Annotated in this window: 183 protein-coding genes, 3 tRNA genes, 2 rRNA genes and 1 pseudogene (2 of these 189 running past the window's edge); 111 read left to right on the forward strand and 78 right to left on the reverse strand. The window is 39.4% G+C overall.

Annotated elements, in window-relative coordinates:
- The 4 genes from ilvB to PQO01_RS17830 form a co-directional block, all read right to left on the reverse strand.
- Positions 1-1,275, reverse strand: partial view of a biosynthetic-type acetolactate synthase large subunit gene (gene ilvB / locus PQO01_RS17815; RefSeq protein ID WP_274315521.1) — the 5' portion only. Its footprint begins 435 nt before the window's first position; only the first 1,275 of its 1,710 coding nucleotides appear in the window; its start codon is at positions 1,273-1,275; the stop codon falls past the left edge of the window.
- A gap of 9 nt (positions 1,276-1,284) precedes the next feature.
- Entirely contained in the window at positions 1,285-2,799 is a 1,515-nt protein-coding gene (locus PQO01_RS17820; RefSeq protein WP_274315522.1) for a glycine hydroxymethyltransferase, read from the reverse strand.
- Between the two features lie 207 nt (positions 2,800-3,006).
- A complete protein-coding gene (locus PQO01_RS17825) occupies positions 3,007-3,219 on the reverse strand; it encodes a hypothetical protein (protein WP_274315523.1) in 213 nt (70 codons plus the stop codon).
- Between the two features lie 98 nt (positions 3,220-3,317).
- Positions 3,318-3,869, reverse strand: a complete 552-nt coding sequence (locus tag PQO01_RS17830; RefSeq protein WP_274315524.1) for a response regulator — start codon at positions 3,867-3,869, stop codon at positions 3,318-3,320.
- Positions 3,870-4,022: 153 nt separating this feature from the next.
- Between PQO01_RS17830 and PQO01_RS17835 the strand changes: the two genes are divergently transcribed.
- The 5 genes from PQO01_RS17835 (at position 4,023) to PQO01_RS17855 (ending at position 10,844) form a co-directional block, all read left to right on the forward strand.
- On the forward strand, positions 4,023-5,153 hold the full coding sequence (locus PQO01_RS17835) for a hypothetical protein (RefSeq protein ID WP_274315525.1): 1,131 nt from the start codon (positions 4,023-4,025) through the stop codon (positions 5,151-5,153).
- Between the two features lie 73 nt (positions 5,154-5,226).
- Positions 5,227-7,725, forward strand: coding sequence for an ATP-dependent Clp protease ATP-binding subunit (locus PQO01_RS17840; protein ID WP_274315526.1), 2,499 nt, complete (start codon positions 5,227-5,229; stop codon positions 7,723-7,725).
- The gene (locus PQO01_RS17845; protein ID WP_274315528.1) at positions 7,722-8,357 is read left to right on the forward strand and encodes a hypothetical protein; all 636 of its coding nucleotides are present in this window, start codon (positions 7,722-7,724) and stop codon (positions 8,355-8,357) included. The genes PQO01_RS17840 and PQO01_RS17845 overlap by 4 nt, the downstream gene beginning before the upstream one ends.
- Before the next feature lie 207 nt (positions 8,358-8,564).
- On the forward strand, positions 8,565-9,143 hold the full coding sequence (locus tag PQO01_RS17850) for an RNA polymerase sigma factor (RefSeq protein ID WP_274315529.1): 579 nt from the start codon (positions 8,565-8,567) through the stop codon (positions 9,141-9,143).
- On the forward strand, positions 9,144-10,844 hold the full coding sequence (locus tag PQO01_RS17855; RefSeq protein WP_274315531.1) for a serine/threonine protein kinase: 1,701 nt from the start codon (positions 9,144-9,146) through the stop codon (positions 10,842-10,844). It abuts the gene before it with no gap.
- Here PQO01_RS17855 and PQO01_RS17860 read toward each other — a convergent pair.
- From PQO01_RS17860 to ispH, 5 genes are all read right to left on the reverse strand, one after another.
- Positions 10,744-11,670, reverse strand: coding sequence for a hypothetical protein (locus PQO01_RS17860; protein WP_274315532.1), 927 nt, complete (start codon positions 11,668-11,670; stop codon positions 10,744-10,746). The genes PQO01_RS17855 and PQO01_RS17860 overlap by 101 nt on opposite strands.
- Positions 11,657-13,528, reverse strand: a complete 1,872-nt coding sequence (dxs, locus tag PQO01_RS17865) for a 1-deoxy-D-xylulose-5-phosphate synthase (protein ID WP_274315533.1) — start codon at positions 13,526-13,528, stop codon at positions 11,657-11,659. Before dxs ends, PQO01_RS17860 begins: the two co-directional genes overlap by 14 nt.
- Positions 13,525-14,427, reverse strand: coding sequence for a prephenate dehydrogenase (locus PQO01_RS17870; protein ID WP_274315535.1), 903 nt, complete (start codon positions 14,425-14,427; stop codon positions 13,525-13,527). Before PQO01_RS17870 ends, dxs begins: the two co-directional genes overlap by 4 nt.
- A gap of 119 nt (positions 14,428-14,546) precedes the next feature.
- On the reverse strand, positions 14,547-14,822 hold the full coding sequence (locus tag PQO01_RS17875; RefSeq protein WP_274315536.1) for a DUF3817 domain-containing protein: 276 nt from the start codon (positions 14,820-14,822) through the stop codon (positions 14,547-14,549).
- Positions 14,819-15,751 carry a 4-hydroxy-3-methylbut-2-enyl diphosphate reductase gene (gene ispH, locus PQO01_RS17880; RefSeq protein ID WP_420792922.1) on the reverse strand — a complete coding sequence of 311 codons (933 nt, stop codon included), beginning with the start codon at positions 15,749-15,751 and terminating at the stop codon, positions 14,819-14,821. Before ispH ends, PQO01_RS17875 begins: the two co-directional genes overlap by 4 nt.
- Positions 15,752-15,890: 139 nt before the next feature.
- Here ispH and PQO01_RS17885 point away from each other — a divergent pair, with 139 nt between their 5' ends.
- The 8 genes from PQO01_RS17885 to PQO01_RS17920 all read left to right on the forward strand — a co-directional run bounded on the left by PQO01_RS17885 (position 15,891) and on the right by PQO01_RS17920 (position 25,358).
- The gene (locus tag PQO01_RS17885; RefSeq protein WP_274315539.1) at positions 15,891-16,880 is read left to right on the forward strand and encodes a malate dehydrogenase; all 990 of its coding nucleotides are present in this window, start codon (positions 15,891-15,893) and stop codon (positions 16,878-16,880) included.
- Positions 16,881-16,954: 74 nt separating this feature from the next.
- Complete coding sequence (gene ispE, locus PQO01_RS17890) at positions 16,955-17,788, forward strand: 4-(cytidine 5'-diphospho)-2-C-methyl-D-erythritol kinase (protein ID WP_274315541.1); 834 nt, start codon at positions 16,955-16,957, stop codon at positions 17,786-17,788.
- Between the two features lie 110 nt (positions 17,789-17,898).
- The gene (locus PQO01_RS17895) at positions 17,899-18,864 is read left to right on the forward strand and encodes a hypothetical protein (RefSeq protein ID WP_274315543.1); all 966 of its coding nucleotides are present in this window, start codon (positions 17,899-17,901) and stop codon (positions 18,862-18,864) included.
- A 138-nt stretch (positions 18,865-19,002) separates the two neighbouring features.
- Positions 19,003-19,923 carry an MYG1 family protein gene (locus tag PQO01_RS17900; RefSeq protein WP_274315545.1) on the forward strand — a complete coding sequence of 307 codons (921 nt, stop codon included), beginning with the start codon at positions 19,003-19,005 and terminating at the stop codon, positions 19,921-19,923.
- Between the two features lie 7 nt (positions 19,924-19,930).
- Positions 19,931-21,343: a cobyric acid synthase gene (locus PQO01_RS17905; protein WP_274315546.1), complete on the forward strand. Its 1,413-nt coding sequence runs from the start codon at positions 19,931-19,933 to the stop codon at positions 21,341-21,343.
- A gap of 248 nt (positions 21,344-21,591) precedes the next feature.
- Complete coding sequence (locus PQO01_RS17910) at positions 21,592-22,572, forward strand: hypothetical protein (protein WP_274315547.1); 981 nt, start codon at positions 21,592-21,594, stop codon at positions 22,570-22,572.
- Positions 22,573-22,581: 9 nt separating this feature from the next.
- Positions 22,582-23,451 (forward strand): hypothetical protein, encoded by an 870-nt coding sequence (locus PQO01_RS17915; protein WP_274315549.1) that lies wholly within the window; start codon positions 22,582-22,584, stop codon positions 23,449-23,451.
- Positions 23,452-23,507: 56 nt separating this feature from the next.
- On the forward strand, positions 23,508-25,358 hold the full coding sequence (locus PQO01_RS17920; protein ID WP_274315550.1) for a PAS domain-containing sensor histidine kinase: 1,851 nt from the start codon (positions 23,508-23,510) through the stop codon (positions 25,356-25,358).
- A 258-nt stretch (positions 25,359-25,616) separates the two neighbouring features.
- On the opposite strand, the gene PQO01_RS17925 is transcribed toward PQO01_RS17920, so the two are convergent.
- The gene (locus PQO01_RS17925) at positions 25,617-26,783 is read right to left on the reverse strand and encodes an IS256 family transposase (RefSeq protein ID WP_274312071.1); all 1,167 of its coding nucleotides are present in this window, start codon (positions 26,781-26,783) and stop codon (positions 25,617-25,619) included.
- Between the two features lie 261 nt (positions 26,784-27,044).
- Here PQO01_RS17925 and PQO01_RS17930 point away from each other — a divergent pair, with 261 nt between their 5' ends.
- Positions 27,045-27,182, forward strand: a complete 138-nt coding sequence (locus PQO01_RS17930) for a hypothetical protein (RefSeq protein ID WP_274315551.1) — start codon at positions 27,045-27,047, stop codon at positions 27,180-27,182.
- Positions 27,183-27,283: 101 nt separating this feature from the next.
- Here the strand turns inward: PQO01_RS17930 and PQO01_RS17935 are convergent, their stop codons facing one another.
- The gene (locus PQO01_RS17935) at positions 27,284-28,543 is read right to left on the reverse strand and encodes an NAD(P)/FAD-dependent oxidoreductase (protein ID WP_274315552.1); all 1,260 of its coding nucleotides are present in this window, start codon (positions 28,541-28,543) and stop codon (positions 27,284-27,286) included.
- A 344-nt stretch (positions 28,544-28,887) separates the two neighbouring features.
- On the opposite strand from PQO01_RS17935, the gene PQO01_RS17940 reads away from it, so the two are divergent.
- A complete protein-coding gene (locus tag PQO01_RS17940) occupies positions 28,888-29,280 on the forward strand; it encodes a hypothetical protein (protein ID WP_274315553.1) in 393 nt (130 codons plus the stop codon).
- A 5-nt stretch (positions 29,281-29,285) separates the two neighbouring features.
- Here the strand turns inward: PQO01_RS17940 and PQO01_RS17945 are convergent, their stop codons facing one another.
- The 4 genes from PQO01_RS17945 to PQO01_RS17960 form a co-directional block, all read right to left on the reverse strand.
- On the reverse strand, positions 29,286-30,287 hold the full coding sequence (locus PQO01_RS17945) for a hypothetical protein (protein WP_274315555.1): 1,002 nt from the start codon (positions 30,285-30,287) through the stop codon (positions 29,286-29,288).
- A 126-nt stretch (positions 30,288-30,413) separates the two neighbouring features.
- Entirely contained in the window at positions 30,414-36,650 is a 6,237-nt protein-coding gene (locus PQO01_RS17950; RefSeq protein ID WP_274315556.1) for a hypothetical protein, read from the reverse strand.
- A 30-nt stretch (positions 36,651-36,680) separates the two neighbouring features.
- Entirely contained in the window at positions 36,681-39,311 is a 2,631-nt protein-coding gene (locus PQO01_RS17955; protein WP_274315557.1) for a YfbK domain-containing protein, read from the reverse strand.
- On the reverse strand, positions 39,308-39,832 hold the full coding sequence (locus PQO01_RS17960) for an RNA polymerase sigma factor (protein ID WP_274315558.1): 525 nt from the start codon (positions 39,830-39,832) through the stop codon (positions 39,308-39,310). The genes PQO01_RS17955 and PQO01_RS17960 overlap by 4 nt, the downstream gene beginning before the upstream one ends.
- 443 nt (positions 39,833-40,275) lie before the next feature.
- On the opposite strand from PQO01_RS17960, the gene PQO01_RS17965 reads away from it, so the two are divergent.
- Genes PQO01_RS17965 through PQO01_RS17990 form a run of 6 tightly spaced genes read left to right on the forward strand, consistent with a single transcriptional unit; the run spans position 40,276 to position 58,014 of the window.
- Positions 40,276-50,337 (forward strand): tetratricopeptide repeat protein, encoded by a 10,062-nt coding sequence (locus tag PQO01_RS17965; RefSeq protein WP_274315559.1) that lies wholly within the window; start codon positions 40,276-40,278, stop codon positions 50,335-50,337.
- Positions 50,338-50,348: 11 nt separating this feature from the next.
- Positions 50,349-51,890, forward strand: a complete 1,542-nt coding sequence (locus PQO01_RS17970; protein ID WP_274315560.1) for a hypothetical protein — start codon at positions 50,349-50,351, stop codon at positions 51,888-51,890.
- Positions 51,891-51,892: 2 nt separating this feature from the next.
- Complete coding sequence (locus tag PQO01_RS17975; RefSeq protein WP_274315561.1) at positions 51,893-52,888, forward strand: AAA family ATPase; 996 nt, start codon at positions 51,893-51,895, stop codon at positions 52,886-52,888.
- A gap of 4 nt (positions 52,889-52,892) precedes the next feature.
- Positions 52,893-53,759 carry a DUF58 domain-containing protein gene (locus tag PQO01_RS17980; RefSeq protein ID WP_274315562.1) on the forward strand — a complete coding sequence of 289 codons (867 nt, stop codon included), beginning with the start codon at positions 52,893-52,895 and terminating at the stop codon, positions 53,757-53,759.
- On the forward strand, positions 53,756-55,507 hold the full coding sequence (locus tag PQO01_RS17985; RefSeq protein WP_274315564.1) for a vWA domain-containing protein: 1,752 nt from the start codon (positions 53,756-53,758) through the stop codon (positions 55,505-55,507). Before PQO01_RS17980 ends, PQO01_RS17985 begins: the two co-directional genes overlap by 4 nt.
- Entirely contained in the window at positions 55,507-58,014 is a 2,508-nt protein-coding gene (locus PQO01_RS17990; RefSeq protein WP_274315565.1) for a VWA domain-containing protein, read from the forward strand. Before PQO01_RS17985 ends, PQO01_RS17990 begins: the two co-directional genes overlap by 1 nt.
- Here PQO01_RS17990 and PQO01_RS17995 read toward each other — a convergent pair.
- Positions 58,011-58,583: a rhomboid family intramembrane serine protease gene (locus PQO01_RS17995; protein ID WP_274315566.1), complete on the reverse strand. Its 573-nt coding sequence runs from the start codon at positions 58,581-58,583 to the stop codon at positions 58,011-58,013. The genes PQO01_RS17990 and PQO01_RS17995 overlap by 4 nt on opposite strands.
- Before the next feature lie 252 nt (positions 58,584-58,835).
- On the opposite strand from PQO01_RS17995, the gene pheS reads away from it, so the two are divergent.
- A complete protein-coding gene (pheS, locus tag PQO01_RS18000) occupies positions 58,836-59,858 on the forward strand; it encodes a phenylalanine--tRNA ligase subunit alpha (protein WP_274315567.1) in 1,023 nt (340 codons plus the stop codon).
- A 12-nt stretch (positions 59,859-59,870) separates the two neighbouring features.
- Positions 59,871-62,297, forward strand: coding sequence for a phenylalanine--tRNA ligase subunit beta (pheT, locus tag PQO01_RS18005; RefSeq protein ID WP_274315570.1), 2,427 nt, complete (start codon positions 59,871-59,873; stop codon positions 62,295-62,297).
- Between the two features lie 97 nt (positions 62,298-62,394).
- Here the strand turns inward: pheT and PQO01_RS18010 are convergent, their stop codons facing one another.
- The 4 genes from PQO01_RS18010 to PQO01_RS18025 are packed head-to-tail and all read right to left on the reverse strand — an operon-like array spanning position 62,395 to position 68,082.
- Positions 62,395-64,359: an alpha-1,4-glucan--maltose-1-phosphate maltosyltransferase gene (locus PQO01_RS18010; RefSeq protein WP_274315571.1), complete on the reverse strand. Its 1,965-nt coding sequence runs from the start codon at positions 64,357-64,359 to the stop codon at positions 62,395-62,397.
- Positions 64,328-66,655, reverse strand: a complete 2,328-nt coding sequence (locus PQO01_RS18015) for a serine/threonine protein kinase (RefSeq protein ID WP_274315573.1) — start codon at positions 66,653-66,655, stop codon at positions 64,328-64,330. Before PQO01_RS18015 ends, PQO01_RS18010 begins: the two co-directional genes overlap by 32 nt.
- Before the next feature lies 1 nt (position 66,656).
- On the reverse strand, positions 66,657-67,778 hold the full coding sequence (gene hemW / locus PQO01_RS18020) for a radical SAM family heme chaperone HemW (RefSeq protein WP_274315575.1): 1,122 nt from the start codon (positions 67,776-67,778) through the stop codon (positions 66,657-66,659).
- Position 67,779: 1 nt separating this feature from the next.
- Complete coding sequence (locus PQO01_RS18025; protein WP_274315576.1) at positions 67,780-68,082, reverse strand: FtsB family cell division protein; 303 nt, start codon at positions 68,080-68,082, stop codon at positions 67,780-67,782.
- A gap of 111 nt (positions 68,083-68,193) precedes the next feature.
- Between PQO01_RS18025 and PQO01_RS18030 the strand changes: the two genes are divergently transcribed.
- The 4 genes from PQO01_RS18030 to PQO01_RS18045 all read left to right on the forward strand — a co-directional run bounded on the left by PQO01_RS18030 (position 68,194) and on the right by PQO01_RS18045 (position 77,222).
- Positions 68,194-68,847 carry a hypothetical protein gene (locus tag PQO01_RS18030; RefSeq protein ID WP_274315577.1) on the forward strand — a complete coding sequence of 218 codons (654 nt, stop codon included), beginning with the start codon at positions 68,194-68,196 and terminating at the stop codon, positions 68,845-68,847.
- Positions 68,848-68,944: 97 nt separating this feature from the next.
- The gene (locus PQO01_RS18035) at positions 68,945-72,241 is read left to right on the forward strand and encodes a protein kinase domain-containing protein (RefSeq protein WP_274315579.1); all 3,297 of its coding nucleotides are present in this window, start codon (positions 68,945-68,947) and stop codon (positions 72,239-72,241) included.
- 84 nt (positions 72,242-72,325) lie between these two features.
- Positions 72,326-73,414 (forward strand): transposase, encoded by a 1,089-nt coding sequence (locus tag PQO01_RS18040; RefSeq protein ID WP_274312032.1) that lies wholly within the window; start codon positions 72,326-72,328, stop codon positions 73,412-73,414.
- Between the two features lie 283 nt (positions 73,415-73,697).
- On the forward strand, positions 73,698-77,222 hold the full coding sequence (locus tag PQO01_RS18045; protein ID WP_274315580.1) for a protein kinase domain-containing protein: 3,525 nt from the start codon (positions 73,698-73,700) through the stop codon (positions 77,220-77,222).
- Between the two features lie 664 nt (positions 77,223-77,886).
- On the opposite strand, the gene rrf is transcribed toward PQO01_RS18045, so the two are convergent.
- The 18 genes from rrf to PQO01_RS18135 form a co-directional block, all read right to left on the reverse strand.
- A 5S ribosomal RNA gene (gene rrf, locus PQO01_RS18050) occupies positions 77,887-78,001 on the reverse strand.
- A gap of 128 nt (positions 78,002-78,129) precedes the next feature.
- Positions 78,130-81,046 (reverse strand): 23S ribosomal RNA (locus PQO01_RS18055).
- 228 nt (positions 81,047-81,274) lie between these two features.
- Positions 81,275-81,351, reverse strand: a tRNA-Ile gene (locus tag PQO01_RS18060).
- An 8-nt stretch (positions 81,352-81,359) separates the two neighbouring features.
- A tRNA-Ala gene (locus tag PQO01_RS18065) sits at positions 81,360-81,433 on the reverse strand.
- A 227-nt stretch (positions 81,434-81,660) separates the two neighbouring features.
- Positions 81,661-82,263: a hypothetical protein gene (locus tag PQO01_RS18070; RefSeq protein WP_274315581.1), complete on the reverse strand. Its 603-nt coding sequence runs from the start codon at positions 82,261-82,263 to the stop codon at positions 81,661-81,663.
- Positions 82,235-83,407 (reverse strand): bifunctional glutamate N-acetyltransferase/amino-acid acetyltransferase ArgJ, encoded by a 1,173-nt coding sequence (gene argJ, locus PQO01_RS18075; protein WP_274315583.1) that lies wholly within the window; start codon positions 83,405-83,407, stop codon positions 82,235-82,237. Before argJ ends, PQO01_RS18070 begins: the two co-directional genes overlap by 29 nt.
- 10 nt (positions 83,408-83,417) lie before the next feature.
- Complete coding sequence (locus PQO01_RS18080) at positions 83,418-84,941, reverse strand: Rnase Y domain-containing protein (RefSeq protein WP_274315584.1); 1,524 nt, start codon at positions 84,939-84,941, stop codon at positions 83,418-83,420.
- A gap of 6 nt (positions 84,942-84,947) precedes the next feature.
- Positions 84,948-85,493 (reverse strand): 5-formyltetrahydrofolate cyclo-ligase, encoded by a 546-nt coding sequence (locus tag PQO01_RS18085; protein ID WP_274315586.1) that lies wholly within the window; start codon positions 85,491-85,493, stop codon positions 84,948-84,950.
- A complete protein-coding gene (locus PQO01_RS18090; protein ID WP_274315587.1) occupies positions 85,471-86,763 on the reverse strand; it encodes a replication-associated recombination protein A in 1,293 nt (430 codons plus the stop codon). The genes PQO01_RS18085 and PQO01_RS18090 overlap by 23 nt, the downstream gene beginning before the upstream one ends.
- A 110-nt stretch (positions 86,764-86,873) precedes the next feature.
- Positions 86,874-88,403: a sulfatase family protein gene (locus PQO01_RS18095; RefSeq protein ID WP_274315589.1), complete on the reverse strand. Its 1,530-nt coding sequence runs from the start codon at positions 88,401-88,403 to the stop codon at positions 86,874-86,876.
- Positions 88,400-90,262, reverse strand: a complete 1,863-nt coding sequence (locus PQO01_RS18100; RefSeq protein WP_274315591.1) for a sulfatase-like hydrolase/transferase — start codon at positions 90,260-90,262, stop codon at positions 88,400-88,402. The genes PQO01_RS18095 and PQO01_RS18100 overlap by 4 nt, the downstream gene beginning before the upstream one ends.
- A gap of 59 nt (positions 90,263-90,321) precedes the next feature.
- Entirely contained in the window at positions 90,322-91,806 is a 1,485-nt protein-coding gene (locus PQO01_RS18105; protein ID WP_274315593.1) for a sulfatase, read from the reverse strand.
- 56 nt (positions 91,807-91,862) lie between these two features.
- Positions 91,863-93,278 (reverse strand): arylsulfatase, encoded by a 1,416-nt coding sequence (locus PQO01_RS18110; RefSeq protein ID WP_274315595.1) that lies wholly within the window; start codon positions 93,276-93,278, stop codon positions 91,863-91,865.
- Between the two features lie 389 nt (positions 93,279-93,667).
- Positions 93,668-93,814, reverse strand: coding sequence for a hypothetical protein (locus tag PQO01_RS18115; RefSeq protein ID WP_274315596.1), 147 nt, complete (start codon positions 93,812-93,814; stop codon positions 93,668-93,670).
- Between the two features lie 78 nt (positions 93,815-93,892).
- Complete coding sequence (locus PQO01_RS18120) at positions 93,893-94,045, reverse strand: hypothetical protein (RefSeq protein ID WP_274315597.1); 153 nt, start codon at positions 94,043-94,045, stop codon at positions 93,893-93,895.
- A 78-nt stretch (positions 94,046-94,123) separates the two neighbouring features.
- Complete coding sequence (locus tag PQO01_RS18125; protein ID WP_274315599.1) at positions 94,124-94,276, reverse strand: hypothetical protein; 153 nt, start codon at positions 94,274-94,276, stop codon at positions 94,124-94,126.
- A 352-nt stretch (positions 94,277-94,628) separates the two neighbouring features.
- Positions 94,629-96,146, reverse strand: a complete 1,518-nt coding sequence (locus PQO01_RS18130) for a LamG-like jellyroll fold domain-containing protein (RefSeq protein ID WP_274315600.1) — start codon at positions 96,144-96,146, stop codon at positions 94,629-94,631.
- Between the two features lies 1 nt (position 96,147).
- Positions 96,148-96,687 carry a sigma-70 family RNA polymerase sigma factor gene (locus PQO01_RS18135; protein WP_274315601.1) on the reverse strand — a complete coding sequence of 180 codons (540 nt, stop codon included), beginning with the start codon at positions 96,685-96,687 and terminating at the stop codon, positions 96,148-96,150.
- A 484-nt stretch (positions 96,688-97,171) separates the two neighbouring features.
- Between PQO01_RS18135 and PQO01_RS18140 the strand changes: the two genes are divergently transcribed.
- The 8 genes from PQO01_RS18140 (at position 97,172) to PQO01_RS18175 (ending at position 106,584) form a co-directional block, all read left to right on the forward strand.
- Positions 97,172-97,756 carry an RNA polymerase sigma factor gene (locus tag PQO01_RS18140; RefSeq protein WP_274315602.1) on the forward strand — a complete coding sequence of 195 codons (585 nt, stop codon included), beginning with the start codon at positions 97,172-97,174 and terminating at the stop codon, positions 97,754-97,756.
- On the forward strand, positions 97,753-99,933 hold the full coding sequence (locus tag PQO01_RS18145; RefSeq protein ID WP_274315603.1) for a serine/threonine protein kinase: 2,181 nt from the start codon (positions 97,753-97,755) through the stop codon (positions 99,931-99,933). The genes PQO01_RS18140 and PQO01_RS18145 overlap by 4 nt, the downstream gene beginning before the upstream one ends.
- A gap of 544 nt (positions 99,934-100,477) precedes the next feature.
- A complete protein-coding gene (locus PQO01_RS18150) occupies positions 100,478-101,017 on the forward strand; it encodes a GspH/FimT family pseudopilin (protein ID WP_274315605.1) in 540 nt (179 codons plus the stop codon).
- An 8-nt stretch (positions 101,018-101,025) separates the two neighbouring features.
- Positions 101,026-101,742 (forward strand): hypothetical protein, encoded by a 717-nt coding sequence (locus tag PQO01_RS18155; protein WP_274315606.1) that lies wholly within the window; start codon positions 101,026-101,028, stop codon positions 101,740-101,742.
- Positions 101,739-102,467 (forward strand): PulJ/GspJ family protein, encoded by a 729-nt coding sequence (locus PQO01_RS18160; protein ID WP_274315607.1) that lies wholly within the window; start codon positions 101,739-101,741, stop codon positions 102,465-102,467. Before PQO01_RS18155 ends, PQO01_RS18160 begins: the two co-directional genes overlap by 4 nt.
- Entirely contained in the window at positions 102,467-105,136 is a 2,670-nt protein-coding gene (locus PQO01_RS18165; protein ID WP_274315608.1) for a hypothetical protein, read from the forward strand. The genes PQO01_RS18160 and PQO01_RS18165 overlap by 1 nt, the downstream gene beginning before the upstream one ends.
- Positions 105,137-105,142: 6 nt before the next feature.
- Positions 105,143-105,646 (forward strand): hypothetical protein, encoded by a 504-nt coding sequence (locus tag PQO01_RS18170; protein WP_274315609.1) that lies wholly within the window; start codon positions 105,143-105,145, stop codon positions 105,644-105,646.
- The gene (locus tag PQO01_RS18175) at positions 105,646-106,584 is read left to right on the forward strand and encodes a hypothetical protein (RefSeq protein ID WP_274315611.1); all 939 of its coding nucleotides are present in this window, start codon (positions 105,646-105,648) and stop codon (positions 106,582-106,584) included. The genes PQO01_RS18170 and PQO01_RS18175 overlap by 1 nt, the downstream gene beginning before the upstream one ends.
- 24 nt (positions 106,585-106,608) lie before the next feature.
- On the opposite strand, the gene PQO01_RS18180 is transcribed toward PQO01_RS18175, so the two are convergent.
- Together PQO01_RS18180 and PQO01_RS18185 are read right to left on the reverse strand one after the other, a co-directional pair.
- Positions 106,609-106,971 (reverse strand): four helix bundle protein, encoded by a 363-nt coding sequence (locus tag PQO01_RS18180; RefSeq protein WP_420792938.1) that lies wholly within the window; start codon positions 106,969-106,971, stop codon positions 106,609-106,611.
- Positions 106,972-107,020: 49 nt separating this feature from the next.
- Entirely contained in the window at positions 107,021-107,902 is an 882-nt protein-coding gene (locus PQO01_RS18185) for a universal stress protein (RefSeq protein ID WP_274315613.1), read from the reverse strand.
- Between the two features lie 704 nt (positions 107,903-108,606).
- Here PQO01_RS18185 and cysQ point away from each other — a divergent pair.
- The 30 genes and pseudogenes from cysQ to PQO01_RS18320 all read left to right on the forward strand — a co-directional run bounded on the left by cysQ (position 108,607) and on the right by PQO01_RS18320 (position 142,021).
- Positions 108,607-109,350 carry a 3'(2'),5'-bisphosphate nucleotidase CysQ gene (cysQ, locus tag PQO01_RS18190; protein WP_274315614.1) on the forward strand — a complete coding sequence of 248 codons (744 nt, stop codon included), beginning with the start codon at positions 108,607-108,609 and terminating at the stop codon, positions 109,348-109,350.
- 103 nt (positions 109,351-109,453) lie between these two features.
- Positions 109,454-111,037 carry an adenylyl-sulfate kinase gene (gene cysC, locus PQO01_RS18195; RefSeq protein WP_274315616.1) on the forward strand — a complete coding sequence of 528 codons (1,584 nt, stop codon included), beginning with the start codon at positions 109,454-109,456 and terminating at the stop codon, positions 111,035-111,037.
- A 42-nt stretch (positions 111,038-111,079) separates the two neighbouring features.
- Positions 111,080-111,457 (forward strand): four helix bundle protein, encoded by a 378-nt coding sequence (locus PQO01_RS18200; protein ID WP_274315617.1) that lies wholly within the window; start codon positions 111,080-111,082, stop codon positions 111,455-111,457.
- 148 nt (positions 111,458-111,605) lie between these two features.
- A complete protein-coding gene (locus PQO01_RS18205; RefSeq protein ID WP_274315618.1) occupies positions 111,606-113,063 on the forward strand; it encodes a glycosyltransferase family 4 protein in 1,458 nt (485 codons plus the stop codon).
- 560 nt (positions 113,064-113,623) lie between these two features.
- Positions 113,624-114,823 (forward strand): dTDP-glucose 4,6-dehydratase, encoded by a 1,200-nt coding sequence (gene rfbB / locus PQO01_RS18210; RefSeq protein WP_274315619.1) that lies wholly within the window; start codon positions 113,624-113,626, stop codon positions 114,821-114,823.
- 1,137 nt (positions 114,824-115,960) lie between these two features.
- Positions 115,961-116,836 (forward strand): glucose-1-phosphate thymidylyltransferase RfbA, encoded by an 876-nt coding sequence (rfbA, locus tag PQO01_RS18215; RefSeq protein ID WP_274315621.1) that lies wholly within the window; start codon positions 115,961-115,963, stop codon positions 116,834-116,836.
- 70 nt (positions 116,837-116,906) lie between these two features.
- Positions 116,907-117,749: a WxcM-like domain-containing protein gene (locus PQO01_RS18220; protein WP_420792923.1), complete on the forward strand. Its 843-nt coding sequence runs from the start codon at positions 116,907-116,909 to the stop codon at positions 117,747-117,749.
- 1 nt (position 117,750) lies between these two features.
- Positions 117,751-118,275 (forward strand): GNAT family N-acetyltransferase, encoded by a 525-nt coding sequence (locus PQO01_RS18225; protein ID WP_274315622.1) that lies wholly within the window; start codon positions 117,751-117,753, stop codon positions 118,273-118,275.
- A complete protein-coding gene (locus PQO01_RS18230) occupies positions 118,272-119,378 on the forward strand; it encodes a DegT/DnrJ/EryC1/StrS family aminotransferase (protein WP_274315624.1) in 1,107 nt (368 codons plus the stop codon). Before PQO01_RS18225 ends, PQO01_RS18230 begins: the two co-directional genes overlap by 4 nt.
- Positions 119,347-120,240: a sulfotransferase domain-containing protein gene (locus PQO01_RS18235; protein ID WP_274315625.1), complete on the forward strand. Its 894-nt coding sequence runs from the start codon at positions 119,347-119,349 to the stop codon at positions 120,238-120,240. The genes PQO01_RS18230 and PQO01_RS18235 overlap by 32 nt, the downstream gene beginning before the upstream one ends.
- A gap of 13 nt (positions 120,241-120,253) precedes the next feature.
- Complete coding sequence (locus PQO01_RS18240) at positions 120,254-121,738, forward strand: O-antigen translocase (RefSeq protein ID WP_274315626.1); 1,485 nt, start codon at positions 120,254-120,256, stop codon at positions 121,736-121,738.
- A 3-nt stretch (positions 121,739-121,741) separates the two neighbouring features.
- Complete coding sequence (locus PQO01_RS18245; protein WP_274315627.1) at positions 121,742-122,662, forward strand: glycosyltransferase family A protein; 921 nt, start codon at positions 121,742-121,744, stop codon at positions 122,660-122,662.
- An 18-nt stretch (positions 122,663-122,680) separates the two neighbouring features.
- Complete coding sequence (locus PQO01_RS18250; RefSeq protein ID WP_274315628.1) at positions 122,681-123,487, forward strand: polysaccharide pyruvyl transferase family protein; 807 nt, start codon at positions 122,681-122,683, stop codon at positions 123,485-123,487.
- 222 nt (positions 123,488-123,709) lie between these two features.
- Entirely contained in the window at positions 123,710-124,603 is an 894-nt protein-coding gene (locus PQO01_RS18255; RefSeq protein WP_274315630.1) for a hypothetical protein, read from the forward strand.
- Entirely contained in the window at positions 124,600-125,739 is a 1,140-nt protein-coding gene (locus tag PQO01_RS18260) for a glycosyltransferase (RefSeq protein WP_274315631.1), read from the forward strand. The genes PQO01_RS18255 and PQO01_RS18260 overlap by 4 nt, the downstream gene beginning before the upstream one ends.
- Positions 125,733-126,791, forward strand: a complete 1,059-nt coding sequence (locus PQO01_RS18265) for an acyltransferase family protein (protein ID WP_274315633.1) — start codon at positions 125,733-125,735, stop codon at positions 126,789-126,791. The genes PQO01_RS18260 and PQO01_RS18265 overlap by 7 nt, the downstream gene beginning before the upstream one ends.
- A gap of 395 nt (positions 126,792-127,186) precedes the next feature.
- Positions 127,187-127,711, forward strand: coding sequence for a hypothetical protein (locus PQO01_RS18270; protein ID WP_274315634.1), 525 nt, complete (start codon positions 127,187-127,189; stop codon positions 127,709-127,711).
- A gap of 12 nt (positions 127,712-127,723) precedes the next feature.
- Positions 127,724-128,644: a hypothetical protein gene (locus tag PQO01_RS18275; protein ID WP_274315635.1), complete on the forward strand. Its 921-nt coding sequence runs from the start codon at positions 127,724-127,726 to the stop codon at positions 128,642-128,644.
- Between the two features lie 24 nt (positions 128,645-128,668).
- The gene (locus PQO01_RS18280) at positions 128,669-129,601 is read left to right on the forward strand and encodes a glycosyltransferase family 2 protein (RefSeq protein WP_274315636.1); all 933 of its coding nucleotides are present in this window, start codon (positions 128,669-128,671) and stop codon (positions 129,599-129,601) included.
- A 2-nt stretch (positions 129,602-129,603) separates the two neighbouring features.
- Entirely contained in the window at positions 129,604-130,782 is a 1,179-nt protein-coding gene (locus PQO01_RS18285; protein WP_274316153.1) for a glycosyltransferase family 4 protein, read from the forward strand.
- 9 nt (positions 130,783-130,791) lie between these two features.
- Positions 130,792-132,141 (forward strand): O-antigen polymerase, encoded by a 1,350-nt coding sequence (locus tag PQO01_RS18290; protein ID WP_274315637.1) that lies wholly within the window; start codon positions 130,792-130,794, stop codon positions 132,139-132,141.
- Positions 132,135-133,358: a glycosyltransferase gene (locus PQO01_RS18295; RefSeq protein ID WP_274315638.1), complete on the forward strand. Its 1,224-nt coding sequence runs from the start codon at positions 132,135-132,137 to the stop codon at positions 133,356-133,358. The genes PQO01_RS18290 and PQO01_RS18295 overlap by 7 nt, the downstream gene beginning before the upstream one ends.
- The gene (locus tag PQO01_RS21685) at positions 133,358-134,305 is read left to right on the forward strand and encodes an acyltransferase family protein (protein WP_420792924.1); all 948 of its coding nucleotides are present in this window, start codon (positions 133,358-133,360) and stop codon (positions 134,303-134,305) included. The genes PQO01_RS18295 and PQO01_RS21685 overlap by 1 nt, the downstream gene beginning before the upstream one ends.
- Positions 134,302-135,438 carry a glycosyltransferase gene (locus PQO01_RS18300; RefSeq protein WP_274315639.1) on the forward strand — a complete coding sequence of 379 codons (1,137 nt, stop codon included), beginning with the start codon at positions 134,302-134,304 and terminating at the stop codon, positions 135,436-135,438. Before PQO01_RS21685 ends, PQO01_RS18300 begins: the two co-directional genes overlap by 4 nt.
- Positions 135,438-135,974, forward strand: coding sequence for a WcaF family extracellular polysaccharide biosynthesis acetyltransferase (locus tag PQO01_RS18305; RefSeq protein WP_274315641.1), 537 nt, complete (start codon positions 135,438-135,440; stop codon positions 135,972-135,974). Before PQO01_RS18300 ends, PQO01_RS18305 begins: the two co-directional genes overlap by 1 nt.
- The gene (locus tag PQO01_RS18310) at positions 135,971-136,783 is read left to right on the forward strand and encodes a glycosyltransferase family 2 protein (protein WP_274315642.1); all 813 of its coding nucleotides are present in this window, start codon (positions 135,971-135,973) and stop codon (positions 136,781-136,783) included. The genes PQO01_RS18305 and PQO01_RS18310 overlap by 4 nt, the downstream gene beginning before the upstream one ends.
- Entirely contained in the window at positions 136,767-137,156 is a 390-nt protein-coding gene (locus PQO01_RS21690) for a VanZ family protein (RefSeq protein ID WP_420792925.1), read from the forward strand. Before PQO01_RS18310 ends, PQO01_RS21690 begins: the two co-directional genes overlap by 17 nt.
- Positions 137,137-138,135: pseudogene (locus PQO01_RS21695) on the forward strand (acyltransferase family protein). The gene PQO01_RS21690 and the pseudogene PQO01_RS21695 overlap by 20 nt, the downstream one beginning before the upstream one ends.
- A 103-nt stretch (positions 138,136-138,238) precedes the next feature.
- Positions 138,239-139,999 (forward strand): acyltransferase family protein, encoded by a 1,761-nt coding sequence (locus tag PQO01_RS18315; protein ID WP_274315643.1) that lies wholly within the window; start codon positions 138,239-138,241, stop codon positions 139,997-139,999.
- Between the two features lie 48 nt (positions 140,000-140,047).
- Positions 140,048-142,021 (forward strand): acyltransferase family protein, encoded by a 1,974-nt coding sequence (locus tag PQO01_RS18320; protein ID WP_274315645.1) that lies wholly within the window; start codon positions 140,048-140,050, stop codon positions 142,019-142,021.
- A gap of 21 nt (positions 142,022-142,042) precedes the next feature.
- Here the strand turns inward: PQO01_RS18320 and PQO01_RS18325 are convergent, their stop codons facing one another.
- Positions 142,043-143,209: a nucleotidyltransferase domain-containing protein gene (locus tag PQO01_RS18325; protein WP_274315647.1), complete on the reverse strand. Its 1,167-nt coding sequence runs from the start codon at positions 143,207-143,209 to the stop codon at positions 142,043-142,045.
- Between the two features lie 119 nt (positions 143,210-143,328).
- Between PQO01_RS18325 and galE the strand changes: the two genes are divergently transcribed.
- The 14 genes from galE to PQO01_RS18395 all read left to right on the forward strand — a co-directional run bounded on the left by galE (position 143,329) and on the right by PQO01_RS18395 (position 155,929).
- Positions 143,329-144,282: a UDP-glucose 4-epimerase GalE gene (gene galE, locus PQO01_RS18330; RefSeq protein WP_274316154.1), complete on the forward strand. Its 954-nt coding sequence runs from the start codon at positions 143,329-143,331 to the stop codon at positions 144,280-144,282.
- A 745-nt stretch (positions 144,283-145,027) separates the two neighbouring features.
- A complete protein-coding gene (gene mntA, locus PQO01_RS18335) occupies positions 145,028-145,402 on the forward strand; it encodes a type VII toxin-antitoxin system MntA family adenylyltransferase antitoxin (protein WP_274315648.1) in 375 nt (124 codons plus the stop codon).
- Positions 145,399-145,809 carry a type VII toxin-antitoxin system HepT family RNase toxin gene (hepT, locus tag PQO01_RS18340; RefSeq protein WP_274315650.1) on the forward strand — a complete coding sequence of 137 codons (411 nt, stop codon included), beginning with the start codon at positions 145,399-145,401 and terminating at the stop codon, positions 145,807-145,809. The genes mntA and hepT overlap by 4 nt, the downstream gene beginning before the upstream one ends.
- A gap of 783 nt (positions 145,810-146,592) precedes the next feature.
- Entirely contained in the window at positions 146,593-146,841 is a 249-nt protein-coding gene (locus tag PQO01_RS18345; protein ID WP_274315651.1) for an AbrB/MazE/SpoVT family DNA-binding domain-containing protein, read from the forward strand.
- Positions 146,838-147,236, forward strand: a complete 399-nt coding sequence (locus PQO01_RS18350; protein ID WP_274315652.1) for a PIN domain-containing protein — start codon at positions 146,838-146,840, stop codon at positions 147,234-147,236. The genes PQO01_RS18345 and PQO01_RS18350 overlap by 4 nt, the downstream gene beginning before the upstream one ends.
- A gap of 505 nt (positions 147,237-147,741) precedes the next feature.
- Positions 147,742-148,695, forward strand: coding sequence for a UDP-glucuronic acid decarboxylase family protein (locus tag PQO01_RS18355; protein WP_274315653.1), 954 nt, complete (start codon positions 147,742-147,744; stop codon positions 148,693-148,695).
- 234 nt (positions 148,696-148,929) lie between these two features.
- Positions 148,930-150,048, forward strand: a complete 1,119-nt coding sequence (gmd, locus tag PQO01_RS18360; RefSeq protein WP_274315654.1) for a GDP-mannose 4,6-dehydratase — start codon at positions 148,930-148,932, stop codon at positions 150,046-150,048.
- A gap of 541 nt (positions 150,049-150,589) precedes the next feature.
- Positions 150,590-151,963, forward strand: a complete 1,374-nt coding sequence (locus tag PQO01_RS18365) for a nucleotide sugar dehydrogenase (protein ID WP_274315655.1) — start codon at positions 150,590-150,592, stop codon at positions 151,961-151,963.
- A 426-nt stretch (positions 151,964-152,389) separates the two neighbouring features.
- Positions 152,390-152,773, forward strand: coding sequence for a GxxExxY protein (locus PQO01_RS18370; RefSeq protein ID WP_274315657.1), 384 nt, complete (start codon positions 152,390-152,392; stop codon positions 152,771-152,773).
- A gap of 43 nt (positions 152,774-152,816) precedes the next feature.
- Positions 152,817-153,578 (forward strand): glycosyltransferase family 2 protein, encoded by a 762-nt coding sequence (locus tag PQO01_RS18375; protein ID WP_274315658.1) that lies wholly within the window; start codon positions 152,817-152,819, stop codon positions 153,576-153,578.
- Between the two features lie 461 nt (positions 153,579-154,039).
- Positions 154,040-154,288, forward strand: a complete 249-nt coding sequence (locus tag PQO01_RS18380; RefSeq protein WP_274315659.1) for a DUF6364 family protein — start codon at positions 154,040-154,042, stop codon at positions 154,286-154,288.
- Positions 154,285-154,704: a type II toxin-antitoxin system VapC family toxin gene (locus tag PQO01_RS18385; protein WP_274315661.1), complete on the forward strand. Its 420-nt coding sequence runs from the start codon at positions 154,285-154,287 to the stop codon at positions 154,702-154,704. The genes PQO01_RS18380 and PQO01_RS18385 overlap by 4 nt, the downstream gene beginning before the upstream one ends.
- 197 nt (positions 154,705-154,901) lie before the next feature.
- Positions 154,902-155,171, forward strand: coding sequence for a transposase (locus PQO01_RS18390; RefSeq protein WP_274314784.1), 270 nt, complete (start codon positions 154,902-154,904; stop codon positions 155,169-155,171).
- A 14-nt stretch (positions 155,172-155,185) separates the two neighbouring features.
- Positions 155,186-155,929 carry an IS3 family transposase gene (locus tag PQO01_RS18395; protein ID WP_274314783.1) on the forward strand — a complete coding sequence of 248 codons (744 nt, stop codon included), beginning with the start codon at positions 155,186-155,188 and terminating at the stop codon, positions 155,927-155,929.
- A 496-nt stretch (positions 155,930-156,425) separates the two neighbouring features.
- Here the strand turns inward: PQO01_RS18395 and PQO01_RS18400 are convergent, their stop codons facing one another.
- The 3 genes from PQO01_RS18400 to PQO01_RS18410 all read right to left on the reverse strand — a co-directional run bounded on the left by PQO01_RS18400 (position 156,426) and on the right by PQO01_RS18410 (position 159,777).
- Positions 156,426-158,822 (reverse strand): glycoside hydrolase family 94 protein, encoded by a 2,397-nt coding sequence (locus tag PQO01_RS18400; RefSeq protein ID WP_274315663.1) that lies wholly within the window; start codon positions 158,820-158,822, stop codon positions 156,426-156,428.
- 312 nt (positions 158,823-159,134) lie between these two features.
- Positions 159,135-159,569: a hypothetical protein gene (locus tag PQO01_RS18405; protein WP_274315665.1), complete on the reverse strand. Its 435-nt coding sequence runs from the start codon at positions 159,567-159,569 to the stop codon at positions 159,135-159,137.
- A gap of 16 nt (positions 159,570-159,585) precedes the next feature.
- On the reverse strand, positions 159,586-159,777 hold the full coding sequence (locus tag PQO01_RS18410) for a hypothetical protein (RefSeq protein WP_274315667.1): 192 nt from the start codon (positions 159,775-159,777) through the stop codon (positions 159,586-159,588).
- Positions 159,778-160,365: 588 nt separating this feature from the next.
- Here PQO01_RS18410 and PQO01_RS18415 point away from each other — a divergent pair.
- Genes PQO01_RS18415 through PQO01_RS18430 form a run of 4 tightly spaced genes read left to right on the forward strand, consistent with a single transcriptional unit; the run spans position 160,366 to position 163,561 of the window.
- A complete protein-coding gene (locus PQO01_RS18415; protein WP_274315669.1) occupies positions 160,366-161,634 on the forward strand; it encodes an ABC transporter permease in 1,269 nt (422 codons plus the stop codon).
- Positions 161,627-162,298, forward strand: coding sequence for an ABC transporter ATP-binding protein (locus PQO01_RS18420; protein ID WP_274315671.1), 672 nt, complete (start codon positions 161,627-161,629; stop codon positions 162,296-162,298). Before PQO01_RS18415 ends, PQO01_RS18420 begins: the two co-directional genes overlap by 8 nt.
- Positions 162,295-162,810, forward strand: a complete 516-nt coding sequence (gene tadA / locus PQO01_RS18425) for a tRNA adenosine(34) deaminase TadA (protein ID WP_274315673.1) — start codon at positions 162,295-162,297, stop codon at positions 162,808-162,810. The genes PQO01_RS18420 and tadA overlap by 4 nt, the downstream gene beginning before the upstream one ends.
- Positions 162,803-163,561, forward strand: a complete 759-nt coding sequence (locus PQO01_RS18430; RefSeq protein ID WP_274315675.1) for an HAD family hydrolase — start codon at positions 162,803-162,805, stop codon at positions 163,559-163,561. Before tadA ends, PQO01_RS18430 begins: the two co-directional genes overlap by 8 nt.
- Before the next feature lie 3 nt (positions 163,562-163,564).
- Here PQO01_RS18430 and PQO01_RS18435 read toward each other — a convergent pair whose 3' ends face one another.
- A complete protein-coding gene (locus PQO01_RS18435) occupies positions 163,565-163,891 on the reverse strand; it encodes a 4a-hydroxytetrahydrobiopterin dehydratase (RefSeq protein ID WP_274315677.1) in 327 nt (108 codons plus the stop codon).
- A gap of 110 nt (positions 163,892-164,001) precedes the next feature.
- Between PQO01_RS18435 and PQO01_RS18440 the strand changes: the two genes are divergently transcribed.
- Entirely contained in the window at positions 164,002-165,027 is a 1,026-nt protein-coding gene (locus PQO01_RS18440; RefSeq protein WP_274315679.1) for a lysine-2,3-aminomutase-like protein, read from the forward strand.
- A gap of 7 nt (positions 165,028-165,034) precedes the next feature.
- A complete protein-coding gene (locus PQO01_RS18445) occupies positions 165,035-165,976 on the forward strand; it encodes an ArsR/SmtB family transcription factor (protein WP_274315680.1) in 942 nt (313 codons plus the stop codon).
- Here the strand turns inward: PQO01_RS18445 and PQO01_RS18450 are convergent, their stop codons facing one another.
- Positions 165,977-166,657, reverse strand: coding sequence for a metallophosphoesterase (locus PQO01_RS18450; RefSeq protein ID WP_274315681.1), 681 nt, complete (start codon positions 166,655-166,657; stop codon positions 165,977-165,979).
- Positions 166,658-166,764: 107 nt separating this feature from the next.
- On the opposite strand from PQO01_RS18450, the gene PQO01_RS18455 reads away from it, so the two are divergent.
- Together PQO01_RS18455 and PQO01_RS18460 are read left to right on the forward strand one after the other, a co-directional pair.
- A complete protein-coding gene (locus PQO01_RS18455; RefSeq protein WP_274315683.1) occupies positions 166,765-168,324 on the forward strand; it encodes a DnaJ-like cysteine-rich domain-containing protein in 1,560 nt (519 codons plus the stop codon).
- A gap of 429 nt (positions 168,325-168,753) precedes the next feature.
- Positions 168,754-169,038 carry a DUF6172 family protein gene (locus tag PQO01_RS18460; RefSeq protein ID WP_274315685.1) on the forward strand — a complete coding sequence of 95 codons (285 nt, stop codon included), beginning with the start codon at positions 168,754-168,756 and terminating at the stop codon, positions 169,036-169,038.
- A 1-nt stretch (position 169,039) separates the two neighbouring features.
- Here the strand turns inward: PQO01_RS18460 and PQO01_RS18465 are convergent, their stop codons facing one another.
- From PQO01_RS18465 to ruvA, 5 genes are read right to left on the reverse strand one after another with little or no spacing between them, the layout of a single operon-like run.
- On the reverse strand, positions 169,040-169,840 hold the full coding sequence (locus PQO01_RS18465) for a hypothetical protein (RefSeq protein ID WP_274315687.1): 801 nt from the start codon (positions 169,838-169,840) through the stop codon (positions 169,040-169,042).
- A gap of 13 nt (positions 169,841-169,853) precedes the next feature.
- Positions 169,854-170,840, reverse strand: a complete 987-nt coding sequence (locus PQO01_RS18470; protein ID WP_274315688.1) for an RluA family pseudouridine synthase — start codon at positions 170,838-170,840, stop codon at positions 169,854-169,856.
- Positions 170,830-171,702 (reverse strand): YicC/YloC family endoribonuclease, encoded by an 873-nt coding sequence (locus tag PQO01_RS18475; RefSeq protein ID WP_274315690.1) that lies wholly within the window; start codon positions 171,700-171,702, stop codon positions 170,830-170,832. Before PQO01_RS18475 ends, PQO01_RS18470 begins: the two co-directional genes overlap by 11 nt.
- Positions 171,699-172,724 (reverse strand): Holliday junction branch migration DNA helicase RuvB, encoded by a 1,026-nt coding sequence (gene ruvB / locus PQO01_RS18480; RefSeq protein WP_274315692.1) that lies wholly within the window; start codon positions 172,722-172,724, stop codon positions 171,699-171,701. Before ruvB ends, PQO01_RS18475 begins: the two co-directional genes overlap by 4 nt.
- A gap of 7 nt (positions 172,725-172,731) precedes the next feature.
- The gene (gene ruvA / locus PQO01_RS18485; RefSeq protein WP_274315693.1) at positions 172,732-173,352 is read right to left on the reverse strand and encodes a Holliday junction branch migration protein RuvA; all 621 of its coding nucleotides are present in this window, start codon (positions 173,350-173,352) and stop codon (positions 172,732-172,734) included.
- A 139-nt stretch (positions 173,353-173,491) separates the two neighbouring features.
- On the opposite strand from ruvA, the gene PQO01_RS18490 reads away from it, so the two are divergent.
- Both PQO01_RS18490 and PQO01_RS18495 read left to right on the forward strand, forming a co-directional pair.
- Positions 173,492-174,154 carry a DUF6901 family protein gene (locus PQO01_RS18490; RefSeq protein WP_274315694.1) on the forward strand — a complete coding sequence of 221 codons (663 nt, stop codon included), beginning with the start codon at positions 173,492-173,494 and terminating at the stop codon, positions 174,152-174,154.
- Between the two features lie 71 nt (positions 174,155-174,225).
- Positions 174,226-175,131: a mechanosensitive ion channel family protein gene (locus tag PQO01_RS18495; protein WP_274315695.1), complete on the forward strand. Its 906-nt coding sequence runs from the start codon at positions 174,226-174,228 to the stop codon at positions 175,129-175,131.
- Between the two features lie 97 nt (positions 175,132-175,228).
- On the opposite strand, the gene PQO01_RS18500 is transcribed toward PQO01_RS18495, so the two are convergent.
- From PQO01_RS18500 to PQO01_RS18525, 6 genes are all read right to left on the reverse strand, one after another.
- Entirely contained in the window at positions 175,229-176,698 is a 1,470-nt protein-coding gene (locus tag PQO01_RS18500; protein ID WP_274315697.1) for an IS5 family transposase, read from the reverse strand.
- A 131-nt stretch (positions 176,699-176,829) separates the two neighbouring features.
- The gene (dgt, locus tag PQO01_RS18505; protein WP_274315699.1) at positions 176,830-178,272 is read right to left on the reverse strand and encodes a dGTP triphosphohydrolase; all 1,443 of its coding nucleotides are present in this window, start codon (positions 178,270-178,272) and stop codon (positions 176,830-176,832) included.
- Positions 178,265-178,993 (reverse strand): HAD family hydrolase, encoded by a 729-nt coding sequence (locus tag PQO01_RS18510; protein ID WP_274315701.1) that lies wholly within the window; start codon positions 178,991-178,993, stop codon positions 178,265-178,267. The genes dgt and PQO01_RS18510 overlap by 8 nt, the downstream gene beginning before the upstream one ends.
- A gap of 4 nt (positions 178,994-178,997) precedes the next feature.
- Positions 178,998-180,701, reverse strand: a complete 1,704-nt coding sequence (locus PQO01_RS18515; RefSeq protein WP_274315702.1) for a hypothetical protein — start codon at positions 180,699-180,701, stop codon at positions 178,998-179,000.
- 14 nt (positions 180,702-180,715) lie between these two features.
- Positions 180,716-182,389, reverse strand: coding sequence for an alanine/glycine:cation symporter family protein (locus tag PQO01_RS18520; RefSeq protein ID WP_274315703.1), 1,674 nt, complete (start codon positions 182,387-182,389; stop codon positions 180,716-180,718).
- 17 nt (positions 182,390-182,406) lie between these two features.
- On the reverse strand, positions 182,407-183,177 hold the full coding sequence (locus PQO01_RS18525; RefSeq protein WP_274315705.1) for a zinc ribbon domain-containing protein: 771 nt from the start codon (positions 183,175-183,177) through the stop codon (positions 182,407-182,409).
- Between the two features lie 315 nt (positions 183,178-183,492).
- Between PQO01_RS18525 and tig the strand changes: the two genes are divergently transcribed.
- The 3 genes from tig to clpX are packed head-to-tail and all read left to right on the forward strand — an operon-like array spanning position 183,493 to position 186,740.
- Positions 183,493-184,830, forward strand: a complete 1,338-nt coding sequence (tig, locus tag PQO01_RS18530) for a trigger factor (RefSeq protein ID WP_274315707.1) — start codon at positions 183,493-183,495, stop codon at positions 184,828-184,830.
- 25 nt (positions 184,831-184,855) lie between these two features.
- Positions 184,856-185,455, forward strand: a complete 600-nt coding sequence (locus tag PQO01_RS18535; RefSeq protein ID WP_274315709.1) for an ATP-dependent Clp protease proteolytic subunit — start codon at positions 184,856-184,858, stop codon at positions 185,453-185,455.
- A gap of 1 nt (position 185,456) precedes the next feature.
- Entirely contained in the window at positions 185,457-186,740 is a 1,284-nt protein-coding gene (gene clpX, locus PQO01_RS18540) for an ATP-dependent Clp protease ATP-binding subunit ClpX (RefSeq protein WP_274315711.1), read from the forward strand.
- Between the two features lie 387 nt (positions 186,741-187,127).
- On the opposite strand, the gene PQO01_RS18545 is transcribed toward clpX, so the two are convergent.
- Positions 187,128-187,209 (reverse strand) — tRNA-Tyr (locus PQO01_RS18545).
- A gap of 183 nt (positions 187,210-187,392) precedes the next feature.
- On the opposite strand from PQO01_RS18545, the gene PQO01_RS18550 reads away from it, so the two are divergent.
- Positions 187,393-187,884, forward strand: a complete 492-nt coding sequence (locus PQO01_RS18550; RefSeq protein ID WP_274315713.1) for a GNAT family N-acetyltransferase — start codon at positions 187,393-187,395, stop codon at positions 187,882-187,884.
- 11 nt (positions 187,885-187,895) lie between these two features.
- Here PQO01_RS18550 and PQO01_RS18555 read toward each other — a convergent pair whose 3' ends face one another.
- From PQO01_RS18555 to PQO01_RS18585, 7 genes are all read right to left on the reverse strand, one after another.
- Positions 187,896-188,408, reverse strand: a complete 513-nt coding sequence (locus PQO01_RS18555) for a rhodanese-like domain-containing protein (protein ID WP_274315714.1) — start codon at positions 188,406-188,408, stop codon at positions 187,896-187,898.
- An 18-nt stretch (positions 188,409-188,426) separates the two neighbouring features.
- Positions 188,427-191,552 carry a DEAD/DEAH box helicase gene (locus PQO01_RS18560; RefSeq protein WP_274315715.1) on the reverse strand — a complete coding sequence of 1,042 codons (3,126 nt, stop codon included), beginning with the start codon at positions 191,550-191,552 and terminating at the stop codon, positions 188,427-188,429.
- 57 nt (positions 191,553-191,609) lie between these two features.
- Entirely contained in the window at positions 191,610-192,695 is a 1,086-nt protein-coding gene (locus PQO01_RS18565) for an MlaD family protein (RefSeq protein WP_274315716.1), read from the reverse strand.
- Positions 192,696-192,709: 14 nt separating this feature from the next.
- Positions 192,710-193,465 carry an ABC transporter ATP-binding protein gene (locus tag PQO01_RS18570; RefSeq protein ID WP_274315717.1) on the reverse strand — a complete coding sequence of 252 codons (756 nt, stop codon included), beginning with the start codon at positions 193,463-193,465 and terminating at the stop codon, positions 192,710-192,712.
- A complete protein-coding gene (locus PQO01_RS18575) occupies positions 193,465-194,262 on the reverse strand; it encodes an MlaE family ABC transporter permease (protein WP_274315718.1) in 798 nt (265 codons plus the stop codon). The genes PQO01_RS18570 and PQO01_RS18575 overlap by 1 nt, the downstream gene beginning before the upstream one ends.
- Positions 194,259-194,759: a hypothetical protein gene (locus PQO01_RS18580; protein WP_274315719.1), complete on the reverse strand. Its 501-nt coding sequence runs from the start codon at positions 194,757-194,759 to the stop codon at positions 194,259-194,261. Before PQO01_RS18580 ends, PQO01_RS18575 begins: the two co-directional genes overlap by 4 nt.
- A 94-nt stretch (positions 194,760-194,853) precedes the next feature.
- Positions 194,854-196,866, reverse strand: a complete 2,013-nt coding sequence (locus PQO01_RS18585; protein WP_274315720.1) for a TIGR00341 family protein — start codon at positions 196,864-196,866, stop codon at positions 194,854-194,856.
- A 214-nt stretch (positions 196,867-197,080) separates the two neighbouring features.
- On the opposite strand from PQO01_RS18585, the gene nusB reads away from it, so the two are divergent.
- The 5 genes from nusB to PQO01_RS18610 all read left to right on the forward strand — a co-directional run bounded on the left by nusB (position 197,081) and on the right by PQO01_RS18610 (position 204,946).
- Positions 197,081-197,551: a transcription antitermination factor NusB gene (gene nusB, locus PQO01_RS18590; protein WP_274315721.1), complete on the forward strand. Its 471-nt coding sequence runs from the start codon at positions 197,081-197,083 to the stop codon at positions 197,549-197,551.
- On the forward strand, positions 197,548-198,483 hold the full coding sequence (gene ftsY, locus PQO01_RS18595) for a signal recognition particle-docking protein FtsY (RefSeq protein ID WP_274315722.1): 936 nt from the start codon (positions 197,548-197,550) through the stop codon (positions 198,481-198,483). The genes nusB and ftsY overlap by 4 nt, the downstream gene beginning before the upstream one ends.
- 133 nt (positions 198,484-198,616) lie before the next feature.
- A complete protein-coding gene (locus PQO01_RS18600) occupies positions 198,617-200,644 on the forward strand; it encodes a M3 family metallopeptidase (RefSeq protein ID WP_274315723.1) in 2,028 nt (675 codons plus the stop codon).
- 82 nt (positions 200,645-200,726) lie between these two features.
- Entirely contained in the window at positions 200,727-204,065 is a 3,339-nt protein-coding gene (locus tag PQO01_RS18605) for a S41 family peptidase (RefSeq protein WP_274315724.1), read from the forward strand.
- The gene (locus tag PQO01_RS18610) at positions 204,062-204,946 is read left to right on the forward strand and encodes a carbohydrate kinase family protein (RefSeq protein WP_274315725.1); all 885 of its coding nucleotides are present in this window, start codon (positions 204,062-204,064) and stop codon (positions 204,944-204,946) included. Before PQO01_RS18605 ends, PQO01_RS18610 begins: the two co-directional genes overlap by 4 nt.
- Here the strand turns inward: PQO01_RS18610 and PQO01_RS18615 are convergent.
- From PQO01_RS18615 to PQO01_RS18645, 7 genes are all read right to left on the reverse strand, one after another.
- The gene (locus PQO01_RS18615; RefSeq protein WP_274315726.1) at positions 204,935-205,381 is read right to left on the reverse strand and encodes a roadblock/LC7 domain-containing protein; all 447 of its coding nucleotides are present in this window, start codon (positions 205,379-205,381) and stop codon (positions 204,935-204,937) included. The two genes, PQO01_RS18610 and PQO01_RS18615, sit on opposite strands and share 12 nt — an antisense overlap.
- A 3-nt stretch (positions 205,382-205,384) precedes the next feature.
- Positions 205,385-205,987, reverse strand: a complete 603-nt coding sequence (locus PQO01_RS18620) for a GTP-binding protein (RefSeq protein ID WP_274315728.1) — start codon at positions 205,985-205,987, stop codon at positions 205,385-205,387.
- Between the two features lies 1 nt (position 205,988).
- Positions 205,989-206,753: a GspE/PulE/PilB domain-containing protein gene (locus tag PQO01_RS18625; protein ID WP_274315729.1), complete on the reverse strand. Its 765-nt coding sequence runs from the start codon at positions 206,751-206,753 to the stop codon at positions 205,989-205,991.
- A 138-nt stretch (positions 206,754-206,891) separates the two neighbouring features.
- Positions 206,892-207,467, reverse strand: a complete 576-nt coding sequence (locus tag PQO01_RS18630) for a lysophospholipid acyltransferase family protein (RefSeq protein WP_274315730.1) — start codon at positions 207,465-207,467, stop codon at positions 206,892-206,894.
- Between the two features lie 77 nt (positions 207,468-207,544).
- Complete coding sequence (locus PQO01_RS18635) at positions 207,545-208,915, reverse strand: phytoene desaturase family protein (RefSeq protein ID WP_274315731.1); 1,371 nt, start codon at positions 208,913-208,915, stop codon at positions 207,545-207,547.
- A 52-nt stretch (positions 208,916-208,967) separates the two neighbouring features.
- Positions 208,968-209,219, reverse strand: coding sequence for an acyl carrier protein (locus PQO01_RS18640; protein ID WP_274315732.1), 252 nt, complete (start codon positions 209,217-209,219; stop codon positions 208,968-208,970).
- An 88-nt stretch (positions 209,220-209,307) separates the two neighbouring features.
- Positions 209,308-210,567, reverse strand: a complete 1,260-nt coding sequence (locus PQO01_RS18645; RefSeq protein WP_274315733.1) for a beta-ketoacyl-[acyl-carrier-protein] synthase family protein — start codon at positions 210,565-210,567, stop codon at positions 209,308-209,310.
- 168 nt (positions 210,568-210,735) lie between these two features.
- Here PQO01_RS18645 and PQO01_RS18650 point away from each other — a divergent pair, with 168 nt between their 5' ends.
- The 5 genes from PQO01_RS18650 (at position 210,736) to PQO01_RS18670 (ending at position 216,160) form a co-directional block, all read left to right on the forward strand.
- Positions 210,736-211,776 carry a 3-oxoacyl-ACP synthase III gene (locus tag PQO01_RS18650; protein ID WP_274315734.1) on the forward strand — a complete coding sequence of 347 codons (1,041 nt, stop codon included), beginning with the start codon at positions 210,736-210,738 and terminating at the stop codon, positions 211,774-211,776.
- Positions 211,777-211,887: 111 nt separating this feature from the next.
- The gene (locus PQO01_RS18655) at positions 211,888-213,096 is read left to right on the forward strand and encodes a hypothetical protein (RefSeq protein ID WP_274315735.1); all 1,209 of its coding nucleotides are present in this window, start codon (positions 211,888-211,890) and stop codon (positions 213,094-213,096) included.
- Positions 213,097-213,113: 17 nt separating this feature from the next.
- Entirely contained in the window at positions 213,114-213,263 is a 150-nt protein-coding gene (locus PQO01_RS18660) for a hypothetical protein (protein ID WP_274315736.1), read from the forward strand.
- A 146-nt stretch (positions 213,264-213,409) separates the two neighbouring features.
- Positions 213,410-213,865, forward strand: a complete 456-nt coding sequence (locus tag PQO01_RS18665) for a tRNA (cytidine(34)-2'-O)-methyltransferase (protein WP_274315737.1) — start codon at positions 213,410-213,412, stop codon at positions 213,863-213,865.
- Positions 213,866-213,877: 12 nt separating this feature from the next.
- On the forward strand, positions 213,878-216,160 hold the full coding sequence (locus tag PQO01_RS18670) for a ribonuclease R family protein (RefSeq protein ID WP_274315739.1): 2,283 nt from the start codon (positions 213,878-213,880) through the stop codon (positions 216,158-216,160).
- Here the strand turns inward: PQO01_RS18670 and PQO01_RS18675 are convergent, their stop codons facing one another.
- The gene (locus PQO01_RS18675; protein ID WP_274315740.1) at positions 216,161-217,012 is read right to left on the reverse strand and encodes an SMP-30/gluconolactonase/LRE family protein; all 852 of its coding nucleotides are present in this window, start codon (positions 217,010-217,012) and stop codon (positions 216,161-216,163) included. It abuts the gene before it with no gap.
- 105 nt (positions 217,013-217,117) lie between these two features.
- On the opposite strand from PQO01_RS18675, the gene PQO01_RS18680 reads away from it, so the two are divergent.
- Both PQO01_RS18680 and moaA read left to right on the forward strand, forming a co-directional pair.
- Positions 217,118-218,308 (forward strand): molybdopterin molybdotransferase MoeA, encoded by a 1,191-nt coding sequence (locus tag PQO01_RS18680; protein WP_274315741.1) that lies wholly within the window; start codon positions 217,118-217,120, stop codon positions 218,306-218,308.
- A gap of 3 nt (positions 218,309-218,311) precedes the next feature.
- The gene (moaA, locus tag PQO01_RS18685) at positions 218,312-219,319 is read left to right on the forward strand and encodes a GTP 3',8-cyclase MoaA (protein WP_274315742.1); all 1,008 of its coding nucleotides are present in this window, start codon (positions 218,312-218,314) and stop codon (positions 219,317-219,319) included.
- Here moaA and PQO01_RS18690 read toward each other — a convergent pair.
- Positions 219,316-219,741 (reverse strand): thiol-disulfide oxidoreductase DCC family protein, encoded by a 426-nt coding sequence (locus PQO01_RS18690; protein ID WP_274315743.1) that lies wholly within the window; start codon positions 219,739-219,741, stop codon positions 219,316-219,318. The two genes, moaA and PQO01_RS18690, sit on opposite strands and share 4 nt — an antisense overlap.
- 2 nt (positions 219,742-219,743) lie before the next feature.
- Complete coding sequence (locus tag PQO01_RS18695) at positions 219,744-221,279, reverse strand: bifunctional metallophosphatase/5'-nucleotidase (RefSeq protein ID WP_274315744.1); 1,536 nt, start codon at positions 221,277-221,279, stop codon at positions 219,744-219,746.
- A gap of 190 nt (positions 221,280-221,469) precedes the next feature.
- On the opposite strand from PQO01_RS18695, the gene hemH reads away from it, so the two are divergent.
- Positions 221,470-223,893: a ferrochelatase gene (gene hemH / locus PQO01_RS18700; RefSeq protein WP_274315745.1), complete on the forward strand. Its 2,424-nt coding sequence runs from the start codon at positions 221,470-221,472 to the stop codon at positions 223,891-223,893.
- A 72-nt stretch (positions 223,894-223,965) separates the two neighbouring features.
- Here the strand turns inward: hemH and PQO01_RS18705 are convergent, their stop codons facing one another.
- Together PQO01_RS18705 and rlmB are read right to left on the reverse strand one after the other, a co-directional pair.
- The gene (locus PQO01_RS18705) at positions 223,966-224,805 is read right to left on the reverse strand and encodes a sigma-70 family RNA polymerase sigma factor (RefSeq protein WP_274315746.1); all 840 of its coding nucleotides are present in this window, start codon (positions 224,803-224,805) and stop codon (positions 223,966-223,968) included.
- A 198-nt stretch (positions 224,806-225,003) separates the two neighbouring features.
- The gene (gene rlmB, locus PQO01_RS18710) at positions 225,004-225,597 is read right to left on the reverse strand and encodes a 23S rRNA (guanosine(2251)-2'-O)-methyltransferase RlmB (protein WP_274315747.1); all 594 of its coding nucleotides are present in this window, start codon (positions 225,595-225,597) and stop codon (positions 225,004-225,006) included.
- Positions 225,598-225,716: 119 nt separating this feature from the next.
- Here rlmB and PQO01_RS18715 point away from each other — a divergent pair, with 119 nt between their 5' ends.
- From PQO01_RS18715 to PQO01_RS18730, 4 genes are all read left to right on the forward strand, one after another.
- Positions 225,717-226,490 carry a class II glutamine amidotransferase gene (locus PQO01_RS18715; RefSeq protein ID WP_274315748.1) on the forward strand — a complete coding sequence of 258 codons (774 nt, stop codon included), beginning with the start codon at positions 225,717-225,719 and terminating at the stop codon, positions 226,488-226,490.
- On the forward strand, positions 226,483-227,355 hold the full coding sequence (locus tag PQO01_RS18720; RefSeq protein ID WP_274315749.1) for a pseudouridine synthase: 873 nt from the start codon (positions 226,483-226,485) through the stop codon (positions 227,353-227,355). Before PQO01_RS18715 ends, PQO01_RS18720 begins: the two co-directional genes overlap by 8 nt.
- A 66-nt stretch (positions 227,356-227,421) precedes the next feature.
- Entirely contained in the window at positions 227,422-227,796 is a 375-nt protein-coding gene (locus PQO01_RS18725) for an SLOG family protein (RefSeq protein ID WP_274315750.1), read from the forward strand.
- Positions 227,793-228,263 carry a hypothetical protein gene (locus tag PQO01_RS18730; protein ID WP_274315751.1) on the forward strand — a complete coding sequence of 157 codons (471 nt, stop codon included), beginning with the start codon at positions 227,793-227,795 and terminating at the stop codon, positions 228,261-228,263. The genes PQO01_RS18725 and PQO01_RS18730 overlap by 4 nt, the downstream gene beginning before the upstream one ends.
- A 41-nt stretch (positions 228,264-228,304) precedes the next feature.
- Here the strand turns inward: PQO01_RS18730 and PQO01_RS18735 are convergent, their stop codons facing one another.
- The gene (locus PQO01_RS18735) at positions 228,305-229,366 is read right to left on the reverse strand and encodes a serine/threonine protein kinase (protein WP_274315753.1); all 1,062 of its coding nucleotides are present in this window, start codon (positions 229,364-229,366) and stop codon (positions 228,305-228,307) included.
- 137 nt (positions 229,367-229,503) lie between these two features.
- Here PQO01_RS18735 and gshA point away from each other — a divergent pair, with 137 nt between their 5' ends.
- On the forward strand, positions 229,504-230,686 hold the 5' portion of the coding sequence (gshA, locus tag PQO01_RS18740) for a glutamate--cysteine ligase (RefSeq protein ID WP_274315754.1). It continues 362 nt past the right edge of the window; 1,183 of the gene's 1,545 nt are visible here — the first part of the coding sequence; the start codon lies at positions 229,504-229,506; the stop codon falls past the right edge of the window.

Below are 230,686 nucleotides of genomic sequence, written 5' to 3' on the forward strand. Positions count from 1 at the left end.
ACCAAACTGAGCACCAATTGCCGCTGGAAAACCAAAGCCCATAGTACCTGCGCCACCTGAACTCAACCAATTTTTACCTTTAGTTGATTTACAGAACTGTGCCGCCCACATTTGGTGTTGACCTACGTCAGTAGCAACAATCGCCTCACTATCACTTTGCTTATCTAACTCCGCTAGAACTTCCTGCATTGTTAGTCCACCTTGGATTTTATCATATTTCAAAGGATAGTCTTGGCGCCATTGTTTCACTTCTTCAACCCAAGTGGCTGAATCGCACTCTTCAACTTGAAGAATTAACTCCTCAAGAATGAGACGTGCATCACCTACACACCAATAATCTGGCGTGATCATTTTACCGTACTCAGAGGGGTCAATATCGATATGAATTCTAACTGCGTCAGCACAAAATTCGTCAAGCTTACCAACAATGCGATCATCCCATCTTGAACCAATAGAACACACTAAGTCGCAATTTTTAACAGCAAAGTTAGCATAGGCAGTTCCGTGCATACCGAGCATACCTAAAGATAGGTCATGCTTTTCTGAAATAGCACCTTTACCCAAAAGTGTAGTAACTACCGGAACATTGAGTTTTTCTGCTAGTTCACGCACTTCTTCTTCAGCGCTAGACAGGACACATCCATGGCCTACTAGAAGCAAGGGTTTGCGCGCTTTTTTAAATGCTTTGGCGATTTGTTTAATTTTATCTTTATCACCATGTCCTGGAACAGTGTAACCAGGAAGGTCCATAGCTGCATCTAAATCAAACACACCCTCAGTTGAACTTATATCCTTAGGAACATCAATCACAACTGGACCTGGACGACCACTAGTTGCAACATAAAATGCTTCATTTACAGTTCTAGTTATATCTTCATGAGAACGCACCAAATAACTGTGCTTGACCACAGGCAGAGAAATACCAAAGACATCTGCTTCCTGAAAAGCATCTTTACCCAACATTGGGCTAATGGTTTGACCTGTAATAACAATCATTGGGACTGAGTCCATTTGTGCTGTTATTAGGCCTGTAATCGTATTGGTAGCACCTGGCCCACTCGTCACTAGAACAACCCCCGGTTTACCCGTGGCTCTCGCATAACCATCGGCCATGTGAGTCGCTCCTTGTTCATGACGAACAAGAATCAGTTCTATATCAGTATTTGTGGTAACCAGAGCATCAAAGAATGGAATCGCCGCACCGCCAGAGTAGCCAAAAATGTACTCTACGCCATGCTTTTCCAAACATTTAATTACTGCTTCTGCTGCGTTCATTAAATTATCCTAGTTTAAAACCTGTTTCAAAATTTCCGTATCGAGCTCTGGGTAAAGAACAAAACGTTCTAAGAGCTTAGTCACACGTTCACGACATGAAGCAATTACAGCCTCGTCTGTCGTAGCTTTAGCAAGTGATTTCTTGCCCGCGTTTTTACCTTTAGTAATTGTGTTTGCTTCAGTAGTATTGAGAATTTCTACAACGATCTCGGCAATTTCTTTCATTTCAGCTTGGCCCATACCGAGTGTCGTAAGAGCTGGAGTACCAATTCTTAAGCCAGATGTATACCATGCACCATTGGGATCAAAAGGAACTGAGTTACGATTAAGAGTAATACCCGCTGCGCGTACAGCATCTTCTGCTTGGCGCCCAGTCAAACCAAAGTTTGTCACATCCAATACCATGAGGTGATTGTCAGTTCCACCAGAAGTAAGGTTTACACCAGCTTCAGTAAGGTTTGATGCTAAAGCATGAGAATTTTTAATAATATTTTTAGCGTAGTCTTGGAACTCTGGAGTATTAGCTTCTTTAAAAGCAATAGCTTTTGCTGCCATACTATGAGGAAGTGGACCGCCGAGCACCATTGGGCAACCTTGGTCAATAAAATCACCAAATTCTTTCTTAGCAAGAATTAAACCACCACGGGGACCGCGAAGTGTTTTGTGTGTCGTTGTTGTGACAACATCAGCATGTTGAACAGGATCAAAATCACCAGTGAATACTTTACCTGCAACTAAACCTGCAAAGTGAGCCATATCTACCATAAAGACCGCTCCAACACTATCAGCAATTTCGCGCATGATACGGAAATTAACTTTACGTGGGTAAGCAGAGTAACCAGCTAGTAGGATAGTTGGCTTGATTTCTTCAGCTTGCTTGCGAATTGAGTCGTAATCGAGAACCTGAGTTTTAGGATCTACGTCATAAGTATAAGCATCAAACATTCTTGCTGAAACATTGTGTCTATAACCGTGAGTCAAGTGACCGCCAGAGTAGTAATTTAGCCCGAGTAATTTTTGGTTACCAAATGCTTCACGCAATTCAGACCACTGCTCATCAGAAAGATTATAAAGATTAGTCTCACCTACTTTTTCCATGTAAGGCTGCTGAACCACTTTATTCAAAATTGCCCAGTAAGCTACCATGTTGGCATCAGCACCTGAATGAGGCTGAACATAAGCATGCTCTGCACCGAAAAGATCACAAGCTTCTTTACATGCTTGACCTTCGAGATTATCAATATTATCACAACCCGCATAGTAACGGTGATTAGGGAAACCTTCCGCATACTTATCAGTTAGTAAATTACCCAAAGTCAATTGCGTTGAAAGTGAACAGTAGTTCTCTGAAGCAATCATTTTTAAGTAAGAACGCTGATCTTCAAGCTCTTTAATAATGGAAGCAGGTACAGACTTATCAACTTTAGCAACTTGCTCAAGATTTGCTAAGTAACCAACCATTGCAGCATTTGGCTCCTCGCCTTTGGCTACGATATCTTTAATGTATGTCGCTAATGCGCTCATATATAAAACCCTTATGTACGTTTTCTTATTTATAATGACCTGCAATATAAAGCGCTACCTAATACCTGCAAGGTCGAAATTTCATTAATTAAAAAGTATGACCCACACAGAGTAATAGCTACAATTAACATACCTAAAGATGTCCCATTTTTGAACAAAAAAAAGAGCGACCCTTAGGTCGCTCTTTAAATCTGATGTATAAATATCTTACTTCTTAGAAGGGCACTTATCGCAATCTTTTTTCTTAGCTTCTTTGTCGCATTTTTTAGCGGCTTTGTCGCATTTTTTACCATCTTTATCGCACTTGGTAGCGCACTCTTTCTTGTCAGTCTTTTTGTGAGCCGCACAAGAATCACATGCGAGTGCAGTTGAACCTGCGAAGAATGCAAAGAAGAATGCAAATACTAATAATTTTTTCATGGAATAACTCCTAATTCATTTTTTTTGTTGGGTTGGATAGGTATAAAAAAAGTTCCATTAAAAACAAAAAACAAATGTTTTTACTAGAACTTTAAAATTTATTCTTCGTCTTTGGCAATATCGTCCATCATCGAGTTTCTACTACGATTCTGCCCATAGACCTTAAGAAATTCAGAAAATTCAGAATTGTCTATAACAACGGTAGCGGTATCTTGAAGCTGCTGAGCCTTAGCCTTCACTTGCTCATCAGAAATCTCATCTTCTTTATAAAGATCCAAGCCCAAGAGTGAATTAGTTGCACCAATAAACTCTTCAGCAGAGAAACCTTTTTCTAAAACAGTAGTGTAGCCTTCCGACGCATTCATCATAAGCTCTTCATCTCTAGGAAAAACAGCTATGCCAATCATAGGAATAAACTCCCCTGATTGTAGCGCTACATAGTCTCCTATGTCAAAGTTCTCCAAACCTGGAATCCGCACATCGGATATTATCAAATCAAACTCATAGTGAAGTCTCTCAAAAAGAGAAAGGAGATCTTTCCCGTTAAAAGCACTAAAAACTTCATAACCTTGACCTTGTAAAATCTTTGTATAGCTACTGGAACTGAACATATCTTCAGTACAGATTATCACTCGTTTACTATCTCTCATTTATGGCATCCATATTAACACTAAAAAATTTAATTGACATTAAGATACCTCTTTACCGCACAAATTCAAAAAAATGTCCTTTCATTTTTCTAAGCACAAACTTAATTAAGACACTTTTTATCCATATTTTTCACTTTTAAGACATATTTACCCATGCTAAACACAGATATCAAGGACTCATATTGCCCAAATTGCGAAAGCAGTTTGAGAAAAATTATTTTAAGTCAAGTAGCATTTTGCCCTCAATGTTTCTGTAAATTCTCTTCAACAATCAAAGAACTCTTACCAATAACTGACTTAAAGACGCCAAATCCCACATCAATGAATAGGGCCTTAAAAAACGAAAACTATGAGCTAGCTGAAAAATTAAAATCCGAACAAAGCATCCCAGAACAAGAGCACCCTTTTCTTTTCATCAACATAGAATTCCATCGTAACCTAGAATCCCAACAATTTCTCAATATAGAAAACTCTAAACACCACTCAAGAATTCTTAAAGAACTCAAAAACACCCATCAAGAACTCTCCACTTTGAATAACGTCAATCCCTCACTTATATATATAGATGTTACTGAATACATCAGAACCCTTCATAAACACCATATTAGCTACGGCTTAATCAACACCGACAACAAAACAAAAACTATAGAAGATTTCCGTGCTAAAATCTATTCAAGACCTATCGACACTAACTTTTCTTTTCATGATGACTTCGGATTCTTAGGTTCCGATCTCCTACAACTCGGCCATGCATTCAGCATCAAAGCTGGAATCGCACTACCTCATCTATATTTTGATTCACAAATCCCGCGAATCGCAAAAGCCTGTAATGACTTAGGCTTTTCACTTTCACCCCTTCAAGTAAACAAACACAAGCCACTCATCTACACCATAGAGAGCATATCTAGCACCTCTTCGAGTCTCAAGGACACAATCAAAGACCTCATAGCATTAGGATCCGAAATCCTGAATGCAGAAACACAAGCACAGCTAAGCTCTCTACAATCAAGCGACATGACTTGCTATAAACATTTCTCATCGAGATACTGGTCACTCGGAAGCCTTCCCTCCATCGACAAACAAGAATTTTATCATTATCTAGAGGACATTTTTTGTGCACAGACTTTTCATTACCTCGACACAGGATCACCGGAGAGAATAACCGAACAGCTTAACAAGGAACTCCCAACACTTCTCCATACAACACCCTCCTCCGCAAACAAAGAGACGAAGGACATACCTCTTGACACATTTGAAGAGTTTTTAAATAACATCAGAGGCTAATTCGCATTGGTCTTTCTTGACCACAGGTGTATAATTTGGAAATAGTCAAAGAATTTTTCAAAAGGAAGCCTTTATGGACGAGTCAGAATCAGCTCTCAATAACCTCACCCCCAGAGCACAACAAGCTATAACCTTAGCTAAAAATGAAGCAAAACATTACAACGCTGACTGCATCGGAACTGAACACCTCCTACTCGGAATCATTGTCCTCGGTAGTGGCGTTGCTGTAAATGCCTTAGTTAACATGGGCGTCGACTTAGAAACTATACGTACTGCGATCGAAAAACTTTCTCCATCATCAGACAATCCTCCCGAACCAGACACTGAGATCCCCTTCACACCTAGGGTCAAAAAAACACTTGCCCTTGCACTTCGTGAGGCAAAAGCTCTAAATTATCACTATATTGGGACTGAACATCTCCTACTTGGACTACTAAAAGAAGGTGAGGGCATTGCCGCTCAGGTCTTACGCTCTCTAAATGTAGACGTAGAATCCATCCGCAACGAGATCATGAAAGCCCTCGACCCCAACTACATCCCAGCAGACACTCGCCCTAACGATAGCAACCCAGTTGCCGGCAACACAAATGCTCCTTCCATGGAGAACCTGAATAATTTTGGTAGAGACCTCACTGAACTCGCAGCTAAAGGCGAACTTGACCCCGTCATCGGCCGAGACAATGAAATTGAGCGTATCATTCAAATCCTATGTCGACGCAACAAAAATAACCCCGTCCTCATTGGCGAAGCTGGTGTAGGTAAAACTGCCATCATCGAGGGTTTAGCTCAGTCTATTGTCAACGGCGACGTCCCTGAAATTTTGCGCAACAAAATCATCATTGCTTTAGACCTTCCTGGCATGATTGCTGGCACAAAATATCGCGGTCAATTTGAGGAACGCATCAAAGCTGTCATGGAAGAAATCCGCCTATGTGGCAACGTAATTCTTTTCATTGACGAACTCCACACCATCGTTGGAGCCGGTTCCGCGGAAGGTGCTCTAGATGCATCAAACATCCTCAAACCAGCCCTTTCACGTGGTGAAATCCAGTGCGTTGGCGCCACAACAATGGATGAATACAGAAAGTATATCGAAAAAGACTCTGCTCTTGAGCGCCGATTCCAGTCAATCGTTGTGAACCCACCCGATATTGAAGACGCCGTCAAAATCCTCCAAGGCATCGTCGAAAAATACGAAGAACACCACAACGTTAGCTACACAAATCAAGCTCTGCGCGACGCCGTAACTTTATCGAACCGCTACATCACAAGCCGCCAACTTCCTGACAAAGCAATTGACGTTATGGACGAAGCCGGCTCACGTGCACGCATCAACTCAATGGTTCGCCCCCCCGACCTCAAAGAACTCGAAGACCATGTTGATGAAGTCCAAGTTGAAAAGAAAAATGCGATCGAAAAGCAAAAATTCGAACTCGCGGCATCCTTGAGAGACAAAGAGAAAGAACTCAAAAAAGAAATTGAAAACATCCTCGAAAACTGGCGTGCAAATAATCACGAAAGAACTGTCCAAATTGATTCTGATGATATCCACCAAATTGTCGCAAAGTTAACTGGCATCCCCATTCGTCAACTCGAAGAAGGCGAAGTTCAAAAACTACTCCACTTGGAAGAAGAAGTCAAAAAAGTTGTCATCGGCCAACCAGAAGCCGCACGTTCATTAACACGTGCACTTCGACGCTCAAGAGCCGACCTAAAAGACCCAAAACGTCCCATCGGCAGCTTCATCTTCTTAGGCCCCACAGGCGTAGGCAAAAGCCTTCTTGCTAAAACAGTTGCTGAAATGATGTTCGGTGATAGCGAAGCTTTAATCCAAGTCGACATGTCTGAATACATGGACAAATTCAATGTAACTCGCTTAGTTGGTTCGCCTCCCGGCTATGTCGGCCACGGCGAAGGTGGTGAGCTAACTGAAAAAGTTCGTCGTCGCCCCTACTCCGTTGTACTCTTTGACGAAATCGAAAAAGCTCACCCAGACGTCATGAACTTACTTCTCCAAATCCTTGAAGAAGGTATTGTAACAGATACTAATGGCGTTAAAATTGACTTTCGCAATACCATCATTATCCTCACGTCAAACGTGGGGGCATCTCAAGCACACGGCCAAGGTGTGCTCGGCTTCACCAACCCGGATAGCGAATTGGAATACACTAGATTGGTAGAAAAACTTCAATCAGCAGCTCGCAAACATTTCAAACCTGAATTCCTCAACCGCCTTGATGAAATCATTGTTTTCCGCGAATTAGTCAAACAAGACCTCCAAGAAATCATTGACCTTGAAGTTAAAAAAATTGCTCAACGCTTAGAGAATCGTGAATGCACTATCGAGTATAACCAAGAGGTAAAGGACTACCTTATTGACAAAGGTTTTTCACCTGAATATGGAGCTCGTCCACTTCGTCGTGCAGTAGAACGCCACCTTGAGGACCCCTTAGCTGAAGAAATCCTCAAAGGCAAAATCACTAATATGCAGCACATTACTGTGAAGAAAGGCAAGGAAAACCTCTTGTTTAGTATCCGTAAAATACGTAAGAGTGCAAAGAAAAAGAAATGAAACACGCCAAGATTAGCCTTTTAATCCTTGCTACACTTTCTTTTTTTTCCTGCCTAATCTACAAACAAGAACTCAACATATTTAGCGATGGCTCTGCCACGCTAAATATGTCTTATTCCATAGACAGAAAGAATCTTCAAGACTTAAATGACCTTAATAAGGCCCTAAGAAATTCTGCTGGCAATTCTACCATTAATTATTTTAATGAAGAAGAAATTAAAGGTTATCTTGATTCTTTTGAAGATATAAAATCTCATTCAGTTCGCGTCCACAGCGATCAAAAGCGAACTTATGTAGACATCAAAATTGAAATCAGCAATTTGCGCAATGTACTGAATGCAGGCTTAATCCCCTATGCTCGGCTCAGTAAAAACGAGGATAATTGGCGTTTTTCTTACTCCACTCCTTATGATTTCGGCGAAGTAAAAGACCGCAGTGCAAGGACTAGAATTAATCAAATCCAAATGAAACTGACAATCAACACCCCCTCAGATATCGTATCATCTAGCAAGGAAGATTTCTCAAAACGATCAGTCGTTTGGAAATTCACTCCAAAAGATAAAAAACAAGTCAGCGATATCCCCAACAGCTTTTTTGTAGAATTCTCTGGAGAAAAAATTTCTTTCGACTAGTTCTCACCTACTTTTATATTGTAAACAAGCCCACTCTCTTGTACAATAATTATTAGAGTTAAACATAGGATCATTTCAATGAAAAAAATTATTTACATCGCCATTTCTATCTTTGCCATCTTTTGCCTAAGCTCATGCAGCGATAAGAGCCAAGAAAACTTCAATGAAGATATGAACCAAATTTTCGATTTCGAATAAACGAAAATCATGTTCACTACACGTCGCACTCTCCTCCAAAAACTCAACATGGGAAGCCAAGTTGCCTGGAATGACTTTGACAAAACATACCGCAAACTAATCCTTTTGCGTGGACGTGACAGGGGCCTGCACCCAGACGAACTAGATGACTTGATACAGATGGTGCTCATCAACATATTTAAACAAAACTCAATTTTTAAATATGATGGCTCAAAAGGCCGCTTTAGAGATTATCTAAAAACTATCATCGACCGAAGAAGCTTTGACCTTATTCGCAAACGTAAAAATGCTCTCGAAAGTCTAAATGCCTTAGGGGACAAAGGTATCGTACTCAGCTCCGACGATCATGAAAATGCAGAAAAACACTGGGAAGAAGAGTGGCAAAAACACCTCCTCGAACAAGCTATAGAATATGTCAGCGCGGAAGTACAGCCTCAAACAATCACCATTTTTAGACTTCTCACTCAAGAACACATGACTCCAGAAGAAGTTGCTGAAAAACTGGAAATTAATGTCGATGCCGTCTATGTCGTTAAACATAGAATGATGAAGCGCATCAAACCCGTACTTAAGCAATTGGACACATAAATGCTGGATATAATTGCTAATTATAATTTAGAAAAATTACTTGGTCGAGGTGGTATGGGAGCAGTGTACCTAAGCCACCACCCCTTGCTTAACATCCCCCTTGCTATTAAAATTTTTGAACCCCACAACTCCATTGATCAAGAAGAGTTTCAACAGCGGTTTGTTCGAGAAGGTTTATTAGCTGCATCGATTGAACACCAAAACCTCGTTAGAATTTATGATGCCGGCGTCGATGGCAGTCGCAATTTCCTCGCCATGGAATTCATTGATGGCCCCGACTTAGGTGGCCTACTAAAAAACAGCCCTGACGGCTTAGACGAAGGCTTTGTACGAGATGCAGCATTAGGCATAAGTGACGCACTTAAGCTAGCGCATAGCAAAGGCATTATCCATCGTGACATTAAGCCCGAAAATATTTTAATGACTCCTAAAGGCTACGTAAAGTTAGCAGATCTTGGCATTGCTAAAGACCAAGAATCTGAACTTAATGTAACTGCCACAGGCATTGCACTAGGTACCCCTCATTACATAGCACCCGAACAAGCACTAGATGCCTGCTCCGCTGACCAACGCTCCGATATCTACACACTTGGAGCAACACTCTATCACCTCCTCTGTGGTTCAACTCCTTACGAAGGCAAGAGCCCCCTTGAAGTCATGATGAAACACGTCCAAGAACCGATGGAGCACCCCATCATTAGAAAGCCCAGCATGAATGCTGACTTTGCTAATATCATTTCAAAAATGATGGAAAAGCGACCAGAAATGCGCTATCAAAGCTGTGATGAATTAATAGATGATCTAAAGCTTTTAAAAACGGGTAAATCATTGAATTACCTCAAAGAGATGTATGAGCATAAGCCTACTACAAAAACTCCTCCAAATAAGAAAAAAACTAGTAAAGCCAATGCAAAGAAAAGTAAAACTTTTCCCGTTAAAACAATTATCGGCGGAATTGTCTGCCTCATCATCTTGGGCATCACTTCGCTTGCACTTATTCCAGAAGATCAAACCAATTCACCGAAAATCACAACAACAAAACCCGAAACAATTATAAGTGAAAAAACTAATGACACAGAAACAGCCCCATTAATAAATGCAACTACAGGAAAGCTCAGTACTCAATTTGACTATGCCTTGAAAAAACTTTCACAAATCAACAAGATCACAAGCATTGGCCCTAACAACTATCAAATCAAAGATGGCCGCATCAATTTAGACCTCTCAAACCAAACGAACCTAAAAGACATTAGCCCTCTTGCACCTTTTAAGTATGGCGAGCTCGACTTGAGTGGAACGTCCGTCAAAAACATTGAAGTCCTTCAAGATGTAGACGATTTAAACTTAAGTAACACAGATATAAATCTAGAGAAATTAAAATCTCTAAACATCAACACCCTACAGCTGGGAATCGTTGATGACGTCAGTCCTCTAGCCGGCTCTTCGATCAAGACCTTATCTATGATGCACTACTTTGGAGATAGTATTGAGCCCTTTAGACAACTTAAGCTAAACCGCTTAATAATCACTCATGGTGCCCCAAAAATCAGCAGCAGAAAATATATAGATCTAAGTCTTAAAAAATATCGAGAATTTCTCTTTAACGAAAATATGAGAACAGGACCTTCTTCCTCAGGTCCCCAGCGCCGACCTGGTCCAAAAGGCTTCCAAAGAGGTCCGGGCTCAAAGTTTTCTCCTTAAGCAATACATCAATTTCTTGATCATTTAAGCGAAAAGCAACTGCTCGTGGCTTATCTGTAAAAGTAGATAACATAAGTAAAAGACGCTCATAACTTTTGTTTTGTAGATGCTGGCGCAACATTAAAAATGCAAAGTACCCTAGCATCAAGCCCATAAGCACTAATACTGGCATCGGCAAGAAGTAAGCCTGCTTTACATATTCTTGACTATAAATCCAAACTTGAACTCCCATCAAAGCTGTAATTAGGCCGAGCAATATGTAAGTTTCTAATGGACTCCTAACCATAGGACCAAATAATTTCCTAAAAGAGGATGTTGACGTCTGATAGGCAAACATCTCTTCGTACTTGTCGGCTTCTAAAGGGAAACGCACTGCATGACACATTTCATGCGCCATCAATTCTTGCCTACCATAAATATACCATTTATCCCGCGTTCGAAAGCTTGGGCGCAGAATGAATAAAGTAAAAAAGTATGGAGGTATCCCCCAAGCACAACCACCGAACATAGCTCCTGGAGAATAGAAAAAACCCGGCACCCAGTCTAAGTCAAAATCATAGAGCTCTAAATTAGATTTACGGGCATCGCAAAACATTTCACTTGGAATGACATCGGCTTTATTGAATTTAACGCCCTCAAGCTCAAAACTGCCTACCTTCTGTAAAGTCGTATCAAACTTTTCATACTCAGTACGCAAATTCTCTAATCGACAGATAAAATCATCTAGACTCTCTTTAGAAGCAGGAAAAAAACCTCGTTTATTCAAAGCTAAAATAGCTTCAAATTCACCAGCTTTCGCTTTTTCTAAGAGTTCATTTTGAAGCATTTAAAAACTGTGTCGACTCTTCTATTAATTGAGGCAAAGTCATGCCATATAATTCTCTCAACCTATCAACTTTACCCCAAGTAATAACCTCTGCCTCCGGGTAAGCTTTTGCAAGATAAGGAGTTGAAATACCATGCTCTAGAAATAATTCAGCCGCTATAGATGCCAAACCACCTGTTTTAACATGATCCTCTAAGGTAATCATCGGCATCGCTTTCGCATCATTAAAGAAAGCTTCCTTATCAAAAGGCTTCAAGAATCTAGCATTAACGACTTTAAGGGAGAAATCTTTCTTCTGAAGTTCTTCTGCCAAAGCTAAAGCCAACTCACATTCGCGACCCACTGCCCAAACAACCCCATCTGTACCTTCCCGAAGAACTTCTGACTTACCGAGCTCAATCTTAGCTCGAGGACAAGGCAAATCTTCCGCAGAGGTTTTAGGGTAACGAACCACAGTTGCGTGATCCAAAATAAGAGCCAAGTCCATCATAGCTTTCATCTCTGCATCATCACGCGGCTGCATAATATGAATATTTGGTAAGGCACGCCAGAAACCTAAATCATAGATACCATGATGTGTTGGGCCATCCTCAACTAAGCCTGCTCTATCTAAACAGAAAATAACCGGTAACTCTTGCAGACAAACATCGTGATACACACAATCCATGGCTCTCTGCATAAAAGTTGCGTATATCGCAACAATCGGCCTTAAACCATTAGCCGCCATCCCGGCAGCAAATACAACCGCGTGCTCCTCTGCAATACCTACATCATAGGTTTTGTCGGGGAAACGCTCTTTAAAAATAGTCATACCCGTCCCAGACAACATACCTGCCGTAATGGATACTACTCGAGAATCTTTTGCTGCTAACTGACAAGAAGCTTCACCAAAGGATTGCGAAAATGATTTTTCCGCGGGTTTTGGCACCGCATCAGGTTCTGCAGGTACTTTTTTCTTGAAGCCATGCAAGCGCTCAGGACAAGATTCAGCCTCGTGGAAGCCGTGACCTTTCTCGGTCATCACATGAAGGAGAACTGGTTTTTTATCTGTGGCAATAGCTTCTAGAATTGGAATAAGTGAGTCAAGATTATGCCCATCTACAGGACCAATATAGTGAAAACCCAACTCTTCAAAAATAGCGCCAGGCACTAAGATACTTTTGGCCGCATCTTCAACTTTGGCCACACCAGAACGAATCGCTTCGCCGAAACGAGGGATCTTGGTTAGAAATTGTTTTACATTCTCACGGACATGACGGTAATTTTTATCAGTCATGATGCGATTTAAATATTTTGACAAAGCTCCCACATTAGGAGAAATCGACATCTTGTTATCATTGAGAATAACAATCATATCATCCGTTGTCTCAGCAATATTATTTAGAGCTTCCAATGATACGCCACAACCCAAAGCCGCATCGCCCACAATGGAGATAACTTTCTCTCCAGTTCCACGCTGATCTCTGGCTGCAGCAAAACCTAAGCCTGCTGACAAAGCAGTGCCGGCATGACCAGCACCAAAATGATCGTGACTACTTTCTTCTCTTTGGAGAAAACCACTACAGCCCTGATAAGACCTTAAAGTATTAAGGTAATCTTTACGTCCCGTCAAAATCTTATGTACATAACCTTGGTGACTAATATCAAAAAGTATTTTATCACTTGGGGAGTCAAATACCTTATGAAGTGCCACAGTAAGTTCAACAACGCCTAAGTTGGAGCCCAAATGCCCACCATGGCTAGAACATACGTCAACTAAATACGCTCTTATTTCTTCACACAAGCCCTTCAATTCATCAGTATTGTACTGCTTTAAATCTTCGGGTTGTTTTATCTTATCTAATATTCGCGTAATCATTTATTTTTATCCAACTTATTGAATGAATCCCACCAATCATCACGTAGCGCTTTTCCCTCAGCTAAGAATTTGTAAAGACTATCCCAGTCCTCACCTTCTATCCATGAGCGCACATGACTAACCTGGTCTAAAGTTTCATCCATTGCTTTTAATATAGCTTGTTTATTGTGTTTAGTCACATTAACCCATAAATCTGGGTTAGACGAAGAAATCCTCGAGGTATCCCTAAAGGCTCCTCCACATGCCAACATAGCGAGATCCTTATTAGGCGCCTGTAAACATACATGTGTGGTTATATTTGAATTTATATGTAAAACATGACTCGAGCGCGCTAAAGTCACGTCATGATCAACGGCATCAACCTCGAAAGTATTACCGCCAATACTGCGCCAAATTTCTCTAATAATCGAAACGGCTGCGGGATCATCTGTACAAAAGGGAGTAATAAAAACCACTTTATCTCTGTACATGTCGGCATCACCATTCTCCATACCGGTTTTTTCTGTACCCGCCATTGGGTGACCACCAACAAAGTGAACACCCTGCTCACATAATGCTGGACGTATACCATCGACGATATCAGACTTAACAGAACTTAAATCTGTCACAATTGAACCCGCTTTAAACTCTGTAATATGATCATTAACAAAATCAATTAATGGGGATATCGGCATAGCTAACATAACAACGTCAGCTTCCGATAAAATTTTCTGTGAATCTGTACTTGCTTCGTCGACAACACCTAGCTCAACAGCTTTTTCAGCCTCACTCTGATTTGGCGCCCAGCCCGTCAAACGTATTTCGGGTAAAAACTTACGTACTGCCATAGCAAAAGAGGCTCCCATTTGCCCTAAACCAGCAACAGCTAACACTTCTGGTATTTTAATATGGTCCCGCACTAATCTTACTCCGAATTATGATTTAAATTTTATGTAAAATGGCCGTGAATATAGAGGATTCACACTAATTTTAAAGATATTTGTTGTGAATTATATAAGAAATCTTTGTGAACACAAAGTTAGCTAGTCTTTATCTTGCCTTCTAGTACAAAAGTACCAAAAGGTAAAAGCGACATTAAAAATGCGAAGCCAGCAAAACCAAGGGTAAAATCCTTACGACGCAATAAGTCCGCTAAAATGACGCAAAATAAGACAAACAAGACCCCATGTGCCATACCTACAACACGAACTGCCATTGCGTAGCCCGCTAAATACTTCATCGGCATGGCCACAAAGAGTAAAACTAAATAGGAAACACCTTCCCAAAAAGCAACTTTCTTAAATAACTCTATCATGCTCGTATTTTCGGTAGCGCAAAGTGTTCATTTTCCTCTCTAGCAATAAATTCTGAGACTTCACTCACACCACATTCTGCTTTCAAGCGATCGACAACTGCACTCACTATTTTCTCAGGTGTCGATGCACCTGCACTTAAGCCAAGTGTTTTTTTACCTTCGAACCAACTAGGATCTAGGCCTTCTGCACAATTAACCATGTAGGCATCGAGTCCATCTCCAGCTTTAGCCACCTCTCTTAAACGATTTGAGTTTGAAGAATTGGGACTCCCAACAATTAAAAACACATCACAGCGTTCAGCAATCTGCTTCACTGCTTCTTGCCTATTGGTTGTCGCATAACAAATATCCGCTTTCTTGGGCTCAGAAACTGATGGGTAGCGCTTTTTCAAGGCTGTAATGATCGCCGCACAATCATCGACAGATAGAGTCGTTTGAGTTATGTAAGCAATCTTATCATCTTGTGTAAAACTTAATGATTCTACATCAGCAGGACTTTCAACCAAATGGATTGCCTCAGGAGCTTCTCCCATGACGCCAATAACTTCGGGGTGACCTTCGTGACCAATGAGAATAATTTTGTAACCCTGCTTTGCATAACGAATCGCTTCGAAGTGAACCTTACTCACAAGAGGGCAAGTCGCATCGACAATTTTCATACCGCGTTCTTTTGAAGCTTTCACTAAGCTTGGTGGAACTCCATGGGCGTTAAAGATAAAACTAGATCCATCAGGGACTTCATTTATATCTTCAACAAAAATCACACCTTTCTTTTTATAAAATTCCACCACATGCGAGTTGTGTACTATCTCGTGATTGACGTAGATTGGATGAGGCATCAATTCAAGTGCTTCATCCACAATTTTCAGTGCGCGTTCAACACCAGCGCAAAAGCCGCGAGGCGCAGCCATAATTAATTTCATATACATTCCTAAAATTTTTCTCTGAAAGATAATAGAAAAGGCACAAAATTCAACATCTGAACTATTTGAAGTTTCAGCACTTTGGTTTAGCTTTTGTCGCGACTTAACTAACGTATAAGTAAACCCCAAATAAGGATCACGGATCATGTCCAAAACAATCCGCGTCTGTGTAACCGGCGCTGCCGGCCAAATTGACTATAGCTTACTCTTCCGCATTGCTAGCGGCGAGATGTTCGGCCCTGAGCAAAAAGTTGCTCTCAACCTCCTCGAAATCACTCCAGCTCTCGACGCTCTTAAAGGTGTCGCTATGGAATTAGATGACTGCGCTTTCCCGCTTCTCGAAGAAATCGTTATGACTGACGACGTCAACGTTGCGATGAAAGACGTTAACTGGGCATTACTTGTAGGCTCAAAACCACGTGGTCCAGGAATGGAACGCGGTGACCTCATCAAAGAAAACGGACCTATCTTTACAAGCACTGGTAAAGCTATCAACGACCATGCAGCAGACGATGTACGCGTAGTTGTCGTTGGCAACCCTTGTAATACAAACTGCCTAATCGCTATGCACAATGCTCCTGACGTTCCTCGCGATCGTTTCCACGCAATGACTCGTCTTGACGAAAACCGTGCAAAATCACAACTCGCTCAAAAAGCTGGTGTTCCTGTGACTGAAGTTAAGAACATGGTTATCTGGGGCAATCACTCAGCAACTCAGGTTCCTGACTACAAAAACGCTACAATCTCAGGTAAGCCTGCTGCAGATGTAATCGGCGACCTAGCTTACCTCCAAACTGAATTCACTTCTACTGTTGCTAAACGTGGTGCTGCAATTATTGCTGCACGTGGTAAATCTTCCGCTGCTTCGGCTGCAAATGGTTTAATCGATCACGTTAAGAGCTTACTTACACCAACTCCAGAAGGTGAAGTATTCTCAAGCTGCGTAAATTCAGATGGCAACCCATATGGAATTCCAGAAGGACTCATCTTCTCTTTCCCATGTCGTTCAAATGGTGATGGCACTTACGAAATCGTTCCTGGTTTCGAACTCGACCAACACCTCACTGAAGGCGTAGCAAAAACTGTTGCTGAACTAGAGAGTGAGCGCGAAGTTATCAAAGATCTTCTTGGATAATCGCTCCATTTAGTTTTACACTTGAAAGTGCCTAATTATTTTAATTAGGCACTTTTTAATTTTAAGGATCACACATGCCATCAATCACTGTATCATGCCCCGGTAAAGTCAACCTTTTTCTCGATGTCATCGGCAAACGAGACGATGGCTACCACCTCATAGAATCTTTATTTCTCCCCATCAAAGATATTGCTGATTCACTAAAAATAAGTGAAGCCAACGCTCCGGGGATCACAATTTCATGCAATCATCCTGCTGTCCCCTTAGACTCAAAGAACCTCATCCATAAAGCCGCGCAAGCTTTTGCTGAAAAAACTTTAATCACACCCAAGTGGAAAATCGACTTAGTTAAAAATATTCCCGTCGCTGGTGGCATGGGTGGTGGTAGCTCTAACGCCGCATCTACTTTCATGGCACTCAACGAGCTCTATGATCAACCACTAAATAAAACGGAGATGCAAGAACTCGCCATCAAAATTGGCGCCGACCTCCCCTTCTTCTTTGAAAAATCTCCTGCAATCGTAAAAGGCATTGGCGAGAAAATCGCAAGTTGTCGCGTAGAAGAAAAACTCTTCATGCTTTTTGTCCCTTTTCAGTTCCCTGTCGCGGCTTTTTGGGCTTATAAAAATAGACAGGATGGCTTTTCTCACAGCTCTATCACTTGCGAAGAATACTTAAGTTTACTCAATAATGAAAAGTTTCCACAGACCTACAATGATCTAGCGAAGCCACTCATAGAGAAGTTCCCCCTGCTTAAACAAGCCTGTGATAAGCTCTTAAAATTAGGCGCTTACAGCAGTAATGTCTCAGGTAGTGGCCCCACCTGTTTTGCTCTATTTAAAGATCAAGAATCATTAAAACAGGCTCACAACAAACTCAAGCGACAGTCAATAATGGCAACTTTTTAAGCTGATTTTTCAAATTAAAATAAAGTTAGTAATCCACGCTAAGCAATAAACAGCTTTGTTATATAAATTTCTTTAGCTATATTGAGGGGAATTATAAAATGAGGTAAATAATGAAAAAACTACTCACTGCTGCATTAGCGCTCAGCTTCAGCTACCCTTTACTTTCTCAGGGAACTATCAGCGCCAATCGAATGGCACAATTTGAAAAAAGTGTCGCCGATAGCAAAACACAAGTCGAAAGACTTGTTGGGCACATCAAACTTGTAGATGCTAAAATCGAACAAGAAATCACCACAATGATTTCCATGTTAAATAAGTTTAAAGACTCCCACGACTCAAAATCTCGTGTCCTTGGTGATAAAGAAAAACTTATCAAAGATTTACGTGATTCTATCAAATTCTATTCAGACCAGCGTAAAAGAATTGCCAACGATCTTAAACTAACAACAAAACGTTTCCGGCCAGAAGATACGGAAAAACTCCTCGCTTTTTTAGACAAAAAAATGCTTACTCGACTGGATCAAATTGTTCAAATCACTAAACACCTCGGCGAATACAAAGAGCATTATGACTTCAGTAGAGACAACCGTTTCAATAGAGACAAAAAAAATGCTAGTGATGCTGATAAAACACGCGATAAACTCATAAAGGACATCAATACAGGTATTAAAAACCTAGAAACTGAACGCGCCAAACTCGACAGATATTTCGACAGCCCAAAACCTACGAAAGAATTAAGTCAAATATCCAAAGAAATCAGTGCTATAGATATGAAAATAAAAGTTTTACAAAATAGCATTACAGAAATCATGTACGGCGGTAAGGACGGACAAAAAGTCAGCCGTGATAAGGCTCGAACTATCAACAACATGGTTCGAGAGCAAAGCCACAAGCTCAGCGCCAACCTCACCACCATGAATCGTGGATTAACTCAACTCTACATGCTACTACAAAAAACTAAGCGTGCTACAGATACTTTAGCTAAAGCTGAGGCTATCAACGAGAAGAATCTACCTAAGCCCCCCACTCCTAAGACAGAAAACACTGAAATCAAAGAAGATATAAAAGTTCAATAAATATACGTAGCTCCATCTCGTAATTTAAGTTCAATTTCTTTATCTCTTTAATTATGGCAAGACCGATTTATGCACTGGCACTCTTACGGCACATTGTTATAGTAAATTTCGTTTATTTTTTGTATTAGGATCAATCAAATGTCTACAGACCCAAGCCCCGAACAGGAAGTCACCATTGGTACACACAATGGTTTTTTCCATGCAGATGACTGCCTGGCTGTTGCCGTATTAACAATGATTTATCCAAAGCACAAAATCATTCGTTCTCGCGACAAGCAAATATTATCTACTTGTGATTTCTTAGTCGATGTCGGTGGCATCTACGATGAAGAAATCAATCGTTTTGACCACCACTTTTCTAATGGCCCCGCTTATGACGATGGACTACTCATGTCTTCATTTGGCTTAGTGTGGCAAAAATTCGGTCTCCAAATTTGTGGACACCCCGAAATTGTCGACAACATAAAAAATCAATTGGTACGCCCTGTTGATGCGGCCGATAATGGCGTTGCTATTCACTGCCGTCAAAGAGGAGCCCCCGAAGTCAACATGCTTTCACTTTCTGCGGTCCTCGCAGTTATGAACCCTGGCTCAATAGATCAAGCCGACGACGTATTTGCTGAACAAGTTGTTTGGTGCCGTCGCTTAATTGGTCGTTTTATTGATAACTCAAGACAAAGAATTGAGTCGCGCGAAATGGTTCGCCATGCCTTTGCCTATGCCGAAAAGAAAAATACCAACTTCATGGAACTTCCCGCATCAATGAAATGGGAAGAAGCGCTCTACAGCCTTGACCGTACTCATAAAATTTATTTTGTCGTTTTCCCACATAACAATCAATGGTACTTACGTTGCGTAAGTCGCACACCCCATAGCTATACACCACGCAAGCGACTACCTGCTGAATGGGCTGGACTTAGAGATGATGAATTCTCACGTGTACTCGGCATCTCCGATGGCGTCTTTTGTCACCACGCAGCTTTTGTTTGCGCAGCAAAATCCCGCCAATCGATTCTCAAAGTTGCCGAAATGGCCTTAGCATACACTCACGTCCATTAATTAAGTCGTGAGAAATATTGCCATTCTCGGCACTGCTTCAGATGTCGGTAAAAGTTTATGTACTGTAGCTCTTTGTCGCATTTTCAAGCGCAAGGGCTTCGATGTAGCTCCCTATAAAGCTCAGAATATGTCAAACAATAGCTTTGTCACGAATTCAGGTGGTGAAATGGGCCGAGCTCAAGTTCTACAAGCCGAAGCAGCAGGACAAATCCCCTCGGTTCACATGAATCCTGTTTTACTTAAACCCTCCGCTGATATCCGTGCCCAAGTCATCCTTCAAGGGAAAGTCTTAGGCAATCGCGATGCTGGTGATTATTTTAAAGATACCTCAGAGATTCGTAAAATTGCCTACAATAGCCTTGCCACTTTACAACAGCAACATGAACTTATTATCATTGAAGGGGCTGGATCATGTGCGGAAATCAACCTTCGCGATCGTGACTTTGTCAATTTCGATACGGCTCATGAAGCCGATGCAGATGTATATCTAATCGCAGACATTAATCGCGGTGGAGTCTTTGCTCAAATTATCGGGACTATGGAAATCCTGTCAGCAAAAGACAAAGCTCGAGTCAAGGGTTTTATCATCAACCAATTCCGAGGTGATATCAATTTATTCAAAGATGGGATCCAAGCTATTGAAGAGCGCTGTCAGCTCCCAGTACTCGGAGTTATCCCTTACCTCCATCAACTCGATTTGGATTGTGAAGATAGCCTCAGTCCTGAACTCACCATTGATCCAAAAGAGGATTTAGATCCTAAGAAAGTTAAAATTGCTATCCTACTATTCCCACACTTATCAAATTTTAGCGACTTTCAAGTTCTCGATCATGACCCCATGCTTCAAGTTCATTACTTGAGTCGTCCAAGAGACCTCAACTCATATGACCTCGTCATCCTTCCTGGCTCTAAAAATGTCCCTCGTGACCTGAAATATGCCTTTAAATGGGAGCAAGAACTCAAATCGTTCACAGGACAAATCCTTGCCATTTGTGGAGGTATGCAAATTTTAGGGGAAAGCATTGCCGATCCACATGGCATCGAAGATCTTCCACAAACGCACAAAGGGCTCAAGCTCATCCCATTGGAAAGTGAACTTAAAAAAGAAAAAATTACTCAACAAAATAACTTCAGAGAAGATGCATTTGGAACAAATGTAGAAGGTTATGAGATCCACCATGGCATAAGCCAGCATACAGAAAAAGGCCTGCAATATTTTTGCACAGAAGAATCAGATGGCATCATTCACAATAATATCATGGCCACCTATTTACATGGTATTTTGGATTCATCTGAGTTTCGCCAAGCACTTTTTAAACAATTCAATTCGCAGTATCAAGTACCACTAAAAGAGAACGACCCTATTGATCGCCTTGCTGATCACTTCGAAGAGTACCTAGAACTCAGTAAGTTTTCGTAGAAGTAACACTTCATTCGTCATCATAAAAACGCCATTTTTACTGTCTAATTTACAAGACTTATTAAATGGGAGCACTACATACAGCTAATAACACACTTAACTAGAGCATCAAATTTCAAGAATATGCAAAGTTATTTCAGAAAAAATAACATATCAACAATTTTTCAAAAATAGTTCATTGATTTTACTTGTTTCTGCTCATTTAAAATAATAGTATATTAAATTATCCATAAAAAGAAACTGTTATTATGAAAAATATTTTTGTTATTATTGTGTTCCTAATAAGTAGCTCTGTTTACGCTGATCGAGAGTTGCCAGGAGTAGAAAATAGTCGTTTAGCATTTGATTTAAGTTCACGAAGTTCTTACTGGAATGAGGCGAACGAGCTGAGTTTACAGCATTTTATAGGAATCGATTTTTATAAAATATTAACTGTGAATGGTTCTGATTTTGGTAGCTTAACAATACAGCCTTTTATAAATAGAATTGATAATGGTTACAGAACTCCTAGTGTCTATGATGATGATGATGACTGGGAATTTTTATTTAGAACTTTTGCATTAAATATAAATGCCTGGGGTAGTGATAAGCCCTACTTCAAAATTGGTCACTTCGAAATCCCTTTTGGCGGTGAATATAACAAAGATACTTTTGGCGATCTTCATCAATATGGGCAAGGAGCAAAAATCGGTATGAAAATGGATTGGGGATTTGCGATGGGGCAAGAACTTGAAAATTGGCTTTATGAGATAGCAATAACCAGAGGTTCTGGTATGAAGTACAGAGACAGAGAAGACCCTTATGCAATTTCTGGTAGAGTTGGCAGCGTATACGATGGAGACTTTGATTATGGTTTTTCATTTTTTCATGGTGAAGTTCTAAAAGAAAAATCAACCATAAAACGAGAAATCATTGCTGTAGACTTTGAGTACTACATGGGAACTAAGAGTATTTTAATTGAAATACATGGAGGACAAGTAGAGGATGAAAACTTATTAGGTAGTCTTTTAGAATTTAATATTAAAAATGATAGTGAAACAACTGAGCTCTACATACAACACTTTTATCAAAACCTAGAAAACAACACACATTTGTCTAGTGCTGCAATTGGCATAAATTATCAAATGACTAATCAATTAAATTTAAGCAGCCAAATCGTCAAAGAGTTTGAGTCCCCTCCTGATGAGCAAGAAGAACTCATTGAATTTCAAGTCCGTTACAGGTTTTAGGAGTTATCTATGATCAAATACCTCATAACAACATTGTTTATTTTTTCAAACTTAAGTTTCGGTCAGGGTTACTGTGCTTTGAGACACCCTCAATCAAAAATCAATCATCTTTATCCTAAGTGTCAAAATTTTGAGACCATAATATCTACTATTGATGATAACGTTAGACTAGAGGTTGAACAATATTTAGATTTCCCACTTTATTTCTACGAAATTGGCCAACATAATTTATATGCTGTCAAAAAGAATTCTAATTTACTTGGAATTGTTCACGCTAGATCAGAAAAAAGTAAGTGGGGTTTGGTAGAAATCGTGTGGGGTTTGGATTTGAATTTAAATATTGATAACTTCACTTTTCAACGCTGTCGTACAAGTGCGAAATCTAAGTTACTCGATGATAGTTTTAAAAAAATAATTAGGAACAAAAGCTTTATTGAATTAAAATCTATTTTAAAAGATTTATCCAAAAACCCTACTTATCAGAACTTTAATGAGGATCAAAAAATACTAGCGGAAATCTTACTGAAATCGGCAATAAAAACAATTGCCTTAACTGAAGCATCTTGGTCGAATTCAATTAAAAAACTTCGTATAAAACACTTGTGTAAGAATAATGAAAAAAAATATGATCTTCAATCTGTAAATACTAGTTCAGGTACTAATGAGATAAAATTCTTCAAGGACATAGACAACAAGGATTTTTTTTATATCATTAATACCGATACAAATAACTATTACATGGGTGAACACAAGGACGGTAAGTTTAGTATTCTTTACATGCCTGTTTTCTATCCTAAATCTAAAGACCCTATGATCTTTCATAATCTTAAAACACTAGAAGCTTCCTTAAACAATATAGAAAACTCTATTGATAAATAATGAAAATTAGCTTCTACACGATTATCCTCGTCGTGTCATGTATGTGTGTAGGCTTTTTGTCTGTTGGAATAGTTTTATATAACTCACACAAACTAAACCTAAAGCAGCAAGAGCTCCAAGAATCTACCCGTGAAGAATTAAGAATAAAAGAAGCTGAAATGCTTCTTAAACAATGGTTAATGTCCTTGGATTTATACTTAAACAATAGACAAGCTTATATCTATGATAGCTTAGTTGATCAGGGTGAAGCTATCATTTTTCTCAATAACCAATTTAAATATAAATATCGTCTTAGAGATTTAAATGAAAAAATCAGTGCCGTTTTGGATTTATGCTCAGAAGTTCATCAGCCAGGAAAAAAAAAGCGCAATGAAAACGATTGGTATCATATCATTACTAAAAGTGATACGATAACGGAAGATTTATATGCACCTTTACAATTATATAAAGCTGATTTAGTCCTAAAAATAGATAGAGAAAAAATCAAAATCGCCTCTAGACAAATCACTTTGAAACGCACCTTATACATATGCCCAACTGCACTTATAGTTTTTACATTTCTCATGATAAAATGGTCCAATCGAACTATTGTCAATCCGATAAAACTATTAAGAGTTTTAGCAAGTAAAGAAGAGATATCAACAGAAAACTTCCCCTACAACAACCCTATCGAATTAAAAAGTTTAGCAGATACCTTAAAGCAATATGTGCATGATTTAGAAAAGGCAAAGGAGCTTGCTTGGCTTAAAACGAAACAGGTAGAACACATAAATATGAGAATTAGCAGTATAATGGAAACCGCAGCGGATGCAATCATATGCTCAAAAGCTAGTGGTCAAATTTTCGCCATGAATGCCTCTTTTCGTGATTTAGTCAACATTGAACAAAATGACTCTAGTAAAGTTTATCTATGCCAAGATTTCATCAGTGACATTAATTTACAAAAGTATAACGTTCACTTTGATAACAAAAAGGTTCTTCCCGAGCAAAATATATTATCTGGTTTAAATGGCGAGAAAATTAAAATAGAATTATCGGTAAGCAAATTTAAAATAGATGAAAATGTTTTTTACACAATCATTATACGAGATGTACGAGAACGGGAACGAATGCAAGCACAGCTTCTCCAATCACAAAAAATGGATTCTATTGGCATTTTAGCGTCAGGGATAGCTCATGAAATCAATACTCCTATTCAATATGTAAGCAATTATTGCCTTTTTTTACAAGATGCATACAAAGATATACTCAAATATCTAGAATTAACCCAAGACTTGGATCTTGAGCAAAAGAAGAGGCTCTATGATGAGATGGACTTAGATTTTATTAACACAGAAATACCAGTAGCACTAGATGGTAGTTTAGAAGGCTTACAAAAGGTCAGTGATATTGTAAAATCCATGAAAATCATGGCACACCCCTCTAAGGCTAAAAAAATTGACTATGATATAAATTCTTTAATAAAAGAGGCTGTACTTCTATCTGAAAATGAATGGAAAAAGTATGCGATCGTAGAATTACTTTTAGATGATGAAATACCTGAAATTTATTGTTTCCCCGGTTTTCTCTCACAAACATTTATAAATATCATTATTAATGCTTCTCATGCCATTGAAGCTCAAATTAAAAAACAGAAAATTGAAACTAATGGTAAGATAACAATCACCTCAAAATTAAAAGGACAAGAAATTAACATTAAGTTCATTGATACTGGAACGGGAATAAATGATAAGATAAGAACAAAAATTTTCGACCCTTTTTTCACCACCAAAGACATAGGGGTTGGTACTGGTCAAGGCTTAGCTTTATCTCATGATTTTATCGTTAATAAACATAATGGTAGTATTAACTTTACGTCTAATAGTGACTTAGGATGCACTTTTGTGATCACTCTACCCATTCAATAAAAGTAATATGATTTACATGTGGGTATTAAAATTAAATAACCTAGAAAATTGTGTTGAAATCTATACATGAACTTATTTGCTCGATAATTAAACGTAGCTTAGTAATGATAATTATTCGCGATCTACATCTATTTAATCGAAATAATGATGAGTATTCCCCTTTTTTTAATGTGGTGACATTAGGTATAGGCAAATCATAGGCGCTTGAGTTACGATAGAGTCCCGTTGTTTCTGTAAATTGGTGTTGACCAATTTTAGTTAAACAGACAGATAAACTCTTTTTGTAGCTATCCAGGTTTCATCTAATTCCATAAGAATAGCGGACGCTAATCTAAGCAGTGAAGCTTCATTTGGGAAAATAGACACGGTTCTAGTTCGCCTTAGAATTTCTCGATTCTGTCTTTCAATCATATTGGTGGTTCTCAGTTTTGTCCAACAAGAACGATCTAAATCAAATACAGAAAAGCCTTCAGGAAGTGCGGATTCCATCCATTCAGATAATTGAGAAGCACTGTTTTCATACTTTAAGCAAGTAAGCTTTAAAAGTCTTTCGGCGTCCTGTTTTGAAGGGGTATTAAAGATATCTCGAATGTCTTGTGCAACTTCTGAACGCATCGCTTTCTTAGGCACATAAGCCCCCGCATTCTGCTGTAAATGAAATTGACACCTCTGCCATGGGATTGACCCAAAGACAGTTGTTAAAGCGGCTTTCAGTCCCGAATGACTGTCGCTCGTGATCATCTTAAGACCATGAAGTCCTCGAGCATTCAATGATAGGAAAAAGTTTCTCCAATGAACCTCAGCTTCACTTAAAGAGACACTTGTACCTAAAACTGAGCGTTTTCCTGATTCATCTATCCCATAAGCAATTAACAAAGCACAATCTCGAACAGTCTTATCTACTCTAACTTTTTCGTATCTCGCATCCACCAAAAGGTAATGATATTTCCCTAAAGGACGGTTACGCCACTTTTCTAAGCTTTCATCTAGCTCAGATACAACTCGTGACACCTGTGATTTACTCACGGAAAGACCACACATTTTCTCTAGAAGTTTCGTGACTTTTCTTGTCGAAGTTCCCTGAATATAACTCTCGGCCATAGCTGTCATCAAAGCTCGCTCACTTCGTAAGCCTTTTTCTAAAGAACTTGGATAAAAATCGATTTCACCTCTGACTTGAGGAATGTTGAGCTTCATTGCTCCAAGTCGAGTGTTTACGGTTTTGTTTTTATAGCCATTAGCATAACCTAAGCGATTTTCATTGCGTTCATATGGAGCAGCATCAAGAGAATTACTTCTCTCTACTTTCATCGCTTCATTTAGTAATACTCTCATAGCTTCAAGCATTCCGCTTTCGCCGTTTTCTGTGACTTGGTGGATCATTTCTAATAAGACACTACTGTTCTCGTGTGTAGAGTGGTGCATAATAATTCCTTGTGGGTTGTTTTGGTGCAACACCACTCTGCATCTTCTTTACCCCGAGTTACAAACAACTTCCTCAATTTCGCTCCGACGAGAAAGTTCCCATTCTCGCGAAGTCTCGGAAGCTATTCATAACTCTTAAAGTAGAGCTATAGCAGAATTTACAGAAAATTTGGGACACTACCTGAGTTACAAGTTTTTGATGCGGTGCTATTGTAGAGGAATTATAAATAGCTATACTCAGTTAAAATAGGGATTAAATAAGTGCTTAATAAATTCTCCAAGCCTCAACAGGGCCTCAGTAGCTTCAAAGTTGGTGACGAAGTAAAACGGCTAGGTTTTTCACTCCCGGAAGAATCTTTTTACGAAGTCATCAATCCTGATGAACATTTAGTACTTTAGTTTATTTAAAAGAATTTAAATAACTTTACTTCATAAGCTTAAGCTAATTATTAAATTCGAAGAGCACCTAGGCCTCAGTAAGTTTTCGTAGAAGTAACACTTCATTCGTCATCATAAAAACGCCATTTTTTACCAATGATTAATCGTGCCCCTCGATGAAAACTGAGGTATGACCAGGTCCATTGAACAAAAACAAAAAAGCGATTTTTAAATCCACTTAAATAGAGAATGTGAATAAATAACCAGGCGAGCCAAGCTATAAAACCATGCAGCTTAATCTTTCCTGCTTGGGCAATCGCTGAACTCCTACCAATCGTAGCCATCTTGCCTTTATCGACATATTTAAAATCGCCAATATCTTGCCCTTTTTCACGCGCCAATAAGAGCTTAGCCAAGAAACGCCCTTGTTGCATAGCCACAGGAGCCATACCAGGAAGAGGACGGCCATCTTTACCTATACAACTTGCTTGGTCACCAGCAACAAAAATATAAGGGTACTGTTTCATACTTAAATCAGCTTCTATTGGTACACGCCCCGCACGATCCAACTCGACGGGTAAACTTTTACCTAAGCGACTTGCCTCGACGCCAGCGGCCCATAATACAGTGCTTGTTGGAATAGTTTCATCACTGACTTTCACACTCTGATCATCAATATGAGTCACCGCTTGACCTAATCGAACTTCAACTCCCAATTGGCTTAAGTCACTTTGAGCTCTCTTTGATTGACCCTCATCAAATGCCGCTAAAATTCTAGGGCCAGCCTCAATTAATAGCACTCGGGTTTTACTCACATCTAATTGACTAAACTCTTCACCTAAAGTGTAGCGATTCATCTCGCCTATGGCTCCTGCGAGCTCCACTCCCGTGGGTCCTGCCCCTACAATCACAAAAGTTAGGTGCTTAGTCATTTCTAGATCATTATCAGCTTTTTCAGCTTTTTCGAAGGCCATGAAAACGCGGCGACGAATTTCAGTTGCTTGATTAATAGTTTTTAAGCCTGGCGCATACTTTTCCCAATCATTGTGTCCAAAATATGAATGTCGTGCACCACAGGCCATAATCAGTAGATCAAAATCGTACACACCCGATTCACAAATCACCTTCTTGCTTTCTGGATCAACTTTAGTTGCATAATCCATCACAACTTTGATATTTTTATATTTCTTTAAAATGGTCCTAATAGGTGCCGCAATATCTGCAGGACTTAAGCCTGCCATAGCGACTTGGTAAAGCAAAGGTTGAAACAGATGGTGATTACGTCTATCGATTAAAGTGACTTCAAAGCCTTCTTTATTACCCAAGTTTCGCGCGGCATTAATTCCTGCAAAACCACCTCCGATGATAACAACCTTTTTCATTTTTCTAGGGAATTCCTATTAGCTATCTTGTTCCATTAATTTAATAAGCATTATTCCCATTTTATACCGTAAATGACAGCTATCCAAACCTCAAATAAAAATACCTGTTAAATATTTAACAGGTATGACACGGAGGAAAACGAAAGTCTATTTTTCAGCCAATAAATCTCCAAAAGACCTAAGCGATTTATCTGTAGACAAGTCATTGCTACACCAAAAGACCTAGCACATTTGCTAAATGTTAGTCGTCAAATCATAGTCGCTTGAGTTACAAGTTTTTGATGCGGTGCTATTGTAGAGGAATTATAAATGAGCTGTACTCAGTTAAAATAAGGATTAAATAAGTGCTTAATAAATTCCCCAAGCCCCAACAGGGACTCAGTAGCTTCAAAGTTGGTGACGAAGTAAAACGGCTAGGTTTTTCACTCCCGGAAGAATCTTATTACGAAATCATCAATCCTGATGAACATTTAGTTCGTAGCTTGGTCTCCGGTGAAGAAGTTTGTCTAAGCGGGAGTTATTTTCTTAGTTTAGAAGAAGCTGAACTGCTTCCAGATGAGGCCATTGACCTAGAAAATGCTGAAGCGGGAGAGAGCTACTACCATGCTCACACTGGAGTCACCTATCAAGTTGCTCACAAACAAGTTGATCCAGATACAGTGAGTATGATTAATCTAGAAAGTGGTGATCAAAGCCTATTTCCACGCATTGGTAATGCTCAGTTTTACAAAAACTAACTGACTTACTGAACCTGACAGTTGTAGAGGTAGTTTAAATTACCGCCACGGTGAAAAGCCTCTAAGCGAATTTTATCACCTTTTGAATAACGATTGAGTTTTCTGGTTGCTTCTTTAGAAAAGCGACAATAAATATATTCATAATTTCTACGAATAGTTATACGTGCTTCGCCATCTTCATCTAGACTTATGCTATAAATCTCATCACGAAAGGCAAACTTTTGATTTTTGTACTTTTCATCAGCTTTAATAATATCTCTTTTATATGCTTCGACGACTCTACCTAAATCAACTTTCATCGCTTTTCTTTCTTCGAATTTTTCGAGTACTTTTAAGGTGTCCACATCCAATTTTGCACTTTCATCGGAAAGTTTCGCGCGAATGTTAATTTTGTCTCCTGGCTGAAGTGAAGCAAAATCCTTTAATGTTTCATCTGCATAATAAATATAAAAAGAAGCGTCTTTCACTCGAAAGTAGGTGTAGTTTGATCCACCGCTACTACTGGAATAATATCCTGAATATGTATTATTGAGGGGGTAATATCCAGTTAAATTCAAAGTCTTACCTTTATACTTTTCACGGCACAAATGAATATTATCGAGTTCTTCAGCAAAGGTCATAAAGTCCATTTCTGGAGTCGTAGCTCCCGCCTGAGCATTTACTTTATCTAAGCTAGTAAAGATGCAGGAACGTAATGTTGAGGAATTCCCATAAACCAATACTTCCACGGTCACTTGCTTACCATTCACTAAACTAGGGTTTTTCAGCTCTTCTGGTTTCAACTGCAACAAATATGTCTTTCCAAAACGAGCCGTATCCTTTAGGTAAATCTTACTACGAGTACTGATTCGCTTATCGGTAAAAAAGAGTTTACCACTTGTCACAACTCGCTTGCCTGAATACTTCATTTGATTAGCTTTCAAATCAGACAAGCTGATAACTGTAGTAGCCTCTACTGCACAGAGATGCAGCGCTAAAAATAATACTAGGGTGAATAACTTTTTCATACTTTCCTCTTTGTAATAAAATATCTCCACAAGCTTAACTTCATTCTCGTAAATGAAAACATTGCTTTGTAAATAATTTGTAAAAATACGAACACTTACTTAGTCAAACACATGACAACTAGCAATTTACTTTAATTTGTAAATTAAGCCCATTCCCACACAAAAACTTAGGAGGAACAAGAATATACTGGGTAACTGTGAGGATTTATTAACTTTATTAGATTTCATATCGAGCTTAAAGTCAATCTGTAAAGGTTTCTCCAAGTCAATCATCATTTCACGATGAAATTCAAGTTGTTTCCCATGCTCAGGCAAATCGAGCGCTAGTGCCTGAACTCTTTTACGTGCCGCTTTTTGACGAGAGAATATTTTTTCACCTATGCTTCCCAAAGCTAAGGAATCATTCTCTTGCAAATTTTGCTCCAAGGCTCTTACATCATTCACATTATAATTTTTATTGAACTTTAGATCTTTCCCCATCATCAATAAATTATCGCGCCGGTTAGCGATGGCCATTTGTGCTTGCGTTCTCCATAGTTTATTCAATTGCATCTTGGCATCCTCTTGTTTGCCTTTATCACCCAAACTCTCCTCCACCACTTGTTCCAACTGAACTCGAGCCTCTACATTCCTTCCCTGCTTACTCATCAGCAAACCTTGGTCAATACTTTTCTTCTGCATTGACTCCGTCCGACCTCGAAGACCATAGTGATTCACGACTTCCTCCGAACTCACTAGGTTGGCTAGAGTATATGTCTCTAGATATTTCATATTTCCTGAAAAGTCTTTATAAATAGCATTTTCAGGCATATAAATATTCCAACGAATATCTTTGAGAGGCAAATCAAACGCTGGCCCGACAACGCTACTGAGTTCACTCGCTTCGTTTATATATAAAATTTCAATCTCTACATTTTTCTGCCCTACTTGGGTAGGACGTGATTTTAAGGGAATTAAGATATGCCCTTCCCTGTCCATTGGTCTCACCGTCTTTTGATCGATATTCACATTCATGAGACGCGCACCTGCAGGGAGAATGACTTTTAAGTAAGGTTTTGTCACTGGATCCATTAATAAACTGAGGTGTGAGATCTGAGATGAATCAATGCCCACTTGTGTCTTGATATCGAGTGACTTCACTTCAGCAGGTAAACTTTTAGCTAATGACTTAACATCCAAATGAACTTTCATCTGACTAGCAGCATTTAAACTTTTAAAACAGGCTCGTGAATTGGCTAAATCTTTGGGTGTTTTAAGACTATCTAGCTCGCGAAAATCTATTTTCTTAAAGCCCTTCAAAGACTCATATTTCAAAGATATATTTGAAGCTGCGAAAAAGATTAAATGCCCCGTTTGTCGTGTAGCAGCTAGCAGTTTTATCGGAGCTAAGTCAATTTCTTGTTGAGTCACAGCACTTTGCCAATTCAGCTCAAAACTGAGCTTTCCTATTTGTGGACTCTGAAGATCTAGCTCCCAATTATTTTTATCTACGGTCCGTAATCTTGCAATATTCTTCCCTCGAATATCAAGATTATCTAATGCTTGATCACTAGTAAATCTTAAAGTTCGTATGGGTGCTTTTTCTATTTGGATATCCATTTTCATCATTCCTTTTAGAAGCTTATCCTCGAGGCGCATAGTCTGCATAAATTGACATTCTTGACTTGCTTCCAAAGTTTTTTTCAACAAGTCCACACTCCAACCTGAAGCCAAGAGACGTAAACTTTGGCTACCATCTTCTTTTCGTGATGCCGTTGAGGTATTCTGACTCTGGAGGACCTCCAGATGGAAGCCTTTTTCCACTGAAATAAGCAATGAACCCGTTTGTCTCCCACCATCAACTAAAGTGAGGTGAGGCACTGAAGGTTTTGTAGGAATTTCTGGGACAATTTTTACTAAAGATAATTGTACGGGAAGTTGCCCCAAAATTTTACGACTTAAGTATAAACTCAACACCTTGCTCTCATCATCATGTTCCACGTCCCAATAAGAGAGATTTTGACATTGCACATTTTCGACCTCATAATCCACGGGGACTTTGATTTTTAAGTTGAATACCCCACTCTTCTTCACCTTTATCTGCAAATTGGAATTCAGACTTAAACGATTCGAAGACAAATGAAAGTGATGATCGGCAAAAAGACTGAGTTCAGAACGCACTTTTGATAGCTGTAAATTCAAAGTCGGCTTAGCCGAACTAAATTGCCAGGCAGATAAATCTGATTCAGGTTCCGTCGTAAAATCAACTTTAGGTCGACCTGATAATTTTCGACAATTCACTGGAGCCATAACTCGCATGGCTAAGCCCAATTGCGAAGCCATGATCATTCGACCACGAACTGAGCGCGCCCCCTCTAAGTGAGCCAGTTCTAATTTCACTGTTTGCGGGAGTCGCAAATTGGTGCGGCGGCTACTAATTTTAAAGGATAAATTTTTCTCATTTTCACTATTTAGGAATGTTAACTTCAAGTCTCTAGTCGTCGCATCGTAATCCCAAGAGATACTCTTTTTAGGATTTGCACTAAGCACCGATTCCAGTTGCCAATTTTCCGGCATTTTAAGCACTACGGAAGGAAGAATGCCATTCATCAAACGTAGATGAAAGTTCTGTTCTAGGCTCAAGAGTCCTTCGGAGGCGACAAGTCGAACTTCTTGCTCTGCATAAAAATCTGCTTGAGTTAATTCATCATCCAAAGTTTCTCTCACAAATTCTCGCGGGTAATTTTCAAGTAAAGTGAATTGACTAAACCCATCACTATCCTCACGAGAAAGCATCAATTTACTTTTTGCCTGCCATGACTCTCCTATCAGTTTCAAATTGAGTCGTTTAACTGATGAATTTGGCAGGAAACTCCAATCAAAATTTAGTTTCTCGCTAAAATAAGCTTCTTCATTTTTCAACTTTACTTGGCTCTCTTTTACATATTGAACGGCTTCAATACTATAGGAATAATTGACTTCAAAACGTTCAACTTTTTCAAGTAATTTTAAACTCAGTGCTCCAGAAGGGTGCATATGGGTTTCTGCTATTTTTTTATCAAAGACAATACTCTCCATAGTCGTCATCTGACCTTTAGGTAAGCTAGCTAAAACTTGAAGTCTTTGAGGTATTAAGTAAAATACATCGCCTTTATCACCGTTTAGATGCGCCTGTATTTTCACCTTAAGTTTTTTGTAGGACTCATCTAATTCGACATCAATCTGAGCATCTGAAAACATATTTTCCTCAACAATTACGCAAAGTTCCTTTTGTTTTTGATCTATTTTTTCACTTGCTTCTACACTGGGCATTAAACAGAAGCTACAGAGTATCAAGGCGCTTGCTGGTCGAAGTTTTTTACACAATTGCAGAAGATAAGGCCCCATAAAGAGTGCTGCACTAAGTACCAAGAGTAAAGGCATGAGACTGAGATATAGCAATTCTGCATAAGCCCATGATTGCACCGAATAACACAAAACGAGAAAAGCACCTCCAGATAGCAATCGTGATTTTTTAACAAACGCCATTACAAACATCAAAAAGGCTAAACCAAGCATGATGACATGACTTAAATGAGGTCCCGAAGAATTCACACTAGATAGAGTGTTAACTTTGGCCTTTATGTAGGGCTGTGCCAATTCCTTGAGTGACATACTTCTAAAGGTGTAAACTTCTTGAGGCAGCTCAATTCCATTTTGAACCTCAATTCTCAAAGAAGATAAATACATGATGCTAAAGACCGCAATCATAAGAGTCAATAATATGCGTACAAAGCTCGCTTTAATCTTAAATACTGAGGCAAAAGGTAATGCGAGACAAGATAGCGTGAGCAAAATCAAACTCGGCCAATTGAGCTTTCTTATGACTAAACGACATTTATCTAAAAAACTCATATCCCCTCCTCTTTCATAGTGCTCTTGAGGGAGAATATTACTTTCGATATCTGATAATAAGTAGGCTTTAGGTAAATTTAATTCCCACTCTGAATGGAGTGTCACCGCATCTAAACTCGGGGCATTGAGCTGTAAGTCTTCCCCATCCTTTAAAGCATTTTGTTTACTCGTCCAAGTCAACTCAACTTTTAAAAGCTTATTGGGATCTGTATTTCGTTTAAGAGGGATCAATAATTTTTTATCATCGGCAATTGGACGAACTAATTCGCCCTCAACTTTACATCGTCCCAATACACTGCCTTCCTTCATAGTGATACTCAAGAATTGACGATTTCGATTACCAACCATAAAGCTCGCTTTATGACTGGCGGAACCATCTTCAACTAAAGTGCTTTGTATCATGCTACTGGCAATGACGTGTCCCAATAAGTTTACATCCGCCAGGGTTTTCAACTTAACCTGAACTTGGTGTGGAGAAGTCGTGTAACGAAAGACTTGAATCAAGGGGTTTGAATGAAGCATTTGATAGGCTTCGGGCAATTGTTTTTCTTCGATTTGAAAGACACCATCTTCAGACTGATATGACTGGCTTCTAATTGTATTTGATCCACTTAAAGTGATATAGCCACTTTCACTCTCGGCATTTAACAAGCGTACTTCGCCACAACTTAAATCACTCTCTTTAAATTCACTGGGCGCATCATAGCTAACCAGTAAATTATAGCTTCCCATTATCCTTTGATTTAAAGTGATTTCATAAATTCCCTCACTCACTTTCTTTAATTGAGGTCGGTAATTACCACTGATTTCTGGATTCTTTATTTTTGCGGGAATCGCAAGCTTTAATTTACTAGTGGGCGCCGCAGATATTTTCATCGTGAATAATGAACTCGCATACACGGTGCTCTCTCCCAAAGAATACATGTGTAGGCCCTCCACTTTTATACGTGGTTTTAGCTTTTTGACACTGACTGTACTTCCCCACCCGAGCTCTCTAAAACGCCAAGTTGACTGCTGATTTTTCAAGCGTTTTGCGACTGCATTTTCTGGTAACTCCAAGAGTCCTTTCACTTCATTTAAATTCACTGAAAAACCTTCTAAGGCACCGACATTAATGAAGCCGCGTTCCGAACGCACCCCGATGCAGCTCACACTTGGATACACGAAACTTTTACTCCAATCACTTATCGCACGTTCTTGCTCAATAGTAATATTATGGATCCCCTGGATTTCAGCTAAACGCACCCGTAAAATTCGATAGCCCGTGAAGTCTTCGACTTCATAGGAATTGACGCCATTGACTGCCACTGGAATAAAATCTCCCTCTAAACGAAAGCTCAATTCATCTAGCGCGGCTTCCCTTACATCGAGTTTGAAGCTCGATAGGTGACGGATATCATTTTCTTTGACAAACAGATCGTGGTTCGCACTCACATCAACTACGGGCTTGATCTCCTTTAATTTGAGATCCAATTGAATCGGTAAACTTGGGAAGCTATATAACTGACTCCCCTTCTGAACTTTACCTTCTACGCGAATTAAGCCTTGGTGATTTGTTGTAATCACTTTCACAGGAATCATTGACTTTAGGAACAATTCCCCCGAACTTTTAAGAACCTTTTGCGGAACTGGCAAAATAATTTCATGTTCTGCAGGTACTTGATCAACGCTAATTTCACCCTTTAAACGAATACTCATTCGCGTATGAGAAGTCTTACTCTCTAAGGTGAGTAAGCGTTGCCCTTCCTCTTGACTTTCCTTGATTTCAAAACCTTTTGCTAGCACATTGGTAAGAACAAAATTTTGAGGCAAGTCAAACATCAACTTCTTTCGCGCACCATTGATGACTGACCAATCATAGATCACATCCAATTGCAAAGCCCCCGAAACTACCAAGACTTGCGACTTAATTTTTACGATATCCAAGGCTTTGGGTTTAGTCTTTTCATCTTGCTCTTGTTCCCAAGTAAATGAAAAGCCTTTTTGCAGCGGTAATTTCCCCGAGAATGAAGCTCTACCTTCTTCAATTCCCCCCAATTTAATTTTGGATTGATTGAATTGTAAGTTCTTTAATTCACTCGGATATGATAAAGCAAACGGACGCAGAGTTTGCATTGGCAAGCTCAAACCCTTAACGCTATATTTCTCACCTTGTTTTTCAGCTGATTTCTGGTAAGTCACTAGACAAGTTTGATTTTTAGTATTGGTTTTCAAGACTAAAAAATAGCGATTGCCCTCACGGCTAATCTCATAGTTTTTACTATAGCTAAAAGATTGAATTGGCATGCCCTCACCTAAAGCAAAACGATGCCCTGCCATCCCACTAAACTCATACTCTGCATCGACGTAAAACTGCTGCTGATCAATGCGAAATTCTAATTTCTCAATACTTAATTCATTAGTGATTTTATCCTCTTTACTCCAGGGCCAAAACGCATTTGTGCTTAGGCAAAGTAAAGACATAATAAACAAAAATACTATCCTGTTCATGAGCTTTCTCCTTATGTTAAATTGTGACTGTTAGTACAGAGACTGACAGCGAATGATCAAATCTTTTAATTCTTGGATTTTTTTATCCTGGGGTCTTTCCATACGGATCCTATCGACTTCTGCAGCCAATTGATCAAAGCGAATTTCACCCTTACCATCATTCTTCAGCAAGCGAGCAAAAGTAGCGACACACCAAGCCAGACGAGTCGAAGTTTGGCTCTGAGAAAATGCTTGATCTCGACTTAATTTTACGTGTGAATTAATTTCCGTGACTAATTCATTTTCCAAATTTTTATAGCGCAAATTAACTGTCGCTAATTGTCCATCTGACTTTTGTTCATGGAGGACTAACTCATAAAGTGCCGTTACACTTTGGCCCGCACCGATCTCGCCTGCATCGACTTTGTCATTGCGGAAATCTTTATTTGCCAAACGACGATTTTCATAGCCTAGCAAACGATAGGAACGCACTGCTTTGGGATCAAAATCCAATTGGATTTTTACATCCCGTGCTATTGTTTTAAATGAAGCATCAAAGTTATTGACGAGGATCTCCTGCATTCCTTCTTTGCTATCGCCAAAGTAATAGGCTCCATCGCCTCGGTTGGCTAAGGTTTCCAAAAAGCTATCATCAAAATCTTCTGAACCAACACCGATAACTGTATTTGCAATTCCCTGTTTGCGATATTGATCAACTGTTTGCAAAACCTGCTGAGCTTCTTTTTCTCCCAAACTTGCTATACCATCGGAAAGTAAAATCACTCGGTTCACCGCACCGCTACGGAAGTTTTGTGAGGCCAACTTATAGGCTTCTTCAATACCCATGCTCAAATTGGCTACTGCACCAGCTTCAATATCTTCGACAACTTTTGCCAATTTTTTATGATTTCCCGCAGGCAGTTTATTAGCTAGGCGATTGACACGATTTTCACAAGTTAGGATAGTCACTTCATCGTTTTCATTCATTGCCTTGAACATCTTCGGCAAAGTTTTTTGTATGAGTGGCAAACGGTTCTCCGCAGCCATTGAGCCACTATTATCAATAACAAAAGTGTAGGAACCTGGCTTTTTAGAATCCGCGCCAAGTCTTTGACCTTGAACACCCACTCGTAGTATTTTCACACCTGCGAAAACTTTATGATCCGCCAGCTCACAATCAATATTGAAGGCCTCTTCTTTGGGTAAGCGATAATGATAATCAAAACTATTAATAAATTCTTCCATGCGGACATTGTTGGCATCTACTTTACGACCAGCGCGAATCTCTGCTCGTGCTGCCGTATAACTTGCCGTATCCACGTCAATCGAAAAAGTACTTAAATTCGTCTGTGTCGTATCCGTCATGCCCTCAAAAAAGAGTGGCGATGGCAAAGAAACTGACGGCAAATTTGTTTCTCGTGACTTTATTTTACTTAAATCTCTTTGGATCATAACTTGTTGCTCTTCTTCTTGTACCAAAGACGAACTCCTGAACAAGGAGTCGACATCATTAAAGGCCGTATCTTCAAAGCCATCGTCTGCAAAACCGTCTACTGCTCCGACGGCATCCTCATCAGGTGTCAGTAACTCTACCTGGCGCTCTATTCGGGCAATTTCCGTATCTTTTTTACCAACGGTATTTTTAAGTTCGTTAATTTCGCCATTGGCTTCTTCGAGATTGAGCTCCAATTCTTCGGATTTGATTTGGTATTCTTCAAGCTTTTCTTTCATCGCTAGCAATTGAGCCGATTGGCCTTTGCTGTCTTCGCTAAAAATATCCACGTCTTCATCACCGCTTTTCTTAGCTTTCGCCATTTTAGCGACTCCATACCGTTTTATTGCTGATTTTTTTGCTGAGGCTGAACGTGCAGAATACATTTTACTCGACTGCAAGGGTGAAGTTGAAGGTTTCACATCAGAAATTAATTCTCGATCATCCATAATTTCTGCTGCAGGTGGCTCATCGTATACATCTGCTACACCTCCTGATACCACTACAGAGTCGCTCACATCAAGGTTCACTTTTTCATGTGCTTCCTCAAAATCGGCTTCTGCTGGTGGCGGTGGCGGTGGCGGTGGCGGTAGATTAAAGGCTTTACTTCTTTTCGCCTTAGAGCTTCTACCCATGACAAGTGAATCCCCTACACTTGAGTCACGTTGACGACTTAATTCGTCAACTTTCTCTTCCAACGCTAGCTTCTCCATCTCTACTTCCATAAGCTCTTGCTTATATTCATTGTAACGACTTTTGGCAACTGCCTTATTTCGTGCAGTTCCCAATGAAGGTAAAATCATTGCACTTAATACAAAACCGACTACCAATACTGCCGCGATTGTTGCCCATGGAAATTTTCGTTTTTGTTTTCCCTGGCTTGCTAATCGTCCTAGATCTTCTTCCTCTAGGTTCTGTGCAACACTTTGATTTTCAATTTTGAGTTCAGCTGCCCAAGCACTTTTGCGGATTTCGCTGCGTTGATCTGCAGTTAACATTAAATCATCTTCTTGCAGTGGCGCCTTAGATTTTTGCAGTGCCATTGCCAGGGCTAGATATTCTTCCATGCATTGCTCACAATCTGGCAAATGATCATGAATTTCATTCGCTTGCTCACTTACGAGCTCATCAAAGCATAGCGCGGGGAGTAAATTTGAAATTTCTTCACAATTCAATTGATGCTTTTTCATTTGAGCACCTCGCTCATTTCCGATTTTAGTTGACCCGATAGTTTCCTCAGACTCCTATGTAAAATCACTCCCACATGACTTACTTTAATATCCATTTCTTCCGCAATGAGTTGATAGCTGTATTCCCTGTAAACACGCAGTTGAAAAACTCTTTGCTCCAATTCATTAAGGTTTTTAATTTCTTCCTGTAAATTTTCTTTCATCGTCTTCATCTCCAATTCGCGGGATGGCGTTTGAGCATCATGTGCTTCTTGATTATGCACGAGCTCGGCTTCATACTTTTTCTTGAGCTTATCGCGGCGTAAGTCATCCATAATCTGATTATAAACGACGCGATATAACCAAGCTTTCGGCTTGGCGATCAATTCTTGTTTATCAGCACAAAATCGTATGTATTTTATAAAGGCACTCTGTACGGCATCACGTGATTGTTCCAAATCATTACAAAGCGAAAAGCCATACGCTAGCAAGGGGCGTTCGAGTTGCCCCATCAAGACTTCTATTTCTTCAGCTTGCACCATATTAATTTTTACTCATCATTTTTCCTGTTGATCTAAAGCTGAGACGAAGAAGCCAGGGCTTTATTACACGCATTTCAAAAAAAAAATTACAAAAAAAGATTTTTTAATGTTCTTTAGTTTATAAAGCTAATGAGTAAAGAGATGGAAAAATAGTTTTAATTATGAAGAGAATGAGAATTCTCGATGAATTATTAACTTGACTGAGCTCCAAGTTAATTTTAGAGCTATTATCAATATCATTAAACCTTAAATAATGCTTCCCACATAAGAGCGCAGGTTAAAAATACCAAGATCGTTAGATAGCACACTCATTTTCAGACTCTGTGCATTTTTCACAAAGCCTTCACAGATTTATCACAGAAAATCATTGGTAAATTTTCACAAATAAATATATTATTAATCCAGCGTGTTCGGGAGATTATAACACAAAGGGAGTCACTATCATGGATTTTAGATCGACATTTTACGCTTTATTTATTGCCTTATTTATTAGTTCTAGCCTTCAAGCAGAACGTTCATCAAAAACGGATAAGTACTTATCCATTCTCATTAAACGACCTAGTTCGGATTATCTCTTTGATAAATTTTATAGTTCTTGGCTCGAAAATGCTACGGGAAGCGACCTAGAGAAATTTTTAGATGAGAAGTTCGCCGAAACGAAAGAGCCGATTTACCGACAAATCAAAGCTTATTACCTAGAAGCCGAGGGTAGCAATCACGAAGCTCTAGATATTTACAACGACATCATTTCTACCCAAAGTTCCGCGTCGCTTTTATTTCGTCGTGCTAAACTCCAAATGGGCACATTAGAATTTGAGAAAGCAATTGCCGACCTCAAACTAGCTAGTGAGATATCTGACAAAGAGAAGTTGAGTATTCAGATCAACAAACTTCTAGGCAAAATTTATATCCGTGATGAAAAAAAAGAGCTGGGGTTAAAAGTATGGCTCGAGATGGCCGAAAAAAGTGGTGATGAAGACCTATTGGAAGAAGTCATTGAGCTGATGATTGATGAAGGCTTATTTGCTGAAGCTCGAGCTCAAATTGACAAGCTCTTAGAAAAGAGTAAAGACACACATAAAAAGGTCACCCTCACTTTGCGACTGGGTGATATCTACAGAACTCAGGGCAATAAGAATGAAGCTTTAAAAAAATATACCGAGACTCTAGAAAGTATTGGTACAGGCTCTTGGTTGGAGAAGGAAATTCTTTCTCAAATCGAACAGGTTTTTCGCTCAGAAGATAACTTGCATGGTTTAGCAGAATACTATAATAAAATCATTAAAGATAAAAGTAATAACATCGAGATCCTTAAGCGTCAGGCCACAATCTTGTATGAGCTCGGTGAAAAAGACAAATCTTTAAAAGCTTATCAAGATATCGTCAAACTCACTCCCATGAGTAAAGAGAACAAGGAAATTTATGCTCAACAGCTCAGTAAAGCAAAAAAATTCAAAGAAGCCCTCGAACTCACACAAGCTCTGATCAAACAGTACCCAGATGACAAAGAGCTATACATTAGCCAGGCCAAACTTTATCATGAACTCAAAAATAATAAGCAGTGTTCGGCTTCACTTTTTGTTTATATAAATAAAGATTTGGAATCGGAGTATTCCTATATGCGCGCCGCAAATTTATTGCGCAACTTTGAACTTAAAGAAGAAGCTAAAAAAACCTATATTGCGCTCATCGCAAAATACCCTGAAAGTCGCGAAGGGCGCATGTTACATGCGCTCAATCTCTATGAACTCGACGAAAAAGAAGCCGCCCTCAAGGCATACAGCGACTTAGCTAAAACCGATCAAATCAACGATATCCAACGCCTGATCAGCACCCTCAATACTCTAAAAGAAAGAGAAAGCGCTTTTAAGATCTTGATGAAGCAGCATGAGAATTTCAAAAATGATTACAAATACAATGAAATACTACTTGCTGCGGCAAATGGTCTTAAAAATAGCGAAGTAGCTGATAAAGCTGCGACATTGATGTTGAATTCTGCTTCGACAATTAAGGATATCACCAAGGCCTGTAATAATATTATTTTCGCTGCTAAGAAAGCCAATAAATTGGAACAAGTTCAAGAAGAGCTAGAGAACAAGGACCATAGCAGTGACAAAGAAACCATTTTACTGTCGACAATTTACGATCAAATGGGAGAGATTGACTCCGCATTTGAACTTGTTGAAAACAAACTCAAACAAGATCCAAAGCATGAACTCTTTCTGGAACATTCACTTTATTTAAGCAAAAAGAATCGCGAATGGGAACAAGCGATTGCTACACTTACCAGCATCACTCAACTATCGTCCAAGCACAAGGCTAATCGAATCAAGGAATTGGTTTCCTTATCACTGCAAGCAGATAAAAATGACGATGCCTTAAAATGGATTGCCATATGGAAAAAAACTTCGGCGAGCTCCACTAATCCCTACATCCAGGAAGCTGCTATTTATCGCAAGCAGATGGATTATGAAAAATCGGCAGAAGTCCTCAAAAAAGCCATGTTCAAATTCCCCGACAATAAAACTTTACCGCGCCTTTTAGCACAAGACTTAAGTGCCGCAGGAAAAAACAAAAGTGCCAAGAGCGTCTATTGGCGCATGGCGAATAAAAGTGAAGACCTCGGAGAAAAACTCGCCTTGGTACGCTCAATCATTCAACTATCTCAGAGCGACGACAGTGTTGGAGAACTTACTCAAAAACTGCAGAGTCGACTAGAGAACAACCCAAAGAGTATCTTTCCTCCCTTAGCACTCGCCGAGTTGCATCGCCATTCAGGCTATTATGAAGACAGAAGAAAGTTTTTGCTGAAAGCTATAGAGATCAAACCCAACGACATCAACCTACTCAAAGAAATTGCACGTATTGAAGAGGAAGAAGGACAATATGATCGCGCCTTAGAAAGCATTAAGAAAATCATTAGTTTAGATAAAAAACAAAGTCAAAAGTCATTACTTGTGCAGTTTTACATGCGCAATGGTGAAGAAGACCTCGCTTTTGAACAAGTCATTGAAAATTCTGGTGGCAAAAATATGCCGGTAGAAGATGTGATAAAAACGGCGATTTCACTCATTAAAATCCGTTCGGAAAAAACACGCAAGTTCATTGCCCCATACCTACTTCAGTACCCAGAGGATTATCGCATCTCTTTTTTATATGCCATTGCCATGGAAGAACAGGAACTCAACAAAGAGACTGCCTATGCTTACATGAATGTACTTAATGCTACAAAAGAAGTCATCCCCCTCAAAAAGGCTAGTTCAAACACTCCCTCCATTCATATCCACAATCCTAATTCCTATTATAAAGAGCTCGCAGAATACTTACCTCCTGACGCTATCGATCTCATTAAAAACAGCAACAGTACTCACCGAGCTTATTCATATAAACAACAAGGTCACGGCAGGTCTTTTATGATGTCGCCTTTTGCTAGTGCACAAACTTTTCCCATGCCACAAAAGTTAAGCGAAATTGAACCCTTCATTCTTCCTCACTTATCGACAATCTATTTGACATTGGAAGCCGAGGAGCAAGATGAGGTCGTACAAAAGCTCGAAAGTTTAGGGGTAAAGTATGCAAAACTCAAATTAACTGTTTTTAATCAACGTAATCGTCAAAGAAATCAGCTTAAACTCTGGGAAGATTTTGCTGATCTCTATAAAGGAGACAAAACTTTTGAAGCCCTCTATGCCTATATGTTCAGTATCCAAATCCGCACTTTAGAGGATTTTAATAAGCACTACCAAAGAGTAAAGAATCATAACACTCTCCTAGCAGTCAACATGACCATAAATGCTGCTAATAAAAAACTGAAAATCGATGCGAAGTATCTAAAATTTGCCATCGACACTCTGCTGCAGCGCGATCCTGCTAAACTTAGTAGTAGCCGTATTGCTAGCACCCTACTCATAGAAGGCTTAGACGAAGAAAGCATGAACAAACTTAAAAAACTCATGCTAGACACTTACCTTGCCCAAGATCCAAAAAAGAATTCTTGGGGTCATTATCAAATCATTCGTGCTCTTGTGAAGATCAAAGATTATGCCTCCATGATCATCGTTATCAATCACGAAGATGAGTCATATAAAAATAGCAATGGCCAAGTGGTGAACCCTTATTACTTTGGACATCAATATGGTCGGGGGCGTCAACAAGCAATTATCGCACCAATCAAATTCCCGCCAAATAAAGGGCGACTCATCAGCCCTTTCTTACGACAGACATTTAGTGAAAACAACTATTATAATCGCAATGAACCAATTGATAGAGAACTTTTATCAAAAGAGATTTCTCGTATAAAGTCTCCCGCAAGCCGTTTATTTATTGCCGATTATTGCGAAGATGAGAAAACTGCAAAGGATATAATTAACTCACTCGCTAAAGACAATAAATCTTTGGATCAAAGCTTGCTGATCGCTGGCTGGCAAGGCAAACACGAACAAATTAAAGAAGTGGTTGAGCAACTAACGCAAGCACGAAAATTATGCTCAAAGAAAAGTGAGCATAAGCTCGTTAATGGTGCCCTCGTTTATTATATCGAACTTAGTGAAAACGATGAATTAAATGAGCAAGCCAAACTCGCCGCTGAACGCCTTATTGCCCTACGATTAAGTATTCAAGAAAAAGGTGAGCTCGCCTCTTCTCTCGATAATTTAGGTTTTAATAAACTTGCAGACACGCTGGATAAAGAAATTGATAAAGCGACTAGTCGGACGAGCTCAACTGTGTCCAGCTCTGGGTTTTCTTCTAGTCGACGCAATGTGGATCCCACACAAAAAGTTCGCGAACTCTTTAAGAAAGGTGAAGAAGACAAAGCCCTAGCATTTGCTGTAAGAGAATTCCGCAAACTCGCCAAAAGCGAGCTCAATTATAGCACTCAAAGAATGGGCAATAGTTCTTGGCAACTCAAGAACCTTATGCGTTTAATCTTAGAAAAGCGCATGGCAACAAAATTCACCCAACTTTTAAGCCCACAACAGAATGACACTTTTTCTCGAACTCTACTTGAGCGTGCGCTTGCCCACGAACTGCTAAAAGAATCTGATAAAGCTATACAAGATTACCAAACTGTTCTAGAGAAAAACAAAGATAGTAAAGCGGCAAATTTAAGGCTAGCCTTCCTCATTGCTGAGAAAGATCCACAATTGGCAAAAGTTCACTTTTTAAAGGCCACGGGAAAAAACATTAACTTCATTGGTCCAGTCATTAGTTCAATTATCAGCTCCATGTATAACAAAGCTAGCATTTATGATATTTACCCGATCATTGTCGACATCTTGAAAGAGAGTAAGGTCAGCGCTAATCAAGATCAGTACTGGATCAATAATATTTTGAGCCAAATGGAAAACAGTGTCCATACCAATGAATTCCAGCTTCCTCATATGTTCGACCAAAAACAAACCGTCGGACGTTCGAAAAATAAAGAAAAAGCTAAAGCTGTTTTGATCAAACGGGAAAAATCTTATATTGAAATGTGTAAAGTCGCACTCAAATTCCCAAGCACCTCTTCTTACGCCTTTGGACGTTTGGAATACTTGATCAGTCAGGGTCGATTGAAATCTGAAAACAGCTTCCTTCTTGCAAAGCAAGTTCTAACTAGCTCCAGTGACAATCAATATTATCAGTCACATACACAATCCTTCTACGTCAATAACATGCAAATCGAAGCTAAGTCTGCTGAAGATGTATATGTACATCATGTCATGACTCATTCTTTATTTGAAGATGAAAAAGACTTCATTAAGGGCTTAAATTTCTTGGGCACTCGCATTAAAGAAAAAATTGAAAAGAGTAAGCCTCTGTATGAATGTGAGCCCAAAGATTTTATCGCTACAGGAGAAAAATTCCTTAAAGATAATAAAGATGATTTTCAATTCAAAGCATGCAAAGTTTTAATCAATGCTCATGAAAGTCGTAAACTTGACGCTGATATTACCCCTCTCATTATGAGTCAATTTAAAAGTGATTTAAATTCTACCATGATTCACGGTAAGGACATGTCGTATTTGGGAACTTGGACGAAAGCACTAATCAATAACAAGCCGGAATTGCTCGCAAACTTTTTTGACCAAATGGCCGCTGCCTATCAAGAAGCTATCGAAAAACTCCCCAAACAAAGTGATGCCAATAGACATAACCCCATGAATCACATTCTTTCTTCGTCTATGGGCAAAGTCTTTGGTGAGTGCATCAATTCAAAATTAGCCTATACAATTCAGCTTATCCAAATGCTTAACAAGCATAAAATCTCGCAAAATGAGATCCTATTTCGCAACTCAAACCTATCCTATTCCCTGAGTAATATCTTCCGAAAAAACAATGATCTATATGACGACATAAAAGTGACTCCTTTATTTGCGGACTTAGCAAATTTTGATGCTATCGAACTTCCAAAAGCACGAGAAAAAAGCTCCATCCTCAGAGAAGTTACCTACAACACAAAAAACAATAGCCAACTGAAAAAATCTTACCTCGCCAAACTCAAAAAAGAAGAGAAACAGACTTTCGGTATCCAGTACTTAGTCGTTTTACTAGAAAATAATGATGCCGCGAAAGTTTATACTTTTTTAGATACACAATTAAGCGCGTTTAAACAATTACCGAAAGACAAACAAGAAAAATTCTTAAGCTCCTTAGAAGGCTTGATGAAGCAGTACCCCTACAAAAATAAAATATCTAGTGTCACAGGGGCATTCCGTGATTTTGAACAAAATTATCAATCTAGTCATTCTGGAGATAAGCTTAGTGAATTCCTCAAGAGAAAAGTTGGGAATGATTACTACAATTATACGCAAGATGCGGGTCTGCTCATTAATGAAACCCTTAAAAAAGATTATAAAAAATCTCAGGAATTGTGGGAGCACAGCCTCAAGCAATTGCGTAAATTCCAATTGCGTCAAAGCTCACAATTTTATGGTGGCAACTCCATGTCTGAGCATCTGTTTAATGAAGTTCGCAATGACGATTCCTATAGCGTTTTAAAACTTCGCTTTTTAAAATCAGTCATTTCTTCAGTCAAATTTAACCGTCGTAATAAGCATGATCGCCAAGAAGCTATTCAGCAGCTCTATACTCAAACCGTTCGGGCACTATATGATAAATATCGCCCCGACTCAAAAACAAAGGCCGAAGCTAATTTCCTTTCAATCAAAGAGCTTTTAGATAATGATGACTTAGCTCAAGATATCGAAATCCCCTTCACCTGTCTTTTAGGAAATGCCTTACGACAATCTTCTGGAGCTGAGTTACAGAAGCTAGAAAACTATTTAAAGAATCATGATACTTATAAAAATAACACTGAGCTTATTTTAGTAAGTTCTTACTTAGGTCAGTATAAAAAGGACAATAAAACCAATGTCCCGAATGACTTAATAAATCATTACTCCGAATACTTGAAAAATGATAAAGTGAACTTGAGTATTCGTTTCATTTCAATGCATAAAGTCCTTTTCAACACCCTCAATAATGCGGCTGAATCTGATGCACAAAACAAACTCTTTTACCAGGTTTGTGATTTAGCGAGTCAAAGTAAGAATACTGAGCACAACTACTACTATGAACAGTTACTTGATCGTCTTTTCCTCATTAAAAATAAAAATGAAAATTGGAAAAAAGCCGCCAAACAAGTGGTTTCATTAACTGAGTTTCATGCTAGGAATGATCCTAGCTCATTTCATGGTCATCATAATTCTTACAACGAAAACTTGTTAACTCTCTTTTACACTTTCTTTAAAATTGATGAAGAAGCTAAAGCCAAAAGCTACCTAAATAAAAGTGAACTTCGCCTTAAAAATAGATTCGAAACAATTTGGATCCTCATCCTAAATGATCATATCGAAGAAGCGAGTCAAATTAGTAAAGACAATTTAATACTTATGGACTCTCCGAGTAATTTCTGGAATGGCCTCCGCAATTTAAAAATTGATGACAAAATCGAAAAGTACTTCCTCTCTCTAGAAGATAAAGAACTCGCATATTTAGCTCGAGTTTATTATGCTTTTGCTTCTAAAAACAAAGATTTGCAGTTGGAACTCGTCAAAAAATTCGAAGGTCTTAAACTACAAAATAAGGTCGCAAGAAAAAAATTAATCGAAATATTCAACAGCAGTGATAAAACTAAAAAGTTTGTCGAAAAGTTTAATGCCGAACTTTTTGATTCTACCGATCCTCTTCCCATTATCTACTCAGATAACAATCAGAAAAATGCGAGTTACGCAAATTATCTCTTTGCAGGTCTAGCCATCATGACTCAAGGCGACATAGAAGAAGTCGCTACTAAGATCAAAAAAGCTAGTATGGATGAAGATTATGATTATCAAGCAGAAAATTTAGTTGAAGCTATCTCGTCGGCTTATGATCAATCACTTAAAAGCCCTACTTACGAAGAAGATTTTGAAATCAAAGCCAAAAAGCTCATCATGCTCGGTGAGAAATTATCTCCCATCTGTGATCATGCTCGTGATGTTGAGCACATGTTTTTCACCACATACATTTTAAAGAATCAACTAGAGGGAGAAAAGGCCACAAATGAATGGTTAAAAACTTTCTCAGATGCTTATTTTGATAATCTTCGAAGCCATGACCTGATTCAATGCCTCAATATTTTTTCTAAGTTATATAATGAAAAAGTGCCCGAGCAAGCCACTCTTATCAACAAAAACAAGAGCCAATACATTTCTCTAGAGAATAGTCAATTTTCAATTATTTTCCCAAGTGAAGAAAGTCGCTCACGCGCCGTACAAGATATATCGAATCAGCTCTCTCGAAATATTAAAAAGCTCTCTGACTTAAAGAGTTTTTCTCCTGAGTTCGCTGCGATCGTCGCAAAAAGTAATAATGGCTACAAACTCTGGCAACTGATCGATCAGCAATACAGGGCAAATAAAAAAATTGCTGATGCCAATCCTTTCGAACTTACCATTGACCTAGCTTACAAGCTCATTGCAGATTATAAGACTTCATCTTCAAGCAAAATGAATAGCTTCCTCAGTCGTCTGGATAACAAGAAATTAGATGCCAATATTACTTATTTAGCGAACCTAAATAATAAACCCGATTGGCTACGAGAACTAGAGGTTAACTTAATCTACAAAAAAGCTCTAAATGATAAAGCAGAAAAATGTCCTGATAGTTTTGTAGAGTTTTATCAGAATTATTTTGCTGATACTGAAATACTTGCCCATGAGCGCTTAAAAGCCTACTACAATAACTACTCAAGCTTTAAGCAGTGCCCAATTATTATCGATAGTATCATCCCACTTTTTAAACAGAGCAGTGCCGATAGCCATGTTAAAAATAATGCCTTTCATGAGCTACTTATGCTCGCTATGCATTACTCGCCCGTAGGAGAGCACGAAAGTACTTTAAATAACTTATTGAAACTCAGTAAAGAACAGCCTGATCTCGGCTCCAATAAAGCTATACTCAATCAGATTTTACTACGAGATATTAAAATCCGACTTAATCAAAGCTATGAAAACCCAGAGAATATCTTGAGCCTTAAAGAAAGCTACCTGAGTTTGATTTATCATGGTAAACACCAAGAATTTGCGGATTTATTTTCGGCAAATTGGCAAAAAATAAAACTCTTCGATAGTCTAACTAGGTGTTTTCTCCCGAGCAAAGAGCACGATCCTTATTTCACGGCTAGCATAGAAAAACTAGCTTCCCCTGAGCTCAAACTCTTAGCCCAAGCCATCTACTACAATGAGTCGAAATTAATCCGAAAAGACTTTTCTTTTTACCGTTACAATCATACTCAAGGTTCTGGAAGTAAATTGGATCAAGTCGCAATAGACTTTAGTAAAACACAATTTACTCAAACCAAAATCAAACAGTCCATTGCTCTCTTATTGATGCTTCGCAGCAAAGGACGTGAAGTCGCAAAAGATGACGTCATCAGTTTTATCAAAAGCCAAAAACTCGAAGAGATCATGAAGCAACATAAGCATCATTATCGCGTCGCCTATTCACTTTACATACGAGAACTTATTCAAACTAATCAATTCAAAGCCGCTGAAGAAACCTGCATTAAAATCAATCAACTTGCCAATCGTGATCGCACTATCAAAAACTCTTGTCATTCCTACTTACAGGAGATTTCCACCATGCTAGTCAAGGAAATTACTGAGGGTAAAATCAAAGTAGCGACTCCTAATGAATGGCAACAATTGAAAGCTCTTGCTGAGGCGATGCTGAAATCAAATGATCACCCTTACCATTTCGCATCTTTACTGCAGCTCCTTTCTGTTAGTAGCACCTTAGAGGATAAGCCGGAAGAAGCCTTACTATGGCTGAATAAAATGACTCCAAAATACCAAAAGCGCTTCAGTGAATATGAACTCTATAAAATCCTCAATAAGCTAAATGAATGGAATCCAAGGATTAATGCAGATAATTTAACTCAAAGCCAAGTCAAAGTTATTGACTCTCCCGCATGTAAGCTCATGTTTAAAAAGCGTAAAAACGAAATTGTTCGATTAAAGAACAGACTCAAACTTAAGTAATTAGGTGAATTATGAATGAGATAAACCATTTTTTAGAGCTAGTAAAGGCCAGGTTACTTAAAGCACGCCTAGCCTCTTTACTGGGGCCAGTATTGCTAGCTTTAAGCTGTGCTTGGCTCATTATCTCTCTTTACTTCTGTAGCCAAGGACAAAAAGTAGATAAATCTAGCTTAATCTTGCCTCTCATTGTAGCGATCGTGGCCTATCTCTTCATCACCTTCTCCAAGGCTCCCAATAAAGTTGCCGCAGCCATTTATGCAGATGCCTTTTTTAAACTTAAAAATGCTCTTGTTTCCAATTTAGATTTCATGAAGCGCAGCGATTCAGATCAAACTCAAAAACAATTCTATGATTTGCAACTCAAGCAGACTTCCGAGCTTTGTAATCAACAAAATATCGAACTCATCCCCATCAAATACTCCAGAAAGAGTTTGAGCTTAGCTGCTGTTTTTCTAGTCGCGACTTTGATCCTCTGCTCCTTTGATGATTCAGATGAACTCAAGCAAGAAAAAGCCTTAGCAAAAGCCACTTTGGAAACGACTCAAAGCAATAAAAAAGAACTCGAAAAAACAATCGAGGAACTCGAAGAAAAAATGACTGAAGAAGAGCGCGAGCTCTTTAAATCGAGTAAGATCAAACAAGTCTTAAAAAATATTGAGGCAAGTGAAAATAAGCTCGAAGCTTTACGTCAATACGCCAAACTCGAGAAAGAAATCTCGACTCAAAATGACAAGATGAACATGCGTCAAGACAAAAAATTACTCGATGAGATTTCACGAGAACTCGAGAAAAATCGCGCCACAAATAAAATGGGACAAATGTTTGCTAAACAGCAATACAAAGATGCGGCTAAAGAACTTAAAGACAAAATGAAAAAACTCCAAGAAGCCCTAAAGAACTCTTCGGAAAAGCAAGCTTCTAAAGAGGCCCAGAAATTGGCTAATGAAATGAAGAATATGAGTCAAAAAATGCAAAATGCCGCAGAGAATCTAAAAGCCAACAATAGCCAAATGAAGATGGATATTAGCAAAATGGCAAAGCTCAGTGAAAAGCTTTCTAGTAATATCTGTAAAAATCCGTCACAATGTAATATGAGTGAAGCTAAGGAATGCAGTGGTGAAATGAAAGATGCCGTCCTTAAACTCTGCGATAAACTAAATGAAAATGAAACCAAAAATCTCTTTCTAGCAAAGCTCGATAAAATGCAACAGGCATTAGCTATGTCTCAGGCTAAAATCAATGGTATGAGTTCATCTATGGCTTTAGCAAAAGGAATCGGTTCCAGTAGCGATAACTCAACAAATGAAACAAAGCAAAACATTGACCCCGCTTACGATACACAAATCAAAGGCCAACAAGGAGAGGGAAGTTCCCTGACTCAAATTGAGCAAGCCAGTAGTGGTGCGGGAGTGTCGAGGTCTCAAGATTCGACGGGTCGCCAAATCGAATATAAACGTCAAATGGAATCATTCATTGAACAAGAGAATGTCCCTGAAGCCATGAAATCCGGCGTTAAAGAGTACTTTAAAAAAATTCATAAAGAAGAGGAGTAATTATGTCAGTCAGTCATGAGAACGAGCTAGTAGAAAAAGAGGTAAATGAATTTAGAAGTACTTTCACGGCTCTAAAAGATGAAATCAGCAAATTCATTGTGGGTCAAGATGAAGTCGTCAACCACGTGCTCATTTCTATTATTGCAGGTGGCCACGTCTTACTTGAGGGTGTCCCAGGACTCGGTAAAACGGCTTTAGTCAACACCATTTCAAAAGCTATTCACTTGGATTCAAAACGCATTCAGTTTACCCCAGACCTCTTGCCCGCCGATATTTTAGGTACCAACATTCTCGTAGAGCGCGATGGAGAAAAAATATTTGAGTTTCAAAAAGGCCCCGTTTTCACCAACATCCTCTTAGCAGATGAAATCAACCGTGCGACACCAAAAACTCAATCGGCACTCCTCGAGACTATGCAGGAAAAAACTGTCACTGTTGCTAACAAAACCCACATTCTCGATAAACCCTATTTTGTGTTAGCCACACAAAACCCACTTGAAATGGATGGCACTTACCCCCTACCCGAAGCTCAATTGGACCGCTTCTTTTTCAAACTTGATGTCAAAATGCCCAATCACGATGAGTTTTCTCAAATCCTAGATCGTACTACGGGACTAACTCGTCCAGAGATCAAAGCCATCACCAATGGCGAACGCATAATTGAAATGGGTAAGACTGCTTGCCAAGTTCCTATTGCTGAGGACATCAAAAACTACCTCATTAAACTTGCCATTTCGACTCATCCAGAAAAGGACGAATCCCCTAATGTTGTCAAGCAATACATTCGTTATGGCGTCTCGCCACGTGCAGCTCAAGCTATTCTTCTTGCAGCGCGAATTCACGCCCTCATTGCTGGCCGATATCACGTCGCTAAAGAAGATATTAATGCGGTTGCGATCCCCGCAATGAGACACAGAATGTTACTGAGTTTCGAAGGCGAAGCCGAAGGCATAACTACCGAGCAAATTATTAAAGATATTATCCAGTTGCTCAATTAATAAGATGTTATTAACTGACCCACAATTTATCAAGCGTTTAGAAATGCTGGCACTCTTGGCACGCAAGGTTCTCAATGGAGAACTCAAGGCGGATCGCAAGAGTAATAAAAAGGGAAGTGGTACGACTTTTGCTGATTATCAAGAATACAATCAGGGCGATGACCTGCGTAATATTGACTGGAATATTGCCGCTCGACTCGAACAATTGGTAATTAAACTCTTTGAACTTGAAGAAGATGTGCAGATCAACATCTTAGTTGACCTCAGTCACTCTATGGCATCGAAGCAACTCTATGCCAAACAGCTCACTGCAGCGCTTTCATATATTGCCTTAAGCAATACTGATCGACTCACAGTTTATGGCATGGCTGATTCACTGCAAACGGTTTTAAAACCGAGTCATGGCAAAAGTAAAATTTTTCCCATGCTCAAAAGTTTAGAGGACTGCACTCTATTTGGCCAAGACACCAAGTTTTTGAGTTCCATCAAGACTTTACAGGCAAAACTTAAACGCCCTTCAGTCTGTGTCGTCATCTCTGATTTCCTTGTCGAAGAAGGTTACAAAAAAGCTCTCGACTTACTACGTTGGTCAAAGAATGATGTATTCTGTATTCAAGTGCTCGATCCCAGCGAACTCGATTGTAATTTACGGGGTGACCTCGAACTCGAATGTGTCGAAACTAAAGCCCTCAAAAAAGTGACCGTTAGTCCTGCGGAAGCCGCAAAATTCAATCAACTTGTCGCTGCTTGGAATGAAGACCTCAAAAACGACTGCGCTAAATCTGGTATTGGACTTATTCAAACGACTACCGAGACTCCCTTCGAAACCGTGATTCAAAGTATTTTACGACGCGGAGGCCTCGTCGCATGACTTTTTTAAACCCTGCGGCACTTTGGGCTTTCTTAGCACTCATTCCTCTCATTGCCCTCTATTTCTTTAAAGTTCGTCCCGAAAAGAAGTCGACTTCTGCTCTCTTTTTGTGGAATCAAATTTTTGAAGAAAAAAAGCAAAATGGTTTATTCAAAAATATGCGGGATCTCATTAGCCTCCTCATCTTAATCCTTGCGTTTTCAGCAATTATTTTAGCCATGGCTAAACCCTCTTTTACTTTTGATGACGAGAATAATAAGCTCGTGATTATCATTGATAATAGCGCAAGTATGGCGAGCCTTGAAAACAAATCTAGCCGTTTGGAATTAGCTAAGCAACAAGCCATCAATATAGTCAAAAGTCTTTCATCATCACAAACGGCCCTAATCTGTTCCATTTCTGACTCTCTGCAGATTAATGTGGACTCCAGTAGTAATCGACGCAGTTTGATCAAAGGTATTGAATCTATTCAACAAAGCCAAAAGCCCTTAAACCCCCAAGAACTCAATGCCATCGCCAAGAATAAAAATATCATCGCCGATTCTCGTTTTATCTTTATTTCTGATAGCTGTTTCCAAGGATCAGAGCAAGTTGAGCACCTGGAACTCCTAAAGCTAGGAAGCCAACTAGAAAACATTGGCATCACAGCTTTCGACATTAGACAAATCCCTGGAGACAATAATCAACTTGCCATCTTCTTTCAGCTTTCCAGTAGCTTTGAGCAAATCCAAGAAATCGAACTTCATCTCGCACATGAAGATCCTAATCAACTCGTAAAAATTATTCCACTCTCTGTAGAGCCCGGCCTCAGTGAAGCAAAAGTCATGTCACTATCAGATGAAAGAACGGGAGCATGGTTTCTGAAACTTGAGATTAACGATGCCCTCGCAATTGATAACTTAGCTTTTGCACAGCTTAATCCTCCTAGCCCCGTCCGTATTCAGTTAGATTTGAACAAGAATCATGCGTTTTTCAAGCGCTGTGTCGATGCTTTTCACCAGGCCGGACAAACGATGAAAGCCGTCTCTCAATCTCCTGAAATCAGCATTTCCTCCAATGGCGAAAATACTGGGGTCAAAAAAATCATCTTTGCACCTCAAGGAGAATCTCCCTTTTGGAACACAGAAGCAAAAGCTATCGAAAATATCTCTCCTAGAGTTCTATTACCCGATCACCCCGCCATAAAATTCTGTCCTCTAGATACACTCACTTTCGAAGGTGCACAAAACATTTCGGCCCCAGCTAATTCAATTATCCTTGTAGAAAATGAAGATAAAGTGCCTCTACTCTACAAAACTACTGTGGATGGTACGACTGCGATTATTGTCAATATGGATCCTGCTAAAGCTGAGCTCTACTTCAATATCTACTTCCCCGTTTTAATTTACTCACTCTCATATGATTTAAGTGGTCGCGATGCCATTGAAAAATCCAACTACCTTACTGGCGATGTTCTAGAAATTTCCAATATGCAAAAAATCCAGGGACCTGAAGGTGAACTCGATGCCGCACAAAGTCTCGTGAAATTCAATCACGCAGGGTTTTATAAAATAACTAAAGCGGGAAAAGAAGAACAATTTGCCGTTTCTTTAAACAATCAATTTGAATCCAATGTTTACAATAAATTCAGCAAATCAACTGCAAAAGCCATCAATTCCAGTTTCCCCTTGGGCGATGCTTTACTCATTCTTGCCCTTCTTCTCATTACTTGCGAAGCCATACTCTACCATAGAAGGAAACTCGGTTAATGACGCTCACAACTTTCACTCCGCTTCTCTGCCTAGTAATTTTAATTCCTCTTGGCTACTTCATCTTCACCACGCTTGTCACTCGCCCCAACAAAAAGCGCTATGCCGCCAATTTTTTCCGTATCAGTGCAATCATTTTTCTGATCATTGCCCTTTGCCATCCCTACTTCTCTAGTTCATCTAAAGATCTACACATTGTTTATCTAGTCGATGTTTCGCAGTCAGTTGATTTAGATGATGCTCAGAAAGCTTTACTTAGCATTGAGAAAAATATTGCTTCTCTTAAAGCTAATGACTCGCACTCCCTGTACATGTTCGCTAATGGAGTCAAAAAAACTAACATCAAGGAACTGAAACAAACACTTACAGATTGGGACAGTAAATTTTCTGACGACCAATTTCGGAGCCAATCTTCGATTGCCGCCGCCCTTGAACTTGTTAAAATGGTGTATCCCGCCAACAAAATCAAAAAGCTCTGCCTCTTTTCCGATGGGATTGAAACTGGAGACAAATTATTCTCCTCAATTGAAAGCTTAAAAGCCGAAGAAATTAATATTAATTTCCAAGAACTCAAGAAAATTCAAAAACCAGAAGTCTCTGTCACTGAGCTCAAGACTAGTACGCCCATTGCCTATCGCGGAGAAGTCGTCAGGATGACAGCTACGGTATTAAGTAATTATGATACCAAGGCGAAACTGAAGTTTGTTTCACAAGGAGTCATTGTACATGCCCTGGATCTAGAACTCGAAAAAGACACTCCAAAGAAGGTAAACTTCCAAGTCACTAGTAACGAAACAACGAGTGGAATTTGGGAAGCAGAAATCTCTGCCCCGAAAGATTATTTCCCCATTAACAATACGGCACGTTGTTCACTAATCATGCAGGGAGAAGCGAAAGTCCTTGCCCTGCACAATAAACCCACAAAATTACGGGAGCTTAAAAAAGCCCTCGAAAAACAGGGGATTAGCATGGATGTTCGCGGTAAATTTGGCCTCCCCGCTTCATTACAAGCCCTCAATGAATTCGATGCGATTATGTTTGCCGATATTGATGCTACAAATTTAAGTGCTCGACAAATGGATAATGTCAGAAAATACGTCACCGAATTTGGTGGTGGTTTAATCATGACGGGTTCTGAAAATAGCTTTGGCCTTGGCGGTTATTACAAAACCCCCATTGAAGAAGTCTTGCCAGTCACCTCGCGATATGAAAAAGAAAAAGAGCAACCTTCCTTAGGACTCGTGCTCATTATCGATAAATCTGGCAGTATGAGTGGTCAGCCTATTGTTTTGGCTCGCGAAGCCTCCAAAGCCGCCGTCGAATTACTTTCCAGTCGCGACCAAGTTGGTGTCATCGCTTTTGATGGCAATGCTAAATTAGTCACAGACCTGACTTCGGCTGCCAACAAGGGTGAAGTTCTATCACAGATTGATGGCATTGGTGCGGGAGGTGGAACTAACCTTTATCCTGCTATGCTGATGGGTCGTGATATGCTTGGCGTTTCAAGTTCAAAAATCAAGCATATGATCATTTTAAGTGATGGCCAGAGCCAGGGTGGTGATTTTGAAGGTATCAGCTCTGAGCTTTCACAAATGGGAGTCACGATCTCCACCGTATCTCTTGGTCAAGGAGCAGCCGTTGACCTGATGGCTGCCATTGCTCAAATTGGCAATGGTCGTGCATACGTCACCAATAATGCGGAAGAGATGCCGCGCATCTTCACCAAGGAAACTATGGAAGCTTCGCGCTCAGCTATTAAAGAAGAGCCTTTCTCGCCTATCAAAATTAATGATTCCGATTACCTACAGGGTATTAATATAGACGAAACGCCTTTGCTACTCGGTTACGTGATGACAAAAATCAAAGCTTCGGCTCAAGTTCAACTTCTCACAGAAACTGGTGATCCCCTGCTGGCTTCAGGTAGGTATGGACTTGGCCAATCGATTGCCTTCACTTCGGATGCTACCGAATTATGGGCTGGTGAATGGCTAGAATGGAATGATTTCGGTAAATTCTGGGCTCAAGTTGTACGCTCGATTGTACGCAATAAATCCGCGCAAGGTTTCATTACTAATTTACAAAATGATGACAAGGAAATGAACTTAGCTATTTACCGGAGTAACGAAAATGGAACGCCTGAGAATCATGTCTCATGGGATGCGACACTCATGGATAATAATGGTAAAATTCAGAAACTTCCCATCCAACAAACTGGATTTGGAACTTATCAAAGTCGCTTTGCTAAGCCTAAAGATGAAAACTTCACCATTCGTCTTCACGATCAAAGTAATAATCGCCTCAAAACTATTACAAAAATTAGTAGCTACCCAAAAGAATATTTACTCGCCTCCGCTAAACCTGAAGTTTTTGATAGTTTAGCACCTTTTAGTGAGCCCATTTCCTTTGCAGACCGAGAAGAAATTAAAACTCAAAAACCCGCACTCAACATTTTTGCGCTGATCGCAATCATGAGTTTAATTCTAAGCACCCTATTCCGCAGGATTTAAACTTTTCGCTTCCCCAAAATCTTTGCAAAGAGTACGCCAGAAATAATTCCAAATAAATGGCTCTCCCAAGAAATAAATTCTTTTGTGGGCAAGGCCTCAAAGACCATACCCCCATAGATTATCCCGATTAAGATGGCCAGAAAAAATGATTTCCAATTCTTGGCAAACCACCCCGACGCCACGACAAAACCAAAGTAAGAAAAAATCAATAAACTCGATCCTGCATGAACTGAATTAGGACGTCCCACTAGCCAAACTGCGAGCCCCGCAAAAACACAGGAGAACAAAGTCAGTTTAACAAAAATCCTGCGATCTTCTAAAACAACTAAGCCCCCCAGAATCGCAAATGAAATACTGTTGAGTATGTAATGCTCAGGAGAGAAATGTAAAAAAGGTGCTGTAAAAATCGCCCACAAACGCGAGGGGTCTCGTGGAATTATACCTCCATTCACACTCAAGGCGTACTGCGACAAATGGTTCGCGAATTCCAAGACTCCCATGAACACTAAAAGTGATGCGACCCAACGGAATGAGATTTTAAATCTCTCCCAAAATTTCATCTTTGCCATCTTAGTTCCCTCCAAATGTTTAATGAGATACTTTAAATCTGACCGAGTATTTATCAACATCAGCTAAAGTTCCTAAGAACACTCATCTGTCATTAAAATAAGCGCTATTAAAAGAAGTCCGTTTCCACTAAACTTTTTACTCCTTTAATGCACACAAGTAGAAAAAAGAGTTTTACTAGGAAATCTGTAGTTATTTGCGGAGATCGCATTATATTCCCGCCTTTATAAATTTAATTAATCTGAGCAAATTTAATGATCGAAGATATCAACAAAATTGTTGCTGAATTCACCGAAAAAGTGAACGCTGAAGGCGACCTTCAAGCGCTTGAGCAAATCAAAGCTGCTTACATGGGAAAAAAGGGGCCGCTTACTGGCATTCTCAAGAACCTACGCAATTTAAGCCCTGAAGAAAAATCTGAAGTTGGTCAAGCTGCCAACAAAGCTAAAAATGCCATGCAGGAAGTCATGGAGAATCGACGCGAAGGAATTATTCGTGCCCAAATCGATGCCAAAGTTGCTAATGAATGGTTAGACTTTACTCTCGACGAAGAATCACAAGAAATTGGTGCACTTCACCCCGTTTCTCAAATGCAGTATGAAATTGAAGACATCTTCACTAGTCTTGGCTTTACAGTTCAAGATGGTCCTCACTGCGAATTGGATTTCTATAATTTCGAAGCTCTTAATATTCCAGAAGATCACCCTGCTCGCGATATGCAAGATACTTTTTACTTCGAGAATGGTGCCATCCTTAGAACACATACTTCTGCAATTCAAGTTCGCGCCATGGAACGCATCAAACCACCTTTTAAAATTTTGGGCCCAGGTAAAGTTTTTCGCGTAGAGCGTTTAGATGCTTCACATGAAGCGGCTTTCCACCAACTCGAAGGCATGGTTGTAGACGAAGATATTTCCGTTGCAAACTTGATTCATACCATGAAGACTTTGCTATCGGAGATCTTTCAAAAAGACATCAAAGTTCGTTTACGTCCTGGTTTTTTCCCTTTCGTTGAACCTGGTTTTGAACTTGATATCAATTGCCAAATTTGTAATGGTAAGGGTTGTTCAGTCTGTAAACAAACTGGTTGGCTTGAGCTTATGCCCTGTGGCATGGTTCACCCAAATGTATTGCGCTCTGGTGGTATTGACGCTGAAAAATACACTGGCTTTGCTTTTGGTCTCGGTCTCGACCGCCTCGTTATGATGCGCCACAAAATTGAAGATATTCGCCATTTGCATAGCGGTGATCTTCGTTTTTCTTCACAGTTTAAATAAGGAACCCAGAATATGAAACTTTCACTTAACTGGATTCAAGAATTCGTTGATTATAAACTCGAGCGTGGTGCCCAAGAACTCGGAGACTTCATTTCCTTATCTGTAGCAGAAGTCGAAGAAGTTGAACAAGTCGGCGTAGCACTTGCCCAAGTCAAAGCCATTAAGGTTTTATCTTGCGCGCCTCACCCTGAAGCTGATAGACTGCAACTCGCGACTATAGATACGGGTTCAGAAGAACGCACAATTGTTTGCGGTGCTAGCAATTGTCGCCCTGGTATAACTGTTCCTTTTGCTGACTTAGGTGCCAAGCTCCCGATCACTGACAAGGAAGGTAAGCCAGCTATCCTCGAAATCAAAAAAGCCAAGATCCGCGGTGTCGAAAGTACTGGTATGCTTTGTTCAGAAGCTGAATTAGGACTTGCCGATAGTGCCGAGGGCATTCTCGAAATGGATGATTCTATCCCAGCAGGTACTTACCTCAATACACTCGAACAATACCAAGGTATTGAAGATATTATTTTTGAAATTGATAATAAATCATTAACACACCGTCCTGACCTATGGGGCCACTATGGTTTCGCACGTGAATTCAGTGCCATGTTTGATTTAGATCTGAAAGCTTACCCCGGTGAAAATCTTGAGCTCAAAGATAATGGCTTTAGCCTTAAGATTGATGCCGATGATTGCCGTCGCTACTCATCTTTAAGAGTGAAGAATGTAAGCGTAAGTGATTCTCCACAATGGCTCCAAGATCGTTTGAATCAGTCCGGAATCAACACAATCAATAATATTGTTGACCTAACCAACTTTATTCTCTTAGAGCTTGGTCAGCCCATGCACGCTTTTGACATTGCTAAACTCAAAGGCCAAGACCTTATTGTTCGTCATGCACAAAATGGCGAATCATTCAAAGCCCTTGATGAAAACGACTATAGTTTGACTGAAGAAGATATGGTCATTGCCATTGGTGGCCAAGCCGAAGCTTTAGCAGGTGTAATTGGTGGTGATTCTAGCGCCATTGATGAAAGCTCAAATGAAATCCTCATTGAGTGTGCCTCTTTCAAGGCATCTGCTGTTCGCCGCTCAGCGACTCGCCATGGTATAAGAACTGATTCTTCTAGTCGCTTTGAAAAGTCTTTAGATCCAGAAAACACACCTTTAGCTCTTGCTCGTATTTGGCAACTTATCAAAGAGCTCTGTCCCGATGCCGAGTTAGTTGGTGGAATGGGTGACTTCTATACTCAAGCCTATCCCGAAGCTCAAATCGAAACGAGCTACGAGTTCATCGAAGAATCTCTTGGTTGCGAAGTCGGCAAAGATTTCATCCTCAACCGCTTAAATCGTCTAGGTTTTGATATTGAAGGTGATCTAAAACTTGGAATCCCCTCTTGGAGAAATACCAAAGACATTGCTATTCCCGAAGATATTGTGGAAGAAATTGGTAGACTCTATGGCTTCGACAACATTACTCCCGAAGCTTTGCATACCGAAGATAAAGTTCCACAAGTTAATCAAGCGAGAATCCTTGAACGCCGCCTGAAAGATATTCTTTCAAATGGTTACGGCTACACAGAAATCATGACGCACCCTTGGTGTGGCGATGATGAGCTCAAAGCTTTTGGACTGAGCTCCGAAGGTTTAATGACTCTTCAGAACCCTGTGAGTGAAGATGCCAAGTACATGAAGCCTAGCAACATGCCAAAAATCATCAAAGCGGTTTCTGAAAACCTTAAGCACTTCAACTCTGTGAAGCTATATGACTTCAACCGAGTTTATGATACTAGCCAGATGGTGCAAGAGCTTTTACCTAGCGAACGCTACCAATTTACCGGTGCTTTAGTTCCTAAATCTGCGGGTAAAAAAGATTTGCAGACAGAAGCTTTTTATGAATTGAAATCAACTATTGCCAATTTACTTCAAGTTGCTGGAATCAGCACATGGCAATTAAGCGATTATAAGGATGCTCCTGAATGGGTTCACCCAGGAATCTCCTGTCAATTCCGTCGCGGTCGCGTTGTTCTTGCTGAGATCTTTAAACTACACCCTGCTGTAGCTGCAAAGAATAAGATCAAATCCAATGCCTACCTCTTCTGCGTTAACTTCGATGAACTCGCTAAAAGTAAGCGTAAGCTTAAATATGAGCAAGTATCAAAGTTTCCAGCTGTCCCCTTCGACATCACTGTTCAAGCACCTAAGCAGGCTTTAGCGGGCGATATCCAAGGCCTTATTCGCAAAGGTGGAGGCAAGAGCCTTTTGGATGTAGAGGTTTTTTCAGTCTATGAACGTGAAGAGGATAAAACTGTCTCCTTCCGCATGCATTTTGCAGCTAAGGATCATACTCTGGTTCACGATGAGATTCACCAACTTCAGAAAAATGTTGTTGCAGCGATTCTCAAAGGTAAATATGAGATCCCAAATCTACCCGATGATCTGAAGTAAGACTTATCAAAAAGGCCGAGTTTAAAAACTCGGCCTTTTTATTGTGAGACTTGGTTCAAATGAACACAAGTCAATTTATTGAATCAATCCTTGGGATTTAGAAAACTCTAAATACGTGTACCGGTGCGGCACGATCAGAAATCTCAACGTAATTATTTGCACCTGTCCAATCGTAGACTTGGTCAGTCATGAGGTCATGCATATTATATTGGTGATGCTGGTCAAAGCCCAATTCATGAATCGGCATGTGCACCATTCCACTTTGTGTATGCAAAGGATCGAGACTGATAACAACAAGTAAAGTATTGCCTTCAACACGTTTTAAGAAGGCAATGAGCTTCTCATTATTCACATTGCAAAACTGCAGGTTATTTTGAACTTGTAAAGCCGGGTTTTCACGGCGGATCATATTCAGCTTTTTTACAAAAGGAGCAATACTTCCTGCATCTTCATAGTCTCTTACTTTGAGCTCATATTTTTCTGAATCCATGAGTTCATCGCGGGGGCCAACAGGAATGTTTTCACATAATTCATAGCCCGTATACATGCCATAAATTGGAGAAAGTGTCACAGCTAGAGCGTGACGAATTCTAAACATTTGTGCTGAAGAGAACTGCAGGTGCTTGGGGAGTATATCTGGGGTTGTTGCGAAAATATTGGCAGTCATGTATTCAACTGCTTCAGAATTGTGTAAGTAGTTGAAATACTCAGTTAACTCTTCCTTACTTTCTCTCCAAGTAAAGTAGCTGTAAGACTGAGTAAAACCATTCTTCGCTAATAATTCCATAAGGCGAGGACGAGTAAAGGCCTCAGACAAAAAGATCACATCTTCGTATTCTTTATGAACTTCGGCAATACACCAGTTCCAGAAGCTAATGGGTTTCGTATGAGGGTTATCTACCCTAAAGGTTCTTACGCCATGACTTGCCCAGAACAAGAATATATCGCGAATTTCTGCCCAAAGGTTTTTGCGATCTTCGCATTCAAAGTTAAGGGGATAAATATCTTCGTACTTCTTGGGGGGGTTTTCCGCATATTTAATTGAACCATCGGGACGGCGATAAAACCAATCGGGATGATCTTTTAAATAGGGGTGATCTGGAGAACAGTTTAAAGCAAAATCTAAGGCTATTTCGATATCTCTCTCAGCACAAGCTTTCACCAATTTGTCAAAATCATCTAAAGTACCAAGCTCTGGGTGAACGGCAAAGTGACCACCTGCTTCAGAACCAATGGCATAAGGACTTCCTGGTTCACCTGCTCCTGCTGTCAGGGAATTGTTCTTTCCTTTACGTTTTGAAAAACCGATGGGGTGAATGGGCGTAAAGTATAAGACATCGAAACCCAAATCATCGATGTAGGGCAACATTTTTTCTACGTCGCTAAAGGTGCCGTGAACACCTTCTTTTCCCGAACAAGAACGGGGAAAAACTTCGTACCAAGAAGCGAATTCTGCACGGCGTCTATCACAACGAACTGCATAAACTGAACTCGTAGCGGTATTGAAAGAATCTTTATCAGGCAATGAAGCTGCCAAATCTTTAAGTTCAGCTTCCATCATACGATAGAATTTAGAACTCATATCTTTTTGAGCTTCTAATTCTTTAATAATCGTTGCTAGCTGCTTTGCAGTTGTTTTATTGGCTCTTGATTGACAATCTTTTAGTAAAGCGACACCTTCGATCAACTCGGAACTTACGTCTTCACCTACATAAAATTTCTTTTCGACGCCATGAGCCCAGTGATCATAAAAGTCGGCGTATGCAAAAATCTTAAATTCATACAAACCCATTTTTTCTACTGTGAATGAACCCTCATATAAATCTAATCCAGCATTCATGCAGGTCATTGGAATACTCTGCCAACGCTTTTCAGCCTTATGCTTGAAATGAAGTTCTGCTGACAAACCATCATGACCTTGCTGAAGGATTTCAGCACTTACGTCAACTTTGTCACCCTGGCGTCGTTTAATTGGGTATATACCACCATCAACAGTCGGTTTTACATTTTGTATATAGACGTAGTGACTATTATAATCCGTTCTCAGTAGCTCTTGACTCATAGCTCCATCCTTCTCCTAAAATTCTATCCAATTTTTGTTCTATTACCTTAAGTTTACTTGGGAATAATTTCGCAAGCTGTAAGAGCTTAAGTCCACTTTCACGTGCGCGACTTTGAAGTTTACTTTTTAGGTAATTATTGATTAAGTTATAGCGGTTATGTGCGTAGTGATCAAAAACGATTGAACTCATGTCGCTGTCAGCTCCATTACTTACCGCTTCGGTAAATTGCAAAGCACATAAGGCGTAGCTTGCATAGAGCTCATCATTTTCACTACTCGGGTACATCTCTTCGTATAAATACCTTTGCTGGACAATGGGTAACTGAGGGATTTTATAAGTCTTGTTATAACTATCTTTGAATTCTATGTCATCCTCATCAACAGAGTACACGGTCAAGGGAATATCAGGTAAGTCACCACCTGGCAATGAAATCTGTTGCCCTTCAAGTAAATTGAGTCCTTTGATAAATTTGAGCTGAAATTCTTGCGCTTTACCGATTAGGTTTTCCAAATCATTCACTTCTTCTAAATAAGAGCCAAATAACTTAGTTTTTTGACCTGCAATAACTTCTAAAGCCGAATCATTTTTCCAAAGGTAGACTTCTTTAAAGCTCGTCATCAAAATTTTGTTCTTCGTCTCGAACCAGAGCTTATCGAGCATCAGAGCATCATTGAAAATTAATTGTGGAACTGCATTCTCTTCATCTTTCGTTAAAGTACTTTCCAATGTCTCAACTTCAGTCTTTTTAAGTTCCTGTAAAGTACGAGCATACAAGCCCTCTTTCAGACCTTCTTCTTTAGCTTTTTGTTTAACACTGCTAACTAAAAGAGCTTTCTCTCTTACCACACTTGTTAATTTTTCTGAATTTTTCTCTAACTCTAATTGAAGCGCCTGTTTCTCTTTCAATGCCACCGCATTTAAAACTGTTAGCATCTCCGCCCGCAAAGTCATTTCTCTCACATTGCCATCTTCCGGCAATTCCTGTAAAGCTTTCTCGAGTTCAAGTCTAGTACGATCTAACTGTAATTCGCCTTGCTTAATTCTATTGAGTAAATTTTCAGCTTCAACTTCATAAACTTTCTTTGAGGGACTCGAAAAAATGGAAACCATCAAGGCTGCCGACACAGCCGTTATGGCTACTAAGTTGGTCCAAAATACATTTGAAGTCGAATTCTGGCTATCACTCATCAATAATGCTTCTGCATCATGGTAATCATCATTTGCACTTAAGCTACGTATTTTTTTTCGTGGCAAAGAGTCTAAAGAATTAGCTTCTTTCTTTTTAGTTCCAACTTTGAGTTCGCCAATATCTTTACGACTGAAAGAAATTGTATGGATCCCAGGAACCAAACTCGGATCTTTACTTAAACTCTTACGTACTTTAATGAGTTCTTTCAGTAAGGCTTCGTGATCAATGAAGCGCTTCTCAGGAGACTTCTCCATCATCTTCGTGATCAGTTTGCGAACATCTAAAGGTAAATCGACACGACGATTATTGAAAATCACTGGATCTTGAATGTGCTGGCGAGCCAGTTCACTTACGTTTTCTGAATCAAAAGGAAGAACTCCTGTAACAGAATGATAGAGCACCACACCTAAACTGTAGATATCAGCACGACAATCCATGGGGTCTTTTAAAAACTGTTCTGGGTTCATATATGCCGGAGTTCCAGAAACTTCCTGAACATCCTGTAAATCTCTTTGCTGACGAGCCAAGCCCATATCAGTCAATTTAACCCAACCATCAGCCGTAATCATAATGTTATCAGGCTTAATATCGCGATGAATTAAGGAGTCTTTCTCCCATGCATAGTGCAGACCTTCGGTAACTTGCTGAACAATCCCCAGTGCATCACTCACATCAATTTTACCATTTTTCTCAAGGCGATCACCTAAAGTGTCTCCTTCAACGTATTCCATGGCTAGGTAAAGGTCACTTTCATCGACACCAAACGCAAAGACTTGCACTAAGTTGCCGTGAATCATTGATGCTACTGATTGCGCTTCACGCAAAAATTCTTGTCGGAATTTACTGTCCGCAGAATACCTACGCAAAAGTACTTTTAAAGCGATAGGACGATCTAAACTGATTTGGCGTGCCAAGAACACTGTTCCCATTCCACCGACACCAACGATTTTCTCGATTACAAAGTCTTGACCAATCACTCTTCCTGGATCATAAATTTTTCGCGGAACAACGATTTTCTTTGAACAAGTTGGACAATTTTTACTCGTACCTAATTCTAAGCTTTCAGCTTGATAGGTAGATTTACATAATACGCACTGAAATCTCATGTTATAGATTCTCCTGTGCGAATTCAATTAAGGTAGAAGCTATTTCATCTGCAAAAAGTAATCCTTGCTCACTTGCACGGATATAACTTTCTGTTTCTTCTAATAATCCTTGAGTCATTAATTTGTCCAATATCTCTTTACACTCAATTAAAACTTTAATACCGTATAATGAATGCAATAGCTCTTTTTGCCACCCCATTTTAGTACGGAATCCAAAAGCTAAGACCTCTACAGCACGCTCTTTTGGAGAGATTTCGTCAATTTCTGCTTTTTTACCTTTTAACCACGCGCTTAAGTCAGCTTTTTCCGTCCAACGCAAATAGCCATCAAATGATGCTGCCGCGGGCCCCACGCCTAGATATTTTGCCCCATGCCATATACCCAAATTGTGTCGACATTCTTCACCTGGTCGAGCGTAATTAGAAACCTCATAACGTTCCAAACCGGCTTCTTTTAAGAGCTCTTCGCATAAGTGGTACATTTCAACGGCTAGGTCATCATCTGTTTCTTTTATTCGTTTAGAAAGCTCAGAACCTTCTTCTAAAATCAAACTGTAAGCAGAAAAATGTTTCACCCCACGATTTAACACTTGTTGAACATCGTACTGCCAATCGGCTAAGCTTTGTCCTGGTACACCATAAATCAAATCCACATTAATCCTTTCGAAACCTAAATCTTGAGCCATATCAACAGCTCGGAAGAGTTCAAGGTCCCCCGTTCTACGCCCCAAAACTTTGCGAGTTTTACGAGAAGTTGATTGACCACCAAAACTCAAACGATTCACACCATAAGAGTACATGAGCTTTAACTTAGCCTCATCAATTGTGGCCGGATTGCATTCTATTGTGAATTCTCCTTGAGTATGAAACTCAGTCAATTTTTTCAATAAGGACTCTAGATCATCAAGCTTTAAGGCACTAGGAGTACCACCGCCAACAAAAATGGTTTTCAACTGACTTAGATTCTCTCTCGATCCATCTAAATCCTGAGCAATTTTAGCTAAGTAGTCTTTTCGTATTTTGGGGGAGTTTTCTACAAGGGAATAAAGCGTACAATAATCGCATATGTTCTTGCAGAAGGGGACGTGTATATAAAGTGAGTCAAACTCAACTATTGAAGACATCTTAGTTCGCTAATTTCTCACGATATAAATCTTCATCTTTAAAGATGATAACTCGCTCACCTTTGCGGCACAAACCAAATTTCTCTCGTGCTACACGCTCGATTGCAGAAGGCTTCACAGTTAAATCATGGAGCTCATCTCGATGTTTTTGAACATCCGATTCTAGTAAAAGAACCGCTCTCTCAGTTTTCTCTAAGTCAGTCTGTGTACGATTGTATTTAATATACTTGGGCACCATGACGTAAGTTCCACTCACCACTATGAGTAGAAAAAACAATACACCTGTGATTTTGGCAAATCCCACGTCTTTAGATCCAATTGACTATATTACATATAAAGATATTATAATTAACAATCATTTATTAACAACCCCCCACTTCTTACGATTTACGTAATATTATAAGAAAATCACTCAATGTTTAGCATTTTTATTAAAAACATGCTTTTGGCTCCCCTTTTTATTCTGGCCACTGGCTTAAATCTATTTTCCATTTTTCTCATCATCAAGGAAAAAAGTTTATCCTCATCCTCTATTTGGTTTTTGGCTGGTTGTATCGCTGGTTTTCTGACGTTCAAATTCATTTGTCGCTTCGAAGTTATCTATGTTTTTGGGCATGAAACAGCTCATTGGTTAGCAGCAAAGCTCTGTCGCAAAAAGACAGGAAAATTTAGTTTTGGCTTCAAATCAGGCTCGGTAGAAGTCGAAAAACCAAATACTTTCATTATGCTAGCCCCCTATTTCTTCCCAACTTTAACCGTAGCAATGCTACCTCTCTACTTCCTATTACCTTTGCTGAAGCACCAAGAACAAGCTGGGCTGATTTTTACTTTTTTAATTGGCAGTTCTTTTGCACATCACATCTATATGAATGCGCGTTTAATAATCAAAACCAAACAAAGTGACTTTGATAAACCTGGCCACTTCTTTTCTGCGACATTACTTACTTATATTAATACACTTATAGTTTTTGGTATTTTTGTTTTTTTCACCCCCTCATTCACTAACGTAGTTATATATTTCGATGCGATTACTTCGATTTATAAAGAAATCCTGATACTACTCAACTGACTAAAACCCATTTAATTAATACAATTTTAACAAGTAAATCTTTCTGTTCATTTCCACGGACTCATAAGTTAGTGGCAACAATGTAGGAAAGCCCCCAGTGAATTTTACTTTAACCTGTAAAAATTGTCTTTACCAAATGACTTTAGATTTATCGAATCTCATAGAGCAATATCCATGCTTAAATTGTCAAGAAGAAATACCAATCCGCGTAAGTAGCATGGGGGAAGGTGTTTCTCTTAACGAACAGCTCTCTACCCTATATGAGATAAACGATGATGGCTTTAGTAAACTATTTGTCTCCTATGACAAAACAGAAGGACAATTGTGCTTAACTAGAGTTTTCGATGAAACTTTCTTTAAGGCCGTCTGCTCACCTGAAGAAATAAAAGATATCATGGAAGCAAGTTCCAGTCTTCTGGGTGATACTCATCCAGCTATATTACATTCAGATTATTTCGAAAAATATCTCTACCAAGTCATGCCCTACATGAAACTTGAATCCATTGATCAAATCGTGGAGAATGACTACTTATGGAGCCCACTTCAAGGTTTGGATCTATGCCACGATATACTCGAATCTTTGGATAATGCTTATTCTGTAACTGGTTGTGGCCACTTCAATTTAAACCCACATAATATATTTATTAATAATGATGGCTCTGTAAAATTCATAGGTTTCACTTTAGCACCCCAACTTTTACAGGATCCTAGATTCATATCTTCGGATTTTAACATTTTTGATATCTACTATTCGAGTCCTGAACTAGTTCAGGGCTTACATTACCCAAAACAAAGTAGTGACTTATATTCTTTAGGTCATTGCTTATACTACATGATGACTGGCCTTACTCCTCATGGTGCTATTGAAGATAAAAGTGAACTAGTCTATGAAGATTTAAATCTACCCGATGACATCCTAGAGTCCTTAGACGAGGAATTTCTCCAAATCTTCAAAACGATGACAAATAAGGATCATAACCATCGTTATCAGTCATACCGTCAAACCATTAATGCCATTGAGCAGTACTATAATTCGATTGGTCATGTACAACTAAAACAAATGGAAGGGGAAAAAACGCTTCTATTTCAATCGCAACATTTTATTCAACACGTTCTACCCAATGTCCAGAAAAAGCCAAAATCTTTAACGATAAAGAGTAAATCTAATTACAATTCGGAAGTCATTCGTCAAAAGGTCTCTACACAGATACATTTACCGAAAGAGTTCAAAACAAAGATCACCCACGCGCATGCTTCAAATAAAAGACGACTACAACAAAGGCCTCATAGCCAGATGCTCAATAGATCTAAATCGGCAGGAAAAATTAAACAAAGTAGAAACCGCCTAAGCTTTGCCATCATCCTTATTGCCTTTATTGCCATTACTTTCTCTCTTCTAAACTCAGAGATCTTCAGTTCTAATACACCAAATAACACTCCAATTCCTGCTCGTGACAATGAAAAACCGAAGGCATCAATTCAAACGCCTCTTAAGCCTTTAAAAAGTCACAGCGAAAACACTATTGCCACTCCGGACATAGATTACCAATGGTATAAAAATGAACTTAAAAGTGATCACCCTAACTTCGATCAATTAAACTTAAGACTCATTGAAGATATCAAACTTGCATCGAGTGATGAGCTTAAGGAACTGATGCTTATCCAAGAAGCTAGCCATGAACAGTTATTCACTCAAAAAAACCGCATCCTCAATCAACTCAATGAACAAATTTTAGCTCTATTACAAGACCATCAAAAAGAAAAAGCCATCAACTTAATACGTAATTATTCTGCATATATAGCGCAACACACTAGTTCTGAGCGAGCTCATATGGTCCAACTCATTGAAGAACTTCCCGATGAAAAAGCATTCGACACTCCCAAAGACGAATTCGAACTCTTAGCTCTTCAGATTATGAATACTGACATTGACGGAGCTATCATTAGTGCTGTTAACATAGAAAACTCGTCCGAAAATAAAAATATCCAACGATTACGTCAACTATTATTAGAATCAAAAATAGCACAACTCTACAAAACTATTTTTAGCAATATTCTGAGTTCTGAAGAACCTGTAATTCCCGTACCATATCTTGGAAAAATCATCGATACTGAGTTCAATTCTTATAATTTAGAAAAGCAATATATTTCGGTGAAATCCTACATTAATAACAGAAATCTTAATTTAGAAATACCTTTTGATAAACTTAATAATCGTTTTTTAGCTACTTGGTTAAATCGCTCCGATAAAGATGAACAGGTATTTTTAAGGTTCATGTTCCTCCTCCATGTGGAAGACTACACAGGAGCCTTTCTTTATTTACATCCCTATCAAGGCCCCTTAGCGACATCCCTAAAACCTCTCTTTCAAAAAGTACTTAACTCTGAAATGACACAGGCTTATACGATCCTCTTTGAAAATTTCCACCAAAAATTTGGCTCAGAAATGGTTTCATCTAGTATGGATCCACATAACCAAATTGCTTTATATACTTTAATTACAGAGCTTCAAAATCAATACCAACTTATTGATTTCAGTTCAAGTCATAAGGAACTCATTACAAATTACCTTACTCAACTAGAAAATACACTACTCCCTCGCTCATCTAAAGAAATAATAGTCGGACACGATTCACAATATAAACTCCCGCGTTTAGCTCATGCCTTAAAAAACAAAAACACCACTATTCGTTTACTGCCTGGCATTTACACAGAACAAATACAAATCGATCAAGTAGGAACTACAATTATCGCTTGTAATGGTGTTCAAATTCACAGCGACATATCCGTCAACGCTTCATCATGCTCCCTAGAATATTTAAATCTAAACTCTGGAAGTATCACTCTAGCTAAAAACATAAACTCTGTCCAGATTAAAAATACCAATCTCATGAACGGCTCAATAGATATATCTGCTCATAATGAAAGTATCACCATAGATAATTGTATTTTAAATGGTATTTCTTTTGCTGATTCTGCGAAAAAAATCAATATACAAGATTCCTTGATTTTCCCTAATAAAGATTCCAAATCGAATGTATCTGGATCGCCGCAACGAACACAATTCCTCAACTGTATATTCACTGCTGACAACACACCCATTTTTAAGAACTTCAAAAAACAAAATGATATCAAATTTCGTTATTGCCTCTTTTCATCCGAGTATTTTCTAGCAATAAACGATCCCCAAAAATACACTACATTAACTGATCTTCGTCACTTATTCCCTCAATTTAATTTCTGCCTCCAAGACCAACTAACATTCGTCAATAGTGATGTAGGTGATTACCGCTTAAGCCCGCAATCCCCAGGCTACAAAAAAGGTTATAAAAAGTTTTCAATCGGTGTAAAAATGAATGATCATGGCTTTTTAACAAAAAACTTCAAAGAGTGAGCCTTTTGCAAAAGTCATAAAACAAGCTGAATAAAAGTAGAAACATGTTATCTCAATAGTTACCAAAACAAAAAGAGAAAAAACATGAATCTACCCGGCTTATGGGATACCATAGAAAAGTATTTATTTCCAGGCTTAGAAGAACTTTTAGGCGGAGAATTAACTAAGAAAGAGAAAGAGTTTGTTCGCATCTGCACAATAACTGAGCTTGATCAGTTCAGCCATGAATTTGAATGGTGTGGATTTGGGCGACCTCCGAAAGATCATTTTAATATAGTGAAAGCTTACATAGCCAAATCCGTTTATAACTTCGATACAACAAGATCTTTTATAGACTTTCTCAAATCAAGTACAAAGATACGTCGTTTATGTGGTTGGGAATTTGCAAAACAGCTTCCTCATGAAAGTACTTTTTCTAGAGTATTTGCAGAAATCACCGCCTCTCAGCTCTGCCAAAGAATCCATGAATTCTTAGTGGTAAAACATTGTGGAGACACCTTAGTACCGCACATTAGTAGAGATTCTTCAGCAATTGAAGCTAGAGAAAAAGTCATGTCTGAACCAGGGGCTGAGCCTAAAGCCCCTAAGAAACGAGGGCGGCCTAAAAAAGGTGAGATCCGAATTAAAGAAAAAACCGTAGTGGAAAAGCAGGTCGACCGGTCACTTGAAGAAAACTTAAAAGAGCTCCCAACGCACTGTAATAAAGGGACAAAGAAAAACAGTAATGGTTATAAAGTTTCATGGAAAGGCTACAAGCTTCACTTAGATTGTATTGATGGAGATATACCAGTCGCAGGCCTATTGAGTTCAGCGTCTTTACACGACAGCCAAGCGGCAATCCCTTTAGCACAGATTAGCGCACAACGCATAACTAATTTATATGATTTAATGGATGCAGCCTATGATTCACCTTCTATCCATAAATTCAGCCATCTTTTAGGACATAAATCTATTATTGATCACAATCCTAGAAAAACTGGGGAGAAAAAGATTTTTGACCCGCCTGAAAAAGAACGGTACAAACAGCGGTCATCTGTTGAAAGAGTCTTTTCGAACTTAAAAGACAACTATGGTGGTAGGATGATCAGAGTACGAGGACATGCAAAAGTCATGACTCATCTAATGTTTGGCATTATTGCAATAACAGCAAACCAACTCTTCAAGACTATTTAGCAACTAACATAAAACTATACGTCATGATCAACTTGCGTCCATTTTTGGCTTGTTTATACTCACATGTATCCAATTTCGAGATACATGTGAGCGAGATCTTAAGATTTATCCTGGATGAACTTTTTAATCACTCTAATTCAGGACTTTTGCAAAAGGATCGAGCTACATAATTAAAGATTCTTGTATATAAATGGAAACTGTTATAATTTAACTAAGTTTTAAAGCATTATATATTTTACATTTCGTCTTTTGAAGACACCTTCAACTTAAAAAAGTACCATTCATGAACTTCTCCCTCACCTGTTTAAGCTGCAACCGCAAAATCAACATGGACGCGAGCTCCTCTGTGGAAAGCCTGCGCTGTCCTCATTGTAATGACACCATACAGCTTCGTAGAGGTCGTATGCAAGTGGGTGATACAATAAAGTCTAGGTACAAGACTTTATATAAGGTATCTGATGATGGCTTCAGTGCTTACTTTGCTGCCTTAGACAAAAAGTCTGAAAAAATCAAACTACTCCGTGTATTTGACAAAACTCTAACTTTCTCTCTACAACAACCCGAAATCTTTGTTGAATTAGCACGAGACTTCAGTCCACACGGTGGCTACGGTCAATTGCCTATTCATGAATCAGGTATTTACGATGACTTTGTTTACCAAGTCATGCCTTTTACAAAAATAGAAAGCCTTGAGAAACTCGTTGATTCTGGTTACATCTGGGGACCTATTCAAGCACTTGATTTAATCTACGAGCTCTTACTATCGCTTGACGAGGCCTATATCGCCACAAAGATTGGTCATTTTTCTCTAACTCCACGAAATATATTCATTAATGAAAAAGGCGATATTCTCTATAACGATTTTGGCATAGCCACTCATTTGTTGCAGGATCAGCGTTTTGTTAAATCGCAAATGCAGGTCTTTGACATATACTATATCAGCCCAGAAATAACTTATAGTTCTAAATTCCCTAACGAGGCATGTGACGTTTACTCCCTAGGCATGCTTCTCTATTATTTGATCACTGGTATCACACCACACAGTACTCCCTCTGGAGAATTCAACCCATCAGAGCTAGTCATCCCCAAAAGAGTCGAAGTAGAGCTCGATGAAGATTTCTTGTTTATCCTTAAAAACATATCTAAACGTGAGCCTATTCAACGGATGAACTCATATCGTCAAGTATTAAAGATGATTGAAACTTATTATGAGAATATAGGGCATTCATACACTAAACAGATGTCTGGTGAAAAAACTGAAGTGTATGAAAAAAAAGATTTCTACAAACTTGTAGCTCCATACCTTAATGTAGCAAGCTCCGCTGCTTCTACCGCCTATAACATTAAACCATTATCTTCAGAAGCTATACAAGATAGGATCAAAACATCTGTGGACTTAGGCATCTCTAATGAAGTCCACCAAAAGTTGACCAATCCAAAACGAGTTAATAAAAAAAGAACTAACGCCGATATCAAAAAGACGACGCGTAATAAAAAACACAAGACTCCGCCAAGTGTTGCCCCTCCCACTACTCCGACGGCGCCCGAGAAACGTTCTAATCAACGCCCGATTCAGAACAAAAGACGAGCTCGTCAGCAAGTTAAGAAAGAGAGTCCAGTTGCCGCTATTATATGCTCTATTGTTTTTTTACTCGCGATTGTAGGTGGCGCTATATTTATATTCACTAAGCATTCGAATAAAGATCAACAATTACTTGCTGATATACCTCCCACACAAAAAGCAGAAACTAAAGAAGACATACCTACACCCGAAAATACTCCACTGGCAAATATTGAAGATACTGACTCCGCTATAGTCACTGATGAAACTGCCAAGGACCTACCTCTGACCACTCCTCTTGGAAGTATTGATCCACCTATCACCCCAGAGCCAGAAAAGCCAAAAACACTTAAATTAGAACGTTCATGGTATTTGGATGCATTAAAAGAAGCTGAACCCGATTTTACCGGCATTGACGAGAGGTTTAAAAGTGACCAAGAAAATGCTGCTGAAGGTCAAACCAACACCATCAATTTTATAAGTAATGAGATTAATGAAGCTAAATCCAATGCTGTTCGACGTATAATAATTGAATTACGCAGTGAAGTAAATACTTTGATGTTTAAAAAGCAGTACACGGATGCAATTAATCTCTACAAAAACTATGACGGCCCCTTAAAAGAAGAGAGTTTAGAATCTAGAAATAGCTTAATGAGTGACTTACAAACTATCATTCAAGACAAACTTGCTTCGGGTAGCGAGGAGAAGTATTCACCTATCTCTTTAGAGGAACTTAAAGACCACGAAATCACTGAACAAAAAGATTTTCTTGTCAGTGCTATTTTCAAACTCGATACAATTATGATAGATGAATATATTCAAAAACTATCCAACTTAGAAAATATTGATAAAATCAAAAAGAATATTGAACTAATAAATACAGATGAATTAGAGAGCAATATTTTAAATAACATCGCACTTTCTAACAATGAAAAATTCGAGCTTACAATTAATGGTAAATCCTTAAGCGCAAAAGTTTTAAGCTGTGATTTAGATGAAAAAACAATCCAAGTACTCAGCTCATTTCAAGGAAAGACCTTGAAACAAAGTGTTAAAATAAAAAGCTTCAATTTAGAAGACCAAGTAAAGCACCTAAAATTTTCTTCTGATAATCAAACTTACTTTAGCCGATTCATTTACTGCCTAATGAACAATAATAAGCTAAAAGCTGCTGAGCAAATAAGTGTGTACACTGGTCCTCTAGCTCCAGAATTAGTTCTCAAGATCAACAAAGAAATTGACCTACAAGTAGAAAGTAAGTCCATGGCGATTTTGAAAGTTTTTAATATCATTAATGAAGATGATGTCACCGCCAATAAACTCTCCGAAAATGATGCTATTTCATTAAAAACCTTACTAAATGCCCTAATCAATGATTTTAAAAACACAACTTACATACAAGACCCTGAGTGTGTTATAAACCTCGTGAATTTAAAATTGAACAATTTTATAAAAACTGATTATCAAAAAGACATTTTTGTAGGTCCAAGTTCTCAAGATAAATACCCCCACTTAAAAACTATCACAATGACTAAAAATACTATTCGTTTATTGCCTGGAAATTATAACGACAGCATAATTGTCAAAGGGAAAAAAGTTAAATTCATTGGTTCACAGGCAGTAAAAATACACAACTCCATAATTGTTAGTGGCAGTGATATTATTCTTAGCCAACTCAACTTTCAAGATGGAGAAATTAACATCGATAGTGATAGCGATAATATCTTGATCGACAACTGTTTTCTAGATAATGGCGGAATCAACTCATCAGGTAAATCATCAGATATCATTATCCGCAACTCTTTCCTACGTTTCGTTAAATCAAGTTTATCCACTCAAAAAATCCAGATCCTCCATTCGACAATTTGCTCGAGAGAAAAAGATTCAAGCCCTCTTCTCATCAACTTAAACAAGTCATTAATTAACGACTCTATATTGCACGCGGGTAAAAACCCAATCCTATCCTCATCAGCAAAAGAAGCTTCAGTCAAACTAAAAAATTCTTTACTTTCAAACTCCGGCCCTCTTGCCATCGTGAAGAACTTACAAATTTATTCTTTAGAAGAGCTTGATGATAATGTTTCCGATTTGAAGGATAGCCTAAAAGACAACGTCAGCTTTAAAGACCCGAAAGCTAAGGACTATCGTATTAAAGATTTCTCCCCCGGTTTTAATGCTGCAAGTGATAAAAAGTCAATGGGTGCCACCTTCAGTGAGTCTTTACACTTAAGAGGCGACTTACGCTAAAGTTTTATACGAAAAAATCGTCATTCCCCCATTTAGTTTTCTTTAGTTGTAAGATTAGTTTTTTATCATTTATAATGAGTTCTACCACCACCACACTAAAGCCGACAACTTTTAACATATTCTAAACCTGCATTACCTAGAATATCTATTGTCAGGGCTCACGAGTAATTCCGCTAGAATTTAGCTTGCTCCGTCAGGGGCATGAAAATGGTTTGGAAATTAATCTAGGGCCCAAAAATGGGTCCGACACTCTATGTCAGGTTCACATAAGAGCTCACTTGTGAGAGTGTCGGACTCACAAGTGAGCCCTTTATAATTACTACGAACATTGTACATGTACCTCACGGTGCATGTTACAATCTGTGGGGCTTTCAGCCCTCGCCCCTACGGCTAAATAATTTCTATCTAATAGCCTCATCCGCCCGTGCGGCAGCACAAAAAAAAGCACTGAATAATAAATTATTCAGTGCTCTAAAAATGTTCCGGACTTAGCCATATTGCTATAGGATAGCAAGTATAATAACTTACCGCCCCTACGGCAGTATATCGCAGGCAAAAAAAAGCGCATATCCTAAGATATGCGCTCTAAAAATTTCGGCTTGTAGCCTAGCTATAGGGAAATAAAACTATCTAGTAGAGTCTGCCCCTACGGCAGTAGAAAAAAGGCTGGCAACGACCTGCTCTCCCACAGTCTTAACTGCAGTACCATCGGCGCTGGAGGTCTTAACTACCGAGTTCGGGATGGGATCGGGTGTGGCTCCTCCGCTGTGGTTACCAGCCGGAAAATGTTGGGAAGAAAACTTAGTTGTGAAAAATAAGATCGCAAGACCTAACTTAGTAGAGTTAGTTTCTTGTGTGCTTATTATCTTTTTTAGGTGACATCGAGCTGATGACAACTAAAAAAGAGGTGGACAAGCCTCACGGCTGATTAGTACTGGTCAACTGAACATATTGCTATGCTTACATCTCCAGCCTATCGAACAGGTAGTCTTCCTGTAGCCTTTAGAGGATAAATCCTGGGATATCTCATCTTTAGGGGGGCTTGGCGCTTAGATGCTTTCAGCGCTTATCCTTTCGCGACTTAGCTACCCAGCAATGCACCTGGCGGTACAACTGGAACACCAGAGGTCACTCATTCCCGGTCCTCTCGTACTAGGGAATGCTCCTATCAAATATCCTACGCCCGCAGAGGATAAGGACCGAACTGTCTCACGACGTTCTGAACCCAGCTCGCGTACCACTTTAACCGGCGAACAGCCGGACCCTTGGGACCTTCTTCAGCCCCAGGATGTGATGAGCCGACATCGAGGTGCCAAACCGCACCGTCGCTATGGACGCTTGGGTGCGATAAGCCTGTTATCCCCAGAGTACCTTTTATCCGATGAGCAACGGCGATACCACTTTCCACCGCTGGATCACTAGGTCCTGCTTTCGCAACTGCTCCACCTGTCGGTGTTACAGTAAAGCCTACTTCTACCCTTACGCTCTACGTATGATTGCCGACCATACTGAGTAGACCTTCGAGCTCCTCCGTTACATTTTAGGAGGAAACCGCCCCAGTCAAACTGACCCTCTGAAACTGTCCCCCATCCGGATTCACGGACGTGGGGTTAGATGCCCAGACAGATAAGGGTGGTATTTCACTGACGACTCACAAACGCCTGACGACGCAAGTTCACAGTCTCCCACTTATGCTACACATATCTGCCCGAACAACAATATCAGATTACAGTAAAGGTTCATGGGGTCTTTCCGTCCATCTGCGGGTATCCGGCATTTTCACCGGAACTACAATTTCACCGAGATCCACGTTGAGACAGTGTCTGGATCGTTACACGATTCGTGCAGGTCGGAACTTACCCGACAAGGAATTTCGCTACCTTAGGACCGTTATAGTTACGGCCGACATTCACCAGGGCTTCATTTCGAAGCTTTGCCCGAAGGCTAACCTCTCCATTTGACCTTTTGGCATTGGTCACGTGTCACACCCTATACTTCCTCTTTCGAGTTTGCAGAGTGCTATGTTTTTGCTAAACAGTCGCCCAGACCTCTTAACTGCGGCCCCCCTGAGGGGGCACCCCTTCTCCCGAAGTTACGGGGCTAATTTGCCGAGTTCCTTAACGTGGTTTCTCTCGCGCACCTTAGTCTACTCGACCTTCCTACCTGTGTCGGTTTTAGTACGGATAACTAAGCTTCAAACGCTTAGAAGCTTTTCTTGGCAGCATGGTTCCATGTTAGACGGTTCCACCCGAGGGTTTCTTCGCCCCATCACAGTTGGTTCTTGTGTAGAGCGGATTTTCCTACTCTACGAATTGCCTGCTTGGTATGACTAATCCATCAGTCATTAACATTTTCCTTCCGCGTCCCTTCATCACTAAACTTAGCTAGTACAGGAATATTAACCTGTTGTCCATCGACTACGCCGTTGGGCCTCGCCTTAGGGTCCGACTAACCCTGGGGGGACGAACCTTGCCCAGGAAACCTTCGGATTTCGGTGACCAGGATTCTCACCTGGTTTTTCGTTACTTATGTCTGCATTCTCACTTCTATGCGGTCCACCTGTTGTTTCCATCAAGCTTCACTCCTGGATAGAACGCTCTCCTACCCCCAGCAAGCTGGGTCGCGTCTTCGGCAATGGGCTTTAGTCCCGATTATTTTCGGCGCAGAATCACTCGATCAGTGAGCTATTACGCACTCTTTAAATGGTGGCTGCCTCTAAGCCAACATCCTGATTGTCCAAGCAACTCCACATCCTTAATTCCACTTAGCCCATCTTGGGGGCCTTAGACGGCGATCTGGGCTGTTTCCCTTTTGTCTATGCGGCTTGTCCCACATAGACTGACTCCTGAGCTCATAAATTTACGGTATTCGGAGTTTGATATTTGTTGGTACCCCGGTAAGGGCCCGCGAAAAATCAGTAGCTCTACCCCCGTAAAGAAGCACTCAAGGCTAGCCCTAAAGCTATTTCGGAGAGAACCAGCTATCACTGAGTTTGATTGGCCTTTCACCCCTATCCACAAGTCATCCAAGCGTTTTTCAGCACGCAATGGTTCGGTCCTCCACCCGATGTTACTCGGGCTTCAACCTGCTCATGGATAGATCACTCAGTTTCGGGTCTACTGCATACGACTTAAATCGCACTATTCGTACTCGCTTTCGCTTCGGCTCCGTTTAATAACTTAACCTTGCCGTATACAGTAAGTCGCAGACTCATTATGCAAAAGGCATGCGGTACATCATATAAAGATGACCCACACTTTGTAGATGTATGATTTCAGGTTCTATTTCACTCCCCTTACGGGGTTCTTTTCGCCTTTCCCTCACGGTACTGGTTCACTATCGGTCACTAACGAGTATTTAGCCTTGGAAGGTGGCCCTCCCTGATTCAGACCGGGTTTCACGTGTCCGGCCCTACTTGGGATACCCGCTATATATTAAAGAAATTTCATCTACGGGACTATCACCCTCTGTGGTTCGATTTTCCAAACGATTCTACTATTTCTTCAATACAATGTTGCAGGTCCCGCAACCCCTAAAAGCATGCTTTTAGGTTTAGGCTCTTGCGCGTTCGCTCGCCGCTACTAGCGCAATCTCGGTTGATTTCTTTTCCTCTAGGTACTGAGATGTTTCACTTCCCTAGGTTCGCCTCCCTGACCTATTTATTCAGTCAGGGATAACTGGACATAACTCCAGCTGGGTTTCCCCATTCGGATACCCCCGGATCAAAGCTTTTTTGCAGCTCCCCGAGGATTTTCGCAGCTTAACGCGTCCTTCATCGCCTGTTAGTGCCAAGGCATCCATCATACACCCTTACTAGCTTGTCCACCAAAAATATTAAAAATAATATCTTCAGCGACACACCTAATTCTTACTAAGTCTTTCTTTGTCTTGTATTCTTTTGGTTTGCGATCTTGGTATAAATTGTTTTTTGGTTTGTTCTTTCAATTATAAATAATTAAAAGACCTCAATTATACTTTGACTCTTTCATTCTATTGTTTTCTTCCTTTCAAAGATCTAAAGCTTTTTCCCACTTTCGGGAAGGCTTAAATTCTGGTACGCGCACCAGGATTTGAACCTGGGACCTCATCGTTATCAGCGATGCGCTCTAACCAACTGAGCTATGCGCGTATCTAAAGTGGAGCCTATGGAATTCGAATCCATGACCTCCGCCTTGCAAGGGCGGCGCTCTAGCCAGCTGAGCTAAGGCCCCGTATTAAACGCTTTCTTATTGAGTAATTGCTTACTCAAAAATCTTGCTTCAATGAACTTATTTCGTCACACACTTTCGGCGACGGGTTTGATAATACAACAAGAGCTAAATTGCGCAAATCACTTTTTGGCTTTTTTTCTCTTTTTCTTTACTTTGCAATAATAAAAAATGCTACTGAAGCTATTTCAGCTCAGTAGCACTCATTTTTGAAAGCTTTTTGGGGATGCTTAGTTTTCGAGAAGCTCTCTCTTAAAACGTTCTTTCTGTTGTGAGTCGGCTTTTTCCCACCAATGCTTAAGTTGAATATAGGGGTCATTTTCACGCATATAGTCGCGGATCGACTTACGTTTGTGGTCTTGCTCTACTAATGGGAAGAGTATGCCATCTGATTTTCGAACAATATTTCCGAGATTTGTTTTATCCTTCAAGCGCTTTTTAGCTTTGACTTGATCAGCAGGTAATTTCATGTCAAAGTTGTAGACTTCGCCTTCTTTAACATCTGATAAAACTGCATAGAAACTATCTGAACTGATGCGGTAATAATCATTCTGATTCATCTCATCATATATGTATTCAAATTGAGCTTCGATTTCGTTAATCCCCTCTCCCATCAGCAAAGTCACATTACCATTGGCTAACAAAGGCATTTGTACGGGTTCTTTATTAACTGACTTAACAATTATATGAGAAGGCACAATTAACTTTGCTGTAGGCGCACGACCAAAGGGACTTCCAGAAACGTTAACTTCTCTTTGACTCGCACAAGAGAGTAAGAAGCAACAAATTAAAAGAAGTGAAAAACTACGAAGAGTAATAAGCTGCATTTTCATCCACATAACCATGAGTTAAATCACATCCATAGGCAGTAGCACTTGCATCGCCTAAACCGAGTTTGACTTGAAAAATGACTTCTTCTGAATCGATGGATTCACGAAGAGCCAATTCATCGAAATCAGTTTTTATACTATCAGCAAAAACAGTCACACCATTGACAATCAGCTCGAGCTTTGCCACATCTAGATCATTATCAAAACATTTCCCAAGAGCCATAAGCATACGGCCAATATTGGGATCACAGCCATGCGCCATCGTTTTAATAAGAGGAGAGTTTACCATGGCACGAGCGTAAATTTTCGCTTGTTTCTCGTCGACAGCTTCTTCTATAATGATTTTCAATAGCTTGGTAGCGCCCTCTCCATCACGCGCCAACATCTCTGTCATACGAATGCAAGCAGCTGAAAAGCGCTCCTGAAACTCTTGCAGATCCACGGGGTTCTTAGCTAGACCATTAGCCATGGCCACCACTGTATCAGAAGTTGAAGTATCGGTATCGACAGAGAGCATATTGAAAGATTGATTCACCCCAACACGCAGAACACTATCTAAATCTTTTGCGGAAACCGCAGCATCTGTAAATACATAAACGAGCATTGTGGCCATGTTGGGCTCAATCATACCCGAACCCTTGCCAACAATTGTTAGTGTGTAGTGATCACAGGAAATCGAAATCGCTTTAGCATAAGTATCGGTAGTCATTATACCACGCGCACCAACAAGTGGATCGGAACATAAATCTGATTTCATGCCTACAATTCCAGATTCGATTTTCTCGACGGGCAAAGGTACGGCAATGACTCCAGTGGAAGACATGATCACTTCACTCTCATCACAGGAGAGTTCCTTTGCGGCAGCAGCCGACATGCGGTAAGCTCGTTTAACACCTTCTTCACCCGTGCCCACATTTGACACACGTGAATTGACCACCACGGCCTGTAATTTACCTTTCTTTATAATTTCACGACCTGCAATGACTGGAGCGCCAGGAACTAGATTGCGGGTAAATACTGCAGCTGCTTCAGCAAGTTTCTCTGAATAAAAGAGTGCGAGATCATCGCCCTCTTCTTTGATACCGCAATTGCGACTCGTACAGGTGAAGCCCTGGGGCATCACGGGTGTTTGATCGAATTTATACATATTAAATCTCTTAGGGTTGCGCAGTGGCTTCCACTCGTAAATCTCTTGATAAGATGAGTTGTACCGCACCGGGCAAAGTCATTTCTTGTTGAATTTTTTCGGCGATGTCTTGAGCGAGCATCGGCATATCATTGTCTTTTACTTTTTCTGGTCTTATAGAAACAAGAACTTCGCGTCCCGCTTGCATAACCACACATTCTGAAACTTCATCCATATTTTTCATGATAAATTCAATTTGGTGAAGTCGATTCACATAGGAATCCATGGCTTCATCAGCCGTCCCAGGACGGTTTTTACTGAGCTGAACCGCCACGTGTAACAAGCGATCCATACCATTGGAGAGTGTGTAAGTATCTTTGTAGTTTTCTATCGCCACGCAAAGTTCTTCATCTTCGCCTTCGCGACGCAAAAAATCAGCTCCCATTTGAGCGGAATTATTTTCAGCCGATTCATCAAAACTCTGACCAATTGCATGGAGTAAGCCCAAGCGCTTGGCTTGCCTTACATCTAGGCCAATTTCCGCTGCGATTGTCCCCATTAAACAGGAGACTTCACGAGAGAATTGCATGAGATTTTGAAAAGCATTGAAACGATATTTTAGCATACCTAATTGACGGTAAATTTTTGTGCTCACAACGCCAATATTTAATTCCTCACAGAGGTAAGTTGCTGAACGCTCCAAGTCACGATCCATTTGATCTGTCACTGAACTAATCACTTCATGAATTCTATTAGGGTGAATACGCCCGTCATCAATTAATTGCTCCAATGTAATTCGCGCCATTTCACGACGATAAGAATTAAAACAAGAAATCACTACTGTCTCGGGAGTATCATCGATAATAATATTGGCGCCAGTCAAAGACTCCAAAGTACGAATATTGCGACCATCGCGACCAATAATGCGGCCTTTAATCTCATCACTCGGTAAATAAACCGTCGTAGTTGTTCGATCACTAGCGCATTCCGCAGAATAACGCTGCATCGCTGATAATAATATATCGCGTGCATCTTCCGAGGCTTGGCTCTTCATTTCCTTGAGGTTTTGTTTGTATATACGAGCGCATTGATCTTTGGATTGCTCCTCCGCTTTTTGAACAATCTGATTCTTGGCTTCTTCAACTGTCAGCGAGGCTAATTCAGCTTCACGCTGAGACAAAGCTTCTTCTTGTTGATTAATGATTTGGCTTTTTTGATTCAATTCATCTTGTTTTTCATCAAGCTGATCGAGCCTATCTTGGGTTGACGTCAGCAAAGACTCAATTTTTTCACGCTCACTTTTTAAACTTTCGCGTTCAGCTTCATGCTTTTTGATATTCTCATCAAAAGAGCTTTTAGCTTGTAATTTGAGTTCTTGAATTTCTTCTTCAGCTTCCTTAATTCGCTGCGATTTAAGTTCAGCTGCTTGTAGCTTGGCTTCCGCAAGTAGAGCTTCTTGATCTTTCTCTAATTTGCGAAACTTACTCTTAATCAGTAAGCTGCCTATGATAAAACCGATAATGACACCAGTTATTAAATATATATAATCATTCATTTTGAATTAGTTTTTCCTATCACATTTAAACAGTCCCGAAGGACTTAAAATAAAATCCATTACGTAATCATGATCTTCACTTGGCACATCCTCAATCAATTGAAAATCATAACACACTCCGACTTTAGTACCTATGGAATATTTTGCCAACAAACGATCGTAAAATCCTCCACCTCTTCCAAGACGATTACCACGACGGTCGAAAGCTAAAGCTGGAATAAAGCAGTAATCTATATATTTCAGCTCACTGAGCACACGGGGTTCCGCAATATCAAAAGGCCCCATTTGCAAATCCTTTTGTTCACCTGACCACAAAGAAAAATCATAAACTTTCTCTTTGGCATTAAAGCGAGGTAAAAGAATTTCGCTAGATTTAAAAAAGTCAGTTAAACAAAGTTCTTGCGAATCGGCTTGATAAAGTGCGACTGTTTTATTTGCGAAATCCGCAAACTCATCAAGATGATGCTGGAGTGATGAAATATCTTCACTTCCTCCTTGTTTCTGAGCGATCTGCTGTCGCAGCTGTTTCCTAAGAATCTGCTTTGCTTTCATCCTCTCCTCGCAAATCCCGCCAATAATCCATACGCTCTTTGATTTTGGTCTCATAACCACGTTCAACTGGCTGATAGTACTGAGTTTCCACACCTATGTATTCTTGCTTCACATATGCTTCTTTCGAATTGTGAGGGTAAACATAGTCGCCTTCCTCAGGGTTGTAGCCCGAACTCCGCGGGTCTCGCAAATGCATGGGAATGACTTGAGACCGTTGATTGCGAACATCATCTAAAGCTAGATTCACTGCTTTATAAGCCGCATTACTTTTGGGTGCCGTCGCACAATAAGTGACTGCTTGCGACAAAATAATCCGCGCTTCTGGCATGCCAACTATATCCACTGCCTGAGATGCTGAAACGGCTAACTGCAAGGCCCTCGGATCTGCGTTACCGACATCTTCCGAAGCGAAAATCATAATTCTCCGCGCAATAAAACGAATATCTTCTCCCGCCTCCAGCATATAGGCTAACCAATAGACTGCCGCATCGGGGTCACTACCACGCATACTTTTAATAAATGCACTGGCTGCATTGTAGTGAGCATCAGCATCATACTTATATGATTTAACTTGTAAACATTCACGTAAATCATCTAAAGTAATGATTTCTGCTTGTGCCGTTTTTACTGCTAATTCTATTACTGTGAGTGCTCGCCTCGCATCCCCTTCACAGTTTTCGCTTAAAAACTTCAAGCCCTGCTCTTCGAACTCAAGCTCCGTCTCTAAGGATCGAAGAATCCTTGGCATTTTGGCATTTAGCAAAGCCTTTATAGCTGTCGCCTCTAAAGGCTTCAATGTAAAAATCAATGAACGCGAACAAAGTGCTGGAGTCAGATAAAAACCTGGGTTATGAGTTGTTGCGCCAATAAAGCGCACCGTACCATTCTCAATATCCTTGAGCAGTGAATCCTGCTGAGCTTTGTTAAAGCGATGAATCTCGTCCACAAATAAAACTGTTTTTCGACCGCTGAACTTGCGTGCTTCATCAGCTGCTTTCACAGCTTTGCGAACTTCGCTCACAGAGCTATCGATTGCGGAAAGCGCAATGAAATCGGCTTCAGTGTATTTTGAAATAATCGATGCTAAACTCGTCTTACCTGTACCTGGAGGGCCCGTAAAAATAATCGAACTAAAGCAATCGTTCTCAATCGAACGCCGCAAGAGCGAACCCTCTGCGGTCAAATGTTCCTGACCAAAAAAGTCCGCAAAGCCCTCTGGTCGCAGAGTCGCTGCCAGTGGTTCACTACGTGGATGATCAAATAAGGACATATCAGGTTTCAGAATTAAGGTTTTAGTTCATTACATATAAAATATGTCTACCCAAGAAAAAAGCCTTTGCGGAAATCGCAAAGGCTTTTAGAAAAGAAGGTGAAAGTTTTTTAATCGAAACGTAGTCCTGATGATTTACGAACTTGCTCTAAGAGCTTTTTCATATCGTCGGCTACTTCAGGGAATTCTTTAATCACATTCTTCTGTTCGCCTGGATCAGCTTCTAAATCATAAAGCTCTTGTTTTGGTTTTTTCTTATTACCTTTAGAGATGTACTTCCATTTCCCTTTACGCACTGCATGATCTGTCTTACGAGCTTCTTCAAACATGTAGTCTAAACCCTTGGGATCTTTCCCAAGAAAAGCAGCCAAAGTATCTCTACTATCAAGTGCTTCATCTTTACGTAAGTCGTGACCAACAAGCGCTGCAAGTGAAGTGTAGAGGTCAACTTGATTCACCATCGCATTGGAAACCGCAGGTTTAATTTTGGCGGGCCAGCGAATAATGAAGGGAACGCGCGTACCGCCTTCATAGATTTGGTATTTACCACCGCGATATATACCAGAACCATCGTGACCGTGGTCCGTTTCTTTCGTCGAAGTTTTTGTTACTGAACCATCTTTGTAACCGTCGTCATAGACTGGGCCATTATCACTGGAGAAGAAAACAATTGTATTATCTGCTACACCAGCTTCATCGAGTGCTTTCATGAGGGCACCAGTCGACCAATCAAATTGAACCATCGCGTCACCGCGCTTACCTAATTTGGTCGCACCCTGAAAACGAGGGTGTGGTGCACGTGGAACGTGAATATCTTGTGAGGCGAAATAAAGGAAGAAAGGCTTATCCCCTTTAGCTTTTTCTTTAATGAACTCAGTCGCTTTTTCAACAAAAACATCTGCCATAGTTTCGTCATTCCAAAGAGCTTTCTTACCGCCAGACATAAAGCCAATACGCCCAATGCCATTGATAACCGAATGATTGTGTCCGTGAGTACTTGGGTAATAAGTCATCAATTCAGGGTTCTTTCTCGCATCGCCATACTGAGTTGAGCCAGGTTTATTGACGGATTCTAAAGTTCTACCCACGTAGATAGGATCATTGGGATCATAATTGTAAACGCGATGACCATCTAAATAAACACAGGGGACGCGATCATTTGTAGATGGCAGAAGAAAGGAATGACCAAAACCTATCTCTAAAGGGCCTGGCTTCACATCACCATTCCAATCAGTATCAACTCCCTTTGCACCAATACCCAAATGCCATTTTCCGACAACACCTGTTTCATAACCATTTTCTTGAAGCATTTTTGGAAGGGTTGGAATATCAGTTGGAATACTGAGAGGCGCATTAGGAGGAAGAATACTTACGCCGTGACGGAAGGCATGGACACCCGTGAGCATGGCAAAACGCGAAGGCGAACAAGTCGCTGCTGAACAGTGACCATCGGTAAATTGAATCCCACCCTGAGCAAGTTTATCAATATTAGGTGTAGGGATTTTCTCAGAACCATAAACCCCGACATCGCCATAACCGACGTCATCGCCATAAATAAAAACGATATTAGGTTTTTCTGCAGCACTTAAATTTGCGCAAAGCGCTAGGAGCAAAACTCCTGTAGATCGAAATAAATTCATGCTTTTTTGCCTTTCTTATTTTTTTGTTTTTTGATTTTTTTACTTGGGCCGAGAGCAGGCATCCCATTTACTAAATAATCGTAAAAGGGCTTCAGCTTACTATCTTTAATCTTATAATTTTTCACAAAGGGAATCAGGCGAGCATTATTCTTTCCCCCCATCCAATCAATATAATTTAAGGCCTCTAACTCGGCATAAGTTCCTGATTTAAGCAAATTCTCAAAGACTTTATAGGCCTCATCTGACTGATTGATTTCAATGACTGTCCAAGCTGCCATAGCACGTACAGTTTCACTAGGATCATTGAGTAAAGGGTTTACATCCGCCAAAACATTGACTTTATCTTTAAGCATAAACAAACCACACACGGCCCAGTGACGCACGCCACTATCATCACTCTTCAAGAATTCTTGGAGCTGAGAATAATACTCGGCTTTTTGCTCGAGAGCGATAGCTGCCGCCTGCATGTAAGCATCTAAATTATAGAGCTCCTTATTATGAATAACTTCATAGGGAGTCACACCATTCTCTAATGCTCGTTGATTCAACTCAGACTCTGGAATTAAACCCGCATCCGTATACTGACGCTGATATGAATCGAGCTTCTTTTTCATGGTCTCAACAATTTCTTTATATTCAGGGCTCTGTGCTAAATTATTTAAGCAAAAGCTATCTTTACTCACATCATAGAGCTCGTCTTTGGGCTTCAGTTTAAAATAACGACTCTGATTATCGTTGAGTTTAGCATTTTTAAAATCATTCTCCCAATCGCGCTGCATTGGGATTTTCCACTGATAGGGTAAATGTTGCCCGCGAGCCACGTAGGGAATATAATTGCGCACATAGAGAAACTGTTTGTCACGTATGGCTCGGGCATTTTCAATTTTTCCGTCATTGCGACCTCGGAAATGGAAAACGTATTCAGGCTCTTTTGTTTGATCCTTGCCTAAGAAAATTTCCCCTTGGTAATTTGCAGGAATAGTAGCGCCCGCTAATGAAAGCCAAGTCGAAGGCATATCAATAAAACTCACGAGGCGATCAACTGTTGAGCCAGGCTTATCTGCTGGCCAAAGTTGTTTATATTTTTCTGGAATGCGAATAACAAGTGGGCAATGAGTTCCAGAATTATACAGGTAGCGCTTGCCACGAGGAAGTGGGCCACCGTGATCCGAATTGTAAATCACAATAGTATTTTCTGCCAAGCCCATTTTTTCGAGTTGAGCTAAAGCCCGACCAATGTTCTCATCCATTTTTGTGACGTTCTTGTAGTAGTAACCATAATTGGCACGAACTTCTTTCGTATCGGGATGATAGGGAGGGATTTTCACTTTATCTTGTGGGTAAGTGTAGTCCTTTCCCATAGCACGACTCTCATGAGAATCGGCGTGATTAATCACTTGAAAAAAGGGCTGGTTTTCTTTGAGTTTATTCCAATTTAGTTTAGAACTACTCCACATGGTTTTTAAACGTGGGTCCTGACGCGTATTATAATCCGTTTTACCCGTATTCACGGCGTAGTACCCCGCCTTGCGAAGCTGCTGAGGATAGAAGATAACTTTATCCTCGGGAACTTTTACGTTACTACGGTGATTATGCCCCGCCATGGAGACGGCATTCATTCCCGTTATCCAAGAAGTTCGCGTCGCTGAACACACGGCCGTATTTGAGTAACATTGAGTATAGCGAAAGCCTTCTTTTGCCAATTTATCAATATTGGGAGTGACCGCCATCTCATTGCCATAGCAGCCTATGTGAGTCACGTTATTATCCTCACTTGTCAACCACAAAATATTTGGCTTCTCTAAACACCAGGCTTGCGCCCCAATAAGGACAAAAAACATTAGAATTAATTTATGCATATACACTCTTCATTACTTTCATTTAATCAAATAACACCCGCACACGAGTCAGGTGACTTTTATATGGCTACTTTTTTATCAGAAGATTTTTTCTTCTTACTCTTTTTACTCTTCTTGGACTTTGAGTCTGACACCTTCTTTCCAAAATCTGGATTTAGTTCTGTCGGAATAAAAGCTCCAAGATCTTGACGCCAGGCATCAAGTTTGGCACGGAGTTCACTCACAACTTCAGGATACTCTTTACTCAAGTCCGTTTTTTCGGAGCGATCGCCATTGATATCATAAAGTTCAAGGCCATCATCCTCAAAGTAATGATGCAATTTCCATTTACCGTGGCGAATGACCGATCCAGGACGAGTTCTAAAAAGTGGGTCACGACTCATTGGTTTTTCGTTAGCTTTGAGATAAGCCTGCAAGTAGATTGGGAAGTGCCAGTAAATTGCTCGATCATTCAACTTTTGATCGTCACCTCCTTTTAGTAAAGGAAGGAAACTGTCCCCATCGATGATCTTATCCGCAGGAAGTTCCACTCCTGCGAGTTCACAAACCGTAGGATAGAAGTCGAGGCCTGTTACGGGAGTATCATTCCGGCTACCAGCTTTAATGACACCAGGCCAGGAAGCAAAAAAAGGCACTCGAATTCCACCTTCATAATAACTGCCTTTACCAGCGCGAAGTGGCTCCTGACGACTGAACTTCATATGACCTCCATTATCTGAAGTGAACATAATGAGAGTCTTTTCACGCAGCCCCTGTTCTTCCAATGCCGCGACCAAACGCCCTATGTTTTTATCTAAAGCCTCAATCATTGCGGCATATTTGGGGTTAAAATGACCCTCAGTTTTTGCTTTTGCTTTATACTTAGCTTCGAATTTGGGGTGCCCCTCAATCGGCGCATGAATAGTGTAATAAGGGAAATACATAAATACTGGCTGCTTAGACCCGTGCTCTTTAAAAATAGCAATAGCCTCGTCAGTCAAATGATCACATAGGTAACGACCCTTTTCTTTAGCCACCAAATTTGGATACTCGTAAGGACTGTGGTAACCGCCTTTATATGGCCCGCCAAATTCTCGGCCACCAACATTAATATCCCAACCGTGAACTAGTGGATCTTTGGCTACATGATACTTGCCAAGAGTTGCAGTGAGGTAACCTGCACTATTCATAGCATCCGCAATAGTGAAGTTTTCAGCATCAACGAAATCAGTATTGGGACTAGGGATTAATTTACGCTGATTAGAAGCTCCACGAGCAGGATTACCCACAGTGTAGACTCCTGTACGTGAACTTTGCTCGCCGCTAATCAGACAGGCACGACTCGGCGCGCAGTTAGCTGCCGCTGCATAACCTTGATCAAAAATCATACCGCTCTTGGCAAGGGCATCAATATTTGGACTCTCGTAATATTCACTTCCCTGATAACTGAGGTCAGTCCAACCCAGATCGTCGATATTGATAAGGATAATGTGCGGCTTATCCGAAGCCAAAGCAGATAAGGCAACAAGGCCAAGTATCAAAAATTTATATAAAATATTAAACATTATTTTCCTGTGTTTTTTAATTTACTCTGTACAAAAATCATCATCTTAACACGAGTTTATTTTTTCTTTGTTTTTTTATTTTTAGATTTCTGTTTGGGCACGTATTCAACACCCGTATCTGCGCAGGCTGCTTTGGCATTGTAGAGTGGCTTGTTATCCTTGTCCCAATAAGGGCTTTTCACATGAGCCTCTAGCATCATTTTGCGAATCTGATCCACTACTTCTGGGTATTGCGAGGCTACATTCTTTGACTCCGCTACGTCCCCCGACAAGTCATACAATTCAATATTGAGACCTTTACGTCTATCAAGTACAACCCCTTTCCATTTACCAAAACGGATCGCACAATTGGGCTTATTACTCTCATAGAGTTCCCAGTATAAATATTTATGCTCTTTCTGTTCATTATCATTACCTAATAATGTTGGCAACATAGAAATTCCGTCGGTTTCTCCCTTAAAGGCTTCTCCCGTTAATTCTGAAAGTGTTGGCATCATATCCCAAAAAGCTGAAATATGATCATTCACACTTCCCGCTTTGATTGTCCCAGGCCAATAAGCAATCATTGGCGAGCGGACACCGCCATCATACATACTTCTTTTAACTCCACGCAATTCCCCCGAAGTATTAAAAAACTTCTCTGAGTTAGATTTACCATGCGCGCCATTATCACTATTAAAAATAATCAGCGTATTCTCAGCTAGCCCTAATTCTTCTAAACGACGAGATATCGTACCAATATCACGATCCATACGCGAAGTCATTGCCGCGTGGATCTTCATCTCTTTGGGCCAATCTTTATCTTTGTATTGAGCCAAGTCGGGAACTTGATATTTTACATGGGGGATAAGATAAGCAAGATAAAGAAAAAAGGGCTGATCCTTTTTTTCTTCGATGAAGCGTAGTGCATCCACGGTCATCAAGTCATGGCTATAATCATTTTCTTCACCATTCTTATTATTGAGCATTTCTTTTTGCGCATTGCGCCAAAGGTATTCTGGGTAATAATTATGCGCTAAACGTTGATCCGTGTAACCGTAAAAATGATCAAAGCCCTGCTTATTGGGATTGCCTGAATCGTGAAAACTTCCGAGACCCCATTTCCCAATACAAGCCGTTGCGTAACCCGCACGCTTCATCAATTTCCCTAGGGTCTCAGAATCAGCTGGGATTGGCGTTTGTCCATCAGGGTAGCCTGGGCTATTAGCGCGAATAAAGGCGTGCCCTGGATGCTTACCCGTCATGAGCGATGCTCTAGATGGTGCACAAACCGCGTTCCCACAGTAATGATTCGTAAAACGCATCCCTTTCGAGGCGAGCTGATCGAGCTCGGGTGTTTGAATCTTTTCTTGCCCATTGTAACCGACTTCGGCATAGCCCAAATCATCACAGAGAATATAAATCACATTGGGTTTTTCTTTAGCTAAAGCAAAACTACTCAGCGCCACAAATAAGACTAAAAATAACTTCATCGTTAATTCCTTTTATTTAATTCATCAAAACTTATTAACCCGCCCAACTCAATCCTTTCATAGAAAACCAAAAAAATATTATGATTATCCAACTGCTCTAATTTGATTGTGCTAAAGGCACTGAGCATAATTTAGACCATGGCTAATGTGCTCTCGGTATAGCTTTTGCGCTTTACGCAAATATATGGAAAGACACATAGTGCTGAAAGCACGGTGAATAATGTAGCCTATAGTTTTAGAGACTATGTGAAAAATATAAACACCGATCATATAAGGGCTGAAGGCCCGATAAATTGTAGCGTGCACCGTGAGGTGCATGTTGTCATACCTTATGAAACAGAGGGCTGTAAGTCCGACACAATCAATGCCTTGTATCGGTGCCTTACACCTCAAACAACCTTTTCTTGCAAACGTGTGACGTGAGCCACACGTACGGGGAAACAGTTTTTATCCGCCCGTATGGCAATACCTCGCGGATGTGAGTCGGCATAGTGTGTCGAACCCAAGTTTGGGCCCTGACTTAATTCCGAACCCATGTCCATGCCCCTAACGGGGCAGGCTACATTCTAGCGGACTCACAGGTGAGCCCTGAAATATAGATATTTTTTTATTTTTCAGGTGCAGCGCACCGATAGACAATAGCGTGTGGCGTGAGCCACACGTACGGGGAAACAGTTTTTATCCGCCCGTATGGCAATACCTCGCGGATGTGAGTCGGCATAGTGTGTCGAACCCAAGTTTGGGCCCTGACTTAATTCCGAACCCATGTCCATGCCCCTAACGGGGCAGGCTACATTCTAGCGGACTCACAGGTGAGCCCTGAAATATAGATATTTTTTTATTTTTCAGGTGCAGCGCACCGATAGACAATAGCGTGTGGCGTGAGCCACACGTACGGGGAAACAGTTTTTATCCGCCCGTATGGCAATACCTCGCGGATGTGAGTCGGCATAGTGTGTCGGACCCAAGTTTGGGCCCTGGCTTAATTCCGAACCCATTTCCATGCCCCTCACGGGGCAGGCTACATTCTAGCGGACTCACAGGTGGGCCCTGACAATATAGATATTTCTTTATTATTCAGGTGCAGCGCACCGATAGACAATAGCGTGTGGCGTGAGCCACACGTAGGTGATAATAAAATGAATGGAGGATTCGCGGATGTGAATCCGGCATAGTGTGTCGGACCCCAAATTGGGCCCTGTCTGATTGCTACGAACATGGTATATACACCTCACGGTGCATGCTTCATTCTAGTTGATTCACATGTGAACCCTGATGAGTTCTAATCTTTCGGATCCCATTTAAAATCAAAAATTAAACATTCAAAATTAGAGGGTAAAACCACACTCCTTAGTAAAGGCTATTCCTCTCCATCAAACGGCGCACCTGCCTTGGTGTCACGGCCGCATCAATGATGTAGAGCTCATCCATTTTCGCCTTTAAAAAATATTTTGGCCCATCCATTTTACGTCCAAAAGTCACTGGCTTAGAGTTAATCGAATCAATATTTGTAGAAACTCTTTCTCTTCTCACACCACTAATGGCTTCCAGTCGACCATCGACATAATGGCGCACATGTGTCGCCACATCCGCATTATCACCTCCGATAAAAAGGCTCACAATATGATGCCATCGCCCATCTCTTAAATCAGTCTCACCAACGACACAACCCTCTTTAAACTCTGTTCTAATTGCCCCAAGAACGCCATCTTTGGCTAAGGCATTCCAGCCAATCTGCCATTTCTCACCCTTCTCTCGGCTATTGCCCCAAGAGACAAAGGAGTAATTATCCCCTTGCTTAGCATCCTTTGGGATTTTCACCCAAAACGATACGGTTCTTGGGCGCGAACCAGACACTCCCATAAAATCAGTCTCAGCCCAATCATTCTTCCCATCAAATCCTAAAGCATAGCCAAAGGCACCTTCCGTGAACTGCGGTCCTTCTCCACCTTTTTTGTCTTTGAGTTCGGCTCTGAAACGGTCGTGATAATCACCCCCTGCCGTACTCGGCGTCCATCCCAATTCCGCACGATCAAAAGGCCAATGAACATAATTGAGCTCTCGTTGTTCAAGTAAATTCGGCAAAGTATCTAAGGAGGCTAATGAACTCTCGCCATTGACAATTGAACCCGCCATCGTTAAGGCTGCACTTTGATTCTCTCGTAACTTAATCATTTCTTGATCACTTTGCGACGAACGCAACTCAACCTCTCCCGCCTTAACTTCTACATCTGCCAAGCCATTTTGATTCACAGAAACTAAAAACTCCGTCCCCAAATCGACAACTTTACCACCGGGAACTTGTAAAACAAAGCCCACTGCCACTTGGGGCACATAAGCTTGTACTTGCCCCTTGTGTAGTCGCACTTTATTGCTGCCGATTAAATCAATCTCACTCGCCGCTTCAACATTGAGCTCCACACCCGAATCCAAAGTCAGTGCCAATTTTTCATCAAAAAAGTACTTACCTTTTTGCAACCACTGTCCCGATTCAAACTTACCTAATTCAGAAGAGTTCACTCGTGCCAAAAACTGAAGATCTTGCACTTCCGCAATTGGCTCATTTTTGATTGGCTGATTCTTGATAGACCAAATTGCGAAGACCGCAACAAATAAAGCCGCCATGGCTAAGAAAGGTCGAAACCAATTTTTATTAGACTTATCCACCTCAGCTTCTAGAGCCTGAAGTTGTGGACGTATTTCCGATAACTGCTCGGCCGCATTCAAGAGCTGACCCGTTTCGTAAAGGTATTCCGCAAAGACACGACTCTGCTCATCGTCATTTTTTAAAATTTCTTTGAGTTCAACTCTCTGCTCATCATTGAGTTCATTGCGTAAATAGAGCTCGGCTAATTTTTCAATCTCCATTTCAATCCCCTTCCGGCAAGTGCTCATAGGAGCGTGTGCATTTTCGCAACTGCTGACGAATCCGCGTCAAAGTAATATAAATCGCATTGACACTGCGATTAAAACGCTGCGCTAATGAATCTGAACTCTCCTTATCGCGATAAGACGCCATCAACAAATCAAATGAGCTCTCATTTAATTTCGTTAAGCAATGCTTCAGCGCACGACTCTGTCTTTCACGGCGACGCACAAAATTTTCATCAATGCATTGACTGAGTCTTTGCTCAACTAATTGCAAGAGGTCTTCATCCTCAAAAAAGGACTCCTTCTTGCGCGAGCGAATGATATTGAGGCATTTGAAACGTACGATGCCTTTGACCCAAGGAAAAACCGATTTCGATTGATCGAATTCATCCGCCTTGTGATTCACGGTAATCATCGCTTCTTGCACCGCATCTTGCGCCAAATCCCAATCGCGCAAGATACTATAGGCGTAAGCCGTCAAAGTATTATGTTGACGAAAAACTTCACGTAGGAGTTCATCTCTAAAGGATTGATTCATAATTCTTGGGGTTTTTAATTTTTAATTTTTAATTTTTAATTTTTAATTTTTAATTTTTAGTTTTTAGTTTTTAGTTTTTAGTTCTTCCAACCTCCAACCTCCAACTTAAATTCCCCGATTCACCGATTCACCGATTCACCAAATCACCTCATTACCTCCAACTTCCAACTTCCAACCTCCAACTTCCGTATTTTCCTGTGTTTCATTTAAAATTAAAAATTCATCATTAACAATTATCTCTTCCTATCTCCACATACTATTAACCACAAAACTGAGAACCTTTCACATAAATCCTAAATTTTCTTAAAAAATCCTCACCCCTTAAAACTTACACACTCAGCGCGTAGCGCTTTAACTTAGGCCGCAGGCCGTATTCTCAGCGCGTAGCGCGTCCAATTAAAATTAAAAATTATCCCCCTCCTCACTTGCACTCACTGCGCTTTATGGTCATTTATAGCCACTGGCGATAAGAACTGGAAGAAATATGGACAATTGGCATACTCGACAAACTTTATTAATGAGAGCAAAAAACCCCGACGATCAAGTTGCTTGGGAGGAATTTGTTTCTTATTACAAGAATTTCCTCAAAGTCGTCATCTACAAGATCAATCCCAGCACCAGCCTCTCAGAAGACTTCCTCCAAGCGGTTTTATTAGAAATCTGGCGCAGCCTGCCCCGCTTTGAAGTCGATGCCGAGCGCGCAAAATTCCGTACTTGGCTCTCGGTGCTCGTGCGCAACACCGTACTCAATCAAATTAAAAAAGAGCAAAAACAGAACAAAATCCGCCAAGAACTCGAACCCCAAGTCGAGCCCAATCAAGCGGAACTCGATCAAATGGTTCAAAAGGAATGGGAATTACATATCTCGCGCCTCGCCCTCGAAAATATTAGCCAACGTTTCACGGGCAAAGCCATGGATGTTTTTAAACTCTCGCTTAAAGGAAACACGATTGATCAAATCTGCAACGAACTTAAGATCACTCCAGAATCTGCCTACACACTCAAAAATCGCGTCAAAAAATACCTTGTTCGCGAGATCAAACGCCTGCGCACCGAACTCGAACAATGAGCTCCGACTCCACACAAGATGAAGACGAACTTCTCCACGCTCTATTTGAGGAGAGTTTTGAAGAAGAAAGCGAAGTCTTAAAAGACAATCCCTTCTTCGATAGCTTACGTGAAGATGAAAAACGCTATAGCGATTACACTCTGATTGCTTCTGGGGGCATGAAAAACATTTTTAAAGTCTTCGATAAAAAAACGGGCCGCCACGTCGCCCTGGCACGCTTACGCGATGAAATCCCTGTGGAGATCTACGAAAATTTTCTCCTCGAAGCTCGACTCACGTCTTTACTGGAACACCCCAACATCATCTCAGTTCACGACATCGGCATCAATGCTCAGGATGAGCCCTACTTCACCATGGAACTCAAGGTCGGTGATAGCTTAAAAACCATCCTTAAATCACTACAAAATCGCCAAAGCCAATATATCGAAAAATTTAGCCTCCACGATTTGCTCAATATCTTCACCAAAATCTGCGATGCAGTCGCTTATGCTCATTCAAAGTCAGTCATCCACCTCGACCTCAAGCCAGGCAACATTCAAATTGGCGCCTATGGCGAAGTTCTTGTTTGCGATTGGGGCCTCGGAAAAGTCATTGGCAATACAGTCTTTAACAATTACGAAGACCTCATGCTCAATCCCGATTTCCTCAATGACATCACCCTCACAGGGCAGATCAAAGGCACTCTTGGCTTCATGGCTCCTGAGCAAACCAAGCCCGATGGCAACAAAAGTCCACTTTGCGACATCTATTCCTTAGGCGCAATTCTTTACTCGATTCTTGCTCACAAGCCCCCCATCGATGGCTCAAAAGAGGAAATGATTGAACGTACCCGTCAAGGCTATATCGACTCACTCAATGTAAATAGTTTCCAAGAAAAAATTCCTCACAGCCTCATTGCCGTCAGCCAAAAAGCCCTTGCACTCAATCCCCAAGATCGCTATCAATCAGTTCATGAAATCCGTCAAGAAATCGACCAATACCTCAAAGGATTCTCCACCAAAGCCGAAAATGCGGGTCTCGCAAAGGAATTCACGCTTTTTATCAAACGCCACAAGGCTCCATGCACTCTAGCTTTCTGCTTCATCTTTTTTGCCATAATCGCCACTAGCCTTTTCATCACAAACCTAAACAAAAGTATTTATAGCGAACTACAAGCACGAGAGCTCGCCGAACGTGCCAGTCAAAAAAGTCGTGAGGCCCAAGCCATTGCCGAGCGCGAAAGTACCCGCAGTCAAGAAGCACTTGCCTTAACTGAGCGCGCCAATAAGCGCAGCACAGAAGCCATGCAACTTTTTGAAATTCAAAAAGAAAAAGCCGAAAGGGTTCTTCGCTTATACGAAGCCGAAAAGAACTCCCGTAACGATTTATTGCGTGATGCCGCTAAAAAATTCATGACTCACATATACAAACTTACGGATGTCGACGTCTATCATAGCCCTGAATTTGCCCTCGATTTTGCCCTCAAAACGATTAATCGCACCGAGAGCGACCAAAAAGAAGCGATTCCAGAAATTTTCCTCAAACAAAAAGCCTATATCTTATTTATTAAACAAGACTTCCAGGGCTCCTTAGACTGCCAAGATAGCTTTGAGCAAATAAGAGCTATGGCACAGCTGTGCCTCGACCTACCCCGTAAAGATGACTTGATTCACCCCGATTTTATTGAAGAATTTTTCGAGCGTTGTTCCAAAGTCCCCTATGGTCACTTTGGTGCCCTCGCTGTCAAAATGCTCGCTTATGACGGCGCCATGCGTAAAGATGTCGTCGATCATAGCCGCTTTGTTCACGCCCTACTAAAATTCAAAAACCGCAATTGGACTAATGCCAAATTTGAATTCGATCCCACGGCTAAGCACCTCAGAGTGAGTGGAGAAAGGCTCCTCACGACGGGCGACAAAATCACTGATCCTCGCACCGGCTCCGCTTCTTCCTTTATTTCCTACTTTGATTACCTGCAACTGCAATCTCTCGACCTCAGTCAAAGTGACTTCTTTAGCCTCAATCAACAACAAGAACTGAAAATTAAAAAACTCAATATATCCAACACCCTAGTCACCAACCTAAAAGCAATCCAAGAAATGCCCCACCTGCAAGAACTCATCATCAACTACGATCAGTTCCCCACCCAATCCCTACAAAAAATCCCCTCGCATATCAAAGTTACTTATATCAAATAACAAATTTTGAATTTTGAATTTTGAATTTTGAATTTTGAATTTTGAATTTTGAATTTTGAATTTTGAATTTTGACAAAAGCTAAACCACCCTCAAGCAGAGTTAGCAATCCATACGTACAACTCATGATGTCATTAACATTATTCATTTGATCCCAGCACTCATACGATTTCATTACTTTAGTCTCTATTAATTTAAAATTAAGAATTATTCATTTGAGCGAAGCACCGACACGATCTCATTGCTTTACTCTCTATTAATTTAAAATTAAGAATTCAAAATTATTCATTTGAGCGTAGTGCCGACACGATCTCATTGCTTTACTCTCTATTAATTTAAAATTAAGAATTCAAAATTATTCATTTGAGCGCAGCGAACAACACCCCCTTAATTATTTTTCAAATGACCATTTTACTTTTTAGATCGCATTATTTTCACTCTTTCTCGCCTCACTAAGCAGAAGACAAAGTCTCGATGAACTTGCCTGCTCATCGCTTCAATCGTATATTTTAGATAGTTCTGATCGAATATTAATTGAGGATCTCTATGTCCACACCAAGTCTTAAAAAGAATTTTTCACTCGTCGAGTTACTCGCCGTTATTGCCATCATGTCAATGCTCATTGCAATCGTAGGCGTTGCCATGAAACCCAATCCCGTCAATTCAGCCGCCCGTGAACTTTCTGGCGCCATCAACAAAGCACGTTCCTATGCACTCGCCAAAAGAAAATACACCCTCGTTCACATCACCCAACAAGAAGGTAAATTTGCACAAATCGAACCGATTAAAATCTTCACTGACAATACATTAACCACTGCAGACAATACAGGTACCGTTCCGGGATCAACTGTCACATACTTAAACAAAGGCGCAAATATAACTGCGAGTAACAATAGTGAATTATATATCAGCTTCCACCCTAATGGCGGCGTCAACAATTACGGTAACGTAACCAATACTGATGTCGCATCAGCTAACCAATTCGGAAATGATACAAAATGGTTCGTAGACATACAGAAACGTGGTGATGAAGAAAATAAACTAAGACTCTACATAAATAAATTTACTGGTATGGTATCATTTTGAGGAATCGCATGATGACTAAATCAAATAAATTCACTATGGTCGAAGTGATCATAGCCCTCGGCATTTTAACTATTGCAATGTTCACACTTGTAGGTCTACTACCTGCAGGCTTACAGAATTCAGAAGATACTGAACATTCTACCTATGCACCTATTGTTGCAGATGGCTTTGGCACAATATTAACTCATTTACTCAATGGTGATGAAAGCGGGACAAACTGGGATAGCTATTGGGACACTGCTGATGTTGATATACAGTACAACACAATCCATAAAGACCTGCCTAACACTCCTGAAAACTCTTCAAAAGGTGCCTTACGGATTAACACTACTGTCACTACTGTCAAAGAGATTGATCTTGCGACAGTTTCTAGCTCTACAAACTTTGATGGCATTCACAATAATATATCTAACGACCCTTTTCTTAAGCAATTCACTCTATATGGGACAGGATCAGCCAACTATCCGGATCTTTTTGGTGGCTACTACAAAGGCCTAGCTGCAGATGGTGTTACCGAAGCCGAATATGGCATCCGAGTTTGGTACGGCGAAGTAGAACTGGAGACCACATCTGGCACGGTTGTTGCTGCGCTGGAACCCGAAGCAGGAGATGATGACATCATCTTTACCGTCGAAGTATCATGGCCACCGCAAATGGAGTACCAGCGTAGAATTGCCATGGGCAACTTTTATAAAACCACAAAAATCGTGAGTAAAAAACCATGAAAAAGTACACTCTCATTGAACTCCTCGTGGCCATGGGTATCTTTGCTTTCATGATGCTCCTACTGATGAATTTTTTTAGTATTTCTACCGATCTGTTAGGCCGTGAAAACAACCGTGCCACCAAACTTTATGAGGCGAGTATTATCTCCTCTCTTTTACAGCAAGACTTAAAAAACATCTCAGTAAACGGAACAGACAGTCCACTTGAATACCATACAGATCGTTCAGGAAAAACTTACCTCCGTTTTATAAGTGAAGGCTATGACGAAAACACCAGCGTTGATTCCACCACCCCTATACTCGTCAGCTATGTATATGATTACGCTACTAAAGAAATCTACCGTTATGTTGAAAGCGTTAGTAACTTTGTGACTGCCTACGGAGCTATCACTCTGGACGGTTCCGATAAAATAAGTAACTTCAGCAACATAGAAACGAGCAGCAATGGCGGCCTAATCTTAGAAGGAGTCGAAGCCTTTGACCTAGTTTTTTACGAATCTGGAAATTTCAAAAATTTCACCGCTTCAGTCCTTACAGTGAATTCTGACTTTAGCAATCTTCGCTACAGTAATGTCACATCATCTGGTAGCGGTCTGACAACTAAACCCGATGCATTAACCATTCAAGCTGTCTTAAACGACAAAGATGTTATAGGCATTACTGGTTTAGAAGATAAAAATCGACGCACTATAACTCAACAATTCTTAATGGGGTATAATGACTAATGAAAAAACTACTCAAAATCAAAGATAAAGATTCTGGTATTGCCATCATGTTCTCCCTCATGATGCTTGCCGTATTCCTCGTTTTAGGCATGGGTTTTTCTGCTTATATGTCTAATATCCGTAGAGCAGCTGAGTACCAAAAAGACTTTAAAGTCAACAAAGATATTGAAGATGTTTTGCTTTATCAAATTCGTTTAGCTTTAAAAGGTGGTTTTGATGTTGAAGGTGAGTATTCAGGTTCGTCTGCAGATTATTATACAGGCTCGCTCCCTGAAGGTGCCCCTTCTAGATTTTATGGCGCCTCTGTAATAAACAACGGCAGTGACAACCCAATACAAAAACCAGATACTACAACAGACATACACTACGCTATTTGGGGCATCGAAACATCCGATTCTCTTCATCAGTTAAAAGACGATGAAATACTATTTTCGATCTACGATGAACCCAATGACAATATTGATGCTACTTCATACATAGACCCAGACAACTTTACTTCGCCAAACGATGCTTCAGCTTACTTAGGCTGGCAAGAACACCAAGATGAAAACAATGAAGTTTATGCAATCTCTACATGGGCACTGATGGGCATGTCCGGCCGACTTGACCCCGCTACTGTTGACACTGATACTACTGGAGCGTCCCTAACTGCACAACGAGCTATTGGCCAAAACATATCTGAAATCAGTGTATCAAACTTTATAACCAACGGAAGTGCTCAAGCTGCCATCAGTACAAATGCAACTAGTGCTTTACCGACCTTTCAAAAAGCTCTCCGGGATGCAGACTCTGCCACATTTGATGACAGTGCCTACTTCAGCTTCTTCCCCCTAGGAAGTGATTATACAATGGAGATGCTGAATGAATCTGATGTTCTCGAACAAACAGACAAGTCACTTACTATGCATTCAACAGAGTCACCCATCACCTTATTTGATTTAAGTGAAATTTTTACTGACAACACAATAACTCCCGAAGTTATCGTAGGCAACTCTGGAAGTAAACCTATCATATTCCTTTCCGACGCAACATCTAGCGTACCTGAAACTCAACGTTTACAAATAGCTGCTAACATAATCGATTATATAGATGGTGACAACACAGCCTCTAGTGACTACCCTGGAACCAATCCACCCACTTATGTTGGAAATGAAAAAGTCCCATACATCAATGAAGTTATAGCTGAAGTCACATGTACATGGGATGATGTCGATGGGGAAGGAGATACACTCGATTTTAAAGACTACAAAATTAAGTGGTACGGAGAGCTCATAGATTTGTATGGATCTAATATTGGAGGAAGATTTAGAATCACTTATGACATCAATATTGTAAACGATAGCGATAGCACTGTAATAGAGAACTCATCAGATCAAACATTTGATTTGACCCTACCTGCATCTGCAACCCCTAATTACATTAGTGCAAATACTACACAAACAGTAAATAAGTCAGGCGCTTCATTCCAAGACATAGGAGGAAGTACGGCCACTGTCGAAATAACTATCAAATCAGTCATTTTCACTGATGCTGGAGGAACCAGTTTGTACGATTATGCGGAGATCAACAAGTCCTGGAGCTCCGCAAACGGCGATAGTGAGATTATCGCTTCAAATGGCACTCCCTTTTCAATAAGTGTAGAATGCGGTGAACCAAAAGATAATTTAAATTCCAACAACTGGGTAAGACAATCTACTGGCGGAGTATTTTCGGGTGGGGCTTATGGAACGCCCTTTACCGTCGGACAACTCAACGCAGAATATGCTGTTAACCGACTTGCCTCAAGCAACAAAGATAATGAACCGAGTGTCACTACTGATCCCCTCTCAGCTTCTACAAACTATATCAGAAATGCTCCCATAAAGAATCTTCATGAATTAGGATATATTCATCGTGGTGATAAACATCAAACACTCAACCTCATAGAGTATAAAACTGAAAGTCCTGAAAAAATAGGTAATTACACTAACGGCAATGGAGATTTACTCTATAACTCAACTAAAACATTTGAAAGCTTAAGCAACGGTGGTGACAGATCTATATTGGATTACGTTTCACTAGGCTTAGCAAGCGAAATTGCTGGCAGTTTAGAGGAAACGACTCCAAACAGAGGACGAATTAACCCAAACACCAATCATCCTGCGGTACTAAAAGCTCTATTCTCAGGTATATCTGCTGACCACCCCAGCACAAATACAGACTATGTAGGCTCTTCTGGGACAGTTATAGGTGATGGATTAATCAATTCGTTAATTTCAAATTTTCCCGGTATAAATTCAAACCGTATCGACCTACCTTATCATGGGGCAGGAGATGATTTTCCTGTCATAGGTTATTTTGACCCTTTATGGTTTAAAAATTTAAAAAACAACCCACCTAGCTATGGAGTCCCCTTTAAGCTTACAACAACATTAAATGACCGTGAAGCAGAAGTTTTAATTGGTAACACTCGTCGATTTGTAAGTGTCAATCGCAATTACTACATTGCTTCATTAGCTGTCGACTCCACATCCTCATCTGCAGATGACGGCGTACGTAATACATCTATTCCGTGCACGCAACAATATTTAGTCAGAGAACTTATTGACGACTCAAAGGACAGCTCTGACTCAACTGCAACACCGCACGACCCCAGCGATGACCGCTATCGTGTAAGAATTCTCAGGTAAAATTCTATGAAATACTTAATAATCTTTTTCTTGTCCCTCGGCACTTTAGCACAAAGCAATACAAAACTTAAATATTCCGAACAACATATTAGCGAATTAAAAGCTCTTAAATATTACAATAAAAAATATGCTGAACCTGCAAAAAAAGAAATCGCAGACTTACAAAAAGATATCGATCGTTACAAAACTGGACTAGCTAAATTAAATAAAAATAGCAAAACATATAAAACAAGATACAAAGAACTACAGAGTTTTGAACAGCAACAAAAAGCATATAAAATCCTTGTCCTATATCCAAGTCTCCACATAAAGGCCATCGAGGCCTATACACAAGAAAATTTTGCATCATACCAAAAAAATCTAAAACTCAAGTTAGCTGCAGAAAGAAAATATAAAGAATTAGCGAACAAACCGTTCCCACGTTTTATTGAAGACTTTTCTAGGTATGAAAAAGGCAAAAAGAAACGAACTGAAAGGCCCACTAAAAAACGGACGGCTTCTACTCAGTAATGCTTAGGTTATTATGTTTTTTACTATGCTTGGATGCATGGTCGCAAGGCAGCTTGACTTCAAGCTGTCTTTTTGATTTTGCGCAGGACGCAAAGGCGAAAGCACTCATTGGCCAGACTGATGATTATGTAAAGCTCCAACAAGAACTTGAACGTGCCCAACGCCTCAATAGCCAAAAACCTCAGTGCGTTAGTGATTATTTGCGTAGGGCGCAAAACTCCGTGCTCAATTTCACTCCCGAAGAAATCGCCCTGCTCAATCGTGCCTCACAAGAACTCGCCGAAACTTTCAAAGCTTATAAACTCAACTTTCCCAAGAAAATTTATTACCTGAAGACTAATGGCAATGAAGAAGGTGCCCCCTACACCCGCAAAAATTTTATTGTCTTTCCCAATTTTAGCCTCAAGAAAAATCTAGCCGATATGAGAGAATTATTGGCTCATGAACTCTTTCACATCCTCAGCCGCTACAATCCAAAACTCAGAGATCCCCTTTATAAGATCATTGGCTACCATTATTGTGGCCCCATCATTGAATCTCCTGAGCTCAAAAAAATCCGCATTACTAATCCCGACGCCCCCACCTATGAGCATTACATAAAGCTAAGCAAGAAAGACGGCCAAGAATTTCCCGCCATCCCCTTTCTCTACCTCAAGATAAAGTCCCTTAAAGAAGTCGATGATCACGTCGTCTTTCGTCACATGCAACTCGGCTTTGTCAAAATTGACCTAAAAACAAAGAAAACTATTGGCGGCATCATCCCCGTCGAAGCTATTGCTCCCTCGCTCTTCAAACAAATTGGCAATAACACCCACTACATCATTCACCCCGAAGAAACAATTTCCGACAACTTCGCCCAGGTCATGTGTGGCCTCCCGGCAAAATCCCCCCGCATTCATCAGGAACTTAAGCGAATTCTTCGCAATTTTGAATTTTGAATTTTGAATTTTGAATTTTGAATTTCACTTCTTAGATTGAAGTGTTTTTATGATAGATGTGAGAAGCTTTATAAGTTCTGTTATTTCTTTCAACAAACTTTTTACATACACATCATCTTTATCGAGATAGCGAGTTTCGATCAGTAAATCGATCCAATACTTTGATTCTCTTGCTTCTTTACTTGCAATTGAAAGCTTGGCAATAAAATCCGCCGTAGATTGCGCTGCTTGTGCCTCATTGACATTAGCCCCGATGGACGTACCAGAACGAAGCAACTGTTTAGAGAGTATAAACTCCTGTTTATCTTTCTTTAGAAAACTACTAAGCCTTACGACCCTAACTGCGAAGCTAAATGATTTATCAAGTATTTCATTCTTCTCTTTCATCATTAAAAATTAAAAATTAAGAATTTACAATTCAAAATTGCGCTACGCGTCATTTAACAACAAGCACATCAATTTTGGCATCGTGAATGATATGGCGCACTGTGCTACCCGTAATCAACTTCTCGAGTTTGTGATTAGAAGAGGAGCTCACCACTAAGAGGTCCGCCTTAATCTCTGCCGCAAAATCATTGATCTGAGCGGAGGGATCGCCAAAGCGCACATGATGAGGGTGACGTCCCACATCTATATTGAGTAAATTATAGAGGCTGCTGAATTGTAGTTCTGCTTCTTTGCGAAAGACATCATCAGTAATTTCGCTAATGCCATTATTCGTGCTCAAATAACCATCAAAATCAGAATAATTGATCACCTCGGGAAGCACGTGCACAAACTCTAGATCGGCGCCAGTCTGTTCAGCGAAAGACAAGGCTTCTGCCGCAGCTTTCTGACATGCAGTAGTAAAATCTACTGGACAGAGAATTTTTTTAGGAATGCCCGTAAAGGCTTTATCGGGGTGAATCCACACAGGGCCTTCGGCATACTTCACTAGTCGCTCGGCATGACTCTTACTCAACATATGCTTAAGACCTGAACTATGACGTCCGATAACGATGAGGGAATTGCCGATTTTTTTTGCGATATCCGCAAGTTCTTTTGCGGTATTGCCCACACTTATGAGTGGTGCTTCTATTTTATGATTGCCGTGATCGGGATAAAGACGCTGAATCTCATCACTCAATTTGATCATCACTTTATCCAAAACCTCATCCGTCGATTTGGGGTGGAATAACTTGACACTCAAGGGTTCAATGATGTGCACTGGGTAAATGAGCGCCCCAAAGAGTTCACTGAGTTTTTGTGCTTCTCGCACCGCTAAACTAAATTGTTTCTTAGATGTGACGCCAACTATAATTGTTTCAATATTTTTCATTTATATGCTCCTCATTTACCTCAATTTATTACATGGAAAATCTAAATACAAAAACCCCTTAAAGCTAAATGATTAATTATCAATGAATTACATTCTAAGACGATAAAAAATCCTGCCTCCCCAGCAGAGTTAAAGCAACATTCCTAAGGTAATATGACTCAAATATTCATCTTTTCTTAATATTCGTCCATTTCCTAGCTCAATAAATGAAGCTATAATCTAAGCTTAACTAAATATTTGTGAATTGTGTGCAAAGCACTTTTCATGCGGAGCCTGTCTAGCTTTTGCTTCGCAAAAGAATTATTGATTTTCAATGCTTAATTTAAATTTAATTAAGATGTAGAGAAAATATTATTAGACCACAGATTCAACCGATAAAACAGATTCAACTCCTATCTAACAGTGAGCACAGCGAACGATCTCTCTTCTGACAGTGCGCTTGCAAACGATCTTTCTTCTAGAATAATTCGTGGTTAAAATCTTTTGACACTCAATTAAAAATTCAACATTCACAATTAAAAATTTCTCTTCCTCTGCTTTTGACACTCAATTAAAAATTCAACATTCACAATTAAAAATTGCTCTTCCTCTGCTTTTGACCCTCAATTAAAAATTCAACATTCACAATTAAAAATTGCTCTTCCTCTGCTTTTGACCCTCAATTAAAAATTCAACATTCACAATTAAAAATTGCCCCTCTACTTATGACTAAAGAACTCATCCAAATCGCCAAAGATGCTGGCAAAAAGATCATGGAGATCTATGCCACCGATTTTGAAGTTTACTCAAAAGACGACAAGTCTCCTCTTACTGAGGCCGACAAAGCCGCAAACGAAATTATTTGTCGAGAACTAAAAAAACTTACACCACAGATCCCTATCCTATCTGAAGAAAACAAAACTATTGATTACTCAGAAAGAAAATCATGGACGCAGATGTGGGTCGTCGATCCCATTGATGGCACCAAAGAATTCATCAAAAAAAATGGTGAGTTCACCGTTAATATTGCCCTCGTAGAAAATGGCGTACCTATTGCAGGTGTTGTCTATGCCCCTGCTATTGACGATATGTACTGGGCCGATGAAACTGGAGCCTACAAAAATGGCGACAAACTCCCGCTTAGCACTAACGAGACTCCAGAGAAATCACTTACGATTGTGGCGAGCCGTTCTCACATGTCCCAAGAGACTCAAGATTATGTTGATTACTTAAAAAAGGGAACCGAATCCATTGAGCTCACTTCAGTTGGTAGTTCACTTAAACTCTGCTATGTCGCGGAAGGCAAAGCTGATCAGTACCCCCGACTTGCTCCGACTATGGAATGGGATACTGCCGCAGCCCACGCCGTTGCCCTAAAAGCTGGCAAAGAAGTCCTCAACTTTGAAACTCGTCAAAACCTACTCTACAACAAAGAAAACTTACTCAACCCCTGGTTTTTAGTTAAGTAAGTACGAAGCTTCTGAGTTCACACACAGACTGAGTGATCACTTAGCAACGCCCTAAGATCTACGCTTCTCAGCGTCAAAACACTAAACTAACAAATTATCTTTCATGAATAACTGCCTAGTCATATCAACTTCATCACTACTCGCTAAGGTACAAAATAAAGGCAAGTATAATTTCTTTGATTTTTCACTTGATGATTTAGAACAAATCATCACACATGCAAAAAGCGCTAACTTAGCGATTCTTGAACTCGACGAAGATGGCTTTAATTCTGCGCCGATGAAAAACGCCATCTTAGCCCTCAGCTTATGCCGAGTGAGCCACATCATTTTCCTCTGCAATGACTCACTCTCCAGTGATCAAATACAAAATCATCAAAACGACTTCAAAGAAAACTCCTCAAAATTGAGCTTCCATGAAAGTCATTTCATTAGTGATGACCCTCGGCAAGACAAACTTCAGAGGCTCTTAGAACAACTTCACATAAAAGCCGCTAGCAACTTCATCGATTTACGTTTTGTCGTTGATCAACAAGCTAATTCGACTATCTCTGGGCGAGTCCTCTCTGGTTCCATGCGTTTGAATGAAGAATTAATCATCCTACCCACTGAAAAGACAACGCGTATAAAAAAATTCATTAATACTGACAAAAAAGTCGCTAAAGCTGGGGACTCACTCACACTTGAATTAGAGGATGAGCTCCATATTGGCCCAGGCGACATTCTCGCTAGACCCAATAACCTACCACGTGCAGGCAATGAGCTTGATATCACCATTACTTGGCTGAGTGAGCAATCGTGGGCTGAGGGCAATCACCGCATAATTGCGCGTCACAACGGCAAAGAACTCAATGCCTTTATCGAAAAAGTTTATTACACGATCAATATCGACACGCTACACCGCAATGAGCGCAAGACTTTAGAAAATTGTGACTTTGCAAAAGTTAAACTCACGACTTCTCAAAATTTATTTTTTGATTCCTTTCGCAGCAATCGTGCCACTGGCTTCATTGAACTACTCGATCCAGTCACAAAAACTGTCTTAGCTCTTGGCACAATCAAAGGTGAGAGTCGTACTGCTGGTGCACAGGGGATTAAATCGAGCAATATTAAATATGAAGAATTTAACTTAAGCCGAGAAGATTACGAAAATCGTAACCAACACAAAGGCTGTGTCCTTTGGTTTACTGGCCTCTCTGGATCGGGAAAATCAACTGTCGCCAAAGCCGTACTTGCTCGACTTCACGAAATGGGCAAACATGTCAATTGCCTCGATGGCGATAATGTGCGCCATGGCCTCTGCTCTGACCTGGGCTTCACTGCCGATGATCGTTCGGAAAATATCCGTCGCATTGGTGAGCTCGCTAAGCTTTTCATGGAAAATGGCAATATCACTATCTGCTCCTTCATCTCCCCCTACCAGAAAGACCGCGACTTCGTGCGTTCCATCTTAGCTGATGGCCGTTTCTACGAAACTTTTATTGACTGCGATATCGAAGTCTGTAAACAACGCGACCCCAAGGGGCTTTACAAAAAAGCACTCGCTGGACAAATTAATGGTTTCACGGGCATCGACTCACCCTACGAAGCCCCTCTAGATCCAGAGCTCAGACTCAAATCCGATACTTACCCAGTTAAACAACTCGTGGACGAAGTCATCAAAAGGCTTAAAGAAGATGGGGTTATTTAGGTAATTCGGTGATTTGGTGATTCGGTGATTTGGTGATTAAAAATGAATGCGCATATTTCTTATTTTGAAAAACTGGATGTTTTGCAAAATGCTAGATCCTTGAACAAAAACATATATGAAGTAACCAAAAATTTCCCTAAAGATGAAACTTATGGACTTACAAACCAAATACGCCGAGCTTCGATAAGTATCTGCTCTAACATTGCTGAAGGCTCAAGTCGACATAGCTCTAAAGACCAAGCTCATTTCACATCGATAACCTATTCATCCGCAATGGAAGTTTTAAATCAACTCATCATTGCCTCTGATTTAAACTACATCACCACAACTCAACTCTCAGAACTACGCAATCAACTCACCCATATTACAAATCAACTGAATAATCTTAGAAAAGCTCAACTGTCTCGACACAACAAATAAGACTCATTTGGATATTTAAAGACATCAATTAAGTAAATACTCGAATCATCAATAATTCTTCTTCTATATATGCAATAGTACCTACTGCATATATACCCACCAATTAACCAAATACTCGAATCAACAATAATTCGTCCTTCGGACTCATATGCCCTATCTATATCTCACACTTTTTACTTTCCTCGGATCACTGATCATCACCTTGATCTGCCGCTATTTCGGCCACAAGTGGAAAATCGTTGATCAGCCCGACAACTATCGCAAAGTCCATAAAAAGCCCATCCCCTTAGTTGGTGGCTACTCGATTTTCATCAGCTCCCTACTGAGTTTTTTATTTGTTCTCTTTTTTCAAAAAGACCTTATAAAAAGCGAAGTGATTGATCCGCAAATGTGGGCTTTATTAGTTGGTGCCATTATTATCCTACTCACTGGTGGCTACGATGACCTGCACGATATTAAACCGCGCCACAAAGCCCTCATGCAAGCCTTTGTCGCCAGCCTGCTGTACATAATGGGCTTCGCCATCAACAAAGTCTCTATCCCTTATATCGGCACCGTTGACTTTACCATGATTTCCTACCCCATGACCCTCTTTTGGTTCATGGGCTGTATGAATGTCATCAACTTACTCGATGGTCTCGACGGCCTCGCGGGTGGAGTCAGTCTCTTTGCCATCATCACCCTCACCGTGAATTCAGCTAATTCCGGCAATACCACTCTACTAATTCTCAACCTCATTGTTTCAGCCACTCTTTTAGCTTTTCTCGTCTTCAATTTTAATCCCGCCTCCATTTTCCTAGGTGATGCGGGCTCCATGCTCCTAGGCTATTATATTGCCACCATCTCACTCATTTCTAGTACCAAGGCAGAGACTGCTCTCACCCTTGCAATCCCCTTCATTGCCATTGGCCTCCCTGTCTTCGATACGATTGTTGCCTTTTTACGCCGCTGGTCACGCCGCGTCCCCATTTCTTCAGCTGATCGCAAACACATCCATCACGTTTTATTGAGTTCTGGTTTAAGTACCAAGTCGGTTGTCCTCATCCTCTATGCGATTTGTATCGTTTTCTCTTCGGTATCCTACTTACTGATCCTCAAGCGCGATGGTACTGCGATGATTTTCCTCTCGATCATCTTATTTGTTGCCTTCCTCTACGCCAAGCGTTATGGCATCATCAACACCGAGCAAATCATCAAGCGCATCAAAGAAGACCGCTTCGAAAACAAACGCTCCTCCTTAGCTCAAGTTGAGCTCGAAAAAGCCCTGCACCAATTCGAAAAAGCCATTTCTCATGAAGAAATCTGGGAATACGCCATCCCCGTTTTCGAAGCCATGCAATTGGATAAAACGATTTTTGAATTCGAAGATCAAGACAAACAACTCATTTGGAAAAAAGATAATTGGGAAACGGGACCCATCACTAATGAGATCATTGATAAGTGGTCACTCTTCCTCAAAGTCTTCAAAGACCACATAGTGTACGGTAAAATCGAAGTCTGGAAAGTTTCGCAAGGCACCCCCGTTCGCGACATTTTCATGCAGCTCAACACCCTGCGCGAAGCCATTGCGATTCATTTTGAAAGAATTGAGAAAGAGCAGGGCTAAAGACTGAGTTAACGCTCGTTCCGAGCTGCGTTGACAGAACAAGTTCCTAAGATTACAGGTTGCAGGTCCTTTAGGGAGAACCTTCGGCTTAGATAGCAACAACTTGCCTGGAGAGCGATCTAAAGTTCCGATAGGGGAAGCAGTTCCTGGAGAACTCTCGTACCGAACTTGGTAGGGCAACACTGTTTCTGAGAGAGTGACAACACCTTGTCTGGCAACGAAGCAAAGCTCTTGAAGAAAATCATTTAACATAATAACTAAAACCATGAAAGACACTGAAAAAACTGACTTCTGCTGGCTGACAACTGACAACTTTCTTAAACCACCCTCCGCGACTTTGCGACTTTGCGTGAACCAAAATTACACCACAGATCCAACTGATAAAACAGATTCAACTCCTATCTACCAGTGAGCACCGCGAACGATCTTTCTTCTTTTAGTTTGCTTGCGAACGATCTTTCTTCTAGAATAATTCGTGGTTAAAATCTTTTGACCCTCAATTAAAAATTCAACATTCATCATTAAAAATTGGCGCCCAGCGCCCTAACTATCAACTACACATGAAAAAAATACTTATCACTGGCGGTGCCGGATTCATTGGCTCAGCCGTTATCCGCCACCTCATCAACAATACTGATCATCAAGTCCTCAACATTGATAAACTAACTTACGCGGGCAATCTAGAATCCTTAGAATCCATTGCCAAAAATGAACGCTATCAATTCCTGCAAGCCGACATCTGTGATCGCAAAGCTATTGATCAAGCTCTCAAAGACTTTCAACCCCATATCATTATGCATTTGGCCGCTGAATCCCATGTCGATCGCTCTATTGATGGTCCCGGCGAATTCATGCAAACCAATATCATTGGTACTTATACCCTACTCGAAGCCGCCCGCGCCTACTGTTCAACTTTACCTCATGAAAGTGAACTTAATGAAATTCAAAATTCAAAATTCAAAATTCAAAATTTGAGCACAGCGACCTTCCGCTTCCACCACATTTCAACGGATGAAGTCTACGGCGATTTAGAAGGTCCCGAAGATCTCTTCCGTGAAGACACCCCCTATGCACCGAGCTCTCCTTACTCAGCTTCAAAAGCTTCGAGTGATCATTTAGTACGCGCCTGGAATCGCACCTATGGACTACCTGTGGTGATCACCAATTGCTCCAATAATTATGGTCCCTACCATTTTCCCGAAAAACTTATCCCCCTCATTATCCTCAATGCTTTAGCCGGCAAAGCCCTTCCCGTTTATGGCGATGGCAAGCAGGTTCGTGATTGGCTCTATGTCGATGATCATGCCCGTGCTCTCGTTAAAGTAGCTACCGAGGGCAAAAATGGTGAGACTTATAATATTGGTGGACATAATGAAAAGCAGAACATCGAAGTGGTTCATACGATCTGCTCCATCCTCGACCACCTCGTCCCGATCTCCTCAAATCCTCAACTATCCACTAATAACCATCAAACTTCCCCTCCTGAGGAACAACTGACTGCCAACTGCCAACTGCCAACTAATGACTGTCAACTTAATTCTTATTCCGACTTAATAACTTTCGTAGCCGATCGCCCAGGTCATGACTTACGTTACGCTATTGATGCCTCCAAAATCCAAACCGATTTGAATTGGACTCCTGAAGAAACTTTTGAATCAGGTATCAAAAAAACGGTGCAGTGGTATTTAGATAACAAGGATTCTTGGTGTAAGAATGTCCTCGATGGATCTTATCAAATGGAGAGATTGGGGCAGGGATAATTTGGTGATTTGGTGATTTGGTGATTTGGTGATTTGGTGATTTGGTGATTTGGTGATTCGGTGATTCGGTGATTTGGTGATTTGGTGATTTGGTGATTTGAAGGGATAAACCACAGATCCAACTAATAAAACAGATTAAACCACGGAAGACTCCGAAAGACACTGAAAAAACTGACTTCTGCTGGCTGACAACTGACAACTTTCTTAAACCACCCTCCGCGACTTTGCGACTTTGCGTGAACCAAAATCACACCACAGATCCAACTGATAAAACAGATTAAACCACGGAAGACTCCGAAAGACACTGAAAAAACTGACTTCTGCTGGCTGACAACTCTCTCATATCTCCAAGCAACTAAATAATCTTAGAAAAACTCAACTTGCTCGACATCAGAAATAATTCGAGGATTTCACCAAAATATTAAATAACCTGTCTCAAAACTTCACTTAACAAGCTATCCAACAAACGCGTAATTCGGTTCTTCGGTTCACCAAATCTACGATTAAACAATTAACTAGCTAACCTTTAACACTTTCTTAACTAAACTAACTTACCACATCCTCAAAACAAAGCTACTGTCTTCCGATTAAGTCAAAAAACAAATCAGAAGTTGCCAAAACTTTTGATGCGGAGCCTGCCTAGCTTTTGCTTCGCAAAAGAATGATGAATTATCAATGCTTAATTTTAAATTTAAGTAAGATGTAGAGAAAACATTATTAAACCACAGATAAAACAGAATAAACCACGGAAGACTCCGAAAGACACTGAAAAAACTGACTTCTGCTGGCTGACAATTTTCTTAAACCACCCTCCGCGACTTTGCGACTTTGCGTGAACCAAAAACACACCACAGATTCAACAGATAAAACAGAATCAACCCCCATCTATCAGTGAGCACAGCGAAAAAGGTAAGTAGTCAGTCGGCAGTTGGCAACCATTAAAAATTGCTCTTCCTCTGCTTTTGACCCTCAATTCAAAATTCAAAATTCAACATTCACAATTAAAAATTGCTCTTCTCAACTCAGCGCGAAGCGCGTTAACTTAGGCCGAAGGCCGTATTCTCAGCGCCTAGCGCCTCAACTCAGAGCATTCTCAAATAAACGATTAACCAAATCTTCAAATCACCAATTAATTCTATGAAAGGCATTGTTCTCGCCGGCGGATCCGGCACCCGACTGCATCCCATCACCATGGGCACTTCTAAGCAACTCTTACCTGTTTACGATAAGCCGATGATTTATTATCCCCTCAGCGTACTTATGTTGGCTGGAATTCGCGATATTTTGATTATCACTACTCCTGAAGACCAAGCCTCTTTTCAACGCTTACTCGGAGATGGCTCACGCTTTGGGATTAATTTAGAGTATAAAGTTCAGCCCTCGCCCGATGGCCTCGCTCAAGCTTTTATTATAGGCGAAGATTTCATTGGCAATGATTCCGTAGCACTCGTTCTGGGAGATAATATTTTCTATGGCCAGGGCTTCACTCCACTTCTGCAGGAAGCGAGACGAGATGCTGAAAAAAATGCCCTTGCCAGCGTCTTTGGCTACAAAGTTAAGGATGCTCGCTCCTTTGGGGTGGTCGAACTAGACGAAAATGATGTCGCTATCAACTTGGAAGAAAAACCTCCTCACCCAAAATCCAACTGGGCCTTGACAGGACTCTATTTTTATGATAATGACGTCGTCGAAATAGCTAAAAACATCAAACCCTCTCATCGTGGCGAATTGGAAATCACTTCCGTCAACCAGACTTACCTGGAGCAAAAGCGCCTCAATGTGCAAAAACTCGGTCGTGGCTTTGCTTGGCTCGACACGGGAACACATGACTCCCTCATTGAGGCTGGTCACTACGTGCAAACCATTGAGAAACGCCAAGGACAAAAAGTTGCCTGCCTCGAAGAAATTGCCTTCTATAACAAGTGGCTAAACGAAACTGAAATCGAAGCTATTTCACAAAAGTTTATAAAAACCACTTACGGCGAATACCTAAAAGATTTGCTGGAGAAATGATATAATCCACGAAAATTCAGATGTCCAAAGTACACACATTGGTGCTAGCACCAATGTGTGGCAATACTGTGTGATTCTACCTGATGCAAATATCGGTGACAACTGCAATATTTGTTCTCACTGCTTCATAGAGAATGAGGTAATCATTGGTGATAATGTAACTATAAAGAATGGAACTAAAATTTGGGACGGCATTACAGTTGAAGACAATGTCTTTATCGGTCCCAATGTGACCTTTACTAATGACCTATATCCTCGCTCCAAAGAATACAAAAATGAATACTTAAAAACTATTATTAAAGAAGGAGCAACGGTTGGCGCTAGTGCAACTATCTTACCAGGCATTACGATTGGTAAAAAAGCAATGATTGGTGCAGGTTCTGTTGTAACTAATGATGTCCCTCCAAATGCAATAGTTGAAGGAGTCCCTGCTCGTATTATTGGCTATGTTGGAACAAAAACACATGAAGTTCATAGTGAGTTAATTGCCAAACATCAAAAACTATCTACAACTGGAACGCAAATTATTAATCTAACAAACATCCCTGATTTAAGAGGGCATCTATGTGTCGGGGAGTTAAATAAAGAACTACCTTTTGTTCCAAAGAGGATATTTTATATTTTTGATGTCCCATCCAGTAAAGTTCGTGGTGCTCACGCTCACAAGGCATGTCACCAAATGCTTATTTGTCTTAAGGGTTCTGTATCTGTTATCACAGACGACGGGAAGGTACAAGAAGAGATAACTCTCAACAAACCTCATCTTGGTTTACTCCTAGAGGCAGGCGTTTGGGGAATTCAATATAAATATAGTCAAGATGCTATTTTACTCGTATTAGCCTCACATGAATATGATGAAAGTGATTATATCCGCGACTATGATGAATACATCCAATACAAATTAAATAAATAATATGAATATTCAGCTAACATCAAAGAATGTGAAATTAAGGTTGATCGTGGAGTCTGATGCTCAATTTATACTAGAGTTAAGGTTAAATGATTCACTAAACCGTTATCTATCTGAGGTGGATGATAACTTAAATAGACAAATTGAATGGATAAAAAATTATAAAATTCGAGAAGCGCTAAAAAAAGAATTTTATTTTATCATAGAAAACAATAGGAATGAATTGATAGGTTCAGTCAGACTATATGACTTTTTGGAAAACTCTTTTAGTTGGGGTAGTTGGATATTAAACAATAAGAAATCTCCTACATCTGCGATTGAAAGTGCTTTACTTGTTTATCAGTTTGGTTTTAACAATCTATCTTTTCAAAAAAGTCATTTTGAAGTAATGAAAGCCAATAAAAATGTCATATCATTTCATGAGAAATGGGGAGCCCACCGTACTGGAGAAAACGAAGAATATTTCTTTTATGAAATTTCTGCTCAAGCTGTAAATAAAGTTCGACAAAAATTTAATAAACTATTATGAAGCAAATACCTTTTTTAGATTACAAAGCTGTCAACGATACTTACGCAGATGAAATGACAGAGGCTGCTCGTAGAGTCATTAACTCAGGCTGGTACGTACTAGGTCCAGAAGTTAGCAATTTTGAAGAGGAATTTGCCGGGTTTTGCGGAACAGATCACTGTATTGGAGTGAGTTCCGGTCTTGAGGCCTTAGTTCTCATTTTAGAATCTTGGAAGCGATTAGGAAAAATTTCTGAAGATGATGAAGTCATTGTCCCAGCCAACACTTACATAGCTTCGATTCTTGCGATTTCACAGGTTGGATTAAATCCTGTTTTAGTTGAGCCCGACTCAAAAACCTACAATATTGATCCAAATGCAGTAAAAAAGGCAATTACTTCAAAAACTAAAGTTATTATGGCCGTTCACCTTTACGGTCAGTGTGCTGACATGGACTCCCTAAATGTCATTGCAAAAGAACATAATTTATTGACTATGGAAGACTCCGCGCAAGCCCATGCAGCAACTTACAAATGGAAGAGAGCTGGAAACCTTTCCGATGCATCCGCCTTTAGTTTCTACCCAGGGAAAAACCTTGGTGCTATTGGAGAAGCCGGTGCGGTAACTACAAATTGTTCTGAACTAGCTGATATGATAAAGCTCTTGAGGAACTACGGCTCAGAAATTAAATACCACAATAAAGAGAAAGGTTATAATAACCGTATTGACGAGCTGCAATGCGCCATGATGAGTGTCAAACTTAAACACTTACAGGAAGATACTGAAAAACGTCAAGAACTTGCTCAACTTTATTTAGAGAATATTACAAATCCAGACATAACTCTTCCAACTGTACCAGACTTTGGAGCGCCCTGCTGGCACCTCTTCGTTATCCTTCATCCACAACGTGATAAACTAGCTGACTATCTAAATGAACAAGGTGTTGCTACTGCTATTCATTATCCGATCCCGCCACATAAGCAAAATGCTTATAGAGAGCTATCAAATTTGGACTTGCCAATTACTGAATATATTCATACAAATTGTTTAAGTTTACCCATTAGCCCCGTTCACACAAAAGAAGAAATTTTATATGTATCAAAAAAAATCAATGAATACTCCTAATTTATTTATACCCGGAGCTGGAAAAAGTGGGACTAGCAGTCTTCATGAATACCTCAATCAGCATCCAGACATATCAATGTCAGCTATAAAAGAGCCTCATTATTTGTCAAATACTGGTTTGTTAGAAAATTTATCAGAAGATTATTTAAATTTATTTAATGACAATAAGTTTCGTGGCGAATCTTCTACCGGTTATATGATCTTTGATAGCTTTAAAGAAAACGTATTAACTCACTGCCCTGAAGCGAAGTTTATCTTCGTTCTTAGAAATCCAATTGACCGCCTTGTATCTCATTATAATTGGAAACACGGTGGCGGTCATGAACCTAAGACTTTCTGGGACGCTATTAATGATGATAAAAACAAAATTCCTATTGCCGGAGTACCAGACAGTCCGATGGGTTATAGGTCATATGTACAATGGGGTTATTATTACAAATGGCTAAAAAGCTTTTATACTTATTTTGACTCCCAAAATATATATATCATTACTACAGAACAACTAAAAGATGAATCACTAAAAACACTTAACCAATGTTTTGATTTTTTAAATGTAGAAAGAATAGATCTTGACTTTACACAGAAACACAATATATCGAAAGTTGTTACCCGACCTAAACTAAAATCATTTATACAAAAATGTCGTATCCCATTTACCGAATATGTCCCATATTCTTTAAAATCCCCTTTACAAAAGTTTAAAAAAGTTGCCTTATCAAACTGTGAGTCCACTGATAAAAAGTTACAATTTAGCTTATCAAAACAAGGACGAATAGAAGTAAAGAATATCTATTTAAATGATGTAAATGAACTCAAAAACCTTACTGGCTTGAGTTTTAAAGAATGGAAAGATTTTAGTTAGATTTTTAATCACAATGTCTAACAAAACTTATTCCCAAATTCTAAAAAGCACATCCATCATTGGAGGTGCTCAAGGGATAAATATGCTCATCGCCATGATTCGAGTGAAGTTTGTCTCGGTTTTAATTGGACCTGCAGGCTATGGTATTTTAGCAAACTTTCAAGCAATATTAGGTGTTGCAAAAACGCTCTCTGGCTTGGGTTTAAATGGCAGTGCAGTACGCGATGTAGCAGAGGCTAATGGTAAGGGTGACCAAGAACATATAGCTCGAGTCGTAGCCGCCTTAAAAAAAACCTGTTGGCTTAGTGGTTTCTTTGGGGCTTTATTAATGGTAGCTCTTGCTTATCCTTTAAGCCAATGGAGTTTTAATACGCATGATTACACTTTGTCTATTATCGCACTATCTCTAGTTATTTTCTTTGGTAATATCCAAGCTGGTCGAATGGTGATAGTACAAGGATTTAGGCGGATTAAAGACCTCGCCATCCTCAATATTTTGGGGACTTTCGTTGGGTCCATTATTGCTGTTGCCTTTTATTATTTCATGGGTATTGATGGTATCTTGCCCACTCTCATTATCATGGCTTTTATTTCTTTACTTTTATCTTATTATTTTTCTAAAAAAATATCCATAAGAGAAATAAAACTCACTTGGCGTGAAACTTTCACCATTGCTAAACCCATGCTAAAAATGGGTCTTGCCATGATGTGGAGTGGCCTATTAGCCGCTGTAAGTGCCTATATTATTAGATTAATAATTACTCGTGAATTAGGCTTAGAAGCTGTCGGTATCTATTCTGCTGCATTTGCACTGTCTGGTTACATAGTGAACTTCATTCTTAGTGCTATGGGAGCTGATTATTACCCTCGCTTGACTGAAGTTAATGAGGACCACTCTCGCATGTGCGAATTAGTTGATCAGCAAACAGAAATCGGCCTTTTACTTGCCACTCCTTTCATTATGTTTGGAATTTCTTTAGCACCTCTTTTAATTAAGATTTTCTATACCTCTCAATTTGCTGAAGCCGCAAGTCTTCTACAATGGTTTCTTCTCGGGTGTTTGGGGAGAGTCATTATTTGGCCAATGGGAATTACTGTGTTGGCTAAAGGAAAAAGTAAACTATTTACTTGTTTACAAACTTATATTCACATTATTCACTTAATTATGCTTTTAAATCTGCTTCCCTCTGTAGGCTTAATAGCGACAGCAATTTCTTTTGCCTTACTTTATTTAATTCACTTCTTTGTAATTAAATTTCATGTAAAAAAACTCATCACTTATTCTTGGTCATTAAAACTAAAAAAACTTATCTTATCTTTATCTATATCTTGCTTATCATTAGTTTTACTACATACTTTTATCATAAATATAATTGCTAGTATATCTGGAACTATAATTTCACTTTTAATAACGATATTCTGCCTAAAACGACTTTGTAACCTTTTAGGAGCAGAGCATAAAGTTAGTATTTTATGTTCAAAACTTAAAATATCTTAGAATATGAGTAAACCATTAATTACTTTTGCAATATTAACATATAACCAAGAAGAATATGTTAAAGAAGCCGTACAAGGAGCATTAAATCAAGATTATGATAATCTTGAAATTATCATATCTGATGATTCTTCCACTGATGATACGTTCAGAATTATTTCAGATCAAATAAAAAAATATAATGGCCCTCATGAAGTTATAATAAATCGCAATGATAAGAATCTAGGTTTAACACCACATATCAATAAAGTAATTTACGACTTAGCCAAAGGTAAATATTTAATTCTTGCGGCAGGTGATGACATAGCCTTTAATTCACGTGCTGGCAGAAGCTGGGAAATTCTTAAAAGTAACCCTAATACTACATTACTAGCATTTGAAGCTGAAAACATTGGCACAAAAAATGAAAAATTAGAAACACTTCCTACATCAACAAATATTAAAACTATTGAGTTGAAAGATTATATTTCGAGTACTGAATTCCATTTGCATGGAGCTACGCGAATTATAAAAAGATCCAGTATCACACAATTCCCTCCGTTAAATGATGATTGCCCAACGGAAGATTCGACGCTATTATTGAGGTGTTTACTTTTAGGTTCTTGTATTCATAGTCAAGAAAAAATCATTTCTTACCGTATACATCCTGAGAGTCTTTCCTCTCCCAAGAATATTAAGCAACTTTCTATCTATAAAATACATGCGCAATATCAAACTGATATACAGTACGCTTATGAGGTCAAGCTTATTGACTATACAACAAAAAGGAAGTTAGAAAATTATTTTAATAGAAAGCTTCAGCGACACTTAATTTTTAGTAATATACGAGAAAACAAAATAAAATTTAGTTTTAAATTATTATTATGTACTTATTTCTCAGTAAGAGAAAAATTATCAATTTTAAAAAAGACATTTTTAACGTCTTAAAAGCAAATAATTGTTCACATGAAAAATCACCTTAAACGTATGGCTAAAAAAGTCGTCTATAAAAATCAACTACATCTTTTTTGGAGTAAATCATCTGTAGGAAACTGGGGAGACGACCTCAACCCAATATTGTGTGAATTAATTTCTGGCAAAAAGTGCCGTTATGCTTCTGGGGAACAATCTAATAAGTTCATGGCTATTGGGAGTATATTATCTCATGCAGATAATAGAACTGAGGTTTGGGGTAGTGGCTTTATTTCCTCCTGCGCTAAATACATATCTCGTCCTCAAAAAGTACACGCCGTTCGAGGTCCATTAACACGCAAACGATTAATTGAATTAGGTTATTCTGATGTACCAGAAATATATGGGGACCCGGCTTTATTACTTGCAAAGTTTGCCCCAGATCCACCTAAGAAAAAATATAAACTTGGAATCATCCCTCACTACGCGGATAAAAGGCATCCATTAATCGAAAAGTACAAGGGAGATTCGGCATGTAAAGTCATTGATGTATCACTGCCAATCTGGGATTTTTTATCAACTTTAAGAGAATGTGATAGTATTATTTCTAGCTCACTACATGGTTTGATTTGTGCTGACACTTTTAAAATACCGAATGCATGGGTAGAATTTTCTAATAAGGTGACTGGAAATGGATTCAAATTTTCTGATTATTTTTTAAGCACCTCTAGACCCGTAGTTAAACCAATTAACTTAGTAGACAACTACGTAGCATATTATCCGCAAGATTCAGAATTGAACTATAAGATAAATATTGATTTAAAGAGACTAATACAAAGCTGTCCTTTTGCTAAGTCATAACAAAAGACATATACACCTAAATTCAAAGTACAAATACAATGAAGAAACTCATGAAAAATGGCTAAAACCATTCCCTCCCTCGCCTTCATTCAAAAGCAATTTAAAGCTATGTTTGAATCCTACATTCATCGAGAATTAAAGATTTTAATATATAATTACTGTATGGTTATATATTTCATTGATACAATGAAAATTTAATAAAATGATCCTCTTTATTTACAAATGAAAACTATTTATATTCATATTGGCCCGCCTAAAACTGGATCGACTTCAATACAGGATAGCATCTTTTATTCCAACAAAGAATTAGATTTTTTATATCCTGAAACCGGGCGAATCAATTTCACCCAGAAAATAGAATGGATTAATCATGAAGGTCTATATCGGATTGAAAAAGTAGCGACAAATCAGCACTATACTATATGGCTTGCACTGATGGGTTTTTTAATTACACCAAAACCGGATGACATTATATCCACTCTTGTAAAAGAAATTGAAAAAACTGAACATAATAAAATTTTATTAAGCTGCGAATCATTTTGGTATTTAAACAACGAACAAATCGAAGGCTTTTTAAGCTTATTTAAAAGCTATAAAATTAAAATCATCTATTATGAACGTGAGTTATCTAGTCAAATACCAAGTACATATATACAAACAATTAAATACGGCTACAAAAAAACTTTTAAAGAATACTATCTTGAAAATTTAGATTATTTCTTATCTCTAAGTAACCAAGTAAGAAAATGGGAATCAACGAAATATTTTAGTACAATAGTAACTTTAAACTTTGATGAGTCAGTAGGTAATAATTCATTGGTGAATGATTTTCACCAAGCGATTGGTTCACAATCTACTAATTCATCTACAAAAACTGCAAATCCACGCCTGCCTAATCATATTAGCCAAATTATTTTGTTCTTAAATAATCTTAATACTAAATTCTCATCCCCGGTTATACTGAGAATCATTTCGTATATACGAAATAAAATTGTTTGGAGTCATAAAACTCAAAAACTCTTAAAACCACTCTCTTATTTAATAACTACGCCCATCATATCAAATAGTGATCGATGTGAATTAAAGCACCTCATAAAATCTAAAACAATCAAGTGAAAATAATACATCTTACACTTGGCAAGGAAGAATCGGAAGGGGGGATTAACTCTGTGATCCATTCTTTAAATCAAGAGATAAGTGGGTGTTCTGGAGCATGGATCAATCCTAAGACAAAAATAGACGTATTAAAAAATCGTGTCATCAATAAACTTAATCGTTCAATTAGTCTTCCAAATTTTCCTTTTCGTATCCCACAATTAACATCATTAAAATATGAACTGCGTGGCAATGAAAAATTGATTTTACATATTCACAAACCTCAATTATGGGAAATAGGCTTAAAACTCGGGAATAAGCTAAATGCTAAAGTTATTTTACATGCCCATGTCATTGACGGTTTTACTGGAGGTTGTGTACTTGAACAATACTGCCCAAACTTATCAAATGCATGTGAATCTTGCCCTATTCTAAAAAAAGGTTTTAAGTTTTTAGCCAGTAGTGGATACAAATTCAGACAATCGTTATTACAGAAATTTAAACCACACATCATTGCCAATAGCCACGCTACATATACTGCGATAAAAAGATCTAAAATTACTGCGCAACTATGTAACATATCAATTATAGAACCAAGTGTAAACGACAAAGAATTTTACCCTTTGAATGTAGATTTTAAGCTCAAAACAATAGGCTTTGTCGCTTATTCAATAGAAGATAAAAACAAAAACTTTGATGACTTTTATCTGGCATTTCTAGATCTTAATAATCATCAAGATGTAAAAGCTCTTGTTGCTGGAAATGTTACAGAAGAATCAAAGCTCAAATATTCGCATCCGAACTTAAGCTTTTTGGGTCCACAAGATAAAGAAGATTTATGTAATTTTTATAATCAAATAAACACTCTTGTTATTACATCTTTGTCAGAATCTTTTGGTTTGACATCGGTTGAAGCACAATATTGTGGCACTCCAGTAGTAAGCTATAGAAATGGAGGCGTTCCAGAAACTATTCTTGAAAATGTAACTGGCCTGATTAGTCAAACTAATTCACCCGAATCGCTAGTACACGCTATTAAAAAAAGTTGGCCACTTAAGTTCACCAATGAATATCAAATCAAAAATCACCTTAATAAATATTCTTCAAAAACGATTAACAAAAAATATTTAAAACTCTACGAGGACTTAATTTGTTAACAAAAGACAAACTACCTTTTTTAAACTCTATCCACTATTTACGTGGTTTAGCTGCATTAATCGTAGTTCTAGAGCACGCTGTAGGTAAAAGCGAATTTGAAAGGTTCAATTACTATTTTGGGTGGCTAGACCACCTGGGTATTTACGGGGTTGTGGTTTTTTTTCTAATTTCAGGCTTTGTCTTGCCTTATTCTTTATACAAAGCTGATTATCAAATAAAAGATTTTAAAACGTTTTTTTACCGTCGACTCATTAGGATAGAACCCACTTATATTGCGTCTATTGTGTTTAACTGTATCATTGTGATGCTTATAACGCGCTTGGCAACAAACGCGCCTCCTTGGTCTCCCGACACTTCACAAATACTTCTTCATTTAGGTTACCTTATCCCATTCAGTAACTATGAATGGATTCAGGGGGTCTACTGGACTCTTGCAATAGAATTTCAATTCTATGTATTAATCGGTCTACTATTTCCTTTGATTACAGCACTTAAAACTAATTTAGCTAGTAAACTTCTTTTAGTTAACTGTTTTTCCATTCTAGTTTTATTTTCAGGAATAATTCCTAGTTTACAAATTTTAAAGTACTCAGGTTTTTTTAGTTTAGGTTTAGTCGTATTCATCTTATTTATTCATCAAAAAAGTAAGCAATACAATATTATAAGTATTTTTTTGAGTGGCCTTTTTTACCTAATTTTAAGTAAATCAGTTGATGTTAACTTTGTCGCACCATTACATAGTCTATTAATAAGCAGTATGTTCGCCGCGTTACTCATATTACAGTGGTCTCCAAAAATACATAATTTCAACAGATTCATATTATTTCTAGGTTCAATATCTTTTTCGTGGTATGTTACCCACCAAGCCTTAACGGCATTAATGGAACCTGCTGCTAGATTCATTAAAAATACACTTCCACAATTTAATATGATTATTAACTTCATTCCCCCTCTGACTATAGTTTTTTCAATTGCTGTTGCTTATCTATTCTACAAATATGTAGAAATACCGTCGTTAAAATGGTCAAAGAAAATTAAAGAAACGCGCTAATGATATCTGTGTATCGACAGTTAGATTTTTTTCGAGGTCAATACTTAAAAAAACACCTTATTAATCGAGGTCGACTCAAAAATAAACTGAGTCAACATTTTGCTAAAAAAATTAAGGCGGACTTAAACAAGCTATACAATCAAAAATTAAAACTCCCAGCTAATCGACAAGTAAGCGGCATCCCTGTGTCACTAACTTCATGGGCTCCACGTGTAAATAGTCTTCCTTTAACTCTACTTTCAATTTTACATCAAAGTATAATACCAAAAAATATTTATGTATGGATTAGCCACGAAGACCGGAACAACTTTAGTGATTTTGCAAAGTTATTTAAACCCTACGGAGTTATATTTCAATATGTGGAAAATTTGGGACCTCATAAAAAATGGTACCCAATGATTAAAGAAACAGATCATCAATCATTTGTCATATGTGATGATGATACCTTTTACCCCCGAACTTGGTTTGCAAATTTGATCGACCCTATAAAAGAATCTCCCGTCAATGAAGTAATTGCCCACCGTTGCCATCGTATGATTCTTAAAAACAATAAACTTTTACCCTATAATAGTTGGGAACAAAATTTAACTGGTTCAAACTCCTCTGCAAAGGACTTATTCCCTACAGGTTGTGGCGGCGTTTATATTCCTCGTGAAATTTTCTCTGAAGATTTTATTAATCTAGAACTCATTTTAAAGCTATGCCCAAGGGCGGATGATATATGGCTTAAGTTTGCAGCACTATATGCAGGAATAAAAACTCGAAAAACAGCTTATGACTTCATTCCAATCGAAGAAGTTTCTACAGAGGTATCATCTCTAATGAATAGTAACATTTTAGAAAATGAAAACGACAAGCAATTAAAAGAGCTTGTAAATCATTTTGAAACTCCCTTAGCGGAATTATTACAAATAAATTAAAACTGAATTCACATGTCTACAAAAACAAATCCACATATTGGCATAATTACCATCGCATGTGGCAAAGAAAAATATTATAAACAAGCTTTAAATCTTGCTATATCAATAAAGGTAAACATGCCATCACTACCTATCTCTCTCATTACTGACCGAGAAGAAATAGATGATAAATACTTCGACAATAAAATAGCTATCAACTCAAGCTATGGTATTGGAGTTGTTCAAAAAATATTTATTGATGAATATACCCCTTATGAAGAAACACTTTTTCTAGATTCTGATTGTATTGTATGTAAGGATTTTTCAGAACAACTTGAAAATATTAGAGGATTTGATTTTTCACCAGTCTGCTCTACCTATTTAACTAAAAATCAATCGGATGATTATATTGATAATTTAGAGATGACACTCTCTAAATTAAACAGTAACACTCTCCCCAAATTCAATGGCGGATTGTACTATTTCAAGAAAAAATCAACTTTAAGTAAAAAGGTATTTAAAATCGCTAAAGAATTTCTTGTTAATTATAAATCTTACGGTGTTAAAAACTTTGATGCTGCTGGCCCTAACGAAGAAACTATTTTCAGTCTTAGTTTAGCTCAACTTGGGATAAATAAACTTTATGATGATAAAGGCTTTTTCATGCAGACTACTAATAATATCAAAGACTTTTCTATAAGCCCTATCGATGGAAACTGTTCATTCATTAAAAATGGCATTCACGTTCAGCCAGCAATTTGCCACTTCATACGATCTAATACATATAATCATCATTACCTTAGGTGTGAATTAATTCTTAAAAAGCATGTCGGTGAACTCAATAGTATTGTCAAATTACTAACGTCTTATACAAACTATATTAGGTACACTTCTATTTACCTTCTAAAAAAATTATATTTTATACTACTTCATAAACATCGAAGCAATAATTAATGCTTTTCAAATAAGTTAATCAATATGAAGATAAGTATAATTATACCTACATTCAATCGTGCACAATATTTGAAAGAATGTTTTGATTCGATTATGAAACAGAACTTTCACGCCTATGAAGTTATCTTAGTAGATGATAACTCTCAGGATTCGACCTTAGACTTTTGTGAATCTCAAAAAAATGTTTTTCAAAAAAAACAAATAAGTTTAGTTATTTTGAAATCTGATAAAAATAATGGCGCACAAGTAGCTCGTAATCGTGGGATTAAAGCATGCTCAGGTACACATTTAATGTTTATGGATTCTGATGACGTCTTAAAAAACGATGCTCTACAGAAATTCAAAAATGCTTTTGAAAAAAACAAAGTTGACTTTGTTTACAGCCAAGTTATAAAAACGTCCTCTGACTTAACTCCTCTAAGTTCGCAAGTGGTGGGTGCACGATATAACCAAAACTCGAAAGAGTTGAGTGGATATCATTGGCAAACTATGGGTGCAGTATATACTCGAGAGTTAATTGAGAAAGTAGGTTTATGGAATGAAGCTCTCACAGGCTCACAAGACTGGGAGTATCAGGCTCGAGTTAAAATACATGCTCGATCGTCATTTTTTATAAATGAAGTGCTTGCTTACTGGCGGCAACACGACGGAGAACGTGTTGGCACCTCAAAATTCAGAGCTGATTATATCCAGAGTGTAATTTTAGCTTGTGAAAGTATAAGAGCACATGCGAAAAAATACGGTTTGAATAATGCCACATTAGAATGGTCCTTAGCAAAACGTTTATGTTTACATGCATTAGAATATAAGATTAATGACTCGAAAAACTATAACGATGTATCAAGAATCATTTCAACTTACAAACAATTAAATTGGTTTCAAAGAATATTACTCAATCTATTAATTAAATTACCCAAGCCCATAGCATCTATCTTTTGGCAGAGATGTGTTAAGTGAAGATGTGGATTTGTTCGCAGATAGAAGCTAGAGAGCATTATGCCATACCTAGAATGCTCCATAAAAATGGGCAATTAGATTCTCTATATACTGATTTCTGGTGTTCAAATTTTTGGTCAGTAACAAATTTTATGCCAAAGCCATTTAAGGCTTTAGGTAACCGATACCATGATGACTTAGCTGATACAAAAGTTTACAAAACAAATTTGAACTCATTAACCTGGAAGTTATACCAGAAGAAATATTTGAATCAATACCAATATTTCCAAGATCGAGGTGAAAAATTTTCGCTAAATTTACAAAGGAAATTTAAAAAACGTGACCTTTCTCATATTAGTCACTTTTTTGGCTACGATACTGGTTTTTTAGAAGCCGCTTCCTATTGTAAATCACAAGGGCTAAAAACTGTCTTAGGACAAATGGATCCCGGGATAGTTGAACAAGAACTAATCTATCAGGAAAGAAAAAAATGGCCTGGGTGGGAAGAAAAGTGCGAAATTGTACCCAAATTTTATAATGATAGAAGAAAAAAAGAATGGAAAATCGCTGATGTCATTGTTGTTAATTCTAGATGGTCACAAGACGCACTCATAAAGCAAGGTGTTGAAAAAGAAAAAATCAAAATCATTCCTCTTGCATATGAAGCTTCTCAAAATTTTAAAAATAGAAAACCTCCAATAAAAACGATACAAAAACTAAAAGTTTTGTGGCTTGGTTCAGTGATATTACGAAAAGGTATTCAATATCTACTAGAAGCTGCAAGAAGCTTACCAGAAATAGAGTTTACTATTGCTGGCCCCGTACTTATAAACGCTGAGATAGTCAAACAATCCCCAACAAATATAAAATTTCTTGGGAAGGTTGAACGCCATACAACTGAAGCATTATACTCATCTCATGACCTCTTCATTTTACCCACACTCTCCGATGGTTTTGCCATAACACAAATCGAGGCTTTAGCTCATGGACTTCCTGTAATCGCAACCGATAAATGTGGTAGTGTTGTTAAGCATGGGACAGATGGTTTAATCATTAAAAGTTCCAGTTCTGAAGCTATACAAAGTGCACTCATTACTTTAAACAAAGATCGGTCAATGTTAAAACACTTACAAAGTAACACTTTATTTAAAGCGCAAAACTATAACATAAATAAAGTTTGTGAATTTTATAAAAACCTCTAGACACATATTATGACACCTCTTCCATTTATGTTTTTTGTTAATATTCTTACATGCATACTTTTATCTATAAACATACTTGTTAATTGGAAAAAACCTTTAGCCATCATACGCTTAACAATAATTGCCACAATCAGTTTTTGGTATCTCGGGGATATAATTTACACAGACAATAATTTAATCAATGATAATCATACTCCACTAAGCATTGAAACCTCTCTAATGCAAATTTTCATTATTTTGGTATCCTACTTCATTATAAGTAGTTTATTCGAAAAAAAACTTTATATGAAAATTAGTCTTTCACAAAAAGACGCTATAAAAGTTGAACAGCAAAATCACGAACAAGACCTTATAAAGATATTCTACTTTATTTTATATTCATGGTTGATTTTGTTTTTTATCGCTCAATATAACTCAGGATTTAAAGTAGTTGCAAGCATTCTCCCCCCTCTTAGTGACGACTACGTAAACCTATGGCGTAGAGGTCGTTTCGGGGGTGCCATGGGCTTTCTCATTTCTACAGGAGGTTATATACACATATTTCTTTCTTCCATGTTTGGACTTTTCTTTATCATAAGCAAAAACAGAAAAATAAAAAAATATAGTTTAATCATGATCTGTCTTTCATGGCCCTATTTTTTCTTTGGCGTTGGTCGTAATATCATGTTAGCCGTTTCTCTTCCTGGCATAATAGCTTATATAATATTTTATAAACATAGTAAAGTACAAAAAACTCTCATATTATTTATCCTTTTGATATTTTTTCATATATGGTTTTCCTTTGTACTTAGTGCACGTAAATCAGGCGTTGCCCATACTTTTAAACACCAAGGAATCGATGCTTCATCATACGCGAATAAAAAACACCTTGGTTTAGATATGTTTAAAGAGCTTTGTTACATTAATGAATTTATAAATCGAGGGGATATTGAATTAAAATGGGGCCAAGGCTATCTTGCACAAGCTCTTAATATTGTCCCTCGAGCGATTTGGCCTAACAAACCTGCCATTGGTATAGATTATTCGCTACTAAGAGGCGCTACACTCAGCAGCGAAAACGAAGTTAGTCATACCGTCTCTTTAGGTTTAATCGGCCAAGGAGTTATTGAATTTGGCCAATACCTTGGTTGTTTTGTAGTCGCATGGTTACTATCAATTTGGTCGTATTTTTTATCACACTTTTGGCATAAAAGGTACAACATTTTATATCTCACCTTATTTCTTGTAGGCTTGAGCTTAAGTTTTAATTGTGGTAGAGAAATCACCTTACTTGTTTTGTTCCCATTTATATTTGGCTTTATATTTCTCAAATTCTATGAGAAACAATCTCGTTCACGAAACAGAGTATTAGTATGGTAGGTTTAATGTTTCACCGCTTTGGCCCCTACCATTTAGCACGATTACAAGCTGCTATAGATTCTTGTAATCAAAAGATAATTGGTTTAGAGTTATCTCAATCTGACTCGATCTATAAATGGGATAAAACTCAAAGTGAATTACCAATTATCACTATTTTCGAGCGGGAAGATATTTTAAAAATGCCTGGCAAAAAAATATACAAAGGTATAAAAAACACTATAAAAAAGCATCAATTAAGTGCTCTTGCAGTCCAAGGTTGGACACCTTGGGGTATTGCGGGAATTTTAGCCGCCCGCGATTTAAATATTCCCATTATTTTAATGTCCGAATCCAACCAACATGATTTTAAACGCCATCCTTTAAAAGAATTTCTCAAAAAGCTAAGTCTAAAGTTATGTGATACTGCTCTTGTTGGTGGAGAAAGCCATAAAAAATACCTCATGAGTTTAGGCTTCCCTACTAAGCACATTTTTAAGGGCTATGATGCTATTGATAATAAATATTTCCAAGATCAATCTCAGCAAATTAACTATTCAATAGAAAGCACCGAAATTAAATTAGGCCTTCACAAAGGTTTTTTTCTTTCTTCTAATCGCTTTATTGAAAAAAAGAACCTTTTTAGACTCATTGATGCTTACAGTAAATACCGACAAAAAAAATCTTCACCACAAAATTTAGTTATGTTAGGTGATGGTGAGCTGAAAAATGAAATCCTATCTTATATTCAAGAAAAAGAGATTCCCTATTATACTCACAAATCATCTTCAATGTTAAATGACTCAGAAGGTTTCATCTACTTACCTGGTTTTATGCAATATGATGAATTACCTTTGTTCTATAGCCTCGCGAAATGCTTTGTTCATGTTAGTACAACCGAACAATGGGGCTTAGTCGTCAATGAAGCCATGGCCTCAAGTCTACCCATCATTCTTTCAAAAACATGCGGCTGTTCTAGTGAATTATTTGACGGTAACGGCTACCTCATTGACCCCTATTCGGTCGACGAAATTTTTCAGGCTCTCCAACAAATTGATGACTTGTCTACAAAAGAACTTATGAATTTTGAAAAACAATCAAATTCGATAATTGAAAATTGGGGGCCACAAAAATTTGGGTCCTCGTTTAACAAAGCTCTCGGTGCTGTTCAAACATCTTCAAGTGATAGACATATAATCATAAAATATATACTCAAATCATATTTGCAGTTAATCAAGTAATGGTTCATGCCGTTAACATAGGACGACTAGGAGCAGCTATTGCCATTCTTTTTCTCCATACAGTACTGGCATCTAAATGGGGTTCATACGGAAATATTGGTCGTTTTGCAGTCCCATTTTTCACTATTACTTCTTGTTATTTCACCTTGAACACGGCATTAAGTAGCTCATCTTTTAAGGAATTTATTTACAAACGCATTAAAAAAATTTATTTAGTTTTTTTAATTTGGAACTGCATCTATTTTTTCATTCGCTTTTGTACCTACGAAATCCTACTGAAACAAGATGCATCACTCCTATTTGAAAATTTTTTTATGATTTTATTTATCAATGGCTTTGCACATCATTTATGGTTTTTACCCTTCATTTTCATTTGTTCAATAGTCCTCTACCTCAGCACACGATATCTACGTAAAGAAGGTGAACTCACATGGTTTTGGCGCATTTCATTTTCTATATTAATTCTTTTATCATATCATTTTGATTTATTAATTAACCTCAGTAGCAACTACGTTTTAATATTATCACATAATACTTTACCAGCTCTTGCTGCTTCCTTTTTAATAAAAAAAAATAATCGAATCGCACAATATAACTCTATGTTATTATTTCTTTTTTTGTACTTATTTTTCAGCTCATTATTTATCAAATATAGCTACATAGTCTATAATTTGAGCGGAATCATTTTATTTGTTTATTGCTTGAACTCACCATTAATATTATCCAAGAAACATAGTAAAATTGTTTCTACAGTAAGTTTTGGTATTTACCTCAATCATATCTTATTTGTAGAAGGCATTCAAAAAATATCATTTAAATTTTTTAATCTAAAAGATACTTTCAGTACTTACCTTTTAATTTTCATACTAAGCCTGCTAATGTCGGTATCATTTTGCTTTATTGTAGATAAGTTGAAATTGAAAATTCTAAATGGAGTCGTTCAATGAAAATTGCACAATTAACGCCTTCTTTATCTAATGCAGGTGGTGGTGTCTCAAAAGTTGTCATTGAGCTAGCCTCAAATTTAAAAAACAATACTGATGTATTTATACATTTATTTTCATCCGATAAACCTTGCTTAAACGAAGTTCATATTCAACACCATTTTTCAAAACCACATGGCCCAAAAAGTTTTTCATTTTCCAATGAACTCACCTCTCAACTATTAAATTTTTCTCCTGATTTAATCCACCTACATGGTATTTGGATGTATCACCAATTGGCATCATTTCTTTGGCAAAAAAAGACCAATAAAGCTGTAATTATAAGTCCCCATGGTATGCTTGACTCATGGGCTATACAAAATTCGAAATGGAAAAAATGGCTTATCAGTAAATTATTTGCCAATCGTTCACTTCAAGCCGCCAATTGTATTCATGCCTTATGTGAAGCAGAATACCTTGCAATAAGAAATTATGGAATCACTGCCCCCGTCTGCATTATCCCTAATGCCGTCGATCTCCCCAAAGCCAGCTCTTATCAACAAGCTCCTTGGAATCAAAACAATAAAAAAACCTGTCTTTATCTTGGACGTATACACCCAAAGAAAGGTCTTATCAATTTAATTAATGCTTGGGACAAAAAACTTCTCGAAAATTGGCAACTAATCATAGCCGGTTGGTCGGAAAATGATCACGAACAAGAAATCAAAGACTTAATTAAATCAAGAAGCTTACAAACTGAGATTATCCTCATTGGGGCTGTCTTCGACAAAGATAAGCAAGCTGCCTATCAAAATGCTGATGCCTTTATTCTTCCTTCATACAGTGAAGGTTTACCTATGACTATTTTAGAAGCGTGGTCATATAAACTGCCAGTTTTAATGACCGAAGCCTGTAACCTTCCAGAAGGCTTTGAAAATAATTGCGCCATTAAGATTGCTCCTTCTACATCCTCAATAGAGAAAGGCCTAAATGAGCTCGCTTCGATGTCTCCTCAAGAACTAAATTCTATGGGAGAAAAATCCTTTAAATTAGTAAAAGAGCGCTTTACATGGACATCCGTTTCATCTACTTTTCACTCTGTATATAAATGGTGTATTAATGGTAAAAACATCCCCGATTGTGTAAGGTTAAACTAATGGACATTATAAGTAATCGTGAGGCTCGTAAATATTCAAATAAAGAAATGGTTCTACGAATTTTATGGTCATATATAGGAACAATTTTGTTTAGAATGAGCTTTAGAACAATGTTCAAATGGAGAAATTTAATTCTCTCTCTATTTGGAGCAAAAATCGGCAAAAATGTACATATTTATAATACGGCATCAATCTACTTTCCTTGGAACTTAGACATCGGAGATTACTCTGCTATTGGTGAGAGTACTCAAATATATAACTTAGGAAAAGTCACTATCGGACAACATGTAACCATTTCCCAAAATTCACACCTATGTGCTGGTTCGCATGATTATCATACTTCCGCAATGACTTTAACAAAACTCCCCATTAAAATAGAAGATAATGTTTGGGTCTGTACTGACTCATTCATTGGTCCCAATACAAATATCAAGAAAAATTCTATCATTGGTGCTAGAAGTGCTGTTTTTAAAAATGTCCCCCCAAACCAAATATGGGGAGGAAACCCTGCTAAATACCTAAAAGATCGAAAATGAACAGTCCTCCAGTCACTATTGTAATCCCCGTTAAAAATGAAGAAAAAAACATTGCAAAATGTCTCTCACAACTAAGGGCTTTTTCCGAGGTCATTGTAATAGATTCACACAGTACCGATCAGACTCCTAAAATCGTAAAACAATTTGATCGTGAGCTTATCAATTTTGAATGGAATGGTAAATATCCCAAAAAGCGAAACTGGGTTCTACAAAACGTTAAAATATCTAATCCATGGGTATTATTTCTTGATGCGGATGAATACATCTCTGAAGAATTTACTGAAGAGCTCCGCAAAAAAATTACTAGCTCAAGCAAAAATGCATATTGGCTTACTTACCACAATTATTTTTTTGGTTCATACCTTAAACATGGTGACGCTTTCAAAAAACTAGCTCTTTTTAAAGTTGCTTATGGAGAATATGAACGAATACGCGAGGACTCATGGAGCCATTTCGACATGGAAATTCATGAGCACCCCATAATTAAAGGTGAAATTGGCGAATTTTCAACGTCTATTAAACATGAAGATTATAAGGGAATGAAGGCCTATATTACAAAACACAATGAATACTCTGATTGGGAAGCTCATAGATATTTCTCTATTCAAGAAACTTGGTCTCAACTTACAATTCGCCAAAAAGTCAAATATTACTTACTCAACACTTGGTTTCTAGCACCAGCTTATTTTGTATATTCTTATATCTTGAAATTTGGTTTTATGGATGGAAAAAGTGGTTTCATTTTTGCCCTTTTAAAAATGCAATATTTTTGGCAAATAAAGATCAAAATAGATGAATTCAAAAAATAAAATTAAGTACTCTATAAAAGGCTCAACAATATTAATTTTTTTATTAATTACTTATTTTTCATTTTTACCTGGTACATCACTACCAATTTCATATGGTAAACTCATTGAAAAATATCCAAATATCGACCTCTTCATTCATGCCTTTGTCTTCTTTTTCGTATATTTGATTACTTACCTTAGTTTTAATGTTCCAAAAGAGAAAATTTTTGTTCTGACTATATTTTTATCTACTTTACTAGAGATCTCTCAACCTGTCTTCAGTCCAAAGAGACTATTTACAATTTCTGACCTCTTATCAAATTATTTAGGAATTCTCCTTGCCTACCTAATTATTTTTTTTAAATCAAAGAATTATGAAATTTCAAAAACTTGAAGCCATTAGAGGCTTTGCTGCTATTTATGTGGTTTTGCATCACACCATACCCAAAGGAGTAGTATATTTTAGTTTTGACTGGTCACATCTATTTTGTTTTGGTCAAGAAGCCGTCATAACATTTTTTTTGTTATCAGGATTTGTCATAGAATATTCCTGTTCTAAAAAACCTAATCAAAATTTTCAAACATACTTTTTGAAAAGATTTTTAAGAATTTAGATCCCTTTATTTTTTGTTTATCTCATTTCTTATTTTTGTCTCTACCTTCAATCAAAAAACCACCCTGTAATTGAATTCAAACAATTGTTTGCGAACTTATTAATGCTACAAGATTGAGACTCTTTGAAACCCAATGTAATTACTACTCCACTCTTTGGTAATGCTCCTCTATGGTCATTAAGTTATGAATGGTGGTTTTACATGCTTTATTATCCATTAACTAAATTCATCCCAAAAGATAAGCAAAATCAGTTTGTTTATACAATTTGTATCTTTGCTTGTATTTGGTACATCATTAGTCATTCGTTTATACCTAGAATATTATCTTATTTTGTAATTTGGTGGGCGGGTGTTCTTATTGCTAGAAAATATATTAAAAATCGAACACATTGTTTACAACACTATAAACCAATCCTAACAATACTAGTAATCTGTACATCTATATTATCTATCTCAATTTTTAAAGAAGAGCTAAAAGGAATTGGGATCCACCCTTTACTTGAACTTAGGCATTTTGCTTTTTCAGTAATAATTATCTTCATGGCCTTATTATGGGCCAAATTTAAATGGAAGTACTTCAATAATTTAATCCAACCATTTTCCTTGCTTGCCCCAATTTCATATGTACTCTATATAGCCCATTTTCCTATCATGGATCAGTTACCCTCTCCTTTTTCAGGAGTCTTCAAATGGCTTGTTTCATTTACTCTACTTATTATAATTTCCTTTACTATTGAACTTAAAAGTTATACCCAATAATTGTCAAAAAAATTAAACCATCTAAAACTCTGTAAATATTAGTACTATATAAATATTCTGCTAATATGTGTGAGTAATTTACAACAATAATTACATAACAACTATGAAATACCGCCCTGAAATCGATGGCTTACGAACTTTAGCTGTTAGTTCTGTTCTTTTATTCCACTTAGATAAAAATTATTTCCCTGGAGGTTTTTTAGGTGTAGATATGTTCTTTACAATCTCGGGTTTTTTAATAACATCAATTATATTAAATAAACTTGATGACGATTCATTTGTTATAAGTACGTTTTTCCAACGTCGAATAGCTCGTATCTCTCCTTTATTTTTTCTTGTCATGAGCTTAACTCTCTTAAGTGCTAGCATAATCTATGAAGAAAAAGATTTTGCCTCTAGCGGAGCAAATGCCTTGGCTGCATCTTTATCAGTCACAAACATAAAACTTCTATTTCAAGGAAGCTATTTTGAAATATCTGAAGATGCACAACCATTTTTACACTATTGGTCACTCTCTCTTGAAGAACAATTTTATTTAATATTTCCATTACTAATGATTTATATATATAAAATAAATTCAAATCAACCCCACAAAAAGAGAAAAATCACCTTCAAATATTTAAGTGTTTGTTTTACTCTTAGTTTAATTTTTTATCTTTACCTTGTAGATACACGACCCAATTATGCATTTTACTTACTACCGTCTCGTGCCTGGGAATTGCTAGCGGGGTCTTTACTTGCAATATATAACTTTAAATTTATTCCAAAGTGGGCCGTAATTTTACAAACCTTAGGGCTCTACCTGATTTTCATCTCTTGTTTTTTGATTCAACCTGAATCAAAATATTTTGAATATGCGAATTTTATAGTAGTACTTGGCACTATACTCTTATTAATCAATACGACAAAAACTACTTTTATCAATCAAATTTTGTCTAATCGAACGATAGTATATATAGGTAAATTATCGTTCTCATTATACCTATGGCATTGGCCCGTATTCTCCTTTGTTGATTATAATTTTTTTTTAGAAAGCACCGCATATAGAACATTTCTAAAAATCATTATCACGCTAGTTTTAAGTCTATTATCATACCATTTTATTGAAATTAAATGTCGGAAAATTCTTAATAAGCCACAGCTAAAAACACAGGTATTTGTGGGCTTTATCAGCCTTACTTTTGCTTTCTCTTACCTTGGTTACCACATTCGCTCTGAAAACTATTTTAGCTCACAATTAGAAATGGTTAAATATGGTGGTGTTGAGTTCAACAGTGAATATAAAAAATCAATTACTGTTATTGGAGATTCTAACGGTTCAATGTATAGAAGTGTGTTTAAAGATATTTCAAATAAATTGGGTTATAGATTAAATATGCTTACCGTTGACGGCAAGGACCCATTTCAGGGACAGTTTAAAACTGATTCTCTAGAGTTTCTTAGAAAGAATAAACCTGAATATGTGATTTATGTTACTTTATGGTCACGAAAAAAGAAACATGCCTTCACATTTTTAGAAGAGTACTTAAGCAATTTAGCTTTAGATTCAAAAGTAATTTTAATAACTCAAATACCTATTTTGCCTATTAACGCAAGCAGGGAAGAAATAAGAAAACATGGACTAAAGCAATTTCATGAAGATAATGAGCATGAAATTAATCGTAAAAAAGTGAATTTAGACATATTAAAATTCAAAAGCGAAAACATATATATTATTGATGTAGATAAATATTTTCTAAATATAAATGGCTCTATAAATTTTTTAAGTAATGATAATCATCTTTTATATCAAGACTCTACTCATCTATCTAGATCAGGTGCTCAAAAAATAAAAACAGAATTAACAAATCTCATTTTAGATTAATTTCGTTTTTCTCCATTCCTTCAACAAAACAAGTATAATTAGTTAACAATGTCAAGTATATATTATCGTCCAGAAATTGATGGTTTAAGAGCCATTGCCGTAATTGCCGTTGTATTATTCCATGCACACCTGGGTTTTCCTGGTGGCTTTATCGGTGTTGATGTATTTTTTGTAATTTCTGGTTTTTTAATTACCTCAATTATAAAAAAAGAGTTTGAAAATGGAGCTTTTCTTTTTTCTAATTTCTTTGCCCGACGCATAAAAAGAATACTTCCTGCTGCCTGTTTTATGATTCTATGTACTCTTTTTACTAGCTATCACATTTTAGAGACTACAGCCTTTATGGATGTTGCAAAATCATCAATAGCTCAATCAACAATGCTTGCTAACATCTATTTCTGGAAATTTAGTGGGGGATACTTTGCAGCTTCAACCGAACTTCAACCGTTATTGCATATGTGGTCTTTATCAATAGAAGAGCAATTCTACATATTCTTTCCTTTAGTTATAATTCTCATTCTTAAATATAAGCCAAAATGGCTTAATAAAACTTTATTTATCTTAATTTTCAGTTCGTTTATACTTTGTTATTACGCCACTAATAACCACCCATCAGCTTCATTTTATTTACTCCCTACGCGTGCATGGGAGCTAATGTGTGGAGCATTACTAGCACTAAACCCTTCTATACACTTAAAATCAAAAATTCAAGCAGAAATAACATCTTTTGTAGGACTAGTCATAATAATTACAGCTATGTTTGTCTTAAATAATGAATCTACTTTCCCTGGAGTAAATGCTTTGGCTCCGGTTTTAGGAAGTCTTATGTTCATTTTAGGATCAAATAAACAATTAACTATCGCAAGTAAATTGTTATCTAATAAATTTTTAGTTTTTGTAGGACTAATCTCTTATTCTCTTTACTTATGGCATTGGCCAATATTGGCTTTTAGTAAACAAATTTTAATCACCCCTAACTCTTTATTTACTCGAATAATTTGTGTAGTTATATCAATACCAATAGCAATACTGTCGTGGAAATATATTGAGACACCTTTTCGTAATAGTAAAACACTAAAATTAAACTCAAATGCTACTAAAATAGGTTTAACTAGTACGTCCATTATAATTATAGTTTCATGTTTTATATTGAAACTCAAGCCTTCTCCCGAATGGAGTAAGCAGTATCAGGTTTTTTCCCAAGACATTAATTATACCGGTGAAGAATATAGTGATATTAATTTGAGTGGAAAAACTTCAATCGGCAATTGCGATAAAAAACAAATTGATTTTGCAATATGGGGTGACAGCCACGGCCTTGCCATAGCAAGTCAAGCCGAAGATCTAGCAAATATATTAAACCTGAAAGGAGCTTTATATTTGCGAAACGCTAACATACCTGTTATAAATTTAAAACACCAAATGGCTCAATTTGATATGATAAATTATAACCAAAAAGTGGTTAAAGAAATTTTAGAAAAAAAGATAAAACACGTAATTTTTATATCACGATGGACTTGGTATGTAAATGAAAATTCACTTGAGAATGCGCCCACTTTAGTTACAGATAAGCTATCCGAACATAAAGAGTTAAACAGTGCAAATTCAATTAAAGCCGTTAGCTTTCATTTAAATACAATGGGAAAATTATTGAAAGAAAATGGTGTAAAAGCATATATTATAAAACAAGTTCCTGAAGCAACATCTCTTAAAGTAGCTCATGACTTTTATCTATTTAAAAAATTCCCAAATTTAAACAACAATTTCCCTCAATTCACTACAAAATATGATCAATTTCTTATACAACAACAAAACTTTAACAGAGTATTAAATAACCTCGACTTAAGTTCATACATTGTGATAGATCCATCCGTACAATTCTTTCAAAACCCCGAAAAATCTCTAGAAATCTATTCTAATCGATCTCACTATAGAGATAACGATCATTTAACAAAATTTGGAGCAGAAAAATTTATGCGACCACACCTTAAAAACATATTACTTCAACTGCCTTTAGAATAGGCATAAATCCTTTAGATCAAGTCAATTTATATTATCAACATTTTTGTAATGTTTTATAACCCTTTGCAAATAAAAGAACGGCCTTAGTAAAAAATACATAAAATAAAATTGAGGTCGGAAATTTATGCTCCTCCAATCATCTACATTATACAGAAGTTTTTTTAGGCATTGATAATAATTGGGCTTTTTAGGCAAAGTCGATATAAATACAACTCTTTTAACACGTAAAGTCATACTATTTGCCTTATGATTTCTTGAAGCAACGTAATCTTTTGCATAGGAATTCAATTTCAAAACTTTTTTACTTGATGGCATTGATTTTAATTGATTAGGAATGGGTGTATCAAAAATATGTTGACATAAAATCAGTGAAGCTAGTAAAAGTTCTTCGACTTCTTTTTCAACTGCTAGTTTATATACACAATCCCAGTCAAGTTCATTCTTTTTAAGATAAGTCGCTATATCGTATAGCCATTGTAATCGTTCCCATAAATGCCCACATCCATGAATACATAATTCAATAAAGTCATTTTCATTTTTCAAAACTTTTAAGTTTGTTTTCCCTATCTGTAAATCATCGAGATTATAACTATTTAGTAACTCAGGATCATAAAAGTGAGAGCTCAAAGAACGCGTTAATTCTACTGTGATACTTTTTTCATAATGCACGTATGTAAGTTCATGTGAAAGTGATAAATGAACCTCCATCCTTTCAAATTTAAAACCATCAAACTCTAAGCGTAAATATCCATTATCAATCATTATTTGATCGGCTTTTTTAAAGTCTTCAAAGTGAATCAGAAGATCTATATCTCCTGCATAGCGCTGTCCAAAGTCACCATAAAGTTTTTTGGAAAGAATCACCCCCTTGACAGGGATAAAACTTAAATCAGACTGATTAAATTTGTTTTTTAAAAGTACTAATTCATTAACATGCTTAAGTGCTCTTAAGGAATTATTTTCCTGATAAGATTTGAGCTCATTTAACAAGACATCTGAGAAAGGCAATCCAAATTTTTTAATCAAGTGATAAGCACTACCAACAACTTTATGGCGCTTAAGCCAGAAAATAAACTCATTTTCATCTAAATTATCCGGAATAATAAATTCAGTATTAGGCTTAAATTCTAAAGAAAGAATTTCTATAATTAATTTTAATTCTTTGGGACACTCAGTTCTAAAACGCATAATTACAAAATTTTAATTTCATTTGTAGCTAATCTACCCCATAAATTAACAATGAAAGCAATAAACTTACAATAATAAGCTTAAAGTGCATATAAAAGTACAACCATACTTATAGCTACATAGTTAGCCATGCGGTACTCGCCCTCATTGAACAAGGGCACCAGGTAATTGTCTTAGATAACCTCGTTTATGGCCACCGTGAAATAGTCGAGAATCTAGCTAATGTAAAACTTATTATTGGTGATATTGGCGACAAGACCTTAGTAAGGCAAATTTTCAAAGATAATCAAATTGATGCGGTGATGCATTTTTCTGCCTATGCCTATGTAGGTGAATCAGTGAATAAACCAGCTAAGTATTATCAAAATAATGTGGTCGCCACAGTCAATTTACTCGACTGCATGATTGCTGCTAATATTAAGACATTCATTTTCTCGAGTACTTGCGCTACTTATGGAATACCCGAATCAGTTCCCATCACTGAAGACATGCCTCAAGAACCTATCAATCCCTATGGCGCAACAAAGCTTATGGTAGAGCGCGTCTTGGCCGATTATGATGTGGCTTATGGCCTCAAGTCAGTAATTTTTCGTTATTTCAATGCAGCGGGTGCTGATCCACAAGGCCGTGCTGGAGAAAATCACGATCCAGAAACTCACCTCATCCCCCTCGTCTTAGAAGCTGCGGCAGGAACGCGAAAAGACATTTCTATTTTTGGGACGGATTACCCCACTGAAGATGGCACATGTATCCGCGATTATATTCACGTCAGCGATTTAGCCGACGCCCATCTACTGGGGTTAGATTATTTACTTGCTGGCAATGAATCAAATCAATTCAATCTCGGCAATGCCAAAGGCATCTCGGTTAAAGATATTATTACGACGGCAGAGAAAGTTACTCGAAAATCGATTCCAGTTTGTGAAGAAGAGCGCCGTGCGGGTGATCCTCCTGCCTTAGTGGGGTCCGCAGATAAAGCTCAAACTATCCTAGGATGGAAGCCAAAGTATCCAGATGCAGAATCAATGATCAGCCACGCTTGGAATTGGATGCAGGGGTGCGCTTCGCGCTGAGATGGTAGAAGTAAGATCGTTCACAAGCGAAATTAAAGAAGTAAGACCGCTGCGCTGATAGAAGTAAGATCGTTCGCAAGCGAAATTAAAGAAGAAAGAAGAAAGAAGAAAGAAGAAAGAAGAAAATTTGACCACAGATTTAACTGATTAAACAGATGGGGTGCTAAGCTCCAATTTTAAATTATGAATTCTTAATTTTGAATTGAAAAGATTTAAACCACGGAAGACTCGGAATGTGAGTAAGCTAAATAGGATAGTAGCTATCGCTTGGGAGAGGAACATAATTCCTTGGGAGTGCTCGTCCCGAGCTTGTGGAGCAAAGCAGAGCTTCTAGACAAGCCGAAGGTCCTTATCAAGCCGACGGCACTATCAGACCGAAGATCCTTATCAAACCCTCTGCGACTTAGCGACTTAGCGTGAGATTATCATTAATCAAGTATCCAATAATGCGGGAAGGATTCCCGCGCTCCCAGCAAAAGGTGATTTTTAATTTTTAATGGTGAATTTTGAATTTTTAATTGAAGAGATTTGAACCACAGATTTAACAGATAGTACATATTAAAAAACGGAAGAATATTTGGCGACTTGGCGACTTGGCGTGAGATTATTAATAATCAAGTATGCAATAATGCGGGAAGGATTCCCGCGCTCCCAGCAAAAGATAATTTTTAATTGAAATTATATGTAGCCATGAGTTCGGGTACGTAAATTTGTAATCCAATTATCCAAGGCTAATTTTAAGACCATGAAGATAAATATAAAGTACATAATTGATGCTCTACAGGTTTTTAAGCCTGATGGAATTATTTTATTTGGTTCTCACGCCAAAAATTGTGCCCGTAAAGATAGTGATATTGATATTGCGTTTTTAAGTTCGCAGTCTTTCACGGAGTATCAGATTTTTTCTAAAGCTGAAGAAATTGCTAGTGAACTAAATAGTGATATTAACCTTATAGATCTAAAAAATACTAGTACTGTCTTTGCCTACAACATCCTAACTACTGGTCAAATTTTAGAAATCAATAATGATTACCAATGGAATCGTTTTTCTTATCTCACCTATAGTCTCTATGCCAAGCTCAATGAAGAACGTCAAGAAATCCTGACTTCAGTCTCATGATTGATGACGTTAAATACAATAAGATCAATACAATTGAGCGATGCCTTAAACGTATTGATGAAGAATACCAGAATAGTCATACTCGGTATAACAGTTCATTCACTATCCAAGATTCAATTGTTTTAAACTTACAGCGTGCCTGTGAAGCCTCAATAGATTTGGCTATGCATCTTATTGCCCAAAGAAAGCTGGGGATTCCACAAACATCTCGCGATGCTTTCAAAATCCTCGAAGAAAAAACTCTAATTTCTTCCCAATTAAGTAAAGAGCTTCAAGCTATGGTAGGTTTTCGAAATATTGCTGTTCACGATTACCAAGAACTTCAGGGCCCCATTGTCTTAGCTATTCTCGACAAGCATTTATCAAGTTTCAATGATTTTATCCAAGAAATGACTTCTATTAAGTAAGACCGTTCGCAAGTGAAGGGATAGACCGAGCTGAAGCTCTGATAGATCGCTGCGCTGATAGAAGTAAGAAGAAAGACCGCTGCGCTGATAGAAGTAAGATCGTTCGCGAGCGAACTGATAGACCGAGCTGAAGCTCTGATAGATCGCTGCGCTGATAGAAGTAAGATCGTTCGCGTGCGAACTGATAGACCGAGCTAAAGCTCTGATAGATCGCTTCGCTGATAGAAGGAAGATCGTTCGCGAGCTCACTGATAGACCGGGGATTCGGGGATTTGGGGGAGATAAACCACAGATCATGCGGATATGAATACTGGTTATTTGTGTATTTGGTAAATCGAATAACTGTTTCTGAAATACTCCATCCAACAATGAAGCATATTAAATCTATTTCTCTGGCGACTTAGCGCCTCTGCGTGAGATTATCATCAATGAGGTATCCAATAATGCGGGAAGGATTCCCGCGCTCCCAGCAAAAGACAATTTTTAATTGAAAGGATTAGAAGCACGAATTGGATGAATGATTCTAGAAGTAAGATCGCTTCGCTGATAGAAGTAAGATTGTTCGCGAGCGAACTTAAAGAAGAAGGAAGAAGGAAGAAGGAGAAAGACCGGGGAGTCGGGGATTCGGGGATTCGGGGAGTCGGGGAGTCGGTTAATAGAATAAGTAAGTTTAAGCACGGATCTAGCGGATGAAACGGACATAAACACTGGTTCTGCAAAAAGATTGATAAAAACAGAGATGAGCATTACCTTAAAGTAAGAAATTAAAAAAAGGTAAGAATCATGGCATTAGCAACAATTACTACTAAAGGGCAAGTAACAATCCCTAAAGATATCAGAGAATACTTACACCTTCATCAAGGTGACAAAATTGAAATTGTCGCAAATGATAAAGGAGAAGCAATCATAAGACCTATTTCTAAAAAAGTAGATGACCTATATGGAATCTTGAATAGACCTAAACAAAAAAGTGTTTCTGTAGAAGAAATGAATGAAGCAATTAAAAATAGGTTTAAAAATAAGTTTTCATGATCGCAATTGATACAAATATTCTTGTTAGATTTCTTCTTAGTGATGATAAAAAGCAATCAGAAAAAGTATACAAATTTTTTAAAGATACAGAATCTAAAAATGATGAAATACATGTTCCTATTCTAGTTATTATTGAGCTATTATGGGTTATAGAATCTGTTTATGAAATAGAACGAAAAGATATAATAAACTCTTTAGATCAATTAATATTAATGCCTATTTTTAATTTTGAGCATTTATCTGCAATTCAAGAATTTGTAGTTGATGCAAAAAATAATAATTATGATTTATCTGATTTATTAATTGCACATACAGCACCGAATAGCAAATGTAGTTTTATCATTACTTTTGATAAAAAAGCATCCAAACATGACTTGTTTAAACTCTTGAAGTAAAAAGTAGAACCAAGGGGTCGAACTGATGGTATAGCTGCGCTAAACTCAACAGCCCTATCCAATCTAAAATCACAGCTCATCCTCAGCGTTATTTGTCTATTTGAGGAAGCGAATAGCTGTTTCTAAATTCGAACTTTTGATAAATGACCACTTCTTTTAAAAAATTCTGCGACTTAGCGTCTCTGCACGATAATGATTTAAACCACGGAAAGTTCGGAAAAGCACGGAACTTAATTTAGTTATTGGCTTGCACCTGATAAGGAAACGGAGCTTCTAAGGAAGTGCGCAAAGCGCTTGGAAGCGAGCTGAAGCTCTGAGAGGGTGACGCTTGGGGAGCGCTCGTTCAGAGCTGCCAGTGAGGCACGAACGCTAACAGCACGAACTGAGCTATCAGTGAGGCACGAACGCTAACAGCGCGAAGCGCATTAACTTCAATCTTGATATATACAATAAACAATTTATAATTCATTATTTAAAATTTATAATTATCCAAAGGAGTCCCCCTATGGCAAAAAACATACTCGTCACTGGCGGTGCCGGTTTTTTAGGTTCACATCTCTGTGAACGCTTAATCAATGAAGGTCATAATGTCATTTGCCTCGATAGCCTGCAGACTGGCTATAAACAAAACATTGCCCACTTGCTACAACACCCACGTTTTGAATTCATTCGTCACGATATTTGTGATCCGATTCGTTTAGAAGTGGAAGAAATCTATAACTTGGCTTGCCCTGCCTCTCCTCCCCATTATCAGAAAAACCCCGTGGGCACCACCAAGACCTGTGTATTGGGCTCGATCAATATGCTCGGCCTTGCCAAGCGCAATAACGCGAAAATCCTCCAGGCATCGACTTCCGAAGTTTATGGCGACCCAAAAGTTCACCCACAAGTGGAAGAATATCGCGGCGATGTTAATCCCATTGGCATCCGCGCCTGCTATGACGAAGGCAAACGCTGTGCGGAAACTTTGTTTTTCGATTACTACCGCCAGCATGGCACACGCATCAAAGTCATGCGTATCTTCAATACCTATGGTCCAAAAATGGATCCCGATGATGGTCGCGTGGTGAGTAACTTCATTGTCCAAGCTTTACAAGGCAAGGATATTACCATCTATGGAGACGGCTCCCAAACCCGTTCTTTTTGCTTCAAGGATGACTTGCTCGATGGCATGCAAGCTTTGATGAATTCAGATGATTCAATCACGGGACCCATCAACATCGGCAACCCCATAGAGTTCACTATTAAAGAACTCGCCGAAGCGGTGATTGCACAAGTGGATACCACAAGTAAAATTGTTTATGAGCCGCTTCCCTCCGATGATCCCACTCGTCGCAAACCCGACATTTCTAAGGCCAAAGAAATTTTAGGCTGGGAACCCAGCATCAAACTCGAAGAAGGCTTGAAGCCGACTATTGAGTATTTCGCAAAGCTTCTAGCTGGGGAGATTAGTCTTTAGACCGTTCGCAAGCGAACTGCAAGAAGCAAGACCGAGCTAAAGCTCTGAAAGAAATAAGAGGGGACCACAGATTATACAGAGTTCACCACGGAAAGCACAAAAGACAGGTATGTGGTTAAATCATAGCCAAATAGCCAACAATTACCTCCAAAAATAATAAATAACCTACCAATCTGTGTAAATCTGAGTAATCTGTGGTTAGATATTTTTAAAGACGATAGAAGGAAAAAAACTATGAAGAAAAAAGCACTTATTACGGGCGTTACGGGCCAAGATGGTTCTTACCTCGCCGAATTTTTACTTGAAAAGGATTACGAAGTTCACGGAATCAAACGTCGGGCGTCTTCCTTTAATACTGAACGCGTCGATCACATCTACGAAGATCCCCATACGGATAATCGCAACTTCATCTTGCATTATGGCGACTTAACCGATTCCTCCAATTTGATTCGCATTATCAAAGATATTGAACCCGATGAAATCTATAACCTTGGTGCTCAATCTCATGTAGCAGTTTCTTTTGAATCGCCAGAATACACGGCTGATGTGGATGCCATGGGCACTATTCGCCTGCTCGAAGCGATTCGCTTGCTCGGTCTCGAAAAGAAAACTAAGTTTTATCAAGCTTCAACTTCTGAGCTCTTTGGTGATGTGCGAGAAACACCCCAAACTGAAACCACGCCCTTTTACCCGCGCTCTCCCTATGCGGTTGCCAAGATGTATGCCTATTGGATTTGCGTCAATTACCGTGAAGCTTACGGAATCTATGCTTGTAATGGTATTCTCTTCAATCACGAATCACCCCGCCGAGGTGAAACTTTTGTAACGCGTAAAATCACCCGTGCGATTGCTAATATTGCTCTTGGCCTCGAAGACTGCCTCTACTTAGGCAATATGAATGCCCTGCGCGACTGGGGACATGCTAAGGATTATGTGCGAATGCAATGGCTCATGTTGCAACAGGATACTCCCGAAGATTTTGTAATTGCCACTGGAGTGCAATACTCGGTTCGTCAATTCGTTGAATTTGCAGCTGCCGAGCTCGGCATCAGCATCGAATGGCAAGGAAGTGAAGAGCAAGAAGTGGGCATTATTAGTGCTATTGCAGGCGATAAGGCTCCTGCACTCAAAGTCGGACAAAAAATTGTGGCTGTGGACCCCAAGTACTATCGCCCCACTGAAGTAGAAACCCTACTCGGCAACCCCGCTAAAGCGAAAGAAAAACTCGGATGGGTACCGGAAATCACTCTTAAAGAAATGGTGGAAGAAATGGTGCAAGTCGATTATGGTGAAGCTCGAAAATCCGCCATCCTCAAAGATCATGGTTACACGGTGAGTGTGGCGAAGGAGTAAGCCAAGGGAACCTTGGCGATAGCGCTTCACTGATAGATGTATGACCACAGATCTGACAGATAGTGCAGATTTAAGTACGGAAGAATCGGAAGCGTACCGGAAATTCGGTTAATAGAATAAGTTAGTTTAACCACAAACCTAAGGGATGAGACCCATGAGTCGCTAAGCTCCAATCTTAAATTATAAATGTTAAATTTTTAATTGAAAAAGAATATCATCCGTATAGATCTGTGTAATCTGTGGTTGAACTCTTATTTTTCTGTACTTAGTAAAAAATTTAAATTACATCTCGCAAAGTCAGTATGATAATTTAGTAGATAGAATTAATGTCTTATCTATTAAACCTATTAACTTCATAAAATCACTTAAGAAAAGCCTATAACAGCCGAAGGCGATAACAGCCGAAGGTGCTTAGAGCTAGCTAACTACTTAAAAAGCCTTTTTGAATCTTAGCTCGTTCTTTCATCTTTCATCTTGATCTCTAGTCTAAACAATTTATAATTCATCATTTAAAATTTATAATTATCTATTGGAGTCCTCTGTGTCAATAAAAAATATCGTTTGTATTGGAGCCGGCTACGTCGGTGGCCCCACTATGTCAGTGGTTGCTCAAAAATGTCCTCAGTTAAATGTCACTATTGTAGATCTTAACCAAAACCGTATTGATGCTTGGAACTCCGATTCTCTACCTATATATGAACCTGGGCTAGAAGCCGTGGTTCAGGAAGCACGTGGACGCAATCTCTTTTTCTCAACTGAAATCGAGGCTAACATTGCCAAAGCCGACATGATCTTTGTCTCAGTTAATACACCCACAAAAACTTTTGGTAAGGGCGCTGGAGTTGCTGCCAACTTAGAATTTATCGAAAAATGTGCACGTACCATTCGTGAACATGCTAGCAAAGATCTCATTGTCGTTGAAAAATCAACTTTGCCTGTCAGAACGGCGGAAACACTCGAGAAAATTTTGCATTCAGGTGATTCTAAATATCATTTCGAGATACTTTCGAACCCAGAATTTTTAGCTGAAGGCACTGCTGTAACTGACTTACATGATCCCGATCGTGTGCTTATTGGTGGTGGACAAGATGAACTCGGTTTAGCTGCCATTCAAAAACTCGTAGATATCTATGCAAATTGGGTTCCTCGTGAGCGTATTCTCACTACTAATACCTGGTCATCTGAACTCTCTAAACTCGTTGCCAATGCTTTTCTTGCCCAGCGTGTGAGTTCCATCAATAGTATTTCAAGCCTCTGTGAATCAACTGAAGCGGATGTTGGTGAAGTGGCTCGTGCGATTGGTATGGATTCTCGCATTGGTCCTAAATTTCTCAAAGCCTCGGTTGGTTTTGGCGGTTCCTGCTTCAAGAAAGATATTCTCAACTTGGTCTATATCTGCCGCACTTATGGTCTCAGTGCAGAAGCTGATTACTGGGAACAAGTGACTCTAATGAATGAACATCAGCAATCTCGCTTTGTTGATAAACTTGTCAGCACAATGTTTAATACTGTGTCCGACAAGAAAATTGCTGTTCTCGGCTTTGCTTTCAAAGCTGATACGGGTGATACACGTGAGTCACCTGCTATTCACGTTGTCAATGAACTCGCTGAAGAGCATGCTCGCGTCACGGTTTCTGACCCTCAAGCCCTGGGCTATGCGAAAACTGATTTAGCTGGACTTGAAGAATTTGTTACTCTCGAAGAAGATCCCTACAAGGCCTGTGAAGGCGCTGATGCGGTCTGTATCCTGACTGAATGGCAACTCTACAAAGATTTAGATTACAAGAAGATTTACGAGAGCATGAATAAGCCAGCCTTTATCTTTGATGGTCGCAATATTGTCAATCATCAAGAGCTCTATGATATCGGCTTCAATGTTTACCCCATTGGTAAGGGGCAACTCTCTCATTTGTAATATAAATAGTTCAACCACAGATCTAACAGATAAAGCAGATCAAAAAAATATTTTTGAAGGTTTTATTAATACATTCTAGCACTTAAAAGTTAGAATCATTAATAAATTCATAATACCTAATAATTCAATCTAAGTGAAATTAAATCGGTTTTATCTGTACAATCCGTGGTAGGGGTAGTTTGTGTTGAAGAAATAAATTTTAACGGTTGATAAAGTTTATTTAACCACAGATCTAACAAATAATACAGATTAAGAGTGAATCTAAATTATAACTTTTCTGCACCCCCTTTGTTACTCAAAGTTTGGAAAACTTAAACCTTATTTCAAGTTATTTATAGACTATAAAGAATCACACTAGTCTAATCAATTACAAAAAAAAATCTGTACGATCTGCTAGATCTGTGGTTACTAAGTTAAAGTATTATTATGAAAAAAGAATTTTTACATAAAGATGAAACATACAAAATTATTGGAGCTTGTTTTAAGGTCTACAATCAACTAGGCCATGGATTTCTCGAAGCGGTTTACCAAGAAGCCTTAGAGCTTGAATTTTCAAGGTGTGGCATCCCTTTTAGGCCTCAAGAACCAATACAGATTTTCTATTCTGAAGTTCCACTAAAGCAAAAATATATTCCCGATTTTATCTGCTATGATAAAATCATTTTAGAATTGAAAGCTTGCCATACTATTGATGAATCTCATCGTGCACAACTGTTTAACTATCTTAAAGCTACTAAACTGAAAGTAGGCTATGTCATTAATTTTGGGGCGAAAGATGAACTCCAATATGAACGTATCATTTGTTCCTAATCGTATCTGTATAATCTGCTCGATCTGTGGTTAAAAAATAAATATGAAAATATCAATCGTTACCATTTGTTATAATAATGCTAAAGAAATGAAGTCCGCAATGGATTCCATTCTTGGGCAGACTTATAAGGATATTGAGTACATCATTGTAGATGGTGCATCAACAGATGGTACTCAGGAACTTGTTCAATCCTATGGTGATCGAGTTTCGCAATTCGTCTCTGAGCCCGACAAGGGACTCTATGATGCCCTCAACAAGGGCTTCCGCATGGCAACAGGTGATTTTATTGGCTTGATGCATTCAGATGATATTTTTGCCCACAGTCAAGTTTTAGAAAACATCTCTGAACTACTGAAAAAGACAAATGCCGATGCACTTTATGGCGATTTACAGTACGTCGACAAAGACGACGTGGATATCGTCAAACGTCAGTGGATGAGTGGAGACTACGACAAAAGTAAGCTCAAAAAAGGTTGGATGCCTCCCCACCCGACGCTCTACTTACGTCGAGAAATTTACGAAGAAGTCAAACTTCCAAATGGTGAGTACTTTGACACCTCACTAAAAATTGCCGCCGATTACGACTTTATGATGCGCATCCTCAATAAATATGATATCAAACCCGTATACCTTGCCGAAGTCACGGTTAAGATGCGCGTGGGGGGAGCTTCCAATCGCAATCTCAAAGCACTCATACGCAAATCCAAAGAAGATATGCTCGTCATGCGTCGCAATGGACTCAATCCTTGGACTACCCTCTTTTGGAAAAACATTAAGATCTTTAAGCAGGTTTTTAAGAGATGAGACCGAGCTAAAGCTCTGATAGAATCGCTATACTGAAAGAGCCAAGATCGTCCGCTAGCTCACTGATAGATCGGAGATTCGGGGAAGCGGAGATGTTAGAAGTCAGACCGTTCGCAAGCGAACTGATAGATCGCTACGCTGAAAGAGCTAAAACTCAAAACACGGATCGGTCGCTGCGCTCCAATTTTTAATGATGAATTTTGAATTTTTAATTGAAGAGACTTAAACCACGGAAGAATCGGAAGTGTAAGAGCAATTTAATTTTTAATTATGAATTTTTAATTGAATAGACTTGTACCACGGATGGCTCGGAGAGGCACGGAATGTGAGTTAACTAAATAGGATAGTGCTATCGCCTGGGAGGGAAGCGGAGCTATTGGAGAGTGCGGAAACATGGACGTAAAAGCCAAAAACTTGAAAAACTATTTATACGTATTATCTTAAATAAAAAGGACGTATAAATGGACAGTAAACTCACACTTAAAATTGATGATGGTGTAATAAAATCTGCAAAAAAATTTGCTAAACTCAATAATACCTCACTATCCAAAATGACCGAAAGCTACTTCAGAACCATTACGAGTAAAAGTACCGAAGTAGATAGAACTATCCCTGGAATTGTGGGAGAACTGGCAGGCCTACTTAAAGAAGAAGACATCGATTATAGTAATTCCTCTCACATTGATTACTTAGAAGAAAAGTATAAATGAAAAAAGACAGAGTTTTTTTAGATTCAGATGTAATTCTAGATCTACTCACTGAACGAGAACCACATTTTGACGCTGTCCTACAATTATTCATTAAAATTCAAAATAAAAAAATTCTAGCCTTCACTTCTCCAGTAGTTATTGCAAATGTTTTCTATATAATGACTCGACATACAAATAAGGGCAAAGCACTACGTTCTCTCATTAAAATTAAATCACTGATTAAAGTTCTTTCATGTGGAGATGAAGAAATTGAGCTGGCCTTATCATCTAATTTCACTGATTTTGAAGATTCTATACAATATTACACAGCATTAAATCATAAGATAGATTTTATTTTAACACGTAATGTCAAAGATTACAGAAATGCAAATATGAATGTGATAACGCCATTTGAATACATTAATTCCGTAAGTTGACTACTTCCCAACACTGAGATAGAACAGGAGGGAAAACCACAGATCTGGCAGATAAAACAGATCGGTCGCTGCGCTCCAATTTTTAATGATGAATTTTGAATTTTTAATTGAAGAGATTTAAACCACGGAAGACAGGGTATAGTGCTCCCATTTAAGAAGTCGTGTAAATTAGATAGTATATAAACACGGAGTATCACATGAAACGACGCCAATGGAAACCAGAAGAGAAACTTAAAATCGTTATGGAAGGGCTTAGAGCTGACTGCACTGTCAGCGAGCTTTGCAACCGCCACCAGATAACTCAAACGCAGTACTACCAGTGGAGAGACAAGCTTCTGTCTGATGGTTCAAAGGTATTTGCTCATGGTGGTGTAGATAAAACTGAAGAACGTTTAAAAAGTGAAGTAAATAAGCTTAAAACTATTATTGGTGATTTGACTGTGGAACTAAAAAAAAACGAATTCTGAAAAGGAAACGAACTTTGAGTGCTGCTAATCAGGATTTATTAGTGAAGATCAAAAAGATGAAGAATGAACACCCTTCCTGGGGTTATAGAAGAGTTTGGGCATATCTAAAATTTCGTAAAAATATTAATGTGAATAAGAAACGCATTCATAGAATCATGAAACTAGAAAACCTTTTAGTTCCGCCCAACCTTAAGCTTAAATCAAAGAGAACTCCTACTCGGAGCAAACCTAGGACCATTGAGCCTAATTCGATTTGGGGTACGGATATGACTAAAATTTTAATTCCAAACTCGGGCTGGGTGTACCTTCATGTTTTAATTGACTGGGGTAGCAAGAAAATCATTGGTCATTCATTGGAATCAACAAGTCGTACGGATGATTGGTTAAGTGCTCTCCATATGGGGATAAACAATCAATTTCCTAATGGGATTAAAGAAGCTAATCCTTATTTGCAATTGGTTTCAGACAATGGTTGTCAGCCTACTTCAAAACGTTTTATTTCAGAGTGTAAATCTCTAGGTATTCAGCAGATTTTCACTTCCTATAATAACCCTAAAGGAAATGCGGATACTGAAAGAGTTATCCGAACCATTAAGGAGGATTTAGTTTGGCCTCGAGAATGGAAGGACATTTATGAGCTGAAAGAAGAACTTACTAAATGGATTCAAAATTATAATGAGGACTTCCCTCATTCATCTTTGGGCTACATGACCCCATACGATTATGAAGCTTGGTTCAATGCGAGCCTAGTTGCATGATTACCTTAAAACAACAAGTTGCGACTCTTAACTCGCACTACGTAATGTTACCCCTTGAAAAAGGGGGGCATTACAAGGGAAGTGTAAGAGCAATTATTAATTGTAAATGTTGAATTTTTAATTTTTTAACCGAAGAGGCTTCAATCTGAAATGAAATCTTATAGATTAAACCCTCGGCGACTTAGCGTCTCTGCGTGAGATTATCATTAATCAAATATCCAATAATGCGGGAAGGATTCCCGCGCTCCCAGCAAAAAGATAATTTACAACTCTTATCTCTTTCAGGGCTTTAAGCTCGTTCCGAACTTGGGGAGCGAAGCAGAGCTTCTAGACAAGCCGAAGGCGCTATCAGGCCGAAGGCCATACTCACAGTTATACTTTACTATCAAAAAAAACCTTCAGAAAAATATTTCTGAAGGTTTTTTGTTTTTGAAGCTAAATTCTCAAGGTCAATTTAAAATTCATCATTAAGAATTTAAAATTAAGGCCTAGCGCCCTATCCCATAATCACTTCAACGGTGTTTTCACTTCCAGCTGGGCATGCGGGGAGGCATTGACCTGAAATCAGTTCGCCATTGAGCTTTATAGAAGCAACGCCCTTATTAACTCCATTGGGGTTAGAAACCGAAATCTGGTAATTAGCTCCACGGAATTGACGACTGACTTGGAATTGATCCCATTTAGCTGGAATACAAGGGTCAATTGTCAGGCCATTATAATCTGGCTGAATACCGATAATATACTGTGAAGCCGCGTAATAAGCCCAAGTAGCTGCACCGGTTAACCAAGGTAACCTTGAAGCACCTTCGAGGGGGTGGAACTTGGAGATTGTTGATTGACAGTAAACATAAGGCTCAATCTGACGCACATCAGCACGCTCATTATAGGCGGCAGGTAAAGTTGATTTATAGTAATCAAAAGCGCGATCACCACGGCCAAGCATGGCTTCGGCCATCACTGTCCAACCTTGAGTATGAGTAAAAATGGCGGCATTTTCTTTGAGACCAGGATTAAAGAGGGCCGCACGCACAACTTTGTAGTCAGTATTAACGAATGCTGGAGCACAGAGCATGATACCATAATCAGTCGCCAGATCTTTGTGAACTGCGTCCATGGCAGAAACTTGTTCTTGATCAGAAGCGTGTCCCGAGAGTACTGACCAAGTTTGGGTATTGAGGAAAATTGAACCCTCTTTGTTTTCTTTAGAACCAAATTTGAGACCATCATCACGGTAAGCACGCAAGAACCATTCGCCATCCCAAGCATGCTCGTGTAAATTCTTATCGAGTTTTGCTAACTCAGCACGAGCCCAAGTGATTTCATCTTGTGAAGTTCCAAGGAGTTCACAGATCTCGATATAAGTTTTGAGGCCGTAACGCAATTGGAATGCAACAAAGACGGTTTCGCCTTCTTGTCCGAGCTCGAGACAGTCATTCCAATCCGCAAGCATACCACAGGGGAAGCCATGAGCACCCGAATGCTTGATACTGAATTCCAGTGCTTGACGCAAGTGCTGAAGAACTGTGCCTTCATCCTTATCAGCATAAGGAAGAACTTTGTGATAAAAATCGAGATCGCCAGTTTCTTTAACGTAAGCAGGGATCGCGTTAAAGAGCCATAGGGCATCATCGGAGCGGAATTCTTCAGGGTTTGGCTCACGCTCAAAACCTGGCTTGTGAGCAAAAGGTTTCACGACTGGCATTGCACCACCACTAGCGACTTGACCCGTAATCATCAATTCTAAGCGTTCTTGTACGAGCTCTGGAATTGAGTGCATGACGCCGAGCATGTCCTGTACTGTGTCGCGGTAGCCAAGACCATCGCGAGCACCTGAATAAACGAGACTGGCTGCACGTGACCAGAAGAAAGTCATCAAGCTATTAAATTGGCTCCACATATTGAGCATTGAATCAACGTCGCCATCTGGAGTTTGTACTGACATTTGTGACATTTTTGAGTGCCAGTAATTTTGCAGCTTATTGAACTCAGTATCAATCAAATCTAAGTTTGCGAACTTCGCAACGACTTCTTTACCTTCTTTTTCGGCACGTCCAATACCCATGAAGATAGCAAAATCTTTTTCTTCGCCTGGCTCGAGAGTAATCTCGAACTGAAGCGTACCACAAGGATTACCAGCTTTAGCTAGTGAGTTACTACACTGACCTTTTTCCACAGCGATTGGGTTTGCATAAGTTCTGTATGGACCGATGAAGGCTTCACGATCTGTATCATAGCCTACAGGATCTAAACCAACGGCACCTAAGAAAGTGTAACGTGCTTGGTCTTTTTCTTCGAAATCATCGGGCATTTCTGGAAGATTGACGTTAGAGGCATGACTAATGATGCCATCAACGACATTCATGTTGGTGATGTATTGCGAATACTGCAAATTATTGAGGTCATCGGCCGCATTCCAGTTACAGCCATACTCAACATATGTGAAAAGTTTTAATGTACGCTTAGTTGTACCATTATTTTTAATCTTGGTAGACCAACATTCATAGTCCGCATCTAAAGGCACGAAAAAAGTCGTGTCAGTACTGATGTCCGAATAATCAGAAGAAATCTTTGTGTAAGCTGAACCATGACGACATTCAGATTTGTATTCATCTAAGGGTTTCGCTACTGGTTGCCACGATGCCGACCAATAATCTTTGCTCTCAGCATCATGAATGTAGATGTAGCGACCAGCTTGGTCCATTGGCACCGCATTAAAACGCAAACGTGTGAAACGTCCTTGCGCTACGGATTTAAAGAAGCTATAACCGCCAGCATTATTGGTAATGATTGCGCCATAGCGAGTTGAACCTAAGTAGTTGCTCCAAGAACTTGGTGTATCTGGGCGTTCGATTACGTATTCTTTGTTTTTGTCGTCAAAATAGCCGTACTGCATAAAGTGATTCCTTATCTGTCGTTAGTAATAATTGAATACTTGATTAATAACTGCGCGGGTAGACTAATTGACAGCTTTAAAGAGTTTTTTGAGATTTTTCTTGGCTAGGGATAAGTATGAGGAAACAGTTGACGCTCGTTCCGAGCTGAGTTGACGGCCTGTGGCCTAAGTTAATGCCAAGGAGCTAGCTGAGTTAGCGAAGCTACTGGAGGAGCCATTCAATTTTAAATTATGAATTCTTAATTTTGAATTGAGAATTGAGAATTGAGAATTTTAACCACGGAAGGATTGGGAAGGGAGTGAAAGACGAGATTAACGCAAAGACTCTAGTTCTTGAACATCAAGTTGATCTTTCAAGCGATTCGCCTCTTTTTTGGCACGAATTAAGTCGTCAAAAGAAATGAAATTCAACGTGATATCAGCTAATGCACCTTTCACTTGGTTCGAAAAAATCTCATTTTCATCTTGAGAACTGACTGAAGTTAATAAATCTATCTGGTTGGGTTGAACCCCCAAGGTAAATACCGTCCCGCGTTGACAAAATTTTTCTTCACTCAACTCTTTCACTGAGCCAAACCCAAAATCTCTGAGGCATTGCATGATTTTTTTTGCATTCATGGGATCCGGTTTAATAAGAAGATCAAAATCTAAAGTCATTCTTGGATAACCATAAAAGGCAACGGCGTGGCCCCCACAAACCAAAAATTCGACTTCATATTTCTTTAACAAGTGAATAAAATCAGTCATATCTGCGGACAGCGGATTAAACACCTTTAAAATTCATACGCTTAATTTTCACCACTCTTTCAATATGAGGATTTAAATCCCACCTCAAATAATTACTCTGCATCTCAAGCACCACCGCAACTCGTTCATTAGGATCAAGAGAGGCGACACTGCGACGTCGTATCTCATCTTGTTCTTCTAATTTTCCTACTTGAATTGTTCTTTGCATAATGCGCCTAGTAATTTTTGTTAATATGCCTTTAGATTTAATGGAATCAAGAGCTACAAGAATACGAAGGAAGATAAGCCTGAAGGACAAGGGGAAAAGGTCGCGCTAAAGCTTGGGGAATTCTTCTTGGGAGCGGCAACAAGTTGCCTGAGAGTTTGAAATTTGGGTCGGCTAGTTAGGAGAACGGCTATCGCCTGGGAGATAAACAGAGCTGGCTGAGTTAGCAAAGCTACTGGAAGAGCCATTCAATTTTAAATTATGAATTCTTAATTTTGAATTGAAAATTTTAACCACGGAAGACTCTGAAAAACACAGATCGAGCAGATAGGACAGATCCAACTAAGGAAAACTCCGAAAGTAGAGAATTTGGGTCAACTAGATTGGATAGCGACTATCGCCTGGGAGGGGAACGGAGTCCCTAGGAAGTATTCGTTCCGAGTAGAGAGCAGAGCCTCTATCAGTACGAAGTGCGCTATCAGTGAGGCACGAATGTTAAACTAAAGTGAATAAATCGTGAATGTTCTGGACTGTCTGCTTGTAAGCTTATGAGCCTGCTTTAATTTGAGCGAAATCACTTAGAGGAATTCAATGAAAGGCATCTTTTTTCTAACTTGGCGTTATTTAAAGCCAAAGAAAAACATCTCATCAATTGTCACTTGGCTATCGTGCTTGGGTCCCATGCTCGGCGTTGGGGTACTCTTGGTCGTCATGAGTGTGATGAATGGTCACCCCCATGAAATCCAGAAAAAAATTATGGAAGTGGAATCTCATATTTCCATGAGTCGTTATGACGGCAAATTTTTTCCTGATTACCTAGGTTTGATGGAACACATTGAGAAAAAATATCAGTTTCAGTGTTCGCCCTACACTCAGATGCCCATTTTTATTCAACAAGATAAAAGTATCAAATCTTTTTTAGCAAAAGGTATCTTACCTGAATACGATCAAGCTTCTTCAAAACTCAATTCCTATATTATCGATGGTTTGGATGAGAATGGCAAATACCAACTGGGTCCAAAAAACGCCCTTATCTCCAGCCGTTTATCGGCGATGCTCGGAGCGAATATTGGCGATACAATCATTGTGCACTCTCCGCAAAAATATGGCAAACTGCTTCTACAAAAAGAAGAAGGTAAAGTCGATGACGTCTACTTAAACATGGCCTTAGAACTAACGATCTCAGGGATTTTTCGTACGGGTTATGTCGATATAGATAAAAACCTTATGTTCATTCATTTGGATAGTGCCAATGAATTACTGGAACAAGACTGGGGCGCATCTCTCGGTATCGACCTCTCCATCCCCGACCCCATTCAAGCAGAAGAAGTAACTAAAGAGCTCGCACGCGACCCCTACTTCTTCAACACAAAAGCGCAGTTTTATCCTTGGCAATACAAGAAAAAGCAATTTTTTGATATCGTTAAAAAAGAAAAAACGATGATGACACTCGTGCTCTTTTTCATTGTTGGCGGTGCCGCCGTTGGTGTTGCAGCTTGCTTATTTTCCTTGGTCTTACAAAAAACTCGTGAAATTGGCGTCCTAAAAGCTATTGGTGCTACCCCTATACAAATCCTTTGGGTCTTCCTCATCCAAGGCCTCGTGCTTGGGACCTTGGGCTCCACGCTCGGTTTAGTGGGAGGTTTATTCACTTTGCATAATCGCGAATGGGTAGTGGATAAATTAGGTAATTGGGATGCGGACTTTTACATGCTTGACCGCGTCCCCATGCTCATCCTCTCTTCCGATGTACACCTCATTTTTTGGGGTGCCATTATCATCTGTGCCCTAGCCTCACTCTTCCCCGCTTTAGTGGCCGTATCCATCAATCCAGTGAAGGCTTTGCAATCCAATGAGTAGTTTTTTATCCGCACAAAATATTTGCAAGCATTACAATTCATCTGATGCTGGACGCATTCAAGTTTTAGATAATGTTAGCCTTGATATCCAAAAAGGTGATTGGGCCATGCTCATCGGTTCTTCGGGAAGTGGCAAATCAACTTTCCTCAATATTTTGGGAACACTCGATAAGGCCGATAGTGGCCAACTGCTCCTGCAAGGAAAAAACTACGCCAAGTTCTCGGCTATGGCCAAAGCGAAATTACGTCAAGACCAACTCGGCTTCGTGTTTCAATCCTTTCAGCTAATCCCCGAATTGACCGCATTGGAAAACATCATGTTACCCGCTCAATTCTCGAGCCGTAGTTCACAAGCTAAAAAACGCGCCTTAGAATTACTCGATCGCGTTGGCTTGAGTTCGCGTTCATCGCACCACCCCGGAGCTCTCTCAGGCGGTGAACAACAACGCGTAGCGATTTGTCGCGCCCTGGTGAATGATCCCGACATTATTTTAGCCGATGAACCCACCGGTAACTTGGACCCCAATACTTCCGAAGAACTCATTCAATTTTTTAGCGAACTTCGCAAACAGGGCAAAACAATTGTCATGGTGACGCATGATCACCAACTCAAAAAGCATGCGAATAAAGTCTTCACCCTCAAACAAGGTAAATTAAGCTCATGAATGATGAGCTTCTCTTTTCCGAAGATGAGCCCATTGTCTTTTCGGATGAACATTATATGCGCATGGCCATACGTCAGGCCGAGCAAGCCTTTCAAGCTGGTGAAGTCCCCATTGGGGCCGTCATTATTCACGAAGGCGAAGTCATTGCCAAGTCTTGGAATCAAGTGGAAATGCTCAAAGACGCAACGGCCCATGCCGAAATCCTCGCGCTAACGCAAGCATCTGCTCATCTCGATCGTTGGCGCTTACATGGTTGCACCCTCTATGTCACCAAAGAGCCCTGCCCCATGTGTGCAGGAGCCCTCGTCAATAGCCGCATTGATCGCGTTGTCTTTGGTTTGGGCGATGACAAAGGTGGGGGTTGCGGAGGAGCTTTTTCGATCCACGATCACGATGGCCTACTCCACAAAGTTCCTAGCCAAGGACAATGCTGTGAAGAAGATTGTCGTTTACTGATCCAAAGTTTTTTTAAAATGCGACGCCTAGCTCAGAAGGAAAAGAAAAGTGAATAAGAAAACGGCAATAATAGATTTTGATGGCACCCTGACGCGAGTGCGTTGTGGTTGGGATAAGAAAATGAAAGAATTTTTCTTAGACAAAATTTTTGCGGAGCCCGCAAATTTTAACGAAACACAAAAGCAAGAAGCTCTTCGACAAACTGATGCATGGATTGAGCGAGCTCCTGGCACAACTATTTTCCAACAAATGTCTGCGCTGAGCGAAATCCTATCGACGCATCAGATAGCTCATCAACTTGATGAACTCATTGAAGAATTTGATACTTTTTCAAGTGATTGGGAATACGCTCGCGTCAAAGAACTAGAAAGCAAAGGCGAACTCGAGCAACTGATGCTTTGCGGAGCCCGCAAATTCTTAGATGATTTAAGTGATTTAGGCTATGAATTACACTTACTTTCGGGAACGAGTCATGACAAATTAATCTTTGAGTGTGACACCCTAGGTATCAGCCGCTACTTCACTCATATCCAAGGCTATCAGAGCCATTTGGCGAGTCCCTATAAATTGGAATCTATGCGCAAAACCATTCTCGATTATGAATATAAGGCCTCTCATACGCTCATTATTGGTGATGGTTTAACTGAGCTCGAAGCTGGTCGTGAATTAAACTGTCCCTGCCTTGGCGTTGCAATTTGTGAAGAAGATGGCAAAAGTTGTGATCACGAAAAGCTTGGCAAACTTCAAGAACGAGGCTTTGAGCAAGTGATCACAAACTTTGACAAAGCCATAGCCTTGCTCCTCTAAAGATTAATCAAGCAATTGATTCACTTTGGCGGCACAAATGAAATCATTATCACTGATGCCATCTATGGCGTGCGTCCAATAATAAATCGTCACGTCTCGAAAACCGACTTCCATTATGGGGTGATGATTTTCAGTGTGAGAAACCCAAGCCACTGCATTGACGAATGAGATCGCTTGATAATGATTTTTGAAATCAAATTTTCGCGATAAACGCAAATCCTTGTACTCCCAACCCTCTATAGTTGATAAATAGCTTTTGATCATATCTTCACTTAAAGCTTCCACTCCGCCTTCACAGGCCTGACATTTTTTTTCTAACCATTGATTCATCTTAAGTCCTAGCTATTTTAATTTGTTAAAGATGCTTTATTCTAAGCAAGATTAATCTAGTCCCCGAAAGCCCCAGAGCTTTTATTTATCCATGAAAAAACACTTAATTTATGTCTTATATTCGCAATACTCACGCCTTAGTTAAGCAGGGACTCATTTCCGAAGAGAAGTCTGAAGCCATCACTAAAGTCGCAGAAAAGTTTCAAATTAGTCTGAGCCCTGAGGTTCTGGCCAACATGGATAAAGCCGAGATTAGAGAGCAATATTTACCTTCGGAAAAAGAACTCGACATTAAAGAGCAAGAATTAAACGATCCCATTGGTGATCAAAAATTCACGCCTATCAAGGGCATTACCCATCGTTACCCCGACCGAGTCTTGCTCAAACCTCTACATACTTGCAGTGTTTATTGCCGTTTTTGTTTTCGTCGTGAGAAAGTCGGACAAGCTGAAGAAATCTTAAGTCAGAATGAGCTCGAACATGCCCTGCAATACATTCGAAAAAATAAGAATATCTGGGAAGTCATCTTAACGGGCGGTGATCCCCTTAGCCTATCCCCACAAAAGCTCGGTGCCATCCTCGACAAAGTTGAAGCCATTGCGCACGTTAAAGTCATCCGCATCCATACTCGAATCCCCCTCGTTGCTCCCGAAAAAATCAGTGCTTCACTCCTAAATGTCTTGGATCGAGAAAAAGCCCTATACCTGATCTTGCACTGCAATTCACATAAAGAGCTCACAGAAAATGTTCGCCTCGGCATTAAAAAACTTTGCAAAGCAGGCCTTCCTTTATTGAGTCAAAGCGTTTTACTGAAAAACATAAATGACTCCGTTGAGAAACTAGAAGAACTCTTTAGAAGCCTAGTCGAAATTCGCATTCGTCCCTACTACCTCCATCACCCGGATTTAGCCCAAGGCACGAGCCATTTTCGCGTTAGCTTGGAGAGAGGTCGACAAATCACCAGCGATTTACGCAAAAGTTTATCAGGTATTGCTCAGCCCCTTTACGTACTCGATGTCCCCGGAGGCTTAGGAAAAGTTCCTGCAGGCGGCGAATTTATTCAAGCCACTGAAGATGAGGCATGGAAAATCCGAACTATTCATGATACTTTTGTGGATTATCAGGATTATCTCTAGGAAAGACATGTTAAAAAATAGCTTCAGTGACGAAGATCACACACTCATTCTCAAGGCCCTTGCCGATGAAACGCGCTTAAGACTTATTCGAATTTTGCAAAAAGAAGAACTCAATGTTCAAGAAATCTGTGAAATCACCACTTTACCGCAGCCCAAAATCTCTCGTCACTTAGCCGTGTTAAAAAACTCAAACCTACTCAATGATAGGCGTGATGGAACTCGCATTTTCTATACTGCGGTTAACTTGGGGAAAAACTGCCCTAGCTTAGCAGAGTATATCAAAACACTAGTGGGCTCTGATCACCCCGATCTTTCACGCCTCGAAAAAGTAATTCTCAAGCGTGCCAAAGAGAGTCGCGATGTGATGCATGATTTAGCCGATCAGTGGGACGAAGTTATTTCTTCCTTACACCACCCTGGAGCGGCTGTTTTTGCCCTTCCTGGCTTTGCCCCCAAGGGCATGAAGATTGCCGACTTGGGTTGTGGCACCGGTTTATTACTGCCTTTGTTGAACCGTTTTGATGGTGAAATTTATGCCGTTGATCAAAGTGAAGTCATGCTTAGCAAAGCTCAGCAACGCGCCGAAGAGAATAAGCTGCAAAATATCAATTTCATTCAGAGTGACCTCAATTCTGGGGAACTCAACATTCCAAAATGCGATGCCCTCCTGCTACATTTTGTCATGCACCAGATCCCCAGCCCTCAAAGCCTATTAAAATCTATTGCTAAATGCTGTTTAAAAAATGGACGTATTATCATTGTGGATATGAATCGCCACGAAGATGAAAGTACACGTGATCGTTTTGGTTCTGTGTGGTTGGGTTTTGATCAAGATCAATTAGAAGAATGGTTGCAGGATGCTGGCTTTAGTCAGATCAATTTCTCGAGTTTACAGGAAAACTCTAAAGCGGGGCAAAACCCCTTTGTGTGTATAGCTGTAAAAGCCTAATCAATAATCAAATTGTTTACGCTGCTCACTCGGCACTTGAACAATTCTCTTACTCGGAAATAGATAGGCCGTTAAGTATCCGCCATAGACACAACCCGTATCTAGGCCAATAATCCGACCATATTCACAGACTTTTTTCTTGGCCCAATGACCATGAATAATTTCGCGTTTACCACTTTTATGATAGGCAAATTCTTCATACCAAGGAGAAAGCTTTTGGCTACCATTGTCTTTTGCAAAAAGCTCTTGGCTTTCTTTATCGACATAGCGTACGGTAAAGAGGTCCCGCTCAAGGTTTTCCTTGAGTTTACAATAGGGAGAGAAACCGGCATGAACGGCGACAAAATCATCTTCTTTGATATAAGCCGGTAAAGATTCTAACCAAGAGATTATTTCTTTTTTTGAATACGCGGAATCACTGAGGATAGTTTTTGCTTCTTCATACAATTTACATTGTCCTGTTAGAGCTCGGTATAGCCAGTCTTCGTGATTGCCTTTAACGACTTCTAAATCATTGCTCATAAAGAAATCTAAAACTTTGGCGGAAGCGGGACCTTTATTAATTAAATCACCAAGAGAGATCAAGCGATCTTGTTTCGAATTGTAATCAAGTTTCTTTAATAATTTTTTAAGTTCTGTGTAACAGCCATGAATGTCACCAATAAAAATCTTTCTTTTCAATTTAACTTCCACTTAATATTCAATGCTTTTCATAGACAGTTTAACTAAACTCACTATAGTTTTGTTACAATCAAAATACTTTATCTCGCCATATGGAACAGTTTAAAATGAAAAAAACCTTCGTACTCTTTTGCGTATTTATAATAAATTCACTATCAGCCTTAGATTCAGCCGATTTACAAATACTTAAAAATGGCATTAATAATGTCTCTCCTAATTTTGGAGCTCCTCAAATACAACTTTTCTTAGAAGATAGTAGTGATGCTAACGAAGTACTCATACTCGAGAGATTACTCGCAATTTACCAAGTTAAAGCTGACAATTTCAAAGCCGGTAGTTCTGATCTAAGTGAGAAATTTAAAAATAAAATTAGCCAACTGGATAATCCTCAGCTCAACGAAGAACTCAAAAAACAGTTTCGCCTCTTGGTGATGATATCCGCTGCTAATGATGAGCGCAGCAAAGGACACACGATTACTTCCTTAGATCCAATCATCTTTGAGAGTCCAAAATTAGATGAAGTAAAAATAGAAGGTACTCGAATTCCCGAAGAAACATTGAGTGCAGCTGACGAGCTCAAGGAAACCGTTGCACTTATCAACAGTGCTCTTGATGAAATTGCTACTGATGAAAATAAAGGTTTATACACCCTAGCAAAATTGAGCTTCAAAATCAAAAACCCCATACTGCAGGGTGCTGCCACAAAAACAACTTTACTAGGACTCATTAAAAATAAGCATCCTAAAACACCTAGCTACCGTACTGCGGTAGAAAAAAATATGGGTAAAGAAATGACGGCCTTTGCTTATGGCTCCGATTTTTTCAAAACTTGCCCTACTTGTGAAGGTGAAGGTCAAACGGAAAGAGATTGTCGAACTTGCGAACATGGGCAATGCACCAATAATAGCTGTCAAAAAGGTATAATTGTCTACAAAGGACTCAATGGGAAAATCGTGCGTAAAGACTGCCCTACTTGTAAGGGTACGGGTTCCTGCCCCAAATGTGCTGGTGCAGGTAAAGTTTTCCTCAACTGTCGCTCATGCTCAGGCAAAGGAAAACTTTTCACTTCCGAGAATGCGCCGATTCTCTTTGTAGAATCTTTGGGCCAACTAAGAAATATTGCCGAAGAAATAACCAAGAACCCCAATATGCGCGATCCAGAATTAGTCGCATCTAAAATTGAAATTGAAGTCCCTGAATTACCAGAGAAAAGAGTGTCAATCAATACACCAATCAAAGAAAAACCAATTATCCCTCGAAATCAGCTTGACCCCATGCAAGAAAGCGATTTCGATTTTGATCCCCCGTCAATTGGCAGTAAAGTTTCTGAGGGTAAAACTCCCGCTAGTTTAAAACTTGTGGTTGAAGAGTTTTACGATCGCCTCAAAGCTCAACAAAGGCAAAATGGCGTGACTTTAGCATCGCGTATTTATGCCTTAAACAAAGATAATAAGGGCAATTTCAAAACAACACTATATTTAACTGCTACAAATGATTTCCTTGATGACCCACGTAAAAAAGACATCCTCATTGGTTTATTCGAGTTCTGGAAAATGCGCTGTGGATCTAATGGTGTCCTGCAAGTTGGCGGTGCATGTATTTTAATTTTAGATGGGGATGATCAAGTCATTGGAGTTGCGAACAGCGCAACTGATGTCCAAATCTAATACTCTCAAGTACTGATTTTATCAAAAGCTCCCTCTTAGACAGGGAGCTTTTTTGTATTTATCTATAAAACTCTAATGCTTAAATTTAACGATTGATGTCAAATCTCTAAATAAGGGGACGTAGTTAGGTGAAAAATGAACCTCTACCATGAAAATACATTGTCTATATATCCTATCCAGAGGGAACACTCAAGCACCCGGGAGGTTCTAGATGTACAACTCATCAGAATGCGACTAGATGGCTCCGAAAAAGTGCTTCTGCGCAAACTTCACGGCGGTCAAGGCACAATCAATTCGCCCTCTTGGTATCCGGATTTAAACTACTTTGCCTTTGTTGAGTACAAAAGGAAAAAAAATAAATAAATCCAGTAATGGTTCGAACTATTTAAGTCACCCACTATAATGGTCGATATTAAACTAGGACTTTTCATGAAAAAAACTTTTCAACTCACCCACCCAAAAATCAAATATCCTCGCATGATTGAAGCTGTTAAAGCTGAAGTCAGGAAGTACCTCAAACGCAATCGCCGCAAGACTCTTCCCGAGGGCTTCGATTACTGGGATTTCGACTGTAAATATGGCGATACTGAAGCTGAAGCTAAAAAAATTCACCTCTCAGAAATTGATAAACATATTGAACAGGCTGAAAAGTCAGAACTCGAATCTTTTTATATCGAAATTATTGGTCGTGCTGCCAAGCGTTTAAAGAAATAAACTAAAGATTTAAAATAAAGAAAAAGCGTCCCTGAACGAGATGTAAAGTTCTCGCTAGTGATTCTGGGCGCTTCATCCAGCGCACTAAATCTTCTAATGAATGATTGCGAATTTCTATCCAGTGCCCCGCCGCATCCATCAAAGCTAAGTCTTTACTCATTTTCCGTAATAAATCGGGGACTGGCTCTAAGTCATGGCATAGTTGAACCATAAATTCCGCCCATTCTTCTTTATCATTCAAGGCTTCTTCCAAGCATAATTCCACACCAATGAGGTCTAAGAGAATTTTACTCCTTATGGATTCGGCCCATTGAATTTGCTTCGTAGATCCCGAGAGGGGAACCATATGTAAGGAGTTCACTTGTTTTTGGATTTCGGGTGCCAAAGCTTTGAGTCGTAATTGATGGGCCGCATGATCCATTGCCACATCAAACAAATGGACGAAGCGCTCGCGTTTATGTGCATGCCACCAAGAGGCTTTTTGCTTAGAGCGCAAAAGGTCCACTGCAAACTGAAATTGCGGACCTTTGTCTTTTAAGTCCTCACTATTATCTGTGATAAATTTAAAAAATTCATAACGAATTAATTCTGCGCCATAAACTAAATTGAGAGGCCCCGTAAGTCTTGGCAAGCCCGAGCGAGCATTGTCTTCTTTCGCCAATTTCTGCTTCTCTTGTTCTTGCTCTTTCCAGCACTCTTTGCACAAACGTTCATGATAGAACTTTTTCATGCGAGAGAATTTACCGTTGGGAATTTGGTAGGTCTCGATATGTCCACAACTATGTTTTATTTCTCTCAGCATATGCGTTTCCCATTTAGGGTAATATAAGCTCTGCTAATTCGTTCGGCAAAGAACTTTTAAAGACGAGTTCTTCTCCACTCATGGGATGAACAAATGACATCAATGAACAATGCAAGGCTTGACGTCCCACACGCATTCTTTGACGATCTTCATCACTGAGTATGCCATCAATAAAGGACAAGAAAAACTGTTCGTCTACACCGTAGATTTTATCTCCCACCAAAGGGAAGCCAAGCGATAACAAAGTTGCTCTGATTTGATGAGTTCGACCTGTATGTAAGCGGCAATGTAAATGACTTAGTTCATTAGATCTGCGCAAAACAGTAAATTCTGTTCGGGCAGAAAGCTTACCATAGTCCTGCCAATCCTCGGCTTCCGTAAAAGAAAATTTCTTACGGATCTTACTCGATTCCGCAGGCCCCATATAACCCAAAGCATCATATTCATCCCACTGCACAAGACCTTCCACTAAAACATCGTATTCCTTACCAACTTGGCGTCTTTCAAACTGTTTGCCTAAAACGGAAGCTGCCTTGTGATGACGTGCCACCAATACTAAACCTGAGGTCTCGCGATCCAGGCGATTCATGATATGAATATTACCATACTTTTTAACTAAGAAATACCACAGAGTATTTTTAAAAAAGCTCCCTGCTGGATGCACGGGAAGATCACCTGTTTTCTCTACCATCAGAATATCATCATCTTCGTAGACAACTTTGAAATCGGCATCAACACTGGGCTCAGGAATATTGGTCACATCTAAGGAAATCACGTCCCCTGCCTTCAAAATGTAATCACAGTCCTCTACTTGTTTGGCATTGATTTGAGAACTGCCATCTAGCAAAGCCGTATGCCAATCTTCTCGTGAACGATAAGTGAATTTTGTGCACAAGAAATCTAAGATGCCGTGGCCTTCTGTTTCAGGGGTGATTTTTTTGCGCACAACGCGCAACATCTCTTCTAGTTCTTCTGGAGTTTTAGGTACTTTACTCGACATTAGCCATCTGCTCGCGGCATTTTTCTAATTCAGCCTTAAAAGCAACAATGAGTGCTGATAAAGCCGCGTTACTCGACTTGGACCCTGTGGTATTAACCTCGCGACCCATTTCCTGCATCAAGAAATCCATTTCTCTGCCAATGGGCTCATCCTTTTCCAAGAGAACTTTGAATTGCTTTAAGTGAGCATTGAGTCGCACCACTTCTTCGGTTATATCGCTTCTATCGCTATAAATCACGAGTTCTTGAGCCAAACGGTCATCATCTATTTCCACATCCAAAGCAGCTTCTTTAATGCGCGTGGTTAAGCGTTCACGGTAATCTGCTAAAGCTTGAGGATAAGTCTGTTCGATATCACAATGTAAATTGCACATAGTTTGATAACGCTCGAGGAAATCATTCTTCATCGCGTCGCCTTCGCGACCACGGTTATCCATTAATTGTGACAATGCTTTGTCCAAAGCTTTTGATGCACAATCCATTAATAAATCTTCATCAATACTTTTGCCACTATCCTCTAAAACGCCAGGAAGACTCATTAAACGCACTGTATCAGGCTTAAAGTCCATACCCATATTTTGATGTACTTCTTTGAGCTGTTCAATATATGATTGCATTAAGTCTTTGTTGATATTGGCTGATTGAGCACCTGCATTAAAGGATAAAGTCAAACTTCCGGTCACCATACCTCGTGCTAAAACAGAGCCTATTTTTTTACGAATAAGTCCTTCTAAAGCTAAATACTCACGTGGGAAATTAACCCTCATATCCAAACCTTTCCTATTAACAGTCGAGAGCTCAACTACTATACTAAAATCTTCTAAAGTCGCTTCACCGCGACCATAACCCGTCATACTTTTCATAAATTTGGTAAACCCTGTTGATCATCTGAGTCTTTCGAGAGTCCCAGCATATTTTTTGTTTTTTGAGAAATAACTCGCCCCGTTTGAGTTCGTACTAAATAGCCTTCTTGGATGAGGTAAGGTTCATAGACATCTTCTAGAGTGCCGACTTCTTCACCTACACTCACGGCAATATTTTTTATCCCTACAGGACCGCAGTCAAAATTGTAAGCTATAGTGTTGAGAATTTTTTTATCCATTTCATCCAAACCATTGCTATCAATATTGAGCATATTCAAAGCCTTGTTAGCTAGATCCAAAGTCACAAAGCCATCGGCTTTTACTTGAGCGTAATCTCGAACCCAATGAAGTAAATTATTTGCGATCCTCGGAGTGCCTCGACTTCGACTCGCTACTTCTCGACAAGCTTCGTCATCCATTTGACAATTGATGAGTTCTGCGGATCGCTTCACAATGCGACTCAATTCTTCATCGCTATAATATTCGAGGCGATGCACATGCTGACAACGAGATCTTAAAGGTGCCGAACAAAGCCCTAAACGCGTGGTGGCTCCGACTAAGGTGAATTGTGGAATATTGAGCCTTACTGAACGAGCTCCTACACCCTGATCAATCATGATGTCAATAAAAAAATCTTCCATGGCCGAATAAAGGTATTCCTCGATTGAAATCGGTAAACGATGGATTTCGTCAATAAACAAAATATCCCCATCACTTAAGCTCGTGAGTAAACCCGCTAGATCTCCAGGTTTTTCCAAGACGGGACCCGAAGACGTTTTAATTCCTTTGCCGCGTTCATTTGCCACAATGTACGCCAAAGTCGTTTTACCCAAGCCCGGAGGACCACTCAAAATAAAGTGCCCCAAGGCCTCATCACGCATTTTCGCTGCTTCAACAAAAATTGATAAGCGTTCTTTCACTGAATCTTGACCTGGAAAATCCGCAAAATATTTAGGGCGTAAAATATTTTCGCTTTCACCCGTTTCTTTTTTTAATGTGGATTCAAAAAAATTCTCAGACATCTTGGACCTAACTATTCATTGCCGACAAAGCAGCTTTTATTATATTTTCAGAATTTCGTTGTTCTACACTGAGAGAATCAAAGATCTGCTTAACCGTTTTACGTATTGTATCAGGTCGATAACCAAGTGCTTCTAAGGCCATAATTGCATCATTAAAAGCTTCTTTATCTTGTGCCGGCATATCATCATCTGCTACTTTTGCGACTATCGCAGAAGTCATACCCAAGGCTCCCACTTTGTCCCGAAGTTCTACTACCATTCTTTCCGCCATGCGTTTACCTATTCCAGAGACTTTACTTAGTAATTTTATATTGCCCTCTTGAATGGCTTCACAAAAAGTTTCAATAGGCAAAGCGGAAAGTGCCGCTAAAGCAATCTTGGGGCCGATACCACTAACTGAAGTGATCAATCTAAAAAAGCTCCTCTCTTCTTCCGTTGCAAAGGCATAGAGATTCATGGCATCTTCTCGCACCGTCATGTGAATTCTCAAAGCCACGGGAGCACCTACTTTTGGCAAGCGATCATATGTACTCATGGGAATTTCGACAAAGTAACCAACGCCCCCAACATCAATCACAGCGTGACTTAATTCTAGCTCCACTAGTTGCCCTTTTAAATGCGCTATCATCCTTATCGCCTTCAGTAAAATTAAAATTAAATATGAATATAGATTAAACTTGCTTCATTTCCCTACATTTCCCCATAAAGCTTCTGAAATTTTTTGTTTGTTTCTGCTTTAACACTTATCTTTAAGCATGATAAAGAAAATGGAAATAATTTTTGACAATGAGGCTGATGGCGAACCCCTCAGTTGGAGCTTTGATTACACGAATACCAAAAGCATTAATCTTGATGCCAACTCTAATGAAAAAGCTGGTGAATGGCTTAAACTCGAGAACCATAAATGCGCAAATTGCACCTTGGCTCAGAGTGACTTCCCCTTATGCCCCGCCGCAAGAGCGCTCAACTCCTATGCCAAAAACATAATCAACAAAAAATCTATCGATAAAGCTACAGTAAAAATGTGGGAGAGTTCAGGTCGTTACCTAGAATTCAAGGACCGTGCCTTGCAGGATATCATAGGCGAATTAGTGCGCATCGCCGTCTTTCAATCAGCCTGCCCCGTTGGTCGCCAAGCCAGAAAAATCATTGATTATATCCCTCCTTTCCCCACAAAAGATGAAGTTATCCATGCCTTCACTCTATTTTTTGCGGTTCAAAAACTTCAAAATGAGCATCGAGATCATAAGAAAGATGCGGATTTCTTAAATGTCCTAAACGACCTTTTTACTAACCTTAGTCACCGAGTACAAGAACTCGCCCAAGGCGACGCCGGAATTAATGGCGTACTCATCTATCATTCTCTCACAGTGCTAATGTCGCTATCCATTACAAAACAGCTAGAAAACAAGCTCAAATCCTTCGATTAAACTGTCACAAAATTTGTGCTTTTTTACTTCATCAACTATTGTGTTTGACACAACAAAATTAGGATAGAAGTATGAAATCATTTCTCTTTGCTGCAGCAGACTCACCTCTTGCAGAAGACAACACCGTCATTGGTGATACACCCGCATCGGAAGCAACATTCCCCATAGCTGAAAAAGGCATGGAACTACTTAATACTTATGGAGTACCCTTACTTCATGCGATTCTAATCTATTGGATTGGTAGCAAAGTCGTAAAATATGTTACTAAATACATATGTCATTTAATGACTAAAGCCAAAACAGATGAAACCCTAGTCAAATTTGCACGTCACCTTATCCATGCTACAGGTATCATTTTCGTTATTATTGGTGCACTAACTAAACTGGGTATGCCAACGACTTCCATGGTAGCTGCCGTCGGTGCGGCGGGTCTTGCTATTGGCCTCGCACTACAAGGCGCATTATCAAACTTTGCGGCTGGCATTTTAATCATCATGTTCAAACCTTTTAAAGTAGGCGACCTCATTGATGCTGGTGGTACTATTGGAACTGTAAGAGAGATCGAACTCTTCACTTCTAAGCTTATTACACCTGACAATAAGACAGCCGTCATACCCAACTCACTTCTAACTGCTGATAAAATCATTAACTACACGGAAACTGAAACTATTCGTGTTGACCTCACATTTGGCTGTAGCTATGGCGATGACAATGACAAAGTCAAAGAAATACTTATGAATATCCTCACTTCTGACCCCAGAGTCCTACAAGACCCTGCACCAATGGTTTCCATTTCTGGTCATGGTGATTCTAGCATTAACTATGCCGTAAGACCCTGGGTTAAAGCTTCTGATTACTGGAACGTCTATTTTGATATGCATGAAAAAGTCAAAAAAGAATTTGATGCTCAAGGAGTTTCCATACCATTCCCACAAAGAGACCTACATATAATTTCTGGTGGTGATAAGCTCTCTTAGTTCACACTGAATTATTTTAATAAGCCACCCATTGCGGTGGCTTTTTTAGTTTAAAGTAAAACCCTTGAAAGAACTATGTATTAGATATATCTAGGGCTTACTGAATTACTCGCCTTTTGAAATGCTCATTCTCGTTAATGAGACTTATAAAACAATAAACGTGCGCGAATAGCTGCTTATAATACTGGCCGAAAAGTGACAAAAAGGCTAAAGCCTTATCCAAGTTCATCACCATGAATACTAAAGCAATAAGTGTTTCGGATGAAGTCCTAGTTTTCGTAAAGATTCGATCGAGTTTATAGCGTCTTTTGGCTACACCAAAATAGCCCTCTACTTCATTTCTTATAGCTTCATCCTGGCGTTGTATTTCCTTTTGTTCTTCACGTAAAATCGCATCTTTGGGAGGTCTTCCAAGACTGGGTCCACTTATCCTTATTCCGTGTTTTTTACAATACGCTCGATTTTCTTTAGTTCGGTAGATTTTATCAGCATGTGCTGATTCGGGATAATAACCGAAACGCTCTTTATATTTTTCAACTTGTGAAATTAGTTCGGTTCCTTCATTATAAGAATCAAAACTAATCGTATCGACAAAGGTCCAGCCATCGACGACACTGATAGATATTTTAGCTCCGAACTCTGTATGAGCTCCAGCTTTCCCGCGAACAATGGGACGAATATGTGGTTGGTGAATACTTACAATGCGATCATCAACACTTGTTACTTTATTATCATACATGTATTGCTGTTGTTGATAAAGTGTCCCGATCACCAGTAGTTCGCGGTATAAACTAGGTTTCAATAGCCCCAGATCGGCATGCTTTTTGAGTTCATTTATACTAGCGAGGTTCCTCCTTACACAATGAAGTTGTCTATTAATCACTTCACGCCTTTTCTTTTTCGATACACGTTTTTTTAGGACAACACTTAAAAAGATTTTTCTGCCGTCTTCACGATAAGTCCGAGGCTTGACCTTATCTTCGGTATTAAAGCGATGACGCCAAAGAATATCGATGATTTCTTCAGTTTTTTCGCGGGCTTTGTTTAGTAAACCAAGATCTGTTGGATAGTGAATATCAGCAGGGACACAACTAGCGTCAACAATTAAAGCACCCTTATTTGACGGAGGATCATTGTCTGAATCCTTATCGGAGTCTTCTTCTTTTGGACGTGTTGTTTTATGTAATAAATCATCAATATCTTTAATATCCTGAGCTCCAAAACGCTTTCGAAAATGAGTCATCATACTCGGATCAAAAGGTGATTCCTGCTTATATCTTTCAAACCCCAAGAAATATTGAAGGTAGGGGTTTTCAGAAATCATTTCTACAGTTTCTTCATCAGTTAAACTCAGCTTTACTTGAATGATCAGGGAACCAAATGCAGTTCTTGCAGGTAGAGCTTTGGGCCCAGTATGGCTGGTGAAATTTAGTGCATAAATTTCTTCTACATCTTTCCATGGTATTGTTGCCGCTAGCTTGACCCAGCGATTATTGATATTGAGTGTTCCGTCTAGAAAATAAGGTAGATTGGCCATTTTGGGCTCTGTGCCCGTATTTTTATACATCTTATGCAAACCTAATGATTGTTTTGAGGGGTTTTGTTTGCATGTAATATAGCATAATTACCACTTATCTCATTGACTATAAGTAATATATGACTTAATAAGTGAGCCCTATCTAGGTTGCTAAAGTAAACTCATTTCTTTCGCTTGAGAAGGTCCTCATAAGTCGTCACCGCGTAGGTATCCGTCATCCCCGCCAACATATCAGTCATCAGTTGCATACGACAGTAGGATTCGGGAAGCTCAGCTAGATCTACGGAATGGCGAAAAACTCTTCGATAGTTTTCTGAAATCCGCTCAAAGACGTACTTCGAATAAGGGCTCGCTAAATCTCTTTTATCTTCACAATCATTAATCGCATCCCAAAAAATATCAAGTAACCCCGTGATCGTATTAAAACCTTGTAATTCCAAGCCCAAAACATCGCGATTCCTGTAAATGTGACGAAAGCAAAAAGTCTTCAAAACTTCGGAAAGGCGACTAGCACCACAAACTTTTAATAAGTCCTGTTTAAAATTACCTTTGAGAATTGCGGTGTAATTATCTACAAAGGCTTGTCTTGCACTTTGCATCAAAGTATTAATCGCGTATACGCGAAATTTCACCATGGCAATATCATTTAATTCGTGATAGGATAATTCCTCAATACCAGAATAATTCCCATAATCTTTTGAAGTTCTATTAATGACTTCAGAAATATACTCATCCTCTTTTTCCTCATTTGCGGATTTCAAATAAGAAATAATATCTGCATAAGAGACCACTCCTTTTTTAACCGCATCTTCTATATCGAGCACAGAATACGCAATATCGTCACAAGCTTCCATGATATAAGTCAAGGGGTTTCTTTGCTCGATAAGTTGTGTATATGATTCTATCTGCTCAATCACCGCTCGCTCTGATGCAAAATAACCAAACTTACCTTTTGCGAGGTCCGCTTTTTTATCGACTTTATGAGAGGGCACTACATATTTCAATAAAGCTGACAAAGTCCCGAGACTAAGGTTCAGTCCATATAAGTCATTAAGTACTTGTAAATGACTTACTATCCTTACCGTCTGGGCATTGCCCTCAAATTTTAAAAAATCCTGCTGCTGTTGCTCGGAAAAGCCTTTGAAGAACTCAGGGTCTTTTTCCACGCGACACCTAAACCAATACTGAATCGCACTCTCACCTTCATGACCAAAGGGAGGATTCCCCATGTCGTGGACTAAGCCAATCGTCGCTAAGACAACAGGAATATTGCGCTGCGGACATATTGTCTCGGGAAATAATTCTGGCGAATTAAAAACCAAATCATTACCAAAACTTCTCGCCAAACTACTCACTTCATAGGAATGAGTTAATCGACGACGAATAGTGTCGTACTTTTTTTCCAGGGGAAAGACTTGTGTCTTATCTATGAGTCGACGAAAAGGTGTGGAAAACAAAATTCGATCATGATCGGACTCAAAAGCCGTTCGTGTTCCCGAATAAGCATTATCCAAAGGTGCACGATCATGAGCGATGTCTTTCATGCGCACGGGAGACATCACCTTCTCCCAAAATGTTTTAATCAGTGTTTCCTGTTCATTCATGGTGGTTGTTTTCTAATTCTAAGACTTTATCCAAATGGAGAACACTATCTGCTACATAATCACTCTCTGAGTTTTCAGAGGAAAACTCAGTAAACTCCGGCTTGATCCAAAACGATTTAATCCCTGCGGCTTTAGCCCCTTTTATATCTGAACTTAAGGAATCTCCTACATGGATAGCCTCGCTTGATGAACAGTTTGCTAATTGACAGGCTTTATCAAAAATACTTTTTGCTGGTTTTTGTTCAGGCTCGAGCCCTCCGATCAAAACGTAATCGCAATAATTCGACATTTGAACTTGCTCAACTTTAGGGACTTGAGAATATGCGGGACCATTGGTTATTAAAACTAAAGTATAATCCTTACGCAAAGTAATCAGCATATCTTTTACTCCCGAGTAAAAATCATAATATTCAATACGTTTTGCATCAAACAAAGCGACATAAGACATCAGTTCATCTCGTTCTTCAACACCATGTTTTTTTAAAAAGTAATCAAAAACAAAGTGACGATAATCCGATTCATCATGGATGGCATCTGTCATCTTTTTTAAAGCTTCATCTAGCTCACGATAGATGGCAGCTAAATACTGACTTACAAAAGTTTTATGATCAAAGAAATCGAACTGAGCCAACTCACTTAGTAACCAATCAATGGCTTTTTGATTTGCGCTCTGTGTATCACAAAGCGTATCGTCCATATCAAAAAATAAAGCTTTTAACAAATGCCTATTTCCCAACTGATATCATAGTGGTTTCGCCTACTTTCAACGCCACTGTGTAAACTTCTAGACCACTTTTATTATCAAAAATATGTATGCGACCATTTTCATTTAAGCCTGCTACATAGTCGCCTTGGATCAAAACATCATATAAAGAACCCGACTCAACAAATAGCGATTTAGAATCCTTAATCATCCATTTATTGCCATTATATTCTGTACTTAAAATGTTTTTCCCTCCAGCAATCACTAGAGTATCATCAGATGTAAACAATAATGAACTAGCATCGCTTACTTTACGAGATAAAGCTGCAGACCTTGAATTTTTAAGGTCATAGACAAACACTTCAGCCTGACCACTTTCTGTTAGGTAAGAAACTGCGCAGTGCCCAGCACTTGGACTTAAATCAACACCTATCTTACTGTCTTGATTTAATGAAACTGGCAAATCAAAATCTGCAACTGATTTTTTATCAAGGTGATTATAAACATAAACCTTTGTGGCACCTACAAAAACTATATTACCATCATTTGAAATACTGGCTTTCAATACGTAACCACCAGTTCCAAACAAAGGACGCCCTACAAAAGCTTTTTGACGATAATCATAAACTCTACCCGAGAAATCTACCCCATAACGTCCATCTGCACTCTTACCGACTAAACCTTTAAAACGTCCTCTGTAAAATGATTTAGCAGCCACTCGTTTTGCCGTTTTATTAGCCGCATCAACTTCATAAACATTATCAACTCCATTAACAGTTAGTACATCACCTTTGAAAGAAGCTGAGTTAAAAATATGATAAGGGGCCTTGTAGTCGTATAACTTGCCATTCTTTTTTACCTTTGAACCCACAGAAAAAGAACTTGAGTCTGAATTAATATTCATACGTCCATTTGGCATTTTCTTACTAACTTCTGTTGTTCCTTTAAGTAAATCTAAAACGCCACCATTGAAGTAGGCTTTAGTTAAAGCACTATCACATTCAATTTCATTAATTGGAGACGTTAATAAATAACTTTTGATCATGCTACCATCTTCTGCATTGTGAACTGAGATACCTCGCCCATTTTGGTGTAAGACCATCACTTTACTGCCATCATCCGCGATGCGAACTTTACGAATTTTACCTGTGACTTTCACAAAACTTTTGGCGGGTTTGAAAATCCAAGATTTCGGTGATTTTAAAATAAGAAACCTTCTATTATTAACGAAGACATATTTGCCATCTTTACTCAAATCATAGGCATTAACAAATGTACCATCTGGAAATGGTAATTCTGCTTTTTTAACAATTTTGCCAGCTTTGTATTCATAGAAAAACAATTGCTTATTCGAACTAAGAACAATAGTACTATCAAAACCGATTACTTGCATCTCAACATTTTCAGGGAGAACAAAGTTCAATTTTAAAGAGGCTTTTTCTTTCCCTAGTTTATCCAAAACCTTTAGGTGTTTAGTCTTCCCCACCAAGGCAATTACATAACTATCATCTGTACTAAATTCAGCTGAGACAACGGGATATCCATTGCGATTTAATAAAGCCTTTTGAGTTCCTTTGCTATCTAGTAAAACTAAATCACGCCCACTTACTAAGTATTCTTTACCTGCTTTATCAAACGCAATCTCCCCTTCACGATTCCCGTGCTCATCAGCTGAAACGGCCATAGACGAAAATAACAGCGCACCCAATATTAATTTTTTACACATTTCACACTCTCCAGTTATTTTGTTGGGGCAATTTCGCCCGATTTCAATTTATTCATATAATCTTTAGCCCAGCCCTTAACTTTCCCTGATAAAATAATCATTCCGATAATGTTAGGAAAGGCCATACCTAAAATCATGGCATCTGAGAAGTCCAATACTGCGCCTGCATTGACAACCACACCAAAAAAGACGCAGAAAACAAACAGTGCTCTATAAATAATCAATGACTGAATCCCCTTACCTTTCCCTATAAAACGATCCACTAAATATATCCAGCCTCGTTCACCATAGTAGCACCATGAAATCATTGTCGAGAAAGCAAACAAGACAATACATACAGTTAAAACTTTCGGCATATACGCACCTGCACTACCCCAGGCTTTAGCCGTCATCAGAGCACCTTTGCTGTAATCAGCTGGATAGAGTGCACTTACATCCGTAATGATAATAACTAAGGCCGTCATTAAACATATAATCACCGTATCAATGAAGGGCCCTAACATGGCGACAACTCCTTCCATAACGGGCTCTTCATTTTTAGCTGCAGCATGGACCACAGCGGCCGAACCCACTCCTGCTTCATTCGAAAATGCCGCCCGTCTGACACCCATAATCAAAACACCTAAGAAACCTCCAAAAGCCGCATTTTGAGTAAATGCCATGCTAACGATTGATTTGAGTGATGGTATTATCTGACTAGCATTGGATCCAATTATATAGAGAGACACAAGTACATATAAACCACACATAAAGGGAACAATAAATTCAGTGGCTTTACCAATGCGCTTTATTCCACCAATAATTACCATTCCTACTAAAGATGCTAAAATAATGCCAAATACCCAAGCAGCTTTGGGATCTTCGGATCCACCTAAGAAATCCTGTTGGAGGGCTCCCCATGCTTGATTCCCTTGAAACATATTACCCCCACCGATAGCTCCTCCGATAATCATCAAGGCATAAGCGACTGCAAAAATACTTCCCAGCTTGACAAAGCCGCGCTCTTTGAGTCCCATTTCCAAATAATACATCGGACCACCAGAAAAAGACCCATCTGAATTTATTACACGATATTTCTGCGCCAGAGTACATGAAGAAAACTTTGATGCCATACCGAAAAAAGCTGCTAGGACCATCCAAAAAACTGCTCCTGGACCACCTTGGTGCACGGCGATTGCGACTCCCGCAATATTCCCTAAGCCAACCGTTGCACTAAGTGCAGAAGTTAAAGCTTTAAAATGATTAACTTCTCCTTGCTCTCCTTCTTTATCGAACTTACCACGAACAACCTGTATTCCATGAGTAAATAGCTTAAAAGTTATCAATTCATATTTAAAAGTAAAAAATACAGCCCCAAACATTAGTGTCACGACGACCAATGGTATACTCGTCCCCAAAAGGCCAAAAGTAATATCGAACATAATTACAGCAAATAAGAACTTAGTGACTTGTCCGATAAACTGATCCATTGAGTCCGTCGCTCTCGAAATGAAACTCGAGGGCTTCGCTGACTGTCCAGGCTCTGAATTTGCGAGATTAGTTGTCTCTACTAATTCACCACCCGAGTTCTGATTCGACTCGGTCATCTCAAGTTGTTGAACTACCGTAGGATCTACTACATCAACTTTGTCGTAAGCTTGAAGGGTAACACAAAAGGCGAGTAATAATAAAAATATTGTTTTTTTCATTTGTTATAAGCTAGTAACTACTTTTTCTTACTTGCTTGAACAAAATTAATCACAATTGACCCTGCTTCAGGATCTAGATCCACGCTAGCAACTTGCTTGATCATTTCTTCTGGTTTATCAGATTCTGCTAACATACTTTTAAAATTAGCTTTAATCGTCATGCTTGCTGCCGTTGGCACTGGTACCCAACCCTGACTCGTGCTATCGAGTTCAAACTTAGCGACCCCAGACTCTTCATCAGGGATGATTTTATAAACTACAGAGGAATATAAATCTGTTTCAAATAACCTATTCAATTTTACTCGCAAAGTAAATTTAATACGCTCAGCATCGAGAACCTTCACATAAAACTCTTGAGGAACCACAATGGCTTCTTCGGCGGCAGCCTTCCCTTCCTCGCTCTCCCAACGACTTTTGATATCATAATTGATAACTGCTGCGAGTTCTGCTTCGCTTAAAGACAGTTTTTTTAGCTTTTGGTAACGAGCCACATTATTCAAGCGATTAAAGAGGTATTTTTGTTTCTTCACGACAACATCTTTGGCAATCTCATCTTCATATACGGGAACGTCTTGCTTCAAGAATGCACCAACACCAATGAGGGCAATTAAAATAAACACAATTAGTGAAATGAGTTGGCGCAGCATGAAAGAGCTCATTTTTTGCTTATTAGCCGACTGAACTACCTTCGGCTGCATTTCTTTCATTTCGAGTTTTTCTCCACACGTTCTGCAGAAAATAGCACCTAATGGGTTTTGGTTACCGCACTTATCGCATTTAATTTCCATAATACTCAAATCCTATTGATTCATTTCTATTTACACTGCAATAATATCCTCCCTTGATACATCATCTACAAGTTCAAAATGGGCTCATATCTGAAAATGCATTTCGAAATCACTCTCTTTTAAGCTCTCGCACTCTATATTGCTGTCTTTTTCAGTTTATTTAGCACTTATTCAAAAAAAACTTGTTACGAGTGGAAAAAAAATCATTTTACTTCATTTTTAGAGTCCGTATTTTTTGCCCTCTCTATAATAGATATTTTGGTAATAGGCAGAAACAACTAATTTTTTAAATAAACAAAACTTAGGAAACTAACCATGAGTCAAGCACTTACTTACTCTATCAAAGAAATTTCAGCTTGCCGTAAAGAGCTTGAAGTAAACAGCCCTGCTAAAGAAGTAACACAACTTTTCAATAACGTCTGCAAACAAATCGGTCAACAAGCTCAATTCCCCGGCTTTCGTAACGGCAAAGTGCCTCGTACACTCATCCTTCAAAAGTACGGCGAAAAAATCAACCAAGAGATCTCAGAGAAGCTCGTTTCTAAAGCCGTTGATCAAGCACGCGAAAACGAAAAATTTGAAATCGCTGGTTACCTTGACGTAGCAGAATTCACTCCCAAATATAACGAAGATTGCTCTTTCACAATTACGCTCGACATCTACCCAACTATCACTCTTCCTGATTATAAGTCAGTCAAAGTTGAACTTGAAGAATACGTAGAAGACGAAGCTAAAGTAAAAGCTTCTCTCGAAGAAATGGCAGCTCGTTTCTCGACTATGGAAGTAGTTGACCGCCCTGCTGAAAAAGAAGATTTTGTAAAATCTAATTTCTCTACTGATCTCGAAGCTACTGAAGCGACTAAAGACGTTCTCTCTGGTGAAGATCGTTGGATCCCACTTACTGAAAATGGTTTTATCCCCGGTGCTACAGAAGCTCTCTCAGGCAAAAGCAAAGGTGACAAAGTTACTTGGACTGCTGACTTCCCAGAAGACTTCCACAAAGCTGAGCTTGCAGGTAAATCTGTTGAATACACTGCAGACATCATTGAAGTACACGGTCGTAACACACCTGAACTAAGTGACGAAATTGCGGTCCAAGCCGGCGCTAAAGATTTAGCTGACCTCGAAGAAAAAATCAAAGAATCACTTAAGAGCCAATTTGAGAATTCACAGCGCAGTGAAAAACGTGACGAAATCGTCGACCAACTTCTCAAAGACTTTGACTGTGATTTACCACAGCACCTTCTCGACCAAGAAACCCACCGTCAAGTTCACACCATCATGGCTGAAGAAGGTTTGGATCATAACCATGAATGTGGACATGAAGACTCCGAAGAAAAGCATTCTTGTTGCCCTAGCGAAGAAGACAAAGCTGCTGAAGCTGCAACTCAAGAAAAAGCTCTTGCTGCTGCAACGAAAGATCTTAAAACTCGTATGATCCTCAGAGAAGTTGCTAAAGCTGAAAAAGTAGAACTCAATCAATACGAAGTTCAAATGCAACTTTACTCCATGGCTCAACACTACAACATGAGTGTTGAAGACCTCACTAAGCAACTACAACAAACTAATTCTCTTCACGAGTTCACAGATCACGTTCTCATGGACAAGACATTAGACAAGATTGTTGACATCGCTTCAGGCAAAAACGCTTAATTCATTCTAAACGGAGACACTCAGTATGAACCCACAAAACAGTCATTACGTACCCATGGTTGTCGAACAAAGTGCTAACGGCGAACGCGGTTACGACATTTACTCACGACTACTCAAAGACCGAATTGTCATGCTGAGCACTCCAGTAGATGATCACGTAGCATCTTTACTTGTAGCCCAATTCCTCTTCCTTCAGGCAGAGGACCCCAAGAAAGACATCCAATTCTTCATTAACAGTCCCGGTGGATCTGTTACTGCGGGCTTAATGATTTACGACACCATGCAAATCTTATCCTGTGACATCCAAACTGTCTGTATTGGACAAGCTGCGAGCATGGGTGCGGTACTACTTTCAGCGGGAACTGCAGGTAAGCGCTATTGCCTACCCCACTCTCGTGTCATGATCCACCAACCCTCTGGTGGCGCGGGTGGCACAGCTGCTGACATCACAATTCAAGCGGCTGAAATTAAACGCCTCAAAAAAGAACTATACGATATCCTCAGTCACCACACTGGCAAAGACTACCCCACTATTGAACAAGACTCTGATAGAGACTACTTCATGAGTGGCGAAGAGGCTAAAGCTTACGGATTAGTCGATCATATAATGACGAAGAAATCTTAATATGGCTTCAAAGAAAAACGCCAACTGCTCATTTTGTTCACGAGATAAAGAACAAACTGGCGAGCTTATTTCTAGCCCTACTGGAAGTTACATTTGTCGTGACTGCGTCGAAATCTGTTCGGAAATCCTCGCTCCTCAACAAAGTATGGCCGATGTAGCTGATCAGCAAAGTGAAGCTGAAGCAGTACCTTTCAATCTTCTTGCTCCAAAAGAGATCAAGAACGTTCTTGACGACTATGTCATCGGCCAAGATTATGCAAAAAGAACTTTATCTGTTGCCGTTTACAATCATTACAAGCGCGTTCAAAACAACCTATTCAATGCACCCGGAAGTGATGATCTAGAGATGGAAAAGAGTAATGTGTTATTACTTGGTCCTAGTGGCTGCGGTAAAACTTTACTCGCAAAGACTTTAGCTAAAGTTTTAGATGTTCCCTTTACCATTTTTGATGCCACGACCGTAACCGAAGCTGGCTATGTCGGTGAAGATGTCGAGAACATCATCCTCAGACTCATACAAGCAGCTGATGGAGATATAGAAAAAGCTCAATACGGCATTATCTATGTGGATGAAATTGACAAAAAAGCCAAAAAAGGCGAAAACATGTCAATCACAAGAGATGTCTCAGGTGAAGGTGTACAGCAATCCCTTTTAAAAATAATTGAAGGTACTCATTGCAACGTACCGCCAAAAGGTGGTCGTAAACATCCAAACCAAGATTACATCCAAATTGACACACGCAACATTCTCTTTGTTTGTGCTGGTGCTTTCGTCGGACTAGAAGATGTTATTCGCGGCCGCTTAGGTAGACGCGTTATTGGCTTTAGCGATCAAAGCAAAGGGGTCAAATCGGATGCCGACATAGAAGAAATCATGCGTGAAGTTGAACCAGGTGACCTCGTAAAATACGGTCTTATCCCTGAACTCATTGGACGCCTTCCCGTTATCTCTACTCTTAATCCACTCAAGGAAGAAGATCTGGTTCACATCCTCACCAATGTAAAGAACTCAATCATTAAGCAGTATCAATACATCCTCATGAGTGATGGAATAAAACTTAGCTTTAGTGATGAAGCACTTAAAGAAATGGCACGCATGGCGATTGATAAAGGCACTGGTGCTCGCGGCCTTCGTTCTATATTAGAAAAGTCTATGCTGGAACTTATGTTTGAACTCCCTAGTAGAAGCGATGTAGAAGAAGTTATTATTAGCAAAGACTTCGTCTCCAAAGGCTCTGAACCAGAGTACATCCTTAAGAAATCAAAGAAGAAGAAAAGCTCTTAGCTTTCTACATTAAGAAGCTTTAAGCAAGCCTTCTCCACCTATTTAAAGTACTTAAATCTATTTTATGATCTCTATTCATAAAATAGATTTTTTTTGGCCTCATTACGCCATTACTAGTCATGTTTGTGCAAAACAATAACTCGATTCAATTCACCACAGTATTAGATAACTAGATTTCGCTCTATTTCATGAGAATGGCAGCTCCATCTCATTACTAGCTTTTAGTCCTAACCTTCCAAACCTCTGGATATACTAGCTTGTCCTATCACTGGCACATTATTTAGAATGGCATTCACTCCCATCACCGGAAAATAATAACCCCAACTTCAAGCCAAGATTACTTGGACAAAAAAAAGCGCCAAACTCGTTAGAGTTTAGCGCTTGAAGTGGTGGGGGAAGGATTCGAACCTTCGAAGGCGTAGCCGGCAGATTTACAGTCTGCTCCCTTTGACCGCTCGGGAACCCCACCGGGGTTTTGGGAGCTGAATTATAGGTGAGATTCATTATTGTTCAACTTAAAAAATGCGCTTTTTCAACATTATTTAAAAGAAAAAACTTCTCTATGTTTTTGTCGATACTTTTCTCATAGTAAATCCGTCTCATTTCATAAATCATACTCGCAAATATTTATTCGAGACCTAAATGTAGATTCATGAAAACAAAAGAAATATCACCCTCCCACAAACACTTTGAAGCGCTTTGTCGGCATCTCTGCGAGTGGATATATGAAGACTACGACTACTTCAAGTATTTACAGCTTAAATGGGAACTCATTGAGCAATATGATTTAGCTAAACAGCTCCACAAAAAAAAGCGCAAACGCTTAGCGCTTCCAAAAATTTTTATTGCCACCGTAAAAGGCGAGCTTGTGGGTTTTTGCCGTTTGGTACCACAGATCATTTCCGAAAGAGCTGAGCTAAGTCCCTGCCTAGCTCAAATGTTTATTCTGGAGAAATATCGCAAGCGTGGCTATGGAAAAAAACTTATTGACGATGTGTGTAAGGTAGCCAAAAAATTAAAGCATAAGCAAATATACCTAAAAACTGAAGACCAGGAAAAATTTTACCAATCGGTCAATTGGGAAAGCTTTGACACATGGACTAAAGAAAAAGAATCATTCACCCTAATGAAACGAGCCCTTTAATACACAGCTTTTTAGCCCTTCTTATTCCAGGGCATTTTTGAAAGCAGAATCCCCATCCCACACGTATCGCTAATACCTGCAAAAACGAGTCCTGCACCTACAAATACAGATAAGTACTCCGCTCCATTGACACCGAGCTTCATCAAAATGATTCCTGTCAATATTAATAGGCCGGCGCAAATTCGAACTTGACGCTCCAAAGAAATAACTTTCTTATTTTCGATCAAGTCAAGCTTCGCATCTTTCCACGCGTTAATTCCGCCTTCTAGACTCACCACTTCCCCTTTGAAGCCAACAAGTTTAAGTGCCGCCTTCTTTGATCGCACACCACTCTGACAGACCAAAAGAATTTTCTGGTCCCCTACAATTGAATTCACTTTGGCTAAATCTATTTGATCTAGTGGGCAATTAATTGAGCCGGGTATGTAGGCACCCTTAAATTCAAATTCATTTCTGACATCTACAATCTGATAGGCTGCTTTATCTGTGGTTTCTTTCCAGTCATCTACACTTATCTCATTCATAACAAAGACCTCTAATGATTATTTTAATAAGGCTTTCAAATCTTCTTGATCTAATTTACCTGTAAAAGCGCCTGCTTCAATGACATCTTCCACTAGCTGACTTTTCTTCGCCTGTAGATTTAATAACTTATCTTCAATCGTATTCTTACTAACAATCCTGTACGCACTCACTGCTTTCTCCTGGCCTATCCTATAAGCACGATCAATTGCTTGACTTTCCGCTGCTGGATTCCACCAAGGATCCATGATGTAGACATACTGAGCTTGAGTTAAATTTAAACCCGTCCCCCCTGCTTTTAAACTAATCAAGAAAAAACGACAATCTGGATTATCATTAAACTCTTCAACGGGAACTTGCCGGTCTTTGGTACTACCATCTAAGCGAGTGTAGTTCCATCGATTCATCTGAATGGCTTCTTCTATTAAATCTAGAAATCTAGTGAACTGAGAAAAAATTAAGGCTTTACCTCCGCTGAGAAACACCTGTTCTAATTGATTGATTAATAAAGTTATTTTGCCCGATTGCACATGTTGGTAATCTTCATTCACCAAACAAGGATGACAGACCACTTGACGCAAACGAGTCAGAGCCGCCAAGACATTACCCTTAGCCCCAGGTTTTTCTTTTTCATCTCTTTGTTTTTCTTGAGAATAGAACTTATGCATATCATTGTAAATTTTTTCTTGTTCCTCACTCAAATCGCAAAATAAAACCTGTTCAGTTTTTGCGGGCAACTCTTTTGCTACTTCAGATTTTTTTCTGCGCAGCATCAAGGGCTTAATTGTTTGACGCAGTGAATTTAAGTTTTTAGCCGAACATTTCCCATCTAAATAAATATTAGCAAAATACTTATAAGTCCCCAGTAAACCTGGATTTAAGAACTCAAACAAACTCCAAAGATCACCTAAATTATTTTCTACTGGTGTCCCAGTCATGGCAATTTTGAAATCGGCATTTATCAAACGCATTGTCTTCGACGTCATTGATAGCGGGTTTTTCATTGCCTGTGCTTCATCGGCTACACAAATCGAAAAAGTCTTTTGTTTTAAGAGAACCGCATCACGTATAAGAGTTCCATAAGTAGTCAATAAAATCTGTCCCTCTGAGAAGGACTGTAATATTTTTTGACGACCTGCACCTAAATATTGAGAGACTTCAAATTCAGGTGAAAAGCGTTTAATTTCCTGTTCCCAGTTAAATAATAATGAACGGGGAGCCACAATCAAAACTCCTTGTTCTAAATTACCTTGTTTTAGTAAAAGATGTAAAAAAGAAAGTACTTGAACAGTCTTCCCCAAACCCATATCATCAGCCAGACAAGCGCCCAATTTCAATTTCTTCATTTCCACAAACCATGACAAGGCTTGCTTTTGATAAGCTCTTAAATTCGCTCCAAAGTCTCCATGAGCTTCGCGTTCTTTCAATGAACTAAAACCATCAACTCGATCTGAAAGGGTCTGATAATCAAATTGGCAATCACCTTCCTCCATACTTTTCAAGGTTTGCTCAACTAGCAAGGCTTGTTGACGATGGAATCTCATTCCTTCTGTACCTAAATCACCAAGCTCGGTTAATGCAGTAAAATTCTTCAACCACTCCTCTGGCAAAAGCCCCAAACTTCCATCATCTAAAACGATGAATTTCTCGCCGTTCATCCATTGTTTCAAGATATCAGGTAAACTTACTGATGCCCCATCAAACTCAAATTTCCCGTTTACCTCAAGCCAATCTTGTTCACTCGAAACATTAATTGAAAAATCTCGCGGCACTCGTAAAGACTTCCCTTCCGCTAAAGTCTGCCACTTCCTCTGTTTCAGGCTTGGCACCACGTCTGGGAGTTTTGCGGGCAATAGCTTCCATCCTAATTCAGGACCAGAACTAATAAACTCAAAACCAAGTGTATAAAGTAACTCCCTCGCAAATTTTTCTTCTCGAAAATCGCGTTGATGAATTTGTTTGTTTTTTACATCTACCAAAGTTTCATCTTGTGCGGAGTCTGCAATTTCTGCATCTCCATAAAGCCAATTGAGTTCAACATGAAGCATCTCACGATTTTTCACCTTAAATTCTGCGGTGCTAAAATATAGTTTCCCGATTGCTTTAGTTTCAACATTTTCATCTGTTGACTCATAACGAAGGGCTTCTGGTAAGTGCTTTGTTTCTAATTGACTCTTCGCCAAATACTTATTCACCCACGAGCTAATTTCTTTACTCTCTATGCCAAACTGCCCACTCGGGTAATCTTCAACTAATTTTTGCGCTCCTCGCAAATCATAGAACAAGATCTGCCCTGTTTGATAAATTGCTCCAGGAAGAAAAGCCTCGTAGGCCAAAAGCTGCTCTTGCGAAGATCGCAATGCCAAACTTAGCTGTAGACTTTGATCCTCTAAGTCAATCCCCTGTAATTCTAAATGCCAATCTCCTTCACATGTATGAACTTTTTTTAGCTTGCGTTCTTCTCCGCGCCAGTAGAGTTGATTTTGAGTGAAAATCGTCTTTAAATCAGCAGCGCTAACTCCCTCCAATTCTACATAGAATAGTTTTTCTTCATGCAGTAAGGGCAAGTCTTTAAATAGATTTAACAAAGGTAAGTCTTCAGGAATACATTCGCCAGAACGAGGATCAAAATATCCCCCTTGCCCATTGGCTTTCCAAAAAAACTCTAGCCTATGTTTATATAGGCAAAATAATAAACGTATCTCACAACTTGAATTCGCAGTACTCATCACCTTATCAAAGGCTTTCTCCACTAGCTTATGCTCATAAGTTCTTTGAGTTATTTTTTTTGGCTTAATTACTTGCGAGAGGTCTTGCTTATCTATCTCTTCTGACAGTTCATGCAAAGGCAAGATTTTCGCCGCTACATTCTTTTTCAAAGCTTGGAGTAGAACCTCTCGTTCTTGTGCGACTGATAACACCCTAGCTATATGAGAACAAAATTCATCCGCATTCTGCGCAGTACACTCACAGCTTACATAAAGGCGACGTTGATAGATCTTTAATTCACAAAAAAAACTCTCACTTCCGACATTTACTTCGGCCATTGCGTAATCAATACCCGCTTCATCGAAACGAACTAAATACGAGTTTTCAAGGCTGTTTTCTGTATCAAAACAATGGGCAAATTTGTCAAATAAAGTCATCATTTCCCAATATAATCGAATGCCCTACTAAAGCATGCTTAGGAAAAGATAAATGATTTATTTTTTCCCTTGGATCAAAGCATTAGGATTACGTTCTAAATAATTCGTTAAGCGACGAATTGATTCGAGAGTTCTATCAAAGCTATCTAAACTATTAGATGTATCAGTTGCTAAATTAACAACTGCTTTACCAATTCGACCTTCTCCAGAAAGCATTTTCTCTAATTGTGGTGTTAAGGATGCCAGAGCTTTAAGGTTTTTCTCCACTGTTGCGAGTGCAACTGTAACGCCATCACTAATTTTACTAAAGTCCTTACCTATCATATCTGACGTTTTGGTCACGCTTTGCAAGGCCTTATTGAGCTCATCACTATTGACATCTAAATTAGCTAGAGTGTTTCTAAAGCTCTTTGTTGTATCTCCGACTTTTGCAGCGACAAGCTCTTTTTCTAGTACCTGAGTAAACTTATCGATTTTCTTTAGAGAGTAAGAAAGATCTTTACTGAGGGTCAAAAGGTCATCGGTGGCAAACTTATCTAAGCTACTCATTGTTTTTTCAGCACTGGCCATGGCTTTCTCTGCATTCTCACCAATTTCCTGAAAATTGATTCTTGCTACACCATCCAAAATTTTCTCCACATCTAGCACTAAATCTTCTAAAGATGAACGCAAGGCTGGGATATAGGTTTCTGTAACCTCAAAGGGTAATGCCACTGTATTATCCCGACTCGAATCAACATAATCGAGTTCGACATACTTCATACCAGTTATGCCTGCATAGTTTAAACTAGCACGCATGCCTTTTTCTACCGCCTCAATAATGTAGCCCTGAAAACGTTGCTGAGCTTGAGCTTCCGTCATCTCTTTCATTTCACTATCACTAACATTTCTTGGAACTGCCGACATCGTTACTTTCACATATTCTTGTTCCCAGAGTTCAACTCGACTCACACGACCTACCGTCACACCTTTAAGCTTGACGGAGGAACCGACTTCTAAGCCTTGCACACTACGGTCAAAATAGGTAACAAAATCATAACTCTGACGAAACTGTTCTCTCAAGCCTAAATAAAACAATGCCAACACAAAAAGTACTAAGCCCGTTAGGACAAACATACCCAGTTTAAAATGCTTACTTTCCATTTTCTTTCTCCTAATTAAGTCTGGACTGATTCACGTCTATTCAAAAAGTCGCGAACCCATTCATTTTTTGATTCATTTTTAAGTTTTCGAGGATCGCCATCTTCAATGATCCTCTTCGTTTCTTTATCGAGCATAATAATTCTGTCTGCAATAGAAAAAATACTTTCGAGTTCATGCGTCACTATCACAATGGTGGTTTTAAATTCTTCTCGTAATTTCAAGATCAAGGCATCTAAATTGGCTGCCGAAATTGGATCCAAGCCAGCTGAGGGTTCATCAAAAAATAAAATATCGGGATTGAGTGCCATTGCCCTTGCAATTGCTGCACGTTTTTTCATACCTCCACTAATTTCAGCAGGGTAAAAGGTATTAAATTCATCGAGTTCAACTAAAGCCAATTTTTCCATGGCTCGCTCATGCATTTCTTCTTTAGTCATATCTGTGACTTCTTCAAGAATCATGGTAATATTTTCTTCTAGAGTCATTGAGCCAAAGAGGGCACCAGACTGATACATAACACCAAATTCTTTCATGATCTCACGTTTTTTTTCGGCGTTGGCTTTAACAATATTTTTGCCCTTAATCGAAATATCTCCCGCCATGGGCTTATAGAGACCAATCATATGTTTAAGTAGTGTACTTTTACCACAACCAGATCCACCTAATATAACAAATATTTCACCTTGATTGATTTCAAAGTCAAGGCATTCCATGATGACACGATCACCATAGCCCATTTTCAGCTTGTCTACTTTAATAACGGATTCCATTAGCCCCTCAACTGAGTAAAAATAATTGTCATTAGAGTATCAGCCACAATAATAAGGAAGATGCCCGATACTACTGAAGATGTTGCTGCTTTACCAACGCCTTGGGCATCAGAGGAACTATTCATACCGCGATAGCAGCCAACCATGGCAATAATAATGGCAAAAGCAAAAGCCTTTGCCATACTTTCCATCACATCCAAGTAATGAATTGCTTTAATTGTTTGATTTAGATATGCTATGAAGGGTAATTTGAGTTGAACAACACCGACAAAAAAACCGCCTAAAATCCCCAGCAAGTCTCCAATCAAAGTTAAAATGGGCATCACGACCATCATTGCTAAAAGCTTAGGGACAATCAAAAACCTCGCAGGTACAAAACCCATCGTCGTCAAAGCATCGATTTCTTCATTGACTCGCATGGTGCCCAACTCAGCAGCAAATGCTGAACCTGCTCTACCTGTTGCAATCATCGCAACCATGAGAGGGCCTAATTCCTTAACAATGGAGAGCCCAACTAAGTTTGCCACATAAATATCGGTGCCAAATTGTTTCATTTGAACGGCCGACTGAAAACCTAAAATCAAACCCATCAGGAAACAAATTAAAGCAACAATTCCTGTCGCCTCTCGTCCACAGCCATCCATATAATAAAGTGTACTTTTCCACTTTATTTTGTGAGGGTTTCTTATACCAAAGAGTAATTCCTCGAAAATCTCGCCAATGAAAGATGTGATATTTCTAGCTTCTTGAAAAAAGCCGATGAAATTCACACCAAAACTGGAGACAAATTTTTTCACTTGCCTTCGATAATTTTTTGATCTAATTGTTTAAAAACATCATGAACTGCTGAGGACATAGCTTTCACCAAAGAAGCTCCATCAAGCTCTGTAAAGCTTTGTGCACTCTTTACCCTAAACTGTTGATCACCCGCACCTGATCGTAAAACAAAATCAATACTAATTTTGGCCTGCATATTTTCCACATCAAAAACGAATTCATTCAGCTCACAGCGCAATTCATCTTTTCCAAGAGAGAAGTAGTTCTTCATTTCTGTTTCCACTAGCCGATTAGGACTATCCTGCCAGCGCTCAAACTCACGCAATTCAAGTTTCTCACCATTCTCTAGATTGAACCTTTGATGTACTTTGGCACTCGCACGCACTTCCACAATAGACACGGGAGTGGGTGATTCACCTTTAATATTTAAGGTATAAAATTGTACTGGTACAGACTTCCCCCCTATACAAGAAAAGAACAAGATTAGAGAACTTAGACTAATTAAATACTTACGCATATTTGCGCCCCTTTATTTTAACACTCAAGTGAATCTGCACTCATAGTATAAAAGTTCCATTATTGCTATGCAAATATTTAATTAAATCTAAACATTAAGGCTTTTTAGGCTGAGTTAGCTTAGTCGGTTTCTTCAATTCATTCTTAATTTCTTCTTTCACTTCTTTTTCAATTTTCTCTTCAAGCTCGAGTTCGACTTGTTTTTCAATTTGTTTTTCAACTTCTTTATCTAACTCTTCTTCGACTTGTTTTTCGACTTCTTCTTCTAATTTGATTTCTATCTTATCTTTGATTGTCTCTTCCAATCGTTGATCGCGCTCTTCTAAAATCTTTTGTGCTCGTTTTTCCAAAGTCTCATCTCGCCATCCATCTCTTAGAGCGTGAACTTCTATAACCAGATCATTATCCCCCATTTTATCACGGACTAATTGAGTCAACTCATCAATGTAGTACTTTGGCATGCGCTTAGAAGATGCTAAAATGATCATCACATCCGTTGGATCGGCATCACTACCTGGACGTCCGTGGAGCAACAACTCTACATCTGGCAGAGTTTCTATGTAATGAACAATACTTTTTGTGACATGCTTAGCCACCGGGTAAAGATTTGGTGATGGCTTACCCAAATTAATATTCCTCTCGAGTTCTAAACCCAGGGGAATGGCAAACACCACTAATACCGTAGCTAAAGCACCAAGAGCTTTGTAAACCCAAGTGTTTCGCTGTGCCTGCATCTGCATGCTATTTATACCTAGGATATTAAACGTTATTGAAGCTCCTAAGATAATCGCCACCAAGTTTGTAGAAAAAAGTAAAAAGGCTCCAAAAGCTGTTGGAATCTTTCCATAAGCTAGAGCTATCCCCACTGAACAAAGAGGTGGAACTAAAGCCGTCGCAATAGCGACCCCAGCCACCGCACCGCCAATATTAGGTCTCGCCAAAGCATAAGCTGCTGCACAAGCCGCAAATAAAGCCACAAATAAATCTAAGATATTAGGCACACCTCTCGACATCACTTCCGAAGTCAACTCTTGCCCTGGTGTTGTAAAGCCCACTAAAAAACTCACCCCTATCGTCAAAGCTATACCAACCGCAATGGTTTTACTTGCCTTTAAACCCAAACGAGAATTCCCTTGAACCAAGGCTAAACCGCAGCCAATCATTGGAGTCATTAAAGGTGCTAAAAGCATTGATCCTATGACGATTGCGGCTGAATCTTGTAAAAGGCCAAAAGATGCAATGGCAGCTGCTAAGCCCAACATTACCATGAAATCTGCTGTCAGTACTGACCCCCGTCTTAGACCCAAAACTAAATCTGCGTAGGCACGCGGACTCAAATGCGGTATCCACTGAGTTATTTTTTTAGCAACTGCAATTTTAGGAGCCCGTTTTACTAGCCCCACAACTGGAGATCGTTTATGATCATTCCACTTGGATAAATCATGTGCATTCTCAGCCCCTGTTAGGAGAAGATCTACTTTATTAAAAAAATATCGTAAAGATTCATAATCTGCATCAAGACTTTCAACTCGAGAGCTAACTTTGTCCCTATCAACACCACTATCTTCAATTAAATCTTCTATTGCCTGCTTACCCACCACTTCATAATTAAAGCTGTGATCTTCTTCTAGCATGAGCATTGAAACATGTTCTCCAGGATTTAGGCAGTCCTTAGCAAAAACAAGCGCTTGCGGATCATTAACGACACCGCTTGCTATTACCCCCACTCGTTCCATAGATTTCCTGTATTGTTGAACCAACAAAATAGTATCTATCGTCGATTCTTGGAAGACAGGGTATGATAAGGCATCATCCTTGAATGCAGTGTGAAAAGCTCCTATCAATAAACGATGCTTATTGCGATCAATGTAAGCACCTAAACTCTGAGCACTATTTTCTACTGGCAACTCACTAATATCGTAACTTAAATCCAATTCTTTCTTTGCGAGTTTATCAAGTTCATTTCGCACGGTGGCAGTACCACCGCAACCTTCTACATATAACAATTCGACTTCATTGATCTTATATTTTTTAGCAAACCTCTCCACACAAGGCACTAAATACTCCAGTTCATCTAACTTTCTGGCATACAATAATATTGACGACATCTTAACCCCAAAAATTAATCTAATTTAGACAAATTAGCTTAGTGCAGGATTTTGTCATCTTTAGCATTCATTTTAGCCTGTTTATTATAAGTGCATTTCGTCATAAACTCTTTATTTCTTGGAAAATAAAAAAATTATTTTTCTCTGTCTAGCCTTTTTTTTCTCTTAGTGTATACTAGCGCGCAATTAAGAAACTAGAGATTTTTCACAGACTATGAGTAAGAAAATTAAACGCAACCCGCGTAGCTTGGGCCGTAAATGGGCTCTGCAATACCTTTATCAAAGTGATATTGCTAAACTTGAATTCCAAGAAGAGGAATTTGCTTTATTTATCACGCAAATTGAAAATGCCCCTTCCGCTCCCAACGAACATGAATCTAGCAAGGGTTTTGCCTTTGCTCGCGAAATTGTTCAAGGCGTTCTCAATAACATCAAAGAAATTGACGCCTTTATTACTGAAGAAGCCAAGAACTGGAAAATTGACCGCATGGCAACGACCGATCGTAATGTCCTGCGCATTGCCGTTTTCGAACTCATGGAAATTAAAACAAATCATCCAGTTATAATTGTTAACGAAGCCGTAGAACTCGCCAAAACATTTGGTGATTCCGATTCATTTAAATTCGTAAATGGGATTGGCGACACACTTGCTCGTAAATTACGTCCTGAGGAAATGGAAAAATGAAAGGTATTTTTGACGTCTTCAAAAAAGGTCTTAAGAAAACTAAAACGGCTCTCTTCCGTTCCTTTGAAGCCGTGTTTTCAAATGTTGAGAAATGGGATGAAAGTACCTACCGCCAACTCGAAGCGGCACTCATTTCTGCAGACTTAGGCGTTTCAGTCACCCAAAAAATCATTGCCGACATCAAGGAATCTTACGCCATTGGCGAAATCAAGACCTCTGAAGATATTATTAATATTGCCACCAGTCGCATTAAATCTATTTTAGCCGACGACAATCGCCCTTTAAATATCAACACAACTGGTCCCACAATCCTACTGATGGTAGGTGTAAATGGCGCTGGCAAAACAACTACTACCGGCAAATTAGCTTATAAACTTAAACAAGATGGTAAGTCAGTTCTTCTTGCAGCATGCGATACCTTCCGTGCAGCTGCCATCGAGCAACTTAAACACTGGGGACAACGCATTGATGTTCCAGTCATTGCTGGTAAACACGGCTCTGATGCTGCCGCCATTGCTTACGACGCTTGCGCTTCGGCAAAAGCTAAAAATGTGGATTACCTAATCATCGACACTGCTGGTCGGCAGCACACTCGCCAAGACCTTATGGAAGAACTCCCCAAGATTCTTCGCGTCATTCGCAAAAATTTCCCAGAAGCTCCACACGAGACTATCTTAGTCGTCGATGGTTCTACTGGAACTAATGCCCTCTTTCAAGCAAGAGAATTTGGCAAAGCCTGTGACGTCACTAGTCTTGCAGTCACCAAACTTGATGGCTCTGGAAAAGGTGGTGTTGTCGTTGCTATTAAAGATGAGCATACCTTCCCCATACACTTTGTTGGACTAGGTGAAAGCCCCGAGGATCTACAACCCTTCGATCCGGAGCTTTATGCTGATGCTATTTTCTCCAAAGACAGCCCAATTGCTGACTAAACCTGCACTACAACTCATTCACTGATATAAAGCCCGCATCTCTCTTAAGATTCGGGCTTTTTTATAGCCCTGAGATTTGAGATTCAAAGAAAAACACGCAAGTTTACAAGAATCTAAATTTTAGGAGTACATCATGGGCCAACTCCCCAACAACCTTCCCTCATTTTCCAATTTCGACACTAAAGAACTGAATCAGCAAATCGATAGTTTTTTAAAATCTGCACGTGAAACAATTCAAGAAGTTTTAAAGCAAGAAAATTATACTTGGGATAACTTGATGCTCCCCTTAGAGGATATGGATGTTGAGCTAGGCAAAGTTTGGGGCCTCGCGTCTCACCTTCACTCTGTCAAAAACAGTCCTGAACTTCGCGACGCTTATAATGTAGCACAACCCAAAATTTCTGAATTTTATACGGAACTGGGCCAAAACACCGAACTTTACGATGCCATTCTATCCATCAAGAACTCTGCTCATTTCGAAAAGCTGTCTATCGGCCAAAAAACTTTAATTGAAAACAGTATTCGCTCCTTCAAACTTTCTGGTATTGCGCTTCCAGAAATGGAAAGAAAACGTTTTGCAGAGATAGCAAAAGAACTTTCAAGTTTGAGTACACAATTCTCTAACAACGTTTTAGATGCGACCCAAAATTATCACCTGCAGATTCAAGATGAGAAGGACTTAGCTGGACTTCCGCAAAATGTCATTGATGCGGCCGCCGCATGTGCAAAGAGTAAAGATCTCGAAGGCTGGGTATTTACACTCGACTTCCCTTCTTTTCAGCCACTTCTAACTTATGGTGAAAGCCGTAAGCACCGCGAGGAAATTTATCATGCATATTCTACCCGTGCTTCAGAAACGGGACCAAACGCTGGAAAATATGATAATACCGAGATCATAGACAAAATCCTAAAACTTAAACAAGAAGCATCTAAACTCTTAGGCTTCGAACATTTTTCCCAAAAGTCTATTTATACAAAGATGGCTACATCATCTCAGCAAGTCTTGGGTTTTATTGATCAACTCATAGAAAAATCACACCCACAATCTTTAGAAGAAATCGAAGCAGTTAAAAAATATGCGCAAAGCAAGGGTTTTAGTGATGAATTAAAAACTTGGGATGTCGGTTTTTACTCAGAACAAATGAGACAAGAGTTCTACGACCTTAACCAGGAAGAGCTGCGACCGTATTTCACAATTGACAAGGTCATGAACGGCCTCTTTGAACTCGCTAGTAAACTCTATGGCATTGACATCGTTGAAAGCTCTGATAAACCAGATGTTTGGCATGAGGATGTTAAAGTTTACGAAATCTCACGAAATGGTGAAACAATTGCGGCCTTTTATCTCGATCTCTACGCTCGTTCAGATAAACGTGGTGGAGCATGGATGAATGGTTGCCTCTCTCGACACAAAGATGCTCAAGGTCAACTGCAGCTACCTGTATGTTACTTGGTGTGTAACTTCATGCCTCCAGCTGAAGGGAAACCTGGCCTACTGATCCATAACGAAATAACTACTCTATTCCACGAATTTGGTCACGGTCTCCATCACATGCTGACGAAAGTTGACATTGCGGGAATCGCAGGTGTCAATGGTGTTGCGTGGGATGCGGTTGAACTCCCCTCACAAATTATGGAAAATTGGTGTTGGGAAAAAGACGTCATTCGTTCCCTATCCCAACATGTAGAATCGGGAGAAGTATTACCCGACGACAAAATCCAACGCCTTCTCAACGCCAAAAATTTCAACTCGGCACTCGCGATGATGCGTCAATTAGAGTTTGCCTCTTTTGACTTCCGCCTACATATCGAATCTGCCAAAGACGACTTCAAAGGGGCACAGCAAGTTTTAAATGATGTACGCAAAAAAACTGCGGCTCTAGCAACCCCAGAATGGAACCGTTTCCAAAACGCCTTTTCCCACATCTTTGCAGGCGGATATTCCGCGGGTTACTACTCCTACAAATGGGCTGAAGTCCTTTCTGCTGATGCTTACTCTCTTTTCGAAGAAGAAGGAATCTATAACGAGGCCACTGGAAAAAAATTCCTAAATGAAGTTCTTGAGCGAGGTGGCGAAGAAGACGCTGCAATTTTATTCAAAAACTTCCGTGGTCGTGAACCACAAACCGAAGCTCTACTTCGTCATTCTGGTATAAAGTAGCATTCTAAGTCGCTGATTCTTTGCCATGGCTTCTATGGCAAATTATCTTGATAAACATCAACCCATAACTTGCCTGTAATCTATGAAAAAATATTTTGTCTTAGCCCTACTATTCTGCCTTCTTAGCCAGGCAAAAACAAAAATTGATATCCCCTATTCACCCAGTTTGTCACCCGATGGCTCTGAAGTTATTTTTTCGTGGAACGACGACCTTTGGCGAGCATCAAGTGAAGGTGGACTTGCGACTCGCTTAACGCAAAGTAAAGGCTTAGATTATCGACCGCTCATTTCTCCCGACGGTAAAAAAATAGCTTTTGAATCCAATCGTTTTGGCCCCACTTACCTCTTTGTTATGCCTAGCGAAGGTGGCCCAGCCGAGCAAGTTAGCTTTAACTCTGAAGGCTACAAGCTCCTACAATGGTATCGGGACAGCCAAAACTTGGCCTATAACTCCAATAGAAAACTTTTTGTACCACGCCAGGGAAGCCTACCCTACAAACTCAACACCGTGAGTCAAGAGGCTGAACAACTCATCTTTAATTCAAGAATGCGAGAGTTTCACCTCTCTCCCGATGAACAAAAAATCTTATTCACACGCGAGGGTTCACAAAATTACCGTAAAGGGTATAAAGGCTCGCAAGCTTCACAAATCTGGCTTTATGAGAAAGAATCTGATAGTTTTTCTTTGCTTATAAAAGAAGAATGGAATAATCGTTCTCCTCTCTGGTCTCATGATGGCAAAGGTTTCTTCTACCTTTCTGATAAAAAGGGTAGTAATGACTTAATGTTCTATGACTTCAAAATCAAAAAAAGTCGTCTTCGCTACAGTGGCGAAGGTGAACACATTCTCAACATAAGTATTTCAAGCGATGGTAGCACCCTCTCATGGAGAAGACTATTTGATTTATATACCTGGAAACATCAAAGTTCAAAAACTGCAAAAAAACTAGCGCTCTACACTCAAGAAGATCTAGCAAAAAACAATACAGAAAATCGCCTAGTTAAAGGTATCGATACTTTTGACATCAGTATGGATGGTCTGGAAATGGCTTTTGCCAAAGATGGCATCATCTATGTCAGTGACAGCAAGTTTTGCGAACCAGTCAGAATGAGCGACAAAGATGCTTATTCTATCGAACCCATTTTCTCAAATGACTTTGAACATATCTTCTACTTAAAAGATAATGGTCAAGACATGTCGATTATTCAGGTCGAAAGAGCCGACAAAGAAAAGTATTGGTGGGAGAATCACACATTTATAAGCAAAGAAATTTATTCCTACAAAGGCAGCCTCAAAGACCTTAATATTGCACCCGATGATTCTCGACTCTCCTTTATAACTGGTGATGGTTGCTTATGGACTTACGATATTGAGAAAGGTATCAGAAAAAAAATACGCAGCACATGGATGGAACCCGATTATTCATGGTCGCCAGATAGTGAATGGTTCGTCTATTCATGCCCGAACGAAAACTATAACAACGAAATCTATGTCATCCCCTCTGATGGATCTCAAGAAGCAATTAACATATCTCGAAACCCCGCGTCCGATAGATCACCTACCTGGTCTAAAGATGGCTCCAAGATCGCTTACTCTAGCGATCGAGCCCGAGATGACAGCGACATTATAGTCGTTTATTTAAAAAACAAAGATTACCAAATAAGTCCTCGCCAAATCAAACTAAATGATGCCCTAGAGCACATGAAAGACGCACGCCCTCTCAAGAAAGACGAAGATGATAAGAAAGACGAAGATGATAAGAAAGACGAAGATGATAAGAAAGACGAAGATGATAAGAAAGACGAAGATGATAGGAAAGACGAAGATGATAAGAAAGAGGACAATGATAAGAAAGAGGACGATGACAAAGAGGAGGACGATGACAGTGGTAGCTACGACTGGAATAACATTCACTTAAGAACACATCACATTCGACGTGCAGGCAGTAACGAAAGTCGACCTCTATTTACACAGGATTCTGATTCAATCATATGTGTATCAGATAAAAAAGAAGGAAAAGGTACTTTTAAATTTGATGCCATCTATAAAATAGAACTCGAAGAGAAAAAATACACTTTCTTGACTTTTAACTCCTCAACAAACCTTCCGATTAAACCCCTCAAGAAAAACAATTACTTTGCATCTATCTCTTACGGAAAAGCAGCCGTTATGAGTCGTAAGAAAACTGAAAAATTTGAATACCAATATTACCACACTGTGAACCTAAATACTGAAAAAAACCTGATCTTTGCTCATGCTTGGCGTTTACTCAAAGAAAAGTTTTACGACCCTAATATGAATAATTTAGATTGGGATTCAATATTCAAAAAATATGCTCCCGCAGCCAATAAGGCGAGTAACATCTGGCGTTTGAGTACTGCTATAAACATGATGGTTGGTGAACTTAATGCCTCTCACCTAGGCTTTTATCCAAAGGCTAGTTACCCTCCAGTTCCGAAGCGTTTAGTTACAGCACACACTGGCCTACGCTTTCAGCGCCAAGACGGAAAACTACTCATCGGAGAACTCATCCCAAACTCTCCTGCCGCAAACGTTCAGTACGAGCTCCAAACAGGAGATCAAATTCTTGAATTAAATTACAGCACTGTGAATGACAAAAGTAATTTAGATAAAATCTTTACGGGCCTTGATCACCAAAGTATTCATATCAAAATAAAGAATCTCAAGGGTGAAATAAAAGATCATGTTATAGAGAGTATCGATCCTGACAAAACTAGAGCTTTGCTCGATCAAGAAATGGTCGATCGTTTGACTGAAAAAACACAAAGACTTAGTGATGGCAAAATCACATACCTACATATTGATAAAATGAACTTTGATTCATTTTATCAATTCCACGATGAACTCTACTCCAAAGCCTATGGCATGGATGGCATAGTTATAGATGTCAGAGATAATGCTGGTGGCAGTACTGCCGATCATTTGTTGACGATATTAACACAACCGGACCATGCCTTCTGTCAAGCCCGCAACCACCAAGTGGGATACCCAGATAATCGCAGTATTTACACCCCTTGGAAAAAGCCCATTGTTGTACTCTGTAATCAAAATAGTTTTAGTAATGCTGAGATTTTTGCTCATGCCATCAAAACTATGAAACGAGGCAAGTTAGTGGGTACACCTACTGCAGGAGGCGTTATTTCAACTTGGGGAACAAGCATTCTAAACAAACATCGTTTCCGCCTCCCTATGCGCGGCTGGTTTGTAGCTGACTCTGGATTAGATATGGAACTTAATGGTGCTAAACCAGATTATATAATTTGGCCAAATGCAGGTGAACTTTCTTCAAGCCGTGATCCACAACTCATTAAAGCCATTGAAGTACTGAAAAATGATATCGTCGAATGGAAGAAAGCTAAATCTAAAATCCAAGCCATTCGCGCTCACCAGAAACAATGAGTCACTCGACTTGTGACTTATTAGGTATTGGCCTCAGCGTATTCGACAACTCACTTTTTGTTAAAACACACCCTGGTGAAGATGAAAAAATCGAAGCACAACGCTGCCTACAAAGCTTAGGTGGCCCAGCTTGCATTGGAACTCTAACAGCCAACCGCCTCGGGTTACAAACCACTCTTTTAAGTGCCGTTGCAGATGATTTTCCTGGTGATTTCATTAAGCAATCACAGGCTCAGTTCTCCCGTCACACTTTCATTCCATTAAAAACGGACACCACTCCTCAAGCCACGATCTTAATAAAAGAAAATGGTGAACGCAGTGTCATTGCAACCCTCGCAAAAAATATTAAAGCTACACAAGTAAATTTATTAGATACACCTAAATATATCCTTTTGGATGGGCGCTATATTGATAAATGCTTTGATATAATCATGCACTTCAGAAAATCAGGTAGCAAAATAATTCTAGATGCGGGTTCAAGGAATCCCGGCATCTTAACCATGCTTCCTTATGCGGATATTATCATTGGCTCAAAAAAATTTGCTCTTAGCTACACTAAGAAAACTAATATTGACGAGGCTCTTGATAAACTTCGTGGGGATTTTGATAATGTATTAATTACTCTGGGGGATCAGGGAGCCATTTATTCTTTTGAACAATCACAAGGTCGCATCCCTTGTGAAAAAATAAATGCCGTAAATACTAACGGCGCAGGCGATGTTTTTCATGGCGCCTTTATTGCGGGGCTCGCAAAAGGCCTCAAGTTCTTAGAATGCAGTCAAGTTGCGTGTCATATTGCATCTTGGCACTGTACTCAAATCAGTATTGAGTCAACTTTGAATCAATTAGGTAAAAGCAGAAGCTTCAAATCATTTCTTTAAGACAAAGCTAACAGTAGGGTCTTCTGCTACTACTTCCTTTTTATTTGCCATACTATCTAGTGTTTGATTTATTTCACGGCGCAATTTTCTGGCCATCATACGCACCAAGCCCACTTGTGAGTTTTCCTGTTCAAAAACAGCTAATAGAATCACTTCTTCACACATGCCCGCAATATACAAATTGCGTTTTTCACCTTGATGATACACCGCTTCAAAATCTTCTTCACCAACCGTTCTAGCAAGTTCTCGAGTCGCAGCAAATGAACCTGCGGTTAAAGCCGCCATCAAATCATTTTCCTCATCACTACCAGAGTCGACTAATACAGCTCCGCCCTTGTCACATAGAAGTGCTGAACTTGAATCTGAAAGGCGTAGGAATTCATCTAGTTCAGTCTGTAGCTCTAAACATTCCTCTTGATTTAGTTCATAGGCCATTATTTATCCTTGGTTTTTCTTTTGGATAAAGTCGTGTAAAACTAACTTAGATATGGCATTTAAAGTATCAAATACACCTTCTCCATCACATGCCACACCATTGACTACTGGCACTCGAATTGGACCATTATTAATTAAAAAATCCATATACTCAACGGGAGCTACATTTTTCATATCGCGTTTATTGTACTGAAAAACTAAGGGCATTTCATCTACAGAACTCCCCTGCTCTTTTAAGTTTTCATCTAAGTTCTGTAAACTCTCAATATTCTCTGGCATTTTTTTAATTTGTGAATCGGCGACAAAAACAACACCATCACAGTTTCTTAACACTAATTTCCTCGTGCTATTATACTTCACCTGACCGGGAACTGTATACATCTGAAATTTTGTTGTATAACCTTCAATCGCATCAGATTTTAAGGGAAGAAAGTCAAAAAACAAAGTTCGGTCTTGGCTCGTTGCCAAGGAAGACATCTTGCCTTTTGAGTCCCCTGGCATTTTTTCGTGTACAATCTGCAAATTAGTCGTTTTACCACATAGACCTGGTCCGTAATAAACGATCTTAAACTGAATTTCTTTCTTTGCGTAATTTACTACTGCCATATCAACTCCCTTTAGCAAAAGTATTGAAGGACGAAACGTCCGTAAGATAAAATTTTACTGGTAAAGTGAAGTAATCCCTTAGTAAATTTTTCACGGATTCATTAAATGGATTCAACATTGCTACACTCACTTCAGACTTAGTTACTGAAAATATAAGCAGTTCACAATGAGATATCAATTTTTTAGGTAAGAGTTCGAGCTCATTTGAATAATGAAAATCACTTAAATCAACATATTCCATCTTAGACTGACTTTTTAGTGCTTCTAAAAGCTCCGAGTAGTTAACTCTATCACAGTCAGGTAAATGGCCAACAACGCCCTCCCATCCACTTGTTTCCTCTTGATTTCTTGACCTCATTAGATGCTGGCAAATATCCATATAAGCACTTGAATCTATCAAGCCAAGTTCTCGAAAACGAATCAGTAAATCAAGGTGAGGTCTGACATCGGTCCATTCACTTTTCCGTAAGGTAAAAAAGCGATCTTCCTTTTTTTTACACAAGGAAATCAAATCACGTATCTTTGAATGATTCCGAAAAAATTTCTTTTCTTTTTCCAAAGCAGTAAATTCAGCTAAATCCAATTCGCCATTTTGTGCTAATTCCAAACGTTTCTGAAATTCTTGAAGTTTTAAGGGCTCATTACTCTCAGTATAAATATCCACTAATCGTTTTAAAGCGAATTCATCATGAGGCACACTCAACAATACTGATTCATAAACCCGTGCTTCATCTAAAAGCTTTTCATCACTTTCTGAACTCCCCATAGCCTCGAACACTCATTTTATTATCTTCAGTCAAGCCTTAGCATAATTGATTTCTAACTTAAGCACAATCTCTGCATTAAAAAATATCACGAAATCATAACAAATTTTGGTGGTCTACACAAAGAATACTGTGGAACCTTATTTTAACTGACTTACTTTATTCAGATGCTCAGTGAACTTTTCATTATTCTCTTCAGAATTCTCGGCAAACTCTAAGAACTCACCAAATTCTACGGTCATTTTTGAAAAGGGTAAAGGGATATAAAGTTTATCCCATGTGGGCAACTTAAAAGCTGCTGAGTACCTCGCACCAATTGGAACTAATTTTTTCTTTGATTTAACCGCCAACATTACTGCGCCTGGCTGCGCTTCATAGATGGGGCCACGCGGTCCATCAGGCACAATACACATAAGCTTATTGGCTTCACGTAGGACTTTCAGTGACTTAATAAATGCAACTGCACCACCTTTATCTTTCTTCTTCCTTTGAGCAGAGCCTCTAATAACGGAAAAACCCCTACTCATCATAATATCCGAAATCATTTGGCCATCACGAGATTTAGAAGCCATACCAGTACTTTTCTCACAAACTCTACGCTCAAAAACATAAGAAAGAGCTAAAACTTGATTGTGCCAAAAAGCAATAATGAAGGATTCGTCATCATCATCTAAACAAGAAATATTACCTAAAAATTCTCGTCTTACTGTTAGCATCCATACACTGAAAAAACTACAAAACAACCATAAGCTTAGCTTATAGAGCAAACCTTCCGGATCGAAGAGTTTTTTAATCAAAGGAGTAAATACTTATTTGAAATTGAAATACCCGAGAGCAAAGCTCCCACAATACCTAAGAAACCTTGATCGGTACCACAAAGATAAAGGTTCTCTGTATCAAAGGCACCTGACTTAACTTTTATGGGCGATCCATAAATCGCACCATTGATATGTGAAGTGAATTTTTTAACTGTTAAAGGTGTAAATGCATCCGTGTAAACTACACGATCACGAATTTTGTCTCCAAAGCCAGATGTATTAATTTGCTCTTTGACGAACTCTTCTTTTGTACGGCGATAAGTAGTCTCATCCATTTCTTTCCAGAGGTAATAATTAGCGAGTGAAGTGAAGCGTACTAGGCCTTCTCTTTCAACTTCATCATCATAATTAAAATTGCCTGGCATACATATCACACCGGACTTACACGAATAGGGACTCGTGGTTTTACGGTAATGAAATTCTTCTTCTCGATTAAAGAAAATGATTGTTTCATCTAAACCGAGGTCTTTAACTGGAGTATCCAAAACTAGAATTGATTCCACAAAGGACAACTCACCTGCCACACCTGCTGGCACCTCATCATTTAACATCTCTAGAGTCTCACCATAACCCGCCGAAGAAAGCACATTCTGAGCATGAATAGTTTCGCCATTCTCTAATTGTACACCAATGGCTTTGTTATTGTGACGGAGAATTTCTTTAACTCCAGTCTTCATGCGAACTTCGGCTCCATTCTCAAGTAATTTCTTTCTTAAAATTCTCAAGAGATGACGCACACCTGTACGTGGGCGACAAAAACCTTCGAGGTAAAGGCTTTTAAACATGATACAAAACTGCGAAAAATCCATATCATCTTCAACTGCACTTCCATAATACATAACAGGACAAAAAATCATATCACGTAAAACTTTTGACTGAATAAAGCTGGCCACAACCTCTTGTGCTGAAATATATTTCGCATCCAGGGACACATCATCATAAGTCTTAACGTGCTCGACTAATTTCATGAAGCCATCTACTTCACTAGGAAATTCACGGGCAATTTCATCACTCATCATTGTGAATGAATTGCCAAAACAAATTTTGTTTTCGGGAAAATCTATTGCTGAATAACTTTGTTCCACTAGATCCAATTCATCGTAGGGGATTCTTAACTGTCGCAATAGTTTAGTCAAGGGGGCCGAACGCTGTTTACGCTCAACGAAGTTGGTCATAGCATGCAAGCCCACATCAAAACGACGTCCATCTTTTGAAAAGTGAGAGTTCAAACCACCAGGGATAGCATGCTTTTCTAAGACTAGAACTTTTTTGCCATAATGTGCTAAGCGAATGCCTGCAGCCAAGCCGGACATGCCAGCTCCAATAATAATTGTATCGTAAGTCATAATAATAAAAAAAGGGGACTTAAAAGTCCCCTAATCGAAATTTTCAATCGCCCTAAATATCTTTCATTTTAGGCTCAAGGTAAGCCACACAACTATCTAGAGTTGCGAGTTCACCATATTCAGCTTCGGGAACTTCTACATTGTAGAGCTTTCTCAATTCCATAACGATATCTAAAAAATCCATAGAATCCAACTCAAGCTGATCTCTAAGTGCTACTGCTGGATCAATATTGCTGCAATCTTCGTCTGGTACAATATCTTTTATAATGTCAATGATTGCCTGAGCAATACCTTCATTTGTCATTTAACGACTCCAAAATAATTTAATTTTAACTAAAACTTAGTTTGTAAAGTCTTCGAATATAATCCGACCTTACAAATCAAGCAAATCATTAGTCTAAAAAACGACTCACAATCAAAGCAGAATTAATACCTAACATACCAAAAGAGTTATTAAGGATGTGATCTACTGACTCTAACTCAACAGCTTCTTTCGTCACTAAGTTATTAACAGCACATGCTGGATCAACATTATCCACGTTCATGCATGCATGAACTTTATTATCCTCAAAAGACAATAAATTCCCTGCTAATTCCAAAGCACCTGCGCCACCCATAGCATGACCAATAAAGCCTTTTGTATTATTCACATACGTATTTTCAGATGAGCCAAAAACTTCATTAATTGCTTTTGACTCTTGAATATCTCCTGCACTCGTGCCAGTGGCATGAGTATTGACAATGTGAATATCTTCAGCACTTAAGCCAGCTTTTGAAAGCGCCTTGTGCATACACTCAGCCTGTCTTTCATTATTTGGCAAAACAAAATTTGTCGCATCTGAATTAATGTGATAACCGGTGATTTCTCCATATATCTTAGCTCCACGAGCTAAGGCATCATCTAAACGCTCTAAAGTGTATAAGGCACCACCTTCTGAAATCACAATACCATTGCGATCCACATCAAAGGGACGGCTCGCCTTTTCTGCAACTTCATTTTCAGCTAGCGCACCCTGGCTTTTAAAGGCTGCAAAAATCCCAAAAGTATGAATACTTTCAGAGATTCCACCTGCTAGAGCCACATCAACTTCACCAAGAAGCAATTGCTGCAATCCATTTATTAAACCAACATTACCTGCAGCACAAGCAGCACCCAAACAATAATGCGGACCAGTTATTCCGAATTTAACAGTCACTTCACCAGCTGGATTATTGGCAACTGTTCGTGGATTATGGTGATGCGTCCAATATTTAACATCGTAATCAAACTTACTTAAGTTGTAGACTTCATTCTCCGTCTCAACATTGCCGTGCTCAGTAGTACCAACAAAAACACCGATCCTTGATCTATCTATGGCATCTAGGTCGAGGCCCGCATCTTCTAAAGCTTCTCCTGCGCAATAAATACTCACGGAACCAGCACGAGTCCCAACTCGCAACTCCTTCTTTGTTTGATACTTCAATTTATCAAAGTCACATGCGCCGGCAAAAGTATCGCCTATATACCTTATATTATAATCACTTATCCCCGACACTCCATCTAGAAGGTTCTGGCGGTATTCCTGCAAGTTATTTCCGTTGGGAGAAGTTAATCCCACACCAGTAATAACGATACGCGTAGAAGGTGCTTTTTCTTTTGTCTTAGCTTGCAAAATTCGTTCCTGATTTATTGTGCTTGTCATTAATTTCGCGATAAGAATATCTCCAATTCAATACTTATACAACTTTATAAAGCACATTCTTCAAAGATACTAAGATGTTGACAGGGCAGTTTTTAACATTATACTACTCGCCTTCTCAAAAATAAGCCATTTAAATAGATGTACAGCAAAGTTAAAATCGACGGCTTTCAAGCCCACACTCCCGATTCAATCCTCACTTCAGAAGCAGTTGAGGAGATGCTTCGTCCGGCCTATGATAAACTCAATTTATCAAAAGGGCGTCTTGAAATGTTCACAGGTATCAAAGAAAGACGCTACTGGCCACTCGACAAAACACCAAGCCAAGCATCAGCTGAAGCTGCAGAAAAACTCATTTCAAAACTTGATATCGCTAAAGACGAAATCGACATTGTCATTCACTGCTCAGTTTGTCGTGATTTCTTAGAGCCCGCCACTGCGAGTGTCGTACACAATTTACTTGGACTCAAACCCCAGGCACTAAACTTCGATATCTCAAACGCCTGCCTTGGCGTCATCACAGGAATGAAAGTCATTGCCGACATGATTGAAGCAGGTACAATCAGGAGAGGTTTATTAGTTTCTGGCGAAATTGGCTTCCCACTCCTGAAACAAACTATTGACCACCTCAATGAACAAAAGCACTTAAGAAGACAAGATTTCAAACCTCATTTTGCATCTCTCACAATTGGCTCTTGTGCAGCTGCCGTCATCTTGTCGCACGAAGATTACGCAAAAGAAGATAGCCATAAACTACTCGCCATAAATTCCTACGCCAACACAGCCCAAAACGACCTTTGTCAGGGCGGACATAACAACAATTCTGCTAATGGCCCTCTAATGCAAACAGACTCTGAAGCACTACTCGTTGCCGGCGTCGAAACCGCAACAAAAGCTTGGCCTGCTTTCCTAGAAGAATGCCAATGGTCTATTGAAGACATTGACCGCTGCTGCACTCACCAAGTAGGGTCCGCACACACACGCTTGCTCTTCGACAAACTAGGCTTAAGTACTGATTTAGACTTCCAAACTTTCGACAAACTCGGCAATTGTGGATCAGCAAGTTTACCTGCCACGACGGCTTTAGCTGCAGAATCTGGACATTTACAAAAAGGCCACAAAATTGCTCTACTTGGCATCGGTTCAGGAATTAACTGCTCTTTGTGTGCAATCGAATGGTAATTTCATAAGATTTGTCCTCTTTTTTGCATTGACACCATTTTATTCCCTCTGTAAATTATGGGGAGATACAATAATCTTTTATAACAAACTCAAAAATTCGGAGTGTCAAACATGTTAATCTTAAACAGATTCTTAAACGTCATAAACTTGCTTCTTGCTATCGCAGCATGCGGGACTGCATTATTACTCAACCAGCGTCGAATTGAATTACGCGAAAGAGCTGATGTTTTTGCTACTAATATTGTAGAGTCCGTTGTAGAGATTGACGGCAAGACTGGATCCGACACATGGCTTGGTGATGGCATTGGTGACAAGATCAATGCAGATCAACTTGGATGGGAAGCTTATCACACAAATCCAGCTTCTGTAAAAGAACAACTCACAAAAATCAAAGCTCTCATGGCCAAAGCTACTGAGCACAGAAATCAACTCTCTACTGAAATCCTCCGTGTTGGTAATGCTGTTAAAGCTCCTTTTGACGACAAAGATTCTGTAGTTCGTACTCTGAACCAATATGGTCAAACTGAAGACAACGTAAAAGTCATTGTTAATCACATTGAAGCTCTCGACAAAAGAGAAAAAGAAATTGTTGCACAAATTGTTGCTCTTTCTAATACTATAGATAAAGCTATCGAAGCTTCTGACATCAACGACCCAAGCACGCTTGAAGACCAGTCTTATACTACACCTTTAGAAAAGCTTAACCGTAACGTAAAAAATCTTTACGACCGTGCAAACACTCTTTCTAACACATTTAAAGAAGCTATTGCCGCTGCACCACTCGTAGACTGGACTGCTGACGCTGACCAACTCGCTTCTGAAGACGAGTACTCTTCTCAAACAGCTAAGTTCATCGCTGACATGGAAGCATACAATAAGAAAGTAAAAGAATTCCAAGCAGCTGCAGAAAAAATCGAAGAACTCATGGTTAAAGCTGAAGAACTCGAACTCAACCTCGAAGAAGCTAACGGCGAAATCAATGAGCTTAAAAATTCTGTTGGTAAAAAAGATACCGAAATTGCACGTCTTGAAAGACAAGTTGAACTCCTCACACCTGACGAAGACGCAGTTGGCGCAATGCCACCAAACCTCACTGCAACAGTTCTTGAAGTCAACACAACTTTCGACTTCATTGTACTCGACAAGGGTTCTGAAGATGAAGTCTTCAACAAAGGCGAAATGCTCATCCACCACAATGGTGAGTACGTTTGCAAAGTAAAAATCACAAGAGTTTTAGACCACAAAGCAATTGCTGAAGTACTTAACGTAGCTCGCAAAGGCATGCCCGAAGTTGGCTTCGAAGCCATCGTCGCACAATAATTTAGGAGACATTCACTATGATGAATTCAGTCTTAACGTTTATCGTTAACTTAATTACGCTTGCCTTGATCTGCACAGCCTTGTACTTCACTTTTGAAGAGGCACAACATTATACAGGTAGCGAAAAATTATGGAAAAAAGAAAGCTGGACAAAACCAGGTCAGTAATTAAAATCGCTCTATTTCTTTCAATCACAGCCCTGCTTAGCAGTGGCTGTGCTTTTTTGAATAAAGAGCAGGGATACGTGGATGACAAACCACAAAACACTCCCACCAACTGGGAACGAAACGCCTTTGGCATAGGTTTCTAGTTAATGAATATCGTTCTATTTCAGCCTCTCATACCCCAAAACACTGGGACTATTGGGAGGCTTGCTGTTTGCACAGATAATCACCTCCATCTCATCAAACCCCTGGGTTTCAAGATTGACGAAAAGAAAATCAAAAAAGCCGGCATGGATTATTGGCCTCACGTCAAACTCCATATACACGAATCTTGGGATGAGTTCCTTAGTAATACACCATCAGACAAAACCATGGTCTTTTGCACCACCAAGTGTAAAAAAACTATTTACGACCATGAATTCTCAGAAGACGACTACTTAATTTTTGGCAACGAATCACATGGACTGCCTCCTGATTTTTATGAAAAATACCAAGAGAATCTATTCACCATTCCTATGCGAGGTGATCATTTGCGAAGTCACAACCTAGCCAACTCGGTCTCTATCGTTACCTACGAAGCCATTCGCCAAATATCATATACCTAAAAGGTTAAATTTATGAAAGCAGAAATTCTACAAATCCTCTCAAAGGAATCTCTAAAAAAATCTCAGTTGCGTAGAAGAATCTGCAAGGCAAAAGGCGATCAAGAGCATTTCAATCGCGTCCTCACTGAACTTAAAAGGGAAGGTGCTATCAAAAAAGAATTTGGCGGTAAATTCTCTCTTCAAGAATTAGAAACAAAAACTGGCATCCTTTCTCTGAGCGTCGGCGGCTACGGTTTTGTAAATCCTGAAGATAAATCAACCACCATATTCATCCCGCCAGACAAGACTGGTGCGGCAGTAAATGGTGAAACCGTGGAAGTCTGCATCACTGAGCAAAGTAAAAAAGGTCCCGTAGGAAAAATCATCAATATCCTCGAGAGTAAACTCGATTCTTTAAGTGGTCAACTACAAATTCGCCGCGGTCAACCATGGCTCATCCCCTTGCGCACAGGTATCCCTGCCGTTGAACTTAGCGTCGAAAGTGTTCCCAACGATATCAAAGAGGGAGACTGGATTAGAGCCAAGCTCGTTTCTCGCAACACACAGACTGGGAAAATCACGGCATCACTAAGTCAATCACTTGGAAACGCTGATGATTTAACTGCGGAAATCGATGCCATTATTGATGAATTTGATCTACAATCAGAATATTCTGATGAAGCCGAAGAAGCCGCATCTCGCATTCGCCCACGCAAGATTGCACGTCGTGACTTAACAAAAGAACTCATCACTACTATTGACCCACGCGATGCTAAAGATTTTGACGATGCTCTCTCAGTCCACCCTGTAAAAAACAAAAAACATATTTGCATTGGCATACATATCGCGGATGTGGCTGCCTATATCGGTCCCCGCTCAAAACTCATGACTGCGATCAAAAAACGTGCCTTCACCGCCTACCTACCCGGCCGAATGCTCCCCATGTTACCAAAAGTACTCGTTAGTAAACGTTGCAGCTTGATTGAAAACGAAGTGAAGCCAGCCCATACCGTGATGATTACTTTCGATAAAGAAAGTGGTGAAGTTATCGATTTTGAAAGGTTTCATTCCACTATTAAAGTTAGAAAGCGACTAAACTATCAAGAAGTCCAAGAGTATGCCGACGCAAATTTCAAAGGCGAACCTTGGGGTAAAGAAGTCTGCAAGGACGTCAAAACACTTTATGAGTTCTCTCACACTTTACGTAAACGTCGTGAAGAGATTGAGCAATTTATTCCATTAGAAGCACCTGATGTCCGTGTCATGTGTGACCCCGTGAGTATGACAATCAGTAGCTTAAAAACAGATTCACCTAGCGAATCTAAGCAAATGGTTGAAGAATTCATGCTTGCTGCCAACACTGCTGTTGCTCAAGAGCTGACTTCAAAAGCCGCTCCAGGCCTTTTCCGTATCCACCCAGAACCCGATGAAGAACAAGCGGCTTCTTTCATGGTTGATGCCAATACTTTTTACGGTATTAGTCCTGGCGACATAACTCTAAGACCCAACGCCATCCGCTTTTTAAACTCTATCAAAGGTCATCCAAGCGCCCCTGCCATATCAATGGATTTTTTGCGGACAATGCAAAGAGCCTCCTATTCATCTATGAAAGGCTTACACTTTGGCTTAGGTAAAAATCTCTATTCACACTTCACATCTCCTATTCGTCGCTTGGCTGACCTTCTTGTTCACCAACAACTTTGGAACATGGAAGACAAAGGCACACCTGTCTATACAAAAGATCGCCTAGACGACCTAGCAGAAGTCATCAACAACCGTGAGGCAGTTACCGACGAAGCTTATCGCACCACTGTTAACCGCTTTAAACTACACTATGTAGAAGCTTTAGAAGCAGGCGATAGCGAACTTCAATGCGAAGCCTTAATCACTCGTGTTTCAGCCAAAAAAATGCGCCTATATATCCCTCACTACGGCATGTATGCCAATGTAAATTTCCGTGATTTAGATTCTGACTTCTTTGATGCCGATGTAGAAAAAGGTCTAGTTGTAGGAAGACGCACAGGCACCACTTGGTCTTGTGGTGATATTTTAGAAGTCCAAATCCTAGGTGCTGATTTTAAAATGCGCGAATTCGTGGTGCAACCCATCATTGGTAATGGCAAGCCATCTCAAGAACATAAAGCTAGTCCAAGCCCAAAGCGCCCAAAGAAAAAATCTAAGGAAGCACCAACAGAAAAGTTTTTTGAAGAGCTACTCCGTCAGAAAAAAGCCCAAGCGAAAGCTAAAAAAGATGGCAAGGTAGAAGCTCCCATAAAAAAGAAAAAAAGACCTAAGCGCTCAAAGAAGAAGAAATAATTAGTGCTTAAAGTAATTTAAAAGGGGCGCCTCAACTCCAGGCCTACATTTAAACACTTTCCCTGAATCAGGGTAGTGTAACCAGTCATCTTCATTCATTTCATGGGATGCACTTGTAATGTATAGCTCTTTATGATCGACACCTCCAAAACAACAAGAGGTGACTTTCTTACAGGGCACATCAATCTCATCCATAACCACCCCCGTACTGGAATTAATCCTCAGTACTTTATAACCATTCCATAAAGCCAACCATAAATGACCTTCACTGTCTATACACATCCCATCGGGAAAAACTTCATCTTCTGCAACTTCAAATAAAACTTCTCCTCCGATTATACTAAGAGAATCACTATCATAGAAATATTTTTTAATCTGTTTTGTGGGCGAGTCAACGTAATAAAAAACATCGTCTCCCCAACACAAACCATTCGAAGTGGTGATATCATCCAAAACTTTAAAACACTCTGTTTTATCTAGAACGTACAAACTCCCTAGAGGAGATTGCTCCTTCATATCCATTGTACCTGCCCAATATCGACCTTGTGCATCAACTTTCCCGTCATTAAAACGTAAATCGGCACTAAGTGAGTCAATGGTTTTCAAAGCCTTGAGCTCTCCCTTCTCGAAACGATAATAACCATCATTAAGAGTAAACACTAAATCCCCCTGCTCGTCATAAGCCAAAGAACTCGGCATCATTTCCATGCTTATCGAATTCAATTTTCCATCACGCTCTTGCCAGATTTTTTTTCCTAAAATATCGACCCATGAGAAACCAAACTCTGACCAACATGGTCCTTCTCCCAAAACGCTGCTTACATCAAATGCGACTTCCAAATCTTTAGACATATCATAGCCTTTTTCATATTCTCTTTAAACAAAAAGAAACAATACATTGATTTCCCATTGCTTTCATCTAAATTCATCGAAAGATTAGCCATATTAGGATACCCCATGATTAGCGTTCAAGAGGCCGAAAAACTCATTTGTCAGCATAGCCCCCATCACTCCAGCGAGCTCGTAGAAACTCTAAATGCTCACAACAGAGTTCTTGCTGAAGACATTATTGCCGAGCGCGAAAACCCACCCTTCAATCGAGTGGCAATGGATGGTATCGCCATTAACTATGCTCAATGGCAGAATTCTCGAACTTCATTCCAAATCAAAGGGACTCAAGCCGCTGGCCACCCACCTCTCACACTCGAAGATTCCACAACTTGCTTAGAGGTGATGACAGGCGCCGTACTTCCCCATAATTGTGACTGCGTCATTCCCGTCGAACGGATCAAAGTAGAAAACCAGACAGCCACACTTGAAAATGGTCTAGATCTTAAACAATGGCAAAATGTTCATCTTCAAGGCAGTGACCATGACAAAGGTTTCGTTCTAGCTCATTCTGGACAAGTTTTGAATGCTCCCGAAATAGCGGTAGCCGCTGCTGCTGGCTACGGCAAAGTAAAAGTTGCAAAGCTCGCAAAAATAGCCGTTATTGCCACTGGTGATGAATTAGTCTCTTCTGGCGTTGATATTAAAGCTTGGCAAATCAGACGATCAAATACCACAGCGATAACGGCATCATTGAAAGCGCTTAATTATGATGCGACGGAATATCACATAAAAGACAACCTGGAAACACTTAGAGCTAAACTTAGCGAACTACTCAATACTAATGACATGCTTATTCTTACTGGTGGAGTTAGTATGGGGAAATTTGACTTTGTCCCACAGATCCTCAAAGAACTCAAAGTTGAGCAAATTTTTCACAAAGTCACACAAAGACCTGGCAAACCCCTATGGTTTGGCACTTGCCCCGAAAAAAGCGTCTTCGGTTTGCCGGGCAACCCCGTTTCGGCACTTATTAACTTCCAACGCTATATTCTGCCTCAATTACTGATTAGCCAGGGTCTTAGTCAAAAACCCTTACTCCATGTTGAACTAAGTGAAGACTTCTCTTTCAATAAAAACATGACTCGTTTCCTCCCAGTCTCTATCCATTCGCTAGGATCGAAACTTTTAGCTAGTCCACAAAGAACAAATGGCTCTGGTGATTTTGGCGCCCTCTCTGGCTCAGATGGCTTTATTGAACTAGAGGCAGAAGTAAGCGAATTTAAAGCTAATTATATCGCTCCTTTTTATTCTTGGTAAGCTGTGGAAATTTTCGATAAATTTACGCGCCCGATGCGCGATCTCAGGCTCTCTGTCATTGATGCCTGTAATTTTCGTTGCCTCTACTGTATGCCTCCCGAACGCGAATATGATTTTTTCAAAAAAGATGAAAAACTTTCTGTTAACGAGGCTATTCGTTTAAGTGAAATTTTTATCAAACTTGGCGTTCGTAGAATACGCCTCACTGGAGGAGAACCTCTGCTCAGGCAAGATCTAGACCAAATCATTGCGGGAGTCGCAAAAATACCTGCACTAGAAGACCTTTCTCTGACGACTAATGCCAGCTTACTTGCCGACAAAGCACAAATGCTTAAAGATAGTGGCGTTAAACGCCTCACCATCAGTTTAGACGCCTTAGATCCTAAGCTTTTTAAAACAATGTCTGGAAATCGCAGTTCAGTAGAACAAGTCATTCAAGGCATTGATGCAGCACTCGATTGTGGCTTCCAAAACACTAAGCTCAACTGTGTGATTGAAAAAGGTTTAAATGAAAGCCAGATTATCCCTCTCACCGAGTTTGCTCGTGAACGCAAGCTGAAACTACGCTTTATTGAATTCATGGATGTCGGCAACTGTAATCAATGGAACTTGGAGAAAGTCGTCCCCTCAGACGAGGTTAAAAGCATTATTGCTGATAAATGGCCCTTGACCGAACTAGAAGCCAACTTCTTCGGTGAAGTTGCTACCTCACATCAATTTGAAGATGGCAAAGGCGAAGTAGGTTTTATCTCATCTGTTACTAAAGCCTTTTGCAAAGATTGCACTCGCGCAAGGATCTCTTCAGATGGCAAACTCTACACTTGTTTATTTTGTGCACGCGGCACTGATTTACTCTCACTCATGCGCCAAGACCATACAGATCAAGAAATAGCTAATACAATTAAAGATGTATGGGAAAAACGCACCAATCGCTACTCAGAAGAACGCATGGACGCCCTACAGTCCCCTCGTCAGCACGACATCGTAGAAATGTTTAAAATGGGCGGCTAAAGATCTGGGTAGATCTTCTTTAATTGCTCAATTTCTGATAAGCTAAAGCGCCCAAAGTCTACATCAAAAACACACTTATCTTTACTCATAAATTTCTGTCTATTTTGCGCAACTTTATTATAAAACCAATCACGAGCAGGAAACACTCTTACTACTTTGCCGATTATTGGCCACAAGTAAGTACATTCGTGTAAAGCCTCTGCTACTGCCAGAGAGCGCAATAGCACTTGCTTATTCTCGTACAGAACCAAGCTATCTAAATTTTTAGGATCAAAATTAAACTTTTGAAGTAAGTAATCACCCGCTTCAGAAGTGGAAGATATGAAACGTAGTTGAGCGCTTTCTTTCTTTAATCGCTTAATCAGAAAGCCAACAGCCCAATGACATAAGCCACAATCACCATCATAGACCAATAGCTTCACAATCAGAGAACTTCTTCACCACAAAGAAGCTTCCAATTAAATTCCACCGGAACACTTAGTTCATAATGTTTTTTCATGAAATCTAGTAGATAATCGCGCATTGTCTTTTTTGACTTCCATACCAACTTTGCATCTTGTAGCATTTCATAACCTAAAGCACCATTGGTTCTAAAGTGATAAAAAGCCACTTTCAATTCCTGCTCATCACTCACTGGTGAACCCATGTAAGTCAACTCGGTTATTCGTCGACCTACTTTCCGAGACAAATCTGCTTTGTAGTATACGCCAGACCAAATATCATAAGTGTAAATTTTCGAGCCTGGATCAACATTGCCCGAGTCATCACATTCAAAAAAGCTCAGACTTTGTTCTAGCGCTTTTCGCAAAGTTTTCCCATCCATGAGAAGGACGTGTAAGTAATTATCTGGCACTAAATTTAAAATCGTTCTACGAGTAATTGTCCCCGTTTTCCAACCATCTAACTTCCAAAAAGCGGCAGCCGATATATCACAATCCGAGGCGTTCTGCATCACCATGTGCACTAAACTCATAAGTCGACTCGGGTACATCAACGCCTCTCTACTTGAGCTAAAAGAGAAATCATCTAAAGCTTCGCCAATGGGTTCATCTAACCACTCCACCGTACTTTCTAAGACTCGTCGCGATGACTCCAAAAGATTCTTCTCTAAACGCTGACCTTTAACGGGAATATTTTCAGATTCAATTTTTAAACCTTCATCACCCCAACTGATATCTATGCGCCCTAAATAATGACCATAACACGCAGCTTGAATCGTATGCACACCATTAATCTCACGATTACTTAATAAACCATGCGTATGACCTGTAATAAACACGTCGATTTCAGGGTATTTTTGACAAATTTTTGACTCTATATCTAAGTCCTCAGGAGTTTCTTGACTCCAAAAGGGGATTTTAGAATCATAACTACCATGATATGAGACAACGATTAAGTCGACCTCAAGTTTTTTAAGCTCTTTTAAAATCGGAGCCAAAGTCTCTATAGGATTTTGAAAAGTTAAGCCCTTGATCGCATCCTCATGTGCTAAGTCCGCAGTCTCTGGTGTGGATAAGCCTATAAACGCTACTTGCTTCCCATTCTCTGTGGTTTGAATATGCCATGCAGGTCCAAAAGCAGGATTTCCTCCGCGATTTTTAACTAAGTTTGCCGCCAACCAAGGAAACTGTGATTGATCGACTGCCTTATCTAGGTATTTCCGTCCAAAATCAAACTCGTGATTACCGACGACAGAAAATGCACACTCTAACTCATTCAAGGCATTGACCATCGGGTTGGAGTAACGCATATCTTCTCCACAACGCAAGGAAATCAATGAACCCGATAAAGTATCGCCGTTATCAAAAAAGATAACTTCCTTCTCTTCACGCCTAATGCGTTTAATGAGGCTAGCCGCCTGTATGAGCCCATGACTTGATTTTTGATCTGTGAGGTAGCGATCTGCTACAAGAAAACCATGTAAATCCGTCGTGTAGACTAAGGTGAGTTTATCTTTCATTTAAAATCTCTAAATTTATTAAGTCATGAATATACAAAAAAATTCATACACTTACAAGCTCTAAGCCCTTAAACACGTGTCTTAATACAAACATGCTGACTAAAGATAGACCTTAAATTACACTCAGCCTTTTATTAAAATACAAGTGAGATATATTTGCCAAATTTCTAACCTTCTTGGAGTTACAACTGTGTCAAAAACAGGTATCTTACTTATTCAACTCGGGTCTCCTGCTAGCCCCGCTGTATCCGATGTTAAAGCTTATTTAAGCGAGTTCCTCGCTGACCCTCGCGTCGTCGATAAACAAAACTTCGCATGGAAAATCATCCTAAATTGCTTTATCCTCCCTTCTCGTTCACCTAAATCAGCGGAAGCCTATGCGAAAATTTGGGAAGGCGACACTTTCCCTCTATTTCGTAATACAGAGTCTTTCACTGCAAAACTTCAAAAAGAAATCGAAGACGAAAATATTCATATCGAATATTCATATATCTTAAGTAAGCCAAATGTCCCCGAGCAATATGGGAAGCTCATGGCTGCAGATTGCGAGACGATTCGAGTCATCCCTCTCTTCCCGCAGTATTGCGAAGCTACCACCCTTTCATGTAAAGACATGCTTGAAAAAGGTATAGAAAAATATGGGAAATGCAAAAATATCGAATTCGTAGAAGACTTCCACAACTCACCTTCTTACATTAATAATGTTGCCAGATTGATTAATGAGGACCTCGCTACAAATCCTCCCGAAAAGCTTCTCTTCTCTTTTCATGGTTACCCCATACGACGCGTACGTGGCGGCGACCCCTATTTTGATCAATGCATCGAAACCGGACACTTAATTGCCGATCAAGTTACTGGCATTGACAAAGAAAACATCCTTCTCACTTTCCAGTCAAAGTTTGGACGCGAACCTTGGCTCACACCTGGAACAGAAGAGACTCTAATTGAACTCGCCCACAAAGGAGTTAAAAATGTTGCGGTTACTTGCCCTGCTTTTGTGGTTGATAACTTAGAAACTCTAGAAGAAGTCGGCATCGGACTTGAAGAAATCTTCCTTGAGCATGGCGGAGAGAGCTTTCGCCTCATCCCTTGCCTCAATGACGATGACCAATGGGTTAAAAGTTTTGGCGAAGAAATTGCCTTTCAAGAACCAGAAAAAATCCCACGCTTAGAACACTCCCCCTGTGAATTTCCAAAAGCTGAAGAACAAGGCTGCTGCTATGCTGCAACTCAGTGTGATACATGCCCCTACAAAGGTTTAGACAAATATCCCGATGGAGAACTTTCTCCAAAAGATCGTTCCGTTTTAAAAACCATGTTCTTGACTCTATTTGTCGACCTCATTGGTTTCTCTATCATCTTTCCTCTTTTCCCAGGGATCCTAGAATATTATAATGAAATTGAAGTTGAGGGATCTTTTTTCCGTAACCTAATGGGCACGATTGACCAGGTGAAAGTTTTCTTTGGTGTCAATACAGACAACACCCATGCTACCATGGCTTTATTTGGAGGAGCTCTCATTTTTATTTACTCCTTCTTACAATTCCTCATGGCTCCCGTTTTTGGTGCACTCTCCGATAAAATTGGTCGTCGACCCATTTTACTCTTCTCTATTTTTGGTATTGCCTTTTCTTACCTACTTTGGTTCTTCTCGGGTAGCTTTTTCCTTCTCCTCATTTCGCGGCTAGTTTCAGGCTTAATGGGTAGTAACATCACAACGGCAACGGCAGCTGTAGCTGACACAACCTCAGAGAAAACTCGTTCTAAAGGTATGGCTATAATTGGTATTGCTTTTGGCCTCGGATTTATCTTAGGCCCAGCTATCGGTGGACTTTCAGCATGGGCTATTGACCTCTCAACCATTTCTAACTGGAGCGACTATGGCATCAACCCCTTCTCGGCTCCAGCTGCCATTGCTTTTGTACTCTCAATGGCTAACTTTATTTTTGTCTACAAAAAATTTCCGGAGACACTTCCACCTGAAAAACGTGGTAAGGGAAAAGTCTATCGTACTATTAACCCTATCAAACTGTTCAAGGTTGAAAATTATCCTGGTGTAAGTGCTGTTATATTCACCAACTTCATTTTCCTAATAGCATTTGGTGCTGCGGAGAATATGCTGACTTTCCTTACCCTAGAACGTTTAGGCTATGGCCCCGCGAAAAACGGCCTGCTCTTTGTCTTTATCGGCTTTGTATTATCCATGGTTCAAGGTGGCTATGTACGTAGGAAGGCCGCCTCAGTTGGCGAAGCTGTAGTGACCAAGAAAGGCTTAGCCATTCTAATCCCTGGCTTGACTTTGGTTGCTCTAGCTGGTTATTGGCAAAGTGCCTTTGTCTTATACCTCGGCTTATTCTTAATGGCTGTCGGCTCTGCCATGGTCATCCCTTGCTTAACAGCTTTAGTATCGTTATACACACCCGCAGAAGAACAAGGACGAGTTCTTGGTGTCTTCCGTTCAGCCGGCGCACTCGCTAGGACACTCGGCCCAATTTTAGGTGGTATTCTCTACTGTATATTTGACTATGCCTCACCTTTCTATGCAGCAGCTGCCATAACAATTATCCCTTTACTGATGATTAAATCCCTTCCAAAAACGAGTAAAGATAAATAAAGCTTTTTCGTTTAAGTAAAAAAGGCCCCAACTTTAAGAGTTGGGGCCTTTTTATTAAAATACTCTCAGAACTTAACTTTGCAGTGAAGCTAAAATATCTGAATCTAAATGAGCGTATAATTTCCTTAAAGCCTGATACTGAATCTGGCGAACGCGTTCACGTGTTCTGCCCACCATATCACTCAGTTCCTCTAAGGTTTTTTGCTGATAACCATCTAAGCCGTAACGCATCTTGATAATCATTTGCTCGCGTTCAGTTAATTTTGAATCAATCACCTCTAACAAAACTATTTTCACATCACTTTCGTTCATGTTATCGCCAGGTAGCTTGAGAAGAGTATCTGGAATCACATCTTCCAACACGCCCTCTTCCCCGGTTTTCAAAGTGGTATTAAGTGAAACAGCTGGTGCCGTAGAAGCTACTGTCATGCCGCGAACTGAGCGCACTGAGAATCCTGTCGCCTCTGCGACTTCTTCCATCGAAGGAACTCGACCTAATTTTTCAGCCAATAACATGGCTTCGTGATGAATTTTACGGATTTTAACTGCAGATTGAACTGGAATACGAATGACTCTACCTTGTTCCGCAACAGCACGACGAATTGCCTGCTTAATCCACCACGCCCCGTATGATGAAAATTTAGCACCATGACCAGGTCTAAATTTTTCAACTGCCTTCATTAGACCTATGTTACCCTCAGAAATGAGGTCGGCTAAGGGCACACCTAAAGATTTATAATCATGTGCGATTTTTACAACTAACTTCAGATTTGCGATAATTAATTTTTCACGCGCATCTTCAGAACCTGCTTCAATTAACTTCGCTAGCTCTATCTCATCTTCAACAGAAACTAATGGCAAAGTCGCAATGCTTTGCATGTAACTTTTAATACTCTCTTGATAGAGCCTCATGGGACCTCCTAATCTATCGACACAACGTTTACAACTTTCAACACACTAAATGACCTTAAGTGCTACTACTATCATAAATCATTTCTAAGGAGGAAAAAGGTCTCAAATTAAGAAAGTAAAACAATTTAGCCGTTTCTTAACTGTAAATTAATTTTAAAAAGCCTATTTGAATCACCATTAAGTCTTTATTAAACTTATTTAGCTCAAACTTCTTTGGCGAACGACTTCGTATAAGCACACACCCGTAGCTACAGATACGTTCAAACAAGGGACCACGCCTTGCATAGGAATTGTCAAAAGAAAATCACATTTTTCTTCTGTTAAACGTCGCATCCCTTTACCTTCTGAGCCCATTACTAAAGCAAAAGGTCCCTTTAAGTCAGAACTGTATAAATCTTGCACGGCTTTATCCGAAGTCCCAGCAATCCATATACCTAATTTCTTAAGTTTCTCCATTGTTCGAGCAATATTCACGACACGAAAGATCGCAGTGTTCGATGCTCCACCACAACTTATAGACATAACTGTTTCGGTAATTGGCGCTGCATTATCTTTAGGTATGATCACAGCATCTACCCCTGCTCCATTAGCCGTACGAATACATGCCCCTAAATTATGTGGGTCTTGTACACCATCTAAAATTAAAACGAAGGGTGTTTTTTTGTCTTCTAAAAAACCCTCTAATTCATTCTCATTCATCAACAAGGGGCGACCGCCCTTAGCATGACGATTAGCACGACTTTCATTCTCATCGGCCCCAAAGCGGGATCCACGTTTCTGGAAACGACTCATGATGTTTACTCCAAAATTTATTTGCTTCATATATTCCACTTATAAAAGAAATATCCAAACAGATTGAATATTCTCTCAAGAAAAACTAGCTTATAAAATAATTAGCTTAGGTAAATCATATGTGTCAATTACTTGCAATGAACTGCAACACCCCAACCGATATCTGCTTTTCCTTTGAAGGTTTTGCCCAACGAGGCGGTTTAACTGATGAGCACAATGATGGCTGGGGGATTTCTTTTTTTGAAGAATCGGCCTGTCGTAGTTTTCACGACACACTACCTGCTGCCAAGTCCCCCATTGCTAAACTCGTCAAAGACTATCCCATCAAAGCCTTCAATGTCATTGCCCACATCCGCATGGCCACGATTGGTGCTGTAGAACTCAAAAACACACAACCCTATATTCGTGAACTTTGGGGGCAGCAGTGGGTTTATGCACACAATGGTGATTTATGGGACTACAAATTCACCCATAGTTCTCCTGCGCAACCCATTGGTACATCTGATTCAGAAGCTGCTTTTTGTGACTTACTTAATGAACTCAGAAAACTCAACCCCGTCGAAGAGCCTGAACTTAAACAGATCTACAACTGTATTAAAGCTTTTTCCGAAAACACCGCAAAATTTGGCACCTTTAATTTACTGCTTTCAAATGGTAAATACATTTTTGCTCACTGCACAACCGATTTATGTTACATCATTAGGAAAGCTCCCTTTAGCGAAGCTCACTTATCTGACAAAGATATCAGCATCAATTTTTCCGAACATACCACCCAAAAAGATCGCGTTGCTATCATTGCCACGAAACCTCTCACTGATAATGAACAATGGACCGTTTTTGAGAAAGGGCAGTTATTAGTTTTTGAAAATGGAGAACTTTTAGATCTTGACTAAATTAATCCCTTCAAAAGTTTGGCTGCCAAAGAACACACGCCATCCAAATTTTCTAGAATTTTTCTGTACAAATTTCCCACAAATCCCTAGAGAGACTTGGCGAGAGCGCTTTGCGAATGAAAAGATCACCAATCTTGCAAAAAAACCTATACGAGCGATGGATCAATACGAAGGTGAGCAACACCTCATTTATTATCGAGAAGTAGCAAATGAAGCTCCCATCCCCTTTCAAGAAACTATTCTCTTTGAAGATGAGAATTTAATCTTGGTAGACAAGCCTCATTTCCTGCCAATTCATCCTGCCGGTCCCTACGTAAAAGAAACCTTAGTCTATCGTTTGCGAGAATCGCAAAACAATCCACATATTGCTCCTCTACACCGCATTGATCGTCTAACTGCTGGCCTAGTTTTACTCAGCAAGAAACCCACTGTTCGCAAAGATTATCAACTATTATTTGAGAATCGTTTGGTGGATAAAACTTACTTAGCCATTTCAAAAGGCGACCAGCCATCACAAAAGAACTGGCATTTACAAAACCGCATTGAACCCGGTGATCCATGGTTTTTAAGTGCGATCAAACAGGGAACTCCAAATAGCGAATCATTTATTGAACTCATCGAAAAGCAAGATGGCTTTTTGAAGTTTAAGCTCAAACCGATCTCAGGGAAAAAGCATCAACTACGTGTTCATCTCGCATCTCTTGGTTTCCCCATACTCAACGACCCTTTATACCCCTCTTTTTTCGAAAAACTGCCAGACAACTACGACCAAGCACTCCAACTTCTAGCTCAATCGATCTCTTTCATTGATCCTTTTAGCAAGCAAAAAATGACTTTTAAATCTCAACTAAAACTACTTTTTTAAAATTGAACGAGTCTTGCATCTTCTTTAATGATGAATTAAAGGTAAAAGGATATGAGGAGTAGATCCATGAAGTTAATTATTGCAGGTGGTAGACATCATCACCTAAGCCAAGAAAACTACAGACAATTACAAGAACTTAAAGACATAAGTCTCGTCATCTGTGGTGGCGCATCCGGCGTAGATTCTGATGCAAAACTATGGGCAGAAAGTCATAACATCCCTGTAAAAACATTTGAAGCTCAATGGCAAAGTTATGGGAAAATGGCTGGCCCCTTGAGAAATAAAGAAATGGCCAAAAATGCCGACGCACTCGCAATTTTTCCTGGAGGTAAAGGTACGGAATCGATGTTCAAAGAAGCACAGAAAAAAGGTCTCACTATTTATGATTTCCGCGATAACGCGCAACTCTACCTTGATTTCGAAAAGGAAAACGAATCATGAACTTCAACATCCCCACGGCCCTCAAGTCTCTCGCATCTGCAGGCTCCGCAATTAGCGAAATCAGCAAATGGTTAAAGCGAAGTAAAGGTGACTCACGCAGCCTCCTAAGTGAACTAAAAGACAATTTGACTTATTTTGACCTCGTTATCAACGATAACATCCCCATAAATGATATCCTCGATAAAATCTCCTGTGAAGAATTCCTTCGTTTATCAAAGGAAGGATATAATTTCAATAGCTTAAAAGATTGTAAAATACCCAACTACCCCTCCCTGCAGAAAACAGCACTTGCATCATGGGCGGGAAAAGACACAGAAGATTTAGTCGAAAGTATTTACGATCGCATTAAAGACCTTAAAATTCGCTACCCACTCGTGGCTGACAAAGAAAATTATCGTTGGAACATACGAGTCAACAACATCCGTAAACGGATCTGGCTCTTACTACGCCATACAAGAGAAAAGTAATTTATCTAAATTTGGGTTTTCCTCTAACAGATGGGAGGACTTTACTTAACAATCAAAAGAATTAGCAAGAGAAAGATCAAAATCACAAGTGGAATAACGACCATCTTGATTAACTTTCCTTGCTTATTACCATCACTAATCTGCTTGCGTTTTTCCGCTACTCGTAAACACTTCAAAAGTTTAGTTTCTAAATCGTCATAGGATTTTGGGCGTTTATCACGCTTAGAGGCGATCATTTCTAAAATCAATTTATCTATACTCTTACTCAAATAGGGACGCTGCTCTTTAGGAGAAACTACTTGGTCAGCAAATTTGTGCTCCATAATTTCCATGATATTGCTACCCTCAAAAGGCACATTACCCACTAACATATTGTAAAGTGTGCATCCCAATGAGTATAAATCTGTCCTAAAATCCAAGTCACTCTGTGCCTGCGCCTGTTCAGTACTCATAAAGTATGGCGTTCCCACCAAATGGCTCGTCTGAGTAATGTGGGCATCCTGATGGGTATTCTTTGCAATACCCATATCCATTATTTTAACATCATGATTTTGGTCAATCATAATATTGGCCGGTTTTATATCACGGTGCAAAATCCCAAATTCGTCCCAAGCATAACGAAGCCCATGGACTAACTTGAGTGTTAACTTCAGAGCATCAACTTCTTTTAAGGACTGCGTTTCCTTCAGAACTTCCTCTAAAGTTTGCCCATTCACATAACCCATCGCCATATAATGACAATCATCTGCGCTTCCAGCATCGTATACTGGCACAATATTCGGGTGATTAAGTTGAGCTAAAATTTGCGCTTCTTGCAAAAACCTTTTTTTATCTTCCTCAATCAAATCCTCAGATGCTTTCATCACTTTGAGCGCCACATGACGGTTCATCGCTATTTGCTTAGCTAAATAAACTTCGCCACAATTACCGGCACCAAGCCACTGCTCGATTGCGTACCCCTTGATTTGTTTGCCAAAACCAAACTGTGGTGAGGGTAAAGGAATCACTGAATCACATGCTGGACAAAGAACTTTTTTACCGAGTAAATCATCCTCGGCAGACACTTTCCTCATACATTTAGAGCAGCGTAATTTTATGAGCATTAATGGGCTTCCTTGATTAATTGTCCTTATCTTAGCTCATCAACAAAAAAATTGTAGCGTGATTTTTTCTCTACAAGCTTTTGTATTTGTTCTTTTCTAACATTTATTACAAACTTTCACATTAGTAGGATAGTTTTATGGATTGGCTTAAGCTTCTAAACAAGCTTTCAGAATCAGCTGCATTAGACAGCTCAAACAAAGGACTCGAGAGGGAAGCTCTTCGATTCAATCAAGATCGCCGCATGGCCTTGACTCCTCATCCCGTAGCTTATGGCTCTGCACTCTGCCACTCCTGTATTACAACAGACTTCTCCGAAGCTCTCCTTGAACTCGTAACGCCTACCTTTAATCGAAGTGATGATTTAATCCACTTCTTGACTAACTTACATTTCTTTATCCATACACATCTTCCTGAAGGCGAAAACTTGTGGTCGTCATCCATGCCCTGTGATTTAGCTGATGATATCCCCATAGCAGAATATGGCAGTTCAGGTGCCGGCGAATTCCGCAAAGTCTACCGCCGTGGACTTTCCTACCGCTATGGAAAAAAAATGCAGACTATTGCTGGACTGCACTACAATTTCTCTCCGAGTGATGACTTTTGGTCAGAACTAGCAAAAATTAAAGAAGCTAAGAATGATAAAGACTTCCGTTCGCAGCATTATTTTGCTCTACTCAGAAATTTCAGATCTCACAATTGGTTTGTCAATTACTTATTTGGAGCTTCTCCCGCTTTCCACGAAAGCTTTAGTGAATTGGTGGATTCCGAACTCAAGGAAAACTTGGGCAGAGAAAGCTACTGCATGCCCGAAGCTGTATCAGTGAGAATGAGTGATGCCGGCTACACCACATCTCGTCAAGGCGACCTCAATATCTCAGTCAACAACTTAGAAGAATACACCTCAGGCCTTCAAAAAGCAGTAACTGAACCTGATCAGCAATGGGCTAAACTAGCTAAAGAAGATCAGGATGGCCCCACACAATTAACATCCAATTTCCTCCAAGCAGAATTCGAATATTACAGTACGATTAGGCCAAAGCCCAATCCTAAAAACCCACGTCGCCCCCTTGTTGCCTTGAAACAAGATGGCGTAGAATACATCGAGGTTCGCACCCTAGATATCAACCCTTTTGAGCCTCTTGGGATTTGCAAAGCCCAAATTGATTTCATGGAAGTCTTTCTCTATTATTTACTCTGTAAAGAAAGTGCTCCAGAAACTGATAAATCACGTGAATGTTCCAGAGAAAACCTCATGCGCGTCACAGTTCAAGGAAGAAAAGAAAACCTGCGTTTGCGCTGTCCGCAAAATGACGAATTTG

The organism is Lentisphaera marina, from assembly GCF_028745505.1.
Lineage (GTDB): Bacteria > Verrucomicrobiota > Lentisphaeria > Lentisphaerales > Lentisphaeraceae > Lentisphaera > Lentisphaera marina.

Bases quoted from the DNA above. Each gene is read 5' to 3' on its own strand.
- PQO01_RS17820 (WP_274315522.1), bottom strand. From the start codon at position 2,799: ATGAGCGCATTAGCGACATACATTAAAGATATCGTAGCCAAAGGCGAG.
- PQO01_RS17825 (WP_274315523.1), bottom strand. From the start codon at position 3,219: ATGAAAAAATTATTAGTATTTGCATTCTTCTTTGCATTCTTCGCAGGT.
- PQO01_RS17830 (WP_274315524.1), bottom strand. From the start codon at position 3,869: ATGAGAGATAGTAAACGAGTGATAATCTGTACTGAAGATATGTTCAGT.
- PQO01_RS17835 (WP_274315525.1), top strand. From the start codon at position 4,023: ATGCTAAACACAGATATCAAGGACTCATATTGCCCAAATTGCGAAAGC.
- PQO01_RS17840 (WP_274315526.1), top strand. From the start codon at position 5,227: ATGGACGAGTCAGAATCAGCTCTCAATAACCTCACCCCCAGAGCACAA.
- PQO01_RS17845 (WP_274315528.1), top strand. From the start codon at position 7,722: ATGAAACACGCCAAGATTAGCCTTTTAATCCTTGCTACACTTTCTTTT.
- PQO01_RS17850 (WP_274315529.1), top strand. From the start codon at position 8,565: ATGTTCACTACACGTCGCACTCTCCTCCAAAAACTCAACATGGGAAGC.
- PQO01_RS17855 (WP_274315531.1), top strand. From the start codon at position 9,144: ATGCTGGATATAATTGCTAATTATAATTTAGAAAAATTACTTGGTCGA.
- PQO01_RS17860 (WP_274315532.1), bottom strand. From the start codon at position 11,670: ATGCTTCAAAATGAACTCTTAGAAAAAGCGAAAGCTGGTGAATTTGAA.
- dxs (WP_274315533.1), bottom strand. From the start codon at position 13,528: ATGATTACGCGAATATTAGATAAGATAAAACAACCCGAAGATTTAAAG.
- PQO01_RS17875 (WP_274315536.1), bottom strand. From the start codon at position 14,822: ATGATAGAGTTATTTAAGAAAGTTGCTTTTTGGGAAGGTGTTTCCTAT.
- ispH (WP_420792922.1), bottom strand. From the start codon at position 15,751: ATGTATATGAAATTAATTATGGCTGCGCCTCGCGGCTTTTGCGCTGGT.
- PQO01_RS17885 (WP_274315539.1), top strand. From the start codon at position 15,891: ATGTCCAAAACAATCCGCGTCTGTGTAACCGGCGCTGCCGGCCAAATT.
- ispE (WP_274315541.1), top strand. From the start codon at position 16,955: ATGCCATCAATCACTGTATCATGCCCCGGTAAAGTCAACCTTTTTCTC.
- PQO01_RS17895 (WP_274315543.1), top strand. From the start codon at position 17,899: ATGAAAAAACTACTCACTGCTGCATTAGCGCTCAGCTTCAGCTACCCT.
- PQO01_RS17900 (WP_274315545.1), top strand. From the start codon at position 19,003: ATGTCTACAGACCCAAGCCCCGAACAGGAAGTCACCATTGGTACACAC.
- PQO01_RS17910 (WP_274315547.1), top strand. From the start codon at position 21,592: ATGAAAAATATTTTTGTTATTATTGTGTTCCTAATAAGTAGCTCTGTT.
- PQO01_RS17915 (WP_274315549.1), top strand. From the start codon at position 22,582: ATGATCAAATACCTCATAACAACATTGTTTATTTTTTCAAACTTAAGT.
- PQO01_RS17925 (WP_274312071.1), bottom strand. From the start codon at position 26,783: ATGCACCACTCTACACACGAGAACAGTAGTGTCTTATTAGAAATGATC.
- PQO01_RS17935 (WP_274315552.1), bottom strand. From the start codon at position 28,543: ATGAAAAAGGTTGTTATCATCGGAGGTGGTTTTGCAGGAATTAATGCC.
- PQO01_RS17945 (WP_274315555.1), bottom strand. From the start codon at position 30,287: ATGAAAAAGTTATTCACCCTAGTATTATTTTTAGCGCTGCATCTCTGT.
- PQO01_RS17950 (WP_274315556.1), bottom strand. From the start codon at position 36,650: ATGAACAGGATAGTATTTTTGTTTATTATGTCTTTACTTTGCCTAAGC.
- PQO01_RS17955 (WP_274315557.1), bottom strand. From the start codon at position 39,311: ATGAAAAAGCATCAATTGAATTGTGAAGAAATTTCAAATTTACTCCCC.
- PQO01_RS17960 (WP_274315558.1), bottom strand. From the start codon at position 39,832: ATGGTGCAAGCTGAAGAAATAGAAGTCTTGATGGGGCAACTCGAACGC.
- PQO01_RS17965 (WP_274315559.1), top strand. From the start codon at position 40,276: ATGGATTTTAGATCGACATTTTACGCTTTATTTATTGCCTTATTTATT.
- PQO01_RS17970 (WP_274315560.1), top strand. From the start codon at position 50,349: ATGAATGAGATAAACCATTTTTTAGAGCTAGTAAAGGCCAGGTTACTT.
- PQO01_RS17975 (WP_274315561.1), top strand. From the start codon at position 51,893: ATGTCAGTCAGTCATGAGAACGAGCTAGTAGAAAAAGAGGTAAATGAA.
- PQO01_RS17980 (WP_274315562.1), top strand. From the start codon at position 52,893: ATGTTATTAACTGACCCACAATTTATCAAGCGTTTAGAAATGCTGGCA.
- PQO01_RS17985 (WP_274315564.1), top strand. From the start codon at position 53,756: ATGACTTTTTTAAACCCTGCGGCACTTTGGGCTTTCTTAGCACTCATT.
- PQO01_RS17990 (WP_274315565.1), top strand. From the start codon at position 55,507: ATGACGCTCACAACTTTCACTCCGCTTCTCTGCCTAGTAATTTTAATT.
- PQO01_RS17995 (WP_274315566.1), bottom strand. From the start codon at position 58,583: ATGGCAAAGATGAAATTTTGGGAGAGATTTAAAATCTCATTCCGTTGG.
- pheS (WP_274315567.1), top strand. From the start codon at position 58,836: ATGATCGAAGATATCAACAAAATTGTTGCTGAATTCACCGAAAAAGTG.
- pheT (WP_274315570.1), top strand. From the start codon at position 59,871: ATGAAACTTTCACTTAACTGGATTCAAGAATTCGTTGATTATAAACTC.
- PQO01_RS18010 (WP_274315571.1), bottom strand. From the start codon at position 64,359: ATGAGTCAAGAGCTACTGAGAACGGATTATAATAGTCACTACGTCTAT.
- PQO01_RS18015 (WP_274315573.1), bottom strand. From the start codon at position 66,655: ATGAGATTTCAGTGCGTATTATGTAAATCTACCTATCAAGCTGAAAGC.
- hemW (WP_274315575.1), bottom strand. From the start codon at position 67,778: ATGTCTTCAATAGTTGAGTTTGACTCACTTTATATACACGTCCCCTTC.
- PQO01_RS18030 (WP_274315577.1), top strand. From the start codon at position 68,194: ATGTTTAGCATTTTTATTAAAAACATGCTTTTGGCTCCCCTTTTTATT.
- PQO01_RS18040 (WP_274312032.1), top strand. From the start codon at position 72,326: ATGAATCTACCCGGCTTATGGGATACCATAGAAAAGTATTTATTTCCA.
- PQO01_RS18045 (WP_274315580.1), top strand. From the start codon at position 73,698: ATGAACTTCTCCCTCACCTGTTTAAGCTGCAACCGCAAAATCAACATG.
- PQO01_RS18070 (WP_274315581.1), bottom strand. From the start codon at position 82,263: ATGAAAATGCAGCTTATTACTCTTCGTAGTTTTTCACTTCTTTTAATT.
- argJ (WP_274315583.1), bottom strand. From the start codon at position 83,407: ATGTATAAATTCGATCAAACACCCGTGATGCCCCAGGGCTTCACCTGT.
- PQO01_RS18080 (WP_274315584.1), bottom strand. From the start codon at position 84,941: ATGAATGATTATATATATTTAATAACTGGTGTCATTATCGGTTTTATC.
- PQO01_RS18085 (WP_274315586.1), bottom strand. From the start codon at position 85,493: ATGAAAGCAAAGCAGATTCTTAGGAAACAGCTGCGACAGCAGATCGCT.
- PQO01_RS18090 (WP_274315587.1), bottom strand. From the start codon at position 86,763: ATGTCCTTATTTGATCATCCACGTAGTGAACCACTGGCAGCGACTCTG.
- PQO01_RS18095 (WP_274315589.1), bottom strand. From the start codon at position 88,403: ATGAATTTATTTCGATCTACAGGAGTTTTGCTCCTAGCGCTTTGCGCA.
- PQO01_RS18100 (WP_274315591.1), bottom strand. From the start codon at position 90,262: ATGCATAAATTAATTCTAATGTTTTTTGTCCTTATTGGGGCGCAAGCC.
- PQO01_RS18105 (WP_274315593.1), bottom strand. From the start codon at position 91,806: ATGTTTAATATTTTATATAAATTTTTGATACTTGGCCTTGTTGCCTTA.
- PQO01_RS18110 (WP_274315595.1), bottom strand. From the start codon at position 93,278: ATGAAGTTATTTTTAGTCTTATTTGTGGCGCTGAGTAGTTTTGCTTTA.
- PQO01_RS18115 (WP_274315596.1), bottom strand. From the start codon at position 93,814: ATGGGTTCGGAATTAAGTCAGGGCCCAAACTTGGGTTCGACACACTAT.
- PQO01_RS18120 (WP_274315597.1), bottom strand. From the start codon at position 94,045: ATGGGTTCGGAATTAAGTCAGGGCCCAAACTTGGGTTCGACACACTAT.
- PQO01_RS18125 (WP_274315599.1), bottom strand. From the start codon at position 94,276: ATGGGTTCGGAATTAAGCCAGGGCCCAAACTTGGGTCCGACACACTAT.
- PQO01_RS18130 (WP_274315600.1), bottom strand. From the start codon at position 96,146: ATGGAGATTGAAAAATTAGCCGAGCTCTATTTACGCAATGAACTCAAT.
- PQO01_RS18135 (WP_274315601.1), bottom strand. From the start codon at position 96,687: ATGAATCAATCCTTTAGAGATGAACTCCTACGTGAAGTTTTTCGTCAA.
- PQO01_RS18140 (WP_274315602.1), top strand. From the start codon at position 97,172: ATGGACAATTGGCATACTCGACAAACTTTATTAATGAGAGCAAAAAAC.
- PQO01_RS18145 (WP_274315603.1), top strand. From the start codon at position 97,753: ATGAGCTCCGACTCCACACAAGATGAAGACGAACTTCTCCACGCTCTA.
- PQO01_RS18150 (WP_274315605.1), top strand. From the start codon at position 100,478: ATGTCCACACCAAGTCTTAAAAAGAATTTTTCACTCGTCGAGTTACTC.
- PQO01_RS18155 (WP_274315606.1), top strand. From the start codon at position 101,026: ATGATGACTAAATCAAATAAATTCACTATGGTCGAAGTGATCATAGCC.
- PQO01_RS18160 (WP_274315607.1), top strand. From the start codon at position 101,739: ATGAAAAAGTACACTCTCATTGAACTCCTCGTGGCCATGGGTATCTTT.
- PQO01_RS18165 (WP_274315608.1), top strand. From the start codon at position 102,467: ATGAAAAAACTACTCAAAATCAAAGATAAAGATTCTGGTATTGCCATC.
- PQO01_RS18170 (WP_274315609.1), top strand. From the start codon at position 105,143: ATGAAATACTTAATAATCTTTTTCTTGTCCCTCGGCACTTTAGCACAA.
- PQO01_RS18175 (WP_274315611.1), top strand. From the start codon at position 105,646: ATGCTTAGGTTATTATGTTTTTTACTATGCTTGGATGCATGGTCGCAA.
- PQO01_RS18180 (WP_420792938.1), bottom strand. From the start codon at position 106,971: ATGAAAGAGAAGAATGAAATACTTGATAAATCATTTAGCTTCGCAGTT.
- PQO01_RS18185 (WP_274315613.1), bottom strand. From the start codon at position 107,902: ATGAAAAATATTGAAACAATTATAGTTGGCGTCACATCTAAGAAACAA.
- cysQ (WP_274315614.1), top strand. From the start codon at position 108,607: ATGACTAAAGAACTCATCCAAATCGCCAAAGATGCTGGCAAAAAGATC.
- cysC (WP_274315616.1), top strand. From the start codon at position 109,454: ATGAATAACTGCCTAGTCATATCAACTTCATCACTACTCGCTAAGGTA.
- PQO01_RS18200 (WP_274315617.1), top strand. From the start codon at position 111,080: ATGAATGCGCATATTTCTTATTTTGAAAAACTGGATGTTTTGCAAAAT.
- PQO01_RS18205 (WP_274315618.1), top strand. From the start codon at position 111,606: ATGCCCTATCTATATCTCACACTTTTTACTTTCCTCGGATCACTGATC.
- rfbB (WP_274315619.1), top strand. From the start codon at position 113,624: ATGAAAAAAATACTTATCACTGGCGGTGCCGGATTCATTGGCTCAGCC.
- rfbA (WP_274315621.1), top strand. From the start codon at position 115,961: ATGAAAGGCATTGTTCTCGCCGGCGGATCCGGCACCCGACTGCATCCC.
- PQO01_RS18225 (WP_274315622.1), top strand. From the start codon at position 117,751: ATGAATATTCAGCTAACATCAAAGAATGTGAAATTAAGGTTGATCGTG.
- PQO01_RS18230 (WP_274315624.1), top strand. From the start codon at position 118,272: ATGAAGCAAATACCTTTTTTAGATTACAAAGCTGTCAACGATACTTAC.
- PQO01_RS18235 (WP_274315625.1), top strand. From the start codon at position 119,347: ATGTATCAAAAAAAATCAATGAATACTCCTAATTTATTTATACCCGGA.
- PQO01_RS18240 (WP_274315626.1), top strand. From the start codon at position 120,254: ATGTCTAACAAAACTTATTCCCAAATTCTAAAAAGCACATCCATCATT.
- PQO01_RS18245 (WP_274315627.1), top strand. From the start codon at position 121,742: ATGAGTAAACCATTAATTACTTTTGCAATATTAACATATAACCAAGAA.
- PQO01_RS18250 (WP_274315628.1), top strand. From the start codon at position 122,681: ATGAAAAATCACCTTAAACGTATGGCTAAAAAAGTCGTCTATAAAAAT.
- PQO01_RS18255 (WP_274315630.1), top strand. From the start codon at position 123,710: ATGAAAACTATTTATATTCATATTGGCCCGCCTAAAACTGGATCGACT.
- PQO01_RS18270 (WP_274315634.1), top strand. From the start codon at position 127,187: ATGATTAAAGAAACAGATCATCAATCATTTGTCATATGTGATGATGAT.
- PQO01_RS18275 (WP_274315635.1), top strand. From the start codon at position 127,724: ATGTCTACAAAAACAAATCCACATATTGGCATAATTACCATCGCATGT.
- PQO01_RS18280 (WP_274315636.1), top strand. From the start codon at position 128,669: ATGAAGATAAGTATAATTATACCTACATTCAATCGTGCACAATATTTG.
- PQO01_RS18285 (WP_274316153.1), top strand. From the start codon at position 129,604: ATGTGGATTTGTTCGCAGATAGAAGCTAGAGAGCATTATGCCATACCT.
- PQO01_RS18290 (WP_274315637.1), top strand. From the start codon at position 130,792: ATGACACCTCTTCCATTTATGTTTTTTGTTAATATTCTTACATGCATA.
- PQO01_RS18295 (WP_274315638.1), top strand. From the start codon at position 132,135: ATGGTAGGTTTAATGTTTCACCGCTTTGGCCCCTACCATTTAGCACGA.
- PQO01_RS21685 (WP_420792924.1), top strand. From the start codon at position 133,358: ATGGTTCATGCCGTTAACATAGGACGACTAGGAGCAGCTATTGCCATT.
- PQO01_RS18300 (WP_274315639.1), top strand. From the start codon at position 134,302: ATGAAAATTGCACAATTAACGCCTTCTTTATCTAATGCAGGTGGTGGT.
- PQO01_RS18305 (WP_274315641.1), top strand. From the start codon at position 135,438: ATGGACATTATAAGTAATCGTGAGGCTCGTAAATATTCAAATAAAGAA.
- PQO01_RS18310 (WP_274315642.1), top strand. From the start codon at position 135,971: ATGAACAGTCCTCCAGTCACTATTGTAATCCCCGTTAAAAATGAAGAA.
- PQO01_RS21690 (WP_420792925.1), top strand. From the start codon at position 136,767: ATGAATTCAAAAAATAAAATTAAGTACTCTATAAAAGGCTCAACAATA.
- PQO01_RS18315 (WP_274315643.1), top strand. From the start codon at position 138,239: ATGAAATACCGCCCTGAAATCGATGGCTTACGAACTTTAGCTGTTAGT.
- PQO01_RS18320 (WP_274315645.1), top strand. From the start codon at position 140,048: ATGTCAAGTATATATTATCGTCCAGAAATTGATGGTTTAAGAGCCATT.
- PQO01_RS18325 (WP_274315647.1), bottom strand. From the start codon at position 143,209: ATGCGTTTTAGAACTGAGTGTCCCAAAGAATTAAAATTAATTATAGAA.
- mntA (WP_274315648.1), top strand. From the start codon at position 145,028: ATGAAGATAAATATAAAGTACATAATTGATGCTCTACAGGTTTTTAAG.
- hepT (WP_274315650.1), top strand. From the start codon at position 145,399: ATGATTGATGACGTTAAATACAATAAGATCAATACAATTGAGCGATGC.
- PQO01_RS18345 (WP_274315651.1), top strand. From the start codon at position 146,593: ATGGCATTAGCAACAATTACTACTAAAGGGCAAGTAACAATCCCTAAA.
- PQO01_RS18350 (WP_274315652.1), top strand. From the start codon at position 146,838: ATGATCGCAATTGATACAAATATTCTTGTTAGATTTCTTCTTAGTGAT.
- PQO01_RS18355 (WP_274315653.1), top strand. From the start codon at position 147,742: ATGGCAAAAAACATACTCGTCACTGGCGGTGCCGGTTTTTTAGGTTCA.
- gmd (WP_274315654.1), top strand. From the start codon at position 148,930: ATGAAGAAAAAAGCACTTATTACGGGCGTTACGGGCCAAGATGGTTCT.
- PQO01_RS18370 (WP_274315657.1), top strand. From the start codon at position 152,390: ATGAAAAAAGAATTTTTACATAAAGATGAAACATACAAAATTATTGGA.
- PQO01_RS18375 (WP_274315658.1), top strand. From the start codon at position 152,817: ATGAAAATATCAATCGTTACCATTTGTTATAATAATGCTAAAGAAATG.
- PQO01_RS18380 (WP_274315659.1), top strand. From the start codon at position 154,040: ATGGACAGTAAACTCACACTTAAAATTGATGATGGTGTAATAAAATCT.
- PQO01_RS18385 (WP_274315661.1), top strand. From the start codon at position 154,285: ATGAAAAAAGACAGAGTTTTTTTAGATTCAGATGTAATTCTAGATCTA.
- PQO01_RS18390 (WP_274314784.1), top strand. From the start codon at position 154,902: ATGAAACGACGCCAATGGAAACCAGAAGAGAAACTTAAAATCGTTATG.
- PQO01_RS18400 (WP_274315663.1), bottom strand. From the start codon at position 158,822: ATGCAGTACGGCTATTTTGACGACAAAAACAAAGAATACGTAATCGAA.
- PQO01_RS18405 (WP_274315665.1), bottom strand. From the start codon at position 159,569: ATGACTGATTTTATTCACTTGTTAAAGAAATATGAAGTCGAATTTTTG.
- PQO01_RS18410 (WP_274315667.1), bottom strand. From the start codon at position 159,777: ATGCAAAGAACAATTCAAGTAGGAAAATTAGAAGAACAAGATGAGATA.
- PQO01_RS18415 (WP_274315669.1), top strand. From the start codon at position 160,366: ATGAAAGGCATCTTTTTTCTAACTTGGCGTTATTTAAAGCCAAAGAAA.
- PQO01_RS18420 (WP_274315671.1), top strand. From the start codon at position 161,627: ATGAGTAGTTTTTTATCCGCACAAAATATTTGCAAGCATTACAATTCA.
- tadA (WP_274315673.1), top strand. From the start codon at position 162,295: ATGAATGATGAGCTTCTCTTTTCCGAAGATGAGCCCATTGTCTTTTCG.
- PQO01_RS18435 (WP_274315677.1), bottom strand. From the start codon at position 163,891: ATGAATCAATGGTTAGAAAAAAAATGTCAGGCCTGTGAAGGCGGAGTG.
- PQO01_RS18440 (WP_274315679.1), top strand. From the start codon at position 164,002: ATGTCTTATATTCGCAATACTCACGCCTTAGTTAAGCAGGGACTCATT.
- PQO01_RS18445 (WP_274315680.1), top strand. From the start codon at position 165,035: ATGTTAAAAAATAGCTTCAGTGACGAAGATCACACACTCATTCTCAAG.
- PQO01_RS18455 (WP_274315683.1), top strand. From the start codon at position 166,765: ATGAAAAAAACCTTCGTACTCTTTTGCGTATTTATAATAAATTCACTA.
- PQO01_RS18460 (WP_274315685.1), top strand. From the start codon at position 168,754: ATGAAAAAAACTTTTCAACTCACCCACCCAAAAATCAAATATCCTCGC.
- PQO01_RS18465 (WP_274315687.1), bottom strand. From the start codon at position 169,840: ATGCTGAGAGAAATAAAACATAGTTGTGGACATATCGAGACCTACCAA.
- PQO01_RS18470 (WP_274315688.1), bottom strand. From the start codon at position 170,840: ATGTCGAGTAAAGTACCTAAAACTCCAGAAGAACTAGAAGAGATGTTG.
- PQO01_RS18475 (WP_274315690.1), bottom strand. From the start codon at position 171,702: ATGAAAAGTATGACGGGTTATGGTCGCGGTGAAGCGACTTTAGAAGAT.
- ruvB (WP_274315692.1), bottom strand. From the start codon at position 172,724: ATGTCTGAGAATTTTTTTGAATCCACATTAAAAAAAGAAACGGGTGAA.
- ruvA (WP_274315693.1), bottom strand. From the start codon at position 173,352: ATGATAGCGCATTTAAAAGGGCAACTAGTGGAGCTAGAATTAAGTCAC.
- PQO01_RS18490 (WP_274315694.1), top strand. From the start codon at position 173,492: ATGGAAATAATTTTTGACAATGAGGCTGATGGCGAACCCCTCAGTTGG.
- PQO01_RS18495 (WP_274315695.1), top strand. From the start codon at position 174,226: ATGAAATCATTTCTCTTTGCTGCAGCAGACTCACCTCTTGCAGAAGAC.
- PQO01_RS18500 (WP_274315697.1), bottom strand. From the start codon at position 176,698: ATGTATAAAAATACGGGCACAGAGCCCAAAATGGCCAATCTACCTTAT.
- dgt (WP_274315699.1), bottom strand. From the start codon at position 178,272: ATGAATGAACAGGAAACACTGATTAAAACATTTTGGGAGAAGGTGATG.
- PQO01_RS18515 (WP_274315702.1), bottom strand. From the start codon at position 180,701: ATGTGTAAAAAATTAATATTGGGTGCGCTGTTATTTTCGTCTATGGCC.
- PQO01_RS18520 (WP_274315703.1), bottom strand. From the start codon at position 182,389: ATGAAAAAAACAATATTTTTATTATTACTCGCCTTTTGTGTTACCCTT.
- PQO01_RS18525 (WP_274315705.1), bottom strand. From the start codon at position 183,177: ATGGAAATTAAATGCGATAAGTGCGGTAACCAAAACCCATTAGGTGCT.
- tig (WP_274315707.1), top strand. From the start codon at position 183,493: ATGAGTCAAGCACTTACTTACTCTATCAAAGAAATTTCAGCTTGCCGT.
- PQO01_RS18535 (WP_274315709.1), top strand. From the start codon at position 184,856: ATGAACCCACAAAACAGTCATTACGTACCCATGGTTGTCGAACAAAGT.
- clpX (WP_274315711.1), top strand. From the start codon at position 185,457: ATGGCTTCAAAGAAAAACGCCAACTGCTCATTTTGTTCACGAGATAAA.
- PQO01_RS18550 (WP_274315713.1), top strand. From the start codon at position 187,393: ATGAAAACAAAAGAAATATCACCCTCCCACAAACACTTTGAAGCGCTT.
- PQO01_RS18555 (WP_274315714.1), bottom strand. From the start codon at position 188,408: ATGAATGAGATAAGTGTAGATGACTGGAAAGAAACCACAGATAAAGCA.
- PQO01_RS18560 (WP_274315715.1), bottom strand. From the start codon at position 191,552: ATGACTTTATTTGACAAATTTGCCCATTGTTTTGATACAGAAAACAGC.
- PQO01_RS18565 (WP_274315716.1), bottom strand. From the start codon at position 192,695: ATGGAAAGTAAGCATTTTAAACTGGGTATGTTTGTCCTAACGGGCTTA.
- PQO01_RS18570 (WP_274315717.1), bottom strand. From the start codon at position 193,465: ATGGAATCCGTTATTAAAGTAGACAAGCTGAAAATGGGCTATGGTGAT.
- PQO01_RS18580 (WP_274315719.1), bottom strand. From the start codon at position 194,759: ATGCGTAAGTATTTAATTAGTCTAAGTTCTCTAATCTTGTTCTTTTCT.
- PQO01_RS18585 (WP_274315720.1), bottom strand. From the start codon at position 196,866: ATGTCGTCAATATTATTGTATGCCAGAAAGTTAGATGAACTGGAGTAT.
- nusB (WP_274315721.1), top strand. From the start codon at position 197,081: ATGAGTAAGAAAATTAAACGCAACCCGCGTAGCTTGGGCCGTAAATGG.
- ftsY (WP_274315722.1), top strand. From the start codon at position 197,548: ATGAAAGGTATTTTTGACGTCTTCAAAAAAGGTCTTAAGAAAACTAAA.
- PQO01_RS18600 (WP_274315723.1), top strand. From the start codon at position 198,617: ATGGGCCAACTCCCCAACAACCTTCCCTCATTTTCCAATTTCGACACT.
- PQO01_RS18605 (WP_274315724.1), top strand. From the start codon at position 200,727: ATGAAAAAATATTTTGTCTTAGCCCTACTATTCTGCCTTCTTAGCCAG.
- PQO01_RS18610 (WP_274315725.1), top strand. From the start codon at position 204,062: ATGAGTCACTCGACTTGTGACTTATTAGGTATTGGCCTCAGCGTATTC.
- PQO01_RS18615 (WP_274315726.1), bottom strand. From the start codon at position 205,381: ATGGCCTATGAACTAAATCAAGAGGAATGTTTAGAGCTACAGACTGAA.
- PQO01_RS18620 (WP_274315728.1), bottom strand. From the start codon at position 205,987: ATGGCAGTAGTAAATTACGCAAAGAAAGAAATTCAGTTTAAGATCGTT.
- PQO01_RS18625 (WP_274315729.1), bottom strand. From the start codon at position 206,753: ATGGGGAGTTCAGAAAGTGATGAAAAGCTTTTAGATGAAGCACGGGTT.
- PQO01_RS18630 (WP_274315730.1), bottom strand. From the start codon at position 207,467: ATGCTAACAGTAAGACGAGAATTTTTAGGTAATATTTCTTGTTTAGAT.
- PQO01_RS18635 (WP_274315731.1), bottom strand. From the start codon at position 208,915: ATGACTTACGATACAATTATTATTGGAGCTGGCATGTCCGGCTTGGCT.
- PQO01_RS18640 (WP_274315732.1), bottom strand. From the start codon at position 209,219: ATGACAAATGAAGGTATTGCTCAGGCAATCATTGACATTATAAAAGAT.
- PQO01_RS18650 (WP_274315734.1), top strand. From the start codon at position 210,736: ATGTACAGCAAAGTTAAAATCGACGGCTTTCAAGCCCACACTCCCGAT.
- PQO01_RS18655 (WP_274315735.1), top strand. From the start codon at position 211,888: ATGTTAATCTTAAACAGATTCTTAAACGTCATAAACTTGCTTCTTGCT.
- PQO01_RS18660 (WP_274315736.1), top strand. From the start codon at position 213,114: ATGATGAATTCAGTCTTAACGTTTATCGTTAACTTAATTACGCTTGCC.
- PQO01_RS18665 (WP_274315737.1), top strand. From the start codon at position 213,410: ATGAATATCGTTCTATTTCAGCCTCTCATACCCCAAAACACTGGGACT.
- PQO01_RS18670 (WP_274315739.1), top strand. From the start codon at position 213,878: ATGAAAGCAGAAATTCTACAAATCCTCTCAAAGGAATCTCTAAAAAAA.
- PQO01_RS18675 (WP_274315740.1), bottom strand. From the start codon at position 217,012: ATGTCTAAAGATTTGGAAGTCGCATTTGATGTAAGCAGCGTTTTGGGA.
- PQO01_RS18680 (WP_274315741.1), top strand. From the start codon at position 217,118: ATGATTAGCGTTCAAGAGGCCGAAAAACTCATTTGTCAGCATAGCCCC.
- PQO01_RS18695 (WP_274315744.1), bottom strand. From the start codon at position 221,279: ATGAAAGATAAACTCACCTTAGTCTACACGACGGATTTACATGGTTTT.
- PQO01_RS18705 (WP_274315746.1), bottom strand. From the start codon at position 224,805: ATGAGGCTCTATCAAGAGAGTATTAAAAGTTACATGCAAAGCATTGCG.
- rlmB (WP_274315747.1), bottom strand. From the start codon at position 225,597: ATGAGTCGTTTCCAGAAACGTGGATCCCGCTTTGGGGCCGATGAGAAT.
- PQO01_RS18715 (WP_274315748.1), top strand. From the start codon at position 225,717: ATGTGTCAATTACTTGCAATGAACTGCAACACCCCAACCGATATCTGC.
- PQO01_RS18725 (WP_274315750.1), top strand. From the start codon at position 227,422: ATGAAGTTAATTATTGCAGGTGGTAGACATCATCACCTAAGCCAAGAA.
- PQO01_RS18730 (WP_274315751.1), top strand. From the start codon at position 227,793: ATGAACTTCAACATCCCCACGGCCCTCAAGTCTCTCGCATCTGCAGGC.
- PQO01_RS18735 (WP_274315753.1), bottom strand. From the start codon at position 229,366: ATGCTCATAAAATTACGCTGCTCTAAATGTATGAGGAAAGTGTCTGCC.